Here is a 230,686-nt window from a genome sequence, read left to right on the forward strand (position 1 = left end):
ACCGATGAAAGAATGCGTGAACCTAAGAAAGTGGGCAATTGACTGAGGACGGGACTTCTCAAGAATACATCCCCTATGGTAAAATAGCAGATGGTTATTTGATAATAAGGGTGGGAATACGATAGTGAGAACCATATGGGTGATCAACGGACCGAATCTTAATCTATTGGGCATGCGAGAACCGGGAATCTACGGATCGGAAAGTCTACAAACGATTGAGACGAACCTTCAGGAGCAAGTTGAGAATTTGGAAGTGAAGATGACATTTTTTCAATCCAATCATGAAGGTGAAATCATTGACTGGATCCACGATGCGATAGGCAAAGCAGATGGAATTGTACTGAATCCAGGTGCGTTGACTCATTACAGTTATGCTGTGCGTGATGCAATAAGTTCTGTACGTATTCCTACTGTAGAGGTACACTTATCCAATATTCATTCTAGGGAGTCTTTTAGACATACGTCTGTGATCGCTCCAGTAGCCATCGGGCAAATTGCGGGATTTGGTGCAGTGAGCTATGAGCTTGGTCTGATCGCGCTGGTACGCCACTTGGAAACTGAGAGGCAGTAGTAAAGAAATTCCTTTAAATGCGTGTTTAAAAAGTCGGATTTGCCTCTTGGTATACTACGTGATCAAAAGATGACTTTTTGAACAACCTCTTTAAGATGTTGTAGACAAGGAGATAACATGATGGAGAACTTACGAGTACAGAAGTTACGTCAAGCGATGCAGGACAACAATGTAGAAGCTATGTTTATTAAAAGTCCAATTAATCGTCGTTATTTAACGGGATTTACTGGATCAGCAGGGTATGTGCTTATTACACATCATGAAGCATACCTGCTTACCGATTTTCGTTATATGACTCAAGCTCCAGAACAAGCTGAAGGTTATACCGTCGTTGAACACGGACCTAAGGTGATGGAATCCATTAAGGAACTTCTGTCCGCCAATAAAATTGATCAGCTTGGATTTGAGCAGGATGATGTATCTTATAGTGAATATACTTCATTCTCAGCACAACTTCAGCCCGAAGTTACATTGGTACCTGTAAGTGGTCTAGTCGAACAACTTCGGATGTTCAAAGATGCTGAGGAGCTACAGATTATGCAGCGTGCTGCCGATCTAGCGGATGCTACATTCAGTCATATCCTAAATGTGGTGAAGCCGGGCATGACAGAACGCCAAGTGGATCTGGAAATGGAATTTTATATGCGTAGCCATGGAGCTACGGCATCTTCTTTTGATACCATTGTAGCTTCAGGTGAACGTTCTTCCATGCCACATGGCGTCGCAAGTGAACGTGTTATTGAAGGCAACGAATTCATTACGTTTGATTTTGGGGCACTTTTGGACGGTTATTGTTCAGATCTTACGCGTACGATTGCCTTAGGAAGTCCTAATCCACAATTGAAAGAAATTTATGATATTGTATTGGAAGCTCAGCTTCATACTTTGGCGCACATTAAGTCAGGTATGACGGGGCGTGAAGCAGATGCTTTGGCCCGCGATATTATTACGAAGTATGGATATGGCGAGCAATTTGGACATAGCACAGGGCATGGCCTGGGAATGGAAGTACATGAATCACCTAGATTATCCAAATTGAGCGATGATATTTTGCAGCCGGGTATGGTAGTGACAGTTGAGCCTGGAATTTACTTGCCAGGAATCGGTGGAGTTCGAATTGAGGATGATATCGTAATCACAGAGACGGGTATCGTCATCTTAACCAAATCCAGCAAAGAGTACACGGTATTAAAAGGTTAAAAATGCATTACATATTTTATTAGGAGGTTTTTTATATGATATCAGTAAACGATTTTAAAACAGGTCTAACAGTAGAAGTAGAGGGTGATATTTTCACTGTTATTGACTTTCAACACGTAAAACCAGGTAAAGGCGCAGCATTTGTTCGCTCCAAGTTGAAGAACTTGCGTAACGGAAATACAGTTGAACGTACATTCCGTGCTGGTGAATCTATCGGACGTGCTCAAATTGAGAACCGTGCTGTTCAGTATCTATACGGAAGTGGTCAAGAACATTCTTTCATGGATAATGAAACATATGACCAATTTAATTTGACGAGTGAGCAGTTGAAATGGGAATTGAATTTCCTTAAAGAGAACATGAACGTAAACATCATCAGCTACCAAGGTGAAATCCTAGGTATAAATCTACCGCATACGGTAGAACTGAAAGTTGTTGAGACTGAACCAAGTGTTAAAGGTAATACAGCTCAGGGTGCTACTAAGAGTGCTAAATTGGAAACGGGATTAAGTGTTCAAGTTCCTCTTTTCATAAATGAAGACGATGTCCTCATTATTGATACTCGTGAAGGAAAATACAGCTCCCGTGCTTAATTTATACCGAAATACTGGGAATTAGTTCTAAAAAAATCCTCCACCGCGCAATGCGGAGGGGGATTTTTTGCTTCAGTTGACTAAAAAACATTGACTAACTCAATCCCTTTCGTATTATACTGATTTAAAGCATAATAAAAAGATGAATGTTTAAACTGAGTGGGGAGTGAACAAAGTTGTCACTGTACGTTATGAAATTCGGGGGTAGTTCCGTTGGAAATACGGAACGGATGCAGCGTGTCGCTAAGCGTATTATCGAGAAGCAAGACGAAGGTCACCAATGTGTTGTCGTTGTATCTGCCATGGGAGATACAACGGATGATTTAATTGAACAAGCCATGGCTCTGAATTCTGAGCCAACAGCTCGTGAGATGGATATGTTAATGACAACAGGAGAGCAAATATCGATGGCATTACTGTCGATGGCTGTTCAAAGCCTCGGTCGTGAAGCCGTATCTTTCACAGGATGGCAAGCGGGATTCCGCACGGAAGCTGTACACGGGAAAGCCCGTATAATTGATATTCTTCCAAACCGAGTTCAAGAAGCGTTGGCTCATGGGCAAATTGTTATCGTGGCTGGATTCCAAGGGATGACTGAGGATGGAGAAATTACCACATTTGGTCGGGGTGGTTCAGATACTACAGCAGTGGCTTTAGCGGCTGCAATTAACGCAGATGTATGTGAAATATATACAGATGTAGACGGTATATATTCTACAGATCCTCGTATCGTTAAATGTGCTCGTAAGCTTAAGGAAATTTCATATGACGAAATGCTGGAACTTGCCAGCTTAGGAGCTGCCGTACTTCATCCGCGTGCGGTTGAGTATGCAAAGCACAATAATGTTAAACTGGTTGTCAGATCGAGTTTCAACAATAATGAAGGCACCGTTGTGAAGGAGGAGGCTAGCATGGAACAAGGCGTTGTAGTGAGTGGAATTGCTTACGATAAGAATGTGGCGCGAATTAGTATTTTGGGTGTAAAAGATTATCCAGGGGTCCTTGCAGAGGTTTTTGGAGCTTTGGCTCAAGAAGGCATCAATGTGGATATTATCGTCCAAAGCGGCGTTAAGAATGGTGAAGCGGATTTTTCCTTTACAGTTTCTAAACCAGAAAGCGATAGTGCGTTGTCTGTGATTCAAGGTCTTAGAGGGACTCTCCCTTATCGTGAAGTAACTTCTGAAGAGAATCTCGTTAAGGTATCTATTGTGGGCGCAGGAATGATTAGTCACCCGGGTGTGGCCGCTCAGATGTTTGACGTTATTTCTAAACAAGGTGTAAGCATTAAGATGGTTAGTACGTCTGAGATCAAAACCTCTTGTGTAATCGATGGTGGCAATTTAGAGGAAGTCATTAAGGCTCTTCATACCGCCTATAATCTTGATACGGATGTACAGGTTTTTGTAGGTGGTCCTCAGGATCGTCGTTAAGAAGGATTAGGTATAGGTTGTACAAACAAGCGGGTATTGTCCTTACAAGGGCAGTACCCGCTTTTTCTTGGTTCGAACGCTGATTGTAAAAAATGACTTCGATCTTGAAGAATAAAAATGCTTCTATTGTGAATCATAGTGGAATAGTGATTAAGAGACGCCAAATAGGGTTACTTAACTACAGGACAACAAACAGAGAGGTTGTGTTATGTATGAGTTGGTTATGGTCGCTAATTATAGGTGGTATTATTGGTTGGCTCGCAGGTTTAATCATGGGGCGTGATGTTCCAGGTGGGGTTATCGGTAACATCGTAGCTGGATTTATCGGCGGATGGTTAGGATCCCTTATTTTTGGTAAAATGGGTCCGGTCATTGGAGGTTTCTACTTCGTTCCTGCTTTGATTGGTGCGATTGTCCTTGTCGCCATTGTTAGTCTACTGATGGGCAGAAAAAAAGCTTAACGATTCTGATTTAAATAATATGAACGAAAGCCTTGAACTTGAATTTAAGTTCGAGGCTTCTTTTGTGTTCAAGTGTAACCATCGTTTCTCCCAAAATACAATATCTAAAACGAGAGATTACTGCATACCTATGAATAAGGAGTGAAAATAAAGGAGGCTTGACCTTGGATAGGTTCGTTGTGAGCATGGCAACTCTACGACTTATATCGGGAAGTATTGAAATAGCAGCAGCATTATACATGCTCAAGGTAGGACAGGTTGATAAAGCATTGGCTATCAACACGATGCTAGCTTTTGTGGGACCGACAGTCCTCATACTCACGACAGCGATTGGATTGGTAGGGATGGCGGATAAACTATCATGGGCCAAAATCATATGGATTTTAATGGGGGTTACATGTCTCTTAATTGGTATTTTGAAAAAATGATAGATTCTATGGCATAAAAATGGAGTACAAGCATAGATATGAAGTAAGAAAACAACTACTGAACGCTATGCGAGAAGAGTTGGAATGGAATAACGAGTTCATAAGAAATGGGCAACTCGGGGGTATCTGGATGAACATGAATTGGTTGGAATTGTTTCCTGAACCGATTAAGTCGCTTCTTCAACAGCTTCCATTTTCTATTCTAGATAAAATGGAGGAGGTGCGAATTCGTGAAGGAAGACCGCTTGAGATTAATACAGCAGGAGCGCACCACTTTCTCACATTAGACGGTAAATTGACGCTTAATGTCGAAGAAGCGTACAAGCCAGCTAGAGAAGATAGCCATCGTCTCCTAGATCGAATTAGCAATCATTCCTTGTATACGATGGAAGAGGAACTTCGTAAAGGCTTCATTACTATACCGGGTGGACATCGTATTGGCTTAGCAGGCAGAACGGTTCTCAGTAGTGGAAAAGTGGAACACTTGCGAGATATTAGTGGATTTAATGTTCGGATAGCTAGAGAAATCCGCGGGGCTGCTAACACCATTCTTCCCTATCTACTTGATAGTAAAGACAAAAGGATCAAGCATACCCTTATTCTATCCCCACCGCAACATGGGAAAACAACGCTCATAAGAGATATGGCAAGGCAGATCAGTAGCGGCAATTATGAAGGCTCAGCCGTAAAATGGCGAGGGATGAAGGTAGGCATTATTGATGAACGTTCCGAGATAGCAGGAAGCTTACGAGGAGTGCCTAGTTTTGACGTAGGACCTCGTACCGATGTGATGGATGGGTGTCCCAAAGCAGAGGGAATGATGATGATGATTCGCTCGATGTCACCAGAAGTGTTATTAGTGGACGAGATCGGACGCGCTGAAGATGCAGAAGCGATTACGGAAGCTCTTCATGCGGGCATATCTATCATTGCTACAGCTCACGGCTCCAATGCTGAGGAACTTTCTCAACGTCCAGCTCTGGCGGGATTAATTGAAAATCGAATGTTTGAGATGTATGTCATCCTTAACCGAACTGCTGGGGATCTTGGCTTTCGAATTCTGGATCGACAGCAACGTTCTATACAACTTTCTCATTATTCATCGAAGGGGTGATGAGCTAGTGCTTAAGCTATTAGGCGCAATATTGATCTTACTGTCTGGAACCTTGGCAGGATTCTATAAAGCTAGGCAGTTCGAACGAAGGCCAAGGCAGATCCGAGAATTGATTCTCGCTATGCAGCGCCTAGAGACGGAAATTACTTATGGCTTCACACCTTTACCTGAGGCGATGAGTAAAATGGGGGCTCAGATGAAGGAACCATTAAGCACATTATTTACTAGCGCAGCTCGGTCCATGAACTCGTCACAAGGTCTGACAGCGCAGGAGAGTATAGCACATGCCTTAGCCCTACATTGGAAGAATACTTCGATGAAGACAGCCGAGAAGGATGTGCTCCATCAATTGAGCTTCACTTTAGGTACAAGCGATCGTCAGGATCAGATTAAACATATCGCATTAGCTGCACAGCAGTTGAAGCATGAAGAGGCAGCATCAAGAGAGGATCAGGCGAAATATGAAAAAATGAGTAAAAGTCTGGGACTTCTTGTCGGAGCATTAATCATCATTTTGATCTTTTAGCGAGGTGTAGGGAATGAACATTGACGTGAACGCAATTTTTCAAATTGCGGGAATCGGCATCATCATAGCTATGATTCACACGGTTCTCAAACAAATGGGGAAAGAGGATATGGCTCACTGGGTGACGCTCATTGGTTTTGTGGTGGTGCTGTTCATGGTCGTGCGGATGCTCGATACCTTGCTACAGGAGATAAAATCTATTTTCTTGTTCCAGTAGGGGATACATTATGGAAATTATACAAGTGGTAGGGCTAGCACTTATATCCACCATTCTCATTCTGACAATTAAAGAACAGAAACCGATGTTTGCTTTTTTACTGGCGGCTTCCACAGGGATTCTCATATTCCTTTTCCTTATCGGAAAAATTGCTACTGTTGTTGGAGAGTTAGAGCGGATGGCTGAAGCTGCAGGGGTTCAAATGATTTATTTAAAAACGATACTCAAAATTATTGGCATCGCCTATATTGCTGAGTTTGGATCTCAAATTGTTAGAGATGCAGGTCAAGAGAGCATTGCTTCCAAAATAGAACTCGCCGGCAAGGTGCTGATCATGGTGCTTGCTATACCGATTATCGGCATCATCATTGAAACCGTTATGAAGCTGCTGCCGACCTAAGAAAGTGGGATAGAGCCATGTTAGGACGACGTACTTCAGGGGGGTTAGTAGTAAAAGGGTTACTCATGATCTTCTTGGTATTGTTATTATTCGGTGGAGGAACGATCTACGCTGATGAGCCCTCGAATGATTTAGTGAAGGAGCAAGCCAAGCAATTACCTAAAGATCAAGTAGAGACCTATTGGGATGAATTAATGAAAGAATACGGAGGGTTTTTCCCGGATCAAAAGGTGCCCTCCTTTATGGATATGCTTCTTCCTGGAGGGGAGGGGCTTAGCTTCAAAAACATCCTGTCAGGATTAATTTCATTTTTCTGGCATGAAGTTTTACTCAACGGAAAGTTGTTAGTATCGATCGTAATTTTGAGTATTATGAGTATGATTTTGGAGACGCTCCAGACGGCATTTGAGCGAAATACCGTAAGTAAGGTGGCCTACTCTCTCTGTTATATGGTCATTATGGTGATTGCTATCAACAGTTTCTCGGTAGCGATTGGATACGCCAAAGGGGCAATCAGTCACATGATTGATTTCATGATGGCGATGCTACCTCTCTTATTCTCTTTACTGGCTTCTATGGGGAATGTCGTAACGGTATCGGTTACACATCCATTAATCATCTTTATGATTCATACCGTAGGCACCCTCGTGTACACCGTCATATTTCCGCTCTTGTTCTTCTCGGCTGTACTGCATATAGTAAGCTCACTTTCGGATAAATATAAGCTTACACAAATGGCAAATCTTCTTCAACGAATTAGTGTGGGATTGCTAGGTGTACTACTTACTATTTTTTTAGGTGTAATTTCGGTACAAGGGATGACAAGCTCTGTCACGGATGGAGTCACGATTCGTACCGCTAAATATATATCAGGTAGCTTTATTCCCGTCGTCGGTAAAATGTTCGCAGATGCTACGGATACCGTCATATCAGCATCCGTGCTCGTTAAGAATTCGATTGGTTTAGCGGGAGTTATTATCATCATTTTTATTTGTGCCTTTCCAGCCATCAAAATATTAACACTAGCTCTGATCTACCAAGTAGCCGCTGCCATCATGCAACCCCTTGGTGATACTCCTATCGTGACTTGTCTACAAACGATTGGTAAGAGCATGATCTACGTATTTTCGACCATGGCAGTTGTAGGATTAATGTTCTTTCTAGCGATAACTATTCTGTTAATGGCTGGAAATGTAACGGTCATGATGAGGTGAGGAGGAAAGCTTGATATGACTTGGCTTGGCGGTTGGATGAGAGAAGTGATTATGATTGTGCTTCTGGCAATATTCGTGGATCTGATCCTGCCAAGTCGCTCAATGGAACGATATATCAAGCTGGTACTAAGTCTACTCATCCTGTTTACATTACTGGGGCCTATTATCAGCTTACTCACAGACTCGCCAGCTGATAAATTGAATCTGGCCCTACTTAATCAAGAAAGTGATGCTGGACAACTTGGGGCAAAGAGCGAGAAGAGTCTGGCGCAAATTCTGGTTCAAGGTGAGCAGCTAAAGCATAATCAGCAGAGCCAAAGTCTGCAATGGGCTGGAGAAGAGGTTGCGCGGCAGATGAAGGAGCAGATTCGGAATAAAACAGGAAATCAGGTCAAGGAGGTGACGGTGATGCTTTCGTTACTCCCTTCTGAGAGAAACGCTAATGAGAAGGTGCCTGCTATCACCTCAGTAGATGTTACGTTACAACCTTCTAGCGAACTAGAGCAAAGTGAAGTAAGTGAAGAAGCAATCCAGAATATTTCAGTAGCCCCCATTGACGAAATTAAAGTTGAGGTGAATACCTCGTTACCTGAAGATGTGGAATCCAATAAGGAAGACAATCAAGAGCTTGAAGCTACGGAGGTATCCGGTCAGCAAGCAGAAAGTTCTGATCATATAAGAAAAATTCTGATGACTGAATGGAATCTTGAAGCGAATCAAATTGTGGTTCAAGGTGAGCAGGGAGATGACAAAATATGAAGGGGGTGAGCGAATTTGGGGAATTGGTTTAAAAAAGCAGAACAATGGATTGGTGGGGGACCGGGTGGGGCCAAACGAATTTCAGCTTTTCGGTGGCTCATTATTTTAGGTTTGGTAGGCGTAGCTATTGTGTTATTTAGTTCATTCGTCAATGTGAAGAAGATTGATAATGAGAATACAGGGAGGGAACCACCAGCATCAACTGCAGTTCAGGAAACGTTCCAAAATACCAATGCACAAACCGATTCCTTTAGTGGGATAGAAGAGGCCTTTGAAAATAAGATCAAGGAAATATTGGAGAAAATAGTAGGTGTAGGGACAGTGGATGTGTTAGTCACTGTGGATTCAACAGAGGAAATTGTCATTCAACGGAATGTGAAAGATTCTCAACAGAAGACTGAGGAAAATGACGCTAATGGTGGCAACCGGCATACCACCCAATATACCCGAGATGGGGAAATCGTGACGTACGAATCTTCAGGTAGTGAGACTCCCATTATCACGAAAAAAGTGAAGCCGCAAATTCGTGGTGTATTGATTGTAGCTAAAGGAGCTGAGAATGAAGTTGTTCGAAATTTGATAGTAAATGCCGTCGAAAAAGGTCTGAATGTGGCGGGGTTTCGTATTTCAGTCGTGCCTCGTAAACAGGAGTAATCATTTTCCATTTATGTACAAAACGAAGGAGGAAGTTCGTAATGAATAATAAAAGACAAACAATTTGGTTGGTGTCCATGTTGAGTTTAATGGTGGTTCTCTCAGCGTACTATCTGTTTACAGAGGATTCAGGTTCTTCGACCATGCCTGTAGCGGACAGTCAGCAGGTTGTAGATCAAAAGAATAGTGGAAACGAAGTCCTTGTTACTGAGGTGGTAACAGACGGGGCGGTGAATAGCACAGTAACTACGGAGGAGCCTGAAGCAACGGCCTCGACTACCGAAAAGAAGGAAACAACCGATGTGGCTGTTAAGGAAGACAAGTCAGCTACAGATAAATCAGTTATAGATAAACCAGCTACAGATAAACCAGTAACGGATAAGACGGCTTCAGTAGGTAACCCGGATACGAAGAACAAAAATGATGAGGAAATTCTAAAAGAGGTTGCCACTCAAGCGGCTTCTAGCAGTAGTCTACTTGATTCTTACAGATTGGATCGTGTCCAGACTAGCCAGAAAGAACAGACTGATCTTTATGCTACAATCAACGATATGAATAACAATGATCCAGAGACGAGCGCTAAAGCCAATGATCAACTAAGAAGCCTCGAAGAGAAAGAAACGAAAATAACGGGTATTGAAGAAGAGCTTCATCAGCAATATGGTGGTGCTGTTGTGAAAGAGGAAGAAGATCATTACAAGGTTCTTGTATTAAGTGAAAAACTAGACGTGAAACAAGCTGTAAATATTGTCGATTTAGTGATGAAAGAACTGAATGTTTCACAAGATAAGGTTAGTGTACAGTATGTCACTCCATAATTTAGAATGAAGGGTAAAGAGTCCGGGAGTATCTTGGACTCTTTCCATTTCTTCGGTTTGTGATATAATACATAACGTTATGTGTATAAATTGCACTAAGTATGGTTTTTTGAAAGCTGAAGGAGTGAATCTAGAATGTTTAAGTTGAGTGAGATTAAGGAATTGATAAAGTTGGTAGATGAGACCTCTGTCCATGAGTTAGAGATCGAATCCGAAGGCACACGTCTATCTATTCGTAAACCAGGGAAAACTGAAATTGTAAACTTTCAATCGTCCATCCCACAGTCATACCAGGCAGCCCCTTTACATGTTCAGCAATCATCGAATCCTGCAGTTAGTGATTTGAATTCAGGCAACTTGCCTGAAGTAACAGACCTATCATCCTCACTACATAAAATTGTATCCCCTATGGTGGGAACTTTCTACAGATCTGCTTCTCCTGACGATGCTCCATTTGTTAGTGTTAGTGACAAGGTCAAAGGGAAGACTACAGTTTGTATTATTGAAGCTATGAAGCTAATGAACGAATTGGAAGCAGAAGTGAATGGTGAAATTGTTGAAGTTCTAGTCGAGAACGGTCAACTGGTAGAGTTCGGCCAACCTCTTTTCTTGGTGAGAGCAGAGTAAAGATGAATGCTTAAGTAAAAGTGTTTGTACGAAGTAAGTTTTCCGTTGGAGAACTTTTGAGGAGGATACCAGCAATGAAATTTCATAAAGTGCTCATTGCGAACCGAGGGGAGATTGCGGTTCGTATTATCCGGGCTTGTCGTGAACTTGATATATCAACGGTTGCGGTCTATTCAGAACCCGATAAAGACTCTCTACATGTCCGCTTAGCGGATGAAGCCTATTGTATTGGTCCAACATTATCCAAAGACAGCTACTTAAATATCACGAACATTATGAGTGTTGCGACACTAACAGAGTGCGATGCTATTCATCCAGGTTATGGTTTCTTGGCTGAAAATGCTGATTTCGCTGAAATCTGTGAATCATGCAACATTACTTTTATCGGCCCTTCCGCAGATGCGATTACCAAAATGGGTGACAAATCAGTGGCTAAGATGACGATGAAAGAAGCGGGAGTACCCATTATACCCGGTTCAGATGGTATCGTAGATAGTCTAGAAGAAGCAGTTATGATCGGCCGCGATATTGGTTATCCCTTAATTATTAAGGCGACGGCTGGCGGTGGAGGAAAAGGGATTCGGATTGCTGATGATGAGGATGCACTCGTTAAGCAGATCACCGCAGCACAGCAAGAAGCTCAGAAAGCCTTCGGTAACGCAGGTGTGTATCTAGAGAAATATTTGACAGGTATGAAGCATGTAGAAATTCAGATCATAGCTGATAAATACGGACACGTTGTTCATTTAGGTGAGCGGGATTGCTCCATTCAGCGTCGTAGACAGAAGTTGCTTGAGGAAGCACCGTGCCCAGTCCTATCACCTGAAATTCGTGAGCGTATGGGAGAAGCTGCTATACGGGCTGCGAAATCAGTACATTATTCTGGTGCAGGAACGCTTGAATTTTTGCTTGGCGCCGATGATCAGTTCTATTTCATGGAAATGAACACCCGTATTCAGGTTGAGCATCCTGTAACTGAAATGGTAACCAGTGTCGATTTGATTAAGGAAATGATCTCTGTGGCAGAAGGAAATTCGCTCTCATTCACACAAGAAGAGATTGAGATTCGTGGAGTCGCTATTGAATGTCGTATTAATGCGGAGGACCCAGATAAGAACTTTATGCCAGCACCGGGTAAAATCCAATTCTATTTACCACCTGGAGGACCGGGTGTACGTGTAGATAGTGCTGCTTATCAAGGGTATACGATACCACCCTACTACGATTCTATGATAGCGAAGCTTATTGTATGGGCTCCTACGCGGTCGGAAGCTATTGCGAAGATGAAACGTGCGCTATCTGAATTTGCTGTTGAAGGGATTCATACTACGATTTCATTTCATCAGAAATTGTTGAATCACCCAACGTTTATTGAAGGGGATTTCGACATCAAATTTCTTGAAGAGAACGAGATCTGAACCTCTGATTGACGTTTGTTTTAATGATACCTAAATGATATAGTAGATCTATTAAAAAAGGCATTCTTGTTCGAATGTTGCGTAATCATATTTCGTAATTAAGAAATTCACTTGAAAGGTGTTGAGTTCATTATGAGTTTATTACCGACTGAGTCTGAAAGAACGGAAATCGGTGAGATTCAAATTGCACCTGAAGTCATTGAAGTCATCGCTGGATTAGCGACTGTGGAAGTCAAGGGCGTGGCAGGAATGAGTGGAGGATTTGCAGGTGGTATTGCGGAGCTTTTGGGTCGAAAGAACCTATCCAAAGGCGTTAAGGTAGAAGTGGGGCAAAGAGAAGCAGCAATCGACGTATCTGTTATCGTTGAGTATGGAAACCGCTTGCCAGAAGTAGCGACGGAAATTCAGCGCAACGTTAAGCGTTCGATTGAGACCATGACCGGACTTACAGTGATTGAAGTCAATGTGCATATTCATGATGTACATTTCAAGAGTCCAGAGAAGATAGATGAAGTTGAGTTTAGTCAGCGTGTTAAATAACGGAAACTAGATAGAAAGAGCGAAAGACGAACACTCATATTCTTGATTCCTTTAGAATCTATAGAAATGCGGGTGCAAACTTTAGTTCAATCTATCTAGATATAAACCCCCGACATAACCTGTCGAGGGTTTACTATAATTTAAGGAGGCTAGATTGTCGTGGCCAAATTATTGGACAGACTCTTGCTATTTTTATATAGTTTGATTGTCGCTGTACTATCTGTATTAGCCATCCTCCTACTAAGTGGCGTTGCGCCATTTAATGAGATTGATGCTGATAATCAGACCGTTTTTACTACCTCGATTATAGTGTTGGCTGTTCTATTCCTACTTAGTGTTCGATTCTTCTATATTTCTATTCGTCGTGATCGTAACGCTGTTCCTTCTATTGATCAACGTACTGAATATGGTGAGATTCAAATCTCAGTTGAGACCATTGAGAATCTATGCTTAAAGGCAGCCTCCAAAGTACGAGGAGTTCGCGATCTGAAAGCGCGAGTTAAAGTAACGCAATCAGGAATTGACATTACCATCCGTGCGGTTGTGGAGGGAGATCTTTCAATTCCGGTCATGACTTCTGATGTTCAGAAGCAGGTCCATGATTATCTACAAGAAACTACAGGTATTCCTGTAGCGAACGTCTCTGTATATATTGCGAATGTTGCACAGGCAGCACCAAGTTTTAAGAGTAGAGTAGAATAGAGGTGAGTTTCCCGATGTTTTGGAAAGAAATGTGGGAGAGTCACAGGGGACGAGTCGTTGGCGTCGCCGGTGGTATTTTATTCGGTTTTATATATTTGATAGCTGGCTTTTGGAATATGTTGTTCTTTGCATTGCTTGTGTTCATTGGATATACCTTCGGGAAGAGGAAAGACCTGAGTCAAGGAGCTCTCGTACATTGGAGAGAAATTGGACAATGGTTGTCTTCAGGTTGGCGTCCATTTAAGTGAACCCTATGATATGCTTTCTCCGGAAAAAGAGCTGCAATTCTTGACGCCCATTTTTTGGAGGAAAGTAATCTAGGGTTTTTTTGTACAAATGTAAGTGAATAGGGTTATCCTTGATTCATAATAGAAATAATAAATGCAATTTAAGAAGGCTCAGGAGGAACGAGAATAATAATGAAAAGACGTATAGCAAGAGAGATCGTGGTACAAAGTTTGTACCAAATGGAAATGAACCTGGTGGATAGTGAAATTGCTGTGTCAACGTTGCTTGAAGAAGCTTCAGAAGAGAATGAGACAGATCGTGTCATTAAAGATGAGATTAAGTTGAAGGAATATGTCTTGGGGCTTGTGAATGGAACATGGACCCACAAAGTCGCCATAGATGAATTGTTGGGTCATTATCTGGTCGGATGGCAAATCAGTCGGTTGTCACGTGTTGATCGCCAAGTGCTTCGATTAGCTACTTTTGAGATGGTATATGAAGATGATGTACCGGCTAAAGTGGTTGTCAATGAGGCTATTGATCTTGCTAAGCATTTCGGTACCGAAGATTCCGGTAAATTTGTTAATGGTGTGCTAGGAAACATGATTAAAGATTTGGAGAGACTTAAAGAGCAACGTCATTAATCCAACCTACAATAAATTATGAATTCAAGGGAGAGAATATCATGACAACAACAATCATTAGCGGCAAACAGGTATCTGATGAAATTCGTGGTGGTATCGCTAGGGTGGTAAAAGAACTTGCTGGACAAGGCGTTATTCCTGGGCTAGCGGTTGTATTGGTGGGTGAAGACCCTGCTTCTCAAGTCTATGTACGGAATAAAGAGAAGGCATGTCATGATTTAGGATATTACTCTGAGGTTCATCGTTTAGATTCGCAGACATCCCAAGAAGAGTTGCTGGCGCTTGTAGACAAGCTAAATGCCCAAGCTAATATTAACGGTATTTTGGTTCAACTTCCCCTCCCAAGCCACATTGAAGAAAAGGCTATTATTAATGCTATAGCTGTCGAAAAAGATGTAGATGGTTTCCATCCGATCAATGTGGGCAATCTTGTTATTGGGGACGATAGTCTTCTGCCCTGCACACCCGCAGGTGTCATTGAATTAATCAAGCGTGCTGGCGTTGAGATGTCAGGTAAACATGCAGTTGTCATTGGACGTAGTAACATTGTGGGTAAGCCGGTATCTCTATTACTACAGCGTGAGAATGCAACGGTTACAATGTGTCATTCTCGTACAGCTAATATGGCTGAAATTGCTCGCCAAGCGGATATTCTGGTTGTTGCAATCGGACGAGCTAACTTTATTGATGCAAGCTTCGTGAAGCCGGGTGCTGTTGTCATTGATGTAGGTATGAATCGTCTTCCGAACGGTAAGCTTGCCGGGGATGTTGATTTCGAGAGTGTAAAAGAAGTATCAGGCCCGATTACACCTGTACCTGGAGGCGTGGGTCCCATGACGATAACGATGTTGATGCAAAATACGCTGATAGCCGCCAAACGGCACCACGGATTGGCATAAAGGGAGATTCCCATGGAACAGCAAAAAGTATTATCCATTAAAGATTTGAATCGCTATATCCGGATGAAGCTAGATTCGGATGTGGTGTTATCTGATGTGTGGATTCGGGGTGAAATATCTAATTTCACTCACCACGCAAGCGGACATATGTATTTCACACTTAAAGACGAGAGTAGCCGAATTCGTGCAATTATGTTTGGTTCACACAACCAAAAGCTTCCCTTCATACCTAAAGAAGGGGCAATGGTTATTGCAAGAGGAAATGTTACCGTCTATGAGCGTGATGGGCAGTATCAATTCTATGCCAACCATATGCAACCCGATGGTATAGGAAGTCTCTATCTCGCTTATGAGCAACTTAAGAAAAAGCTAGAGGATGAAGGTTTGTTTGCATCTGAACATAAGCAACCTCTTCCAGCCTATCCTAAGACCATTGGCGTCATTACATCACCAACCGGTGCTGCTGTGCGTGATATTATGATTACTTTGCAACGTCGATATCCGCAGGTGAATATCATTCTTTATCCAGTGTTAGTACAAGGCAAAGGTGCTGCGCCCTCTATTGTGAAGGCAATCACGGCCATGAATAAATTAGCAGAAGCTGATGTGTTAATCGTGGGTAGAGGTGGCGGCTCCTTAGAAGAATTATGGGCTTTTAATGAGGAAATTGTGGCAAAAGCGATGTATCGATCAAAAATTCCGATTATATCAGCTGTGGGTCATGAGACGGACTTTACGATTGCGGACTTCGTATGTGACCTTCGAGCGGCGACGCCGACGGCTGCTGCTGAGCTGGCTGTACCCGTTGCATCTGAGATTCATAATCAGATACAGCAACGTGAACGCCAATTGAGACAAGCTCTTAGACAGCGCGTTCAGCGTTATCGTGAACGTCTTAGTTCATTGCAGCGCTCCTCTGTTCTTGTATATCCGAAGAGATCCGTGCTACAGCATGCTGAGCGCTTGGATAGATTACACCAGCAATTTACTCGTTCGATGCAGTCACGGTTGAAACTTAATCGTGAACAACAATCGCGAGTTCATCATAGCCTCCTACGATTCAACCCGAAGGATCAAATTGCTGCGGCAAAGAAGAATGGAGAGTCAAGCCATCGTCAGCTTCAATTGGCTATGCAATCTATTATCAAGAATAATCAGTCGCAATTAATATCAGCTATGAGACAGCTTGATGCTTTGAGTCCTCTAAAGGTTATGTCTAGAGGATATAGTCTTGTCTATGATGAACAGGAACAACAATTAATTAAATCCGTCAAGGATGTACAACTTGGAGATTTGATGAAGATAAAAGTAAACGATGGACAACTTGACTGTCAGGTGTGGGCGATAAAGGAGGAAGAGCAAGGTCATGGCGAAGGCAAAGGAAATTGAGCTTAATTTCGAGGACGCAATGAATCAGTTAGAAGAAATTGTGGGTGAGCTTGAGCACGGAGATGTCCCTTTAGAGAAGGCTATTGAATTATTTCAAAAGGGGATGGGTCTATCCCAGCTATGCAGCAAGAAGTTGGAGCAGGTAGAGCACAAAATTGAAATGATCGTAGAAGAAGATGGCGAGCTTCGGAAGAAGCCTTTCGGAGCTCCAGTTGACGGGGGTGAAGCCCTTGAGTAATCAGCCTTCTTTTGAACAATATATTGCTGAAGTCGGTGATAAGGTCACTTCCGCATTGTCTGATATCATTCCATCTCAGTGGGATGTTCCAACGACGTTGAAGGAATCTATGACTTACTCGCTTCTTGCGGGTGGAAAGAAGTTGCGGCCCCTCCTTGTGATTGCGGCTTGTGAAGCTCTTGGAGGAAATAAGGAAGCTGCCCTTGAGGCGGCTTGTTCCGTTGAAATGGTACATACGTATTCATTGATTCATGATGATTTACCCGCAATGGATAATGATGATTATCGCCGTGGTAAGCTGACGAATCATAAAATTTATGGTGAAGCTATGGCTATTCTGGCAGGGGATGGTCTTTTAACTCACGCATTTTATATGTTAGTTAAGATCTCTCGCAAGCATGGTATACCTGCGGATCAAGTGTTATCTATTGTAGAAGATTTATCCGAAATGTCAGGTCCACGAGGTATGGTGGGCGGACAAGTTGCTGACATGCAAGGAGAACAAGGACTCACTGACTTATCTCAACTGGAATACATTCATCTTCACAAAACAAGTGATCTGATTATTTTCTCATTACTTGCTGGGGGCCGTATTGCTGGAGCGGATGAAGCTAAGCTTGAAGCACTGCGTCTATTTGGTCATCACATTGGACTGGCTTTCCAGATTCAAGATGATATATTAGACCTGATCGGAGACGAGAGCAAGCTTGGCAAGAAGGTTCAGAGTGATGTTAAACAGGAGAAGGTGACCTATCCTTATTTCATCGGATTAGACGCTTCCAAAGAACAAGTAGAACAATTGACGAATCAAGCGAAAAAAACGATTTCTGAAGCTGGATTTGATAATCCCCAGCGGTTACTTGAAATTGCTGATTACCTGATGAATAGAGACCACTAAAGACCTAAGTTTATGAATTGGGATCATATGTGATATAATTGTATTGATTGAATTAAGATTTGGACTTATGAATACATGAAATGATGATGAATGAGAGCTTGAATATCATCACAATCCTAGAAGAAAAGTGGGGAGATTCTAGTGCTACTTCCACAAATTAAACAGCCAGGACAATTGAAATCACTATCGGTTGATGAGCTGTCATCTCTGGCGGCCGAAATTCGTCAATTCCTGATTGAGAAGCTATCTGTCACAGGAGGGCATCTCGCATCAAATTTGGGAGTGGTGGAACTCACCCTTGCCTTGCATTATTGTTATAACAGTCCAAAGGATAAGTTTTTATTTGATGTAGGACATCAAGCGTATGTTCACAAAATACTGACAGGTCGTATGGATCGTTTCGATACATTGCGTAAATATAAAGGGTTATGTGGATTCGTGAAAATATCCGAGAGTGAACATGACGTCTGGGAAGCGGGTCACAGTAGTACCTCATTATCAGCTGCCATGGGGATGGCTCTAGCGAGAGATCTTAAGGGCGAAGATAATAAAGTTGTTGCTTTAATCGGAGATGGCGCCTTAACAGGTGGTATGGCTTTTGAGGCTCTTAATCATATTGGTCATGAGCAAAAGAAGCTGATGGTCGTTCTTAACGATAATGAAATGTCTATAGCGCCGAATGTGGGTGCAATGCATAATTATCTGAGTAAACTACGGTCAGATCGTTTTTATTTGCGGGCTAAGGATGAAGTTGAGTTGTTGCTCAAGAAAATCCCTGCTATAGGTGGTAAGTTAGCTAAGACAGTAGAGAAGATGAAGGATAGTCTGAAATATATGGTTGTGCCTGGTGTTCTGTTTGAAGAACTTGGTTTCACTTATCTGGGACCTGTGGATGGTCATGATCTTCAGAAATTAATTGAAACGTTCCAACAGGCGGATAATGTAGACGGCCCTGTATTTGTTCATGTATTGACAACAAAGGGTAAAGGCTATAAGCCAGCTGAAGCAGATTCGTATAAATGGCATGGCATTACTCCTTATAAGATGGAGTCCGGTCAAGTTCTGAAATCAGTGGGTAACCCCATGTATACTGACGTGTTCTCTCAAACGTTAATTGAGCTTGCAGACAAGGATTCAAGAATTGTCGCGGTCACACCTGCTATGCCTGGAGGATCAGGATTGGTTCCCTTTAGTCTCAAGTTCCCTGAGCGTATGATTGATGTTGGGATCGCAGAACAACATGCAGCAACGATGTGTGCTGCATTGGCAATGGAGGGTATGAAGCCTGTATTTGCAGTGTATTCTACATTTATGCAGCGTGCGTATGATCAGATTGTCCATGATATATGTCGCCATAACGCCAATGTCATGTTTGCGATTGACCGTGCTGGCTTCGTCGGGGCAGATGGAGAGACACATCAGGGTGTGTATGATGTAGCTTTTATGCGCCATATCCCAAATATGGTCATCATGATGCCTAAGGATGAGAATGAGCTTCGCCATATGATGCTTACGGCTCTAGAATACAATGATGGACCGATTGCGTACCGATATCCTCGTATTAATGGTCTTGGAGTAGCTATGGATGAGACGTTGACCCCTATTCCAATTGGGACATGGGAGACGGTACGAGAAGGTGAAGGATACGCAGTACTTGCTTCGGGTCCAATGGTTCAGGTAGCTTTAGAAGCAGCGGAACTGTTGAAGCGTGAAGGTATATCATTACATGTGGTTAATGCTCGTTTCATGAAGCCTGTTGATGAGAATATGCTGCATGCACTCGCCAAATCCAAAACAAACATGATTGTACTGGAAGAAGCAAGTGAAGCAGGTAGTTTAGGCAGTGCGGTATTAGAGTTCTATAGTAAACAGCATATATTTGACGCTTCGGTATCCTTAATGGGTATTCCTGACTTATTTATAGAGCACGGAAGTATCAAGGAACAACGTGAGGAAACGGGACTGACTGCTGTAGCAGTATGCTCTGAGATTCATAGCCTCATGGCGCTTCATCCATACGAATATGGCAAAAGTAGCTTTCCGTCATAACGCGTAAATACAGAATTAGGTGAATGAAATGGAAAAAGAACGAATTGATGTCCTGCTTGTGGAACAGGGGCTCTATGATAGCCGGGAAAAAGCCAAAGCAGCCATTATGGCAGGGCTTGTGTTTGCTGCCGAAGAGCGGATTGAGAAACCGGGGATGAAGGTTCCAAGAGATGTTGAGATTAGAGTCAAAGGCGCAGTTCATCCTTACGTAGGTCGTGGAGGCTTGAAGTTAAAAAAAGCGCTGACTTCTTTTGCAATTGAGATGGATGATGTTGTTATGCTGGATATAGGCTCATCTACTGGCGGATTCACAGATTGTGCACTTCAACATGGTGCCAAGCATGTTTATGCCATTGATGTAGGATACAATCAATTAGATTGGTCTCTACGTAATGACGAGCGTGTGACGGTCATGGAAAGAACAAACTTTCGTTATGTAACGCCGCAAAATCTGCAGGGACCTGTACCGAATTTTGCGAGTATAGATGTTTCGTTCATATCGCTTAGAATTATTTTACCACCTCTTATCGCGCTCTTGGATAAACCTGCTCATGTCGTAGCTTTGATTAAGCCGCAATTTGAAGCTGGAAGAGATAAAGTTGGTAAATCGGGTGTGGTCCGTGATTCAGCAGTACATCGTGATGTATTGATGACGGTACTGAATTTTGCGCAGGAGTTAGGTTTCCGTCTTCAGGGGCTAACGTTCTCCCCAATTACCGGTGGAGAAGGAAACATTGAGTTTCTTGCCCACTGGGGACTGGATACGAATGATGAAGCATCTCTCCCCAAGGATAGTCAGAATTTCAAAGACCTTGTTGAGGGTGTCGTTAAAGATGCAACATACACGTTTAAAGGAAACTCATCTAAGTAGATGGGTTTCTTTTACTGAAAAAAAGGAGTTTATTTCAAGATTCACGAATACAATCACGAGGTGATATGGATGGAGGGTCGAGCTGACATTATTGTGATGGCTTTGATAGGCATTCTTCTCATTGTGGGTGTAGTCTATCTCATCAAGAATTGGCTGCTGAATTCATCATTCACACGAGGATTAGAAATACCAATGAATGAATACATACCTGATCATCCGGCCGTGGAGCTGTTGCACACTGCAGGTTATGAAGTGTTAGGGGGCCGAGTCAAAATTCCACTGTATTTCGAAGTGGACGATGATAGTTATCAAAGCCGCCTATTTATTGATTATGTTGTGTCAGGAGAAAATGGTGACGTTTACTTAGTTAAGATGGCACGTCATCGTAAGCCACTTGAGTGGACGGGAAGCGGAATAAGGGATCAGCTGTTACCTTATTTTTTGTTCTATCCGGATTGTAGGGGTGTATTGTACTTAGATGTTACGAATCGAGATATTCGTCAGATTCAGTTCGATTGGGATGAGGAAGAATGGCAAGGTAAGGATGAATAAATACGAACATATTTCAGGAGGCAACTATGAAGGGTCAAAGACATATTAAAATACGTGAAATTATTACACATCAGGATATTGAGACACAGGATGAGCTCGTGGAAAATTTAAGGCAAGCTGGATTTCAGGTTACACAAGCAACGGTATCTCGTGATATTAAGGAACTACTGTTAATTAAAGTGCCGATGGACGATGGGAAATATAAGTATTCGCTACCTACAGATCAACGTTATAATCCCATTCAGAAGCTAAAACGAGCCCTTGTGGATAATTTCGTCCATATTGATTATACGAACAATTTGGTTGTGATCAAATGCTTACCAGGTACAGCTAATTCCGTAGCTGTTCTGCTTGATAATATGGAATGGAATCAGACGATGGGTACGATTTGTGGGGATGATACGATATTAATGATTTGTCGTGAAGAAGAGGACAGCGTGTTTATAGTGAAACAAATTATGGGGTTCATTTCATAAGATATTAAAAGCGGCCCGAGGAGAGGAATCTTTCATGCTTGTAACATTAGCTATTCGAAATCTAGCAGTCGTAGAAGCTGTCGATGTACATTTTTATCCCGGTTTTCACGTTCTTACGGGAGAAACGGGTGCAGGTAAGTCGATTATAATCGATGCACTGGGACTGCTGGCTGGTGGCAGGGGTTCCGCTGATTTAATCCGCTATGACTGTGACAAAGCTGAAATTGAGGCTTTGTTTGAACTGGGGCAGGGACATCCAGTGTGGGATGCGTTAGTTAGAATTGGTATTGAAGGTAATCATGATGAACATTTAGTGATCAGACGCGAAATTACAGCTACAGGCAAAAGTACATCACGTATTAATGGACAACTTGTTAATTTAAGCATGCTACGTGAGGTTGGTGAATTGTTAGTCAACATTCATGGTCAGCATGAACATCAAAGCTTGCTTAAACCGGATCGGCATCTTCATTTGCTTGATACCTATGGAGAGCACATTATAGGATCGATTAAACAGCAATACAAGGAGAAGTATTCGGCTTTTGCTAAAGTGGAGAAAGAACTAAGGGAACTGCAAAGCACAAGTCAAAAAGCATATCAAATGTTAGATTTGTATCGTTTTCAACTTGAAGAAATTTCATCAGCGCAATTAAAATTGGAAGAAGATGAATGGTTAGCCGAAGAAAGGGTGAAGCTATCCTCTAGTGAGAAAATGATGGACTCCGTTTCAGGATCATACGACATTTTGTATGGTCAAAGTGGAATCAGTTCGATAAGTACAGCTATTTCTGTTCTGAAGGATGTTGCTGGGTTTGATGAAAAAGGACTTAAGCCTATTCTAGATCAGTTACAGACCGCTTATTTTCAGTTGGAGGATGTAACGTTTCAATTAAGGGATTATCGAGAGAACATTGAATTTAACCCTGAACGCTTAGAAGAGATCGAGCAAAGACTAGATATGATCATTACACTAAAGCGGAAATATGGTGATAGTATTGAACAAATTCTATCTTATTATGAGAACATTAAGCAGGAAAGTGATCTGCTCGAACATAAAGATGAGCGTTTGGAAGAACTACAGAAACAGCGGGATGGGATGCTGGCAAGTTTACTTCAATCTGCACATGAACTGAGTGAAGCACGGAAACAGTGTTCGGCTGATCTAGCTGCACAAGTAGAAGGGGAATTAAAGGACCTTCAAATGGAACGAACTTCATTACAAGTCAAGCTCGAATTACTCGAAGATCCTAGGGGATATGATGTAGCTGGGCATAAGGTGAGATTAACGAAGCAAGGTATTGATAATGTTGAATTCATGATATCCCCGAACCCTGGCGAACCTTTAAGACCGCTCGGGAAAATTGCATCTGGTGGGGAGTTATCAAGAATCATGCTGGCTATGAAGAGCATATTTGCGCGTCACGATCGTATACCTGTCCTTATCTTCGATGAAGTGGATACAGGGGTAAGTGGCAGAGCCGCGCAATCGATTGCTGAGAAGCTGTTCAAATTGTCGGACTCCTGCCAAGTTTTCTCGATAACTCACTTACCACAAGTGGCTTGTATGGCGGATCATCAATATTTAATTGAGAAGAATATCACGAATGGTCGCACAATGACCCGTGTAGAATCTTTATCTGAGCAGGGAAGAATTGAAGAACTCGCACGTATGCTTGGCGGGGTAGAAATTACTGAAAAGACACTCCATCATGCCCAAGAAATGTTGAAGCTGGCAGAGGCGAGAAAAGCTGTCAGATGAGGACTCGGAGTAATGATTGACAGTAATAAAAGCATGAGGGCGGGGTTATCTTAAAGGTACGCAATTGGCGACCACCTTTCGTCAAGCGAAAGAAGCATAAGGGAGTGTGACAGCCACTTGAACTCCAACCTCAGGAAGAAATTGTTTGGGCTTTTAACTGCCTTTCTTTTATGTTTTCTTGGCACAAGTGAACCCGTGAAGAGTTATGCGGCTTTGCCGAATGATTTGAGAATGTCTACAGATCATACGTCTCAGCTTCAGCTCGCGGTTCCAGTGTACTCCCAAGCATCTGTGGATAGGCCTGATGTGCTCCAGCTCAATGGCTCAGCTAATTCAACAATGCAAGTGTCCCCGAATCATCCTTTGAAGCTAAGCCCCCAGAATAGTGGCAAAGCAAAACTGACGCTGAAATTATTCGGTACCATTCCATTCAAAACGGTACGAATCCAAGTTGTACCTGGTTTGAAGGTGATTCCAGGTGGACAAACGATTGGTGTCAAAGTGAAGTCGGCAGGAATTTTAGTGGTAGGGCATCATTTAGTCAAGGCGAACCAAGATACCCGTGTATCTCCAGGTGAACTAGCAGGTATTCAGTTAGGGGATTTGATGACGCACATGGATGGGGTTCCACTTACTGATATTAGCAAGATCGCTAAGATGGTGGAGGAAGCAGGTAAGAAAAAGCAAGATCTTAAAATTTCCTTCAAAAGAGGAGATAAAAGTCTGACTACAAAGTTAACACCAGCTTATGATAGTGAAGAAAAATCTTGGCGGCTAGGACTCTATATACGCGATTCTGCTGCAGGTGTAGGGACGCTTACCTTCTATGCCCCTGATCAAGGCGTATATGGCGCACTAGGACATGTTATAACGGATATGAATACCCAGACGCCCATCGTTGTCGGTAGTGGTGAAATTGTTCAATCGAACGTTACATCTATTTCCAAAAGCCAAGAAGGCGAGCCTGGTGAAAAGAGAGCACATTTCCTGAAAGAAAGTAATGTTCTAGGTAACATCGAGAATAATACCCACTTCGGTATATTCGGTAAAATGTCACAGAATCCTGAGCATGGCCTATATAATAAGCCAATACCTATTGCTTTTGCAGAAGATGTAAAAGAAGGACCAGCAGAAATATTAACAGTTGTAGATGGTCAGCATGTGGAACGCTTCAATGTTAGTATCGTTCATGTCGCACGTCAGGACAACCCAGCAACCAAAGGACTTGTACTTAAAATTACGGATCCAAAGTTGTTGAGCAAGACAGGTGGAATCGTACAGGGTATGAGTGGTAGTCCGATTATCCAAGATGGCAAATTAATAGGTGCTGTAACGCATGTATTCGTGAATGATCCGAAGTCAGGGTATGGATGCTTTATTGAATGGATGTTACAGGACTCAGGAATAATGTCCAAAAATGCAGAACAAAAAAATCTTAAGGCGAGTTAGCCTTAGGATTTTTTTGTTCTCATTTTTGTCATTATTACACGAAAAAGGTCTAACAATGAAAAAAAATATTTATTATAAATTAAAGTCATAAAAAAATAAACAAAAATAATATTCGACAGAAGGGATTTCATTTTCTATGTCGAAAACTATGTCATGCAGATGAAATGAGGATATGGGTATGAACACCAAAAAACAAGAGAAATCTAAGGAGGAACCAAACAGTGCAAAAAATTGAGGTATTGTTAGCTGATGATAACCGAGAGTTTACGAATTTGCTTGCAGAATATATTTCGGGGCAAGAGGATATGGTTGTTACAGGAATCGCTTACAATGGCGAGGAAGTGCTCAATATGATTAATGAATCCAGAAAGGCACCGGATGTACTTATTTTGGATATTATTATGCCTCATTTGGATGGCCTCGGTGTGCTTGAGCGTCTGCGTGAAATGAATGTATCCCCACAACCTAAGATTGTCATGCTGACGGCTTTCGGACAAGAGAACATTACTCAACGTGCTGTACAATTGGGTGCCTCGTATTACATCTTGAAGCCATTTGATATGGAAGTACTAGCCAATCGTATTCGCCAGCTTGTAGGTCAACAGAACGTGAACTCACCAAGCATGTCTATGTCCAATCATAGATCCAATGTAGTCCCATTAGGAAAAGGAAAAAATTTAGATGCCAACATCACGTCCATCATACATGAAATCGGTGTTCCAGCGCATATTAAAGGGTATCAGTACTTGCGTGAAGCCATCACCATCGTATATAACAATATAGAAATTCTAGGTGCCATTACCAAAACGCTCTACCCAGCCATTGCCGAGAAATTCAAAACAACGCCATCCCGCGTTGAGCGTGCTATCCGTCATGCCATTGAAGTGGCTTGGACACGCGGCAACATCGACTCCATCAGCCACCTGTTCGGCTACACGATCAATATAAGCAAGTCTAAGCCAACGAACTCGGAGTTCATTGCGATGGTGGCTGATAAGCTTAGAATTGAGCATAAGGTGTCGTAAACGCCTGATGCGCTTGACTTAGCGCCTTCTAATCTTTAGCTGAAACGGTGAATTTACGCAAGTTGATACGTTGGGGTTCCAATAAACTGTGATGCCTCCATAACGATAACTGTAAAGTATTTTCTTCGATACATAAGCGAGTTTGTCGGACGTTTAAGTTGAGGGTAGTAGTAGCGTAATTTAATAGTAAAGACAAGTGGACGTTCTTCGGTTGTATAGCGGAGGAGCGTCTTTTTTGCGTTTTACGAATAAATATTATAATTCGTGTCTGTTTACGATTTTATACGTAAAATAAATCGGTACAAAATTTGTTTCAAGCGGGGATAACTCAGATGAGGCGATATATGCCACAAACTAGGAAAATAAGTGTAAAAATGGCTACGCGAATTACTAACGAAACTAATAGAGCAGTATAACGAGCCGTCAGCGCGACTCAAACGCGATGTCGGTTATTTGTTTATTAAGAGGAGAATTTTTTTTTTGAGAAGAACAAATAAGTTGCCTAATGAAGTGAGCTGTCAAAAGAGTCAGATGCAGGGGTAGAGGAGATCGACTTTGAATTGGGTCTAGACTTGTTTCTTCAAAGACGAAACTTAAGCGGCTATACAATAAGGCATTATAAACAGGAGTTGAATAAATTTAAGGTGAATATGAATTCTCAGGACTTAACATTTTTGAGTATAATTTACTGTATCTAATGAAGCGGGACGATGCTCATAAGACTGTTTTATGCAAATAGAAGTTGACCAGCTTTGATAAGTAACCATCATGAATATAGTTGTAGATAGCCATTATATTAATAACAATTCCCTGGGAAATATTTCTGATCTTTTAGATATACCCTTTGTCGCGTTGGGATCACATTGAAGTTATAATGGATGGATTGAGTAGCTCTTCATACTTGCCCAATAAACCTTTCTGGTTTATTGGGATTTATTTTTGTAATATACAAGAGTAAGGATTAAGAAGAGGGAGGAAATTTAATCATGTATGAGCTAAAAACAAAAGAAACGGATAACAGTGTTATTGAATTTATCGAAAATGTTAAAAGCCTTAAAAAACGCGAAGATGCCTATAGATTGTTAGATATTTTTACTGAAACGACAGGTTATATAGCGAAAATGTGGGGACCGAGTATTATTGGATTTGGTGCATACCATTATAAATATGCTTCCGGTCACGAAGGCGATGCACCACTGGTTGGTTTTTCACCTCGTAAAGCTAAAATAAGCTTATATTTTGCGACAGGTGAGACAAAACGAGAAGAGTTGTTAAAGGATTTTGGTAAACATACGACAGGAAAGGCATGTGTGTACATCAATAAGGTAGCTGATATCAATGTTGATGTTTTACAAGAGTTAATTAACCAGTCTGTCATTTTCTTGAATGGAACCTATCCAAATAATCACAACTGAAATGTTCTTAAATAATAGCGAGGGGTATGGCGATGAATACATCTGAGTTTCAACTTTATGTAAGTGAGTTCAGTAAAGTTAAAGGGTTCGACAAGAGTTCTATTGAGCAAAGGATGTTGTACCTAATGACGGAAGTAGGTGAGTTGTCTAAGGAGGTTTTGACGGTCTCCTTCAATCCAGATACTGAAACGAAAGAGAATTTGGGATTGGAGATGTATGATGTGGTATGGAATATCTTTGACTTAGCGAATAAGCTTAACATTGATTTAGACCAAGCCTTCAAAAAGAAGATGGAGATTAATGATAAAAGAACTTGGAGGTAGGGTTAGGTTTATAGGAGACCATTAACACTACCCAGTAAGTCATTTCTATTATTCAATACAAACTCAGTTAAGCATGGTCATTTGTCATGCTTTTTTGTGCGTTTTTACCCTTTTTTCTACCAAAACACATGAAATAATGACTCTGTAACATTTTGTTAGAATAGTTACAAACTTTTTTCTGGAAATATTGCTAAATTAAGCATACGATAGGAGGGAACAAACCACTACAAATAAAGAAGGTGAGTCATCCTTGAAAAGAAAATGGTTTATTGTTACGACTGCTGCGTGCGTATTATTTGGGACTTCTGTGATGGCTTTCGCTTCTAATCCAATAAAATTAATGATCAATGATACGGAACATTATACTGAGGTCCCTCCACAAATTATGAATGGACGAGTTATGGTCCCTCTTAGCGTTATATCGGATGTGTTTGGTAAGGAAACAACGTATGACAAGAATTCTAAGAACGTAAATATAAAGAATATCCAACATGTGACCATTGCTGAATCAGAATCAGGAGAAATGAAAGTTACCGCTGATCAGGGGGAGAATGGCATTTATGAGCATTTGACGCTTGTAACGGAAAATTTCAGCCGGAATTTACTCGGAAGTTACAATGTTATCAATCCTTCCTACGCTCCAGAGATCTTATTAGCTGATGTAAATGGGGATGGTAAGAACGAGATCGTGATTATCCTAACTACAGGTTATGGTACCGGGGTTTATCAAAGTGAAGTTCGAGTATTGGAAGGAAATACAGGACATGAAATTCATACTGAGAATGCTTTATCCGTATTTAGTAAGCAGTTTAGTGAGGGGAATTTGACAGCTAAAGGCATTGAATTTGATCTAAATAAGCAACATATACTCATTCCGGATGCTGAAGTAAGCGCTGTATATAAGGATGGAAACCAGAAAATTGAAGTTGGCAGTATCATTAGCTATAAGGTGGAGAACAACACACTGAAGGCAACGACAGCTGTTCCTAGATTGTTCTCGGATTATGCTGGTGAGTTACAGGTTCAGTATGTGTTCAAGGATAATGTTCTACAAGGGGGAACGGCCTCTTTTATTCCATATGAAGACTAGTGCTGTATTGCACTAGTCTATTCGTGTTTATCCGAATATGTAACTGATATATACCATAATAAGTAGACCGATAATAAATGAATAGGTAGAGGGTCTTTCATAGCCATGGCTATGACTTTCAGGAATCAATTCTTTATAAACGATGAACATCATGGCACCGGCAGCAAAGGCTAATCCGTAGCCAATTAACGACTCGATATAGCTGGCAGCGAAGTAACCAACAATGGCTGAAATAACTTCCATAAATCCGGTTACAGCAACGAGAAGGAAGGCATTCAGCTTCGTTACATTAGAGTTGAGAAGAAACACGGCAAGTATGAGTCCCTCTGGCATATTCTGAGCTCCAATGGATATCGCAACCATAAGACCAAGACTCTCATTCTCACTAGCGAAGCTAAATCCTGTACTCAGTCCCTCAGGAATGTTATGAATAAAGAGGGCGATAATGACTAGCAGTGATTTGGAATCAAAGGTGCTAATACCTGAATCGTTCTCTACATCGATATGCGGGATGTTTTTTTCAATGAGGTCTAACACGACGATTCCCATCATGAAACCGATCGTTAACACCCAAATGCCAGATTCATTCAATGCTTGCGGCATAAGTCCAAACGTGCAGGCTGAGACCATGATTCCTGCTGTGAAGGCGATAAGAATGTCTTTCCATTTCTCTGAAAGACTCTTCACAAACAAAAGAGGGACTGCGCCTAACACTGTAGCCATAGCAGATATAAAACTTCCAAGTATAGCTGTTTCCACATGAAAACTCCTTTGTTAGTTCAAGGGTTAAGATCAGGTAATATGTGAATATTCCTTATAGTGTGGGATTAGCGTGACATTTACGGCATACAGGGTAGTAGGCTTCATTCCCACCAATCTGGATTTGTTCTCCGGTATAAATAGGTCTACCATCCTTAACACGTAAGGTCATTGTCGCTTTCCGTTCACAGAACCAACATATCGTTTTCAATTCTTCTATTTTGTCCGCATAGATTAGCATATGCTTGCTACCTTCAAAAAGATTATTTTGAAAATCATTTTTTAGCCCAAATCCCATGACGGGTACATCAAGTTCATCCACAATGCGAACAAGTTGCTGAATCCCCTCTTGATTCATGAATTGGCATTCATCCACTAGTACACATGAAGGTTTAGGTTGATATTTCTTAACGACGCTAAAAATGTCCGTATCTTGATATATAGGAATTGCTTCGCGTCTAAGGCCAATTCTAGAAGAAACATAACCGACCTCATCTCGATTATCCATGGCTGAAGTGAAAATTAATACATGTTTGTTCTGTTCCTCATAATTGTGAGCCACTTTTAGAATTTCAATGGATTTACCACTGTTCATAGCCCCGTATTTGAAAAATAATTGTGCCAAGGTTTCATCTTCCTTTCAAACCTGTTTTTTGTCATTTCTTCATAATAACAAAATTCAATTGACATAAACAATACCTAAATAGAATGAACTAAAGTTTATGAGGGTTCGTCTTTATCATTGAAGTTCCTGTCCTTGTAGTGTTATGGTGGATAAGGTCAAGTTAAGCATAATGGAGGAATAAACAATGAATGATACGATAGAGCATTATAAAGAGCTGATTGCGGCTATAGAGAATCAAGGGAATCAGGACCCAAGCATGCTGGTGTTACTGAACAATCTCATGGAGGATTTGGAAAAGTGTTATCAGCAGAATCTTTCCCTGAGGAAAGCCGTATTGAAATCTAATTCCAAAGAGTCTAGGATGTCCACTAAACTTAGAGATGCTCTCATGGAATAGACGAATCGGTAAATAATTGCAGTGTTTTTACACCGATTGTGATCTTGCACTATATGCTATAGAAAGAGGTCTTTTCGGCGAGAGGTGAGATCATATGGCACGACGTTCCAATAGAAAGACATCTAATAAAGTACCACGCTTATCAGGAAAAGTAGAAAAACCTGCTTCACCTAACCGTACTCAGACCTCTTTATCACCTCAGCAGATAGCTGTTGCTGCGGCATTACTGTCTGGTTTTTTTGAGATCGAATCTGTTCTATATAACCGTGATAATGAAGTGAAAGTTGTTCTGACTGGTGATGTGATAACGGGATTACCCGTCTTTAAGCAACCCAATATGAATTTAGAAGAAGAAGATGCATTTGATGTGATTATAAGTGGCCCTGATTGAAATAAGTTCATAGTGGAACGACTGATAATCATACAAAAAAACCCGAGTTCGTGCTGGACGGTTGCCCTGTTTGTTGAGAGGGGTACGACCACGCTACGCCGGGTTGTTCGATGTTGAGCTGTAATTATTACTATGGTTGTATAGGTGACTTAGATTCTTGGGGTTTACGTTTTTGCTTAAAGCGTGGGCCAACATAATTACGTTTACGATCGCGGGATAATATCCATCCCCCAAGGAAGGCCATGCCTGCAGCAAAGAGGAGTAATCCTCCTCCAAAATGGAGCCATTGAAAGGTGGGGTTGGTGATCGTGTCATCTCCATGGACCACAACGTAGTTATATATAGAATCTTTCATCATCAGAAATCCGACCATCGCCATTAGACCTGGAACAACTAGAATGATTATGGCAATGAAGCGGGTAATAAGTAATTTCATAGCTGAAATCCTTCCTATGGTTGAAATGTTGATCTACTTGTATCATAACGTGTTCGTGTTTGTCTGTCCATTTGTGAAGTGTCCAAACATTTGTAATGCAGGCAAAAGAGAGTACAATATAATTAGAAAAATGAATTCGTGGAGGTTGTTTATGTCTATTACTTGTGATGTTGCAGTGCTTGGTGGGGGGACTGGGGGTTATGTAGCGGCTATTCGCGCTGCTCAACTCGGCAAAGATGTCGTTATTATAGAAGAGGACAAGCTTGGTGGAACATGTCTGCACCGAGGCTGCATTCCTAGTAAGTCTTTGTTACGTAGTGCAGAAGTATATGCTGAAATTAAAGATAGCGAAAGTTATGGTATTGAGACGAGTGGAGCAACATTAGTATTTCCTAAAGTACAGCAACGAAAGACGGAGATCGTGGAGCAATTGCATCAAGGTGTGCAATATCTCATGCGTAAAAATAAAATAAAAGTACTCTACGGTAAGGGACGCGTGACAGGTCCATCTATTTTCTCGCCAAAAAGTGGTGCAGTGGCAGTAGAGTTGTCCGATGGCGAGATGGAGACTGTGATTGCAACCAATCTGATTATTGCCACGGGCTCAAGACCGCGTATATTACCGGGGCTAGAACCAGATGGAATCCATATTTTAAGTAGTGATGAAGCTTTAGTCATGGAGCAATTACCGAAATCTATAGTTATCGTAGGTGGCGGGGTTATTGGTGTGGAGTGGGCTTCGATGCTGAATGATTTCGGAGTGGAAGTCACGATCGTGGAAGCTGCGAATCAATTACTACCTCTTGAAGATGAAGACATCGCGCGCGAACTTCACACAATATTTACTCGTCGCGGGATTAAAGTGATAACAGGTGGACAGGTGCTTGCAGATACATATGTGATTCAGGATGGGCATATTTCCATAGAAGTGAAAATGGGAGATGAGCAACAGAGCCTTGAGGCTGATCAGTTACTTGTATCGATTGGGAGACAAGCGAATGTGGAGAATATCGGAATTGAAAATACGGATGTTCGGACTGAGCGTGGATTCATTGCCGTTAACTCTTTCATGCAGACGGGGGAAGCGCATATTTATGCGATTGGTGACGTTATTGGTGGCTTACAACTAGCTCATGTTGCAAGCTACGAAGGAATTGCTGCTGTGAACCATCTAGCAGGTGAAACGGTACAAGTGTATCCATCTCATCTCATACCACGATGCGTATACACGAGACCCGAAGTAGCGAGTGTTGGTTACACTGAGAAAGAGTCACGGGAGTTAGGATATGATGTGAGAGTAGGGAAGTTTCCTTTTCAAGCAATAGGTAAATCCTTAGTACAAGGAAGTAAAGAGGGGTTCGTTAAAGTTATTGCAGATAATAACACGAACGATATTCTTGGTGTGCATATGATCGGTGTTCATGTTACGGATCTTATTAGTGAAGCGGCCTTAGCGCAGATTCTTGATGCAACACCTTGGGAAGTTAGCCAGATGATTCATCCTCATCCTACCTTATCAGAAATTATGGGCGAGGCGATGCTTGCTGTAGATGGCAAAGCGATAGGAATGTAGACCTGAGAATGGTTGAAAAAGAGCTCGTTTCAACATATGGGCTTTTCTTTTTTGGGGAAAAGGGATTATAATAGGGTTAAGTCTAGTCTTAGTACCTGGTTTTAAGATCAGATCAGAGAAGGGGAAAGGCGCTATGAATAAGGAGGTATCTCCCATGAATGATAATAATAATACTACGAAGGTAAACCAACATGAGAAACTTGGACTAAGTGATGGACAAGTGATTGATATGTACAGATATATGCTACTTGCACGGAAGTTTGATGAGCGTAACTTATTATTGCAACGGGCAGGAAAAATCAACTTTCACGTGTCTGGTGTAGGTCAGGAGACGGCTCAAGTGGCGGCAGCTTTTGCCCTTGATCGCGAGAAGGATTATTATCTTCCTTATTATCGTGATTATGGATTTGTTCTTGCTGTGGGTATGACTCCTCGTGAGTTAATGCTATCGGCTTTTGCAAAAGCGGAAGATCCGAATAGTGGTGGACGACAAATGCCAGGACATTTTGGAAGCAAACGTCTTCGGATCGTGACAGGTTCAAGTCCCGTTACGACGCAAGTGCCGCATGCTGTAGGGTTAGCGCTTGCTGCCAAGATGAAAAAGAAAGACTTTGTATCGTTTGTTACCTTTGGGGAAGGATCCAGTAACCAGGGGGACTTTCATGAAGGTTGTAACTTTGCAGGCGTACATAAACTACCTGTCATTCTAATGTGTGAGAACAATCAATATGCAATTTCGGTTCCTCTTCACAAGCAGATTAGTGGCAAAATTAGCGATCGTGCTCTCGGGTATGGATTCCCAGGTATTCGGGTAGATGGTAATGATGCACTTGAAGTCTATCGTGTGGTAAAAGAAGCTAGAGAGCGCGCAGTCCGCGGCGAAGGACCTACGCTGATCGAAGCTATGATGTACCGACTTTCGCCCCATTCGACCTCTGATAATGATCTGGCATACCGGACTCAAGAAGAAGTGGATGAGAACTGGAAGAAAGATGGCGTAGCTCGCATGAAGATGTATCTCATCAATCTTGGGATTTGGAATGAGGAGCAGGATGCGGACTTAGTTGTTCAGATCAATATGGAGATTAAGGAAGCTACGGAATATGCAGATCGTGCGCCATTCCCGAAACCAGAGGATACACTTCTGCATGTGTATGCTAATCCCGAAGCTGATTCATATGGTGCTAGTTCTCCTAATGAAAACGATGAGGAGGCGAAATCATGGCAGTAATGGAATATATTGATGCGATTCGACTAGCTATTAAAGAAGAGATGGAACGTGACGAGAACGTATTTGTATTAGGTGAGGACGTTGGTGTTAAAGGTGGCGTGTTTACAACTACTAAAGGGCTGTTAGATGAGTTCGGTGAGATGCGTGTCATGGATACACCGCTTGCAGAGTCCGCGATTGCGGGAGTAGCTATTGGCGCTGCTATGTATGGTATGAAGCCGATCGCTGAAATGCAGTACTCTGATTTTATGTTACCTGCAACGAACCAGATCATTAGTGAAGCAGCCAAAATTCGCTATCGTTCGAACAATGACTGGAACTGTCCGATTGTGGTTAGAGCTCCTATTGGTGGCGGTATATTCGGTGGGTTGTACCATTCCCAATGTCCAGAATCAATCTTCTTCGGTACACCGGGACTTAAGATTGTTGCTCCCTATTCGGCATATGATGCGAAGGGATTGCTCAAGGCTGCTATTCGCGATCCTGATCCGGTTCTCTTCTTCGAGAATAAGAAATGCTATAAATTGATTAAAGAAGATGTTCCTTTAGATGACTATATCGTTCCACTTGGCCAGGCGAATGTGCTGCGCGAAGGGGAAGATATTACGATCATTGGTTATAGTATGCCACTGCATTTCTGTATGCAAGCTGCAGAGGAGATCGAGAAGGAGTCCGGTATTACAGCTCATATTCTAGACCTTCGTACGCTCCAGCCACTGGATCGAGATGCTATTATTGCGGCAGTAAAGAAGACAGGTAAAGTGTTAATTGTTCATGAAGATAATAAGACAGGTGGAGTTGGGGCAGAGGTGTCAGCGATCATCTCTGAGGAATGCTTGTATGATCTAGATGCTCCGATTACGAGACTCTGTAGTCCGGATGTTCCTGCAATGCCGATCAGTCCACCAATGGAGAAATTCTTCATGCTAAGTAAAGATAAAGTAAAAAAAGCGATGATTGAGTTGGCGAACTACTAGGAAGCTGAGGAGTGAGAATATGTCTAATCAGAAAAAAATCGATGTGTTTATGCCGCAGCTTGCCGAATCACTCGTATCTGCAACGATCGGCAAATGGCTTAAGAAACCGGGAGATGTCATAGAGCAATACGACCCGATCTGTGAAGTGATTACAGATAAAGTGAATGCCGAAATTCCGTCTACCGTGGATGGAATTATGGGTGAGCTGATTGCGCAAGAAGGTCAGACTATAGATGTAGGTCAGATCATTTGTAGCATTGTAGTAAATGCAACGGATGAAGTATCTGGAGATACAGCACCGGCTTCAATGTCGAATGCAACAGCTCAGAATGACCCTTCGACGGGAGCAGACCATTCGATGCGTGCTAGGTATTCTCCCGCTGTTCAAAGTCTAGCGCTTGAGCATCAATTGAATTTAGCTGATATACCGGGTACGGGAATGGGGGGACGTATTACTCGTAAAGATGTTTTGACCTTTATAGAGCAAGGTTCTACAAGACAAGTAACACCTTCTTCCCAATCTTCAGCACATAACACAAACTCAGGTTCACCGTTCCAAGGAATGCAAAATACTAATCCATCAGTCACGCCGGAACAATACGTGGAGAAACACGCTGCAGCACCACGGAATTCAGGACTTCACTTTAATGAAAGTCCACAAATCCCGAATAACGTTGTGGCAAGCCAGCAAGGAAGAGCGGATACGATGATCGATATTACTCCTGTCCGTAATACAATTGCTACTAGGATGCGGCAAAGTGTGTCAGAAATTCCACATGCGTGGACGATGATAGAGGTCGATCTCACTAACTTGGTGCTACTTCGCAATAAGATAAAAGATGAATTCAAGCGAAATGAAGGCTTTAATTTAACGTATCTTGCCTTTTTGATAAAGGCTGTTGTAAATGCCATTAAAGATTACCCTATTATGAACTCTGTCTGGGGTGTCGATAAGATTATCGTCAAACGTGATATTAATATTGCGCTTGCCGTAGGTACAGAAGATACGGTTATGACCCCGGTTATTAAAAAAGCAGACCAGAAAAATATTGCCGGTCTTGCAAGAGAAATTGAAGAATTAGCGACCAAGACACGGCAAGGTAAATTAAAGCTTGATGATATGCAAGGTGGAACGTTTACCGTAAACAATACGGGTTCTTTCGGCTCTGTGTTGTCCTACCCAATCATTAATTATCCACAAGCTGCTATATTGACCTTCGAATCGATTGTGAAAAGGCCTGTTGTTATTAATGATATGATTGCGGTTCGTTCCATGGCTAATCTTTGTTTATCTTTGGATCATCGTATTCTGGATGGCGTTATTTGTGGGCGATTCCTACAGCGTGTGAAGGAGAATTTGGAAAGTTATACACTAGATACGAAAGTGTATTAAGATCGCTATATTTGAATAGCCATAAGCAGAGGGTTAATTCTTCATTAAGAAAAGGCGGGACCTGCAATGCGCAGAATACTTGAGATATCTTATACACCGATGGTGGACTATGGCGAGGCTTGGGATTTACAAAAAGAGTTAGTACGTCGTATTGATCAAGGAGAGCAGCAGGAAAGTCTGCTGCTCTTACAGCATCCACCGACATATACAGTGGGCTCACAACGACATCCAGAGCATCTTCTTCTAAGTAAAGAGCAATTACAAGAACGTGGTATTCAATTATTTGAAATTGACCGCGGAGGAGATATTACATATCATGGACCTGGGCAGTTGGTGGGTTATCCTTTGTTGCTACTAGATGGACAAATGGGTTTGGATCTACATGGGTATTTGCGGAGTCTAGAACAGGTGATCATGAATTATCTCGCTCAGTATGGTATTGAGGCTGTACGTAAGCCGAAATACACGGGGGTATGGATCGGGGATCTCAAAATTTGTGCGATAGGCGTAAAATTTAATAAATGCCGAAAGCAAAGAGGTTTTGTTACAAGTCATGGTTTTGCCTTTAATGTTAAATCCGGTATTCAAGATGAAGGATTTCAAGGTATTATTCCTTGTGGAATAGATAGTTTCGGAGTGACTTCGTTAGAGGATTGTACAGGTAAACAGTTCACAATGAGGCAAGTAGCAGAGGAGATTATTCCTTTATTTACCCAAGTATTTGATCAATATGAAGGGCAGTTTATTCATAGTGATATAGATGTGAGCTAAGCATAAAAAAAAGCCCGTTAATTAACGGGCTAAAAAAGTTGGAACACCATGAGTAGTGAAGAACCTAACATGGCTATTAACATGAGGTAAATAACGACACGAAACCATTTTTTACGTTGCATAAGTAACTCCTTTATGATTGTTTTAATTTATCTTATTGTAACGTATCTACGAGAGAGAGGGAAGTCTATTGATTTCACAAGAGCGAATTGTTAAAGAATTTATGGAATTAGTTCAAATAGACAGCGAGACCATGCAAGAGCAAGAAATCGCAGTAGTCCTTAAGAGAAAATTTAGTGAGCTTGGGCTTCATGTTGTTGAAGATGATAGTCACAAGCTTACGGGTCACGGTGCAGGTAATTTGATCATTACTTGGGAAGCGGATCAATTAAATAATGCTCCGCATATCTTCTTTACCTGTCATATGGATACTGTTACACCGGGTAAGGGCATTAAACCTACCCTGCATGAAGATGGATGGATTACTAGTGATGGTACAACTATTCTTGGCGCGGATGATAAGGCGGGTATTGCTGCTCTTTTGGAAGCGATTCGCGTAATTCAAGAGCAAAAGATCCCTCATGGTCAGGTTCAATTTATTATTACAGCGGGTGAAGAGTCGGGGCTTAAGGGTGCACGATCTTTCGATCCATCAAATATGGATGCCGAATTCGGATACGCGTTGGATTCAAATGGTGAGATTGGTGCAATAGCTGTAGCAGCTCCTACGCAAGCCAAAATCAAGATGAGTATCACAGGTAAATCTGCTCATGCCGGCGTAAATCCAGAAGATGGAATTAGTGCTATTCAAGTAGCTTCCAAAGCGATAGCGCGTATGAGCTTGGGTAGAATTGACCATGAGACGACAGCGAATATTGGTAAATTCTCTGGCGGTGGGGCTACGAATATTGTTTGTGATTACGTAGAATTGGACGCAGAAGCACGGAGTATCGTACAAGAAAAAGTAGATAAACAAATTGCAGATATGAGAGAAGCGCTTGAGACCACAGCTCGTGAATGTGGAGCGCAGTGTGAATTTCTGGGCGAGATTGTATATCCTGCTTTTAACTTTAATGAGAACGATGCTGTTGTACAGCTTGCAGAGCGCGCCATTACAAGCTTGGGATTGACTAGTCGTCTATTCCATTCTGGTGGGGGTAGCGACGCTAATATCTTTAACGGATTTGGTATTCCTACCGTGAATTTAGCACTTGGCTATGAAGATATTCATACGACGAAAGAACGGATCAAAGCCGCAGATATGGCAAAAGCCGCTGAAGTGGTTGTTGCAATCATTCAGGAATCTGCTAAATAGAAAGAATAATTCAGTTCTGATAAAATGTAACCCGGACCCAGATGTTGGATGGAGTCCGGGTTCTTGTGAATAAATGAGAACACAATGTGATCAAGAGGGTAAGCCTACTCCCAGAGAGATCTAATTTTTGGTTTCTTGCAGTAATTGTTTAATGGTTACATCAGGTCCATATTGTTTCTGCCATTGTTTGAGCATAATGCTAATCTGCCAAGCTTGTCCAACCATACGAAATGAGTCAGTGGAGCGATAGCTCTTCATGGTTTACCTTCTTTCGAATTAAGATTTGCTATAATAACAGCATATGTACTAACCCATGTGTTCATACTTGTTTTATATCAAGGGAGGTATTGTTTGTGGAAAAATCAAATGAATTCATTTCTAATTCAGCTTCATCCTCACTAGAGGAGATCACGTTATCGACACAATCTATATTTCAGGGGAAGATCATTTCCCTTCAGGTGGATACGGTGCAATTACCGAACGGAAATACTGCCACACGTGAAGTTGTTAAACATCCAGGGGCCGTTGCTGTTCTTGCCTTACATGAGGGCAAGTTGATTGTAGTTGATCAATATCGTCAACCTTTGGGTCGTTGTGAAGTGGAGATTCCGGCAGGAAAGCTAGAGCCAGGGGAAGATCCGCTGGAAGCAGCCGTTCGGGAATTAAAGGAAGAGACAGGATATAGCTGCGGTGAAATGAAGCATCTTCAATCCTTTTATACATCTCCTGGTTTCGCAGATGAATTGATTCACTTATATGTAACTGAGGATCTTACTGTTGGTGACATGGCGCCAGATGAAGATGAATTTCTGGAGATGTCAGAACTCACGTTGGAAGAAGCTTATCGTTATATTCAAGAGGGACGGATCAGTGATGCTAAGACCATTATGGCTGTGTATGCGTGGCATCTCTATACGTTGACAGGTAAATTTGGTGAATAAGATGAGCGAGAATGTAATAAGTAACGAGACACTTAAAGAATATTATGCAGACCTGCACATACATATTGGACGAGCCTCAGATGGGCAAGCGGTAAAGATCAGCGGTAGCCGTAATCTTACATTTGAGAATATTGCTAGAGAAGCTTCTGAGCGGAAGGGGATTGAGTTGATTGGTATTATTGATTGCCATTCTCCTTCAGTGCAGAACGACATTATATCAAGCTTACACTCCGGTGAGATGTCTGAAGTTGTAGGGGGTGGGATATCATATAGTGGTACCACAATCCTGCTTGGGACTGAAATTGAGATCTTTGAGCCAAATAAGGGGGCAGCGCATCTACTCGCCTATTTTCCGAATCTAGAAGCCATGCAGCATTTCACGAGATGGATGAGTTCCCATATGAAGAATGTGAATCTTAGCTCACAACGATTGTATGTTCCAGCTCGTAAATTACAGGAAGAAATATATGCCCGTGGGGGCTTAATGATTCCAGCCCATGTCTTCACCCCACATAAAGGAATCTACGGAAATGTGACAAGTAAGATGGAAGATATATTAGATCTGAGTATGATAAGCGGGATAGAACTGGGTCTTAGTGCAGATTCTGCAATGGCAGGAACTCTGAGCGAGCTTGATCAGTTTACTTTCTTGAGTAATTCAGATGCTCACTCCCTTGGCAAAATAGGGCGGGAGTATAATCAATTAAGATTGTGCGCGCCTTCTTTTATGGAATTCAGTAAGGCGTTGTCTAGGATGGATGGGCGGAGGGTAACAGCGAACTATGGATTGAATCCGCGTTTGGGTAAATACCACCGGACCTATTGTAACCATTGCAACGCCATTGTTGAAGAATCCTCAGGTGCTGAACATCTATGCCCACACTGCGGAAGTAAAAAGTTGGTACAAGGTGTGCTTGATCGCATTCTCAGTATTGCTGATAGGCAGGAACCCTATATTACTGAACACCGCCCACCTTATCAATATCAGGTTCCACTTGAATTTATTCCCGGTCTTGGTAAGGCTACAATGGCATGCCTGCTTGACGTATTTGGTACGGAGATGGCTATTCTACATGAAGCAAAGAAAGAGTTAATTGCGGAGATCGTTGGGGATAAAATGGCTTCTCAAATTGTTCTGGCTCGTAGTGGTTTGTTATCCCTTTCTTCTGGTGGAGGCGGGACGTATGGCAAAGTGATTAAACCTTGATTCAGATGAGTATTAGATAGTTGTAGTATCAATTCGGTGCGATAATGGTAAGCACAATTTAGCCCCGAGACTATATAACAGAGAGTAAACTTGTCAAAAAAAAGCCATTGACGAGAGATGGACTATGATTTATGATCATCTCATAAATGATCGTTTATATATTTGTGGCGTGTTACCGTAATGGGCATGAGCTAAAAATTGACTTCATCTAGTAAGTCTTCTTTTGGCTTTTTTTGCTTATATAGAATTATAACTGGAAAGGAGGGAGAACTTGGCGCGGGAAAGCGAGCAATTTCAGGTACAGCGTGTCATCGGTAACAACGTTGTGATGGTTCAAGGTGGCAAGAAGGGGAAAGAGTATGTCATCATCGGCAAGGGTATTGGTTTTGCAGTCAAAGATTCAGGGGTGATCGAAGGGGATGATCACCGGATTGAGAAGCTGTTTCGGTTGGAAGACCGTGAAGAATGGAGTCAGTATCAGGCTTTATTGGAAGATATTGATCCTAAGATCATGAGAATAACCGATGAGATTATTGCAGACATCGCCGATGAGTTTCCCGACAAGTTAAACGACAAAATATATTTGGCACTCCCAAGCCATATTCAATTTACCATTTACCGACTGCGCAACGGCATGGACATTGTCAATCCTTTTTTACAAGAAACGAAGCTGACCTTTCCAAAGGAATATGAGATCGCTTGCAGGGCTGCTGAGAAAATTAATGCAGAGTTTCAGGTGCAAATTCCTGAAGATGAGGTTGGATTCTTGACCTATCACGTATACTCAGCTGTAAGCAATGTTCCGGTAGGGCAACTGGTAAAAGCCTCTAATATTGTGAGTGAACTGCTTGAAATGATTAAGATGGAACGTAATATTATGTTTGAGCATGGAAGTATGAATCACGTTAGATTGATGATTCACCTGCGGTTCTCAATAGAACGAATTCTGCATGGATCGTTAATAGATAATCCTTTTGTGAAGCATATTAAGAGAGAATACAAGGAAGAATACAAGCTGGCCAAAAAGCTGGGGGAAGTCATGCAAAATAAACTGAAAACTGACATTCCTGAAGAAGAGTTGTGTTTCCTCGCCATGCATTTACATCGGTTGTTCCAGACCCTAGAGAAAAAACAAAAATAGTAGCGGAGAGAAGTGACAATTTATGTTTTCCAAATGGAGATCAAAAAAAGAAGAGAAACATACTGAAAATATGGAGATAACTACACCACTAAGCGGTAATTCCGTACCACTTACGGAAGTGCCAGATGAAATTTTTGCAGGTGGACATATGGGAAAGGGAATTGCCATTGAACCTATAGAAGGAAAACTGATTGCTCCTTTCGATGGTAAGGTAGCCCATGTAGTTAAAACAAATCATGCCGTTATTTTGGAGCATCCCTCTGGCATGCAGCTACTATTACATATCGGGATTGATACCGTTAGCCTGAAAGGTAAGGGATTTACCAGTCATATTGCTAGTGGAGACATGATCAAAGCAGGGCAAATGCTGATTGAATTTGATCTGGAGGCTATTCGTGCAGCCGGACTACGTACCATCTCGCCGGTTATTGTTACCAGTAGCGAGGAATTCACTTGGGATGTGGATTGTCACTATGGTCCGGTAACCGCCGGTAAAGAAAGTATTCTTACCGTTGCTTCTTCAAAGAAATAATTATCTTTAGCGTGACAAGATATGAAACGAGGGCAAGTCCCTTTTATAAAACAAGGATAAAATATAAAATTTTGTCCTTGTTTTTTGTGTTTTTAAGGAAAAATAAGATGCTATGATGATAGCTAAATAATTAAAGATTAGATGGAGTATGAGCTATGACAGAGAAGATAGAGGACAAGTCATAGTTTATGGAAGTCTCTCATAACCTAAAGTATGTGATAGGAAGGGAGACTCTTAAGCTATGCAATCTTTACGCCATTCCTTTAAGGATCTGACCACGCTCTACATCTTTGTAGCGGTGTTATTCTTAGTCGGTGTAATCTTCGGTGCGTTAATGGTTAACGCCCTTTCGCTTGAGCAGCAACAGGATTTAGCTAGATATTTGGGCAATTATTTTGCGACTGTGGATCAAGGGGATGGGATGTCTCTACAGGACACCTATTGGAGTATTGCTGGACTGCATTTGAAATGGGTAGGCTTGATTTGGATTTGTGGTTTATCTGTCATTGGGTTACCGGGAATTTTAATTCTAGATTTTCTAAAAGGTGTACTCATCGGATTCACGGTAGGCTACTTGGTGGGGCAATTCTCTTGGAAAGGATTATTATTTGCCATGGTATCCGTGGCACCACATAATTTATTGATTATTCCAGTGCTACTTATCTGTAGTGTGGCTGCCATTACTTTTTCACTGCACATTATTAAGAATAGAGTGCTAATGCACCATAATAACAACTTTAAGCGTCCGTTCGTAAGATATGTGGGGCTTACGTTAGTTATGGCGGCACTCATGCTAGGAATATCTTTATTTGAAACTTGGGTCACACCAGCGATGATGCGCTGGGTCACGCCTTTTATGATTTAAAAGCATTAAAATCATTGATGATAAAGGGCAAGCATTCATTCAGGATTTACTCTGAACAAGACTGAACTAAATTCAAGAAGGAGCCGCTTTCGCGACTCCCGTATATCAATTTTCAGACTTCTGCTTAAGCAACATGTTGTATTGATTCAGTACTTCATCTAGTTGTTGGCTAGTCTCGATGAGTTCCCGGTCAGCTAGTTGTTTAATCAATGATAGTTTATTTAATTCTAACCGGAGTGCTTCAATTTTTCCGATTATTCTATCCAATTTGAACAGCTCCCATGATCGAATATCTATATTATACGTTCGCCGTGCACTGCGACCGTGGGGCGGATTTCCGCGACCATCCCGGAATGACCAGTAGGTTTCGTCTATTCCGCTGTAGACTCTTCAGGCGATTATGATATGATCGATTTTTTTATTGAAATGATAAGAATTGAGTACGCAAAACTAATGACCACAGAGGCATGACGCCAATGCGGGCATTAGTTTAATGAAACATACTCAGTACTCGTGATACATTTTCTACATCATCATAAGGAACCCACACAAGACCTTCAAACGTACGAATCTTAGCGCGTTCGGGATCGGTACATACTTCGGCGACTCCTGTTATAATCTCACCACTATTAAGCGTCACAGTCATCTGTTGATTAGTAGCTGTGGCTATATATAATTCCTCTATCATCGAATAAATCACCTCAGACTGAGATTTCGACAATATTTCTGGAATTCCTTCATCAGTCCCTAAAATGCTCAGAGATCTATTTATTTCATCCAAGGAAATTGTTCCTTACCCATATGTGCTCGACCATAACGTTCGAACAGACTACAAATGAGCGCTGAAAGGATGGAAATGGGATATGAGTATTCATACCCCTCCAACTTGTCATATGAAAAATGGGAGCAGAAATAAATCCCTAATTCCGAGAAAAGGAATACGTCGATGGAAAAAGCGGCGTCTTGGGAAAAAGCCTGGATGGAATCCGAATTGTCTATAGGCAGATTCTTGAGTCGGCATTCCGTTTAAACGATCTATCATTTCATTGGTAGGAACAGCAAGGGTAACACAGTTCTGATCGACGTGAGCAATAAACCCGTCATGCGAATGACCGTCAGTCGTTATTATCCCAACATATTTATTCATGCTATTCCAACTGACTTGTTGATAGTAATTTGTATCCATGGATAACCTCCTTGAGTTAAGTATACCTCGACAACAGTCTATGGACTGCACCCTATAATGTTCACGGCGTTAGCCTATAAATTAATAATATTAGGGCTTATTCAAGATTAAGATTGAACATTTGCTTCACCTCCCTCATAACATGTAGCATTTGATGAAGAGAGGGGTTACTGATGAAAATACCAATCACAGGTTTTGTTGTTCATTCTGATGATTCAGATTTCGAGCATTCACATCAACTTTTTATTACTTCGTGGGACGGAAGATCAGTTCATGTTCATCCTTTTGCAGGGGATACTTCATTTGATGTTGGGCATTACCACCATTACGCTGGAGTAACAGAACCAGCTCCAAGTGGTATTCAACATGTTCATAATTATTGTGCAAAAACATCATTTAATGATCAACATACTCACATAATTAGAGGAACTACAGGACCTGCAATTCAATTGACAGGTGGTGGACATTACCATCCTTTTAAAGGATATACAACAGTAAACGGTAAGATCCCTCACGCTCATAGGTACAGTGGGAATACTGAAGATGAGGAAGGTTAATGTTATTAAGTCATTTTTTTGAGTGAAAAATCTTTAACTAATACATTTGCCCAATATGTTATTTGGGATAGTAATGCTTAAAGGAATCAGTCACAAGTTAGTAAATATCCAGTTCTTCTATTTAAAATCAAACTTAACTAAGATGAGCTGCTACTGGCTCATCTTTTCTTGTTGGAGGGGTTGACGCCTAACAATCGGTGGTCATCAGCGTTAAGATTATGGTTATTGAAAAGGGCCATACAGAGCTAGCCGTAACCGTTGTGGAACTTAGACGATCAATAAGAGAAGCTGCTGATTATCTTACTAAACAAAGTCTCTGGCCAGGGGGGACGACGAAGTACCGGCCCGTCCACTGGATGACCTGCAGGTGAGTAGAGTTGATGTAGGTGTACTTCTTATGGAAAAGACTAGTGGATGCGCTATATTAATTAGGCTGAGTGCTATTTTATATTGTATATTGGAACTGGAAAGCCAAAGGAGAGATGGTATGTCGACAATAGAGGGAACAAAAGAAAATCCTTGGAAACTAAAAACTCCTCCTCAAACATGTGATTATGAAATGTTTAAGGACGAAAAAGATGGAAAAGTAATTTTAGTATGTACTGTAGGCAAAACTGTTTTGCATTATGACTATCGTTGTGTTGATGACTTAAACACTATGCTCAAACAGCATGGTGACTGGATAGAACTAGCTAGTGCTGATGAGCAGAAACCTGTAAAAGAAGGTACAGTTGAAGCCTGGGGACGGTCGCCTGAAAATCCAATTGGTGGTTGGTACGGCTTGAAAAAAGGTTTGCGCGGTAGATTTGGCATGTATATACCACCTTTGATGGAAAAATTAGGACTAGCAGAAGTAGAACATAACCCAAGGAATAATCGAATGAGGACAATAAAACAGCAGTAGCAGTAGCAGTAGCAGTAGCAGTAGCAGTACAAATAAAATAGAGGAGCTACTCAAAGGTGGCTCTTCATTTCTAGTCAGCTAGCAAGATGCATCCAACACGAAATTGATCATTTAAATGGAATTCTCTACATAGATCATATCGAAGATGGTTTGTTTTATAATGAGGAAACTAATGAAAGCGCGAGTCTACTTGAAGTGAGTAAGTTAACATGTAGCAATTCGCTTTAAAGGGATGTCTAGGACGTTTGGTCGTTCAGTTATGTTTAATTAGAGTTGAATTTGAACCATATACTTATCATGGTGTAATCTTAAAGTAATTCAAGTTAGGAGGCTTCGGCCATTATGAAACAGAACAAATATGATGATTCAGAATTTTTCGCGAATTACAGTCAGATGCCTCGTTCGATCGGTGGACTGAATGCTGCTGGGGAATGGCAAGAACTACGTGCAATGCTTCCTGAGCTACGTGATAAAAAGGTGCTTGATCTTGGCTGCGGATTTGGCTGGCATTCCCGATATGCGCGCGAACAGCATGCCCGTTCGGTGGTTGGTGTAGACCTTTCAGAGAATATGTTAGAGCGCGCCAGAGCTATGACCAATGATTCAGAGATCAAATATTTCCGTCTCGCGATCGAAGATATCGACTTTACCGCAGGGGAATTCGACGTGGTAATAAGCTCACTTGCACTCCATTATATCGAGCGTTTTGACATCCTTTGTCAGAAAATCCATCACTGCCTTGCACCTGAGGGCACTTTCGTGCTCTCGGTTGAACATCCGGTCTTTACTGCGCTCGCTTCACAAGATTGGTACTATGGTCCGCAAGGGGAGAGATTACATTGGCCTGTCGACGATTACCATCATGAAGGTTCACGACAGGCAAGATTTCTGGACAATGATGTCATTAAATACCATCGGACCGTCGCTACCCATATGAATGCACTAATTGAATCCGGCTTTAGAATTACGAAAGTTTCCGAACCACAACCGACGCAAGAAATGCTGGACAAGAATCCCGACATGCGAGACGAAACCCGTCGCCCTATCTTCCTCATGATCGCAGCGGTCAAAAATTAGAATTTTCAGTAAGTGAAACTAAGCTAAAACCATCTAATATCTTGTCAATATTTTTCTCTTAATTTCTTTGAACTATAGCCTTAAACTAAAATGACATGCTTAATAACCTTCCTATCTCTTCTGGAAGGTTTTACTTTTAGATGGTAATTCTGGATTTTAGCAGATATCTATAAAGGTTTCTTTATGTGTTAAAACGGCAAATATCCATAGGACTTTTATTTATCACTATCAATTGTTGAAATATTTATTACAAGTTATAATTTACCACAAAGGGTAAAGGGAGGTGGATAACATGGATTTAGAGTGTTTTAAAGCCAACTAATTATGGTGGTTATGTAAAAACAACCACCAAATCCATTAAAAATAGGTGGTTAATAAATATGACAAATCAACAATATGAAATTATTAATCGTTCCCCAACAGTGGAGGAACATAATCTCTTGTGGGAATCCGTAGGGTGGGGCGCAGTGGATGTAGATCAGAGTAAACAATCACTTGAAAATTCTGTTTATGCCGTTGTCGCAATGTATGATGGAAATGTACTGTCTTAGAAAAATAATTAATTTAAACTTTATAGCTCTGGTTGCTCAGCTAACGAATCACGATACTTTAAAACTGAAGGCTATCCATTCGATTGGTAGCTTCGTTGCACTAACGGGTAGACTTGTTTATATAAATTTATAACCTAAGATTATACCGAAAACCAGGGTAACTGTAGGTATTGGAGGAAACATCTGTGGTGACAATTGAAGACTTTTTGAAATTAGATATCCGTGTTGGTACTGTAATTAAAGCAGAACCCTTTCCAGAAGCGCGAAAACCCGCAATAATATTAGAAATTGATTTTGGTGAAATGGGTATTAAACGCTCTTCGGCTCAAATTACACAAAGATATGAACCAGAACAACTTATTGGACGTCAAGTAATCGCAGTAATCAACTTTCCAGTTAGACGTATCGCAGGTTTTAAATCTGAGGTGTTGGTAATTGGTGGTATTCCAGCAGAAGGTGATGTGGTGCTCTTAAAGCCAGATGAACCTGTTAAAAATGGTACACCCGTTGCCTAAGGTGTTAGAGTCTACTGGCTATAAAACAATGTCAGGCTTAGGGTAATCAGATGACTAGAGCTGAAATATCAAAGATGATGCGATGGGTCATACCTATGCTAATCCACTCTCCTACACTCTCATTTATACAATAGAATGGTTTGACTTTGTTTGTCTAATCCCACTATAATGATGGAAGTGATATTAAATGCAGTAATTTCCTAGGGGGAGGGAGAAGATGCAAGCTCGGATCGACAAAATTAAACAACAATTACAATCCCAAGGCTACAAGCTGACACCCCAGCGGGAAGCGACGGTCAGAATTCTACTTGAGAATGAAGAAGATCATTTAAGCGCGGAAGATGTGTTCATGTTAGTCAGGGAAATAGCTCCCGAGATCGGTCTCGCTACGGTGTATCGTACACTAGAGCTTCTGAGTGAACTTCATGTTGTGGAGAAAATTAACTTTGGTGATGGCGTCGCTCGTTATGACCTACGAACAGATACAGCAAAGCATCATCACCATCATCTAATTTGTGTACAGTGTGGTAGAATGGATGAAATACGTGAAGATTGGCTCGGTCCATTGGAAGAGCGTCTTGATAAAGAATACAATTTCACAGTATCTGATCATCGACTTGATTTTCATGGTATTTGTTACCGCTGTAAAGAAAAGAATGATAACAACAAAGATTCTTAAGAATTATGAATATCGTAATGAGAATACAAAGCTCTCACCGGCACTGGATTCATCGGGGGGGCTTTTTGCTTGTTAATGAGACTATGGTGATGTCAAGTAGGCAAGGAATAAATGGGGACAAACCGTCATATCTTCATGGAAGAGGGGGCGTTTCTATGGTCATTTCTTTGCGTAAATGCCTAGGTTTTATAAGGTTTATTATTATGTTTGTCGCATTAACTTATATGTTCTATCACATGGTAGGTTTATTTGGACGTTGGATCACACCAGTGGATCAATATAAGATTCCTAAAGGTTACGCTGTCAAAGCATTTCAGTCTCATGATGGAGATGGAAATGCAGAAGATGCTAGTATGGGTGAACGTCTACGATTCTATTATTGGTATGGAGAATAGGACATTAATAGGCAGGATTATGGAGAAACGTGTCGAATTTACTATTGATAATGAAGCCCTAAGGGAATTGTAAGCTTCATGCACTCGGATATAGAAGGAGCACAATGACCATGAAAGAGTATCTGGTATCCTTTATTCGATACATGGGTGATGAGAGAGGGTTGTCACGAAATACGCTTGAGAGCTATGAGCGAGATTTGGTACAGGTACTCGAGTTTATGGAAGCTCGAGGTATCCATTCTCCTGATCAGATCAAGCGAAGTGATATCGTTCTTTTTTTACAATCGATGAAACAGGCTGGTCGGGCTGCTTCTACAGTGACTCGTAAGACAGTATCTATACGTTCATTTTTTCAATACTTATCTAAAGAGTCTGTTGTGGGACATGATCCCTCTCTTCATATTGAAACGCCGAAGCTTGAGAAAAAAGCCCCGAATGTACTATCTATTGAGGAAGTGGAGCAATTGTTGGCTGCTCCTGAATCGTTAACACCTCAGGGCTTAAGGGATAAGGCGATGTTAGAGCTTTTGTATGCAACGGGAATGAAAGTGTCAGAATTGGTCTCGCTAGATATAGGGCATGTGCAAACGCAGCTTAGATATTTACATTGTATCGGTAGCTCAGGTAAAGAACGAATTCTTCCTTTTAATAGGATATCTGCAGAACATGTCGATCTTTATTTACAAGAGGGTCGGGATAAGCTAGCGAGAGATAATGGCGATAAACAGGCGTTATTCCTAAACACCTTAGGGGGCAGGTTAACACGTCAAGGATTCTGGAAGCTTATGAAGAAGTATGGGAAAGAGACAGGAATTAAGAAGGACATCACTCCACACACACTACGTCATTCCTTTGCATCTCATCTGATAGGGAATGGAGCTGATTTACGCTCTGTGCAGGAAATGTTAGGTTATTCCGATATCTCAACGACACAACTGTATAGCTCTATAACTAAGAAAAGTATGAAGGAAGAATATGATCATCACCATCCACGGGCTTCGTTTGAGTCGTTATCATAGTACTTTTTGACCTCATATCCCGTTCTGTGGAAGAATGGTTTTTTTGTTGATTGGCATCATAGTATGGAATGATTGAACATAATAAGGAGTGAAAGCTCATGGTAAATTCGGATGAACGTAACTTTAAGCGTATTTGCTTCATCGTACTGGACAGTGTAGGGATTGGAGAAGCACCGGATGCTGCTGAGTTTGGTGACGAAGGATCACATACACTTGGACATATATTAGAAAGAGTGCAGGATCTTAAATTACCTCATATGCAACAAATGGGACTGGCGAATATCGCTTCGATCCCCCCTTTAAGTCCTGTAGACAAGCCTACTGCTTATTTCGGTAAAATGCAGGAAGTATCTGTGGGTAAAGATACGATGACAGGACACTGGGAATTAATGGGACTTAAAATTGATATCCCCTTTAATACATACGCAGAAGGTTTCCCGGCGGAATTAATACAGTTATTTGAGGAGAAGACAGGGCGTAAAGTGATTGGGAATAAGCCTGCCTCGGGTACTGATATTCTTGTTGAATACGGTGAAGAGCAGATGAAAACAGGGGCATGGATCGTCTATACATCTGGTGACAGCGTCTTTCAATTAGCTGCGCATGAAGATATTATTCCATTGGAAGAGTTGTATGAAGCCTGCAGAATTGCAAGGGAATTAACCATGGCTCCAGAGTTCTCCGTAGGTCGCGTCATTGCTCGTCCATACGTAGGAGAGCCTGGACATTTCACACGCACACCTAATCGGCATGATTATGCTGTGAAGCCACCTGAACCCACCATCATGAATGCGGTACAGGATGTAGACAAGAAAGTGATTGCTGTAGGTAAAATCAATGATATTTTCACTGGAGAAGGTGTCTCAGAGTCTTATCCTACGAAGAGTAATGAGCATGGTATTGAAGTCACCCTTGAGCAATTGTCGCAAGATTTTACGGGCTTTCTATTTACGAACCTTGTGGACTTCGATTCTTTATATGGACATCGTCGTGATCCAGAAGGATACGGTAGAGCACTAGAGGTGTTCGATCAGGCACTTCCAGATATCGTCTCTAAGATTGGGGAAGATGATCTACTCATTATATCAGCAGACCATGGGAACGATCCTGTGCATAGTGGGACAGACCACACGCGCGAATTTGTACCCTTACTTGTATATAGTCCTCGTTTCACTGCGACTTCGAACTTGGGCATCCTCAGCTCTTTCTCAGATGTGGGTGCTACAATTGCTGAGAACTTTGGAGCACAAGCTCCGAAATACGGAACAAGTTTTTTGAAACAATTAATATAGAGAATGGGAGAGATTCATATGACGAATTCAAGTCAAGCCATTAAAGAAGCAGCAGCATATATAAATAGTAAGAGTAATATTGTTCCGGAGATAGGATTGATTCTAGGCTCAGGATTGGGCATTCTGGCAGAGCTTATTGAGAATGGTGTTACTATTTCCTATGAAGACATTCCTCATTTCCCTGTGTCAACCGTGGAAGGACATGAAGGTGAACTTTTACTGGGTACGATTAAAGGTCGTAAAGTGGTTATGATGAAGGGACGCTTTCATATGTATGAAGGGTATGGACCAGAAACGACAGCTTTTCCCGTGCGCGTGATGAATGAGCTGGGGGTTAAGAGTCTTCTCGTAACGAATGCGGCTGGTGGTGTGAACACAACCTATGAACCAGGGGACTTGATGTTGATCTCAGATCATTTGAACATGACAGGAACGAATCCACTCATAGGACCGAATGATGCTGATCTTGGAGTACGTTTTCCAGATATGTCCGAAGCGTATAGCCGTAGATTGCGTGCGCTTGCGAAGGAAACGGCTCAATCTAGAGGGTTTGATGTACGTGAAGGGGTATATGCAGGATTACTTGGGCCGACTTATGAGACCCCTGCTGAGATCGTGATGCTACGTGCGTTAGGTGCTGATGCTGTTGGAATGTCTACTGTATCGGAAGTTATTGTAGCTCGGCATGCTGGGTTAGAAGTGCTCGGTATTACATGTATTAGTAACATGGCCGCGGGAATACTGGATCAACCGTTATCCCACGGAGAAGTAATGGAGACTACAGAACGTGTCCGTGAGAAGTTCTTAGGTCTTGTGTTAGACGTCATTCCACATATGTAATTCATTGTTCAATGTCTAGTGATCCGCAGGAATATATTCCTGCGGATTTTTTGTTGTTCTCTGCAGAAGAGCCGCCTTATCAAAAATAATCATCATGTAGCAGTGTTTAATTGGAATATTTTACAGCTAACCTGACGACACTGAAAGAAAGTAACAATTGTATTACGAATAACTACATGTCAGGAGGGGACTTATCTTGAGAAAAATGTTATGGGTCACGGTGTTGTGTCTATGTCTTGTCTCGTTGAGCTTTCCAGTCGATGGATTTGCTGCCGAGGAGAAGAAAACTACTAAGGATCAAGTGAAATCACCGGAGCTCGCTGCTAGTGCCATCTCGGCTATATTGATGGATGCGGACACCGGCACGATTATTTATGAGAAAAACAGTCATGATAAATTACCGCCAGCCAGCATCACGAAAGTCATGACGATGTTACTGACTATGGAAGCTCTTGATGATGGAAAGTTAAAACTGACCGATAAAGTACGGACAAGTGAGTATGCAGCCTCTATGGGAGGCTCCCAGATTTTTTTGGAACCCGGTGAGGAGATGTCTGTGGACGAGATGCTGAAGGGAATTGCTATGGCCTCTGGCAATGATGCTTCTGTAGCTATGGCTGAGAAAATATCAGGATCAGAGGAAGCTTTTGTTGAGCTGATGAATGAGCGCGCAACGGAGCTTGGTCTTAAGGATACTCATTTCGTCAACTGTAACGGGTTGCCAGCAGACAATCACTATTCATCTGCCCATGATATCGCTGTGATAAGTCGCGAATTGCTCAAGCATAACGAGATTACGAAATATACGGGTTCTTACCAAGATTATTTACGTAAGGATTCAAAGAAACCTTTTTGGCTTGTAAATACCAATAAATTAGTGCGTTTCTATAATGGCGTGGATGGTCTGAAGACGGGTTATACCTCTGAAGCTAAATTTTGTTTGACGGCTACAGCTGTTCGAGATGATCTTAGGGCAGTAGCCGTTGTGCTGGGTGAACCGAATACAAAGACTCGGAATAGCGAAGTGTCCCAAATGTTTGATTATATGTTCTCCCAATATAGCAAAGAGCCAATCTACAAAAAGGGAGACGTGATGGGTGCCGTTAAAATAAACAAAGGAAAATTAACAGAGCTGTCTCTCGTAGCAGGTCAAAATTACAGTGTTCTGATGAAGAAAAGTGGTAACAAGGCGAACATCAGGCATGAACTTCAATTAGATACTGAATTGAAAGCTCCTATCCAAGATGGACAAGTGCTAGGAAATCTAGTGGTATATCAAGGAGAGCAGATGTTGAAGAAATTCGAGTTGAAGTCGCCCGTTAAGGTTGATAAGGCGGGATGGTGGACGTTATTTAAGCGTACGACTGCAAAAATATTTTTTGTAGATTGATAGCAGTTTTCTTCTAGTTTTGTCGTGATGCAGGAATATGATTTTCATTTCTAGAACTCTTTGTTTATGACAGGGAGGAGAGTGAGCATGACGTGAACTTGCAAATGGAGATGGAGCACCACAGACAGGTATTAATTGTCCGATTCTCAGGAGAGCTCGATCACCATACCGCTGATCATGTGCGGATGAAGCTGGATGAGGCAATTCTGACTAAGCAAACAGATCATATTGTGCTAAGTTTAAAAGATTTGCTTTTTATGGATAGCTCGGGTATCGGTGTCATTCTTGGACGATACAAGCTTATTAAGAGTAAGGGTGGAAAGATGGCTGTGTGTGACGCTACTCCACCAGTATATCGTCTACTAGAGATGTCTGGAATGTTAAAGATTATGCCAGTCTATGAAAGTGAAAGCCATGCACTTACAGGTCTGGAGGTCGTATCATGAGTGAAGATAAGACCCATGCTCCTAATTTCATGTCGCTACAATTTGCGGCAAAGTCAGAGAATGAATCATTTGCTCGAGTAACGGTGGCTGCCTTCATCTCACAATTAGATCCAACCATGGATGAACTTAGTGATATGAAGACTGTCGTATCTGAGGCGGTTACAAATTGTATTATTCATGGATATAATTGTGACCCAACAGGGATTGTTACGATAACTGCTACGATTACCGAGGATTCTGTGACGATAACAATTGAGGATCGTGGCGAAGGGATTGAAGATTTGGAACTTGCAAAGCAGCCATTATATACCTCGAAGCCAGAACTGGAAAGATCGGGTATGGGCTTTACCATTATGCAGAATTTCATGGATGAGTTTGAAGTGTCTAGTGAGCAAGGAGCCGGAACGTCGATCAGAATGATGAAAAGGATTGAATCCAAGAAAGCTTTATATAATTAGGGGTTGGGCGTATGGATGCTGATGTGAAGAAAGCTTCGCAGACTTACTTGGAAGATTCGGAAGTCAAACGACTTATTGCACTCAGTCATACGGGCGATAGCGAGGCTCGAGACACGTTAGTGAATAGCAATATTCGTCTTGTCTGGTCGGTTGTACAGCGGTTCATGAACCGGGGATACGAGCCTGAGGATTTATTCCAAATTGGTTGTATCGGACTCTTGAAATCCGTTGACAAATTTGATTTAAGCTATGATGTGAAATTTTCGACTTACGCAGTACCTATGATTATTGGAGAGATCCAACGTTTCTTGCGAGATGATGGAACGCTCAAGGTTAGTCGTTCATTGAAGGAAATGGCTAATAAGGTACGCAAAAAAAAGGACGAGTTGTCTAAGGTATTGAATCGGTTACCTACAATCAAAGAGGTAGCAGCAGAACTCGGGGTGACACCCGAAGAAGTCGTATTCGCTCAAGAGGCTAATAAACCACCAACTTCGATTCATGAGACAGTCTTTGAGAATGATGGGGACCCCATTACTTTGATGGATCAAATTGCTGATGAGAGTCAGGACCACTGGTTTGATAAGTTGGCATTGAATGAGGCGATAGATGGGTTATCTGAAAGAGAGAAACTCATCGTATACCTTCGATATTATCGAGATCAGACCCAATCCGAAGTAGCAAGTCGGTTAGGTATTTCTCAAGTTCAGGTGTCTAGATTAGAGAAGAAAATACTTCAATTAATCCGCGAACAGATTGCACAATAATGTGCCGGATTGCTGATAAGTACAATAAAGGATGTTCCATGAGTCTATTTAAGACGTATTGGAGCATCTTTTATTTGTCTGGGTATCATTGTCTTTGGATAATAAATAGATCCAAAACGACTAGAAAGTTACATTTATTCTCATACTAACGGTAATTAACATAAAGGAGTGATTTCGGATGTCTCATAATTCCACTCCCACGGTTTATATACAGCTCAAAAAACGTATACAGCTCCCTCAAGGAAAAGTGATAACGCTTGGGGACATTGCGAACGTGCAGAGTGCTCAGGAATACATGAAGTTATTATTTGAACTTGAATTGGTAGCGCCGAATAAAAAGGATGGTAATCTGCTTGTGATGGACTTAATGCGAATTATTCCCGCCATTAAGCAGGTTATCCCTAGGGCGCAAATAGAGCCTGTGGGTCAACATCACACGATTGTTGAGATTGTGAAGGCTCCCAAAAAGCCATCTTTTGCCTTGTTTATTCTAGTCTGGTTGCTACTGTTTTTTGGATCGGGCCTGACCATTATGAATTTCCATGCGGATGTGAATATGCAAGAAGTACAGATTCGGGTAGTGGAGATGATCACAGGTAAGCGAGACGAGCATCCATACCTTTTTCAGACGTCTTATTCGCTAGGTATAGGTATTGGAATGGTCGTCTTTTTTAATCATCTGTTCAAAAAGAAATGGAATGAAGAGCCAACACCACTGGAAGTTGAGATGTTTCTATATCAAGAAAATATAGATCAATTCGTGGTGGCTGAAGAATATAAACGAATGAGTATTGAAGATAAGCAGAATGAGGAAACCTAATGGTTATATTGGCATGGGTGGTAGAAATTTTACTAGGCATTGCAGGTGGAATTGCTGTTGGAAGTGGCGTGATCGCATTCATTCTTGTGCTTGATATCGTGCCAAGACTTGCTCAGCTAACTACGTCATATAACAAAGTGCATTGGTATGAGGGAGCTTTAATTACGGGGTCACTGTTTGGAACCATTTCTGATTTCTGGCATTGGGAAGGTTCATTCAACCCGATAATCAGCCTGATCATCGGAGCTATGCACGGTATTTTTATAGGACTCTTAGCAGCGGCATTAACAGAAGTACTCAATGTGCTACCTATTCTAGCTAAGCGATTATGGATGAAAAATTATTTATTTGGCTTGTTAATGGCTATGGTTCTGGGAAAAGTGGTGGGTTCTCTCTTCGATTGGTATGTATACCGGAAATAGATAAAAAAGATGATGGGGTGATTGGAATGGCGGAAGATACTTCTAATAAACCAGAGGATCAGGAAATACAGAAAAAAAGAGAAGATGAAATGTCTGATACCATTGAGGAATCGATTCAATATTGGCAAAACAGTGATGAATTCACTGGAGATCTTGAACAATTAAAAATAGTACTGCGTGAAGTGATGGGACTTGATACTTCATTCGATGTTGCATTTCGGGAGATGAGCTTTGGAGACCGGAGAACGGGGACTCTTTTTATTAGTGGCTTTGCTAATAGTGACATTATGACAGAAATTCTAACGAGATTAACCTATATTAAGCACGATGAGTTGTCTTCAAAGGCGATGGATACGATATTTGCGAAATATATTCCTCATGTTCAGGTGGAAAAGGTAGACAAATTAAGTCAGGTCATTAATAAGGTCCTGACGGGGATGAGCGCCATCTTCATCGAAAATGAGCATACCGTTCTCATTATAGATACTCGGACCTATCCTTCGCGAAATCCAGAGGAGTCATCTATTGAGCGTGTTGTCAGAGGGTCTAAAGATGGATTCACGGAAACACTGCTTACGAATGTTTCTCTTGTTCGGCGTAGACTTCGAGATCCAGGACTGAAATATGAGGTCGTTCAGGTTGGACGTCGTACAAGAACAGATGTATGTATTGCCTACATTGATGATATCGTAGATAAAATTCAAGCGAATGTCATTCGAGATAAAATTAAAGAATTAGACATCGATGGATTACCACTGGGGGATAAACAACTTGAAGAAGCCATTGTTAATAAAGGATGGAATCCCTATCCGTTAGTTCGTTATTCAGAAAGACCTGATGCAGTAGCTGCGCATTTACTTGAAGGTAGAGTCGTTATATTTGTAGATACCTCACCGAGTGTCATGATCATGCCCACCACATTTTTCGACTTATGCCAACATGCGGAAGAGAATCGTCAGACTCCGTTTGTAGGGACTTATTTACGATGGATTCGATTTTTAGGTATTTTTGCTTCTCTGTTTCTGCTTCCGCTGTGGCTCCTGCTAGTTCTTCATCCGGAATTAAAGCCGCCAGTATTGGAATTCATTGGACCTCATGGAAAGGCGAAAATCCCTCTCTTTGTTCAGTTCATTATGATTGAGTTCGGGGTTGATCTACTGAGGTTAGCTGCTGTTCATACACCAACATCAATTGCATCCGCGATGGGTCTCATAGCAGCGATATTGGTAGGAGATGTTGCGGTGAAGACAGGATTGTTTGTCAATGAGGTTGTGCTTTACATGTCTGTAGCTGCCATTGGCATGTTTGCGACACCAAGTTATGAACTGGGTCTTGCCAACCGCATCGTTCGCCTGGTTTTAATATTTGCCGTAGCCTTCTTCAAAGTGCCTGGTCTTATTATTGGAATTACCTTGCTTATATTATTGTTAACGCTTCATCGGTCCAATAACTCTTCTTATATGTGGCCATTTATACCTTTTAATGCAAAGGCTATGTCGGAGGTTTTATTCAGAATGCCGGTGTTGTCATCTTCAAGACGCCCTTCTTTCAACAAAACAAGAGATAACACCCGACTGAATACAGAGAAAAGTAAAGAGTAGCATATAAGAGGAAAATACAAATGATCTGCATAATAATCCATTTATACTCATTTCAGAAATCTGCTATACTGAGTTAAAATCAGTTGGAATATAATATTCCATAAATAAGTGGGGGATTGCCTGAGATGTTCTTACATGGTACAAGTAAAATAAATGATAGTGGGCACTTAGAAATTGGTGGATGTGATGTTGTTGATCTTAAAGCTAAATTTGGTACACCGCTTTATATTGTAGATGAGCAATTAGTTCGTCAACGCTGTAAAGAATATGTTGAGGCATTCCAAGCATCTGGTTTGAAATTTCAAGTTGCATATGCAAGTAAAGCATTCTGTGTAATGGCCATGTGTACAGTTGTAGAACAAGAAGGAATGTCTTTAGATGTTGTGTCCGAAGGTGAATTATTTACAGCATTGCAAGCAGGCTTCCCTGCGGCAAGAATTCATTTCCATGGAAATAATAAAACCCCTGATGAGATCGAAATGGCAATTGAAGCAGGAATCGGTTGTTTTGTAGTGGATAATTTGGTTGAACTGCATCTTTTACAGGCGATTGCATTAGAGAAAAATGTACATGTGAACGTTTTGCTAAGGGTAACACCTGGTGTAGAGGCTCACACGCATGAATATATTTCCACAGGTCAGACGGATTCCAAGTTTGGTTTCGATATTGGTAATGGATCTGCATATGAAGGTGTAGAGGTAACTTCTAAACAATCTCATTTGGAGCTACTTGGCGTTCATTCCCATATTGGCTCACAAATTTTCGAGGTTGAAGGATTCCAGCTTGCTGTTCAGAAGGTTGCTGAATTTGCTCAAGGTGTAAAGGCGGGACTTGGCATCGTATTCAAGGTTGTCAATTTGGGTGGAGGATTTGGGATTCGGTATGTGGATGGCGACACGCCACTTAAAGTATCCCAATACGTTGAGGCGATTACCGATGCTGTTAAAGAACACTTCGCGAAGATTAATGCTGAGCTACCTGAAATTTGGGTAGAGCCCGGTCGTAGTGTTGTAGGGGACGCGGGAACAACGCTTTATACCGTAGGTACGAACAAGAACATTCCAGGTGTACGTAAATATGTAGCTGTTGATGGAGGTATGACGGATAACCCACGTCCAGCGCTATATGAATCCCATTATGAATCCGTACTTGCCAATCGCGCGCTAGAAGAAGCGCAAGAGACGGTATCCATTGCTGGTAAATGCTGTGAGAGTGGGGATATGTTAATTTGGGACGTGAAGCTTCCTGAGGTATCTAGTGGCGACCTGCTGGCTGTATCTTGTACAGGAGCGTACAATTACTCCATGGCAAGTAACTACAATCGTATTCGTCGTCCAGGAGTTGTCTTCGTGAAGGATGGTCAGAGTGATCTAGTCGTGAAACGTGAGAGCCTACAAGATATTGTTGGCAACGACCTCATTCCTGAACGAATTGCTAAACAAGCAGTAACGAAATAAACAGGATTATTGTTATCTTGTCAGAAGGGATCATGTTACGTTGCTAGTGCAACGTAGGGTGTATCCCTTTTGATCATGTGTAGAGACTGAAATGAATTAATTCTGTGTTCGCACTGTCTTTTTTTGCTTTAAGGTACCTGTTCATAGTAAACTATAGGATGTCTGTTAATGATCTCCTTTTTTGAATTAAAAAACAGACAACTTATAAGTAAATGATTTGATGTATTGAGTTTAAATTGAATTACAAAATATTTTAAGGGGATGGAATCATAATGAAAAAAGGAACAATTGAATTAGAAAACGGTGGAGTCATCGAAATCGAGTTTTTACCAGAAGAAGCGCCTAACACAGTGGCTAACTTTGAGAAATTAGCTAATAGTGGATTTTACAACGGCCTAAGTTTTCACCGTGTTATCCCTAACTTTGTCGCTCAGGGCGGTTGCCCAACAGGAACGGGTACTGGTGGACCAGGGTATACGATCAAATGTGAGGCGACTAGCAACACAACTAAACATGCCAGAGGCGTATTGTCCATGGCTCATGCAGGTAGAGATACTGGTGGTAGTCAATTCTTTATTGTTTATGCTCCTCAACCACATTTAGATGGAGTTCATACTGTATTTGGTAAAGTGATCAGTGGAATTGAACACGTAGATACTATCAAAGCTAATGATAAGATGAAAGAAGTTAAGGTCTGGGACGAAGCTTAAAATCTTAAAATAGCATAGAAAGTAGCCCTCTTATTCAGCATGAAAGTGGATAAAAAGGGCTATTTTTCTATTTTATTTTAAATATCGTTAAACGATTTGTTACTTAGAGAAGGAGTAGGCACTAATTTAGTGACGATAACGTCAGCTACGAGTTCCAATGCTTCAGCATAGGAACAACGTGAACCCACGCTCGGAATAAGAAGGAATCGTACGACTGCTTGTGTGTGGGATGATCCGTCATTTTGTACAATATAGTGATATCAAGCGTTCCTTGTGGCAATCTCTAGTGGTAACATAGTTTAACATATAGTTCATTCTATTAAATAAGTTACTTTATAAAATATAGAAGAAACCCTTGTGTTTTTATTTCTTAGGTGGTAATATTCGTAACATAAATAGTTGTTCTTCATGAACAATGTCATATTGATTTATCCTTCGGGGCAGGGTGAAATTCCCTACCGACGGTGATGGAGTATTGTTAGACTTTCTTACAATACAACTTAGTCCGTGACCCGTACGCGTGTAACTTAGGCGTACGGTTGACCTGGTGTAATTCTGGGACCGACAGTATAGTCTGGATGGGAGAAGGATAAATAGCTAACGCAACTCATTTTAAGTGAGTGCGGTTCATAAAAGTAAAGCAACAGAAGGTTGTGGCGATTTTCACAATGTAACGCAGATGAAGTGTTATTTCATTTTGTGTTGCTTGTATTGCTGAATTATCTCTCGCTTTGTTTTTGTGTAATCTATTTATCTTCCATAATAACCCCGTCTCGGATGATTCGTTCATCTGATACGGGGTTTTCTGTTTATACGAAAAAGCTTGTCAATCACATAAAACGGAGGTGAATGAAGATAAATGATGGAGATTATGAATGATGAGTTTTACATGTCCTTGGCATTGGATATGGCTGAGCGAGCGCAAGGGCAGACAGGGATCAATCCTGTCGTTGGATGTGTTGTCGTGAAGGACGGTGTCATGGTTGGACTGGGTACTCATCTTGAGCGGGGAACGTGTCATGCGGAAGTTCATGCACTCAATATGGCTGGTGAGAAGGCGAAAGATAGTATCGTATACGTTACTTTAGAGCCATGTAGTCATTATGGGACAACACCGCCTTGTAGTGAACGTTTAATTAAAGAAGGTGTACGACGGGTTGTAGTGGCTTGTCAAGATCCTAATGTCCAAGTAGCGGGTAAAGGTATTGCGATGTTGCGTGAGCATGGAATTGAGGTTGAAGTTGGCGTACTTCAAGAACGTGCACTGAAGTTAAACGAGAAGTTTATCAAGTATATTACGACAGGAATTCCGTTTGTCACACTGAAGACAGCCAGTACTTTAGATGGCAAAATTGCTTCGAAAACTGGCGATAGTAAATGGATCTCAAATGATGCAGCGCGGGAGCAGGTCCATACGTTGAGGCATCGACATCAAGGAATTATGGTCGGTGTGGAGACGGTGATTGCGGATAATCCGCATTTAACTACACGTTTACCTGTTGATGGCTTGAATCCGATCCGAATTGTTGTAGACTCTCGATTACGTATTCCGTTGGATTCTCACCTTGTTATGGATGGTCAGGCACAGACTATTGTGCTGACTACTGATGCCTCCATGAATCATACTAATGCAGAACGACTTCAAGAGGCGGGTGTCACAGTAATTCCGTGTGGTGAGGATCCACGTGTCAACCTCGAAGTTGCTTTAGCGAATCTGGGTAGATTGAACATGGGTTCTGTCCTTCTTGAAGGAGGAGGAACATTGAACGGTGCCATGCTAGAAGCGAAACTGATTGATCGAATTGTGCTTTATTTGGCCCCCAAAATTGTAGGTGGTTACGATGCTCCGGGTAGCTTCTCTTTTGCAGGAAGTGAATTGATGAAGGATGCAGTAACCTTATCATCGTTGGAAGTAGAACGATTGGGAGATAATGTGTGTATCAGTGGGATACCTGTGTGGGCCTAAAGTTTCTAACAGAGGAGGTGTTACTCCATGTTTACCGGATTAGTTGAAGAAATGGGTACGATGCGAGCGATAACTCGTCAAGGAGAAGCTATGGTACTGCATATTTCAGCATCGATTGTCATGGATGATTTGAAGATTGGCGATAGTGTGTCCGTGAATGGCGTATGTCTTACGGCAACCTCGATAGACGCGCATTCTTTCGCTGCCGACGTTATGCCCCAGACTTTTCGTAATAGCAATTTGAAGGATCTTCAGTCAGGTAGCAAGGTGAACTTGGAGCGGGCTATGATTGCCAATGGACGCTTTGGTGGACATATGGTTCAGGGACATGTGGATGGCATAGGTACAATACATCATGTCACACGCGATCAGAATGCCGTTGTATATGAGATTACACCTACGAATATAGAGTTATTCAGATTCATTATTCCGAAGGGGTCTATTACACTTGATGGAATCAGCTTGACCGTGGTGAAAGTGAATAGCCATACATTTCAGGTGTCTATCATTCCGCATACGTTGATACAGACTGTTCTTAATCAGAAACGGCCGGGAGATACGGTAAATATTGAATGCGATGTGTTGGGGAAATATGTAGATCATTTGCTGAATTACGGCTCTAGAGGACAGCAAGATGAAGGTAAGCCATCTGGAATTAGTCAAGAGTATTTAGCTCAGCATGGATTCGCATAAAGCAGTAAATTCGTTCGTTTCAGAACTTTACAGGAGGAATCAATGATGAGTAATGAAATTGTTTTTGATCCTATCGAAGATGCTATATACGATCTCATGCATGGTAAAGTAGTCATCGTTGTAGATGATGAGGACCGTGAGAACGAGGGAGATTTTATTGCATTAGCGGAGAAGGCAACACCAGAAGTTATTAATTTCATGATTAGCCAAGGTCGTGGATTAGTCTGTCTCCCCATTACCCAGGAGCGTGCTGATGAGCTAGATCTTAAACCGATGGTGTCAGAGAACACAGATAATCATGGGACAGCTTTTACAGTCTCGATAGATCATAAAGATACAACAACAGGTATTTCCGCAAATGAACGCTCACTCACAGCCAAAGCCATCATGGACCCCAATGCGAAGATCAACGATTTCCGAAGACCGGGACATATGTTCCCACTGATTGCTAAGAAAGGTGGGGTCCTTCGGAGATCAGGGCATACAGAAGCAGCTGTCGACTTAGCGATGATGTGTGGTGCATATCCCGCAGGTGTGATCTGTGAGATCATCAAGGAAGATGGTACAATGGCTAGATTGTCTGATTTAGTGGAAATTTCACGGAAGCATGACCTGAAGCTCATTACTATTAAAGATTTGATTCACTATCGTAATGAGAAAGAGAAGCTTGTGACACGTGAAGTTGCCGTGAAAATGCCAACGGATTTCGGAGAATTTCAAGCGATCGCATATACGAATGAAGTAGATGATAAGGAACATCTGGCTCTTGTCAAAGGAGAGATAGACGCCACTAAGCCTGTGCTAGTCCGTGTGCATTCCGAATGTCTGACCGGTGATGTGTTTCATTCTCATCGCTGTGATTGCGGGCCGCAATTTGCTGCTGCTCTAAAGCAGATTGAGAAGGAAGGTAGTGGGGTCTTGCTCTATATGCGGCAAGAAGGTCGTGGAATTGGTCTTATTAATAAATTGAGGGCTTATAAGCTTCAAGAAGAAGGCTTAGACACCGTGGATGCTAATTTACAGCTCGGCTTTGCCGCAGACTTACGTGACTATGGCATTGGTGCTCAAATACTCAAGGATTTGGGTGTACGTCAGATTAGATTGTTAACGAACAATCCTCGTAAAATCAAGGGACTAGAAGGTTATGGCTTAGAAGTTGTAGAGCGTGTCCCTATTCAAATGCAAGAGAATGAGGATAATACCCTTTACTTGCATACAAAGCAAGCCAAGCTGGGTCATCTCATGACATTCGATGATATAGAACAGAACGAAGATCCTAATTCTTAAAAATTACATTATACAATAAGAGAGGTAGTTGATTAGTATGGCACATTATTTTGAAGGTAACTTAGTATCGGAAGGTTTGAAATATGGTATTGTTGTAGGGCGTTTCAATGAATTTATTACAAGTAAACTCCTCAACGGAGCATTGGATGCTCTGAAACGTCACGGTGTTCAAGAAGATGAAGTTGACGTGGCGTGGGTACCTGGAGCATTCGAAATACCACTTATCGCCCAAAAAATGGTTGAAACCGGTAAGTATGATGCAGTCATTACGTTAGGTACAGTCATTCGCGGTTCAACTTCTCATTATGATTATGTATGTAATGAAGTAGCCAAAGGAGTTGCCGCTATTAACCTGAAGAGTGGTGTCCCTACGATCTTTGGAGTTGTGACAACGGAGAATATAGAACAGGCCATTGAACGAGCAGGAACGAAAGCCGGCAACAAAGGATATGATTCGGCAATATCTGCTATTGAAATGGCAAACTTGACGAAACAGTTTAAATAGTGCTTATTTAATGTAGTACCCTTTTCATAGGGTGCTACATTTTTTTGAGTTTCGGGGTCCCCTCATCATACCTGAAATTAGCGAACAACAGCAAAGACACCACTTTGTGGGGATATTTTATACTGTGGGCGGAGGATTATCTTGACTGTACTTTATAAGTTGGAAACATTTGAAGGTCCGTTGGATTTACTGCTGCATCTGATCGACAAAGCAGAAATTAACATTCAGGACATTCCAATCACGGAAATTACTGACCAATATATGGATTATTTGCAGACTATGCAGGAACTAGAGTTGGAGGTTACGAGTGAATTTCTCGTTATGGCCGCCACCTTGTTATCCATTAAAAGTAAACTATTGCTTCCTAAGCCACCTATTATTGAATTCGATGATTATGATTTCTATGACGATGAAGACTTAGACCCAAGGGCGGAATTGATACAGAGACTCATCGAATATCGCAAATATAAAGGGATCGCTCAGCATCTTCATGAACGTGAATGGGAAAGAAGTTTAATTTATTCGAAGGAACCAGAAGATTTAACCACTTGGATGCCTACAAGTACAGAGAATCCTTTGGAAGGATTACATATTTCAGATTTGGTTGCAGCCTTTCAAAAGGCGTTGCGTAAAGTCGTGAAACGGAATGCGTACTCCCGTATACAACGAGATGAAATCTCGGTGAAAGATCGTATTAGGGATGTGGTTGCTGCTATGCGTGGTGGACAAGGAAGGAAAATGCTATTTTCCAAATTGTTGCATGAGGAGATGGCGCGTCATGAAATCGTGGTCACTTTTCTGGCGATTCTAGAGCTCATGAAGATGAAGCAAATTGTATGCTATCAGGAACAATTATTCGATGACATTGTCATGGAATGGAGAGGAGAAGAAGAATCAGATGGAATATCCGATATTGAAATCAATTATTGAGGGTCTGCTGTTTCTAGTTGGAGACGAGGGTCTTACGGTGAAGCAGATTGCAGAAATTGTAGAACAGCGTCATGAGCTGGTGAGTGATGCTCTTGAGGAAATGAAAGAAGACTTCGCTAAACAGCAGCGAGGAATACAAATTGTTCATATAGCGGGGAGCTATCAATTAGCTACTCATCAAGAACATGCTACGTATTTTGAAAGATTAGCCTATTCGCCCTCACGCGCTTCTCTGTCACAGGCTGCGCTAGAAACACTATCGATTGTGGCTTATCGGCAGCCGATTACCCGCGTGGAGATCGAAGAGATTCGGGGCGTGAAATCTGAACGTGCTATTCACACACTCGTCAATAAAGATTTGATTGAAGAAAAGGGTAGGGCAGAAGCGATTGGACGTCCAATTCTGTACGGAACAACGAAATCATTCTTAGATTATTTTGGACTAGCTGGTATTAAAGATTTACCTGAACCGTCTCAATTCGAGAATAATGATAATCTGGAAGAAGAGACACAAATGCTGTTTGATCGTTTGGATGGGCAGCAGCTTACATTCGATGATGTGAAATAAGGACTGTTAAAGCTGTTATTCATAGAGTATGAACCGTCAATTCTGAAAGGAATGGCGGTTTTTTGCTGTTCATGTGCATGTAGCCGAATTTTTTCCAAGAAATATTACCATACTATACAGAATGAACTAACGACGAATCTTATTATTTTGGATTTTCTTTAGAATCTATAGAGGTTGGTCGGGAGTAAATTTCAGTTAATCAATACTATGAAAAATAAGATGCGTAAACTCAAACATACATGGGGGTTTATATGTGTGGATACTTGGAATAATTGTCATCGTTCTGTTGCTGCTTATTATGGCAGTTCTACTGTCCGTGATCAGGTTCGAACTATGGATTAAGAAGCACGGAAAAGACGACGAAGTGGTATTAAATATTAGAATGCTCTATGGATTGATTCGTCTTCATTACGAATTACCCATTTTGAAATTTGAGAATTTGAAAAAGGGCATACTTATTAAGGTTGAGAAGAAAAAAAACATACGGAAAAAGGAAAATATGACGAAAGAAACCCGTGTGGATAAACGTAAGGTAGATTACTGGCACGAACAATTCGTTAAACTTCTTGAAGCGACAGATTCGTTTCTAACATGGATGAAAAAGACGCTGTCACATGTTTCCATCATGAAGTTGGATTGGTCTACGAATATATCTGCTGGAGATGCTGCATATACGGCAATAGCTACGGGCATGGTATGGAGTACTAAAGGTTCTATGATTGGATGGTTATCTTATCATGTTCGTATGAGAAACCCTCCTAACTTGTTTGTAGTACCGGTGTTTGATGATAAGCCTCAATTTTCCACTGAAGTTTCTTGCATAGCCCAAATCTCTTGCGGATACGCTATATATGCTGGACTGGTTCTTATGGTTCGCATTCTTAAGGTGAAGGGAGGAATTAAGAAATGGAAGAGCATCCTATTCAAGGTCTAATGAAAACAGCGATGGAAAACATCAAGAATATGGTTGATGTTAATACAATTGTAGGTGACCCTGTTCAAACGCCAGACGGGAGCGTGATTCTCCCCGTCAGTAAGGTAACTTTTGGATTTGCAGCAGGCGGAAGTGATTTTAATATTGAAGAAAAAAACAAGTCAGGTGGAACGGCCAACGGTAACGAAGAGAAGAAAAGACATCCCTTCGGTGGTGGTGCCGGTGGTGGGATCTCGATTAGTCCTATTTCGTTTCTCGTAGTTGGTAAAGACGGAGTGTACATGCTACCGCTTGATACACAAACTCATATTTATGAAAAAATGATTGATACTGTACCGTACGTGGTTGATAAAATTCAATCCATGTGTCAAAAAGTTAATACGGGATCTAACAATGCAGCATCTAAAAGTGAGAATACAGTATTGTATGGGGATGACAGCCCTGAGTATCCCATTTTGTAAATGAATCTACCCCTCTCCGGGCTATAAAGTGGGAGAGGGTTTTTTCTGTATATCATGAGAGATCCTTTAGGGACATACATCCCTAAGGTAAGGCATATACTTGTACAAGATTCCCAAGAATTCCGGAGGAATGAAGAGATGAAAAGAAGAAAAAGGGTTATGGCTATTCTGTGGATCGTCGTATCATCACTTACCATCAGTACTGGACCTATTCATGCGAAAGCAATACCGACAATGGCAACCCATGCTCAAGCGGCGGCTCTTATAGACGTCACTTCGGGACGATTGCTGTATTCGAGCCATGGGGATGAGGAGTTGCGAATCGCTAGCTTAACCAAAATTATGACAGCTATTGTGGCCATTGAATACGGACAACTTCATAAACCCGTTAGTGTAGGTAAGAATGCTTACGCCAAAGAAGGTTCCTCGATATATTTGAAGTTAGGTGAGCAGATGAGTCTTGAGCATATGCTCTATGGCTTAATGCTTCGATCCGGGAATGATGCGGCCACAGCCATTGCTGAGCATATTGGAGGTTCAGAAGAGGGATTTGTGCTTTTGATGAATACCAAAGCGGAGGAATTAGGTTTGCAACATACTCAATTTCGAAATCCGCATGGTCTTGATGCAGAGGGGCATTATTCATCTGCTAACGATCTAGCGACGTTGACTGCTTATGCGATGCATAATGATACCTTTAAAGAGATTGTAAAAACACCCGTGAAAAAAGTGCCTAACCCGAATGAATCTTGGGATTATAAATGGGATAACAAGAACAAGATGTTGCGCTTTTATGATGGGGCCGACGGTGTGAAAACAGGATATACGAAGAAGGCTTTGCGATGTCTCGTAAGCTCGGCCACAAGAAATGGTCAACAATTAGTTGCTGTAACGATAAATGATGGTGACGATTGGAATGATCACGGTAAAATGTTGGATTACGGTTTTGCCTATTACCCTCTTCAGACCCTGTTGGAGCAAGGGCAGAAGGTAGAGGGACATAACCTCATCGTCGGGCAGAAGTTATCTTATCCACTAGCAACAGGTGAAGAGAATGCCCTGAGTAAACGGCTTGTTTTGTTTAGATCTGATACTAATACGGATACCACAGACCTTTCATTTGGTTTAAGAGGTAGAATCGATATTGTGCTGGATGGACGCGAAATTGACAGTACTCCTGTATACATACCGGGGAGTCTTTTACCAGTGAAAGCTAAGACCTCGACTTCAGCAGCGACTATGCACTCAGACCCATTAGAGAATAAGAGTTATACATGGATAAGTGCCGTGACTAGCGTGTTCCATAAATTGTTGTTTACCACAGATTAAGAGTTATGAGCAGGGTCGTCGGGGGGGAGAAGAGAAATGATCAATATCATATGGCTTGGATTAATCGTTATCGGATTCGGTTTTGCTGCAGCAACGGGGAATGTGGAAATTGTGACGACAGCCGCCTTTGATGGAGCCAAGACAGGCGTGACGGTATGTTTCGGTCTCATCAGTGTATTGGTATTCTGGATGGGAATGATGAGAATCGCTGAAGATTCGGGTTTATTGAATAAAATAGCGAAGTTTTTAAGTCCGATCGTCTCTTTTTTATTCCCAGACGTCCCTAAAGGTCACCCTGCACTTGGCTACATTCTATCCAATATGAGTGCTAATATGCTTGGATTAGGCAACGCGGCCACTCCGATGGGAATTAAGGCCATGCAGGAGTTGCAGACACTTAATCCTGACAAAGATGTAGCTAGTCCTGCGATGTGTACATTACTAGCGCTCAATACAGCAAGCATCACGTTAATTCCAACGACTCTTATTGCGATTCGGATTAACTATAATTCAGCTAATGCGACTGAGATTGTGGGTACGACATTAGTTGCGACAGCGATTGCTACACTTGCAGCCATTCTAGCAGATCGATGGTGCCGTAGATGGAATCTTCATAGAGATAGGAAACCCCGAGCAAAGGGGATTTCCTCTAAGCCTAGTTTGAAAGGATGATTATCCTTGATTGCATTGATTAGTCTAATTTCAGCGTGGGCCATTCCCTTACTTATTGCTTTTATACCGCTATATGGATTCACACGTAAAGTACCTGTGTATGAATCTTTCATAGATGGAGCTAAAGACGGTTTCTCTACCGCTGTGCAAATCATCCCGCATCTTGTAGGCATGATGGTAGCGATTAGTGTATTTCGAGCATCGGGAGCGCTTGACTTCTTCGTAGGATGGACAGGTCCCTTTTTACAATCGTTAGGGGTACCTAGTGAGATTATTCCGTTAGGTCTTCTTCGTCCCCTAACAGGGACAGGTTCTTTAGCTTTTGCAACGGATTTAATCAGCGTATATGGACCAGACTCTCTTATTGGACGAATGGCATCTACGATACAAGGGAGCACAGATACTACTTTATACGTTTTAACGGTATATATGGGTGCTGTAGGTATTCGTAATGGACGTTATGCCTTAAAGGTAGGTCTCTTCTCGGATGCTGTTGGATTTGTAGCAGCCATAGCTGTTTGTTTAGTTTTTTTCGGGTAACTTTACCTCATAGTATCCCCCTTCATATGTTATAAATATGGATGCCAACGCAATAGTGCGATTGTTAATTTATGACATATGAAGGTTTCATTATTGACCACTCGTTCTACTCCGCAATAACTGGGAAGCTCGTAACAGAGCCATCTAATCAATATAACATATCCCCATTTTATCTTCGTTCACGAAACAAAAATGCCCATAGGTTACATTTTCCATCGAATGAGCTTGTGATTTGTCCTGCTGATGAGTATCATTAACTTGAGGTGACTATTGATAATGGAAAGATTACAGAAAATATTGGCACAAGCAGGAATCGCATCAAGACGTAAATGTGAAGAATTAATCGTAGCAGGTAAAGTGGAAGTTAACGGGGAAACCGTAACTACGTTAGGAACCAAAGCGGATCCCGACCAAGATATTATTACCGTAGCTGGCAAGCCGATTAAGAATGAGAAAAAAGTATACGTCGTTATGAACAAACCTAAAGGGGTTATTACCAGTGCATCAGACCCTGAGGGACGTAAAGTTGTATCTGATTATTTAAAAGGAATTCATGAGAGAGTATATCCAGTCGGTAGACTTGATTACGATACAGAAGGATTACTACTTCTCACAAATGACGGAGAATTTGCTAATCTTCTTACACATCCCAAACATCATGTGCCAAAAACATATATGGCAACGGTAAAAGGTGTACCGCATGGCAGTGAGCTGGACAAGCTGAAGGCGGGTATTATGCTGGAGGACGGTATGACAGCACCTGCGGATGTTGAATACAAGGATATTGACACAGCTAAGAATGAATCTGTTATTTCCATCACAATCCATGAAGGACGTAACCGCCAGGTTCGCCGCATGTTTGAAGCTATTTCACATCCCGTTATTAAGTTGAAACGGATCGCATTTGGTGAACTATTGCTTCATAATTTGAAGCGGGGTTTGTATCGTCATCTCACAAAAGATGAAGTGAACGATTTATTACAATTAGCCAAATCTCCTAAGCCCGCAAAAAAGAAACGATAAAGGTCACATAATTTTCATATTAATTGGCTACATTTATGACAATATTCGTTATAATTGTTCATAGGATGTTCACATCAAATGAATGAATTATGATTAATGTCATAGAAGAGGAGCTTTAGAATGGGGAAATCCAGAAGAAAAATCCAAGTCATTATCCTCCTTGTAATTGTTATACTCGGAGGATATGCTATTGTCTCGAATGTTTTGGGGTCAAATGGCAAGCCCGATATAGGTGAAAAAGTACCGGACTTCAATTTACTTGGACTAGATGGCAACGTGCATAATCTGGACGAATACAAAGATAAAGCATTAGTTATTAATTTTTGGGGCACATGGTGTGAGCCGTGTGTTGAAGAAATGCCTGCATTGCAAGCCCAATACGAGAAGTGGAAAGACAAGGATGTGGTTGTTATCGGTATTAATGCTGGAGAAGACCGAATGTCTGTTGAGAATTTTGTGAAGCAGGTGAATGTTAGTTTCCCCGTGTTACTTGATCCCAACAAAGAAGCGGTTCAGAATTACGGTATTTCGCCCCTTCCGACCACACTTTTTGTATCGGCTAATGGTAAGGTGAATAACATCCATATAGGGCAGTTGGATCTTAGTACGCTAGATACTCAGATTGAACAGTTGGTGAGATCACAATGATTGATGATTTGGTATCTTTTCAGAATACGAAATGTGATTGTGGCCATCAGAACCCTGTTGGAACAGTGTTGTGTGAAGCTTGTGGTAAGCCGCTAGCTGAAGAAGATCTGAAATCGCAAGAAGTATTAGAAATGAGATATGACGGGATGGCTCGGCGTTCCCAACGTTCTAATCCCAATATAATTGATCGGATTTGGAATTTTTTCTCCTCGGTTAAGATCGCAGTATACATGATTATATTCACCCTAGTAGGTTCGATGCTAGGCAGCATTTTTCCGCAAGAAAGTACGTTCTTAAACATCGATCCATCAACTTATTATCCTGATACATACGGTACGGCAGGGATAATCTATTACAAGTTAGGTCTGTCTCACACATATGAATCATGGTGGTTCGTATCTTTGTTAGTCATGATCGGAGCTTCACTCGTTATTTGTAGCTTGGATCGTGTACTTCCACTGTACAAGGCACTTTCTAAACAAAAAATACGCAAACATATTCAATTTCTAACGCGTCAAAAGGTTGTGCTCCAAACTCCAATTGAAGGAGATCCCGAAGCGTGGGTACAGAATGTGGTGGCTCCGCTTAAGAAAAGAGGGTATCGAGTTCATACGGAGGGCTCTGCGCTGCTTGCTGAGAAATACCGATTCAGCCGCTGGGGTCCCTATGTCCTTCATATAGGTCTAATTATATTTCTATTGGCTGTACTAGCAAGAGGGCTCCCAGGTCTGCATATGGATCAGCATATGGCTTTCCCTGAAGGGGAAATTAAGCATATCACCAATACATCCTTATATTTAAAGAATGAGAAATTCATCGTTGAGTATTACACGGAGGATGATCTTCCTGATGAATTTAAGGGTAAAGGAAAAATATTACCTAAGCTATTTCAAACTCAGGCTGTACTTTATGAATGTACATCAGAATGTAATGATGTGACTAAGGAACCTGTTCTGAAGGAAGTGGAACGTCACAATATCCAAGTTAATGATGCATTAAATTATAAAGGTCTCAAAGCTTATCAGTTTGATTATGATGTCACTCCGATTCTAAGGTCTATAACTCCAACACTTATTGATAAGACAACAGGTAAGGAATATGGCAACTTCAAATTGGATATTAAAAACCCAGAGCGTAAATACGAGGTGGGTGATTATACCCTTGAACTGAAAGAGAAATATATGGATTTTGGATTGAATGATCAAGGCGTGCCTGTTACTTTATCCCCTGATCCTAAAGCACCAGCCTTTCTATTTCTAATTAAGGGACCGGGTTTACCAACTGAAGGTGTACAATATTTCTATTTTCCTAAACAAATCGATAAAGAGCGCTTTCAGCAGAATCAGATCAACACGAAACTAGGCGGACAAAATTACTCGTTTGAATTAGATGTAAAAGGGATGGAGAATGTCGATTTCGCCATGTCTACCTCATATTTGAACATTAGAGTGGATAAAGCTATGCCGTTTATTTGGGTGGGGGCAGCTATTGTTATGTTAGGTCTGGTTATGGGCTTTTACTGGCAGCATCGGCGGATCTGGCTTCGTATTGACGATGGCCTCCTGACTCTAGGTGCGCATACGAACAAAAACTGGTTCGGGATTCGACGAGAAGTCTGTACGGTGTTGCAAAAAGTGAATTTGGAAGTGGACGAAAAGTCCTTGGAAAACGGAGGGAATCAAGCATGAATTTATTGGATATAAGCACTAAATTTTTTATGATCTCATTCTTTATTTATTGTGTGGCTTTTATGTTGTATGGCTTAGCAGTCATGGGACGGAATTGGAGAAATCGTGATTCTGAGAAGCACACCCAAAAGTGGGGGAAAATTGCTTTTGTTGTAACTTCTCTTGGGTTGGTAGCCCAGTTAGTCTATTTCTTTACCCGTTGGAAGGGTGCAGGTCACACGCCTGTTAGTAACATGTTCGAATTCATGGCCTTCCTGTCCATGATGATTATCGTGGCATTTACGGTTGTGTACATGATTTATAAGAAGACACTACTGGGACTCTTCGCTGTTCCTATTGCTGTGATTATTATGGCATATGCAGCGGTCTTCCCTCAGGAAGTACAACCTCTTATACCATCACTTCAATCTTATTGGTTGAAAGTTCACGTGACCATGGCGGCGTTAGGCCAATCCTTCTTTGCCATCGGTTCTGCCGCAGGTTTTATGTATCTTTTACGTACTGTGGATTTCTCTAGCAAGAGTAAATTGGATCGACGTCAACAACGTGGTGTAGAGTTCACTCTATTCTCCATCGTCATTCTTATTGGATTTATTACGGCGGTATTTGCTTTCCGTCTTGGGGGATATGAAGCCGTATTCACTCAAGAAAAAGCTGCGCAAGGAGCGCAGACCACAGCTACTGTTGCCAAGGTAGAGTATAATTTACCTCCTATTGTAGCTCCGCATGATAGTAAAGTAGAAAGCTATCAATCATTCTTAGGAATGAGCAAGCCTTTGTTCGATGCTCCATCTTGGATGAACGGCATTAATGCAGGTAAGAAGTTAAATTCAGTGATATGGTCACTTATTGCAGGAACAATTCTATATGCTCTTATTCGACTTATTCTTAGGAAACCTCTTGGTGAGGTAATTCATCCTTTACTAAAAGGAATAGCTCCAGATGATTTAGATGAAATCGCTTATAGAGCAATAGCCATTGGTTTCCCTATTTATACATTAGGTGCACTGATATTCGCGATGGTGTGGGCACAGATTGCATGGGGACGCTTCTGGGGATGGGACCCCAAAGAAGTATGGGCACTTATTACATGGCTCTTCTATAGCGTATACTTACACTTAAGATTATCCCGTGGCTGGCAAGGTCGTAAATCAGCTTGGCTTGCAGTATTAGGCTTCATCGTGGTAATGTTTACTCTTGTAGGTATTAATCTAGTCGTTGCTGGACTGCACTCTTATGCAGGTACAAATTAGTCTATTTGTTAAAAATAATGTATTTAGACAATCCGTTTCACATTTGCTGTTGAATGTTGAAACGGATTTTCGTTATAATTGGTCTTTAGAAGAGGTCTTTGTGGAATGAGGTCTATCTTGAGCGTGAATGAGACTTTCTACTTGGACTCCTTCGTAGGATAATGAAGGGGTTGTTGATGATGTCGGAGCATGTGAACCGAATACTAGTAGTGGACGATGAAGAACGAATTCGCCGCTTGCTCAAAATGTACTTGGAAAAAGAGGGCTATGAGGTTGATGAAGCTGAAGATGGGGAAATCGCACTTTATAAGGCAACAACCAACGAATATGGATTGATTGTGTTGGATCTGATGCTGCCTGGTATAGACGGGGCAGAGGTGTGTTCCCGGCTTAGACAAGTGAAATCAACTCCGGTGTTGATGTTGACAGCAAAAGGAGAAGAAATTAACCGAGTACAAGGGTTTGAAGTTGGAGCTGATGATTATGTCGTGAAGCCTTTTAGCCCACGGGAAGTCATCTATCGTGTAAAAGCGATTTTACGTCGCTCATCTGCAACGGCATACTTATCTAAAGAGAGTAATTCAAGTAACAATATTGTATTTCCGTATTTAATTATCGAACATGATGCACACAGAGTAACAGCAAGTGGTGAGGAAGTCAGTCTGACACCTAAAGAATATGAATTACTTCATTATTTGGCGATTTCACCGGATAAGGTATTCTCTAGGGAAGAGCTTCTAAAGGATGTATGGAACTATGAGTTCTTTGGGGATCTACGCACGGTGGATACCCATGTGAAGCGTCTACGTGAGAAATTGAATAAAGTGTCTCCGGAATCAGCTGCTATGATTACTACTGTATGGGGTGTAGGCTATAAATTAGAGGTCGCGAAGTAACGTGAACTTCTGGAGATCACTTGTCGGTAAGTTGTGGATTACAATCATTTGTCTCGTTGCGTGTGTGCTTATTATATTAGGATTGTTTCTACTTCCGTATATAGACACGAATTTTACGAATTCCGCTGATATTAAACGTTTATTTACATACACCTGTATCATTGGTTTTTCTATGACCACTTTTTTTGCGTTGTTCCTATTAACCAAGATTACGCAGCCGATGAAGAAATTAATTTTGGCGGCCGATGCTATCCGTCAAGGCGAATATGGGACAAGGCTATCGTTGGTTACTAGCGATGAGATCGGTGAGCTGGCTAATACGTTCAACCATATGGCAGCGGAGCTGGAAGATAACATTCGTAACCTCAACCAAGAGAAGGAACATCTGGCAAGCGTATTGCGAAGTATGAGTGATGCTGTGATTACCTTTGATAACTCAGGAAAGGTCATATTGACGAATCCTCCAGGTCAGAACGTCATAGAGATGTGGAAAGATATAGATTGGGATTATCAATCTAAATCTGTAGAGGGGCGTATGAATGAGGTGCCATGGCCTTTACTTGAGTTATTTAATATGACGCTGAAGGGCAGTGGAGATTCGAGCTCACAAGTGCATGTTAAGCATGGGGTATGGTCTGTGCATATGACGCCTTTGTATTCGGATAATCACATACGCGGGGCAGTAGCTGTGATGCGAGATGTGACGGAACAAGTAAAGTTAGAGAAGATGAGAACGGACTTTGTAGCAAACGTTTCGCATGAGATTAGAACACCTTTATCTATGATGCAAGGCTATAGTGAGGCTTTGTTAGATGGTATGGCTGCTTCTCCAGAAGAAAGCCAAGAGTTAATTCAAGTTATCCATGATGAATCATTGCGAATGGGACGACTTGTTAAAGATTTGTTGATTTTGGCAAGAATGGATTCTGGACATACAGATGGAGCTATGGGTAAGCTTGATCTCGATGAGTTCCTTGAGCGGATGTATCGGAAATTCTCTGTCCTTTCTAAAGAATATGGTATTGAGCTACATTATAAGAAGCGCTCTGATAACCTGATACTTGAATCTGCGGATGAAGACAAGTTGGAACAGGTACTGACGAACTTACTTGATAATGCTTTCCACCATACCCCTAGCGGTAAAAGTGTATATATCATAGCTGAACGAATTCAGAAAGAAGCTGTGGGAACACTTCAGCTACAAATTATCGATGAAGGCGTCGGAATACCGAAAGAAGATTTGCCGTTTATTTTTGAAAGATTCTATAAGGCTGATAAGGCAAGGGTGCGCGGACAGTCTGGTGGAACAGGCTTAGGTCTTTCTATTGTCAAAAATATCGTCGATTTCCATAAAGGCAGTATTAAAGTGGCTAGTGAAGTTGGTGAAGGAACTTCATTCACCGTGAAGTTACCTGTCGAATATCGGAAATAATGAAGGATTCTTTAGATGACACCTCTTAGCAGAGGTGTTTTTTGTAGAAGTATACACATAAATATTGTTCAACGTGGAACAAATATGTTAGTTGAATATGGTAAATAAAGGTTTTTGTGTGAGGGAACGGCAGAGCCTAAGGAGGATTGGCGATTCATGAGTAAACCTTATATTCTAGCTCTTGATCAGGGTACAACAAGTTCACGGGCCATTATATTTGACGATAAAGCCAATGCAGTATCACAAGGACAGAGCATAATCAAGCAGAGTTATCCTTCTCCGGGACGGGTTGAACATGATGGTAAAGAAATATGGGAATCCCAATTGTTCGCAGCGAGGGAGGCTTTGCGTGCAGGTGGAATTTCAGCAGATCAGATTAGTTCGATAGGAATTACGAACCAACGTGAGACGACTATCCTATGGGATCGTGTTAGTGGGGAGCCTATTCATCCCGCTATTGTATGGCAAGATCGACGTACAGCCACGCTCTGTGAGGAGTTAAAAGCTCGAGGTCTTGGACCGATGGTGGCGAACAAGACAGGTCTACTCATTGACGCCTATTTCTCAGCCACCAAAATCGTCTGGCTTCTTGATCATGTTCCAGGAGCAAGGGATATGGCTGAGAAGGGTCAATTATTGGCGGGAACTATGGATACATGGATGATATGGAAGCTGACCAGTGGCAAGGTACATGCAACAGATGTTACGAATGCATCCAGAACGATGTTGTTCAATTTAGAGACTAGAAGCTGGGATGAAGAGTTACTGTTGGAGTTAAATATTCCTCGTTCTCTACTTCCTACGGTTCATATGTCGGGGTACCATTTTGGTGATACAGATCCCCAATGGTTCGATGGTGTGGCTATCCCTATCCATTCCGTTCTTGGAGATCAACAAGCTGCTTTATTTGGTCATACCTGTCTCGAAGCAGGGAGTGCCAAGAATACTTATGGAACCGGTTGCTTTATATTAATGAACACAGGTAATGAACGGGTAACATCTGTTCATGGACTCCTTACAACAGTAGCTTGGGGCATAGGTGAAGACATGTATTATGCACTAGAAGGTAGTGTATTCGTAGCAGGTGCTGCTGTTCAATGGTTGGAAGAAGGTCTGGGTCTAATTCAAGAGCCTGCACATTCCGAAGAGGTGGCACTTGAAGTGTCTAGTAGTGATGGCGTAGTGGTAGTACCTGCATTTACAGGTCTAGGAGCCCCTTATTGGGATATGTATGCTCGGGGAGCTATATTTGGACTTACTAGGGGGACCACTGCTAATCACGTTGTACGTGCGACCCTAGAGTCACTTGCGTATCAATCTAGAGATGTCATCAATGCGATGGAGAAAGACGCAGGGATGCCGCTTCAAGAGCTTCGTGTGGATGGAGGAGCTGTTTCTAACAATTTGTTAATGCAGTTTCAAGCCGATGTTCTTGGTGTGGAGGTTATACGTACTCATCATACGGAAACGACAGCACTAGGTGCGGCTCTGCTGGCGGGCTTGGTTAGTGGAGTATGGACGAAAGAACAGCTAAAGGATTTCAATGCGGCTGAGAAGTCTTTTGCGCCACTCATGGAAGAGGCAGAGCGGGAACGTTTATATCTCATATGGCAGGATGCCGTACGCCGGACGATGGGCTGGGAACAGCATAAGATACAAGATTAGTTCAGTTACATAAACGTTTTATTAACGAATTGGATTAGATGTTGCTTATAAATAAAAACCGTCGATTAGGAAATCGGCGGTTTTATTACGGTTACTATAATTAGGTGATTAGAGCGTTAATGACGAACCCTCTAACGTTTAATCTAATACAATTTCTATAGCGGTATTAATTTCTTGTACCGCTGCTAGTTGAATCAACACATTCTTAGGTACTTCTTTGTCTACTGTAAGAATCATGATCGCCTCACCGCCAACAATTTTGCGTCCTACTTGCATGGATGCGATGTTGACATCATTTTGTCCTAGAAGCGTACCTACCTTACCAATGGTACCTGCTTTATCATTGTGAGATATTAGAATTTGATGTCCTGCTGGTGCAATATCAACTGGGAACTTATCTAACAAGACGATGCGTTCTCCGTAACCTTGTAGTAATGTTCCTGCAATGAGGGAATCTTGATTGTTCTTTGTTTTTAAAGTGACGGAGATCAGGTTCGTGAAGCCTTTTGTTTTTGGTGCTTTGGATACAACCACATTCACATCACGAGTTTTCGCAAGGTGTGTACAGTTGACGATATTAACTTCGCTGCCGAGGTGATGTGAAAGTACACCTTTTACGATATAACGAGTAAGTGGTGCTGTATCTACATCGGAGAGATCACCAGCATAATCGACTTGGATCTCACTTACAGCTTGAGTAGTTACTTGAGCAGCAAAGCGACCAAGCTTCTCACCAAGTGAGAAATATGGTTGTAGCTTGTTCATGACACTTGGAGCTACTGGAGGAATATTCACTGCATTTTTAAACGGTTCATTTCGTAAGATGTGTAATACTTCCCCAGATACATCAATAGCTACATTCTCTTGAGCTTCGATTGTCGATGCACCTAAGTGAGGTGTAACAATAATTTGTGGATGACTTAAGAAAGGATGGTCTGCTTGTGGTGGCTCATGTTCGAATACGTCAAAAGCAGCTCCAGCCACAATACCTTCATTAATCGCTTCAACTAGGGCATACTCATCGACTACACCCCCGCGGGCACAGTTGACAATACGCATTCCTTTTTTCATGACTTCGAATTGTGGACGAGAAATCATATGGCGAGTCTCAGGTGTCAATGGTGTGTGAACGGTAATAAAGTCCGCACCTCTAACGATATCATCCACAGATGCTAGTTTCACTTCCATTTTCTCAGCACGTTCTTCATTTAGGAAGGGGTCATAAGCAAGAATATTCATTCCGAACGCTTTAGCTCGTTTTGCAACCTCGCTACCGATCCGTCCCATCCCCATAACACCTAACGTTTTGTTGTTGAGTTCAACACCGATGAAAGTTTTGCGATCCCATGTTCCATTAATAGTCTTGGCATACGCTTGTGGAATATGTCGAGCTAGAGCCATCATCATTGCAAAAGTGTGTTCACATGTCGTAATGGTGTTGCCATCAGGTGCATTAATGACGATAATTCCGCGCTTCGTAGCTGCTTCAAGATCGATATTATCCACGCCAACACCGGCACGTCCAATTACCTTAAGGTTGGTTCCAGCTGTCATGATGCGTTCAGTTACACGCGTCTGACTGCGTACTAACAATGCGTCGTACTCGCCGATGATAGCTACCAATTCATCTTCGCTAAGACCTGTCTGTTTTACTACCGTTACATCACTTGCATCCATTAATTGCTGAATTCCAAGATCACTGATCGGATCCGATACCAATACTTTAAACATGAGTTTATCCTCCTTAAATGATTAAGCTTATATATAAGGATTGCATCTCTTTAAGATACATTCCGCAAAACCGACGTTGTTGCGCTCTGTTGTAACGCGTTGAAGCATCAAAGGAGAGAGAAAACAAAAAAACTCTTAATCCGCATACTACTGGCGTAGTAAGGGACGAGAGTTGTTCGTGGTACCACCCTAATTCACTGCTAGACATCAGCAGTCTCAATGATCAATAAAGACCATAACTGATAACGGAGGTCATCCGACTACACCTACTTCATTTCAATGCAGTTTCTCAGGAATGCTAAGATCATCACTTCGCCACCGGTTTGCACCATACACCGGCTCTCTGTAGACTATGAAATGTCTTGTTTCCATCATCGTTGTTTTCGAACTTAATTTTGTCATAATGTATCATGGTGACGTAAGAACTGTCAATAGCAGGGTACACAATTTTTCGAGTGTGCCCTGAAATGCCGTTTTCTTGAAAAGTTCATCATTATTCGCTATGCTAATTTATATACTCTTCCATGTGTTTACAAGATTTTTATTCATAGAAGAAGGGTAATTGCGGGAGAAGCTCTTTCTTATATAGGTTTTTCTTTTCTATAAAATCACTTTCTTTGACTGCCTCCGTACGATTAAGCAAATTGATGACAGATTGTACATTGGTTAATTTAAGAGATTGGGCACTGCCTGAATTAAGCATATAATCGATTTTGGCTGTCATATCTTGTGGATCGTAAGCACCATACATGGAATTATTTAATAAAATGGAAGATACGGCAGCATTTTTGACGATTAAAGGATACTCATCCCATTCCTTTAGAGAGAGCTGCTTCTGATAGGCATATTGCTCAGGAATATTCGGATTGATTTTGGCTCCCCATTTTAGCATGGCAGCATAATAATTTTTTTGTGCAAGTAGACCATATTTTGTCGCACTCTTGTAATAGGTTTCCTGATGAAGCTCTTTTATGATATGTTCGCCACTTTTCTGACTAGAGGCAGACTGATTGGATACTGCGTCTCCGAATAAACGAAGGCTTTTGAGTAGATTCATTTGTGCATCCTGCAGTAATGGGGAGGAAGTATACATCGTATCTTTCATAACCTCATCGTACTTCTCTTCTGCAAGACTGTTCAGTTTTTTGAGTAACTTCTTATTCTTGCTTGCATCTTCATTTCGACTGATCGCATCCGTTTGTGTTACCCATTCAGATTTGAATTCGCGATAAGGTAGAAATACGGTATGATAGAAAGTAACTAAATCCTTTTGTTGATAGGAATCCGAGAAATCAGGTGCAGCTGGGGAGACTTTTAAATAATCGTATTTGGCATCCATTTGATCCGCGCCGACTTTTACGCCGAAAAAAAAAGCGGCTACAGCTAAAATAAGCATGAAAATAAAAGTTAAGCTGAAATACAATTGACTTCTAGTGGATTTGTTGTTCATTGTTATAAGCTCCTTTGATAAAATAAAACAAAATATAGAACAGGTAGGGCAAGATGAGAAAAATCAAATTCAAAATTCCGAAAATTAAGATCAAACAGGTTACTGCAGACCAGTTAACGGAGCGGTTGCTCCTGCTCAATTTATATATTACTCAGGGCCTTACATTGTTTATCGGTCTAATTTGGTTATTATTTCAGAAGAGAAACCCTTTCGAACTATTTTCTTTACCTAAAAATGAAAGTTTTGTGGCATGGGGGCTTGGTTTGGCAGCTATAATGCTTGCTGTTGATTTCTTGGTGTCTAGAATTATGCCTGAGGAAAGCATGGATGATGGGGGGATAAACCAGCTATTATTTGGGAATCGACCCATCTGGCATATCATTTGTATTGCAGCCATAGTTGCCGTATGTGAGGAGTTGTTATTTAGAGGGGCTATTCAATATGCTATTGGTCCTTATTGGACTAGTATTATATTCGCAGTCATTCATATTCGTTATTTGAAGCATTGGATTCCTACAGGATGGGTTTTTCTTAGCAGCTACGGTTTGGGTTATATTTATATACAATCTGGAACGTTGCTTGCTCCGATTGTGTGTCATTTCGTTATTGATTGTATATCTGGATTTGTGATTCGTTTTCGGAGGGAAGCATCATGAGTAATCAACTAAGTAGGGTAGAGACCCAAAAGAAACGACTTAAAGAAGAAAAAAGCAAGCCATTGCTTCAAAGGGTTACAGGGAAAGTTGTTGGTCAGGTAGGTATGAAAATTGCGATTCCATCTGTTGATGCAGAGCAGAGAGATGAACAAGATCCTGTTCCTGCAAGAACCGATACATATTCATCCCAACGTATAAAACTTAGTAAAATATTTTTGAATACACTGATTGTTTTATTCTTCTTGCTTACGATGGGATTAGTATGGTGGGGAGTAGAGGGCGCACCTCCTTTAAATGAAATATGGGGATTATAGATTGGGTGTGGATTCTAGGTATTGTGATTGTATTCGGTGTGGGACTGCTTATTAGTTGGATGTTGTATGAGGCCATGCGTCATGCTATTGTTCCTATAGATGTTGAATTGGATAGACTGCCGGTAGCATTTGAGGGTTGCACCATTCTTCTGATAACGGATATCCACCGTAGAACTTTACCACGGGATTTATTGCTCTCTATGCAGGGAACTGTGAATTGGGTGTTCTTGGGTGGAGATATTATGGAAAAGAATGTGCCTCTATCTAAGGTGGAGCGTAATATCCAGTCTGTAAAAGGTGTCGCACCTGTGTATGCAGTGTATGGTAACCATGATCATCACGCAGGTGTGGCTGGATTGGGTGCTTTATTGCAACGCTATAACGTGAACTTGTTACAGAATGATAATAGTCCATTAGAACATAATGGAGAGCAAGTGTGGCTAACAGGAATGGATTACCCACATGTGTATCAACACGCTTATCCAGCACTTCCCGAACTCCCAGAGGATGAGATGAATAGATGTAGAATCGTACTTGTTCATGATCCTGCTTGGGTTACACGTTACGCCATTCTCCCCGCAGATTTGATATTGTCGGGTCATACGCACGGTGGACAGATTCGTTTCCCCTTTATAGGAGCACCACAATTGAATGCTTTTTATAAACAACATGCGCACGGCTTATTCAAATGGAATCAACCGCATGCGTTAGTGAAGACTGCTCAGATGCTGGTTAGTCGGGGATTTGGATATAGACATATTCCACTTCGGTTTCGGTGTTCTTCTGAAATGAATCTGATTACTTTACACAAGAAGTCTTCCGTATGAAAGACTTAAAGAGGTTGTCCCTATGTTCTTGTGAGAACATGAAGGAACAACCTCTTTAAGTTGCTAAGATTGAAGTTATATTTAGCGCATTTTTAGCTCAATGCTACGTGGATCAACAAAGGAATATCCCTTAGCCTCTAATTTGGTGAGTAGAGCGTCTAAACTTTCAACGGTCCAAGGTAACTCATGCATCAGAATGTTACTTCCAGAATGTAGTTGATCCATGACGTTGTTCATGATTTGGTCTGTTTTATTCTTGTCTTTAGATTTCATTTCCCAATCCAATGAACCATTTGACCATGTCATGTATAGGAGTCCATTCTCTTTTGCAACTTTCTTCCCTACATCACCACCAGCACCATGAGGTGGGCGAAAGAACACTGGCGTTTCACCGACGGTATCTTTGACAATTTTCTGAACATCTTCAATTTGTTTCTTTACTTTTGTCTCCGATTCTTTCCTCAATTCAATATGATCCCAGCTATGGTTACCAATAATCTGTTCTCGCTCATGAATGAGCTTCAGGAGATCCGGGTTTTCTTTAACGCGATAGCCGTTAACAAAGAAAATGGCTTTCGCTGAATGTTTCTCTAACGTATCAATGAGGTCATTAATCATGGTTTCTTCCTTAGGGCCGTCGTCAAAAGTAAGCAGTACAACCTTTTTTGGAGAGCTTTCATCGTTAGGCACAATATCGTAATTACTATTCATATGGTACTTCAAGGGAACTTCTACTTCCGCTTCAGGCGCAGCTTCTTGATCTTCTGCTTTTTCGTTTACTTCTGGTGAAGGTTCCTTGTCTTCTTCCATTGTAGATGAAGGTATAGGTTCTGGCTGTTGTACCTCGCCTGTGGGGGCAACTATAGGTTCTGGTTGCGAACTTTGAGCATCTTGATTGTTGCAGGCACTAAGCACCAGACTAATGGCTAGGAATAGTGCCGCTGTATGTTTTGTCATGATTCCATCTCACTTTCCTGTATTTAGCCGTATGAGCTTTGTAAATTGTGCAAATACTAGCCATGATTCTATCACATAAGGAGGTAGTAAATGTGAACACTTCGTCATTTATAACGGGTATCTTGATAGGTGCAGCAGCTACGAGTATGATTTCTAAAAACAAAGGTAATGGATCTGTAAGCCAAATGGCTGACAAAGCAAGAGATAAAGTGATGGACTTCGCAACTATGGGTATGATCAATGGCAGTGAGCATGATAGTGTATCTGGCCATAATGCGGTTCAAGGTTCGAGCTCATCTTCCATGTCACCGACCTATTCAAAAGAATCTAATATGAGTATGGTGAAGGATTTCATTCGTAGTAATCCAGATGTCAAATTAGAAGTTGACATGATTCTAAAAGAAACAAATACGGTCATTCCAGGGTTATAAACTTAAATCAACTATGTAGAATCATTTCCGGGCATTTATTGCCTGTGACAAATGATTCTTTTTTTGTCTTTTTTATTTCGTGCATTTGTGGATATAAAATGATACGATACCTACATAGAACCATTTTCAGCACACATTAAATGAGACATCATAACTTGTTATATCTCATTGTTACAGAGGAGGATCCTGTCATGAAAATAGAACGTTTAAGTCCAGATAAGATACGGATTTTCCTCACGTTTGACGACCTGAGTGAGCGGGGTATCCAAAAAGAAGATATGTGGCAAGAAATACCGAAGGTGCATGACCTATTTACTGACATGATGGATCAAGCCTATAATGAAGTCGGTTTTGATGCTACAGGGCCTTTGGCTGTAGAAATTTTTGCATTGCCCGCTCAAGGGATGGTTGTTATAGTGACCCGGGGGAAATACGATCATCATTTATACAGCAGTCTCGGTGAAGATGAAATGCCAGAAGAAATATATGAAATGGAAGTTACACTGGAACAAAGTGATACTATTGTGTACGCTTTTAGTGATTTCGAAATATTAATCGAAGCTGCACATGTACTTCAAGGAAATATTACTGAAGCGGGTAAACTGTATAGCTATAATAATAAGTGGGTTCTATATTTTGAGCCAGCAGATCTAGAGGATGATAAACATCCAGGACTGATTGCAGTACTTGCTGAATTTGGAGAGGCTACTTCCACTACTGAAGCGGTTCTTGAAGAATACGGTAAAGTGATTATGGCCCAAGATGCAATCAAGGTCATTTGTGAGCATTTTGCACGCCAGCAATAAGAGGTTGATTGTTAATACACAGAAGGTGGGAAGTAACGGTGCTATTGTTTTCGATTATTGCGTCATCAGTGGCTCCGAGCCTTGCCCTACTGACCTATTTCTATCTAAAGGATAAATATGATCATGAACCACTTCACATGGTACTTAGAGTGTTCCTGCTTGGACTGCTGATCGTTTTTCCAGTGATGATCTTACAAAGAGGCCTTACACTGGGTCTTGGAGAGAATCCTTTCATTGATTCCTTCTTTATCTCATCTGGTGTAGAGGAATTTCTGAAATGGTTTGTGTTATATCACATCATTTATAACCATACAGAATTTGATGAACCGTATGATGGTATTCTTTATGCTGTTGCCATTTCGTTGGGCTTCGCAACGGTGGAGAACGTACTCTATGCTTGGTATAGTCATGCATCGCTGGGAACCATGTTTATTCGGGCGTTACTTCCTGTATCTGGGCATGCTTTGTTTGGAGTGATGATGGGATATTATATTGGTCGAGCCCGGTTTGCAGAGGGCAAAGTGGTCAAGAAGTACCTCATATACTCATTCGTCTTTTCTTGGTTTGTTCATGGAATATACGACCTTATCCTTTCAGCTATGGCGCATTACTGGATTTGGTTCATTATCCCATTGATGGTGAGCTTATGGTATGGTGGAATGGGCAAGGTGAGAAGAGCGAATAGTCGTTCTCCTTTTCGTTTTTTAAAGAGAGAAGAAGAGGTTAATATATACAAATAATGGACAGACTTTATCTGATGAAGTGATAACTTTTACAGTTATTACCTAAGGCTGGAGGTGTCTTTTTCTTTGCGTGTTAAAGTGAGGATTGTTTGTGGGCAATGCGGAGAACGCTTTGTCCTAGCTGGCAAAAAGGAACAAGGTATAATAGAGACAGGCTTTAAGCAGTGTATATGTGATAACCAGCAGCATTTTGAAATCGAAGAGTATCCTTCCTAGGATGAAAGATGCTCAAAAGAAATTTGCAAAATGAAGCAAGTAACTTTTTTGCAAATTTCTCGCATAAGACTTCCTACTTCTTGTCACACTACTGATAGTGATTAGAAGAAGGGAGTTTTTTAGTTATGTATAAGCGTTTGAGTGCTGTATTGTTTCCTGTGATGACGATATTTCTCATTGGTGCGCTCGTCTGGGGGTATCAGGAGAATCAAGAGAAGAACGCTGTATTGATAAAAGCGGAAAACCAATATCAACGTGCGTTTCATGATTTGTCTTTTCACATGGATCGGTTGCATAATGAACTAGGGAACACATTGGCTGTTAACTCAACCTCCCGTTCGATGCACCGTAAGGGCTTGGTTAATGTATGGCGTCTAACGAGTGAAGCACAGAATGAGATTAATCAATTGCCAATTGCGATGCTTCCTTTTAACAAAACAGAAGAGCTTTTGTCCAAAATTTCGAAGTTCTCTTATCAGACTTCTGTAAGAGACTTGGACAAAGAGCCTCTCAGTGAGCAGGAATTCAAAAACCTGAAGGTGTTGTATAAAGATTCAGCAGAAATCACCAAAGACCTAGAAGAGGTACAGAATAAAGTCATTACAAATCGTCTGCGTTGGATGGACGTTGAGAGTGCTATGGCAACCGAAGATAAAATGTTGGATAACAGCATTATAGATGGCTTCAAAACGGTTGATAAAAAGGTAGGAGATTATCCAGAGCTTGATTGGGGACCGTCTATGACTACGCTTGAGGATAAACGTGCAGTGAAGAAGTTAGGAGGCGTTCCAGTTACCAAAGAAGATGTTAAGCGTAAAGCAATTAAATTTGCAAATATGGGCGAAAATCCTGAGGTCCAGATTACAGAGAACGGTCAAGGTACGGAGTGGGCTTCCTTCACAGCAAAAGTTACGAACCCTAAGAAAGGAAATGTTCCATTAACCATGGACTTTACTCAAAAGGGAGGCTTATTGATTTCCTACACAGATAACCGCAAAGTAGGCAATAAGGCAGTAACGATGGACCAATCCGTAGAAAAGGCTGATAAATTTCTGGATAAAAAGGGATATCCTAATATGACGGCTGTTATGTCAGATGACTATGGGAATATGGGGAACTTCACTTATGTTCGCAAGCAGGATGATGTGCTCATTTATCCTGAGAAAATGGCGGTTCGCGTCGGACTTGATGACGGTGAGGTCATCGGATTCCAAGCAAGTGATTTTATATATGAACATGAGGACAACCGTGTCATTCCAAAGGCAAAGTTAACAGTAGAACAGAGTCGAAAAATGTTGAATCCTGAGTTTAAAGAAAAGTACAATCGTAAGGCTCTGATTAAAGATGATATGACAAATGAAGTTCTATGTTATGAATTCGGTGGCACAATTAATGGGGCTCAATACCGAATTTATATCAATACTGAGGACGGTTCTGAAGAAAGTGTAGAGGAAATGAGAACAAAGATGAAATAATATGTGAAAAAAGAAGTCTTCTGAGATCTTTATAGAAGACTTCTTTTTTGTGTAAAAGCTCTTACAGCAATCAGATACATGTTATAATTATTGTCGAATCATAAATAACATGTGGTGGTGGACAGATTTGTTACCCAAAATTAATGATCTGTTGTTTATCAGAGTAGACTCGGCTGATGAGAAGGAATATCTAAAGGAATACAAATCGAGAATTTCTGAAATGGACGATCATTCCGTTCTGATTGAAATACCTATGCAGGAAAGCAATGGACATCTAAAGAAGCTTTTCTTGGGAGATGAGCTTTCTATTTTTTTTATGAGCGAAGGCGGAGTTAAAAATTATTTCAATACATATGTAATTGGTTTCAAAGAAGATGTTATCCGAATGGTAAGACTTCAGATGCCAGCGTTAGATACCATTTCGCAAGTTCAACGTCGTACCTTTTTACGGGTCGCAGCTGAATTGGAGATATCTGTTACAACAGAGGACATGACCCGATTTGTAACTCGGACAATCGATGTCAGTGGTGGAGGTCTTTCTTTCGTATGTGATACTCGTTATGAGCTTGTAGAACAAAGTATTCTCTCTTGTTGGGTCCTAGTTACTTATAAGAACGGTTCCTTGGAACATGTTCCTTTCAAGGCAGAGATCGTACGTATAAAGGAAAATGAAGGAAATCGAAAAATAGTGATGTTGAAATTTGCCGAAATATCCGATTATGAATGTCAAAAATTAATCCGATATTGCTTCGAAAGACAATTTGATTTCCGCAATCGATAATTTCGGACGGTATAAACGAATAACGTTGGAAACGTCTGGATAAACTAACGTAAAAAATTCGGGAGTTTATGAAATGGATAAGGATAAAAATCAAATTTTCTCTAACATGAAAATGTTTGAACGATGTTATGATCAGGGTGGAAGAATCGTTAGAAAGCTACTGTTCATACTGCTAGTTGCCTTAGTTGTATTTCAAGTTTTCCTTCATATTCCGAGTTTACGGGAGGTTGTTTCATCTGTCTATAGATTGGACGGCGTGCTCGTGAAGGAGAATAATGTCAAGGATTGGTATGAGAAATTGGACTGATCTCTTTTGCATCGTCATCTTATGTGTGGTATAATTTTTACGTCGCAGGCAATGCCTGCTTTTTTCTTGAGGTTAATGTCATAGGAGGAATGCCCCATTGGTTAGGTCTGACGCAACGAATGAACAACACAGAATTAATATAGCAATTGATGGTCCTGCCGGGGCAGGCAAAAGTTCAGTAGCCCGTTTAGTGGCTGAGCAACTTTCGTACATTTATGTGGACACAGGTTCGATGTATCGCGCTGTATCATGGTACATGCTGAAGCAAGGAATTGAACCAGAAATGGTTGATGAAGTGCTTCATCATACCCTGAATATGGAGATTGAACTGATACCCGGAGTTGATGGACAGAAAGTGCTTGTGGACGGAGAAGATGTTACATATTATATCCGTACTAACCAAGTGAATGGAATAGTATCTCGATATGCGCAAATCGAGGGGCTGCGTAACCATATGGTTCATTTACAGCGGCAAATGGCTTTGCGCAAAGGCGTCGTAATGGATGGGCGCGATATCGGTACTACTGTGCTTCCCGAGGCTGAAGTAAAGATTTATATGACAGCTACTGTGAAGGAACGAGCGCTCCGCCGATTCAAGGAACTGAGTGAAGCTGAACAGACAACATTGGAACAGCTTGAGAGCGATATTGCAAAACGAGATTCACTGGATGAACAGAGAGAAATCTCTCCACTTCGGTGTGCTGATGACGCAATTGTGCTGGATACCACACATATGGATATCAATCAAGTTGTAGATACGATTGTTTCTTATTGCAGAAGAACTCAGAGGGATGGAGAGAGCGTAGAATGATTTACATTTTTTGTAGGGCGATTTTGCGTGTAATATTTACCTTTTTGTACCGATTGGAAGCAATTGGTAAGGAAAATGTTCCTAATGAGGGTGGGGTTCTTCTCTGTTGTAACCACATTAGTGTTCGCGATCCTATTGTGCTCGGAATTAAATTGAAGCGTCCGGTAAAGTATATGGCCAAGGGAGAGTTGTTTAACATCCCTGGATTTGGCTGGCTACTTCGGCAACTTGGTGCATTCCCAGTCAAAAGAGGCGGCGTGAGTAAAGAGTCCATTCGTTACTCTATTAATATTTTGCGTCAAGGTGAGATGATGGGTATCTTCCCTGAAGGAACGCGTAATTCTACATCAGGTATCGCCAAGAAGGGTGCAGCTAGTTTTGCACTTCGAAGCAATGCAGAGGTTGTCCCAGCAGCTATATTCGGTGAGTACAAGCTTTTCCGAAAAATGAGAATTGTATACGGAGCGCCAATTGATTTATCTGAATTTAAGGGTGAGGGCTCGGGCGATCAATTAGAAGCTGCAACAGACAAGATTATGTCTCGCATCTACGAAATGCAAAAGAGTGGTAAGCCATCACGCGCTTAAATGATCGTGCATGAACAATAGTACTTATTGGAAAGCTATTATCATCTATTATTAGTTTTGAACACTGCTTTAGCAGGTTTAAATAAATGGGATTTTGAATTGAGGAGGGTATTGATATGTCGGAAGAAATTAAGAATGAAGAAGTAGTTGAAGTATCAAACCAAGAGGAAATGGAACAAATCGTATCCTTGAAAAAAGGGGACACTGTGAAAGGATCGATCGTCAAACTGGAAGATAACCAAGCTTATGTAAGCATTGGATATAAATATGACGGTGTGATTCCTGTTCGTGAACTGTCTTCAGTTCAAGTGGACAATGCTTCTGATGCCGTAGCAATTGGTCAAGAAGTTGAATGTAAAATTGTAAGCATTGATGATGAAAAAGAGAAAATGGTCCTGTCGAAACGCGCGATTGATAGCGAAAATGCATGGGATGATCTAGAAAAATATTTCGAAAATCAAGAAATTATTGAAGTTATCGTATCAGACGTTGTTAAAGGCGGACTGGTAGCAGATGTGGGTGCACGTGGATTTATCCCTGCTTCCATGGTAGAACGTCATTTCGTTGAAGATTTCAGCGAATACAAAGGCCGTACTCTTCGCGTTAAAGTGAAAGAACTTGATCGTGAGAACAATAAAGTGATCTTGTCCCAAAAGGATGTTCTAGATGCAGAATTTGAAGCTAACAAGCTTGAAATTATGGCTAACCTTAAAGAGGGTCAAGAGCTTGAAGGAACGGTTCAACGTTTGACTCAGTTCGGTGCTTTTGTAGATGTAGGCGGAGTTGACGGTTTGGTTCACGTATCAGAAATGGCATGGAGCCATGTTGACAAACCTTCTGATGTAGTATCCGAAGGCGATAAAGTAAAAGTGAAAGTACTGAAGATTGATCCTGAGAAGGGCAAAATTAGCCTAAGTATTAAAGCAGCTCAACCAGGTCCTTGGGAAAGTGCTTCAGGACAATTCAATATCGGTGATGTTGTAACGGGTGAAGTGAAACGTCTAGTAGCTTTCGGTGCGTTCGTAGAGCTTGCTCCAGGAGTAGAAGGTTTGGTGCATATTTCTCAAATTTCACACAAACATATTGCTACACCGCAAGAAGTTCTAAAAGAAGGACAACAAGTCCAAGTTAAGATTCTGGACATGAACCCAGTTGAAAGACGGGTTAGTCTGAGCATCAAAGAAACAGAAGAAGCACCTGCACAAGCTCCTAGATCTGAGAAATCATCCAATAGAGCGCCAAGAGAAGAACTTAACAACCCTAACGTGTCGTTGAGTAATCAAGGACTTAGCGTTAACCTTGGAGATTTGTTTGGCGATAAGCTCGATAAATTCAAATGATTGGGATCTGATATTTGTTCATCGGCGAACCCTCCCGCGGGTTCGCCGATATTTTTTTTATGATTGCACATAATAGTATTAGCAATGAAGGAGTTCTTACGGAAGCGCTAGAATTGCTTCTGTAAACAACTTTCTACATACTAGAGCTATAAGGGACTTCATGAATCGTTAGCCAAGCCTAACGTTTTTTGATATGATGATAAACGTAAGAATTGACAGGAGGAGAGAATTATGGCAAGACCTGTTGTAGCGATCGTGGGCAGGCCTAATGTAGGTAAATCAACTATTTTCAACCGATTAATTGGCGATCGTCTAGCTATAGTAGAAGACAAGCCGGGTATTACACGTGATCGGATATATGGTGTTTCTGATTGGAACGGTAAAGCATTTAGTGTTATCGATACAGGCGGTATTGAGATTGATGGCGATGATGATATGCTTAAATCGATTCGGATGCAGGCTGAGCTCGCTATTTCGGAAGCAGACGTCATTGTATTTATGTGTGATGCTAAGACTGGGGTAACAAATTCAGATGAGGAAGTCGCTCAGATACTATTCCGTTCAGGTAAGCCTATCGTGGTAGCTGTAAACAAAGTAGATAATATTCGTCGCAACGAGGATATATATGAGTTCTATAGTCTGGGATTTGGCGATCCTATTGCCATCTCGGGAAGCCACGGAACAGGTATCGGTGATTTACTGGATGCAATTGTTATTAATCTGCCGGAGCTTGAAGATGAGGAATATGATGCTGACGTCATTAAGGTTGCTTTAATTGGTCGTCCAAATGTAGGTAAATCTTCTTTGGTTAATGCGATTCTAGGGGAAGATCGAGTGATCGTAAGTGAGGTTGCAGGTACGACTCGCGACGCTATTGATACACCGTTTGAGCGTGATGGACAACGTTACGTTATTATCGATACAGCAGGAATGCGTAAGCGAGGTAAAGTTTACGAAACAACTGAGAAATATAGTGTCATGAGAGCGATGAAAGCGATTGAGAGAGCGGATGTAGTTCTCGTGGTCATCAACGTAGAAGAAGGTATTATTGATCAGGATAAACATATTGCTGGTTATGCTTATGAAGCCGGTAAAGCTTCTATATTTGTTGTTAATAAGTGGGATGTAGTTGAAAAGGACGAGCGTACGATGAAAGATTTCGAGACGAAGATTAAGGATCATTTCTTGTTCATGACGTATGCACCGATCGTCTTTCTTTCTGCCAAGACGAAACAGCGTTTGCAAAAATTACTTCCAGTCGTTCAGCGTGTTGCACAGCAGCATTCACTACGGGTGCAGACCCATCTGTTAAATGATGTTGTATCTGATGCTGTAGCATTGAATGCACCACCAACTGACAAGGGCCGTAGATTACGAATTAACTATGCGACTCAAGTTGCTGTTAAACCACCGACCATGGTCATTTTTGCTAATGATCCGGAACTGATGCACTTCTCTTACGAGCGTTACCTAGAGAATAAAATTCGTGCAGCATTTGATTTCGAGGGGACACCCATTCGGATATTCACACGGCGTAAGTCTGATGAAAGTTAGGTGAGGTACGTTTGTTGCTGCAAATTTTTGCAATCATCATGAGCTATCTTCTGGGTTCCATTAGTTTCAGTGTTTTACTCGCTAAAATGCTCAAGGGGATTGATATCCGTCAGCATGGGAGTGGAAACGCTGGTGCTACCAATACGCTACGCATATTAGGAAAAGGGCCTGCAATTATTGTGCTCTGTCTAGATGTTATAAAAGGTATAGTGGCTGTGTGGATTGGAAAGTGGCTTGGCGGAGACAGTACATGGATTCCTGCTTTATGTGGGATTGCTGCTATCATTGGGCATAACTGGCCAGTATATTTCCATTTTCGTGGGGGAAAAGGTATTGCTACTACCATCGGCGTGATGGTAACATTTAGCTTTATACCTGCCTTATACGCAGGTATAATCGCTATTTTAATTATTTTGGTTACTAGGTATGTTTCACTTGGATCATTAGTATTTGTAGCACTCACGCCTGTATTCCTATTGATTTTAGGTGGCTATGCAGCGTCTATTTTTTGGACTAGTCTCATTATTTGCCTGTTTGCGTTCTGGCGTCATAGAGGCAATATTGTCAAAATAGCTCGGGGATGTGAGAATAAGATTGGTTCACGAGGATCTAGTAAAAGGGGGAAGCAGGGTGTCTAACAAAGTTACTGTACTGGTTGCTGGTAGTTGGGGAACAGCTTTGGCCAGCGTTCTGGCTGCCAATCATAGGGAAGTTGCTTTGTGGAGCCATAACCTCGAACAGGTTCAGGAGATTAATACTAAACATACAAACGCTCGATATTTACCAAATATTGAGCTTGCTCATAACATCAAAGCTACGAACAGCATGAAGGAGGCCGTAGATGGATCTTCTGCTGTCGTCATTGTAGCGCCCTCATCTGTGATGAGAGAAGTATGTCATGAACTAAGTTCTTTTTGGAATAAGGATATGCTTTGTATTCATGCCACCAAAGGCTTCGAAAGTGCAACGCTAAATCGAATGTCTACGGTGATCTCCGAAGAACTTGGATGCGATGAAGGTGATATCGTCGTCCTATCTGGACCGAGCCATGCTGAAGAAGTGATTCGTCAATGTCCTACAACCGTTGTAGTAGCCTCACTGAACAAAGAACGTGCTGAAGCTGCACAGGATTTATTCATGAACTCCTATTTCCGTGTGTACACCAACCGAGATATGGTTGGGGTAGAGCTCGCAGGAGCACTTAAGAACATTATTGCATTAGGAGCGGGTATGTCTGATGGTCTAGGTTTTGGTGATAATGCTAAGGCAGCGCTATTAACTAGAGGTCTTGCTGAGATTTCGCGAATTGGTGTAGAACTAGGAGCCAATCCGCTCACTTTTTCGGGCCTTGCGGGTATTGGTGACCTTGTTGTTACAGCAACAAGTCAGCACAGTCGAAATTGGCGTGCAGGTTCATTAATGGGTCAAGGCAATAAACTAGATGACGTATTGGAGTCCATGGGTATGGTTGTTGAAGGCATTCGTACGACGGAGGCTGCTCACGCTCTTGCCATTAAGCACGATGTTCAGATGCCGATCACAGATCAGATTTATAGCGTACTCTTCAAAGCGTGTGATCCTCGGATTGCAGTAGAGACACTGATGGGTCGAGATCCAAAGACAGAAATGGAAAGTATGCGGATCGAGACTTGGGAGCAGTGGCATACGTAAGACAATGAACACAATCACCTTTTTCCGTCCAGCCTCATATAATAACGTGAGGATTGACGGAGGAGGGACGAATTGTGAGCAAAAATATATCAAAAGATGCGTTGAATGCAATAAATAAAAAAAGCGGAAAAAACATTTCGGAAGGCGCAGTCAAGAAGCTTGCAAGTACGGTTAAACCGACTACGATGCAAAGTGAGGACCAGCTTCGTCAATTGATTAAGCAGGTATCCGCAATGGCTAACGTGCCCGTAAGTGAAGATACCGTAAGGGATATTGTGAGTGCTGTTAAGAAAAGTGGCATGAATCCGCAAAGCATGGAAACGCTGATGAAAATGATGATTAAGAAATAGAATCACAATGGGACACGATTTAGAGCAGAGACATGAATAGGATAGAGCCTTTGGCTTTATGCTGTTCATGTCTCTGTTTTTGCATCATAAGGTCTTAATTCATGTTATAATAACGGCATATTATGAAGAAGGAAATGGAGAGTTAGATGATATGATGGATCCTATGACTAAAATGTGGATATCCCTTATAGCGGTATTGATTATGGGATTATCTGTTTTTTTAATAACCTACGCGAGGAGTAAAACAAAAGGATTTGTTAGAGCGATGCTCTCTTTCGTAGCTTTTATTACTATGATCATTGGATTTATGGGTGGCATGGTTATATTGCTCTAAGATGTAATACTTTATATTGTGTAATACACTTAAAGGATAGGTGAAGTATTCATGCCAGCATCTTTACAACTCATTGGAAGAAGTGTTAACAAGAATGTGGAGATTCAGCTAGGCACGACCATTCTCCAGCATGCTCTTGAGCATAAGGTAGACTTTCAGAATTTATGTACTCGTGGAACATGTGCACGTTGTCGCTGTTTGATCGAAGAAGGTAGGGAACATTTGGCGGATGCAACAGAGGCAGAACATAAACGTCTTGATCCGGAAGAGCTCGAAGAGGGTTATCGACTAGGCTGTCAGACTGTTGTTGCTCAAGAGGGTATAATCGTAGCGCGAAATAAAACGTATTTTTAAGAACGGGGAAGTGACTTGAATGCAGTTCTCGGCTGACTTGCAAAATGCACTGAAAGAATCAGCATATGATCTCAATCTAACTAACAAGAAGTGGTTGCTTGGTGGGAGCTGTGGCTTGTTGCTTCAAGGTGTGAAACTTTTGACTCCTCCGCATGATATTGATCTATATGCAGATGCCGGTTCAATAAAGATACTGCACCAAGCCCTTGAGAAGTGGTCTGTGGATGAACAAGCTGTCAATCAAAGTGGTCTATATTCATCAATCTTAAGTCATTATCATTACAATGGGGCTCAAATTGAGTTAGTGGGTAGCTTTAAAGTGACTGCAGGCACATCCCACTATGAAGTGAAAGTGGAAACTTTACTTCAGCAACATGCAGTGGCTAGTGAGCTTGAGGGGGTTACTATACGCTTAATGCCACTTAGTCATGAGCTAATATTCAACTTATTAAGAGATCGTCCTGATCGTTACCAAGCGATTGCTGAAATCATGAGGGTACAACCAGAGGTTCATGCCCCTCTATTGGACGAGCTCCTGTCTAGCAACCTATTAGAGGATAAGTACTTAAAACAGTTATCTACCTTACTTGAATATTCTAGTTTGCAAAAATATAGTTAGTGTAAGTGTAAGTGTAAGTGTAAGTGTAAGTGGATGTAGAGGAAGGTGACTTATGATGGAGTATGAAGTTACATTTAAGCCGATGGGCAAGAAGATTAAGGTAAGAGTTGGCACAACGATTCTGGATACGGCCCGTAAATGTGGCGTACATATTGCGACTAGGTGTGGAGGAAAAGCTGCCTGTTTAATGTGTAAGGTGGAGCTAAGTCCACAGGAGGAGTCCGCCGTCTCTACTGCAAATGATGCTGAAAGACGTAAACTGGGTTCACTGTTGGAACAAGGTATACGATTGTCTTGTCAAGCAAGAATTCAGAATGAAATATCGGTTATCATTCCTGAGGATCCACTGAAGGCAGCGGTTCGTAAACAGCTTGAAGCGGCTAGAAACAAGGATCATGACAACGAACTCTGGTAACACCAGGGGTGTATATACACTAGGAGACGTTATAGTAAAGGATGATGTTGGCTTGACATTTAAAGTAGTTACAAAGCGAAGGAATAGGTATTATAAAAGAGTTATTTCCATGCTCATGGTGATTTTGCTTATGTTGATGGCAACAGGATGTCTTTACCCTGGAGAGAACAAAGGGCAGAGGCTAGTCTCTTATCGTGAAAGCGTGAATCGTATTCAGTTAGCAGTAGATGACTATCAGAAGGAAGAAGGCTTGCTTCCGATAATAAATGCTGACCAGGATACACCACGTTATGAGAAATTCAGAGTTGATCTTAACAAGCTGAAGAATAAAGGTTATCTCGATGAATTTCCAGCCACCTCCTTTGAGAGGGGTGGAAGTGCTTATTTTCTGATTTTAGATGAAGAGACTAACCCAACAATTAAGGTCATGGATTTAGTAACCGTTCAGAAGATCAATGAAGTACAGCTTGCTGTCGATAAATATAAAAGGAATCAAACGAATGATTTACCTGTGGGTGAAATGTTATATCCAAATGTGCACACAGTAGATCTCGTCAAGATAGGCGTCCCTAAGCTTAAGCTTGCAAGTGTTTACTCAGGGCAGGACATGAAGTTTATTATGGATGCCAAAGGGATCGTATACGCTGATTATGCCTTTGATATTATGCAGGCGATTGAGAATAGTGATACTAAACCGACAGCTAACAAGGATTTAAGAGTGTATTTAGAAGAAGCTTCACAGCTAGTGCCTGTTAAATCACTACCCTATGTGTGGGAGAATGGGGCTCCTGTGGCAAGCTCCAAATAAAACGAGATACTGTATTTTATGATTTTTCGATCCGTCTAATTAAGACGGGTCTTTTTTTTGCGTCATAAAGTCATAACTGCTGTAATTCGTGAATATAATGAGTTGGATGGCACGGACGTGTTATTTCGTGAAAGAAAGAAGCTGTCCAATTATATTAAATACCCGTCATATTGTTTTGAAATGGTACATAATATGATACTAGTCCAAATGCCCGAACGAGCAACGCCGCTTTGCCGTTCTGATCCGATTCTTTACTTCCGGCGGCGGACTACTAACGACATGACAAGGTTGCTCATCCGTAAGCTTGGTTGAGGCCTCAGATGGAACACGAAGCGGATGCTCTAAAAGCATTTTTCCTTCGGAGTAATATGAGGAGGGGATCTCTCTTGGAAAAGGTAGATATTTTTAAGGACATTGCCGAGCGAACAGGTGGCGATATATACCTGGGAGTTGTAGGCGCAGTCCGCACAGGTAAATCAACATTTATCAAACGATTCATGGAAACTATTGTACTTCCGAACATCACGAATGAAGCGGATCGAGCTAGAGCGGTGGATGAACTTCCACAAAGTGCTGCGGGAAAAACAATCATGACAACAGAGCCTAAATTTGTTCCCAACAATGCAGTACAAATTAATGTGGCTGAAGGCTTAGATGTAAACATTCGCCTCGTAGATTGTGTTGGATACGCGGTGGAAGGTGCAAAGGGTTACGAGGATGAGAATGGACCACGAATGATTTCGACACCTTGGTTCGAGGAGCCTATACCCTTTCAGGAAGCAGCTGAGATTGGCACGCGGAAAGTAATTCAGGAGCATTCTACGTTAGGTGTAGTGATAACGACGGATGGATCAATTGCTGAAATTCCCCGCGGCTCATACGTGGAGGCGGAAGAACGTGTTATCGCTGAGCTCAAAGAAGTAGGTAAACCCTTTGTGCTTGTGATTAACTCGACACGACCTAGAAGTGAAGAGGTTCTACAATTACGTAGTGAATTGGCAGTGAAGTATGATATTCCTGTCATGTCCTTGAGCGCTGCTACAATGACTGAAGACGATGTTACGGGCGTCCTAAGGGAAGTTCTATATGAATTCCCAGTTCATGAAGTGAATGTTAATCTACCAAGCTGGGTTATGGTACTGAACGAGAAGCATTGGTTGCGTACCAATTATGAGAATTCGGTTCGTGACACGGTGAAGGATATCCGCCGTCTTCGGGATGTAGATCGGGTTGTCGCTCAGTTCATGGATTATGGATTCATCGATCGTGCAGCGCTTAGTGGAATGAACATGGGTCAGGGTGTTGCCGAGATTGATTTGTTCGCTCCAGATGAATTGTATGATCAGATTCTGATGGAAGTCGTGGGCGTTGAAATCCGTGGTAAAGATCATTTGCTTCAACTCATGCAAGAGTTCTCTCACGCTAAGCGTGAGTATGACCGATTCGCAGAGGCGCTGGAGATGGTCAAGACGACGGGATACGGTATAGCCGCACCTTCACTTGCTGAAATGACACTGGATGAACCAGAGTTGATTAGACAAGGATCCAGATTCGGTGTTCGCTTGAAAGCGACTGCTCCGTCCATTCATATGATTCGAGTCGATGTCGAATCTGAATTCTCACCTATTATAGGGACTGAGAAGCAAAGCGAGGAGCTTGTACGCTATTTGATTCAGGATTTCGAGAATGATCCGATTAAAATTTGGGATTCAGACATCTTCGGACGTTCCCTACATTCCATTGTTCGTGAGGGTATTCAGGGTAAAATCGCAATGATGCCAGATAACGCACGTTACAAATTGCAGGAAACGTTAGGTAGGATAATAAATGAGGGTTCGGGTGGATTAATCGCCATTATTCTTTAGTAAATAGGATGAAGTATAAATAAAAACCGTAAGCAGGAATAACATCCTGTTTATGGTTTTTTTGTGCATAACAGTCTACATATACAAACTTAGATTCTTTCGATAGATTGTATACTGTGATGAATAACATGTCTAGGATCTTTGTTTTCTGGCAGTATTAGTTGTAAGCATGCATAGTAAATTTTTATGGATTGACAGTGATTTGTATTATTCGTATAATACCTAGTAGATAAGTTGGTTTTAGCTAAAGATGGAGTACATAATACATAAGCATAAGGAGGAATAAAATGGCTGTTCAGACATTCAAAGCTATTGCACATTTACAAGAGGGAGTTAAAGTAAAAGCCACTGCCAGAAATTTCGAGTTAACCATCGACGAGCCGAAGAGCTTGGGTGGAACGGATACGGGGATGAATCCGGTCGAAGCGCTACTAGCTTCATTAGGAGCCTGCCAATCTATCGTTGCCAGAGTCTATGCGCCAAAGTTTGATATAAAACTCGAGGATTTCAGCGTGGAAGTTGAAGGCGACCTTGATCTCGATGGTTTTTTTAACAAATCTGATGTCCGTCCGGGGTACTCCGATATTCGGTATACATTCCGAATCAAAACCGATGCACCAGAAGATAAGGTAGAGGAATTTGTACGATTCTTGGAGAGCAAATGCCCTGTTGGAGACACCATCGAAAATCCAGTTAATGTTAAATTAAACAATATCATTATTGAGCGTTAAGCCCAGACAAGATTTCTCAATAAACGAATCCGAGTAGTCCCAATTATTCTGCAATCTTAGCTCATAGTATAGAAGAAAAAAGGTCGGTTCCCTCCACTCTGGAGGAAGAATCGGCCTATTTCTGTATGGACTGAAATGGAATAAATGAACATATTAACGAAGGGGGAAGATCCGTATCTTTCAACCTTATTAGTACTGTTTACTCAGTTGTATCAAGGGTTTGTTCAATGAAAATCTTTGGAATTTTAATTAAATCTCAAAAACCGATTTACATACTGGGGATTAAGTCTTATAGTAGTTAATATTCAGTGATAGATATCACATAGAGAATTCAAGGGGGAAACGAAATCATGGTGTTAAAAATCAGAAAAAATCAAACTTTAGTGCTTTCTTTACTGTTAGTATTGGTGCTCATTACGAGTGCTTGCGGAGCTAAACCAGGATCAACTGGGAATGCAGTACAGGGATCTGAATCTTCCTCAGATAAGCCATTGCAAGGTAAACGAATTGCTCTCATCATGGAATTTAATACTGGAACTTTTTCACAGCAATACGTACAAGGGGTAACAGAAGAAGTAGAGAAGTTTGGTGGGACGTTAACGAAATTTGTAGCGGATAATGATAAAGCCAAAATGGCTTCATTGCTAGATTCTGCAGTCACTCAAAGATTCGATGCAATACTGACAGATCACGGATCACCAGAAGTTTTAACGCCCGGGGTTAAAAAAGCAACGGATAACAATATTCCAGTTATTGTATTTGATTCAGGTGTTGAAGTACCAGGAGTGACCGTGTTATCTCAGGACGATCAGCAGATGGCGGAGCTGACCTTGACACAATTGAAGAAAGATATCGGCGGTAAAGGTAACATCGTGAAAGTATGGGTGGCTGGCTTTGCACCGATGGAGAGACGCCAAGTCTCATATGCTAAGTTTATGAAAGAGAATCCAGATATTAAAGAAGTTGCGACCTTTGGTACCTCTCAGAATCCTGCTCTGGATACACAAACACAAATGGAAGCTATCTTGAAACAGTATCCAAAAGGTGAGATTTCCGCTGTATGGACGGCTTGGGATGAATTTGCTAAGGGAGCTTCTCGTGCCATCCAGCAGGCAGGACGTAATGAAATTAAAGTATATGGTATCGATATGAGTGATGAGGATCTGCAAATGATTCAGGACCCTAACAATCCTTGGGTGGCTTCTGCAGCAGTAGACCCGAAGGATATTGGACGCATTCAAGTTAGATATGCTTATCAGAAATTGCACGGAGACAAGACGGATGATGCAGTTGTTCTAAATCCCGTATATGTATCCAATGATCAATTACCTAAGGAACAAATTTCTACAAGTGAATTGTCCAAATATGTGGAAGGATGGGGCGGTAGTAAACAGGGCCTACAAGATTGGATGAAGGATTATAGTAAATAAAGGTAGGCTCAAATTTATTATCAGTGTTTACTGAAAATAGAATTTTATGCTGATCGTAGCGGTCATTTATCAAAACTATACATTTTTTGAGCACACTGATTTTGATGTTGAGAATAAAATTAACGATCACAAGGGGAGGAACCTAATAATCATGGCATCATCATCATTTCTACTAGAGATGAAGGGCATTAGCAAAAAATTCGCCGGGGTTCCTGCTTTACAACAGGTTGATTTTGCCGTGAGTGGTGGAACGATACATGCTCTTCTTGGGGCTAACGGAGCAGGGAAGAGCACGCTGATGAAAATCTTGTCGGGTGCCTATCTTCCGGATAGTGGTGTGATTGAAGGTAATGGAATGCCTCTTCACCTACATTCACCAAGTGATGCCAAAACAAGTGGCATTTACTGTGTATACCAAGAAGTGGATGCAGCACTAGTCTCTCAGATGAGTGTGGCAGAGAACGTCATGTTAGACCGTCTAGCATCGTCTGACTCAAGTGTATGGATTAAGCCGAGTCGAATGGTAGCTCTATCCTCAGAGGTTCTAGCACAGCTGGGAGTAGAGATGGATGTTAAACAAAAGGTAAGTGAGCTGAGCTTGGCAGAGAAGCAAATGGTACTGCTTGCCAGAATTTTGGCACAGGAAGCTAAAGTGATCATCTTTGATGAACCGACAGCCCCTCTTAGTCAGAGTGAGAGTGAATCCTTTTTCCGAATTCTTCATTCACTAAAAGATCGAGGTGTTGCTTGTATATTTATCACACATCGTTTGCCTGAGGTGTTGGCCCATTGTGATCTTGTGACGGTAATGAGAGATGGCCAAAACGTAAGTGTGTCCAAGACTGAAGATACAGACTCAGAATCCATTATAGGGCACATGCTGGGTAAAACATTTGCTGAAGAATTCCCCAAGATCCAGGTTCCTATAGGAGATGTTGTTCTACAAGCTAAGGGACTCCGGAAAGGGAGGAAAGTTCGTGGTGTGGATCTTGAAGTACGCCGAGGTGAGGTGCTTGCGATCGTCGGTCTAGTAGGGGCGGGCAAGACAGAGTTAGCCCGTTTATTGAGTGGTGCAGAACCGTTTGATGATGGGGAATTACGTATCCATGGGAAGAAATTAAAGCTGAGGGAGCCGGCTGATGCTGTGCAATCAGGTATCGTGTCTATCCCTGAAGAGAGACGTAAACAAGGGATATTTATTCATGAATCTGTACATCAGAATCTCAGTTTACCGATCCTTACTAAGCTAAGCAGGCTGAGTTTTATCTCTAATAAACAAGAGAAGAGCCATGGCAATAAGGTCATCGATTCACTGGGGATTAAAGTGTCTTCTGGCAAACAAATCGTACAGTATTTAAGCGGAGGCAATCAGCAGAAAGTAGCGATTGGGAAATGGCTGGAAAGTGATGCTGACGTATTTATTTTTGATGAACCTACCAAAGGGGTAGATATAGGTGCCAAAAGTGATATTTTCGGCATTATAGGTTCCTTAGCAGCTCAGGGCAAGGGGATTATCTACTTAACTTGCGAACTCATGGAGGGCATTGGAATAAGTGACCGAATAGGTGTCATGTGCGATGGCGAAATCACCAAAGAATTTGGAGCTAATGAAGCTACTCCAGAACAGCTCTTATATTATGCCAGTGGGGGTCAGGAGATTAACGATGAAGGATAAACTGATGAACTTGGCGTTTCGTTACGGCGCAATTGTGGTAATTATAGGGGTTATTGCATTTTTCTCCTTCAAATTACCTTATTTCTTTACGTATAGCAATATGGCAGATATACTCGGGTCGATCACGATAGTGACATTTGTAGCCATAGGAGTGACCCTATCTCTGATTGTAGATGGATTTGATTTATCGGTTGGATCAACCGTCTCTTTAACTACAGTCGTCTCAGCCTCACTAATGATCTGGTATCAGCAACCATTGTATATTGTTATTATAGGTTCACTTGTAATAGGGGCTCTTATAGGATTGCTGAATGCTCTTCTCATAGTAAAATTAAGAATTCCGGATCTTCTCGCCACCTTAGCTGTGATGTATATTGTGAGTGGCATCCATAAGACGTATGCTCAAGGTTACACGATCTATAATCACATGGAATTTCCTGATGGAACCAAAGCGCCTGGGGAGATGAATACGACTTTTCTTCAATTGGGCCAAGGGAAATGGTTTGGCGTTCCTATTTCGGTTATTCTGTTGTTGATTGCCGTAGCTCTTGTTCATATCTTCTTGACGCGAACGAAATATGGACGGCACATGTATGTGACAGGTGGAAATGAAGAAGCGGCTCGTTTGTCAGGTATTAAAGTTAAGAAGGTTCGGACTTTGGCTTATGTCGCTTCAGGTTTGTTCGCAGCTATAGGTGGAATTGTGTTTGCATCTCGTGTTGGTTCTGGACAGATTGACGCGGGTGCCCCACTTCTGATGGAGGCTGTTGCTGCTGTGTTTGTCGGTTTCTCGGTGTTTGGAGCAGGGAAACCGAATGTGATAGGTACGTTTATAGGGTCCGTATTGATCGGTGTATTAGTGAATGGTTTGACAATGATGAATTTGCAGTATTTTACACATGATATTGTCAAAGGGGCGGTCCTTGTGCTGGCTCTATCGGTAACTTTTTATGTTTTAAATCGATCAAAGACCTAAAACGCTTGATATTATGGATTAGCTGTATTAGTATAAATCTGTTCCGCGCATATGTTTTCACACTTTATTAGGGTGATTCTGTCTGTAAAAAGTCATTTAAATGTATATTTTGCGGCAAAGCGGAAACAAAGGTTAACAATCGATCTCATTTCTGAATGGGGAGGTGAATAGAAATGAATAAATCGGAACTGATTTCCCAAGTTGCGGAAACATCTGAATTGTCCAAAAAGGATGCTACGAAAGCAGTTGATGCTGTATTCGAAGCAATCTCAGGAGCGCTGCAAAGCGGTGATAAAGTACAATTGGTAGGATTCGGAAACTTTGAAGTTCGCGAACGTTCTGCACGTAAAGGACGCAACCCGCAAACAGGAGAAGAAATCGAAATCGCTGCGAGCAAAATTCCTGCATTCAAACCAGGTAAAGCGCTCAAGGATGGAATTAAATAAGATTTCCACCAAATCCATAGAACAAATAGAGTATAAGAATGAGGCCCGTGACGTTTGTTCACGGCCTTTTCTTTTCTATTTATCGTGAAAGAATGGGAGGAATGTTGATATGGATAACCAAGCGAATAATAATAATGATGATTATTTTGTTGTCAAAGCCAAAGAGAACGGCGTACAAGTCATTGGGCTAACTCGTGGGCAGGATACCCGCTTTCACCATACGGAAAAGTTGGACAAAGGCGAAGTGCTCATCGCTCAATTTACTAGTCATACCTCTGCTGTGAAAATTCGGGGTAAAGCTCAAGTGATGACTAAACATGGCATGGTAGAGAGCGAGAGCTGAAATAGCAGGCATAGCCTGCTTTTTTTCATTGTACAATGAGGTATGGACTTAAATAGTGAAGACGACACTAGAAGTGTGAGTTCAGAAAGTCGACGATTCAGCACCGAGAAGGTGATTCGTGATCCATAGATGACTTTTTGAACAACCTCTAGAAGAGTGATCTGGTGAAAGGGGTATTTCTTATGAATCGCTGGACTCTACTGGGGAGTACAATGTTACTTTGTTTAGGAGCTGTATTGTTCCTTCCCAAGTTGGTTTCATTCCAAACCTCATTGGAACAACAACAAAAAGTTACGGCTACATTCACACCTATGTCACGTGTAGAGCTTAGCAATGACAATTTAGTAGATGAGCTTAGTTCACTTCCGCTTACACTGCCAATCCGTAGGGTAGAATGGAAAGGTTCAATTCTGACGCTGGATCTGAAGGTTGAAGGGCCTGAACGCTCAGTCGGAGATATGTATGAGAATATGGCAGAGGTGTTGTTATTCAGCTTCCACAATACTCCTAATGTAGATCAAGTGATGCTGCGACTGATTGCTGAGGATAAATGGTTGAATACAAGACATTTACTACTAGCTGCGAATGTAAGTCGTTATGAATGGAGTGCGGAGCTTACTAAAATGCTGCAAAATAACGGTGAAAGACCTCTAACGGATATATTGAAACAAACCTTACATGTGAATGAAACGAAACTATGGAACAATCAGTTTAACATGCCGAAAACACTTGAATAAGAAGATAAAACCCTGTGCCAGTGTTTTAACATGTGCTATAATAATCGAGATTGTGAACATTATCATTGTGAATATTATAATGGTTCAAAGTTTAAGGCTCGGAGGCTAACCATGAAACCTTACCGCATACCGCTACTCGCAAAAAACTACATCGAATATGATATGATCCAAAAGCACACGGAATTGCCGTCTTTTCCGGATGCCCGTGTGCATTTATTATATATTTTTTTGAATCGTGGTGGTCGCACACCGTTACATCACGAAGAGCTATATGCCCTAGTTACTTACTTGGTGCAAATGGGTCTCGATACACACGAAACCATTGACACTGTACAAGGGAATCAGGCAGAAGGCCAAATGCGGTGTCGCCAATTAAAAGTACTCGCAGGAGATTACTTTAGTAGCGGATTCTACCAGCTGTTGTCTGATCAAGGACAGATCGAAGTGATAAGACTTATAAGCCAAGCGATCTGTGATGTGAACATACAGAAGATGAATCTTTACAGCAAGATGAGTAGCTCGATGTTATCTGCAGAACAATATTTGCGGCTAAAGGTACAGCTGAACATGCAGCTGTTTCTTTCTTTTACTCCAATGTTAGAGAAATCTGTGCAAGATTTATGGCAACAGCTACTACAGGAATTCAGTCTTTGTGATACGATTGTACAAGAGCTTAATGTCAACAAAGGGCCACAGCGATTGACACCTGGCTATCCATTTATTTCAGATGAGGAACTAACGGACAAGTTGCATCATACAATGAGTCGGATACAATCTATTCTACAAGTGAATAACGGTGAAGTTCGTTTTCGTACTGTTGTACAATTACTGGAACCATTCCAAAGCTATTTGGATGTTTCCAAAACTGTAGTGAGAGAGGGATAGGGTGATTACTGTTGGAGCGAAATACATCAGAGAGTAAAGCAAAGCCAAAGGAACAGCACGTTCAATCTGTATTTGAGAGCATTGCTGGCAAATACGATATCATGAACGATATATTGAGCTTCCGTCGGCATAAGGCTTGGCGGAAATTTGCAATGCGTAAGATGAACGTGAAATCTGGGGATACCGCGATTGACCTTTGTTGTGGTACATGTGATTGGACACTCAGTTTAGCTGAGGCGAGTGGAACGAGTAACATTGTTGGTTTAGACTTTAGTCCAAGCATGCTGGAGGTAGGCCGCAACAAAATTGCGAAACAGCATATGAACGATAGGATTACCTTGGTTGAGGGAAACGCAATGAGCCTTGAGTTTGAAGATAATAGCTTTGATTACGCTACGATTGGTTTTGGACTTCGCAATGTCCCCGACCTCAGACAGGTGCTTGAAGAAATGAAACGGGTGGTTAAGCCTGGTGGAATGGTCGTATGTCTGGAGCTATCAAAGCCTACTAGTCAGCCCTTTAAGGGAATCTATTATTTCTATTTTCAAAAAATATTGCCGAATCTAGGAAAGTTATTTGCATCAAGATATGAGCAATACAAATGGCTACCTGATTCACTGGCTCTATTTCCAGGAAGAGAAGAACTCACCGATGTATTCCGGCAGGTTGGATTACAACAAGTCGAAGCCTATCCCTTAACCGGTGGAATTGCGGCATTACATATTGGGAGTAAGGAGAATCAGCATGTTTAAGAAAATTGGCATTTACTTAGAAATGATTAAAATTGAACATACATTATTTGCTTTACCCTTCGCCTTTATGGGTGCGTTACTGGGGTCAGTGAGTGTCAACGGAGAGCTTCCCTCATGGGCACAGATTGGTTGGATTCTTATGGCTTTATTTGGTGCCCGTAGTGCGGCATTTGGACTAAACCGAATCATTGACCGAGTGATCGATAAGAAGAATCCACGAACAGCAAATCGGGCGATTCCTGCGGGATTACTCAAAACGATTGAGGTTATTGTGTTTACAGTGGTATCATTCATTCTTCTCTTCTGGGCAGCTTTCGAGTTATCTCCACTCGCAGTTAAGTTGCTTCCCGTTGCAGTGTTCATGCTCGTTATTTATTCCTACACCAAAAGATTCACTTGGCTCTGTCACGTCGTGCTTGGGTTAACTACATCACTGGCTCCTCTTGGAGGTTGGGTAGCCGTTACGAATAGTGTGGACTTAAATGCTTGGATATTCTATCTTACGCTGTCATTCTGGACAGCAGGTTTTGATATTATTTATGCGATTCAGGACTTGGATTTCGATAAAAAAGAAGGATTACATTCGATACCCGTTCGTTTTGGACTTTATAATTCCTTGAGAATTGCACGTATATTTCATGTGATAACAGCCATAGGTTTTGTACTTCTGTTCTTCTTGACAGAACTTAGTTGGTGGTATTTTGTAGGGATGTTTATCGCGTCCGCTATATTATTCTATGAGCATTTCATTCTGTCTCCTAAGGACATGAGCAAGCTACAGACGGCTTTCTTTACGATGAATAGTTCGCTAAGTATTGTCGTGTTTGCCTTTACTATGATTGACTTGGTGGTGCAATACGCTTGAACGATTCAATAAAGAAACAACGATGGGTTGTCGGAATAACAGGAGCAAGTGGCTCTATCTATGGCATTCGACTGATCGAGACTTTGCTATCTCAGAATAAGGATGTACATATCGTTATATCTAACGCGGGTTGGCGTGTGCTGAATGAGGAGATGGGATGGAAGATTTCAGATCGAGAAACGGTTCTTAATGAGAAGTTTGGACCGTATTCTGGAACGTTTCACTATCATCCTATAGCGGATATCGGGGCCACGATTGCCAGTGGTTCTTTTCAAGTGGAGGGCATGATTATCGTTCCATGCTCAATGGGGACATTGTCGGCTGTATCGAATGGTTCATCTGATAATTTAATGACACGTGCTGCTGATGTGATGTTAAAAGAAGGCCGTCCATTAGTCCTCGTCCCACGTGAAACGCCGTTGCACGCAATTCACTTGGAAAATATGCTGAAGCTGTCACGTCTAGGTGTCAAGATGATCCCAGCGATGCCTGCTTTTTATTTCAAACCACAAAGTATGGACGATATGATTAATTTCGTCGTTGGTAAAGTACTGGATAGTCTTCGAATTGATCACCAATTATTTAAAAGATGGGAGGGATAAGGATGCCAGCGCCCGGCAATAAGAAGACCATCATCGGAAAAATTAAATATACGAATGCATGGCCTATTTTTCACTACTTTGAACCTAGTACTCTTCATGAGCCTGCATCTATGGTGTCGGAAGTCCCTTCCTATCTAAACCAAGGGATGAGTGATGGAAGTATTGACATTGGTGCCTTGTCTTCATTTGCCTATGGATTGTTATCGGAGCAACTATTATTGTTACCGGAATTATCGGTTAGTGCTGATGGACCTGTGAAGTCAATCTTGCTGTTCTCGCGTGAGCCGCTGGATAGTATGGGGAATGGAACCATTGCGCTCACCAATACATCGGCTACCTCTGTGAATCTGCTCAAAATTCTGATGAGTAAAGCGTTAGGAGCACATCCAACCTATCTTACAACAGAACCTGACTTAGAGATCATGATGAGTAATGCGGATGCGGCACTACTGATTGGAGATAACGCCATCAAGGCTTCGTGGGAAGAACACGGCTATTATGTTACGGATTTGGGAGCCTGGTGGAAAGAATGGACTGGGCATAGCATGACATTCGCCGTATGGGCTGTTAATCGTGATACTGCGCAAAGAAAGCCTGAGGCTATTGTAGAAATAGTAGATGCCTTTCAGACAAGTAAAGCTCGTAGTCTGGCAAATTTGCAGCCTATTGTTGAAGAAGCATGCTCTACCATCGGTGGAACTACTGAATATTGGGAACGATATTTCTCAAATTTATGTTATGACTTTGGAGAAAGACAGTATGAAGGTTTGCGACTTTATTTCCGTTATGCCTATGAATTAGGGCTTGTTCAACATAAGGTACACATGGAAGTATGGGACCATAATATGCTGATACAGGTGAAGGAATGAAGAGATTAGACATCTTCGGCACGCTAAAAAAAGATATGGAATACATAGAGCGTGAATTGTTTCGTAGCATAGAGGGAAATGAACTGCTAAATGAAACGTCACTTCATCTACTGAAAGCTGGCGGTAAAAGACTGCGTCCTGTTTTTGTATTGATGGGAGGTAAATTCGGCGATTATGACATTGAGAGTCTGAAGAATGTGGCAGTATCCCTTGAACTTATTCATATGGCTTCCCTCGTTCATGATGACGTTATTGATGATGCAGATACCCGGCGCGGGCAATTGACTGTAAAATCTAAATGGGATAATAAGATCGCTATGTATACTGGTGATTTCATATACGCTAAAGCTTTGTTAGTCGCTACTCAATTGCCTAATCCAGAAATTCATCAGAAATTATCTAAGGCCATGGTTGAGATGTCTATCGGTGAAATGGAGCAAATTCGAGATTTCTTCAATACGGGGCAAAGTGTGCGTCGCTATTTGTTGCGTATTCGGCGTAAGACGGCTCTACTGATCGCAGTGAGTTGTCAGCTTGGTGCGATTGCCGTAAACACAGATCCTAGAATTAGCAATCTGTTATATCAATATGGGTATAACGTGGGTATGGCTTTTCAAATTCAGGATGATTTATTAGATCTGTGTGGAACGGAGAAGCAGATCGGTAAGCCACCAGGGAACGATATTCGGCAAGGAAACATTACCTTACCCATTATTTATGCTCTTCAAGATCAAGAATTACGTGGACCTTTACTTCAAGAAATTATACGTATTCATCATATGAACGGCCAATGTGATGTATCGAATGCTATACGAATGGTCAAATCCAGCTCAGGAATTCATCGAGCAGAGCAACTGGCTTCCCAATATATTAATAAAGCGCTAGCCGCTCTAAATGAGCTTCCAGACCTCAAAATTAAAAGAAATTTGAAGGATATCGCCCATTTTGTCACGAAACGAGCATATTAGGCATTAACCGATGCTAAGCTTTCTGGTAATATACAATTATGGATGAATCAATCCAATGAATAGCTTCATGACTTGTATTGAAAATGGAGAGTGAGTCTATGGAACGTACTTTTTTGATGATCAAACCTGATGGTGTTCAGCGGGGTCTAATCGGTCGTATTGTGAGCAGGTTGGAAGAGAAAGGTTTTACAATGGTGGCGGGTAAGTTGGTAACTATAACGGAGGAACAGGCCAAAAGGCATTATGCAGAACATGAAGGGAAAGATTTCTTCCCTAATCTGTTGGACTTCATTACTTCAGGTCCAGTGTTCGCTATGGTATGGGAAGGGGACGATATCGTGACATTGTCTCGGATGCTCATAGGTAAAACGAATGTCAAAGAAGCTCTGCCAGGTTCTATACGTGGTGACTTCGCTGCACATACACCAAATAATCTAATTCATGGTTCAGATTCACTGGAGAGCAGTACACGGGAAATTGCAAATTTCTTTGAGGCTCATGAGTTTGTGGATTATGAGAAAAGTATTTCCCAATGGATATAAAATCTCCCACATCGCTTCTAAGTGATAAACAAGCAGAGAATGTCCCTATTGACACGGATTATATGAATTTTATTCAACGAATTAATAAAACTACCGGAATTAATCTTTCAGAGTACAAGGAAGCGCAGATGAAGCGCCGTTTGACGACACTTCGGTTGAAGAATGGCTACAATAGCTTTGATTCTTTCTATGAGGCTATGATGAGCAACAAAGTGTTGTTTTATGAGTTTCTGGATCGGATGACGATTAATGTTTCTGAATTTTGGCGTAATCCTAATCGCTGGGAAACGCTACGGGATGTCATTCTTCCAGATCTATTGGAGGGTAAACGCCGTCTTAAGGTATGGAGTGCGGCTTGTTCTACAGGCGAAGAGCCTTATACGTTGGCCATGATATTGTCTGATCGGAAGGCACTATTAGAGAGTTCTCTTGAGGCTAGTGATATAGATGATGGTGCGCTAGAGAAAGCTAAACAGGGACTCTATTTAGAAAGGTCTCTTAAGGACGTACCTAAGGACGTGGCAGCCCGCTATTTCACAGAAGAAGGATCGATGTTCAAGATCAATGATTCGTTAAAAAAAGCAGTCCAATTCAAGAAACAGAATCTACTGCTAGATAAGTTTGATACCTATTATGATCTCATCGTCTGCCGCAATGTGATGATTTATTTCACAGAGGAAGCCAAGACTAAGCTTTATCAGAAATTTGCTGATAGTCTTAGGCCGGGAGGATACTTATTCGTTGGAAGTACGGAACAGATATTTTCCCCAGCTCAATACGGGCTTGAGTCAACAGAAACGTTCTTCTATCGTAAAAAACTATAACTTAACATGATACTAAGGTATAGAAACGACGCCACTTTACGATACTAGATATCATAAGAATATTATGGTAACAAGTGGAGGTCAGTACATTATGGATAAGAGAAAGGTAATTACTGCGTATCAACGTGGGTTCATTACCATTCAGGAATGTAGTCAAATACTAGGAATTGAGAACGTTCATCTTAGTCGCTTGATTCAAGAAGCTGTAAATAATTGCGATACTGAAGATATTGTTAATCAACCGATTAATGGGTGAGACAATTGATAAAATGCGCCGTACCTGCCATTATGGAGGTACGGTGCTTTTTTTAAGAATGTAACGATACCCTTTCTTGTCAAAGTTTATGACCTATACTATAATGAGCAAAGATATTGGCCGATTTTAGTCAATTACAGTTTAAAAGTTTAAAGGGGGAAAGCAACATGAGTTTACGCTATTTGACTGCTGGTGAAACACATGGACCTCAGCTCACGGCTATTATTGAGGGGTTACCTAGCAATTTAACATTAGATTTCGAAGCATTGAATTTTCAACTCCACCGTCGCCAAAAGGGATATGGACGTGGACGTCGTATGCAGATAGAGAAAGATACAGCACAAATCGTAGGTGGAGTTCGTCATGGTTATACGACAGGTGCTCCTGTAGCTCTGGTCGTCGCTAATAATGACTGGACACATTGGAAGAACATTATGAACATAGAACCGATAGAAGGCACGGATGAAGAAAAACGTCGTGTTCATCGCCCTCGTCCAGGCCATGCGGATCTTAATGGTGGACTTAAATACAATTTGAAGGACTTGCGTAACGTACTTGAACGTTCTAGTGCAAGAGAAACGACAGTTCGCGTGGCTGTTGGTGCAATAGCGCGGCAATTCCTTGAGCAATTTGGAATAAGAATTGCAGGTCAAGTGATTCGTATTGGGGAAATAGAAGCCCCACCACATGATTTATCTATAGATGAGTTGATTGAGAAGACTGAAGCGTCTTCTGTACGGGTTGTAGATGTTGAGACAGAGAAGAAGATGGAAGCTTATATCGATCAAATTAAACAAGATGGCGATTCCATTGGTGGCATTGTTGAATGTATTGTTGAAGGTGTTCCGATTGGACTGGGAAGTTATGTGCAGTATGACCGGAAGCTAGATGCACGTATCGCTCAAGGTGTGATGTCAATCAACGCATTCAAAGGTGTAGAGATCGGTATCGGATTCGAAGCGGGCATTTTACGTGGTTCTCAAGTACATGATGAGATTATGTATGAGGAAGAACGTGGATATCACCGTGCTAGTAATCGTCTAGGTGGATTCGAAGGCGGAATGACGAACGGTATGCCAGTCGTTGTTCGCGGTGTGATGAAACCTATCCCAACCCTCTATAAGCCACTACAAAGTGTAGATATTGATACGAAAGAAGCCTTCACTGCACAGGTAGAGCGTTCAGATGCTTGCGCAGTGCCAGCAGCGAGTGTTGTGATGGAGCATGTTGTCGCATGGGAAATTGCTAAAGCCTTCTTAGAGAAATTCGGTGGTGACTCGATGGAAGAGACCCAAACCAATTATAATCAATACCTTGCTCAATTAGAGAGGTATTAAAGATGAGAACGGTGACAGTAGATCTAGGAGAGCGATCATATCCGATTTATATCGGGCAAGGTCTTATTGACCGAATGGGGCAGTATTTCGAGCGTCATGGTATATCTACTAAAAGTCCTCTATTGATCGTTACGGACGAGTTGGTTGCGCCTCATTACTTGAATAGAGTAGAGAAGCAATTGGCAGCGGAAGGATTTCAGACCGTGTCCAAGGTTGTGAAATCTGGAGAGACGTCTAAATCGCTAACTGTCTTTGAAGAAGTCATGACGACAGCTATTGAGGGCGGACTTGATCGTAGCTCGACTGTCGTGGCGCTTGGTGGTGGCGTAGTGGGTGATTTGGCTGGATACGTTGCTGCAAGTTATATGCGAGGAATTAAGTTCGTACAAGTTCCGACGACGATTCTAGCACATGATAGTAGCGTTGGGGGTAAGGTTGCTGTGAACCATCCTCTTGCCAAGAATATGATCGGTGCTTTTCATCAGCCTGAGTTAGTATTGTATGACTTAGATACGTTACAAACGTTGCCTCCACGGGACGTATCGTCAGGACTTTCTGAAATGATCAAACATGGATTAATTCAGGATGGTGATTTTGCAAGATGGTGCAGAGAGCATGCTACTGAATTACTGTCATTGGACCCTGAAGCTCTAGGATATGGTTTAGAACGTGGTTGTAGTATCAAAGCCTCGGTTGTGTCTCGGGATGAACGGGAGAATGATCTTCGAGCTATTCTTAATCTAGGGCATACGATTGGTCATGCCATAGAAGCTGTTGGTGGATACGGTGAATATTTACATGGTGAAGCTATCTCAATTGGGATGGCGGGTTCAGCAATGCTTGCTGTCAAATTAGGTCGTGACGAGAGTATATATGATGAGACAGTGAGTATGCTGACATCCCTTGGATTGCCTGTAAAGATGGCGGATCATTTATCTACAGACGATATCATGGCAGCTATGATGCACGATAAGAAGTTCAAAGAAGGGCATATGTTGTTTATTATCCCGGACTCTATTGGTGCTGTAAGCATCGTTAAGGATGTACCCGAACAGCTCGTTCGAGATGTGATAGATCTACTTAGAGAAGGAGGGGAAGTCCATGTATAATAGGGGAATTCGTGGTGCAACGACGGTGACACAGAATGAAGAGCAGGAAATTCTAAGCGAGACAGTGACACTACTTCGTGAAATTATTACCCGTAATGCAGTTGAACCTGAAGACATCTGTAGCGTATGGATTACGATGACTAACGATCTCGATGCTACTTTTCCAGCAAGAGCGATCAGACAACTGGAAGGTTGGGAGTTAGTGCCTTTGATGTGTTCGGTTGAGATTCCTGTACAAGGAAGCTTGCCACAGTGTATCCGTCTCATGATACAAGTGAATACAGAGAAGAGTCAGCGGGAAATGAAACATGTTTATTTAAATGATGCACGCAAGCTTAGACCTGATTTATCCGCTTCAACGAACTAATATTTTTCGGAGCTGGGTTGTCAAAGATAGCATGCATCATGTATAGTGGTTTTAGTTGAGTAGAGCAGAGTGTAGTTGAGAAGAGTATAGCTGAGCAGAGTCCATAGTTTAATTATATGTCGGTAGAGGATCTATTTTCTGATCTCTAAGACTTCTCTTTGATTTATTAGGAGAGGTTTAGTAGGGGGATGAATGGGATTGTTGCCGGACTCTTTCATATACTTGATCATCTTGAAAACCTCTACTTTGTAGAGGTTTTTTTATTAGATTCGCAAGATAACTTAGAGTATGTAGAAGTATCATATGAAGGAGGCTGGTCATCATGACCCCCAGTGTAGAACAGGTAATTTCTCTTGCAAGCCAATACAACTTAATTCCTGTTGTGAAGCGTCTGTTATCAGATATGGAGACGCCGATACGGATTTTTCAGCGATATGCTCAGCGAGATCATGCATTTCTGTTAGAGAGTGTCGAGGGAGGGAGCCAATGGGCTAGATACTCCTTTATCGGTACAGATCCATTTCTCATGATTTCTGGTAAAAAGGGCAAAATCATTCTGGAGAAGAATGGTGAGCAAGAGATCATGAAGGGGAAGCCAGTAGAGGAGCTAAAGGCGTTATTGCGTATGTATCGAAGCCCTAAACTGGATGACATGCCTCCTTTTACTGGAGGAGCTATTGGATTCTTTGGATATGACTTATTGCAGTATTATGAGAAATTGCCAGCTCATGCGGTTGATGATCTCCATATGGATGATATACGTTTTATGTTCTGTGATTCAATTATCGTATTCGATCATGTGAAGCAGCAAATATTGTTAGTGGGGAATGTTCATATCAAAGAAGGAGATACCGACAGTGATATTCAAGCCTCGTACGAGATCGTTAGTCGTAAGTTGGAGGATATTGCTGAGCAGTTACAGGAGCAGGGTCCACGTGAGAATGTGAATAGCCGAAGTATTCCGTTGGATGTGGAACTGGGTGATATCAAGTCCAATATGACGAAAGAGCAGTACATTGCAAATGTAGAACAAGCGAAAGAATACATTCGTTCGGGAGATATTTTTCAGGTGGTATTATCCCAGCGATTCCATATTGAGACAGAGGTTTCCCCATTGCACGTATATAGAGTACTAAGAACACTTAATCCATCTCCCTATATGTATTATCTCAAAATGAATGAGGAAATCATTGTCGGCACATCGCCTGAGGCACTAGTTAAGGTTGATGGAGATAGAGCTGAGACAAGGCCGATAGCGGGCACAAGACCTCGTGGAGAGAATGAGCAAGAAGACCGTGAGCTTAGTGAAGAGTTAATGGCGGACGAGAAGGAACGTGCAGAGCATCTTATGCTTGTTGATCTAGGACGCAATGATTTAGGACGTGTATCCCAATTCGGAAGCGTAAAGTGCGATTCATTTATGGAGATTGAGCGTTATTCACATGTTATGCACCTTGTGTCCAATGTGTCAGGGAGACTGAGAGAGGATAAAGATTTCTTTGATGCCTTTCTTTCTTGCTTACCGGCAGGAACCGTATCAGGAGCACCGAAGCTACGAGCGATGGAAATTATTGCGGAATTAGAAAAAGAAGCTCGGGGTGCTTATGCGGGTGCAATCGGATATCTAGGATTTACAGGTAACATGGATTCATGTATTACGATCCGTACTTTGATCTTTCGAAAAGGAAAAGCATACGTCCAAGCCGGAGCAGGTATTGTCTGGGACTCCGTTCCAGAGAAGGAGTATGAAGAGACGGTTAATAAAGCCAAAGCACTTCTTAAGGCTATTCGTACGGCGGAGGCTATGTTCCCTTCAGTTATGGAGGAGACGGGAAGCATAAATCAAGATTATTTATACGAATATACGCCACAAGGGTAAGAGTTGAGCGGTCATGGCGGTGCCAAAGATAAATCAGGCGATTCATAGGTAGGGTAATAGAATTAAATATATTGGAGATGAGCGAAGTGGAGAAGAGCCTAGTTGAGAATAAGTTGAATAATATCAAGGATACAGAATTGCTACAGAGTAGCATCGCCGAACTGATTCAAGGTCGTGACCTTACACGTCAAAAGGCACGAAGTATCATGGAGAGCATTATGGTGGGTGCAGCAACGCATACGCAGATTGGTGCCTTGTTAACGGCCTTAAGAATAAAAGGTGAAACGATTGATGAAATAACGGGATTTGCTGAAGCTATGAGAGGTGCGGGTAGTCGGATGCTGACAGAGAGTGAGCATCTGCTCGATACGTGTGGAACGGGTGGATCAGGATTACACAAGTTTAATATTTCCACTACTTCAGCTATTATTTCGTCATCTGTATCGGTTCGGGTAGCTAAGCATGGTAATCGTTCTGCATCAGGGCGTGCGGGAAGTGCTGATGTATTGGAAGCATTAGGAGTCAATATCAATATCTCTGCCGAACAAGCGAAGCGTTGCTTGGACGAGATAGGTATATGCTTCTTATTCGCTCAAATTTATCATCCATCGATGAAACATGCAGCAGCACCTCGTAAAGAGCTTGGTATTCGAACTGTATTCAATATGCTGGGTCCATTGACTAATCCTGCCGGTGCTGATCGTCAGTTACTGGGTATCTATGATCGCAATATGACAGAAACGATTGCACATGTGTTGAAGGAGTTAGGTTTGAAACGTGCCTTAGTCGTTTCCAGCTTGGATGGATTAGATGAGATTAGTATTTCTGCACCTACACAAGTTTCTGAGCTACGGGGAGGGAAAGTAAGTACTTATGACATCCATCCCCATGATCTAGGACTTGATTTACATCCGATTGAGGATGTTCTGGGGGGAGATGCCGCTCAGAATGCCCAAATTATACAATCGGTTCTGCAAGGTACTAAGGGTCCTTATCGTGACGTGGTATTGGCGAATGCAGGTGCTTGTATTTATGTCTCTGGGTTATCCGAATCCATTGCTGGAGGTGTGAAACTAGCGGCTGAGGCTATTGATAATGGAAAAGCACATGATAAACTGAATCAGTTGATTCTAATGACGGGAGATCAATCCAATGTATCTTGATAAAATAGTAGCAACGAAGGTCGAAGAAGTGAAGAAGCTTGCACAGCATTTCAATCTTACAGAAATAGAACGAGATATCGCAGCTTTACCCGAAACCAAAGGATTCATAAAAGCGTTAAATGAAAGACGCCATCGGGAGATGGGGTTGATCGCCGAAGTGAAGAAGGCTTCACCCTCTAAAGGCCTAATTCGTCCAGATTTCCACCCTGTAGACATTGCGCTAGCCTATGAACAAGCAGGAGCAGATTGTTTGTCTGTACTGACGGATGAAGTGTATTTTCAAGGGTGCGGGGAGTATTTAAAGGCGGTTCGTTCTGCGGTAAATATTCCATTATTACGTAAAGATTTCATCATTGATGAACGGCAAATATATGAAGCACGGGTACTTGGAGCAGATGCGGTACTTCTGATAGCTAGCATTCTTGAGCCTGCACAGATCTCGTCATTCCTCGAAATTGCCGCATCTATCGGCATGGATTCATTAATTGAAGTGCATAATCAGCAAGAGCTGGAAGAAGTGTTGAAACTGGATCAAGCCAGCCTAATAGGCATTAACAATCGAAACTTGCATACATTTGAGACTTCCCTCCAGACTACGGCTGAGCTTGTACGACTTATTCCTGATGGAATTACGATCATTAGTGAGAGTGGCATATCAAGCGTCGAAGATATGACGTATCTGAAACAAGCAGGAGCAGATGGCGTGTTAATAGGAGAGTATTTCATGCGTCAGCAAGAGATTGGCACTGCGGTTCAACATCTTATGGGTCCCCTTAAGGATCAAGGAGGAAGGTTCTAAGATGGGGAGTGCGTTAGTTAAAATTTGTGGACTTCAGGACGTTGAAGTGCTAAAATATATGAACGACTTACCTGTGGATTACATAGGGTTTGTATTTGCTAAAAGTCGTCGTCAGGTCTCAGTGGATACCGCAGCTATTCTGGTACCGCAGTTATCTAAGTGGCAGAATGAGAAGACACCAGAAAGTGTGGGCGTATTTGTTAATCCAACGATGGAACAGTTATCCGAAGTGATGGATCGTGTTTCACTAGATGTGATTCAGCTACATGGACAAGAGAAACCCGAATTCTGCCGTAAGGTAAAGCAGGCATTCGGGGTTAAAATATTTAAAGTTATTCAAATTCAAAGAACAGAGGATACTTCAGATAGTTCTGATATAGAGACTGCTCTTCAGGAATATATAGGTGTCATTGATGCCGTATTATTGGACACATTCGATCCTGTGCATGGAGGCGGTTCTGGGAAGACCTTCGCTTGGGAGCAAATAACACGGTATCAAGATTGGAGTCATCATGAAGGTATTCCGCTATGGATTGCCGGTGGGCTTGATCCTGATAATGTCGAGGAATTATTGGAACTCTATCATCCTCATGGAGTAGATGTCTCTAGTGGTGTTGAAAGTAATGGAATCAAAGATATAGATAAAATTAAAACTTTTGTTGAAAGGGTGAAAGGTTTATGACACAAGTACCGGATCAGCATGGACGTTTCGGTCCATTCGGAGGTCGCTTCGTACCTGAGACATTAATGAATGCATTAATTGAATTAGAAAATGCTTATAATGAGAATGCAGCAGATGCAAGCTTTCAAGCAGAAATTGATTATTTACTTAAGCAATATTCGGGTCGTGAGACCCCGCTGTATTATGCAGAACGTTTAAGCCAACGCTTAGGTGATGCTAAAATTTACTTGAAGAGAGAAGATTTAAATCATACCGGGGCTCATAAAATCAACAATGCCATCGCACAAGGTGTACTCGCTAAGCGTATGGGCAAGAACAAAGTGATCGCTGAGACAGGAGCCGGTCAACATGGCGTTGCAACGGCTACAGTAGCTGCACTTCTTGGGATGGAATGTAAAGTATTCATGGGTGAGGATGATACGAAACGTCAAGCGCTTAATGTATTCCGTATGAAGCTATTGGGTGCTGAGGTTGTGCCTGTGACTTCGGGATCACGCACACTGAAGGATGCTGGAAATGAGGCACTTCGTTACTGGGTCAGTCATGTGGATGACACATTCTATGTATTGGGTTCAGCTGTGGGCCCACATCCGTATCCAATGATGGTACGTAACTTTCAGCGTATCATTGGAGATGAGACCAGAGCACAAATACTGGAAGCCGAAGGTCGTCTGCCGAATATGCTCGTAGCCGCTGTTGGAGGGGGAAGTAATGCGATTGGTATGTTCTACCCCTTTTTAGAAGATAAAGAAGTTGCTATGATTGGCGTAGAGGCTGCTGGTAAAGGAGTCGATACGGAGTTTCATGCAGCAACGATGAGCAAAGGAACCCATGGTGTGTTCCAAGGCTCTATGAGCTATCTTCTACAGGATGAACATGGACAGGTTCAAGAAGCTCACTCCATCTCAGCGGGTCTTGATTACCCGGGTGTAGGTCCCGAGCATTCTTATCTTAAAGATATCGAACGTGTCCAATATGTCCCCATAACAGATCAAGAAGCACTGGATGCACTGGAGCTTCTCTGTCGGACGGAAGGAATTATACCCGCATTGGAATCTGCACATGCGGTTGCTCAAGTTGTGAAGCTGGCACCAACGTTTACTAAAGATGATATTGTGGTCATCTGTCTGTCTGGTCGAGGAGATAAAGATGTGGAATCCATCATGGCATACAGAGGGGGAGGACAGTTATGAATTTAATGGATCAAACATTCGAGACATTAAAGAGTCAGAATCGGACAGCACTCATGCCATTTCTAACCATAGGTGATCCTGATTTGGATACTACGGTGGAGATTATTCAAGAACTAGAAGCTGCGGGTGCCGATATGATCGAGCTAGGTGTTCCTTATTCTGATCCTCTTGCAGATGGTCCTGTTATTCAGCGAGCTTCACAGCGTGCTTTGAAGCAAGGCGTAACCATCCGTAAATGTATGGAGACAGCATTGAAGGCTCGCCAAGCAGGCGTGAAGATGCCATTTATTCTATTCACATATTACAATCCTGTATTGCAAATGGGTCTGACTCACTTTTTTGAACAGATCCAAGCCCACGATATTAGTGGTCTAATTATTCCAGATCTACCTATCGAGGAATCAGAGGAAGTAAGACGTCTGGCGGATGAAGTTGGAGTGAGTTTCATTCCATTGGTAGCTCCAACATCGCATGAACGAATTGCTAGAATTGTAGGTAATGCTAGTGGCTTCGTTTATTGTGTATCATCGTTAGGTGTAACGGGAGAGAGAGCGACCTTCCATCAAGGTGTAGAAGAGTTTATTCAGACGGTTAAGCAATACACAACTCTTCCAGTTGCTATTGGGTTTGGAATATCGACGCGGGAACAGGTAGAACATTTCTCGGAAATCTGCGACGGAGTCGTTGTAGGTAGCGCTATTGTTCGTCAGATCGAATCGGTTATTCCATTGCTGAGTAATGCGAGTACCAAACAAGAGGGATTGTTACAAATAAGAAATTTTGTTGCTCAATTAAAAGTATAGATACGAGGAGAATGAGTGGCCATGAAACCAAAATCTAGTATTGTTAACCTTCCTGTATATCAACCAGGTAAACCTATTGAAGAAGTGAAGAAGGAATTTGGCTTGAGTGATGTTGTGAAACTGGCATCCAATGAGAATCCTTATGGATCATCTCCTCGAGTGAAGGATGCCATTCTAGCTGAGTTGGACAATATTAGTATTTATCCAGATGGAAGCTCGGCAAGTTTAACTTCAGCTTTAGCTGACCGTTTAGGTGTGGACAGTAAGCAGATTATTTTTGGATGTGGATCGGATGAAATTATTGCCTTGATTACTAGAGCCTTTTTTGTATCAGGTGATGAGACGATTATGGCTGATCAGACATTCTCCGTATATAAAAGTAATGCTGACATCGAGGGCGCGATCAGTATCGAGGTTCCACTTAAAGATGGAACTCATGATTTAGATGCTATGCTTGCAGCTACTACGGATCGAACTAAGATTATATGGATTTGTAATCCAAACAATCCAACAGGTACGATTGTCTCTGAGCAGGCACTAATTGCTTTCTTAGATGCCGTTCCCTCACATATCATGGTTGTGCTTGACGAAGCTTATTGTGAATTTGTGACGGATAATACTTTCCCTAACAGTCTGAATATTTTATCTAAATACTCCAACTTGGTTATTCTTCGTACCTTTTCTAAAATATACGGACTTGCTTCTCTTCGAATTGGATATGGTGTGGGTCATCCTGAAGTGATCAAGCTAATTAATCAAGTTCGTGAACCTTTTAATACATCACGGATCGGTCAGGCAGCTGCTAAAGTAGCGCTGGAAGATCAAGATTATGTGAAATATTGTCGCGAGCATAATACGCAGGGGATATCGTATTTAGAAGGAGAATTTGATCGTATAGGTCTAGAGTATTTCCCAGCTCATGGTAACTTCATCTTGGTGAACGTTGGTAAACCTGGGCTTGAGGTATTTCAAGGATTGCTTCAATTAGGTGTTATTGTCCGTGCAGGATTTCAGCATTATCCTGAGTACATTCGTGTATCTATAGGCTCAAAGGAACAAAATGTTGTGTTCATTAACACACTTGAGCAAGTTCTCCAGGTAAAATCAGCTCAGGTATAAACCATTAATTTTATAAGAATTGAAGTGAGGAACATGACAACAACTAAAATTGCAATCTTTGGAGTAGGACTTATAGGTGGTTCATTGGCTTTATGCTTTAAAGGTAAGCCTGGAATTACGGTGGTGGGGCATACCCACCGCCCCGACTCCATTCATAAATATATGAGTAAGGGTGTCGTTGATACGGCTACTCTCTCGATGGAAGAAGCAGCATTAGATGCTGACTTTATTTTTTTATGTGTACCCGTTGGCAATTTAGAAGATTATTTAGAGCGTTTGAGTAATTTGCCATTGAAGAAAGGCTGTATTATTACAGATGTAGGAAGTACGAAGGCTAGTGTATCTGCTGCGGCAGAATCGTTGCACTTGCAAGATGTATATTTCATCGGTGGACACCCCATGGCTGGTTCAGAACGTTCAGGCGTAGAAGCTGCGTCAGTGTTATTATTCGAGAATGCGTATTATGTATTGACTCCACCTGCGGATGTGCCAGAATCTGTGTATGACTCATTAGTAGAGCTGTTGTCTTATACACGTGCGCAGATTGTAAGAGTAGAGCCTAAGCTTCATGATGAGATCGTCGGGGCGATTAGTCATTTACCCCATATTATTGCTGTGGCTTTAGTTAATCAAATTCGTGATTATAATGACACTAATTCCTTGTATCGCAGATTGGCTGCAGGCGGATTTAGAGACATCACACGGATCGCATCAAGCGACCCTGTCATTTGGCGAGATATTTTGTTGAATAACAATGATGTGATGCTACGTTTGCTTCAGGATTGGAATGAAGGGATCACCTCCTTTATTGAGCTACTTGAGAATAAAGATGGACAAGGGATTGAAGGAGCCTTCGCGAAAGCAAACGCCTTCCGTAGTGAGCTTCCAGAGAGAGGCAAGGGGATGATTACACCTTTATTTGATCTGTATCTGGATGTTCCGGATCATCCGGGTATTATCGGTCAGATTGCAACGGAGTTAGGTGTGAATCAGGTCAACCTTAGCAATATGCAAATTATTGAGAGTAGAGAAGATGTTCCTGGCGTAATGAGACTTTCTTTCCGAGTTGAAGACGATATGGAGCGGGCGAGAACCCTTCTGCAAGAGCTGAAATACATGGTGTACGTATAGCCTATTTTTAAGGCGATGTATACGGTTTCAAAATGTTGTTGACAGAATGAAAACGGATACATTATAATGAACTTACAGTATGGTTTCTCTCCACTCCTATCCAAATACTATATTGCTCTATAATGAGCAATGGCCGCTAATGTAGCGGTCTTTTTTTTGTTCTTTAATCGTGACGAACGATTAGTAATCTCGGCTCAATTCAAAAAACGAATGCAAGAAAAATAGCAGTGTAGGAAGATCGCTACGATGCCGGATTGTTCTTCCGATCGCTGTTGCCCTCGGATTTCTTGATTATATACCGCTTATAGCGGTATAAATCCGAGGGCAAAGCGGATGCTTACGAAGTAGCTTTCCTACGGAAAACTTGTAGGCGAGCGCTAACACTTCTACAGAACAATTCCGCCCTCTTCGCTACTCTCTGCATAATTTGTTTTTGTGCAAATAGTTGGATTGTTTTAAGGCTCAACACCAAAATCAGTGCTTGACAAATGTATCGAGTTGATAAATGATCGCTACGCGGATGGATTGTCCTTCCGATCGCTGTTGCCCCCAAATTTTTTTGAATTTACCGCTCTTTGCGGTTAAAATTCAGGGGCAAAGCGTATGCTTTCGAAGTAGCTTTCCAAGGGAAAGCTTTTAGGCGAACGCTACGCTTCTCCACGACAATTCCATCCTCTCCGCTAGGATCAGCATAAAATTCTATTTTCAGCAAACGCTGATTATGAATTAGAACCCTTAAAACGTGTTAGCTGGTAAGAACGACTATATCCCTTTGTTCTTCTCATGGTTCGACATGCCAGATTACCGATTCTGCACCGTTGACTACTTTCTTGGTTGTTACTCAATGGGGTTCATTTTTTTTGTTTTTCGATTAAAATACTGTTTATGCAATGCATTTGTACAATAAAAGAGCCCCAGAAGGAGCTCTTGGGTACTTGATTTTAAAATTACTGTAAAATATACTTTCCTGTTCCTTTATATTTATTAATTTTAACTCACTAGTGAAGCATGCTTTTATCTAATTCTAACCTCATCATAATCTCCCTTTAAGGTTAATTCTCTAATACATAGACAACCCCTGTTAATACATATGTTACCTTGCTGGCGTGAGTGCTGACAGGGCATTTTTTTTGTTTTGGTAAGGAAAATTTTCCTCACCAGTGATATAGACTACATTTACACAATATCCTAAATGAATTATATTCAACAAGCTATAAATGTAAATAAATAGAGGTAATGAATATGGATGTAAGTTAATTAATTCAATACATAACCGGGATAAGTAATCTACATCTATGATGTAAAGGAGTGGGATAGTGCAGATTGCGAGAAATCTCTATCTATTATGTTTATTGTTGCTTTTGTTACTAATTGTTGGCTGTAATTCTAAAGGTAATTCAGAAATTCTTTCAGTTGAAGATAGTGCCTTGATAGTAACACCCGAGAAAGTAAAGGTTGAAGATCAAAAGAACGAAATAATAATCTCTTATGAGCAATTTTCAGATTTGTCAGGAAAATTAGCGAAGGACATTAGAATACCAGGCTTTAAACTTAGAAATACTCCTATATATCCGTCTATAATGTTAGTCGATAAGGATATAACCTTTGATAAAAAGCAAAGCATTACTGTCGATGGAACTTTAGATGATTTAAGATCGACTGAACAATTACTTATTTATGAGAACGACAACCAGACCATGCAGATTCAGATTAAAATAGCATATACATCTGTTGTCATTGGGAATGAATTAGTATCATGGAATCTTTCAAGTGGATACGAGAGTACCAGCAAGGAACTATCAAACAATATAGATCTAGCTACTTTGACATATAAAAATATTATTATTACCATTTTACAGAATGCCAAAGATCGCACAGAGCTAGAAATCACAAAGGGTGCTATTAGATCTGTAATTAAGTCGCTTAAAAATTTGCATTAAACAAACAACCGTTAAGAACACCAAAATGTATAGGAATAATCAGATGGAATATATCTTGATTCTTATAATATAAGTGGGTTTGGAGTAATTGGAGGCTCTGTATCTGGTATTGTTAGTGATAGTGGTCTTAACTATTATATAGCAAAATTAATTAACTGGGCTAGCTGTCTCTACATCAGGTACATTTCCGTGGGTACCCTAATATTTGTGTTATATTTTTTGGAGGTGTTAAATTTTGAATTATTGTTTGTCTAATAATCCTTCTTTAATTTTTAATTATCTCATATATCTAGATATGACTTATATCGAAGAAAAGCATAATGTATCTAAAGTTCTACACAAGGATTTCCTTCATTTGTCTCAACAATATTGGGAAAGGTTAATTCTAGGTTTTGTTCCTAATTCTAATGACTGTACAAATAAAGATTTTGTAGAGTGGGATCTTACACATATAAAAGATAGAAATATAAACATAAGGTCTTTATTTGTGAATGAGGACTTTTATGAGAATTCATGGAATGATTTTTTTGATATTTGGTACACAGAACCAAATAGCTTACAGTACAAATTAGATACACTAACTGGCGAATCTATACCCGTTATCGGAGATCTACTTATGGCTAAATGCGAAATTGAAGGATTAAAGTTGGACAGAAATTTAGCTATTCAAGTATTGTTTGACGAAAAACCTTTTTTTAATGAAAATATACAAAATAAGAACTTCATTTTTGCTACCTTAGAAGAATTTCAATCTCAAGCATACGATCTAATTATAGATAGAATCATTAACGTATTAAGGAAATGATGGATTGTCAAGCCAAGTGCAACAGGGTTTCCGTGAATGATTTGTGAGTGGTCTTCCAACTGAGGCCTTCTCTTGGCTTGTTGTTAATGAGAGTGAGGGCCCTTGCCAGCTCACCATCATCATCTCTGCTTTAAAAAATAACTCACCTATGAGGGGCCATTTCCGTTCTCATTGGAACCAACCACGCTGCCAGGATGAATTGGGATCAGGCATTTTAATTCCCGTATACAGTCGTGTCTTTCGTTCGATGAAGGTCGCAACACAAGCCTTACTTTTCCCACGGCTGGAGACTATCGTATTAAGCTCCCTATGTCCGAATATCTCGGGGGATCGAATTTAAAAAAGGAACTTCAAAGTTTAGTTGAAAAACTTACAGTTTCAGGATAGGAGTCTCCACACCTATCCTGAAACTGTATTGCTCTAAGAGCAATGGCCCATAATGTAGCGGTCTTTTTTTTTCTTCATCGTAACGAGAGATTAAGAATACTATTTGTTGATATTACCCACTACCAGATAACTGACGAATTTTTATCGGCTCTAATTCATAATCAGTGCTTACAGAAAATAGAAATCTATGCTGATCGTAGCGGAGAGGATGGAATTGTCGTGGAGAAGCGTAGCGTTCGCCTTTGCCCCTGAATTTTTACCGCAAAGAGCGGTAGATTCAAAAAAAATTGGGGGCAACAGCGATCGGAAGGACAATCCATCCGCGTAGCGGTTAATAAAGAAATCTGAGGGCAACAGCGATCGTAAGAATAATCCGTCATCGTAGTGGTCTTCATTCACCTGTCCTTTCAAGCACTCATTTTAGTATTGAGCCAAACGAATTTGGAGTATTTATTTTTTACACTTGCTTGTTATATATATATGCGATATATTGCATATATGAAATGATAGAAGATGCATGAAGGAGGTAGAACATGCCTATTCCTAATGATTTTTTGGCACCGAATAGAATGTCTGCTAAAGAAAGAGCATTATCACAAATTCAAAGATGGATCATTGATGGAACGCTACAACCTAAGGAACAATTAATTGATGCTGATTTAGCTGAAGCACTAGGGGTCAGTAGAACACCTATTAGAGAGGCACTGCTACTACTTGAAGCACAAGGGCTCGTTGAGGTACATCCCGGTAAAGCTACAAGAGTCAAGGATATAGAAAAGAACGACATTCTAAAAATGTATCCTGTTCTTGCCACTTTACATGCTTTAGCTGCTGAATTAACAACTTCGCTGATTCTACCGGAACAGATTGAACAGTTAAAGGCGCTGAATGCACAGTTCTCAGAGTCTATAGAAAATAATGAACCATATCAAGCAATGGAGTTCGATGAGCAGTTTCACAATCTTATAGTAGAGATCTCAGATAACATGTATATTTCTTCGTTTAGTTCATCAATACAAATTCATATTCGTCGATTTAAGTATGTGTTTCTTAAGCAACACGAGACCAACACTTATAATTCTGTTCAGGAGCATGCTGCCATTATTGAGGCAATGGAGAAGCATGATGAGGCTAAGGCTTCTACAATCATGAAGCAAAATTTATTGAGACCGATGAGTGAGTTGTACACCTTAATTTAAATTCTGAATGGGAGTTGAGTGGAACGATGACGGTTAAAAAAGATTTGCGAACACGCAGTAAAGATATAAGTGAAGGTGTAAATCGGGTTCCTAACCGTGCAATGCTTCGGGCTGTTGGGTTTACAGATGAGGATTTCAAGAAACCGATGATCGGTGTAGCAAGTACATGGAGTGAAGTCACGCCTTGTAATATGCACATTGATGTATTAGCCCGTGATGCAAAAAAAGGTATTCAAGAACAGGGCGGTGCTCCGCTCATCTTTAATACAATCACCGTATCAGATGGTATTTCTATGGGACATGATGGAATGCTGTTTTCTTTACCTAGCCGCGAGGTCATTGCAGATTCCATTGAAATTGTCGTGAATGCTGAACGCTTTGATGGATTGGTAGCCATTGGGGGTTGTGATAAGAATACTCCGGCTTGTTTGATGGCTATAGGAAGGATGAACATCCCTTCTGTCTATGTATACGGAGGAACGATTCAACCGGGTAAGATTGATGGAAAAGATGTGGATATCGTAACTGCTTTTGAAGCCGTTGGGCAGTATCATCAAGGGAAAATAAATGAGGAAGAGTTGCACAAAGTTGAATGTAATGTCTGTCCTGGTGCTGGTGCTTGCGGGGGAATGTATACAGCGAACACGATGGCTTCGGCTGCTGAAGCTCTAGGTATGGCTTTGCCTGGGTCTTCATCGACACCAGCGATCTCGCCTGGGAAAGCTGAGGAATGTATACGAGCAGGGGAGGCTATTCTAGGGCTTCTAGAACAGAATATTCTACCAAGAGATATCATGACCAAGAACGCATTTGAAAATGCGATTACCGTGGTTATGGCACTTGGAGGATCGACGAATGCTTTTCTTCACTTACTAGCCATTGCTCATTCCGTTGAGGTAGATCTAACATTGGACGATTTTGATAGAATCCGGTTAAGAGTTCCGCATCTAGCAGACCTAAAACCAAGCGGTAAGTATGTGATGCAGGATCTTAATGATATCGGTGGTGTGCCGGGGGTTATGAAATTATTGTTGGAAGAAGGTCTGTTGCACGGGGATTGTCTGACGGTCACAGGTAAAACAATAGCTGAGAATCTGGCTTCCATTCCTCCGTTACAAGAAAATCAACAAGTGATTCGTTCCTTTGATAATCCTTTGAAAACGACTGGACCGTTAGTTGTATTAAAAGGTAATCTTGCACCTGATGGTGCTGTAGCTAAAATGTCAGGTTTGAAGAATCTTCGTTTTGAGGGACCTGCTCGTGTTTATAATAGTGAAAATGATGCAACGGATGCGATCGTTAAGGATGAGATCATTAAAGGGGATGTTGTTGTTATCCGTTATGCAGGTCCGAAGGGTGGACCAGGAATGCCGGAGATGCTTTCTCTGACAGCTTTGCTAGTAGGCAAGGGATTAGGTGGAGAAGTAGCCCTAATTACTGACGGACGTTTCTCAGGGGGATCACATGGTTTCGTTGTAGGACATGTTGCGCCGGAAGCACAGGTTGGAGGTCCAATTGCACTATTAGAAACGGGTGATTTGGTCACCATTGATAGTGAAACACAAGAACTGAAATTTGATGTTACACCCGAACAATTGGAAGCTAGACGAAAGAATTGGATTAAACCTAGCCCAAGGTTCACATCAGGCGTCTTATCGAAATATGCGCGATTAGTATCTTCCGCTTCCAAAGGGGCAGTAACGGATTTAGATATTTAGGAAACAAATTGAGTTCGAAGTATATGAATTCAGTTATTGGGTTAGGAAGTTGATCTCACCCAATAACTGGCACTTGGTTTAGACACCTGAAAGGGTGTCTTTTTTGTTTGTAAAGAGGGATATATAGCTTTTAGTGAGTATTATAATGGAATAAGTACAAAGTGGTTTACATATTAGTGTAATAGGAATATAATTACATTATTTCTACATGGAATTAAAAGGTTTATTTAACAAAATAAGTGTAGGAGGAGTGTGGATGAGATGAATGATAGAAGTCAGAAGATAAGCAATCCCCTAACCATTGTCGGTATTTTTGCTGGGTTAGCGGAAGTGGCAGGTACGGTTGCCCTAGGCCTAATTGCGCAGGATATTCAAAAAGTATTTATTTGGTTTGTAATGCTTTTTCCTATTATTTTAGTGCTTGCTTTTTTTGTTCTATTATGGTTTAAGCCACAGTCTTTATATGCACCGAGCGATTATAAGAACGAAGAGAATTTTGTTAGTATCATGGACAAGACCAAATCGGTAAAGGAACAAATTGAAGAGGCTTTACAATCTGTGAACAACTCAAAGTTAGAGTTACAGCAACTAGCAGAAGGTGAAGCCATCGATAAGAATCAGAAGGAACAAATCATAGCGAATAACAACGAATATTTGGAAGGGCTTACAAAAAATTTAATAAGCATCCAAGAAACAGTGACAGACCTTACGACGAGTCCATTGAATGAACTTCCATTCCTTACTGAAAGTGAATTTGAGATTTATCTTATAATATCTCAGAATCCACGTATACCTGTAACGGATCTTTGCGAAATAGCTGGGTCAAGCACTAAATTTATACAGAATAAACTCAAGTCACTAATTGACATTAACATCGTAAAGGCAGAGTTAATCAATGAAGTATCATTATATAGCACTGTTTAAAGGTGCTAACTGTAAGCTTCCTTGATTCCTAGGCAGTGAAGCCACTCGAAAGAGTGGTTTTTTTGCGTAATGGTGCATATAAATAGAATGAACTAAGGTTGCGTTTGTCTTTGGTTCATTCTATCTGTATAGATTGAATGCATTGAAATTACGAGCCGAATCTCTTAAAATATCATAATAACGACTATAGAAATGATTATGTTCGTAGATTATGATACAATGAAAAGGTAATTTTGTTATTTCAATGGGAATTTTGTCAATACATAGACTTGGAATGTCGAATTTTATAATTTATAGCTAGCGGTTATACCGCAACTTTTGCGTGCCTGCTTCGGTCCTATTTTTGATGTGGATAGAAGCGGGGATAAGCGAATGGATGGGCGAGGAGGGCGCACTCAGATGACGGATTCCCAACTGATCCGAGAAATAAAAGAGGGCAACGTCGAATTATTCTCAGAATTAATGAGTCGTTATCAACGGAAAATATTGGCTTTTGTATACCATATGTTGAAGAGTTCTAATATGGAGCTCGTGGCAGAGGATCTTTGCTCTGAAACTTTCTATAAGGCGTTTCGTAGCTTGAATACGTTCAGAGAAGTGGATGCTTCTTTTTCTACTTGGCTATACACGATTGCTCGGAATACAGTACTCAGTGAACTTCGGAAACAACGTAGTAGTAATATTTCATTGGATGAAAGTGGGTATGTTCCTGTTGCACCAAGTGAGGTAGCACCTGAACAGGCTATTCTACGTAATGAAAAAGTGAATCTAGTTAGAAATGCCATTAATAGTTTACCGGAAAAGCAACGTTCCGCATTGATACTACGTGAATATGATCAACTAGACTATCAAGAGATAGCTAAGATACTGGATCAAAGTGTGAGTTCTGTTAAATCCTTGCTTTTTCGTGCGAGATCAAGTATAAAGGTTCAAATGGAGCCATATTTTTATGACCATATTTATGAAGAATATGAAGGGATGACAAGCAGATGAAATGCTGGGAGGCTCAGGAATTATTCGGGTTAATGTGGGATTTGCCAGTAGACGACCCGAGACGACTGATGTTGCAACAACATTTGTCGACCTGCAGCGATTGTGCGGCTGAATTTCAGTTATGGGAAGAAAGCCATCATCTGATCCAAATTTTGAGTGATGAAGAAGTCACAGACACACAACTGGAAACAATGAACCGTAATGTTATGGACCGAATATACCGTGAGTCACCTTGGCTTATTCAAGATCATAGCAAACCGTTTGAGGTATCTGGTATTACTCGAAGACATCTGTCGATGTGGATTGCAGGATGTTTAATGTTGTTCCTCGTTAGTTTCTTGTTTTTTATGATGATGGGGAATCCATCTCCAGAAGAGACACCTTCTGCGAATGGAATTCTACCGACTGGAATTGCTGGAAGTTCAACCTTGCTGCAACAACAAGAGAAACTTAATCTTCCTGATCTGAATAGTGGAATTATTGAACCTCTTGTCGTTACTATGGGTCCCTCGCACCCACAATATTGGATGTTGTTATCCATTCTAAGTGTGGCTCTGGCATTGTTTTCTTTAAGAAGATTAAGTCGTATTCGAAGGTAGTATATACCTTATTTATATTAAGGAGTGACAACGATGAGAATGGGCTTAATCCGGCATGGTCTGACGGACTGGAATGTGTCCGGCAAAATTCAAGGGCAAAGCGATATTCCTTTAAATGAAGAGGGTAAGAGGCAGGCTATGGCTCTTGGAGAGCGCTTATTGATTGAATCTTACCAGTGGGACTATGTCATCAGTAGTGGTCTATCACGAGCTGTTGAGACGGCAAATATCATTGCTACCAAGCTATCTCTACCTATGTTAGAAACGGATGAACGTCTGTTAGAACGGTCTTTCGGACAAGTAGAAGGATTCACAGCGGAGCAACGGGAGAGCACATGGGGTAAGGAATGGAATCTTCTAGAACTAGGACAAGAGAAGAACGAAGCCATTCAAGCCCGTGGGTTGGCATTTATGGAAGAGATGTGGGAACGGTACCCAGATAAGAACATACTTGTCATCAGTCATGGAGGTTTCTTAGCACAGCTTTTTACTGCGCTCTATAAGGATCAGTATGTGGAGAGAATCGGTAATTTATCGCTTACGATTCTGGAAAAGGAAGACCTGAAATGGATGCCACTTCTATATAATTGTACGCGTCATTTACTGGAGAGTCCGAAATAACCCAAACGTTTGGGTTATTTTTTTTGTGAACTTGGAATAAAAATTGAAATAAATCCCATAATGGTAGTAAAACGGCGAGGACGATCACCCATGAACCTAGCGGATATGCTCACGTTTGCTGATATTGGTCAATTGACAACTATCGCAAGCCACTACCATTGCGAGTGTAAGCACAATTCGAAGCATGAATTGATTCAGAGTATCTTAGTGACTTTGAATCGAAATGACTTTATTGGGCAGCAGATTAAGAGTCTCTCTGTAGATGATCTGCGATTTCTTAACGCTATTTTATTTGAGAGTCGTAGTTACTTTAATGTGGAAGAATTAATTGCTATTATCAGGCAGACTTCTTTTACCGTTGCTGAAGGCAACAATTTAAAGGAACATCCGAAGGCTGCTAGTCCTCGTGAAGTCATTGCTCGTTTCAAGAAGAGTGGTTGGATATTTAATGGCATGACCCCCAGCACTAAATATTTGTTTCAAGTCCCTAGGGATTTGAAGGAGCGCTTCCGCAAAGAATTGGCAAGTTACTTGAGAAGTACAATTACAGTCGTAGGAGAACCATCTTTCTATCGGGAAGAGCAGGGACTTCTTGCTGAAGATTTATTGTTTCTACTACGGTATGTGCATGAACAGTCGGTTGAACTGAATTTAGAAAGCACGATGTATCGCAAATATCAACAGCAACTTATGGAATCCTTTCATATTGCTGAACCTCTTCTTAGTAAAGGGGGATGGCGATTTGGTTACGGAAGGACTTCTCATATGTATCCAAGCAGATTAGCGTTGATGTACGATTATGCACTTCACATGGGATACATGGATGAGCAAGGGAATCAATTGCAGTTGACAGCGAGAGGAATGGAAAGGTTAGAACAAGGTAAGAGCGAGGCTATGGTCCAAATATTTCGATATTGGTTAAGGCTTTATAAAGCTTCCATTCCGAATATTACATCCCTAGTGTATTGGATTGGACATTGTGCAGATGGTTGGGTCACGTTAGATTCACTCCACAATGCATTAGGGTGGTTAATCAAACCTTATTATTACGATACCCCTGAGTCCATGATGGAGCAGCGCATTCTTCAGATGATGGTGCATTTAGGGCTTATCCGTAGAGGTGAAAGTGAAGTGGACGGTACGGTATTTCGGATGACCTCTTGGGGAAAGATGGTTGCTGAGAATTGTCCGTTCTTGGTAAACGATAGTACACTGTAATCCTTGAATTGACAATTGATCAGCCTGTTGTTACAATCACTTCCAAGTTGAGGAGTGGAGTGATCATTCATGTTAATTCCATACGGTAATAAGGTGCCTAAGATTCATGGTTCTGTATACGTTGCCGAAGGTGTAAAAATTATTGGTGACGTCGAAATTGGTGAAGATTCAAGTGTGTGGTTTAATAGTGTGCTTCGTGGAGATATGGCGCCTATTATCATTGGTAAACGCTGTAATATTCAAGACGGTACTGTAGGGCATGTCAATACCGAGCAGCCGCTTATTCTAGCGGATGAAGTTTCCGTTGGACATGCCGCCATTATCCATGGATGTACGATTGGTAAAGGTACATTAATTGGAATGGGGGCGATTATATTGAACGGAGTCGATATTGGTGAATATGCTTTAATAGGTGCCGGTTCAGTCGTAACAGAGAATACAATAATTCCACCCTATACTCTTTCCTTCGGTACACCCGCAAAAGTAGTTCGGGAGTTGACAGAGAAAGACTTAAAGAGAATGTCAGTAACCATGCAGAACTATGTGGGCAAAGGAAAAGAATATAGGTTCTCTTAAACATTCGTTTGGAGGTGCATCCTATTGGATAAGTTGAAGGTTACTTACGAGGTAATGTTAGGGCTAGCGGCTGAGATGGTCTGGGACGATGCAGTGCGCAAATATCGAAGTGTAGAGTTGTATAAAGAAATCGATCAGGCACTTGCTTCAGGTGATGAGAAGGCCTTTCGTCATTTAACAGATGAACTTAAATCTTTGGGTTGAAGAAATGCATTGTTGCATTTCTTCTTTTTTGCGTTAGAATGGACAATTAGAATAATGATCGAAAGGATGACTCCAGTGAAATTTAGTGAAATAGACGAGGGATCATGGCCAGAACTGCAGCCATACTTTGACACTTGCCTCATACCCTTCACAGGTCTAAGTGGGCTAGAATCCCCTATTGAAGCAACAGCAGCTTTAGAGAGATTACGTGATTTTTTGGATATAGTAGAGCGACGTTACAAAGGTAGAATGGTCACTTACCCTGCATTTCATTATGCTGAACAAGGAAATTATCAATGTTTAAATGATCTTTGTCACCATCTGAAAAGAAATGGTTATAAATATGTGGTGATCATGACGGCAGATGTGGATATGAAGCAGTTGGATTTAGTTGAAAGCGCTCTAGTTCTATCGCAATTCAACATGGAGAAAGATGAAGCGCTTGCAGGGAAAAAGCTCTCCGATATTGTACAATCTGAAATTGAGAATTTGTGGAAAAGTAAAGAATAAAAACAAATGTGACAAAAAATCGAATTCTAACATGATATAATAGCTAGGTATCTATAAAAAAATGGGTAGATATTCTTGACGGTCTTTGGGCGCTCATATATTATTAATGTGTTGTGGCAGTTCTGTGACAAAAATCATTGAAATATTAAAAGAGTTGGCTGACAAAGGGGGTTGAAGACATATGAACAACCAAAATGACCATGAAGAAGCAGCGCATAAGCCAATTAGTCGAAAAGAGATGTCCCGTCGACAATTTCTTACTTATACACTAGGTGGTGCGACTGCGTTCATGGCTGCTGGTGCAGTTCTACCTATGGTACGGTTTGCTGTTGATCCCATTCTGCACAAGAAAACGGAAGGGGAATTTGTGAAGGTGGCAGAGGTTGCAAAAATTACAGATGAACCGCAAGAATTTTCTTATGAGCTGAAACAGCAAGATGGATGGTATGCGGACACAGCAACATTGGTAGCTTGGATACGTAAGGATGAAAAAGGTAATATTTATGCGTTGTCCCCTATATGTAAGCATTTGGGCTGCACTGTAGGTTGGAACAACAATAAGACTTACCCAGATGAGTATCACTGTCCTTGCCATGGAGCGCGTTATACTAAGCTTGGTAAAAATTTATCCGTTGCACCTAAACCGCTGGACACGTACAAAATTAAGATTGATAAGGGTTGGGTTTATCTGGGTGGAGTCGAACCAAATACTGAAGTGAAATAGGAGGCGTATTCCGATGTTTAAGAATGTCTATAATTGGATTGACGAGCGTCTCGATATCACTCCGATATGGAGAGACGTAGCGGATCATGAAGTTCCGGAACACGTAAACCCGGCCCACCATTTTTCCGCATTTGTTTATTGTTTCGGGGGACTGACTTTTTTCATAACGGTCATTCAAATTTTATCAGGGATGTTCCTGACGATGTACTATGTACCAGATATTATGAATGCTTACGCCAGCGTAGAATATTTACAGACCAAGGTTGCGTTTGGTCAAATTGTACGCGGAATGCACCACTGGGGAGCCAGTCTGGTTATCGTAATGATGTTCTTACATACAATGCGAGTCTTCTTTACAGGCTCTTACAAAGCTCCTCGTGAAATGAACTGGGTAGTAGGTATGCTCATATTTTTCGTAATGCTTGGATTAGGACTAACGGGTTACTTGCTACCGTGGGATAACAAAGCCTACTTTGCAACAAAAGTTACGATGGAAATTGCGAATTCCGTTCCTTATTTAGGTCCTATTATGAAAGAGTTGATGCAAGGAGGTACAATTGTAGGAGCACAGACGCTAACTCGTTTCTTTGCACTACATGTATTTTTCCTCCCGGCCGTGTTACTGACCTTGTTGGTAGGACACTTTATTATGATCCGTAGACAGGGAATTTCCGGTCCACTATAAGAAGGGAGGAATATTGATGGCACACGGCAAAGATTCGAAAGAAAAAGTTGTGTTTGTAGGTGACTCGCGTGTGCGAAAAGGCAATGGCTTTATCACACCGCCTGACTATACGGCTTATCCTGGTAAATCAGAAGCTTTCATCCCAAACTTTCTATTGAAAGAGTGGATGGTTGGAGTTGTTGTTCTTGTGGGTTTTCTAGTCCTCACCATTGCAGAACCGGCACCACTCGGCTTTCCTGCTAACCCGAGCGCATCCGTTATTCCAATGCCAGACTGGTATTTCTTGTTTCTATATCAATACTTGAAATTGCCATATGCTTCAGGGGATTACGTTGTGCTTGGTACACTCGGAGTATCTGGAATTCCATTTATTGCGTTATTGCTAGCGCCATTCTTGGATACTGGAAATGAACGCCGTTTCTACCGTAGACCTATCGCTTCTTCACTCATGATCTTATCGTTATTAGCGGTTACCTTCTTGACTAACACTGCATGGACTCACTATAAACATGAGCTTGAAGCGACAGGACAGATCCCTGAGGATATTCAACGTGAAGAAAAAGCAGCGGAAAATCATGCTAAGGGACTTCCGACTACAAATGCTAAACAGGCAGCTGTTGTAGCTATTGTAGATAAAGAGGACAAAGCTATGGAATCCTACAAAAAGGCAGGTTGTATCACTTGCCATGCTGCAGATATGAAAGGTGCTTCTGGACCTTCATTACGCGGTATAGGTGATGTGCATGATAAAGATGCGATCCTAACCATAATTAAAGAAGGCTATAATGGCAAAATGCCTCCACAATATGATAGTGCGATTGCTGCCGGTCTAACAGACCAAGATGTAGATCATCTTGCAGAATGGCTTGCGAAACAAAAAGCAGAAAAGTAAAATATAGTTATGCAGAGAAATCTGGTCGTTTAATGCGATCAGGTTTTTTTTGGAAGGATGGTTTAACCTAAGCTATTACAATGCGGGAGGTACATAAGTGTCAATTTCTTATTTTTGGAGCCGCTCCTTTTTGATGAATCGTTATTTTTTGTGGCTTCTATTCATTTTTAATTTTGTGGGAACGATTTATGGTTACATTTGGTATGACGGACAAATGGCTTATACCTTGGAGAATTATGCCGCGTGGCTCATCGTATTTGTACCTGATAGTCCCACAGCTAGTTTGTTTTTTAGCATTGCGATATGGGGACTACTATTTCCTCCGAAGATGAAGATGGGAAGAATGGTTCTTCATCTCGTTGAAGCGTTAGCCGTCATCACGTCTGTAAAGTATGGATTATGGGCGAGTGGCATTATTTTTGCTGGTGTTGCGGAAGGAAATACGATGGTATGGCAGGATTGGATGCTCGTGGGCTCTCATACAGCAATGGCCGTTGAAGCATTATTATATGTACGTTTTTTTAGCTTGAGGGCAGGAACACTTATAGGGGCTGCTGCATGGACTCTATTAAATGATACCGTGGATTATACCTATGGTGTGTTTCCATGGTTACCAACGGAGTTGGAGGATCATATCGGCGCTGTACGTAACTTTACGGTGGGCTTGACTTGTTTTAGTGTAGCCGTGTCTTGGCTAACCTTGAAGCTTTCACGTCGTCATTAGCGCCTAATTTCTTGGACAAATAGAAGTGAGATATAGCGCTTAATAGTTCTACAACCATCCCTCTTACCATAGATTTACGGTAGGAGGGATGTCCCATGTTATGTAGAAGGTTAACCCGTCCATCGTTATGGGTACTGGTAATCCTTTTATTCTCTGTTATTCTGAGTCCAGTGAGTATGTACGGAGAGGGAAAGTTAGATTTAGACAAGAATAAAGGTACATCGTTGCCTTTGCAGCAGGCGCAGACCTTAAATGCAGCTACAGAAAGATTGTATCGGTATGTGCTCGAAGGTAATACGGAAAAAGCGCTACAAGAAATTAAGCAGATTGAAACGGTATTCGAATCTTCATCTTTCCAAGGGTTAACGAAAGTTGAAGGCGTTCACGTACTAGCAGAATGTATTGTGGAAGTGAAAGAGGCTACAGCTCAAGCTCAACTTCATCCTGAGCAATGGCTGAATGCGTCAGCCAAGCTGCGCCTGGCTGTGGATAGTCTAAGTCATCCTCGTCAGCCACTTTGGTTGCAGTATTACAAAGTTGTAAGTGAAGATTTGAATGCGATGCAGAAGACTTTAGTTGCAAATAATCGGCAAGCTTTGAAACAAGCTTATGATAGTCTGCAAGGTCACTATGAGCTCATTCGACCTTCTGTAGTCATTCAACGTGAGCCTTACGAGGTTCGTACAATAGACTCTTGGTTATCATACGCTGGAGGCTTATCCTCCTCAGGCACGTCAGAGACGGTTGATATACGAAGCATGCTTGAACAGGGTGAGGAACTCTTGAATGAACTGTTTGGCAAGAAGAAGGATGAGTCTGCTTTTGCATCATTGAGTGAATTTAATCTTCCATGGAGAGGAACTATATTTGGCGGAATATTTATATTGGTCATCCTGATCTACGTCGGTTATCGGAAATATCGTGGGGAACAAGATAGAATCAGAAAGGTTCCGCCCAGATCATAAATAAGGGACTGTCCCATAAGTAGATTAATCTTCTGACGAGACACCTGGTCTTCTAGAAAAGAGACTGATTCACTAGAAATAGCAGGTCAAGGGAGTTATCCTTAACCTGCTATTTTGAATTTCTGGTCAATTGTGGATTGCTTCAATAGATTATGGGCGAGCGAAAGCCACTCGAAGCGTTCGAACTGCTCTTTTCAGCGGCTTATCTTTTGGACTTTCCAAAAGTCGGTTTTCAAGCTGTTGAACGCTGTCTCTAGCTTATGACTTGTAAGCTCATCTTGCTCACCTAGCTCACCAAGATCCTGACCCTTGTATTCCTGATCTTCATATTTTTGCGTTTCTTCGATGGTAGCAAACAGGGTCTGTACTTTCTCCTGAAGCTTGGTCCTATGTTTAACGACGGCTTTGTCCCAGACAAACGTGTATCGGTTCGCATTGGCTTCGATCTTGGTACCGTCCACAAAGTAGTGTTCCAACGTGACGTAGTTCTCTTCGATGAAAAACTCAAGCACGGCGGTGAATATCGTCTCAAGTACGTCTTTCATCGGCTGAGAGCGAAAGCGGTTAATTGTCCGGAAGTCCGGACGCTGTCTTCTGGCGAGCCACATGAAGGGGATGTGTTCCCGTACAGCTTTGGCGATAAGTCGTGAAGAGTAGATGCGCTGAGTGTGTGCATAAATGATGACTTTAGTGAGCATTTTGGGGTGATAGCTGTCGCGACCACCACCGGGGTAAGTTACAGAAAATATAGTGTCGTCCAGCCGATTTGCGGCGATGTTAATGAGGCGGTTTCTATGTGTATCTCAAGAAAAAAATTGAACATGCGTTGATGGAAGCAGCGGAGAGGACGGAACGATTTCGGAAAAGAGGCAGCGGTCGCCTAAAAGCTTTCCGAAGGAAAGCTACTTCGTAAGCATATGCCTTGGTCTCCGAATTTCAACCGCTATGCGAGTTTAATTCAGAAATTTGGAGACCACAGCGATTGGAGAAACGATCCGTCGTCGGAGCGACCGGCCAGAACACTTAAACTTCTCGCACAAAAAAAGAAAGAAGCTATTCCTATCCATTTTAAATGACTTATGGTACAGCCTCTTTATTAGATAAAGTATTACAGGTTATTCTTCTCGAAAGCCTTCGCCATGTACATCATGCACATCACTGATGATTACGAATGCACGAGGATCAATCGACCTTATCAGGATGCTCATTCGCCGAATTTCTTGTCTTGCCACTACGCAATAGGCCATGTGTTTGGCTTGTTTAGAATAAGCCCCAATTGCAGGAATTAATGTAACTCCTCGATCCATTTCAATGTTGATTAAATCTGCTATTTCGGGAGCATGGTCACTGACAATGGTAAATGCTTTGGCCGCGTATACCCCTTCCTGAATGAAATCGATGATTTTGGAGGTGATGTAGACTGCAACTAATGTGTATAATATTTTTTCCTTCGGTATGTACAATAGAGATAAACCAATAATGATAATATCAATAACTAGAATGACTTGCCCCATTCGCCATCCGAACTTACGATTGCATATTCTAGCTAGAATATCAGATCCGCCTGTCGTGCCGCCAAACCGGAAAACAATTCCAAGTCCAGCACCTAGTGTTACCCCTGCATACAGAGAGGCAAGAATATAGTCATATTGGGTCTCAAAAGGTGAGATGAGTCCGTTCTGAATCATTTTCTCGAATAGCCATAGGAAAAATGTCAGTGAACCGATCCCAACTCCCGTATAGATCATCTGTTTACCGCCAAGTATTCTCCATCCTATAATGAATAGGGGGACGTTAAGGATTAACGTAGATAGTGATGGAGGAATTTGATAAGCATAATTAAGCAAGATGGTGATGCCTGTAACTCCACCTTCCATTAACTGATTGGGGATAATGAAATAGAGCAGACCGAATGCATAGATGGCTGTCCCTAGAATAATGGGTAGGATGGTTTTGAGCTGAGTAAACAATTTGGATGAATTCATAGAATACCTCGCATTTATCAGAAGTAACAGCAACGGATCATTCTAACTTGATCATTCTAACTTGATCTTTCTATACCATTGTACCCTATATATTAAAAAAAGATTTGTTTTCAAAATAGCTTTAATATAACATATGAAGTAAAATAAATTGCGGGAAAAATTAGGGTCTAATTAGTCATAATCTGATTCCTACACAAAGGAGCGAAAACTCATCGTGGAAAAATCTTTGGCAGAAATGCAACGAGAAGTTGATCGTTACATTTCACAATTTGAAGAAGGCTATTTCAGCCCTTTGTCCATGCTTGCAAGGATGTCAGAAGAAGTGGGTGAGTTAGCGCGTGAAGTAAATCATCAATTTGGTGAAAAGCCTAAAAAGGATAGTGAAGATGAGAACTCTATAGAGTTAGAGTTAGGTGATATTCTGTTTATTACTTTATGCTTCGCTAATTCATTGAATATTGATCTTAGTGCAGCCCATGATTCTGTTATGCATAAATTTAATACCCGGGATGCAAGCCGATGGACGAAAAAGAACACGGATCAGGTCTAATAAACATATGCTGTACTAAAACCCATTTAAAGATGTAAATGGGATAGGGATTCTAATAAGACTGAATGACTTATAGATTTATAAATATAGAAAGAAAGTAGGGATATAAATGTCAACTCCAATTAAGGTGGCCGTTATAGGCGCTGGAGGACGTATGGGTAAAGAAGTTGTCAAGTTGGTGTTGGAAGATCAAGAGCTAGAATTAGTTGCTGCGGTTGATCGCTCAGCTGGTGAAGTGGATGCTGGGAGTTTAGTTGGATTACCTGCATGTGGTATTACCGTAACTTCAGATATGGAGCTTGCATTCGTAGAAGGGAAACCAGACGTGATGGTGGACTTTACAACACCGCAATCGGCATTTATTAATACCGAATTAGCTATTAAGCACCGTGTGCGTCCAGTAATAGGTACGACAGGGTTCACACCTGAACAGATCAAGGAATTGGACAAGCTGTGTATAGAAAAAGGAATTGGCGGTCTAATTGCTCCAAACTTCTCGATCGGAGCTATACTCATGATGAAATTTGCTGCACAAGCAAGTAAATACTTCCCTCATTTAGAGATCATTGAGTATCATGGAGATCAAAAACTTGATGCGCCATCGGGTACGGCAATTAAAACGGCTGAAATGATCGTTGAGGGCCGGAAAGAACTACGTCAAGGAAATCCAAATGAAGAAGAGATCATTGAAGGATCACGTGGTGGATATTATGGTGGATTCCGAATTCATAGTGTGCGTCTACCGGGTGTGTTTGCCCAACAGGAAGTTATTTTTGGAGGATTTGGTCAGACGCTAAAGATACGTCATGATTCATACGAACGTGCCTGTTACATGCCAGGTGTGAAGCTTGGAATACAGAAGGTAATGGAATATACGGGTATGATATACGGATTTGACCACTTCATTGATTAAACAGGGGGAGACTAGAATGATGAAAATAGCATTTATTGCCCACGATAGAAAGAAAGACGAAATGGTTAATTTTGTTATTGCATACGAAAGTGTTTTTGAAGGAATGAAACTATATTCAACGGGTACGACCGGACTACGTATTATGGAACATACGAAATTGGACATTCATCGCTTTATGTCTGGTCCTCTCGGTGGGGATCAACAGATCGGAGCCTTAGTTGCTCAGAATGAAATGGACTTAATTATTTTCTTGCGCGATCCATTAATGGCTCAACCTCATGAACCAGATATTAATGCGCTTCTGAGACTATGTGACGTACAAGGAATTCCACTTGCAACGAATATTGCTACAGCTGAAATTCTAGTGAAAGCTCTAGATCGAGGAGACTTCGCATGGCGGGAGCTTGTGCATAAATATAAACCAACTAGTGATGACCTATGAGTGAGAAATTAGATATCCTTATATTTGGTGCACATGCTGATGATGCAGAGATTGGTATGGGTGGGACCATTTGTAAGCATGTTGAAGCTGGGTTGCGTGTAGGAATTTGTGATTTAACGGCTGCAGAGATGTCATCCAATGGAACGGTGGAACGCCGTAAGCAAGAAGCGGATGAAGCAGGTAAAGTATTAGGTTTAACCTCACGTACGAATCTAGGCCTTCCAGATCGTGGCCTTTTGATTAACCAGCATAATATTGATTGCATAACGGCAGAAATTCGTCGACATGCACCCTCAATTATATTTGCTCCTTACTGGGAAGATCGACATCCAGATCATGTAGCCTGTAGTAAGCTCGTGGAGGAAGCGGTATTTAACGCTAAATTGCGTCGGTATATGCCGGACAAGCCTGCGGTAACAGTGGAGCAGTTATATTTTTATTTCATTAATGATTGGGTAAAGGCAGATCTGATTGTAGATGTCTCTGAACAGTATGCCAAAAAGGAACAATCGTTGCTATGCTATCGTTCACAATTTGAGATAGAAGACGAAGATCATGTGTTTACACCACTCAATCAAGGATATATTGAGCGTGTTAATTACCGTGATCGATTGGTTGGACAACGCAAATTGGTATCTTACGCGGAAGGCTTTGCGGTTAAATCGCCGTATTTGCTTGATCACTTTAACATATAGGTCTCCTTCCATACATAAATATGGGGTTAGTTATTGCGAGATGGAAAGGGGCGGCGCTGCTTGAGTCAATCATTAAAAATTGGAATTACATGTTATCCTTCACTCGGTGGGTCTGGTGTTGTTGCAACTGAATTAGGTAAATTGTTGGCTGAAAAGGGTCATCAAGTTCATTTTATTGCGCACAGTATACCTTTTCGATTGGGGACCACATTTCAAAAAAATATATTCTATCATGAAGTGGAAGTTAGCGATTATTATGTGTTTCGTTATCCTCCCTATGATTTATCTCTAGCTACCAAAATGGCACAAGTAGCCAAAATGCAGCAACTAGACATATTACATGTTCATTATGCAGTACCGCATGCCGTATGTGCTTTTCTAGCCAAGCAAATGGTAGGTAGCCAGCTGAAGGTGGTCACCACACTTCATGGAACGGATATTACGGTATTAGCGCAAGATGAATCATTGAAAGATCTTATTCGTCTAGCGATAAATGAAAGTGACGGAGTAACGGCGGTATCTAATGACCTCATCCGAGAAACAAGGGAAGTTCTAGATATTAGTCGAGATATCGATTTAACATACAATTTTGTTGATAAAAGAGTATACTATCCGCGCGATACATCAGCATTACGTGGCGATTTCGCTAAACCGGAAGAAAAAATATTAATGCATATTTCTAATTTTCGTCCTGTTAAGAGAGTATCTGATGTGGTAGATATTTTTGCTAAAGTGAATGAAAAGGTTCCCTCGAAATTACTGTTTGTAGGTGAAGGGCCAGAGCTTCCTAAAATTCAATGTAAAATTAATGAATTAGGGCTTCAGGATAAAGTTCATTTTCTTGGTAAACAAGATGAGATTGCACAAGTGATTTCACTCGCAGACGTTCTCCTTCTTCCATCTGCCAAAGAAAGCTTCGGACTTGTTGCGTTAGAAGCTATGGCCTGTGGAGTACCTACAGTAGGTTCTCAAGCAGGGGGGATTCCTGAGCTTGTCATCCATGGAGAGACGGGCTTTCTGGCCCCAATCGGAGATGTGGATCAGATGGCCAAATATGCCATTCGATTATTGTCTGATGAAGATCTAGCTCGTAGAGTTAGTGAAGCTTGTCTTAATCGTGCATGTGTAGATTTTTGCGACAAGTTGATTACGAAACAATATGAAGAAATCTACTATCGTGTATTGGGGCGTGAAGTTCCGAAGCTTGATCCGGTATGGAGGTAGTCACTATTGGTTAAATGGAATTATGCGGACCCAGCAATGGCCGAGCAGAGTGAGCGTGTTCTTCAAACGCTACTACATCATGGGTATGAAGCTTATTGGGTTGGTGGATGCGTGAGAGATGAACTGATAGGACGTCCAGTTCATGATATGGATATGACGACATCGGCTCTACCTGATAAGATGATTGAATTGTTTGATCATACGGTGCCTACTGGAATCAGTCATGGTACGATTACAGTTCTATTACATGGACATGCTTTTGAGGTGACCACTTTTCGTGTAGATGGGACATATGAGAATCATCGACGGCCTGAAGAGGTTACTTTTGTTCAGGAAGTTGTGGAAGATCTAAGACGTCGTGATTTCACAATGAATGCTATTGCTCGGGATGTTAAGGGACATTATATTGACCCCTTTGCAGGACAGCAGGATGTTGAGCGAGGGATCATTCGCTGTGTTGGAGATCCAGAAGAACGCTTCGAGGAAGATGCCTTGAGGATGGTAAGATGTGTTCGCTTCGCATCTGTCTTTGATTATAGGATAACGCACAATACGTGGAAGGGCTTGTGGAAGAAAAGGGATAAGCTGACATTTATAGCGATGGAACGTATTCGTGTGGAGCTAGAGAAGGTGATCGCAGGAAGTTATCCCCTTAAGGGATTAGAATTGCTAGGACGTAGTTCACTGCTATCATTTGCTAAAGTTGCTGTGGATTGTAACCGATTTGATCGGATGCTTGTTCGTCTCATGGACAGTATTCCCAGTGATCAGGTAAATCTGAGATGGACACTTCTTCTTTACTCGGGTCGCTTCACAGTTCATGAAGCAGAGCAGTTACTAAGAAATTGGACATTTACGAAACAAGATAAAGAGCATATTTGTGACATTCTGAAGATGGATGAAGAGGTCAAAGTGCTTTTTAATATAAGTGAAGCTATCCAATGGCCGAGTTCCATGAAGGAACAACGATTGCAATGGATGTCATTAGTTCTGAAATTCGGATTGTTAACGGTGAAGCGATGGCTAGAGCTTCGTACCATCATGGCGAATGATCTAGATCATGAAGTTAAGGAATGGTTAGGTTTATTCTCGCAGTGGAATTCGGAGATGAAGGCTTTTCATCTGAAGGAACTGGATATAACAGGTCGTGAAATCATGATGCTAAGTCATCGATCAGCGGGTCCTTGGCTCGGTCAAGTTCTTAATCATCTTTTGCTTCAGGTAGCCGTGGGCGTTATTAGTAATCATAAAGAATCGTTGATTCGAGAAGTAGAGAGGGTGGATAACAATCATGGCTAATGACTCATTATTGGACATCCTACTTCAGAGACCTGATGAATTTATCTCAGGTGAAGAAATCAGCAGGAGATTAGAGATTAGTCGCACAGCTGTGTGGAAACAAGTGAACAAGTTACGAAATGCGGGATACGAATTTGAGGCTGTTCCTCATAAAGGCTATCGTATGATCAAGAAACCGGATCTCTTGGACACGGTTACTCTGATGAATAATCTGAATACATCAATAATGGGAAGTCGGATTAAGGTGATGAAGAGCACAACCTCTACCCAAGATCAGGCTCGCAAGATGGCAGAAGACGGTGCAGCTGAAGGAACGCTAGTCATTGCAGAAGAACAGACAGGCGGTAAGGGGAGAATTGGTCGTAAGTGGTTCTCTCCATATGGTAAAGGCATATGGATGAGCCTAATCTTAAGGCCACAGCAGCCACTTCAATTTACGCCTCAGCTCACATTGTTGACCGGTGTAGCAGTATGTCGAGCCATTCGAAAAATAACTCACCTTGATGTAGGTATCAAGTGGCCTAATGATCTTTTGCTGAATGACCGAAAGGTCTGTGGTATTCTACTCGAATCTGCTGCAGAAGATGAGATTGTGCGCTATTGTATTGCTGGAATCGGCATTAGTGCAAATTTAGATCGAGAAGATTTCCCGGAGGATTTGCAGAACATTGCTACGTCCTTAAAGGTACAAAGTGGTGTTGCTGTGGATAGGACAGTTCTTATCGCTTCAATTATGGAAGAACTGGAATCGTTGTATGAATTGTACCGTCTGAAAGGCTTTCAGCCTATTGCATCCTTATGGGAAGCGTCATCGGTTACACTTCATCATCAAGTGGTTGTAAATACCCTTCAAGGTCGTCTGGAAGGGATAGCTAGAGGTCTGGATCCAAGTGGAGCATTACTTGTAGAGACAAGCAGCGGAGAAATTGTACCTGTCATTTCGGGAGATGTGAATCGGATAAATTTATAGGTGAAATTGAACATGGATTTTGATATAATATTTGCGAGGCGACATCGATCATAGTAATCGGGCTGCACTCATGTTGTGTTGTAACTATCTGGAACCATTGTTTAGGACATGATGTACCGTTGGATTCTGCTCTGAGCCGAAAGGACCGAGACAGAAGGGACGAACGCAAGTGACTCTTTTTTGTGCTTTCGGACCTTTTTAGCGGAGATGCTAAAAGGTTTTTTTTGTTGTTCAGAAGAACGAAAGGGGTCAATAATGAAATGGCAACGAAACAAGCGTTAAATATCGTGAAGATGAAAAAAATGAAAGAGGAAGCTGTTCCTCTTACGATGATTACGGCCTATGATTATCCTACAGCAATGTTAGCTGATGAGGCTGGAGTAGATATGATTCTGGTTGGAGATTCACTTGGAAATGTTGTGCTTGGTTATAATTCTACAATACCCGTCACGATAGACGACATGGTATATCACACAAGAGCTACTGCAAGGGGAGCAAGTAACACCTTTATCGTAGCAGATATGCCGTTTATGACCTATCACGGAAGTGTAGATGAAACTCTTCGTAACGTGAGAAGACTCATGCAAGAAGGTCATGCCCATGCGGTAAAAATGGAAGGTGGCCTTGAAATATGCTCGACTGTTGAGACCATCGTCAAAGCTGGCGTTCCTGTGCTGGGTCATATTGGACTCACACCTCAATCTGTCAATCAGATAGGGGGTTATCGAATTCAAGGTAAAGATGCCGCAGATGCTCAGCGCCTTATGGATGAGGCTAAAGCACTTGAAGCAGCAGGCGCCTTCGGTATTGTATTGGAATTAGTAACGGAGCAGGTGGCCGAAGCGATCTCCAAAGCATTATCGATTCCTACGATTGGTATCGGTGCTGGGCGATATTGTGATGGACAAGTGTTAGTGTTCCATGATGTCTTTCAGTTTGCTTCACCTTATCGGTCTAAGCGTTTCGTCAAAACTTATGGAGATGTGGGTACGATGATCCGTGAAGGTATTGGAAGTTACATTAAAGATGTGAAAGAACGTGCGTTTCCAGCTGAAAATCACGTTTTTTTAGCCGATGATGACGTTCTAGACAACCTATATGGGGACACTAAAGCAGAAAAGGTGGTGAGATCATGAAAGTATTCAGAACGATAAGAGAACTTCGTGAAGAGCTGAACTCCTGTAAACAAAGCCAAAGTAATGTTTCGGTTGGGTTAGTTCCTACAATGGGATACTTACATGATGGTCATGCCAGCTTAATGACACGTGCTCGTGGGATGAGTGACATCGTCGTTCTAAGCATTTTTGTGAATCCGATCCAATTCGGACCAGGTGAAGATTTCGAAACGTACCCTCGTGATGAAGAGCGAGATTTGGCATTAGCCAAGAGTCATGGGGTTGATATTGTATTTATTCCCACTGTTCAGGAAATGTATCCAAAGCAGGTTAAGACTAAAGTTGTTGTCTCCGAATTGACAAGCCAACTCTGTGGAGCATCTCGTCCAGGTCATTTTGACGGCGTGACTACAGTGGTGAGTAAGCTGTTCAATATTGTTAAACCGAATAGAGCATTCTTTGGTTTAAAAGATGCTCAACAGGTGGCGGTATTACAGCAGATGGTTACGGATTTAAATATGGATGTTGAGCTTATTACTTGTCCTATTATTCGCGAAGCGGATGGGCTTGCTCTAAGCTCACGCAATGTGTACCTTAGTCAGGAGGATCGCACGCAGGCTCTAGTCCTTTCACGCTCACTGAATGAGGTTAGGGAGGCTATTGACTGCGGAAGGGCAGCAACGGCTGCTGAAGCTCGTCTCATGCTAAATGAAATCATTCGAAGCGCTCCTCTAGCCGTAATTGACTATGCAGAAGTGTTATCTTTCCCAGAATTATCACGTGTAGAGGATGAAACTGTGCTCGTAGATATGCAAGGTGAAGTGATCATGGCATTAGCTGTTAAATTTGGAGGGACTCGGCTGATTGATAATATGTTATTTAAGCCAAAGGAGGCACTTTTACTTGTTTAGACACATGATGAAATCCAAGATTCACCGTGCAACCGTTACGGAAGCAAATTTAAACTATGTTGGTAGCATTACTATTGATGAGAATTTAATGGAAGATGCTGATTTATTGGAGAACGAAAAAGTTCAGATCGTGAATAATAACAACGGTGCTAGGCTTGAGACATACGTCATCCCAGGTCCCCGTGGTAGTGGTGTTATTTGTTTGAATGGAGCAGCGGCGCGTTTAGTTCAGCCTGGAGACACGGTCATTATTATTTCATATGCTGTCATGTCACAAGAAGAGCTGGTAACGCACAAACCGACAGTTGTGTTTGTAGATGAGCATAATCGGTCTGTACAGAAGATGGACAAAGAAGTTCACGCAACCATTTTATAAGAGGTTGTTCAAAAAGTCATCTATTGATCACGAAGCAACACTAGAAGAATATTCGGCATCGAATCTGAGTTCAACCCTCGAAGTCCGTTGCTCATGTAGGTTTGCCTACACTCCGCTACTCCTTCTTCGGCCCTGAACTCACCTTCTTGGTGCTGAATAGTCGACTTTTTGAACTCACACTATAAACCACAGGAATTGCACATTTAATGCAATGTATGGTAGTAGGGGATATTAAGTCACACTTCGACAAAAAATGAACGTAGGGTGATCAAGCTTACTAATTAAACCTTACTGAATTCATTTTTTTGTTAAGGGTGGGATGCAGGCTATGTTTCAACATGTATTCGCGGAAATGAACGACATGTTAGAGGAAATTGTCAAGCATTACCCTACTGCGCAGGATTCGCATAAGCAGTTATTGCTTCATAAGTGGAATATGCTCAAGTCCATGAGCGATGGCATTATGGAAGAATGGCTTTCTTTTGAAGAAAAGATGAGCAGCTTCCGAGAACATACCCTGTTACCTCCTGTTTTCTCTCTGGGTGAGGCCCCTGAAATGGGGATGGAGTCATTCGTCCGTGGTCAAGGATACTTCAAACTGCTCATGTATCGGCAGTCAATTCAGCAATTTTCTAACATTGTTTATGATTATCCGGATAGTCTTATTGCGCGTATGTACCTTGCAATGGCGCACCTCCATCTGGAGGAGACCACGGAGGCCATGATGCATTTGCAGTGGATTCTGCCTTTAGCGGAGCATAAGAGATTGAAAGCCATGATCTTCAATGCATTAGGGTGTATTCATGTCAAATTATCAGATTTAGGAAAAGCACAGGAGTATTTCACGATCGCATTGCAAAACGACCCAACGTTGCCAGAGCCTCTCGTTAATTTACAGGTCTGTCAAGATAATCGTGGTCAACTACAGTATGGCAATCAATTGATTACATTGATGTGAAAAAATGGAGTTTATGAAGTGAACAAATAAGACGATACATGTTGCTCACTAGAGCAATAATGTATCGCCTTTTTGTTCAAATATAAGAAAGTATAAGTTTCCACTATACTTAGTTGATATTTCTACGAGACACGGTTAGCGTCCCTCAAAGGACGGTAACCGTTTCTTCTTTAATAAATGTATTATTTTATATATGATTTGAATACTAAATATATTATCCTTCTTGTTTATTATTATTGCAGAAATAGGTGCTGTTTATGAGTGAACGTTTGATGCTTCGTTCTACTTGGTGAATAAATTGTGATCTTCTGTTATGCTGGTATTGAGACTGGATTGAAAGGGATAAGTAAATCATGAAATTTGCTGTACTGGACTTTGAAACAACAGGCAACCAGTCCGCCGATGAAATTATTCAAGTTGGACTTGCCATCATTGAAGAAGATCAAACGATATCCCGTGTATACGGGTCTTATGTTAATCCCGGGATACCCATCCCGCCGTTTATTACTAGCTTGACAGGTATCACAGAACAGGATGTAGTGGATGCTCCTTCTTTGGAAGAAATGATGATGGAGCTAGTTCCGCTTTTAGATGATGTGGTGCTGGTAGGTCACAATGTCGCTTTTGACTTTGGTTTTCTACAGAATGCACTGGATCGGTGTGGCTATCTGCCCTATGCAGGACGAATTCTTGATACCATGGATTTTCTCAAAATATGCTTTCCATCCTTAACGACTTATCAATTGGGGTTGGTTTCTGCTCATTTTGAAATTCAGCATGACCGGCCTCATCAAGCAGATAGCGATGCACTCGCCACGGCGCTTGTTTTATTGAAATGTCTTGATGAGTTATGGACGCTTCCACTGATCACATTACAGCGTTTAAGTGAGTTATTTGCGAACGAGGATAGTGACCTTGGTTGGTATTTTGATGGATTGTGTCAGGAGAAGGAGAAGCAGCCCGCTCAGGATCTTGAGAATCATACCTACTATCGCCAATTGGCACTTGCTGTAGAGGATTGGAATGAAATTGCACCTCCACGTGATAACTTAGAAGATAACCCACTTCGTTCAATGGATTTCCCACAGTATCTTGCGAGCATAGAAACCCGTCTTCGGGAAATTATGCCACAATATGAAGCGCGTGAATCACAAAGTATTATGTTCAGTGAGGTTATAACTGCACTCCAGAATGAGAAGCATCTTATCATTGAAGCGGGTACAGGGACAGGGAAGTCACTTGGTTATTTGATCCCTGCCATATATCAAAGCGTTAAGAACGATCAAAAGGTCATGGTTAGCACGCACACTATTAATCTTCAGGAGCAGCTCCGAGAACGTGATGTTCCTTTATTGACAGAGGTTGTTCCTTTTCCTTTTAAGGCGGCTATATTTAAAGGTAGGCAGCATTATTTGTGTTTGAGAAAATTTGAACATAAAATAAATAAGAGAGACTTCTCAAATCCTAAGGAAGACCTTCTAACAGCGGCTCAAATGTTAATATGGCTAACTCAGACAGAGACCGGTGACGACGAGGAGCTGAACTTGAGCGGACGTGGAGGCGATTTCTGGGATACGGTTGCTAGTGACTCCGAATCATGCTTAGGTCGTGCTTGTCCATGGTTCCGTAAATGTTACTATCATCGAGCGAAGCATGAAGCAGGAATTGCGGACGTCGTTATCACGAATCACTCTAAACTTTTTACAGATGTTAAGGCAGGGCACCAGCTTCTACCAGCCTATGAACATTTGGTGATTGATGAAGCACATCACCTAGAAGAAGTAGCGGGTAAGCATCTCGGACTTCAAATGAAATATTTCACGATCGTGCATACACTAACAAGACTTTATAAAGATAATCGTAGTGGTCAATTACCAGCCTTACGCCAGCAGATCTATTCTTCGGGCTATGAGAAGTCTTCTGAGTGGTCTTCCCTTATTGAAAGATTAAGTGGAGATTTGGTTGAGGTTAAGGAGCATTGGGATAGACTGAGTGATATGTTATTTAGTCTTCTGCCTGAGCGCAGTGATGCTGCACCTGGAGATACGGGTCAGTTTGTTCTACGCTTACAACCTACGAAGAAGCCACAGGATTGGGAGGCTGTATCTGCAATCGAGAATCAGATACATGTCATCTTAAGCGATGTGGTTCGTAAAGGTGAGAAGATGATAAACGAGCTCAGGGATGATCATGATGAATACAATTCAGATAGCTTAGTCACAGATATCAGTGGTCTCTTCAAGGATCTGAATGCGGAGAAGGAAGATCTTCGTTTTTTCATGTCACTCAATGATGCAGGAAATGTATATTGGATGGAAGCCAATGGTCATTTTCGAAGTAAATCATTGCAATTGTTCGCAGTCCCTATAGATGTGAGCAAGCAATTGAAGGAATTATTCTTTGATAAGAAGAAAAGTATAATATTAACATCTGCCACGCTATCGATTGAAAAGTCATTTCAGTATATGATCGAGAACCTGGGTCTACAAGAATCTGCAGACAGTAACCGACTGATGACAGTTCAACTGCCATCGCCGTTTCGCTACCGCGATCAGGCATTGCTTGTGATTCCTCGGGACTTCCCAAGTGTGAAGGGAAGCATTGGAGATGCGCTCTTTGTGAACACGCTGGTTAAATCTTTAGCAGATACGGCGATAGCTACTAAGGGGAGGATGCTTGTATTATTCACTTCATATCGCATGCTTCGTCAAGTGTATGAACCCTTACGTAGTGCGCTCTCTTCCAGTGATATTACCGTCTTAGGTCAGGGTGTGGACACAGGGAGTCGAAGTAAATTGATTCGCAGGTTCCAAGATAGCAGTGCCTCTGTGTTACTAGGAACGAGTAGCTTCTGGGAAGGTGTGGATATACCTGGTGAAGCGTTGACCTGTCTGGCTATCGTTCGGTTACCGTTTCAACCGCCGAATCATCCGCTTGTAGAAGCCAAAAGCGAGCTCTTGCAACAACAGAAGAAGAATCCTTTCATGAAGTTATCAGTACCTCAAGCGGTGATCCGCTTCAAGCAAGGCTTTGGTAGACTTGTACGTACAGCAAGTGATCGAGGCATTGTTATTGTATATGATACACGTGTTATAGAATCTTATTATGGGAAATATTTCTTATATTCATTGCCTGGTCCCAAAATGGAACATATGCCAATGAATCAGATGGTACCACGCATATCTGAATGGCTTCATGAGGGAGGGGCATCTTGAGGTGGCTTTATTTCAGCCAATAATTAGGAGGAGCAAGAATGAAATTCGAGAAAATATCAGAAGCTGTCGTCCGTAGATTGCCTGTCTATTTAAGGTATCTTTCGGAGCTTCAAAACCGTGAAGTTGCTACTGTTTCTTCGCAGGAATTAGGTCAAAAGCTTGAACTGAATCCTGCACAAATTCGTAAGGATTTAGCCTATTTCGGGGATTTCGGACGTAAAGGGATCGGTTATGATGTTGCTTATCTTATTGAGAAAATTCGTCACATCCTGAATCTTGACCAGCAAATTAATGTGGTGTTGGTGGGAGCAGGGAACTTGGGACAAGCGCTATCTAATTACAATATGTATCTTAAAGAGAATTTGAAAATCATTGCTGTGTTTGACTCTTATTCACCTAAAGTAGGCACAGAGATTAATACATTAAAAGTACAACCAATGGAAGAGCTTAGATCAACAATTATTGACAAAAACATTCGAATTGGGATCATTACAGTTCCGGCATTTGAGGCGCAAAGTGTAGCTGACCAACTAATTGAATCAGGTATCGAAGCGATATTGAATTTCGCACCTACCATTCTTAAAGCACCGCCTCATATTCGCATCCATGCTGCTGACTTCACAACCGATATGCTAAGTCTGGCTTATTATTTGAACAATAGAAAGGAAGAAACAATTCATGACGAAATCACCGACAAAGTGGATCATTAAGAACGGATCCTTTGCTGTCCTTAATCGAGAGCAACCGGTTATTCGAGGATATATGCTAATTGAAGATGATCTGATTACTTACATTGGGGAGCAGGCCCCTTCTGTTGAACAGGATATCCCCGTGGTTGATGGTACTCATTTGTTCTTCCTACCTGGATTAGTCAATACGCATGGGCATGCCGCGATGTCGTTGCTGAGAGGTTATGGTGATGATCTAGCACTTCAAGTCTGGCTACAAGAAAAAATGTGGCCAATGGAGGCGAAATTCACTTCAGAAGACGTATACTGGGGAACATCCTTGTCAGTCATAGAAATGCTAAAGGGAGGTACAACTACCTTTTTAGATATGTATGATCATATGGGACAAGTGGCTAAAGTTGTTGAAGGATCTGGTATGAGAGGCGTTTTAATGCGTGGTGTTATTGGTCTATGTTCTGAAGAGGTTCAGAATGTGAAGCTGAAAGAAGCTATCGCTTTCGCTAAAGATTGGCATGGCCAAGCAGATGGAAGAATCACGACGATGATCTCACCACATGCACCTTATACTTGCCCTCCAGATTTCTTCGAGAGATTTGTACAAGCCGCTCATGATCTAGATCTGCCTATGCATACGCATATGTCTGAGACGTTGAGTGAAGTCCAGCAGAATGTGAATGACTATGGTCTTAGACCTGTGGAGCATTTAGAGAAGCTAGGGATGTTTACACGCCCTTCGTTGGTAGCTCATGGGGTTCACTTAAACGATAAGGAAATTGAAATATTGGCTAAATATGATGTTGGTGTGTCGCATAATCCAGGCAGTAATCTGAAGCTTGCGAGTGGTATAGCAAGAGTGACAGATCTGTTGAAAGCGGGCGTTACGGTTTCGCTTGGCACAGATGGACCGGCCAGTAATAATAATTTAGATATGTTTGAAGAAATGCGTCTGGCTGCATTAATTCATAAAGGAATCTCGGGAGATCCAACAGCCATTCCTGCGGCAGAAGCGCTGCGTATGGGTACAGTGTATGGAGCCAAATCTCTTTTCTTAGACCGGATAGGTAGTCTTGCTCCGGGCATGAAAGCTGACTTCATTGCTGTAAATACAGACCAAGCTCATTTCTTGCCTCACACTGACTTCATATCTCATGCTGTATATTCAGCAAGTAGCAAAGATGTTGAGCATGTGTGGGTTGATGGTAAACAGGTTGTGAAACACGGTGCTTGTCTTACTCTCGATGAGGAACGCATTCGTCGTGAAGCACAGTCAGCATTCGAGGGCTTGTTGTCGCGTTAACAGCAAGGGTCTCACTCTCGGAGAAAGGAAGTTCAGGGTGAAGAATAAAAAAAAATGGATTCTGCTTGGTATTGTTATTTTTCTGCTGATATTGTTTGGACTTTATAGATATTACATATATATCATTCAAGATCAACACAGTCAGGAAACGACCGCAATCACTGCTGCCAAAAAAAATACAGAGTTGGTGAAGGTGACTGATACACAGAAATCAGTGTGGGACACCATCTCTTGGGTTATTGAAGGTAAGGATAAGGACCAGAGAGATCTCATGGTCTGGGTTCAATTTACTGAAGATAACAAGCTTGCATCGGGACTGAACGCAATACACAGCGAGCTGGTAGAGAACGGATTATCAGAAGAGCAAATACGATCCAAGATCATAAATGAAATACCGGGTATTGAGGAAATTAGGATTCAGCCTGGAATGTATTATGGTGAATATGTATGGCAAGTGTACTACTTGGAGAAAGACCATTATTACTACCGTTTTTATAAGTTCAAAGACGGTTCACCTGTAGGAGATCGTTATACATTACCTAATCGATAAATAAAGACTTTATTAAATATAAAAATATAAAATGACCGAGAATCCTTTGTGGAATCTCGGTCATTTTATATTGGTCGGATTGTATAGCTATGTGTGACCGGGTCTGACAATTCGACATTAATAAACAACAAATTTAAAATATAGCCACACATTACCTTCGAAAAAGGATATGCGATATGATATACTTTATCGTAGATTTACTTGATAGATTATATGTACACGATTTGTATATCAATATTGAGAAATTAAATTTTTGTCTATATATGAAAGGAGAACGACTAGTTGAAACCACGTGTAGTTCCTATACTTATTACTGTAGTCCTCTCTGGCGCCCTTTTATTTGGCGGTTGGTTTCTATACCGGCAAATGACTTTACAAAGTCCCCTCCACAATATGGTGACAAAATATGAGGGCGTAAATAGCGCTCAAATGGATATTACCAAAGATAAAATTGTTTTGAATCTTGATATTAAACCAAATACTCAGTTACCAGGACTTGTTCAACAACTAAAAACAGAAGGAAAGTCACTGGTTGGAAACCGTGTTTTACAGTTCGTTGTTGTTGATCATTCCTCTAATACATTAAATGAATTCTGGGAGAAAGCGATGTTCTCTGTAGCTGAGGCTATGGAGAATAAACGTTATACAGATATACCCAAGAAACTAGAGGAACTGACACAAGCATCAGGTGATGTGAAAGTGACAACTGAAATGGACGATACGAACGTGTATGTGAATTTGATTAGTACGACGGATGCTAAGGCTAGTAAATTTATTATTCTACCGCGTGATCCAGGTAAATTGGGGGTGTGGAACAATGCCAAGATGGACTAAAGAAGTTCTGATTGGATTTCTGCCTGTACTGATTATTTTCTTAGCCTTTATTGGTATCAATGTTGTTCCATTGCTGTTTGCAGCTATCTTGATCGGTGTTCTGCTGGTGGTCGCTAACAAGCGCGGAGGACTTGCAGTCGGTGCAGCAGCGGACCGTAAGCGGAAGAAGAATAGCATGAGCAAGCTTACCTTTGAAGAAATTGGGGGTCAAGACAATGCGAAGGAGGAGCTTCGAGAAGCTCTTGATTTTCTTAATCGATATGACGAGGTTCAGAAATTTGGGATTCGGCCATTGAAAGGTATTCTCCTCACAGGTCCGCCAGGAACAGGGAAGACGCTGATGGCAAAAGCGGCGAGTCAGTATACGGATTCGGTTTTCGTAGCTGCAGCCGGTAGTGAATTTGTTGAGATGTATGTTGGGGTCGGTGCAGGACGAGTTCGGGATTTATTTCGGGATGCTCGGTCCCGCGCTGCTAAGGAGAATAAGAAAAGCGCCATAATATTTATAGATGAGATTGACGTCATTGGTGGTAAGCGTGAGGGTGGTCAGCAGCGAGAGTATGATCAGACTCTTAATCAATTATTAACTGAAATGGATGGTATCTATTCATCGGAAAGTCCACGGATTCTAATCATCGCAGCGACGAATCGTAAGGAAATGCTAGACAGTGCCTTACTGCGACCAGGACGATTTGATCGGCATATTCAGGTTGATTTACCGGATAAAAAGGGAAGAAAACATATTTTACAACTTCATGCCAAGAACAAGCCTATTACGGAGGCTCTTGATATGGATAAGATAGCGGAGGAATCCTATGGATTCTCTGGAGCACAGCTCGAAAGTGTAATGAATGAGGCTGCGATCTACATGATGCGTGAGCATAAACAGGAGATAGAGCAGCGGCATATTTCCATGGCCATTGATAAGGTGATGATGGGAGAAAAGACGGATCGAGAATCAACCTTAGAAGAGAAAAGAAGAGTTGCGATTCATGAGTTGGGACATGCCATTATGGCAGAGGTAGTTCGCCCAGGTAGTGTAAGTCAAGTGGCATTAAGTCCACGGGGACAAGCACTAGGTTATGTGCGTCATAACCCACAAGAAGAACAATATCTGTATACAAAGTCTTTCCTCGAAGAACAGATTATGATTGCTCTTGGAGGGGCCGCATCGGAGGAAATTTATTACGGTGGACGGAGTACAGGTTCGAGTAATGATTTCGAACAAGCATTGAATATTGTCCAAACGATGATGAAATCGGGTCTGACCTCACTAGGTATCGTAAACATAGAAATGGTGACGACAGAAGAACTGATGAGAGAGAATAATGTGATTCTGGAGGCGTTAATGTCTCGAACTCGAGATGTACTAGAACAGCATCGTAACGTATTTGATCAGTCGCTGGACATCTTACTTAGAGAAGAAACACTCTCTGGAAATCAATTTCGTTGTCTATTTAGTGAATCTTCACTTTTACCAGCATAAAATATGATGCTGGTTATTTTTTTTTACTTTTGTTCCATGCTAAGATATTATTATATGTTGGAGTGAATAACGTATTTTTCGATAAGAAGGGTACAATATCGAATATACGACATAAAAAGGGAGTTGCATACCATATGTTATTTAAGAAGATTGGTGTCATAGGCGGTGGCACCATGGGACAAGGAATCGCAGAAATGCTAGCAGCAAAGGGCATTGATGTATTATTGGTGGAGAAATCTACAGAGAAATTAAACTATTCCTATAACATGATTGAGACAAGTCTTGATAAACAGCTAGAGAAGTGGGGTATTACTCAGGCAGAGAAGAAACTTATTCTCAGTAGAATTCATAAAGTAGAACATTTCGCTGAACTTGGAACATGTGACATGATTATTGAGACCATTTCCGAAGATTTAGATGCGAAGAAACAAATATTCTCACAATTGGACCAAGTATGTCCTAACAATATTATTCTTGCTAGTAATACATCAACACTTAGTTTGACTGAACTTGCAAGTTCTACGATGTATCCTGAACGTGTGATTGGAATGCACTTTATTCATCCGGTCGGAAAAGTGGATTTAGTTGAAATTATTCGTGGACTGAAGACATCCGATCTCACGTTTGTAGAAACGAAAAATTTCGTAGAAGACGTGGTAAGCAAAAAAGGAATCATGATCTATGAATCTCCTGGATTCGTATCTTCTCGTTTAATTTGTCTATTAATTAATGAGGCACTTCACATTCTGCAAGAAGGTGTTGCTTCTGCTGAAGACATCGATAATGCAATGCGTATAGGCTATCAGTTCCAGAATGGTCCTCTAGAAATGGCAGATCGTTTCGGACTGGACTCTGTACTTGCTGCTCTTGAAAGAATGTTCCGTGAATTTGGTGAATTGAAATATCGCCCATCCACCATACTTAAGAAGATGGTTCGTGCAGGGCATCTAGGTGTTAAAACAGGTGAAGGATTCTTCAAGTATGACAAGGATGGTGACCGGATATGAAAATTTTAGTTATTAATGCAGGAAGTTCTTCTTTGAAATATCAATTGTATGACATGACAGACGAGTCTGTTCTGGCTAAAGGCCTTGTAGAACGAATTGGAATGGATTCATCTATTATGACTCACAAACCTACGGGTGGTCAGGAAGTTACTGAAGTCAAAGAGATTCTGGAGCATACGACTGCAATTCGCAAAGTACTTTCTATGCTAACACATCCAGAACATGGTGTTATCAAGTCAGTGGATGAAATACAGGCTGTAGGTCATCGTGTTGTCCATGGTGGTGAATCGTTTAAGGCTTCTGCTCTTGTTGATAGTAATGCAAAGTCGGAAATTCGGCGCTTGATCGATCTAGCACCCCTTCACAATCCTGCGGCGATGATGGGCATAACAGCTTCAGAAACTAATATGCCTGGTACACCTATGGTTGTTGTATTCGATACCGCTTTTCATCAAGGGATGCCTGAAAAGGCTTATTTGTATGCCATCCCTAAAGTTCTTTATAACAAATACAAAGTACGCCGTTACGGCTTTCATGGTACTTCACATGAATATGTTAGTAAAGCAGCAGCGGAACATCTTGGTCAACCTATCGAAGACTTGAAGATCATTACCTGTCATATCGGAAATGGTGGTAGTGTTACTGCTGTACTTGGAGGATGTTCCGTAGATACTTCAATGGGGATGACTCCATTAGAAGGTTTAATGATGGGAACTCGAAGTGGTGATCTTGATCCAGCGGTTGTACCCTTTGTCATGAACAAAGAAGAATTGACTGTGAATGAAGTGAACTCTATGCTTAATAAACACAGCGGCCTCTTGGCAATATCCGGAGTTAGTAGCGACATGAGAGAAATTACAGATGGTATGGCCAATGGCGATGCTAATTGTACGCTTGCTTTTGAAATGTATGAGTACCGTTTACGTAAATACATTGGTTCTTATGCTGCAGCTATGAATGGTGTTGATGTGATTGTATTTACAGCTGGGGTTGGCGAGAATTCCATTGTTGTACGTGAGAAAGTATGTGAGAATTTAACTTATCTTGGAGTAGAAATTGACGATGCACTGAATGCCATTCGTTCTGGCGAACCACGGTTTATCTCAACAAATAATTCCAAAGTGAAAGTGTTGGTTGTTCCAACAAATGAAGAATTAATTATTGCACGTGATACTTTCCGCATTGTTAGTGATTCGATATAATATTATAAAATAATGAATTCGTTATATAGAATGATAGTTATAAGGGAGAGATCAAAGCATGTCCATCAAGAGTGTGATTCGTGATGTGAACCAGCATGTTGGCGAAACAATAACCATCGGAAGCTGGATCAATAACAAACGATCAAGTGGAAAAATTCAATTTTTGCAATTGCGTGACGGTACTGGATATATTCAAGGTGTTGTTGTAAAGAGTGAGGTTTCAGAGGAAGTGTGGGACGCTGCCAAGAGTCTAACTCAAGAAAGTTCATTATATGTGACAGGTATTATTCGTGAAGAACCACGAAGTGCATCTGGTTATGAAATGACGGTAACGGGAATCGAAGTGATACATATCACCGAGAACTATCCTATTACTCCGAAAGAGCATGGTGTAGATTTCTTAATGGATCATCGTCATCTATGGCTACGTTCCAATAAACAACGTGCGATTCTTGTCATCCGTGCAGAGATTATTCGTTCCGTTCGTCATTTCTTTGACAATAATGGATTTACATTGGTTGACCCACCGATCCTAACTCCGACATCGGCAGAAGGAACAACAAACCTGTTCCATACGAAATATTTTGATGAAGATGCTTATTTAACTCAAAGCGGTCAATTGTACATGGAAGCTGCTGCAATGGCGCTAGGCAAAGTCTATTCCTTTGGGCCGACGTTCCGTGCTGAGAAATCCAAAACACGTCGTCACCTTATTGAATTCTGGATGATCGAACCAGAGATGGCTTTTACAGATCATGAAGAAAGTCTACGTGTACAAGAGAACTTTATTAGTTATGTTGTACAATCTGTTGTTAAGAATTGTCGTACAGAATTGGAAACAGTAGGTCGTGATATTTCGAAGCTGGAACAAATTCAGGCACCTTTCCCACGTATAACTTACGATGATGCCATTGAATTTCTACACGGACAAGGTTTCGATATTCCTTGGGGTGATGACTTCGGTGCACCTCATGAGACTGCAATTGCCCAGAGTTACGACAAGCCTGTTTTTATAACACACTATCCTGCAGGTATCAAATCTTTCTACATGAAGCCCGATCCAACCCGGCCTGAAGTTGTGCTGTGCGCTGATATGATTGCACCAGAGGGATACGGTGAAATTATCGGAGGGTCACAGCGTATTGATGACCAAGCATTACTGGAAGAGCGCTTCAACGAACATGGATTGACATTAGAGACTTACCAATGGTACATGGATTTACGCAAATATGGATCAGTACCCCATTCCGGATTCGGTCTCGGGTTGGAGCGTACTGTAGCATGGATTTGCGGACTTGATCATGTTCGCGAGACGATTGCCTTCCCACGTACGTTGTATCGTCTTTATCCTTAAGTTAAGAGGTGAGGCTCATGGATAACACGGGATGGAGAACATGGGCTGAGGGAGCTTCATCAGGAATGGGAGCAGGCGTAGCAATATTCCCTTATGCTTTGTTCCGTTATTATCGAAGATTGAAGCTGGATGATCGTGAGGTTCTTCTATTGATGCATCTCATGTCTTTCAAGCAAGTGGAAATGAAAGAATTCCCAACACTTGAAGATATGCAGGAGCTTATAGGAGGAACAACACATGCGATATCATTGAGTCTACAGAAGCTGATGAAGGATGGTTTCTTGAGCATTGATGAAGAGGTTGATGAGGATCGAGACATTCAGTATGAGCGTTATAACGTTTCAGGTCTCTATGAGAAGCTAAGTATTTGTATGGCGAATGATGCCAAGAATAAGTTGAAACAAGCCTCTGTGGCACGTGAATCTACGGCCACAGAAGAGCCTGAGAGTGAGCGTAACATATTCAAGATTGTTGAGAAGGAATTTGGGCGTCCTTTATCTCCGATGGAATGTGAGACAATCTCTGGCTGGCTGGATCAGGACCAATATCCTCATGATCTTATTCTAATGGCACTCAAAGAGGCTGTATTCGCAGGAAAGGTCCATTTCCGTTATATTGATCGTATTTTGCTGGAGTGGAGCCGCAACCGTGTGAAGAATACTGCAGATGCCAAAGCATATACTCAGAAATTCCGTAGTAGCGGTAGATCATAATTTTAGAAATCTCAAGAACGTTTCCTTAATAAGGAAACGTTCTTTCTAAATTATTTGATAGTTTTGAATTGACATGAATATGTGATTTATCATATGATAAGATTCTGTTTGATATTTTATTATAAGTAAATAACTCAAACTCCATCCTTGTATGGAGTGGCGGAATTTTGTCAGAGATATAATCTTTGGTTTCAATCGCCCCTTGTCTTCAATGACAAGGGGCTTTCTTACGTAATTTGTTCTAATAGAAAGGGAAGTGTTCAACGTTGAATATTAAGTTACTGAAGTACTCTTTATTAGTTTTTTTAGGTGCATGTAGTTATGGCGTTCTATCTACGATCATAAAGCTTGGAATTAAAGGCGGATTTACGATGCAGGAATTAGTAGGAGGGCAATACTTTTTTGGTTGGTGTATTTTGTTACTATTAGTCTTGTTATTTTCCCGAAAAAGACTCGGGTTAAAAATAGTCTTTTCTTTATTTGGAGCTGGAATCACAACCAGTTTAACAGGCATATTCTACGGGTTAGCGGTTGAGCAGTTGCCCGCCTCGATTGCGGTTGTGCTCTTATTCCAATTTACTTGGATTGGTGTTATTCTTGAGGCCGTGGCAGATAGAAGATTTCCTAGTCGAGGGAAGTTGCTGTCGATGGCTATACTTCTTGTTGGGACACTGTTAGCTGGGGGCGTTTTTGAGCCTAGCGAAGGTGAAATAACGACAAGCGGTATCATTTTTGGCTTAATATCAGCGGTAACATTTGCTTTATATATTTTTGTAAGTGGGAGAGTAGCTACAGAAGTACCTGTAATTAATAAAAGTTTGTATATGATTACAAGTGCATTCATCATGGTTATGATCGTTTTCTCACCTTCATTTATTTATGACGGAGCTATTCCAAATGGACTTTGGAAATACGGTATCCCGTTAGGATTGCTCGGAATTATTATTCCTGTCATTTTCTTTTCTATCGGTGTCCCAAAAGTAGGTTCAGGTCTAGCAACGATTCTAGGTGCAGCGGAATTACCAGCAGCTGTAGTGGCCTCCGTGTTAGTTCTACAAGAACACGTATCAGCGCTTCGCTGGGTCGGAATTATCGTTGTTATGATCGGAATTGCTGCCCCGCAAATATTACCGATGTGGACAAGAAAAGATTCACCCAGGGCATCTCTCTACAAGGTAGAGCTTTAGGTTACAAATAGGCATCGATAAATGATAGGGTCCCTCAGGTCGTTCAATTCTTCATGAATTGACGATAATGAACTCTACGAGCTGATATTCTAGTAAGGAAATTTATACTTCAATAACAATGAACTAGTCGAACACTTTATGTTGTGTTGTGACTGGTTCTTTGTTTAATAAGAAATAAGAAAGAACAGTTTAAAACTTATTTCAAAGTCAAAGGAATCGTTATAATTATTTTTTTGCAAAAACATGCAGTGTAATGAAAATACGATGCGTCTATTAATAATGGGAAGGAGAGGAGAACTATTGACGAGGATATCATAATAGAGAATATTCGCCAGGGAGATATGAGCGGCTTCCGTGTCATCGTGGATCGATATAATAGGCATATCTTTCAGATTACCTATTCGGTATTACATGACGTTAAGGATGCCGAGGATGCTGCGCAGGAAACTTTTATCCAGATCTATAGATCTCTTCCTCAGTACCGCTCCCAAGGCTTCAAATCTTGGATTTCTAGGATTGCATTGAATAAAGCTATAGATCTTAAACGGAAAAAAACGAGGCATAGTGAGCACACAATCACCTCTGTCATTGAGATGGAGACAATACCGTCCAATGAGGAAGGTCCTTTATCGCTCACTATTCGTAAAGAGAAACATCGGCTACTTAAGGATAAACTGAAACAATTACCTGATAATCATAAACAAGTTCTGTCAGCTTATTATCTAGAAGAGAAAAGTTATGAACAGATTGCTCTAGAGCTTCAGGTGACCAAGAATACGGTAGAGTCTAAGTTATATCGAGCGAAACAGTGGATTCGAAAGAAATGGAAGGAGGAGGATTGGAAGTGAACCCTATGACAACCAGCACCAAGAGACAATGGGCTCAGAATTATATAACGGGCATAGCTAACAAAGAGGAGCAACAAATTTGGGAAGTGCTGTTGATAGATGATCCCGAGGCACTGGAAATACATATGCAGTTGTTGACTTGTGAAGAATTGCAGCTTCCAGATCTAGAATATCCCTCTCAATTTACCGATACAGTCATGAATCAGCTACCTAAGGAACCTTATTGCAAGGCTCCAATTTCGTCGGAATCGAAGCGCCGCTGGTATGAGCACTCCTTCGTCCATTACGCTGTAGCTGCTTGTCTGACAGTGATTTTCCTTTCTACAGGCTTATTCGATAAGGTCATGTATCCGGATTTAAGTACACAGGATACTTATGAGGGTGTCTCTTTTAGTAATCAGATGATGAATATTACGATCAATTGGTTGGATCAATTCAAATAATTAGTTTGAAAATTAATGGAAAGGTTGGTTGATATGAAGCCTAATCATAATAAGATATTAGCTTTAATGTTAAATGTAGTGCCGGGCCTGGGACATTATTATTTAGGGAGAAAAGGCAGAGCTGTTATATATCCCTTCTTGTTTTTCGGAAGTATTATTTTAGGATTTATGATGTATTTTGCTAGTAATGGTGAAGAGATGATTCTATTTCTCACGGCTGTTATAGCGTTGTTCTTCTGGGGAATCAATATGCTTGATTTGCTGATCTCACTTCTTAGACAACAACCTAATTATATACCTGAGATGCCATTGGATTATGGTATGCCACCTCAATATGAATCCCATGTCCGAAGTGGAGAAAGTGAACGGTTCTATACGATTTTGTTATCCTTTATTCCTGGTTTGGGACATTTACAATTGGGTCTAATGCAGCGGGGGTTATCCTTCTTAGTCGCTTTCTTCGGTCTTTTGACGATTATGCTGTTCGTGACAGGGTTAACCAGTCAGTCTATATTTCTGCTGTTTCTAGGCGTGTTGCCGATTATATGGCTTTATTGTATGTTTGACGCTGTTCAACAGGTGCATCGCAAGCAAGCTGGAGAGGTATTGGTGGATAGAACCTTATTTGAGGAATTTGAATCGGGCCGTGAGGTAGGTAAGCGAAGTAAAATATTAGCGACATTGCTGTCAGCCTTTCCTGGAGCTGGGCATATGTATGTTGGTTTGCAGAAGCGTGGTTTGCAACTGATGATATTATTTCTGGGCTCCATTTATATTCTAGACATTCTTAGGCTCTCGGTGTTCCTATTTCTCATTCCTGTGATTTGGTTCTTCAGTTTCTTTGATGCCTTACAGCAGATTAGTCGGTATGGAAGAGAACCTATGCAAGATCGTCCGCTGATTGATGGAATTGAGAACCATCGAAGATGGATTGGTATTGTGTTGTTAGGTTGTGGAATATATTATATAAGTAGCTCTCTAATTATTCCTTTGTTCGAATCATGGTTTCCTGACTGGCATATTGAGTATAGGGTACGAACATATATGAGGACATTTATTGTATCCCTATTGCTCCTTGCAGGTGGAATTAAATTGTTGCTAGATAATAAGACGAAGAAGAAACAGGAAAGCAGACTACGGCGCTAGTGTGACACAACAGGATTAAAGGAGGAATTCAATGTACAGAGTATTGGTCATGGGTGGAACTCGTTTCTTTGGCAAAAGATTAGTTCAATTACTGTTGGACGATGGAGCGGAAGTCACCATCGCGACGAGAGGTCAAACTGTGGATTCCTTTGGAGATACTGTGAAACGGCTTGTTGTGGATCGTGAAAGCTATGAGTCATTAGCCAAGGCAGTAGAAGGCCGTGACTGGGACCTTATTTATGATAATATATGTTATTCACCACAAGATGCTATGAATGCCTGCGAGATTTTTGCAGGTAAAGTCAAGAGATATATCTATACGTCTAGTATGTCTGTCTATGAGTCATTGTCTGTGAACAAGAAAGAAGAGGAATTCGATCCATACCCACTTCCAATTCAGATGGGAAAGCGAATGGATTTCGATTATGGAACTGCTAAAGGGTTAGCTGAAGCTGTATTTGCACAACGAGCTACTTTTCCTGTCTGCAGTGTACGGTTCACCTTCGTATTAGGAATCGATGACTACACTCGGCGTGTAGAATTCCATATTGATCGAGTGAAGAGGGGTATACCGATTGGAATCCCGAATATGGATGCCAAGATTAACTTCATTAGCTCAGACGAGGCCGCTGAACTGTTGTTATGGCTCAAGGATCATAAGATAGAAGGTCCTCTGAACGCGTGCTCAACAGGTGCTATCTCGTTAGCGGAGTTAATATCCTCTATTGAACAAGAGGTCGGGAAGAAAGCAATTATTGTACCTCGTACTTCTCAGGAGAATATGTCACCTTACGGGGTAGAGCGTACCTTAACGATTAATAATGGCAAGGCAACCCAAGCGGGGTTTGCATTTCAGCCTTTACATTCATGGTTTCCAATATTGCTGAGACAACTTGTGCTATCTTAGATGTATTTCCGCTATAAGGACTCGATAAAAAAACCTCCAAGCCCACTTTTATAGTGGTTTTGGAGGTTTTTAGTTTAATGTCTGGAATATTCTCTTTTAAATTATTTGTTTATCTTTTAGGTACATTCTGAAGAAGTAAACTACGGTATAAATATTCGAAGATAAATTCAAATGACTCCAAATGTTTCTTGGCTTCAAAAGCGTTCTTACCCCACGCATATATTCCATGATTACGTAAAAGGATACCTGGGACTGCAGGGTTAAGCACACCTTCAACTTCAGCGGCAATCCGTGGGATATCTGCATAATTAGGAAGGACCGGAATAGAAATGGCAGCATCTTCTTCCCAAATATTGAAGGCTTTAATAAGTTCAATTCCTTGAGCTGTTACAAAACCACCGTTACCCATCCACTCACTGATAAGGTTATTGAAGACGGTATGTACATGGAATACCGCACTACATCCCGTTAGACGGTAAATTTCACAATGAATAAGAGTTTCAGCACTGGGTTTCAGGAGTGTATTCTCGCAAGGGTGACCCGCATGATCAACGAATAAAAAGTCCTCTGGGGTGTTCTTAGATTTGTCTTTGCCACTTGAAGTAACAGCGAAATAAAATTGTTCTGGACTATAATCACCAACACGCATGGATAGATTACCGCTAGTTCCGGGGAAGAGCATGCGCTCGGCTAGTTGATTTTTAACTTTACGAAGATCGCTAATAACCTCTTGTTTCTGTTCTAAGGTGATATTTACAAAGCTCATTTATAGCACTCCTTGTTCTTGTTTCTGTTGTAAATCGGATATAATATCATGAAACGTTTCGAAGGGCACATGATTGACCCCAAGTTCTTCACATTTCGTGGTGAGCCAAGAGCGAGAATAGACGAGATCGGCAATCTTGGCTCCTTCGAAGTCCGTTAGGCTATCTCCGATGAGTATCCGTAGATAAGTGTCCTCTGGAAACTGGCGGATAACCGTTGTCTTGCACATCCCACAACTATTCTCACAAGGAGGAAGGCAAGGATTGGGCCAAGTTATCTTAATATGTTCTCCAGAGAAATCAGCCCCGTTGCAATAAATATGGTCTTGGGGTATTTGGAAAGGCTGAAGCAAGGGATCAATAAAGAAATCCATACCACCACTTGTTACATAGAATTCAATATTTTCTTTTTTGAGATAGTAAAGGAATTGTTGAAATCCTTCTCTGATACCAGCGTATTCCAATACGAAAGAAATAATCTCCTCACGTTGACTGGAGGGTATAAGTGCGAACATGGCGCTCACACCTTCATGAAGGCTAATTCTCTGTTTGATCGTATCTTCCATAATTTTTTCGTGGCCTTGCGGCTTGAAATGCTTCATGATCGCCACGATATTGTCTGTTATCGTAATCGTTCCATCGAAATCACAGAAGATGACGGGTTTTCTAGATGATATCATTGTTCTCCTCCCCAGGTATTAATGGCAGACTGTAGTTCTGGATGAGTTACCGCATATTCTGCGAGCGGAATAGATTTCATTGCCGCATCAATCGCTTGTACAAAAGCATGTCCACCTGCTGTCGTTCCCATGGGATGTCCATGAATACCTCCACCTGCATTGATGACAACATCAGTTCCGAAATCTTTCAGTATCAAAGGCACTAGACCGGGGTGAATACCGGCAGAAGGAACGGGCATACTTGTTGTGATTTTCAGATCAGATGTAATGAGTTCATGATGGATAGCTAAGTTCTCTTCTCTTGGCATCGTAACCGAGCCATATGGAGATGGGAAGAGTACTAGATCTGCACCTGCTAGTCGCATGAGTTGCCCTAAAAGAACAGAAGGTGAAATGCCATAGTGCTGAGCTGGATATATTGCTCCTGCTAAAGCAGGGTGAGCTGCAATAGGTACGGTGATCTCAGGATCACTAGACAATTCATGGAGGACGTCATAGCCATAGGCTAGTGCATTAAACAATAGGGCGTTAGCTCCCGCATCGATAGCTTTCATAGCTTGTTGCTTAAGCTGGGAAGTACGGCCGGTTAGATTGGCAGCGTAAAGTAGCTTTTTACCCGTCTCCTTACTTGCCAATTCGGCAGCCTTCATACAAATTTCAACCCGCTTTTCTATAGGGGTCAGCTTATTCTCGAATAGAATTTCATCATCCTTGATGAGGTCGACACCACCGAGTGCTTGATGGTAGAACTGCTCACGTAATTCCTCAAGGTTAAGGCCAATAACCGACTTGAAGATGCTCATAAGTAGAGGGCGATCATAGACACCCAGTTGTTCTCTGATTCCTGCTATACCGAATTTAGGACCTGAAAAAGCCGAAAGGAAAGACTCTGAGAATCCTAGGTTAATCAGTTTAATTCGTCCATCCATTGATATTTTGCCGAATACGGTGACGAGTAGGGCTGGGATATCATGGCTAAAATTTACATCAGGATAGGCGATCGTGATATCTGCATATCTAGTGCCGATGGCAGCACCCTTTGCTTCATGTTCTTCTACACTTAAGACTTGTCCTAAATGTTTCTGCATGGAGTTCCGTTTCGCTTGGGGTAACTCTGTCCAGCTACCAACAGTCATGCCTATAGCGATCGATTCTGCTTTTTTACGAAAATCTACTTTGTCATCATAAATTCGATAAGTTGCTGTACATTGATTCATGAACCTTCCTCCTTTAGCGCAGCACCCATCTCACGGGAACGCTCTGCGCAGCGGTTAACAGCTGCAATAACATCTTCAAAGAAGTCACCTTTATCAAGCATCATAATGGCTGCTTGTGTTGAACCATTCGGAGAGGTCACCTTAGCTCTTAGTGTACTTGGTTCTTCTCCTGTCTGCTGAACCATTTGGGCGGCACCCAGAACGGTCTGTACCGTTAATTCTTTACACTGCTGAGGTGATAATCCACCGCGAATCCCCGCAGCCATCATGGCTTCCATCATGTAATAAATATAGGCAGGACCACTGCCGGAAATACCTGTAAGCAAGTCCATTTTCTCCTCAGGAATAGCAGTGACTATTCCTACTGCCTCAAACAAAGTCGTGACGGTATGGCGTTGATCCTCCGTTATTTCTTTTGAGAACGATAAACCAGTCGCGCCGAGACCAATAGAACTAGAAGTATTGGGCATCGTTCTTGCAATGGGTTGTTTCCGTCCTAGTAGACGTTGCATGGTTGTAATAGATAATCCAGCAATGACGGAGACGATTAATTGTCCATCTGAGAGTAGTGGACCTAATTGTTGCAGAGAGGCGGCGGCATCTTTGGGTTTCATCGCGAGTACGATGATTGGAGAGTTCTGCAAAATTCTAACTTTAGCTGTCTCATCATTATTGGTATTCACTTGATATCGTTGCTTTAATTCCTCAAGACGCTCTGTATTACTTCGATTAAGCATCGTAATTGCCGAAGGAAGTACAACGGTGCGAGCGATAATACCGCGCACGATTGCCTCTGCCATCGATCCAGCCCCATAGAACGTAATATGATCTTGAATTATAGCTTGTTGCTGGCTCATAGGTAAGAATCCTCCTTGCCGATATTAGCGGCGTATTTGTCCATTTCCATAGATGCGATATTTCGTTGAGGTTAGTGCAGGAAGTCCCATAGGGCCTCTTGCATGTAGTTTTTGCGTGCTAATCCCAATCTCTGCTCCATAACCGAATTCGAAACCATCGGTAAAGCGAGTAGAGGCATTGTGATAAACTGCCGCAGCATCGACTTCTTGTATAAAGTAATCTGCCTGAGTCTTATTCTCTGTCACGATACATTCGGAATGTTGCGTGCCATATTGTGTGATATGATCTAAGGCTTCCTGTATATTGTTTACTATCTTAACATTTAGAATGTAATCATTGTATTCCGTGTCGTAGTCTTCGGAAGTGGCTAACTTTGCCCAAGGGACAAGAGAAAGCGTATGCTCGCAACCGCGTAGCTCGACATCAGCATTACGGAATTGTTCAGCAATATGAGGCAAATGCAATGCAGCGAATGCTTGATGAATTAACAAGGTTTCCATGGAATTGCAGACTGAAGGACGCTGAACCTTGGCATTCATACTTATCTCTGTAGCCATGGTGAGTTCGGCAGATTCATCGATATACGTATGGCATACACCTGCGCCCGTCTCAATGACAGGGACGGTAGCATTGGTGACTACATTCTGGATGAGTGAGCGGCCACCTCGTGGGATTACGACATCTAGTAGGCCGTTTAACTTCAACATTTCATCCACAGAGGATCGGTTTGGATCTTCAATGATCTGCAAGGCATCTACAGGAATATCAGTCGAAGCGAGTGCATGATGCAGGACTTCGATAATTTGGCGGTTAGACGAGAGGGCAGAAGAGCCACCACGCAAGACTACAGCGTTTCCGGTCTTAAGACATAATCCAGCAGCATCAACGGTTACATTGGGTCTTGCTTCGTAGATAATACCAATGACTCCTAGGGGTACACGAATTTTATCAATCAGCAAACCATTTGGTCGTTCAGTAGTTTCTAGCACATCACCGACTGGATCAGGTAAACTAATAATTTGTTCTAGCCCTTCAGCCATTGCCTCAATACGCTCTGGGTTTAAAGCGAGACGGTCAAGTAAAGAAGAAGGGGTTCCTTGCTGGCGCCCACGTTCTAGATCTACAGCATTTGCAGTGATAATGCTCTGCTGTTCCTGTCTAAGGGCATTGGCCATAGCTCCTAAAGCTTTATTCTTCTGCTCCGTCGTTAGTCGATTCAGCACCGCACTTGCTGATTTAGCCAGCGCTGCTTTGGATCTCACTTCACTTCCATTCATTGATATTACCTCCCACAAGTTTTTTGGCTTGAAACGTGACTTTATTGTGCTATTTCAATGTGATCCATTCATCTCTATGGATGACCTCTAACCGATGGATATGATCTAGCGCTTGAACAACTTTTGAGCTAGACATCCCACGAATGAGTCGTAGTTGTTCATCATCATAATTAATGATACCACGTCCTAGAACTACACTTTCGGAATTTAGTACTTCAACGACATCTCCAGCATGGAAATGGCCTATCACTTGTTGAACGCCTACGGGAAGCAGACTATGACCGCCATGAATTAAAGCTTGCTCTGCGCCCGCATCTACGGTGATCGAGCCAAGGGGTGAAGACATGAAGCCTAACCATTGCTTCTTCATTGAAAGAGAAGAGAGTTCGGTATCGAAGTATGTCCCTTGTCCATGACCATCAACAGCGTTTTTCAGATCACCTGGTGAATTGACTTTACCCACAAAGACAGGAACTCCGCCACGGGTGGCAATTTTGGCGGCATCAATTTTGGAACGCATACCTCCCGTGCCAAGGGATGAACCAGCGCCACCGGCAGTGGCATATATTTCTTCAGTAATCTCCTGTACATGATCGAAACGGACAGCATCCGGATGTATGCGTGGATCACCTGTGTATAGCCCATCCATATCCGTTAGTATTAATAGATGCTTAGCCTTGACTAGATTAGCTACTAGAGCAGATAGGGTGTCATTATCCCCGAATTTGAGCTCATCCACAGATACGGTATCATTTTCATTGAAGATAGGCACAACACCTTGCTTCAATAGTTCTTCAATCGTAAGACCAGCGTTATTCATTCGTTTACGACTGCAAAAATCGGTACGGGTAAGGAGAATTTGAGCATTAATAATATCATGAGCTGCAAAGGCTGCTTGGTATGCTTGCATTAACAAGGCCTGCCCAACGGCAGCAGCAGCTTGTTTCTCGTGTAGTAGATGGGGTCTAGACACATATCCGATCTCACGGAACCCTGCGGCAACGGCTCCAGATGTAACAAGGAGCACCTCATATCCAACAGCTTTTAAGGATGCTATCTCCCCAGCAAAAAAATGAATGGCTTCTCGATTTAACTCACCTTCAGTAGAGGCAAGGGAGCTGCTTCCAATTTTTATAATAATACGAGATGGCATCAGAGTCACTTCCCTTAATTAATCAATTATACATCTGATCTTATAGAATGAACTAAAGTTGTGTTTCTTAAATGGCACAACACCAAAATCAGTGCTTGAAAATCTATCGTATTGATAACTGACCACTATGCGGATGGATTGTCCAACCGAATCGCTGTTGCCCCCAAATTTTTTGAATATGCCGCTATTTGTGATTAGAATTCAGGGGCAAAGCGTATGCTTTCGAAGTAGCTTTCGGAAGGGAAAGCTTTTAGGCGAACGCTACGCTGCTACAAGACAATTCCAGTATCGAAGCTACAATCAGCATAAAATTCTATTTTCAGCAAGCACTAATTATGAATTAGAACCTCTTAAATTCCTCTTTAGTTCATTCTATCTATACAACAAAAAAACTTTCATCCTTGACGAGCAAAGGACGAAAGTTTAGCTTCCGCGGTACCACCTTTATTGATGAAATAAATCATCCAACTTGGGACCTTGTAACAGAAGGTACTGTCCTACTATATTAGCAGGCCGCTCAGGGGGAGGATTAAGAAAGGATTCACGGTAAATTCTCTCAGCCAATGGAATTTACTCTCTGCAAAGCGTGAAGTTATCTTACTTATGGGCCCCATCAACACGTTTTTGTATATTGTGATTTGTTTACTTCATTATAATGATTAGATCATATATTTCACATAGAATAACATGGAAAACTAGTGTTTGCAAAGGTTTATGCAAAGAGACCAAGCTTCCCTATACGTTCTGCGGCTTCTTGTAAACGATCTTCTGGACTTAACAGTCCAAGCCGTACATATCCTTCACCATATTTACCGAATCCAACGCCAGGTGCTACAGCGACTTTCGCTTCTTTAAGCAGAAGGTCCGATAATGAAACGGAAGTGTGACCTTTAGGCACAGGTAACCAGCTAAAGAAGGAACCGCTAGGCTTGGTAGCTTGCCAGCCTATATGGTCCAAAGCATCGTATAGTGCATTCCGACGCGATTCATAGCGACCCACTAATTGCTCTACACATGCCTGTGAAGAGGTTAGGGCAACGGCAGCCGCAGATTGGATACCTCCAAACAAGCTAACATACATATGATCCTGTAGCGTATTGATGAGCGATATCACTTTGGCGTTACCAAGAGCGAAGCCAACACGCCAGCCAGCCATATTATAGGTTTTGGACAGGGTATATAACTCAATGCCTACTTCCTTTGCGCCAGGAGCTTGAAGAAAGCTGACAGGGCGATGTCCATCGAATCCAAGAGCGCCGTATGCGAAATCACTCGCAACGACGATTCCATGTTTCGCTGCGAACTCCACCGTGTCTTCATAGAAAGAGAGGGGAGCGGTCGCAGAGGTTGGATTATTAGGATAGTTTAAGAACATAAGTTTCGCTCGTGCCTTGTCCTGTTCACTTATACTACTATAATCAGGAAGATATCCATGATCTTGAAGCAGAGGCATGAAAGACATCTCCGCGCGTGCGAGAGCTACTCCTGACCAATAATCAGGATAACCCGGATCTGGAACTAGGCAAAGATCGCCGGGATTCAGCAAAATTTGTGGCAACTCCACAAGTCCGGTTTTGCCGCCGAACAGAATAGCAACTTCGGTCTCGGGATCTAATACAACACCATAATCATCTAAATAACGCTTAGCGATCGCTTCTTTTAAAAAAGAATATCCAGTAAAAGGAGAATATTTATGATATAGCGGGTTGGTAGCCGCGTTCTGAAGTTCTTTAACGATATGTTCTGGTGTTGGTGTATCTGGATTACCTTGTCCCAAATTGATGACATCATGGCCTGCAGCAATTTCATGGTTGACCTTTTGAACTAATGTAGCAAAAAATTGAGTGGGTAGCCCTTTGAAGATTTCAGCGGGTTCGATTTGAAAAGCTGAGTTCGGGGTCATGTTGTTCGTCGTATTCATCGTTCATCACTCTACTCTCATCCAAAATATAATAGTTACAATTTATCATCATTTAACAGGGCTGTATAGAGGGGATAAGCTGGACTGTCAAGCCGATCACCAATTATGCGATTGATAGCAGTAGCCAAGCCCGAGGGTGAGCAACTTTCATTAGACCTGGTATTACCTACCTCCCTCCTGAGAAGATTGAAACTAAAGAAGATCTGAATCATGATTTCATTGAGATTAGGGGACGACTGTCTGAAGACGATACTTACCTGAAGCTTGCAGGTGAGGAAGATATGGGTGTTGGAATATTCGTAATGATGGTGGACGAGTACCGGAAGCGCGTAGCACCGTTAGCCTAGAAGTGGGATGAATGGCGCAATGGTAGGTTCAGGCGGAACCTGTAGTCAAGGATGACAAAAACGGAGAAGTAGAACCGGATAATAACACTAGATCTGAACCTACGGACTGGATGCAGGAAGACAAAAATAATCAGGAAATGGATTTCGGTGATCCGATCAACACTGAAACTTCAACCACTGAACCTTAAGAAGCAATAAAGTCTGTGGAAGTGACTGAGAATGTCGTAGTGAATAAAGAAGAGCTAGAGCAGTTCATTTTTGATAATCAGCCGATATTTGATGACATACCTCACGATTTCCTTACATTTTTAAGGCAGTGACGCGAGGATGGCATGACATGGCTTCAAATCGCCAAGGGTGTTGGATAACCATGTAGTCGAATAAGCAGTAAGTAGACGGTATATAAGGAGCGTGTCGCAAGTCAAATGAAAGGTGGGGGAGCGGCTTAGGTGCTTCTCCCTCACTCCTGAATCAAGCAGATCCGGTATGGGTAGCTACGGCCTTGTGACCAAACATACGATCTTATTTAGGGTAACAATTTGATAACTATTCTTGGGATGTAGAACAGAATATCTAAGAATAGCTCAATGAAGTTCCATTTTCGTTCAGACCGAGCTCTACCGTATTTCATCTAAGTCACCTCGCATTTGGAAACTATTTACTTTAGTTTACCATGATTTGAATCTCGAAAGAAAGGATGGATGAAAAATGGAAAAGTGAATTTGGAACCTCAAGCATTCTGGAAGCTATCTGACTATATGAAAGCTATGGCAGCATATCCATTAAACATTTAGTCAAGAAAGCCAGTGATAAAGATACCCAAGCCCAGAATCGAACAGACTATTCCAGTAAGTTTTGTGATGGATATGAAGGTATCGTCTGGCTCAGAGTACCCTCCACTTTGCCATCCTTCTCTTAAATACCATGCGATTGAAGGATAAAAGATATTGGTTAAACCCGTTGCGAGTATTATAAGGCCCATAAAAAATCGCAAAAATTGCATTAGAGCATCTCCTTTGTAGATAAATACGCAAAACATGGGGAATAGTTCTATATTGCTACAATTTTTGAACATATAAGAACAGGAGGGGGAGGGACACATGAACCTCTTAAGCCTATTTAGTGGAATTGGTGGAATAGATAAAAAAGTAGCATGTTGCGAACGTGAACTATTTCCTTAGAAGGTGCTACGGAAACGATGGCCTGATGTACCAATATATGACGATGTATGAAAGCGAGGTTAGAAGCTGTTGGAATCGACACAGGAGCAATTGGAATTATTTCAGCCAGCCTTTTTAGTACTGCCGGGAAGCGAAAAGGGATGTCAGAGTCAATAGGGGCTTATGCCTCAGGAGCTCCAAAAGCTTCTTTTCCGTCGATCACAACAATTTCACAATGATCCCTATAAGTCAGAGTGAATATAAACTTAGGGAAGCGCAATGGCAATATCGTCCGGCATTCAATCCCAGCATCCACCATCCGTATGATTTGATGTTGAGGAAATTTCTTACTCCCCCAACCGTCTCTTACAAAGCGAACATGCACACCGGATACAGCACATTTGATCAGCAAGTCCGTGATACGTTTGCCAATGAGATCATCCCGGTGATGTAATATTCCAAATCAATCGTTTTCTTCGCATTTTGTAAGTCCCCATGCCCAGAATCAAACATTGAACTAACGGGAAAAGAGTCTAATATATTTAGTTTTGCATTTTGACTGGTTTTTATTTATAAGGATTGAATCAATCAACAACAAAGAGACCACAAAGGCATAACGCCAATGTGATCACCGCTTATCACTTCTATGTTGTCTTACAATTACCCTCTGATTGTGTTCAGTAGCTATATGTATTTCTTTCTTCACACTCATCAGTCATGATCTCGTTGTTAATCCTTCGAGTGAATTCGATGACGCTTTAATATTAACTAATGGATTTTGTTGAGATGGTAGTGTATCATCGCGCGTTTCTCTCCATGAGTTCTTTAAGCATGTGACTGTGCCATTCTAACAACTCGAGCATTTTTGAGAATGCTAGAAATAGTATGCCAGAGACTAATCCGCTTACCCACCAGGACAGAGCTACAGCAAATCGAAAGCTATCATCCATTTCTAGCAATTTTGCCAGCGGGTCCTCTTTTGTCCCATAAATGATACCAACAATGATTCCTCCAATGATTGAAATGATTCCAAGAGCTTTTAGGGTTTTGACCAATTTGAATTCCTCCATAAATATTATTCTAGGATAAGTCTATCAGACTTAGGTAAATACTACCATACACCTATATTGTCAATTACTCTTGAATAAAGAACATTAGTTCGTATATGATACAAACAAATGTTTTAATAATGAGCGATGTCATGCCAATGAAGTATCTTGGGAAAATTGTCGAGATCATGTATATGGATCAATCGGGGGAAATCACACAACGGCGTATTGAAGTGAATAGTATTCGCAATGGTGCCGCTTTTGCGACTCTAGTATATCAATTTACAAATTTCTGCTTAGGCAACTCAAGCTAACCGAGTTTTTATCGATAGTCGGATCAGCTTGCGGATTATAGATGCAAGTATATAATGATTATAGAAAAGAAATATAGAATCGTTGTTGATTCTAAATTGCGTAATTTCATCTAAAGAAAATCACGAAAAAAAACCACATTTTCTGCATATAAACGTGAATGGGAACGAAACTTACAATTGAAAGATGTCCATAAAACGATGCTTTGTTTGGGGTTATGAATACATGCGGATAGAGATGGATAGTAAAAAATGATGATATACATCACGAAAGAAAGAGTAGTTCAGTTACATTTAAATAAGGGGGAACTTGTGTTGACAATGAGCAGTAATAATTTACGTGTAGCTTTGATCCAGACACCTATTCAACTAGGTCAACCAGAGGTTAATAGGGAACATATTCTAATGTTAATGGAGCAAGCGGCAAATATGTCACCTAAGCCTGATCTGATTGTATTGCCTGAAATGTGGAATACAGGTTATGCCCTAGAGGAAATTCACGAAATCGCAGATGTTGCGGGTCAACGTAGTAAAGAGTGGCTTAGTTCATTTGCTAAACGTCATGAGATTATCGTTGTAGGTGGGTCCATTGCTGAGAAAAATGGAGAGAATATTACTAATTCTATGTATGTATTTGATCGTCAAGGCGAACAAATAGCCAAGTATTCTAAGATCCACTTATTTTGTTTGATGAACGAAGAAAAATATCTGAAGTCAGGTGATCATAAGGTTACATTTGAGATTGATCACCATTTCACCGCAGGAGCATCGATCTGTTATGATATTCGGTTTCCAGAATTAGCACGAAGTCTAGCTCTAGATGGAGCCAAGGTACTGTTTGTTTCAGCGGAATGGCCGCATCCTCGTCTGCATCATTGGCGCACATTGCTCATGGCTCGGGCTATTGAGAATCAAATGTACGTAGTTGCTTGTAATACGGTGGGTGTAAGTGGAGACACATCATTCTTCGGGCATTCTATGATCATTGACCCATGGGGGGAGATTATTGCTGAGGGTGGAGAAGGAGAAGAGATCGTCATAGGTGAGATCTCTCCAGCATTAGTAGATGACGTACGGGGACGAATTCCAGTATTTAGTGATCGTCGCCCTGACCTTTACTCAATCAATTAATTCGTCTATTGATTTCTTGAATGAGTCGATGAAAGCTTCAGCTGCTTTGGATAAATAACGTCCTCGTCTATAGGCGACGACCAACGTTCGACTTGGGACGGGCTCAGCTAGTGGCAAAAAGATGGGAACGAAGTCTGTTCTAGGTGCCCGGGCGATAAAACGCGGAACTAGCGTTATACCCATGCCTGCGGCAACTAGTGATTGAATGGTTTCCATATTACTGCTCTCAAATACGACCTTGGGTTCGAATCCAGCCTGCTGGCACAGGTCAAAGGTCATTTTACGGAATCCTTGGCCTTTCTTGAGTACGATAAAGGATTCATTCTTGAGTTCTTCTATTTGAATGGTCTCAAGGGTCTGGTTAGCATGCTTCACAGCCAAAGGATGCTCTGGAGGGACAGCCAAATCAATTTTTTCTTCTCCTATAACTTCGTAAGCAAGTGAAGGTTCTAGGAGAGGGAGGGAGAGCAAGCTTAAATCTGTTTTGCCATTGGCTGTTAGCTTCTCTAGATTCATTGAGGAGTCCTCTAGGAGTGTGATCTCAATGTCAGGGTAGGTCTGTCTAAAGACGGGTAATACATAAGGAAGTAAATGAGAACCTGTAATAGGCATACTTCCGATGACAACCTTACCTCCACGTAGCTGGGATATATCGGTCATTTCTTGATGAAGAAGTTCAACAGCATCTACAATTTTTTGTGCTTGCTCCATAAAGGCTGCACCCGCATGGGTGAGTTCAACACTGCTTGTATTTCGCTGAAAGAGTAGTACACCGATTTCTTTCTCTAACTTAGAAAGTTGTTGACTTAGTGAAGGCTGGGCAATGTGTAGCTTATCTGCGGCGCGTGAGAAATTGCGTTCTGCAGCTATTTGAAGTGCATATTGTAGCTGTCGTAGTTCCATATTCAATCGACCTCATTTACGTTAATGAATTCCTCTTATAGCGTTTACTTATATTATATCTATAATCATTGTAGCAAAAGATAAATAAAAAAGAAGCTTCTCATGATAGTTCAACTTACCAGTGAACTGATGGAGAGGCTTTTTTCTAATGTAGGACGTGAATTAAATTTTAAATATTTGGTGATGAAATTTGCTCCATCAATGCTACTGATTCTTCCGTTGTAGCTGATATATTCTCGGTTCCGGTTGCATTTTTTTCTGAAACCTTACTATTATTTCAAATGGAGTGCTGGGCTCTACGCGGTATTAAGCTTTAATGCATTCACTTTTTTATTCCCTTTACCGATATATAAGAAGTAAATAATGTTCTCCGATTACGAAAGGTAGGTTTTCCATGAAAGTGAAGTTTAGGTCATTAAGAACCAAGTTAGTCGTATTATGTTTATTTCTCTTGTTAGTCCCTACGATTCTAATAGGAATAACGACATATGAATCATCCAAGAGCAAATTGGATGAGGCGGGAAAAAAGCAACTTCAACATAGCGTGAAGGCCATGATTGGCATGATGAATGTGATGGATGGAGAAGTCAAAGCCGGGAGACTGACTTTGGAGGAAGCGCAAGAAAAAGTTAGACAGGAGCTGTTAGGACAAAAAGATGCCAAAAATGTCCGTCCGATAAAACAGGCTTACACAGTGGGTACGACGGGCTATCCGTGGGCTGTAAATAAAAATTCAATATCAGTGATGAATCCGAACAACGAAGGGGAAGACCTGACAAATATTAAGTCACAAGATGGTGTGATGCTGGGTAAAGCGATCGTGGAAATGGGAATCAAAGGGGGAGGTTTTCTATCTTACCAATATAAGATCCCAGGGGACAGTAATAAAGTAGAAACAAAAATATCTTATGTAGAAATGGACCCCAACTGGGGATGGATCGTCGGTTCCGGCGCTCACGTCACAGAATTTAATGCTGGCGCCCAAGATGTTCTAAAACTTGTTTTATGGATCGGCTCTATTGCCTTGGTATTGGGCATGTTTATTGTGAGTTTCTTCTCTTCTCGTCTCGCCAAGCCGATCCAGTTAATTGGAAGAAAATTAAATGAAGTGGCTACAGGTAATTTTACGGTGGAAGAGGTTCACAACAAATCAAAAGATGAAGTTGGCGAATTAGCTAGGGACTTTAATAACATGGTTAAGCAGATGAGGCACTTTATTGGAGAAGTGAATGCATCCACGCAGCAGGTCGCCTCTTACTCCAATGATTTAATGGTCGGTGCGGAACAAACGAGCAAGGCCACCGAACAAATCACCATAGCCATTCAGGAGTCTGCCGACGGAGTCGAAGAACAACGGATCACCTTGGAGCAAACGACGACGTCCCTTGTAGAGATGTCCATTGGCATCCAGCGTATTGCCGAGAGTTCCTCGACGATTGCGGATTCTTCTGCAGATACGAGGAACATCGCGGGACTAGGAGGAGTTGCTATACAGAATACCGTCAAGCAAATGAGCTCCATCAGCGAATCCGTCAATGATTCTAATGAGGTCATCCAACTCTTGGAGCAACGGACCGCACAAATTGATCAGGTGCTCACGATTATTCGGAACATTTCTAGTCAAACCAACATGTTGGCATTGAATGCCGGAATCGAAGCGGCACGCGCCGGGGAGCACGGCAAGGGATTTGCTGTCGTAGCCGGTGAGGTCCGTAAGCTGGCTGATCAATCGAACAGCTCCACCAATGAGATTTCCAGCTTGATTGAAGAAATGCAGAATGACATGAAACGATCCGTTCAAACGATGAACAAAGTCAAGGAAGAAGTGCTTTCCGGAACTGAAGTTGCTAAGGAAACTGAGCTTAGATTTCAAGATATAACCACGTCAACGATTCGTATTTCAGAGCAGATCGAAGAATTGGCGAGCATAACCCAACAAATTTCAGCGAGTGTACAGGAGATATCGGCCAGTGGCGAGAACGTTGCTAATATTGCCAAGATTGCGTCCAGTCATTCACAGGAAATTGCCTCCTCCGCAGAGGAACAGCTTGCTTCCATGGAAGAAGTGTCGGGACTGGCTTCTAATTTATCGCATATGTCAGGAGATTTGCAGCAGTTGATTAATAGGTTTAAGTTTTAGGCGGTTGCGTCAGGGATTTGACTTCTCTTTTCCTAGGTATTTCCTAGTTCCTTGGGATTATGAAGGGCCGAGTAAGCACAGGCGCATAGCCTGTGCTTACTCGGCTCTTGTCGTTCATAAGCTCATATGGTTTCGCTTGGGGCTGATTAGCATATGTAAGACTTACCCATTTGATAAATTTATATCATTTTAATAAAATGTTATCATAAATAGTCCTTAGATACACATGAATAAATGTAGTCGTATTTCTTTTTTTGCTAGGTGATTACTAGGGGGATAGCCTATGCGCTGGCTTAAACAGAGTTTGTTCAGTAAATTGCTAATCGGTATGCTGCTCGCAACCGTGGTTCCATTTTCATTATCCAATATAATTGCGTATCAGACGACATCTAGCTCCATGAAAGAACAAGTGATTGAACTGAATTATAATGCGATGGAGATTATATCGAATAATTTGAAGATCTATATTCATGATCTAAATCTGTTGTTAGGTTCTTTCTATGTCGATCCGCAGCTCATGAGTTATCTCAGATCAGAACAGACATCGCCACTTCAGAAGTTGTACATCTATAACAAAGTGAACGCCATGTATATCAGCCGGTCAGAGTTCAATGCGGTTAAGTATATTAGCAACTTAAAAAAGCAAGCGTTTACATCTTCGGATGTTGGCAATAGCGAGCTAGAGAACCTGTTGCAGGACTATGACAAGATACAGGGTGAATCCATGCAATATAGTGTGAAACATCTGGGGAATAAAGAGGTTCTGCTGATGCAGAAGAATTTGATTGACTATCCAAGATCGACGATACTCGGAACTTTAAATATGTATGTTGGACTCAGAGAGATTGATAAACTGATTTATTCCCAGCTCTCTACGGACGATGCGTATTTTTTGCTAATTAAAGACGAACAGCAGCTTCTCTACAGTTCTAATGAGGATACGGCAGGATTAAGTCATATCCAAGGCAAACTGCTCGGGAGCCGAGGATTCTTTGAAGGAGAATTGGAACGAAGAGAAGGGGTGTTTATCTATGTGCACAATGAATACAATGATTTTCCGTTCACATTAGTGAAATTTGTGCCCAATGCCGTTATATATTCCTCTGCGCACAAGACCATTAACCGATCCTTACTCATTCAATTCATCGCCATTGCCTTCGTCGTTGTACTAGCCATGATTCTGTCTTATTTCATAATTCTCCCTGTGAGAAGACTAATTCGCAATATTGCTCGCGTTGAAAAAGGCCACTTTGATATTCCGAAGGGGAAGAAGCGAACCGATGAGATGGGCCTTTTGGAAGATCGATTCTATGGGATGACTCGGAATTTGGATGACTACATGAATCGCGAGCACCGATATCGTTTAGAGCTAACTACAGCGCAACTCAAGATGTTGCAGGCGCAAATCAATCCACATTTTCTATACAATACGATGCAATCCATCGGTACGATTGCGATGAAACACGGCGCTTACGAAATCAGTGATAAAATATCGGAATTGGGATCGATTTTGCGGTATAGCATGGATTTTCAGACCGAGATCGTCATGTTGGAGATGGAGTTAAAGCATATTGAAGACTACATGTCTCTTCAACAGGGCCGATTTAAAAGTAAATTATCGTACACTATGTCCATTCCTCCAGAAGCGCGATATTTGGAAGTACCTAAGATGCTGCTTCAGCCGCTTATTGAGAATAGTATCGTACACGGAATTGAAAGAGGACGAGGCTATGGATTTATACACCTTGATGTTGCACTAGAGATCAAGGAGTCAGAGCACTTGCTGTGTATTCAGGTGATTGATGATGGAAAGGGAATCACGTTGGAGACGATCGAGGCCATTCGCCAGGATTACGTAGAGGACAAACTGCACTATGGTAAGAATGGCATTGGATTAATCAATGTGTTGCAACGGTTGCGATTGTTTTATGGTCCAGGATTTACTTGGGAAGTGACAAGCGTTCCTTTTGAAGCAACCATCATCTCATTACATATCCGAATGGTGATGATTCCAAGCGATTGAATGAAGAGGAGGGGCTTCTGTGAAAGTATTAATTGTTGATGATGAAGAGCACGTAAGAGAGGGAATTGAACTGGCTATAGACTGGGATCGGTTTGGTGTGAGAGAACGATTTCATGCGGAGAATGGTCTTCAAGCACTGGATATGATTCGATTGCACAAACCTAGCGTGATGTTCTGTGACATGAGTATGCCCGAAATGAATGGGATTCAATTATTAGATATGATTCGCGAGAAATATCCCAATGTACAGATTATTGTTGTTAGCGGTTACAACGACTATATGTATACACGAGCCACGATTAAGGCGAATGGTATCGATTATATTTTGAAACCGTTTAAGAAGAAGGATGTGGAACAAGCCCTTTTGCAAGCGGTAACATTATGTGAATTAAGGGAGGACACCATGCGTGTGGAGAGAGATACAGAGTTTCTCCTAAAACAGGCTGACTTTTTAGTGATTGAGCAAAAAATGAATCAGTCCCTCAAGGAGGATACTCCGAATTATACCGAACTCAATGGGTATTTTCACAAGTCGAAAATGGCGGTAGAATGCCTTCGAGCGACCATCATTTTGATGCGTGACAGTACTCTACGTATTGAACAGAGGTATGAAGGGAATGCAGAGTTGTTTGCATTTGCTCTAAGAAATATTGCTTCTGAGTCTTTAGAAGAGTATGGTGCACATCTATTATTCCGGTGTGACGATTATCGTTGGTTATTGCTGACGGCCGAAGAGCCTGAGAGCTTAACGAATAAGCTGCAGTATTTCATCAAGAAGATGACAGCGGCTTGGAAGAAGACCATTGGCTTAGAGGTGTTGACGGGCACAAGCAAGAGGGCAACCAATCTACAACAAATTCAGGAACAGATCGATTCAGCTAGGGAAACGCTAATGGATTCCCCTATATCTGCTGAATATGACAGCACCTACGACGGTGACGATGTGAAACCGAGCCTATCCAACCAGGAATTACTGTTGAATATCGCTTTAGAAGACCGTAATAAGACTTATGTCACTGAGATTATACATGGCTTTGCCGAAGAGCTTCGTACATGCCGTATGTTGCTTTTTAAAGATTTGCAGATGATGACCAAGGAAGCCAACTATATGTTGGAGCGAGCCAGTCGTAAGCTGCATAAGGATGTAGACGATTTATCTATTCCATTATGGATTAGCTATATTGCAGAGTGGGAGACGAAGATGATTCAACAATGGTGGCGGTTGATTGAAGTTAGTGGTATGGATGGGTATGAAAGCCGAGGGATACAGGCCATCCATGAGTATATCCAGCAGCATTTTCATGAGAATATTACCATGATTAGTTTATCGGAGCATTTCCATTTCAGTCCGCAATACATTGCGAAGAAATTCAAAGAGATGTACAACACCACGGTGGTCACTTATCAGACGTATTTACGAATGCAGAAGGCCAAGTCATTGCTGATGCATACCGAGATGTCCGTGATCAAAATCGCGGAGATCATTGGATATGCGGACGAGAACTATTTTAGCAAAGTATTTCGCAAGCAAATGGGCTTATCCCCGCTGAAATATCGCAAACAAGTGAGAGGTTCATAATTTACTCTTTTTAGCGAATATAATCTCTGTTTCCGCTGACAAGTAATTTGTAAAATAAAGGTGTAGCAAAAGAAAACAACTACTTAAGGGGGAATAGAGATGCGTAAGGTAATGTTAATGCTTCTCACGAGTATTGTATTTTTGTCATTGATCAGCGGTTGCGCTGGCGGCGGAAGTACAAACAGTAAGAATGAGGCAGCCAATAATAAAGGAAATTCAAACAGTGAAAAAGTAACGATTAAGATCATGGATTTCAAGACCGAAATTACAGACAAAATCAAAGCCATGACTGCGGATTATATGGCACTAAACCCTAACGTCAACATTGAGGCACAAGTTACAAGCAACTACGATACGTTATTGAAAACACGCTTTGCAGCTGGCGATGGTCCTGATATCTTCATGACTCGAGCGTATACAGACATTCAAGATTGGTCCGATCGCTTGGTCGATTTATCTGATGAGCCATGGATGGACAAGGTGGTTCCTTCAGCGGAGCCAGGAATGACCGTAGACGGCAAGAAGCTGGGCTTCCCGCTCGCTGTAGAAGGATATGGATTTATTTATAACAAGGATCTATTCTCCAAAGCGGGTATTAATAATGTGCCAACAACGCTAACGGAGCTAAAAGAAGTAAACGAGAAGCTCAAAGCTGCACAAATTTCCTCCTACTCGGAAGGGTACAAGTCATTCTGGGTATTGGGTCAGCATTTATTCAATCTTCCATTTGCATTTGAGAAAGATCCAGCAGCGACAATCGGGAAAATGTACAAAGGAGAGGCTGGAATCTCTGATTTGACGAACCTGAACGGATTCTTTGATGTGTTAGACATGACGATTCAATATGGTAAAGGCACAGATACAATTGGCTTAAGTTACGATAATCAGGTTTCAGATTTTGCATCCGGCAAAACAGCGATGATGCAACAAGGGGTATGGGCGATCGATTCGATTACAAAAATTAACCCAAATATGAATATTGGAATGTTCGCGATCCCGCTTAATGACAATCCTGAAGATACTAAAATGCCTATCGGTGTATCAACGTACTACTCGATTAGTAAAGAATCCAAAGCCCTTGATGAGAGCAAGAAATTCTTATCATGGCTGCATGAGAACGGGCAGAAGTATATCGTAGATTCCTATAAAATGATTCCTGCTTTCACCGATTTGAAGACGATACCTGAACTCGGTCCATTAGCAGAAGATTTGAATACGTACCTAACAGAGAACAAAACGTTGATTTGGTCCTTCCAGTTGTGGCCATCTGGCATCGCTGAAGATTTCGCAGTACCTTTGCAGGCTTATGTAGGCGCACAATATGATAAAGACCAAACCATAAAGGAACTACAGGATATTTGGAACCAAAAAGTCAAAAAGTAGGGATGATTAGGCATGATGATTAAGACACGTAGACGATTGATATATGTCGCTTTTGTGGCACCTGCTATCATTTTCTTCACTTTAGTTATTCTAATTCCCTTTCTGAGAGCGATTGTTTACAGTTTTCAGGACTGGGATGGCATTAGCAGCAATATAAGTTGGGTGGGGTGGAGTAACTATGAACGGTTATTCCACGACACTGCCTTCTTACGATCCTTTATATTTACCGCGAAATACGTTGCGATTACAACGATTCTACTCAATGTATTTGGTCTATTGCTTGCCCTAGGGTTAAATCAAGCCATTAAATTTCGGAACCTCTTGCGAACCATCTTTTTCTTACCGTACGTAATGGGTTCGGTCATCGTAGGCTTCATCTGGCAATTCATTATTACAAATTTGTTCAGTGAAATCGGCGCTACGACAGGATGGTCGCTATTTCAGAAAAATTGGCTAAGCCTTCCAGATTATGCCTTCTGGTCGATCGTGATGGTAGCGGTGTGGCAGTCTGTTGGATATTTCATGATTATTTACTTGGCAGCACTTCAAGGTGTGCCGAAAGATATGCTGGAAGCTGCTGAAATTGATGGCGCAGGCTATTGGAGCAGAATGTGGAACGTGATATTCCCGCTCATTCGTCCGGCATTAACCATTAACTTATTCTTGGCGATTGCGAACGGCTTCAAGGGCTTTGACCTGAACTATTCCCTTACAGGCGGGGGTCCATTCGGAACAACGCAGTCGTTAGCATATCACATCTACACGGAAGGTTTCGGAAGAAACTTGTTCACCTATGCTTCAGCGAAAGCGGTTATCTTCTTCCTTGTTCTTGCTGCTGTCACCTTAGTTCAGTCCATTGTGCTGAAACGTAGGGAGGTGGAGTTATAATGCATAAACGTAAAAATAAACGTCAATGGATCGTATTCACGATATTAGCTGTCTTTGCTATTGTTGTTTTCTTTCCCTTGTATATTACATTAGTTAATTCCTTTAAAACGTATAATGAGGTTGTCTCAACGGTTGCATCACTGCCAACTACGTTTAATTTCGGTAACTTTGAGACGGTATGGAAGCAACTTAATTTTGGTGGCGTACTTATGAACTCGCTTACCATTACAGTTTTTTCGGTGGTGGGGATATTAATCATTAGTGCACCAGCTGCGTACCAATTTGTCCGGCGTCCGGGTTGGGTGAGTTCGATGTTATTTTTACTCATCTTGTCTTCTCTCGTCATCCCGTTCCAGACGTTAATGATTCCGCTAGTGAAGGTAACTAGTGAATTACACCTTATGGATTCGATTCCCGGTATCATTATCATGTATTGGGGCTTTGGGATTCCGCTAGCAGTGTTCCTATATCACGGCTTCATCAAGTCCATCCCGCGTGAGTTAGAAGAGGCTGCTTTCATTGATGGTAACGGCATTGTAGGTGCATTCTTCCGGGTCGTGCTTCCGTTGTTGAAACCTGTGACGACGACGATTGCGATCTTGCATTCACTATGGATTTGGAACGACTTCTTGCTTCCGTTGATCACACTCAGCTCGGAGAAGAATCGGACGATTTCGATTGCTTCATCCGTCTATTTCGGTCAGTACATGAACGAATGGCATCTGGCTATGGCGGCGTTAACGATGGCTTCCATCCCGGTTATTGTGTTCTTCATCTTCATGCAACGAAATATTATTGATGGTATTACGGCAGGAGCGGTCAAAGGATAAACGGCTGTTCAATAGGCGTGTTATCCAATTAAATAAATATGGATTATGTAAGTTTAAGAGGCCCGTCTCCCTTCATTTTGATGGGAGGATGGGTCTTTGCTTGTCTAGCGTTTGAATTTATCATACACGCAATCAGCGTGGAAGAATAACGGAGGTATAGGTGCGATGATGAAATATGATATAGGAAAGGGCAAGTTGAAGAATTGGATCGTTGCTGATTCTAGTTTTTCCAGCAGCTTATTAGGTAAGGCCGAAGCAATCATGTCCTTAGGGAATGGATATATGGGACTTCGAAGTGCGACAGAAGAGCCCTATGTAGGCGAGGTAAGGAATTTATTCGTGGCCGGTACATTTAACAAATCAAATTCGCTAGAGGTATCCGAGTTGCCGAATGCTGCGGATGTGACACGACTCGATATTCGTGTGGACGGAGAACGGTTGGATGTGACACCTTCACGAACAGCGAACTACGTACGCACTTTGAATTTGAAAGTAGCGGAGTTGACGAGATCGTTCATATGGTTAACATCGTCGGGGAAAGAAGTGGCCTTCACTTTCAAACGCTTTGTGTCGTTGGATAACCTGCACCTCATTGCCATGAACATGGAAATTGAATCACTTAACGCAGATGTTGAAATTTATGTTGAGAGTGGTGTGAATGCACAAGTAACCAACAGCGGGGTGCAGCACTTCTATGAAGGCGAGAAGCGTATTTACGATAAGAAGTACATTGAATTACTCCAGAAAACGGTCGAATCAGATATCGATTTTATGTTCCATACCGTTCATCGTGCAAGTCTAGACGGCGTTACGTTGGAAGATCCCTTCATGCGCATTGACCGTAGAATGGTTATGCTAACGTATAAGTGTACCGTGACAAAGGGACAAAAATTATCGCTACAGAAACTAACCACGGTTCATACTTCACGGGATAAAGAATTTGCGGGAATGGAATTGCAGGCGATGTGCGAACAAGCGCTATCCAGCTTAAAAGTCAGTGAGACAAAAGGTTACGATGCTTTGCTACACGAGCATGCGTTAGCCTGGGAGCAAAAAGTATGGGGCTTATACACCTTGGACATTGACTCTAAGCATGATTTCGATTTACTTGCAGCTAGATTTGCCTTGTACCATTTGACAGTTATGACGCCTGCTCATGACGAGAGGATGGGAATTGCAGCGAAGGGGTTAAGTGGCGAAGGGTATCAGGGGCATTCGTTCTGGGATACGGAAATGTTCATATTGCCTTTCTTTATCTATTCGAATCCAAAGGTTGCACGTTCGTTGCTGACCTATCGTTATTTAGGCTTGGAGGGCGCACGAAAGAAAGCACAAAGTAATGGGTATGAAGGAGCCATGTATCCTTGGGAAGCGGCTTGGCCAAGTGAAGGAGAAGTTGCACAGGAGTGGGGCCGAGTAGATATTGTAACAGGGAAGCAGACGAAGATCTGGACCGGATTTATTGAGCAGCATATTACTGCGGACATCGCTTTTGCCGTGCGGCAATATTACATGGTTACCGGCGACCAGGCATTCATGGATGATCATGGTTATGAGATCATCTTCGATACGGCGAGATTCTGGGTCGATCGCTTGGAATGGGATGAAAGCAAACAGCACTATGGGATTAACGATGTCATTGGCCCGGATGAATACAAGGAGCATGTCGACAACAATGCGTTTACGAACTATTTCGCGCATGAGAATATACAGCTTGCGATCACGTACTATCAGCAGTTAAAGGAACAGAATACCGATGTGTTTAACAGGCTCAATGAAAAACTTCAGTTGGACGAGGTTTACATTGCTTGGAATGAAGCCATCGGCAAGCTATATTTACCACAGCCACGAGAAGAGGATCTGGTTATTCCGCAAGATGATATGTATTTAATGAAGCGAATCATTGATTTGACGAAATATAAGAATCAGACGCATGTGAATACCATCTTTGAAGATTATAGCTTAGAGCAGTTAAGTGACATCCAAGTATCGAAGCAGGCTGACTTAATGATTTTATTCTACTTGTTAGAGGACAAGTTTAGCCAAGAGGTCAAGATCGCTAACTACAATTATTACGAGCCAAAGACGATCCACGACTCTTCGTTAAGTTTATCGACGCATGCCATATTGGCCAACGATTTGAATGATACCTCGTTAGCCTATCGTTTGTATAGACAGGCCTGCGAAATTGATTTGGGACCCGAAATGAAGTCCTCAGATTTAGGTGTGCATACAGCTTCAATGGGTGGGATATGGCAAATCATTGTAATGGGATTTGGCGGCATGCGGATGATGCATGGAACGTTAAGAATGAATCCGAAGTTGCCGTTACATTGGAACAAGCTAGAGTTCGCGATCAACTGGCAAGGACAACGTTTGGAGGTTATCGTGACGAAGAATGAACTGGTCATCAAAGCGGTGAATCAAATGCCTGTAACGATTGAAGTCTATGAAACCGAATACAGCTTTGATCAGGTATTAACGGTCAGTCTCAACGAAGGAGGGCAATGAAGATGAAGCTACAAGCAGTATTATTTGATTTGGATGGCGTTATCACGGATACGGCAGAGTATCATTATCTAGCATGGAAACAAATGGCAGATCATATTGAAATAGATATCGACCGAGAATTTAATGAAACGCTGAAGGGAATCAGCCGGATGGAATCACTGGAACGCATCTTGATCCATGGCAAACGTGAGCGTGATTTCTCTGGGGAGCAGCGTGAGGCTTTGGCAAAAGAGAAGAATGATCATTACGTTTCTTTGCTCACCCATCTTTCACCTGAAAACACGTATCCGGGGATTCTAGAATTGCTGGAACAGTTGAACCAAGTACACATTCCTGTCGTGCTTACATCCGCTAGCAAGAATGCGCCTCAAATCCTGAAGTCTCTCGAATTGGAAGACAAGTTCCAATATATTGTGAATCCGGATGGAATTACAGGAAAGCCTGCTCCGGATATCTTCTTGAAGGGTGCGCAGGCTGTAAGTGCCGATCCCAAGTACTGTATTGGCATTGAAGATGCACAAGCGGGAATCGAAGCCATTAAAGCAGCGGGAATGTACGCTGTTGGGATCGGTGAAGAGCGCTTATTAAGTATTGCAGGTGCTGATATCGTATACGACAGTACTGCGAAATTAGATCTTTATTCGTTAATAAACGCGGCATCATTGGCATCGTAGCATTCGATTACAATACAATCATATGAACAATGCAGCCTGTGCTAAGAAAAGGGCTGCATTTTCATATGATAAGAATTTATTGGATGATCCCTAACAATTGTAGGTTTATTATGAGGCAGGAGTGACTCTACATTGAGCAGGCTGGATTGTAACGTTTAAGTAAAGCTTTGTAAAATTTTTGTAAAAGGATTGAAGTAGCATGAAATTAGAGCTTAAAATATAGTCGTATTCAATGATCAGAAGAAAATCAAGATGTAAGTGAGAATAGGGTGAGTGTAGAACAGATAGAAGCATGCGAGAGGCTGTACAGATCAAATCTTCGCAAACGTATAAAAAGATAAGGAGTTTGCAACTGTATGGAGACAAATGAGCATATGAAACCACAGGGCAAGCAACAAGGGAAAATCTCTGTTCTGATGGAGGTATTAAGTGTATCGACTAAACTCGGGCTAACCTCCTTTGGAGGACCGATTGCACACCTCGGTTATTTTCATAACGAGTACATTCGTCGTCGGAAATGGATGGATGAACGAAGTTACGCTGACCTAGTTGCACTTTGTCAGTTTCTTCCTGGCCCGGCCAGTAGTCAGATTGGGATAGGAATTGGCATCGTAAGGGCAGGATTACTAGGCGGCATAGTCGCTTGGTTAGGATTCACACTTCCCTCTGTCATTGCTTTAGTGGCTTTTGCCTTCCTGCTGAAGGGATTTGATATAGTAAACGTAGGATGGATTCATGGACTGAAAATCGTTGCTGTAGCCATTGTAGCTCATGCTATCTTAGGAATGGGGCGAAAGCTCACACCGGATCGGGATCGTGCTACGATAGCGGTTATCACTGCAACAATTACTTTATCTTGGCAAACTGCTTATAGTCAGGTTCTAATTATTCTTGCAGCGGGAGTCGTAGGGTTATGGTTATACCGTAAGAAAGAGGTGGAGGATACACCCGAATTACCAATGGCTATAAGTCGATCCTTCGCCATAGCCTGCCTCGCTTTATTTTTCGGTCTTCTCCTAGTACTTCCGCTGCTTAGACAGTGGGGAGATAGCGAATGGCTAGCGATGTTTGATAGCTTTTATCGGTCGGGATCTTTGGTGTTTGGTGGAGGTCACGTCGTATTGCCGATTCTAGAACGTGAGGTAGTTCCTACAGGTTGGGTAAGTCAGGCGGATTTTCTAGCAGGGTACGGCGCTGCTCAAGCTGTCCCAGGGCCTTTATTTACATTTGCAAGTTATCTCGGAGCCATGCTGGGCGGAATATCTGGTGCGATCATTGCGACCATTTCCATTTTCTTACCAGCATTTCTCCTCGTTGTGGGTATGCTCCCGTTTTGGAATGTTCTAAGAAATAGTCCGAGAATCCAAGGTGCGTTGGTAGGCATAAATGCTGCGGTCGTTGGTATATTGCTAGCTGCGCTGTATGATCCCCTTTGGACTACTGCAATTTTGGAACCTATGGATTTTGCCCTAGCGATCCTATTGTATATTATGCTTGTCTTCTGGAAGCTTCCGCCTTGGGTGATTGTCCTTACGGGAGCTGCGGGAGGAATGGTGCTGGGGTTCATATAAGACAGTAATTTTATTAGAACAAACAAAGGAAGTAGACAATATTTAACGAATAAGTTTAATTGGACTTTAATTGCAATAATGATGTGTGGAATGACATTATAATACATTTTCAGAATCGTGATAGGGGGTTTGACAATGGATATAATCTGGGGAAATGTGATCATACAGATTCTTTTTCTTGGGTTAGTGTTAGGACTAATACTACTGTTAGTTTATAGTCTTACACGCTTTATAAAATATAGGAGTACTCATCAATATTCAACTCCTGAAACATTGAGAAGAATAGAACAGAAGATTGACACATTAATTGAGAAAAACAAATGACGTTAATGGATTCATCTTATACATAGCTTTAGTCAGAAATGATATGAACAATACTTTATACATACTGAAGGAGATTAACGAGGAGGAATGGCGTATGCAATTAAATAATTGGTCTGAGGACCTTATTTCTTATAGTTTATCCCCTGAATATTCTATTCAAAAGGCCGAACCAGAGATTTGGGGAGTTTACTGTTCTGTTTATTATAATATGCAATACAATGGCTTTTTTAGGGAGCAAGGCTACAATGCTCCACAGCGGAACGCCTATTGGATCTATCAAGGCGAATCCCGAATAGGCGGAGTAAGAATGGCTCCCAATAGAATATATCATCTATTTTTTATTCCTCCATTTAACGATTCTTTTAAGGTATTGAAATTACTTACAAAGATTCTATTACACTGGTCTGATCGAACACAATATATAAAGACTTTTGAAGTTCTTCCTGATCAAGTGGATTTGTTTGCTAGAGCAGGCTTTTGGCCGGACGAGTTCAGATGTCGCTGGATGCAACGCCCTACCGATCATTTCGATGTGACATGGGATGATAGTCTTATCATCGAGTGTCCTCAAATTGAAGACAATGGGATGGGTGCTAAGCGATTTGTTAACGAAGATGAAATTGCTAGATGTGATTATAGTATCTTTACAGGAAGTATTGATGCAATAAGAAGAAAACAACTGGCCCTCGAAGATTTTATTCCGGCAGAAGATCCGAATTATACAAATGAAACGTTACTTCAAGCGTCTACACTTGTGTATGAAAAGAATACCGGTCTGCTCATTGCAAACTGTCGTCTTTGCTTACAAGACAATTACGCAGCGGTATACCAGATAGGTGTCTTACCGGCTTATAGAGGACGAGGATTGGCATCAAGCATGCTGAAAAGAGCGCTTGCTCTTCTTAAAGATAAGTATCCAATTCTAAGATTGTATGTTATGCAAGGTAATAATGCTGAGTCTGTTTATTTGAACATGGGATTTGTGCCTGGAGTACAAGAAGTACAGAATATGTATATTCCAGCGATCGGTAGCAATGAAAAGGGAGGTGTACCAATATGAAGGTGTTAAATACTTTACCAATTAAATAAAGAGTAGTAATGAGGAGAAATTATGTTCCTTCGTAGTGTTGAATTATTAAGAGAAAAGATAAAACAAGATAATCAATATCCATTTTCAATTCCTACTATTCAAACCATGGATGTCATAAAATTGACGAGTAACGTAACTTTTTTCGTTGGAGAGAATGGTTCGGGTAAATCTACGTTGCTTGAAGCTATGGCCTACCAATGTGGATTTAATACAGCTGGTGGGGGTAGAAACAACAATTATAATCTAGAGGCTTCGGGATCTGCATTAGGTGAACACATACGATTGTCTTGGCTACCCAAAATAACGAATGGTTTCTTTCTAAGGGCAGAATCATATTATAATTTTGCAACACATATAGACTCGGTCGATGCACAGAGATACTATGGAGGTCAATCTTTACATGAACAATCACATGGAGAGTCCTTTTTGAGTTTATTTGTCAATCGATTCAGTGGCAAAGGAATTTATTTACTGGATGAGCCTGAAGCGGCCTTGTCCCCATCAAGACAACTCGCATTTCTTAGATTATTATACGATCTAAAGGATACATCACAGTTTATTATTGCAACGCACTCTCCCATTATTCTTGGATTCCCCGATGCACAAATTCTTAGTTTCGATCATTCACCCATCCGTGAAATTCAATATGAGGAGACAGAACATTATCAGATAACTAGGAGGTTCCTTGAGAATAAGAAACGATATTTGAATGAGCTATTTGATGACAGTGAAGAAGAGTTCTAGCTCAAGGGCCCTCCGTATCATACAAAATCAAATAACGCGATAATTAAGCTGGGGTAAGGAGTGGTATATTCAAAACGCACGTTACCAAAGATGACCATCACGCAGAGTACATTTAAGAAAATGAAAATGGCAGTCTAGAGGTTACGTTAACCTTCTGGACTGCCATTCGTTTCTAAAATTAAGTTATAACTTATTGCTAGTTCTAACGATTCAAGCGGTAGCCGCCATGGAAGACAGGCCCCACATATTCATTGAAGATATAGCCGGCGCGAATAGCAGCTAAGACAAAATCTTTGGCCTTCGCAACGGCTTCATGGATAGGAAGACCGTTAGCTAAACCACCGGTAATTGCTGCGGCAAAGGTGCAGCCAGCCCCATGATTCGTTGCGGGCTCAATTTTGTCTGCTTCAAAGATTGTATAATCAGCACCATTGTAGAAGACGTCTACAGCACGATCTCCGCCTAGAGCTTTTCCACCTTTAACGACGACATTGCGCGCTCCAAGGTCATGAATAAGGCGAGCAGCTTCCTTCATATCTTCAATCGAAGAGAGCTTACCGAGACCCGACAGCACACCGGCTTCGAATAGATTAGGTGTTACCACGGTCGCCAGGGGCAGCAGTAAATCACGGATGGCATGAGCGCTTTCGGGATTCAGAACCTCGTCTTCGCCTTTACATACCATGACTGGATCAATAACTACATTGGTCTGGTGATTCTCCTTAATGGCTTGCTCCACAACACGGACAATGTCCACACTTCCCAACATGCCGGTTTTCATAGCATCGACGGGGCCGCCTGCAAAGATGGTTTTCAGCTGCTCTGCAACAATCGTGGCATCGATCGGATATACATTGTGATGCCAGCCCTTGTCTGGGTCCATTGTTACAATGGTAGTTAAGGCGCTGAAGCCGTAAGTGCCATATTCCTCAAATGTTTTTAAATCTGCTTGAATGCCTGCGCCTCCACTGGAGTCACTTCCGGCAATAGTTAAGGTTTTAATAATTTTTGTCAATGCTAACGTCCCCTTCTTCTATAACTGATTCATAAAATGTGAATTGAATTGATTATAACAAAAATCCACACATAATTATCTTTTTCTTGATTGTTTATGTAAAATTCACGTGATTTTCATGAACAGATTGAAAATCATTCGAATTATCATCCAATTTCAGGAATGAAAAATTATTGAACGGTAATGATGCGAAGCTCCCGTTGATTGTTAAAAGTATATTTAACATGATTTCTTGCGTTAAGGCATACTTTCAGATCACCTTATAGTTAAAACCTATAGCTTTTATAGAAATTATATCTTGGAACAATGAGAGTGACGGTGTTATCATTAGTTTCAATCAAGAGATGTCTTAGTGAGGCAGATCTTCCAAAGTTCGAATTCAAGATGGGGTGAATATGATGAGTAAAAAGACAATGTTTGAGAAAATTTGGGAAAACCACGTCATTCATCAAGAAGAGAGTAAACCTAGTATTCTGTATATTGATTTACATCTCGTTCATGAAGTGACATCTCCACAAGCGTTTGAAGGACTTCGTCTTAGTGGACGTCAAGTTCGTAGACCTGAGCTAACTTTTGCAACGATGGACCATAATGTTCCAACGCAAGATCGTTTCAACATTAAAGACCCGATTTCTAAGCAACAAATTGATACACTTTCACAAAACTGTCGTGATTTCGGTGTTAAGCTGTATGATCTTGATTCAATCGATCAAGGGGTAGTACACGTTATGGGTCCTGAACTCGGACTGACGCATCCAGGTAAAACAATTGTATGTGGTGATAGCCATACTTCAACTCACGGTGCTTTCGGTGCATTGGCATTCGGTATTGGTACAAGTGAAGTTGAACACGTGCTTGCAACACAATGTCTACAACAATCTAAAGCTAAAACGATGGAAATTCGTTTTGTCGGTCATCGTAAAGCAGGCGTGACAGCTAAAGATATGATTCTAGGCGTTATTGCTAAGTATGGTACGGATTTCGCAACGGGTTATGTTATTGAATATACAGGTGAATCGATTAGAACGCTGACGATGGAAGAGCGTATGACAGTATGTAATATGTCCATCGAAGGTGGAGCGAGAGCAGGTATGATCGCTCCAGATGAGACGACATTTGAATATTTACGTGGTCGTCAACATGTACCTCAAGGTGCTGCGTTTGACAAAGCTGTTGAAGGTTGGAACGAACTGTTGACAGATGAAGGAGCTTCATTTGATCTTGTATTGGAATTCGATGTAGATTCATTAATTCCACAAGTGACCTGGGGAACAAGTCCAGGTATGGGGACAGATATTACTTCTAAAGTTCCAGTTCCATCAGAGTTGCCTACAGAGAACGAACGTAAAGCTGCTGAGAAAGCATTGGAATATATGGGGCTTACACCTGGTACCCCGATTTCCGAAATTACAATAGATTATGTATTCATTGGTTCATGTACGAATGGTCGGATTGAAGATTTACGTGCCGCAGCTGAAGTGGCTAAAGGTTACAGCGTATCTGGGCAAGTGACAGCTATTGTTGTACCGGGATCAGGAAGAGTCAAAATACAAGCCGAAGAAGAAGGGCTTGATAAAATATTTACAGAGGCTGGATTTGAATGGCGTGATGCAGGTTGCAGTATGTGTCTCGCAATGAATCCGGATGTATTGAAGCCTGGTCAACGTTGTGCTTCAACTTCGAATCGTAACTTCGAAGGACGCCAAGGACGAGGTGGGCGAACGCATCTTGTATCCCCAGCTATGGCAGCGGCAGCAGCGATCAAAGGACGTTTCGTTGACGTTCGCGATTGGAACTTTAAGACAGAAATAGTTAGCTAAAGAGAAGAAAGAGAGGGATATATCCTATGGAAGCATTCACTAAATTAACAGGTATTGTAGGGCCCGTGGATCGGGTTAACGTAGATACAGATGCTATTATTCCTAAACAATTTCTAAAACGGATCGAACGGACGGGTTTTGGACAGTTCTTGTTTTACGAATGGCGGTTTGATGAAGAAGGCAAAGACAATGAAAATTTCGAATTAAATAAGCCTCGTTATAAAGGTGCATCAGTACTCGTATCTAGAGCCAACTTCGGCTGTGGATCATCACGTGAACATGCTCCTTGGGCAATCATGGACTACGGTTTCAAATGTGTTATTGCACCTTCATTTGCAGATATATTCTATAATAACTGCTTTAAGAATGGCATTCTGCCCCTTAAATTGTCAGAAGAGCAAGTGGAAGATGTGTTCCAGCGGACTGCTACGCATGAAGGCTACAAGATGCATGTTGACTTAGAGAATAACACGTTGACAGATGATTATGGTCTGCACATCGATTTTGTGCTTGATGAGCACCGTCGTCAATTCCTGTTACAAGGATTGGATGACATTGGCTTAACACTTCAACATGAGTCTGAGATTACTGCATACGAGCAAAAGCGCGCTAGTCAAGTATTGGTATAACAATCTTTGACATCACATAGAGTTGATTGGAATCTTCTAAGTCCTTGTTTCCAGGGATTTAGAAGGTTTTTTGTTACGTTCATAAATACAAATTGGATAGAACAGTGTGATGGTCAACGTGGAATCAGTAATAAAAATAGATCTATATTTTTGTTCATAAGTTTGGTTGTTATGTCCTTGTGTCTTGCGGCATGCGGCGGAGGCAACAACTCAGGCAGCACAAGTAACGCTGGCGGAGCTAATACTTCAGACAAAGCAACAACGGGGACAAAGACAACGGAAGTCGCTACAGAGAGAACGTTGACAGATCCATTAGGGCATGAGGTTAAAGTTCCTGCGAATCCAAAACGGATTATAGCATCTTACCTGGAAGACTATCTGGTGACCCTAGGAGTAAAACCAGTGGTACAATGGTCCGTGGCGAATGGCATTCAGGATTACCTGCAGAATGAGTTAACTGGAATTCCTACGATTCCTTACGATATGCCTTATGAAGTCGTTGCAAGCCACAACCCGGATCTAATTATTATGGGTTCGAGCAATACGATAGAAGGGGATAAATATGCACAATACGCCAAATAGCCCCAACGTACGTACTCGGAGACGAGATTAACAATGACTGGCGCAAAGCGTTGCTGAAGGTGGGAGAAATTCTCGGCAAGAGTAAGGAAGCACAGAAGGCGCTGGATGACTATGATGCTAAGGCAGCAGAAGCAAAAGCGAAAATCCAGAAGGTGACTGGAGGGACGAAGTCGGCTGCAGCGATATGGATGATTAATAAGAAGTTTTTTATCGTCGGCGATAATGTATCGAGCGGTTCGGTTCTGTATCAGGATCTAGGAGTGGCCGTACCAGAAACAGTCAAGAAAATTTCGAATTCTAAAGCTAGCTGGAACCCGATATCGCTGGAGGAAATAGCTCAGCTGGATGCGGATTATATTTTCCTCATCAACAGTGACCAAGCGGACGAGGCGAAGGCACTTCAGGATACGGTCTGGAAGAGTATTCCGGCTGTTGTAAAAGGTAACGTGTTTGAATTTGACAAAGCGAGCACATGGTTGTATTACGGAGCAACTGCGAACTCACAAACCATCGATAATATTGTAAATAGCATTGTGAAATAACGAGTACACATTTAGAGGTGTCCTGCAGCCAAAGCTGGGGACACCTTCTTTGTTGTTAGTATTGTTCAAAAGTTACTTTTGTTAAGAAATGGATCGTGATTATCGCTGATTAGCCTAAATAACGTTCTGCTCCTCGCCTAAATATTTAGCTCATCCTAACTCGTTGGTAAATTTATGATAATTATTTGTAATATTAAGGAGGATATTGACCCCTCAAACGAGAATATTATCTTAACCATATAAAAAGATTTATGAAGTATTATGTCGTCGTTAAGTTTTTGTTTAGCATAAATTTATCAACTGGGGTGGAAAATGAAGAAATTTAGTATTAGTTTTATGTTGCTATGGTGTGTTTTTTTCATGTTTTTGTCAGGTCAAGGTCATGCTGCGACGGACTCAAGAATGTTTCTAGATGGTAAAGAGCTGAGCTTGCCCGAGAAAGTAGAAATAGAGAACCTAGATGGTAACATTATGATTCCTATTCGAGTTGTTGTGGAGAACTTAGGGTTCAAGGTGACTTGGAATCAGAAGAGTCAAAGTGTTAAAATTGAACAACGGGATAAAGTGGTTCAACTCGTTGTTAATAATCAGGTTGCTACGGTAGATGGGAAACAGGAAAATTTAGATGCAATGCCATTATTACGTAAAGGCTCTGTTGTTGTGCCCATTCGATTTGTCAGTGAACAGATGGGGATGGAAGTACGGTGGAATAATACTGACAAAATTGTATCTCTGACTACACCAGTTATAGAATCTATAACAGAACCTGTTATCGATCCCTCTACAGGAAGTGGAAGTAAACCAGTGACCTCTGATCCCGGAGCTGAACCATCAGATTTCTTATCTAAGGTTAATGCTATCCAGTTTAGTGATAATCAATTAAGAATTTCAATAAGTGGGAGTGTTCAACCGAAAGTTTCCACGTTAACGGGACCCGACAGAATCGTGTTAGATTTACCAAATGCCATGTTCTCCGATTCATTTGGGGATTCACAGAATCTTGATGCTAGGTCTAACGGTAAATTAGAAGTTATTGGATATCCGGACGTATCTGGTGTAAGATATTCACTGTTCAGCTCTAATCCATCGACAGTTCGTATGGTTGTAGACTTAAACTATGCTATGAAATATACATTGCTGAATGAGACTAATGATTCTACTCTTATTACTCTTCAACTTAATAGCGGAGAGGATGCTGTTTCTCCCGATCCAAATGTACCTAATGGTAATGATGGACGTAAAATAGTCGTCATTGATCCTGGACATGGCAAAGGGGATCCAGGAGCTATTAGTGTGACTAAGAAGAAAGAGAAAGATTTCAATCTGGCGCTTGCTCTAAAAGTAGAACAGCTACTACTGCAAGAACCCAATATTCAAGTGGTTATGACACGAAATTCGGATACTTTTCCAACACTACAAGAGCGTGTATCTATCGCGAACAATTTGAACGCGAACGTATTTGTTTCTATACACGGCAATAGTAATCCCGCTTCAACTCCAAACGGAAGTCAGACATTCTATTATAAACGTGATGATAGTAAGGCGTTAGCGAATGTGATGCACACATATTTAATGACAGCCACAGGATTGAAAGATAGGGGGGTTACTAGCGGTAATCTTCATGTTATTAGAGAAACAAAGATGCCTGCAGTATTATTAGAGGTAGGCTTCTTGAGTAATACTTATGACGAAGCATTGCTATTTACAGAGGATTTTCAGAATAATGTTGCAAAAGGAATTGTGGATGGGATTAAAGAATATTTAGGAGTCAAGTAAGGCGATTTCTCACGAAGGACGTGGCAAAATGAATAAAAAAGTAACCTGTACAGCCGCATTAACTCTCATACTAGTATTTGCAGTAGCCTGTGGACAAAAGCCATTGACGGGTGCTGATCCACAGTCATCTTCTTCTAATACCGTGGATAGTTCCAATAATACTGCTACTGATAACGAAAAAGATAACACAACAGATTCTGTAACAACAGCTAATCCGCCAGCTAAAGCTACGGACACAGACTCAAACACAAACACAGACTCAAACACAAACACAAACACTAAAGAAGGCGATGGCACTTTAACATCGGAGGGTAATACAGCGGCTGAGAAGATGCAAAGTGAGACGATTACTGCTTATTATACTGATCCAGAGGTTATGGAACTGCATAAGGCACAGCAAGAAATACAATATAGTAATGATATTGAGAAATATAAAGCAGCATTTAAGACTTTACAAATAGATAGCAATCCTGATTTAATTCCATTATGGGGTATGGTGGAGTTGAAATCTTTAACTTCAACCCATGGTGATATTTCAATGGATATCCATTTGCCAGATGAAGCACGCCTAGGATCTGGGGGCGAAATGTTCGCATTAGATGCTCTATACAATACGCTTTTCCAATTTGAAGAGGTTAAGTCTATTGACTTGACCGTAGATGGTAAGTCAACAGAGAGCTTAATGGGGCATGTCGAACTAGAGCATCCTATGGTTCGTGATTAAATATTTCTATTGGTTGATAGTGCAAGTCATGATTTGTTTTTTGTAAGAGAAGAGGGATAGAACAGAGAGTTATTTCTGTTCTATCCCTCTTCTTTATATTGAGTAATAAGCCTGCTATTCATATACTGATATGCACATTTACGCAAATGGTATAGTTAAAAAGACGGAAGACTTTTTTGAAAAAAGGAAGATTTACGCAACTTTTATAGTATTAGAGCGTCTAATAGTTGTCGAATGGGAGGAGTGAACCGGTGACAAAAGTCAGTAGAGAAGTTAACTATACTAGGATAGTAGGGGTGAATGATGAAGAAATTTAGCTTTCTGTTGTTGGTTCTAATCTTCGTTATGGTATTTCCAAGTAAAGGACAAGCCGCCACGGCAAATTCTAATATTTTCTTGGATGGTAAAGAATTAACCTTAACGACTAATGCGAAAATTGAAAACGTCAAAGGTAATATTATGATTCCAATTCGTGTCGTCACGGAGAATCTAGGGTTTCAAGTCGGATGGGAGAAAAAGACGGGCACGGTGACCATACAGAACGATAGTAAAACTGTTAAGCTAGTTGTAGATTCAAAGACTGCGACAGTCAATGGTAACGAGGTAGCCTTAGAGGTGTCCCCTTTATTACGTAGTGACACGGTTTTAGTTCCAATTCGATTTGTGAGTGAAGAGATGGGTTTACTAGTTAGCTGGGATAACGCTAGCAAAACGGTACGTCTAATTACCTCGGATAACGGGAGTGGAAACACAACACCACCGGATAATGGAAATAGTAATGAGGGACTTGCCATGATTAATGGTCTCAGCTTCAGCGAGAACCGTTTACTCATTGCAACGTCAGGTAATATTCAACCTAAAATATCTACCTTAACCGGACCTGATCGGATTGTTATTGATGTTCCAAATGCTGCCTTTGGAGATACATTTGGCCAACAACTTGATCAGAATTTACAAGGAGAGTTTGCAGTAAATGGGTATCCAGATGTATCCAAAATACGATATTCTCTTTTCAATAATGCACCATCCACGGTTAGAATTGTAGTAGATATGAATTATTCTAACAATTATACACTTACTAATGATGGTAGTTTATATATCGTGAATATAGACACAGCAGACACTAAACCCACTCCACCAGTTGGTGGAAACGGTAAGAAAATTGTTGTCATTGATGCAGGTCATGGTAATCAAGATCCAGGCGCAACAGGTATTACGGGTAAGAGAGAGAAGGATTTCAATTTAGCAGTTGCACTTAAAGTCGAAAAACTTCTTAAAAAAGAGCCGAATATTGAATTCGTTCTGACGCGTAGCAATGATACTTTTCTTGAATTGAAGCAACGGGTAAAGATTGCGAATGATTTAAAAGCAGATGTATTTGTATCCATCCATGCCAATTCGAGCGGTTCATCGGTCGCAACGGGTACCGAAACTTATTATCAAAGGGAGAGCAGCAAGTCATTTGCTAATATCATGCATAAGTACTTAGTTAAAGCGACGGGTCTTAAGGACCGTGGTGTTCGCTATGGTAACTTTCATGTGATACGTGAGACTAAAATGGCAGCAGTACTTTTGGAGGTAGGATACCTTAGTAATAAGAACGACGAATCGGCCCTTTTTAATGAAACCTTCCAAAACAATGTTGCCGAAGGTGTCGTTAAAGGGATCAAAGAATATCTTCAAATTAAATAAGAGCAAATCCTCAAAGGAGGCAGAACATGAATAAGAAATTATGGTGCATTGGACTTCTTACCTTGGTGATGGTTGTAGGTGTCGCTTGTGGACAGAAACCTACTACCGGACCAAATGTAAGTAACAATAATGGTAATACGGTGACTGAGGAACAAGGTGCGGCGGGTACTCCGGATGAGAATACGGTGCCTGAGGTAGGAAGTAATGGGACAGAAGGTGAATCTACCCCAACAACTCCTGATACAACAGCAGAAGTAACTCCTACACCAACAGAAACACCAACTCCAACTCCAACTCCAAAACCAACAGAAACGGTTAAAAAGGAGACGATTGAAGTTTATTTCACTGATCCGCAAGCTATGGAGTTAATGAAATCTAAGCAAGAAATTACTTTCGAAGATGATATTCAGAAATACAAAGCAGCTTATAAAGTTTTAGCAAGCAGTGCTCATTCGGAGTTAATTCCACTATGGGCCAAAATAGAACTGAAATCACTTGATTTCAAAGTGGGCGCAATCACTTTAGATATTCATATGCCAGATGAAGCACGCCAAGGTGCAGGTGAAGAACAATTTGCGATTGATGCACTAAGAAATACGCTGTTTCAATTTGATGAAGTGAAATCTATCGAATTATTGGTGGATGGAGAAAAGGTTGAAAGTCTAATGGGACATGTCGAACTTGAACATCCAATGATGAAATAATAGAGAAAAGCAGGAATATAAGCTCAGTTGTCGAAATTAATATGTTGGCTTTATTTGTTTATTAAGAGAGGGGAAAATCAGATGCACTCCAAACGCAGCAATTATATAAAATCCCAAAAAGTGGTCTCTGCCATACTAGTTAGTATGGTGGCTTTGAGCTCAGGCACGGCCGCTTTTGCCGATGAGGTAACGCCAACAACCTCCACGGCAACCGTTACTTCTAGTAGTTTGTTCAATGATGTTAAGAACGGATATTGGGCAGAGAAGCACATTTATAAATTGGCTTCGCAAGGTATTATTCTAGGAGACAAAGGATTGTTCCGGCCTAATGATTCAGTAACACAACAGGAAGCCATTACGATGGCCATTCGTTTTATGGGTCTACAGGATAGCTTGAATTCAAGCAATACGAGCACACTTCCAGCTAATTTAACCGTAGGCAATTATTTCAAACCCTATGTCGATCTTGCTTTTCAGAAAAATTTGTTGGATAAGAAGCTTGAGATGGACGATGCTACTCTAAAAACGTCATGGGGACAGAAGCAAGCAAGTCGGGAATGGATTACGCAAATATTAGTCCGAGCTATCGGTAAGCAAGATGAAGCGACGTCAGCCAATAAAGCAACTGCTTTTGCTGATAATAGCAAAATCTCTGCTTCCAAGTTAGGTTATGTGAATGTAGCGGTTGAATTGGGTCTTACAAACGGTACAACAGGTAATCGATTTGATCCACAAGGTTCCGTTACCCGTACACAATTAGCGACGTTCTTCAGTCGCGCTGAGGCACATAGCAATACTCAATATGCTAACGCGTCGGAAGGCATTGTAACCAGCATTAATAACGATACCCTCAGTTTATATGTGAATGGCAAGATTCTTGACTTCTCACTGGACAATAAGACAGCGTATTTCACAAGTACGTCTGATACTAAAGTAGCTTTATCAGATGTGAAATTGTATACCAAAGTTATGGTTCTTGCGAATACAGGAAAAGCAAGTTATGTGGAAATTACAGATCCAAAAGAACAATTAGACAGTATTGACACGACATTCGAGCGAATGTTCCCTGGGAATATGCTAGGTGTATCTAATAATACATCTTTTGATTCTTATAAGTATGATGCTAATACAATCTTCTTAGATCAAAACAACAACAAGATTGAGCCATCAGCATTGACTGCTGGAAGTCAAATTGTGATTAAGCGCGAGAACGTGACTTCAGATAAAAATGTGATTGTGGTACAAATTAAGTCGGGTGTAATCAATAAGAGTTCTAATGGAACGTTGCAGAACGTTGATGTAGCTAACAAGACGGTGGCGATCAAGAATGCATCAGGATCTTTAGAAAGCTACACTTGGGATGACAGTTCCATTATTCGTTATCAGACCCAAATCTTAACGCCAGCAGATCTCAAGAGTGGTTCCGAGGTCAAGTACACGGTTAAGAATAATGTGATTCAGATTATAGAGGTAACTCAGGCTGTAGAACATACAGTTCGAGGTGCTATTTATCAAATCGGAGCTAATAACTCAACAATCACTTATAAAAAAGAGGGTGGGTCGCTGGAAGTGAAACTTCTAGTGGATAAACCTGTTATTGAAATTAACGGAATCGCTAAGCCAGTCTTTACGGATCTGATTGCCGACACCACTGGCGGCGATCAAGTAGAGTTGACACTTAATCCACAGGAACAAGTAACTAAGATTGTTGTCATTAACAGACAGATGGAACAGAAACCGGATTCTTCAGTCGTATCGTATGATGCAAAGACGAAGTTGCTGACGATACTGGATGCTAATAAAAAGCCGTTTGTTGTCACTTTGGATGAGAATACTAAGCTTTCGTATAATACGACAACACCTACACTCTCAGGTATTGAGCCATTGCTAACTAATAATCGCAGAATCAATCTCAACTATATTAGTAACCGCGCTCTATCCATTGAAGTGCTCTATAAATATGAAGGAACTTTATATGCAATGGATACAAGTGCTAGAAAACTAACGATCCTGTTAGCTAATGGACAAACGGTAACCAAGCCTTACATTTCACCGATTATTGAAATTTTTGGTAAGAGTAGTTCCAGTATCTCTGATGTGAAAATAGGGGATCCTGTAACAGTTGTGATGACGGATAATCAAGACAACGTGAAAAGTATTCTTGTGAGATCATCTAAACAATATGAAGTGACGTCCATTGATCAATCTTCAGGTCGTGTCATGGTCAAAGCAGATAGTCTGTTAAGTCAGATATATTTGGATAAAGCTGTGATCGTTGGAGATGGTGGGCAGATTTCACAGTTCTCTAATTTACAGGTGGGGAATATCATCAATGTATCCTTCAATGGTTATACTCCTGCTACAGCACAAGTGGTTAAATTGTTGACTGGAGAAGTGTTAACGATAGATGCAGCGGCACAGAATGTTACGGTGAAGAATTATAATGGTAGTTCAGAAACTTATAAGGTTCAGGGTGCTTTTAAAATTGTTCGCGATGGTCAAATCAGTACGAACTTAAATAGTCTATTACCTACGGATCGTGTTGAAATTCGTAAGGATGTTGATGGATCTACAACGTTGAAAGTGTTGAGTACAACGACTCGCGATTTCTGGAAATATGATAGTGCATCAAGAGAAGTATTCTTGAAAACTCAGAGTACTTCAGAAAAAAATCGTTTCACACTGTCACCAAATGCATATATTCATCAAGGCGACACTGTAATTACCGTGCAATCTCTCAAAGAAAATGATAATATTGTAGTGTATTTCAACAATGATATAATTGTGGAAATACAGAAACGATAATCTGCTTTGGGAATGTTCATGAAATACACCGTCTTGATACGGAATTTCCTGTATCAAGACGTTTTTTTTGCAGGAGGTCTTCATCATGAATGCTGAAACAGTACGACATATTCTGAGCACTATGCGTGAGATGTTTCCTGATGCACATTGTGAATTGAAACATGGTAATGCGTTTGAATTGACGATAGCAGTGTTACTCTCTGCACAGTGTACGGACGAGATGGTAAATAAGGTAACGAAGGATTTGTTTCAAAAGTATAGATCACCCAAGGATTATGTTGATGTGCCACTGGAGGAATTGGAACAGGATATTCGGCGCATTGGTCTGTTTCGAAATAAGGCTAAACATATTCAGAACTTGTGTAGAATTCTTATTGAGCAGTATGATGGGGAACTTCCCCATGGACATGATCAATTAGTTCTGCTTCCAGGAGTAGGTCGAAAGACGGCTAATGTCGTTGTATCCAATGCTTTTGGAGTTCCAGCTATTGCGGTAGATACACATGTGGAGCGGGTATCCAAGCGTCTGGGTCTGGCAGGTTGGAAAGACTCTTTACTTGAGGTTGAGAAGAAGTTGATGAAGAGAATTCCACGTGAAGATTGGACGGACACCCACCATCGACTTATTTTTTTTGGACGGTATCATTGCAAGTCTCAGAACCCTCAATGCCAAGTCTGTCCGCTGCTTGATGTATGTCGTGAAGGCAAAAAACGTATGAAGATGGCCCAAATCAGAAAAGATAAAGAAGATATCGGATAGCGAAAATAGAGGTGGAGAAGGATGGGATGTAAAATGAAGTGTATATCCGTATATACTAATAACTTTGAACAATTTTCTGATATTTTTGAGGATGTTGTAGAAACAAAGTTTGCCGAGAATGAAGAGAAAGAAGTGGAAGGCATTACTGTCAGCCACTCTGGCGAAGTACCTGAACATTATTTGGAACGTATGTCTCAAAAGCCTGAAGTGGTTGTAATGAGAGACAAATCGCGTGGTGTAACCATTCTTCAACACGGTAGCGTATTTGAAATATTGATTCCAGATCTTGAGAATTCGTTAGTGTAGTTTTATTTACATTAGTAATACTGATAACGAAATGACTTCACAAAAAAAACCGAATGTAATCGTTCGGTTTTTTTGTGTTCATAAATGGGAGATCAGACCCTAATGTAGAGAAGAAGATCTTTAAGGTGATTCTACGATCATTACTATAGGTACAATTTGGCAGAACTTATGACGCTTATATATAAGGATAATCTATTAATTTACTATTAATTTCTAATTTGGTAAACTGATAGATAGGTAAATATTGAGTTATAGAACATATTTATACTTAAATTCATATCATGATAGATTGGAGGCTTATGATGAAACAGTTCAGTAAAATAGTATTGTGCTTGGCAATTTCACTGGGCGGCGTGGCGACTTTACAAGCGAATACGACACAGGCGGCTGCAAGCGGCGTCAATATTATGTTGGACGGCTATCCGCTACCCTTTCCGGTAGAACCTGTGGTGATGAACGGAACAACGATGGTGCCTTTTCGGGCGATATCTGAGGCGCTAGGAATTAAGGTAGAGTGGAATCAGACGGCGAAGAAAATTAACGCATCCAAGGAAGATCCAGCGGGTACGAAAGAAGTAGCTCTAGCCATGGGAAGCAAGAGTGCAGTCGTAAACGGCGAGACTGTGAAACTAGCGGTTGCTCCGCAAAGTATTCGTGGGACAACGATGATTCCACTGAGCTTCTTTAGCGGGCAGTTTGGTGCAGAGGTGTCGTGGGACCAAGCGACAAAGACGGTATCTATTATTTCACCGAAGAAGGACATGTACACACTGGGGTTTTATGCACAGGGCGCTTACGGTGAAGTTTCCCTGATTCCGAGCTTTGATGCCATTGCATTTGGCTGGAGCCGAATTGATCGAAGTGGGCAGTTCACTACGACAGGTGATGAATTCAGATGGCCGAAGCCTGCTGGATCGGTGACACCGGAATCGATTGTTAGCGATGCAGCTGGAGGGGGAACAGATCCTTATCTGATGGTCTATTCAGTGGATGGTAAGCTTGAGCTGACTAAGAACCTGGAGGATAAGGCACTGCAGGAGCAAACCATTTCTGCTATTGTGGACACGGCATCACAAAAGGGTTTTAAAGGTATTGCGCTTGATCTGGAGGGGCTAGGTCTCACCGGAGACAAGGGGAAAGTACAGTCTCAATATAATGCCTTCATCAAAAGTTTGTCTTTACAAGCTCGTGAAGTAGACCTAAAGCTTACCGTTATTCTTCACCCATTGAACAGCTCTTATAAGGGTTATGACTATAAAACGCTAGGAAAGCTTGCAGATGACTTGATCATTATGGGCTACGCATACGAGGACGAGTCCCGTCCGGAACCGATGAATAAAGTGGATGAGGGAATCCGGCTTGCTTTGAAGGAGGTCAGCAAGGATAAGCTGATTCTTGGAATATCAGTGTATAGTGAGAATGAGAATTCTGTTAATGCTAAGATCGGACTTGCCAAACGTTATGATCTAAAAGGAATTGCAATCTGGCGGTTAGGACTTATTGGACAGCCTGCCTGGACTGAGATGAGTAAGTCCTTGGAACTGTAGAGAGTTCATTTCATAGTGTTAATTCAAACAGGCTGCCGATCGGTAGCCTGTTTGAATTAAGGATATAACCATGCTTTGAGTACATATTGAGACAAACGGCGCTTACCACACGTTAGACTATTATAATTAGGCATCCTGACCGGAGGCGATTATACTGAGAAGGGATGGTTAAAATTTTATTATTTTAGTTCTAATTTATATCGATCAGATGTATGTAGATCAGAAAAATATTTCATAAGGAGAGAATTCATTCATGGCAGCACAGGTACATCGTGGTGATGTAAGCGATTTAAAAGAACTTAAGGATCAACTGAAAGCATGGGATGATGAGAAGTCTTTGAAGCTAATAAATGATCTATTATATAAAAAGGCATCGGGAGAGTTGACGATTGCCTTATGCGGACATTTCTCAGCAGGTAAATCGAGTCTTATTAATACATTATGCGGGACAAAAGTGCTACCTTCTGGCCCTGTACCGACAAGTGCCAATGTCGTATCTATTCGAAATGGACAGCCTCGGGCGCTTATATATCCAGCGGATATGAAACCACCTAGGGAAGTCTCATTGGATGAGCTTGAAATATATTGTACGAATGGTGGGGATTATCAATCTGTTAACGTATGGGCGCCTATTCCCTGGCTTGGAGATTCGGGCGTGTTAATGGACACACCCGGAGTGGATTCAACGGACGAGGGACATCATAAGGCAACCCATTCGGCGCTTCATTTAGCGGATGTGGTTCTGTATGTGATGGATTATAATCATGTGCAGTCAGAGAACAACTTAGTATTTGCCAAGAGCCTGTCTGATTGGGGTAAACCTCTGTATCTTATCGTGAATCAGATTGATAAGCATCGTGATCAAGAGTTGCCGATTTCTGTATATCAGCAGGAAGTAGAGGCTGCCTTTTCTCGTTGGCAGGTGACTTATGAGGGACTTATATTTACTTCTCTTAAAGACATGGAGCATCCCTATAATCAATATGAAGACCTCAAAGAGTTAATAGGACGTTTGATTAAGAAGAAGGATGCCTTATTGGAATATAGCGTCTCTTGCTCGGTTCATCATGTTGTAGAAGACGCAGCACAGGAATTTCGTGATTCCCATGAAAGTGAGAAAGAGTCCTTGTTGGAAGAAATGGGCGGGGAACAGCGTGCACTGAAGCTCCAAGCAGAGCTCACGCTGATGGAAGCGTCGCTTAATCAATTGGCGGCGTTACCCCAACAAGAACGAGAGGCCTTACGTGAAGAGTTAAATATGTTGTTGGAGAATGCAAATCTTATGCCTGCTGAGCTTCGTGATGTGGCCCAGCAATATTTAGAAAGTCGCAAACCAAGCTTTAAGAAGGGGTTATGGTTCACAGGGAATAAGACGGCGCTGGAACAGGATCAGCGGCAGAATCGTTTCTTACATATGTTGCAGGAACAAGTTGCCTCTCAAGTGGAATGGCATGTTCGGGTCATGTTAACGAGTTGGGCTGAGAAGCATCAGTTATGGAAGGATACGCATCTGCAAATACTGGATGATATTATGCCGATTATAGATTCTGAAGTTATCGAAAATTCATTACAAATAGATGCTGTACTATCAGGTGAATATGTGCTGAATTATTGCCGCAATGTGGCTAATAACATTAAGGGGAAATACCGCCACCATGTGCAACAATTTACGGAGCCACTATTGGCGGAGTTTGCTGAGAACTGCACGCAGATACAGGATCAGCAACGGGTAGAGCTAGCCGATCTGCAACAGCAATCGGCCGCCGCCTCGCGCTACGCCTCTTTGCTGCGCGAGGAAACGGCCCGCACGGCAGCTCTAGCCGAGCTGCTGCCACCACGTGGCGGACTCACCCCCGGCTTCCTGCCGGTGGTGAGTCCGTTGCAGCCGCTTGTATCTGCGGCTGCAACAGTGGGCGCGCTTCGCGCCGCGCCCACCATGAGCCCCGCCTCTGCGCGCGGCGGGGCAAACTTGCCGCGTGGCGGCGCGGCCATGGGCCGCCGCCAGCGGCTTGCGGGCGCAGCAGCGCAGCTTCAAGCTGCGGCTGCGCTGCTCGCGCGCTACCCCGCGATGGCATCTGCCGCGCGAGGGCTACAGAGCCGCGCCGCTGCGCTCGAAGGCGGCGCGTTCACGTTGGCGCTGTTCGGAGCATTCAGCGCCGGGAAGTCCTCCTTCGCCAATGCTCTGCTTGGCGAAGATGTGCTACCTGTATCGCCGCATCCTACAACTGCGGCGATTAATCGCATCTTGGCACCGCATGGCGAGTTTATGCATGGTACAGCGAAGATTACAATGAAGACGAGAGAATCGTTTCTGGAGGATCTGAAAATTTCGTTCGACATGCTGCATTTGAGTGGTTCAGATGCCGAGAATTGGCGTGAGGTCATTCTTCCGCTTACCTCTGAAGGCATCCATCCTGCAGGCTTACCACATTATGGTTTCCTCAAGGCCGCAGCCACAGGATGGGAAGACGCGCAAGGATTACTGGGTACTGCGCAGATTGTAGATATATCCCAATATCGTTTATATGTAGCGGATGAATCTAAATCCTGCTTTGTTGAGAGCATTGATCTGTTCTACAGCTGTGATCTGACAGAGCAAGGAATCGTGCTGGTGGATACACCAGGTGCGGATTCTCTTCATGCTCGTCATACAGGTGTAACGTTTCAATATATGAAGCATGCGGATGCGTTAGTATTCGTGACTTATTATAATCATGCCTTCTCTAAAGGGGATCGTCAGTTTTTAGCTCAATTAGGGAGAGTGAAAGATAGTTTTGCTTTAGATAAAATGTTTTTTATTATTAACGCTGCTGACTTGGCCTCGTCTGATGATGAATTGGACCAAGTTAAGCAACATGTGAAATCTAATCTACAAAGTAGTGGTATTCGTTCACCCCATATATACGCCTTGTCGAGCATGAATGCGTTGAATGGGAAGGTAAGAGGAGATGATGAGCAACTGATATCCTCGGGATTCACATCATTTGAACAGACCTTAGCTGATTTTGCGGGGAAGGAATTACCCAATCTATCCATCCAGGCAGCGAAACAAGACATTACCGCAGCTCGTAAACGTGCAGAGGAATGGGATAAATTATCCAGACAAGACGAAGTATCGCGAAGTGGACGGCTTCTGCAACTTCTTGAAATTCGTAGTAAGGTATCGGATATGCTGAGAACCTTTACGAATACGGAAGATCAGCATCGAGAGATTGAACAAGAAACGAAGGAGCTATTATTTCATGTGCGTCAACGACTACAGTATAATTTAGGGTCTTTCTTCCAAGAAGCATTTCATCCTTCCTTGCTGAAAGAAGGTATAGGATCTCTTAAAGAGATTTATGCTGATTGTGGACGTGAACTGGAGAATTCGCTTCTACGTGAACTGGATCAAGAATTATGGGCTACGACGTTACGTTTAGAATTGAAGGTCAAAGCCATAGTTCAGGAAGCATCGTACAAACTTGCTCTACAGATCAATGATATAGATGAGAGCCTTGTCCTTACACCGCTGAAGGAGACCAAGGAATGGCCTGTGCCTGAATTAGAGGACAGCAAGTTTGAGAACCCTGTGAATTGGAACGCACTATGGTCGATGTTTAAAGCGCCAAAGTTGTTTTTTGAAGGTAATGGTCGTGAGAAGCTTAAATTGGCAGTGGAGCCTACACTGAAAGAAGGTCTTAGTATAGCTTCACTTCATCAACAACCGCTGTTCATTTTCTTTTATGTTAACCAGTTACAAATATATCTACATCAACAAAGAGATGCTTTACAAGAACAACTAGAAGAAAGTCTTGAAGCGATGGAGAGTTCGTTGCAATCTCAAGAGGCTATAGAGAGTTGGAGTGAATTAGCTCAGGATTTGAAACAGTTTGAACAGATTATCCTGTGAAATGGAAATAACGCCCATAGAATGGAAGCGCTTTTAAAGCGTTTCTTTTTTTTATGTCCAGTTCGTAAGATATATGGAGTAAATTCGAATATTTAATAAGTAGTTCTAGTTTATTTCTGCTTATTGACGATTGAGTCGCATAACTGACGGATTATGCTCATTTATCCTCTTTGCCGCCTTGTTAAGACGGTGTTAAACTTCAATAACGTTCATAAGTTAACTAATAAAATTACATAAATCAAATGCGTCTAGATAGATTGAACTAAAGTTTGCACCCTCAATTTCTTAGTTTCGAAGAAACACAGGAATATGAAGGCTTATCTTTAGTTCATTCATCTAAAAGGAGGAGTAACATGAATGTTCTCAAGCAATTGCAGAGCTTCTTCTGGGATAAACGAAGTTTTCTGTTCTTATCCATTCTCTGTTTAGCTATTGCCACTGCTCTAGGGCTAGTGACCCCAAATCTGTTGCGGATACTGATTGATGACGTCATTAGTCCAAGGCAATTTGACAAAGTACCGATCATTGCGCTAACGGTCATCTTGGTTGTCATTCTTAAGGCAACTATGCAATTCTTAAGTGGAATGCTTGGAGGAAAACTCGGTAACCATCTAGCTTACCGGTTGCGTAATGCCTGTTATGAGAAATTGCAATTTTTATCTTTTCGATATTATGACACCGCTAAGACGGGAGATTTAATGTCACGTTTAACAGGAGATTTAGAAGCTATTCGTAACTTTGTCGGTTTTGGTTTACCTCAAATGCTAAATACGGTATTCCTGGTTGTATTCGGTTCAATTATGATGTTGTCGATTAGCTGGCAGTTATCACTGATCACATTGGTCAATGTTCCCTTTTTAATTTTTATTGCATTGAAATTCGAGAATCGAATTCATCCAGCATTTCAGGAAATGCGCTTGGCACTTAGTGCACTAACGACATCTGTACAAGAGAATGTTACCGGTGTTCGTACGGTTAAATCTTTTGCGCGGGAGCCGCATGAAGTGGAGAAGTTCGGTGTTCGGAACGAGCGTTATAAATCGAATCAGATATTCACAGCAACACTGTGGAGTCAATTTTTTCCTCTTATGGAGCTTATAGCATCCATTAGCGTTGTTATCCTACTTGCTGTAGGTGGAACATTTGTTATTAATGGATCATTATCTCTAGGTGAACTCGTAGCTTTCTTTAGCTTAATTTGGTACATTATTGGGCCCATGTGGAACATAGGATTCCTAATTAACAACTACACGCAATCGGAAGCTTCTGGAGAACGTGTACTGGAACTCTTGAATCATCCGATCGATGTGCAGGATCGTGAGGAAGCAATTGAGCTTAAAGCAGAGAATGTGAAGGGCCGAGTTACTTTTGATCATGTTACTTTTGCTTATGGTAATAAAATGGCAGCGATTTCAGATGTTAACTTTGATACACCACCAGGCGCTGTTATTGGATTCTTAGGAGGAACGGGATCGGGAAAATCAACGATTATTCAGTTACTCATGCATGCTTATAATGTCAATGAAGGAAGTATTAAGCTTGACGGTATTGATATTCGGGATATTACGGTTCATAGCTTGCGTAGCCAGATGGCATCTGTGTTTCAAGAAACATTCCTATTCTCTTCTAGCATTCAAAATAACATATCATATGGTCTCAAAGATGTTACGATGGAAGAAATTATCCGCGCAGCGGAGCTTGCAAAAGCTCATGAGTTTATTATGGAAATGCCAGAAGGTTATGATACTGTCGTCGGAGAACGGGGTATGGGGTTGTCAGGTGGTCAGAAGCAACGTATCGCTATTGCACGTGCATTGCTTAAGAATCCTAAGATATTGATCCTTGATGATGCAACGAGTGCAGTAGATATGGAGACTGAACATGAGATTCAATCTGGATTCCAAGAGGTCATGAAAGGGCGTACAACATTTATTATTGCTCATCGAATCTCGTCTCTTCGTCATGCTGATGAAATTCTAGTGTTGGATCAGGGTAAGGTTGTACAACAAGGAAATCATGAGCAATTAATTGCCGTTCCTGGTCCTTATCAGGATGTCTACAACATTCAATATGCAGATCACATTACTCGGATATCCAGTGAAGTAGAAAAGCAGGTGAAATCATGAATACGGAGAAGCAACGTAACATAACAGCTGACCAAAAGCAGACAATGGCTGCTAGTGACGGCGGAGAACGTTTTGTATACAAAGATGACGATATTATTGATAAACCGTTTGATTGGGGGCAATTCAGAAGATTGTTTGCTTATATGAAACCGTATAGCAAGCAATTGCTTCCCTTAATTGGTTTGATGATGATTCTGGGGACAATTACGAAGTTGGCGGTCCCCTTTCTAACAAGTATGGCGATTGATAAAGCTATTTCTCCTGAATTTGGAGAGCCGAGTGTTAAATTGCTATATATATTAGCGGGTTGTGTATTATTTCTGTATATTGTTCAATGGTTGGCGAGCACGTATCGGATTAAATTTACGAATATTATCGGTCAGAGAGTGATCTATGACCTTCGGACCGATTTATTTAAGCATATTCAGAAGCTGTCATTTAATTTTTTTGATAAAAGGCCGGCTGGCTCCGTTCTCGTCCGGGTAACCAATGATGTCAATTCACTACAGGAATTATTCACGAGTGGTGTGGTTAACTTAATGATTGACAGTGTTCAGCTAGTGGGTATCGTGATCATTCTATTATTAATCAATTGGAAGTTAGGGCTTGCAGTGATTGTCACTGTGCCGATCATGTTCTTCATCTCTACTAAGCTTCGGGTGAAGATTCGTCGCGCATGGCAGGAAGTTCGGATGAAGGGCTCTAGAATTAACTCTCACCTTAATGAATCTATTCAAGGGATTCGTGTAACTCAAGCTTATACGCAAGAGAAGGAAAACATGGAGTTTTTCGATATGATGAATAAAGATAGTAAGAAATCATGGGATAAAGCAACGACGATGAATCAAGGATTCGGACCTCTTATTGAAATCACGGGTGGATTTGGTACATTAATTCTATTCTCACTCGGTGCTTATCTCATTCAACACGATCAACTTACTGTAGGTCTGTTGGTCGCTTTCTCAAGTTATGTAAGTAACTTCTGGGACCCGATTAACCGTCTGGGTCAAATGTACAATCAATTGTTAGTAGCGATGGCATCGTCCGAACGGATCTTTGAATATATGGATGAGCAGCCAAGTATTGATGACAAACCGAATGCGAAGCCGATTCCCAAGATTATAGGTGACATTAGCTTCGAACATATTGTCTTTGAATACGAGAAGGGACGCCAAGCCTTGAAGGGAATCGATCTGGATGTCAAGGCAGGTCAGACGATTGCGCTAGTGGGTCATACGGGTTCCGGTAAAAGCACCATTATTAATCTATTAAGCCGGTTTTATGATATTACGGAGGGTCAAATTCTAATTGATGGCTATGATATAAGAGATGTCCAAGTTGAAAGTCTTCGTAGTCAGATCGGAACCGTGCTTCAAGATACATTCATCTTCTCTGGAACCATTCGGGATAATATTCGTTTTGGACGACTGGATGCTAAGGATGAAGAGATCGAAGCGGTATGTAAATCTGTAAATGCCCATGAATTTATTTCGAAGTTGCCTCAAGGATATGAGACAGAAGTAGAGGAACGAGGAAATGTGCTTTCTATGGGGCAACGGCAACTGTTATCCTTCGCTCGAGCACTACTTGCTGATCCACGAATACTTATATTAGATGAGGCAACGGCTAGTATTGATACAGAAACAGAGTTGAAGATCCAAGATGCTTTGAAGATTCTACTAAAAGGTCGAACTTCCTTCATTGTAGCCCATCGTCTGTCTACGATTCGTCATGCTGACAAAATCGTCGTTCTTGATCATGGGGAAATTAAAGAAGAAGGCAATCATGCGGAGCTGGTGAAACAGCAAGGCATATATCATGGATTGATCGAAGCACAGTTCCGTTTTGTGTAAACAAGCTTAAATTAGATTATTAATCCAATTATATTAAAATTCAACAGCGTTTTTCACTATTGTGAATAAAAATAGAATAAAAAATAGAGGAAAATGTAGAAAATTAGCGGAGCACGCTTGCAATCTTCTTTCTAAACCCTGAAAATAGAGAGTGATAGATCTCTAGGGGGGATGAAAGTGGTGTGGGGTGCTCCTTTTTCTGCTTATTCCAAAAAAATGCTACTGCTAGGTAGTGGAGAATTGGGAAAAGAAGTGGTGCTTGAAGCCCAACGTTTGGGTGTAGAGACCATTGCCGTGGATCGCTATAAAGACGCGCCAGCTATGCAGGTTGCTCATAGGTCTCACGTGATCGATATGTTAGATGCAGAAGCCTTGAAATTAATTATTCGTCAAGAACAGCCGGATGTGATTGTACCCGAGATTGAAGCTATCGCGACACATGCCTTATTGGAGTTAGAGAAGGAAGGATATCATGTCGTTCCTACGGCTAGAGCCACTTCTCTAACGATGGATCGAGAGGGCATTCGCCGATTAGCGGCAGAGACATTAGGTATTCCAACAGCAGCTTATCGTTTCGCTGATAGTTTAGATGAACTGAAAGCGGCAGTATCTGAGTTGGGCACACCTTGCGTTGTGAAGCCAATTATGAGTTCTTCGGGTAAAGGACAAAGTGTCTGCCGAACGAAGGAGGATGCGGAAGCTTGCTGGACATCAGCTCTTGAGGGTGGACGGGCTAAGAATACTCGCGTTATTATTGAATCCTTTGTTCATTTTGACAGTGAAATTACGCTGCTAACGGTACGTTCTGTATCGGGTACGCTCTTCTGCCCACCAATCGGCCATATACAACAAGATGGCGATTACGTGGAGTCGTGGCAACCGCATGCGATGAGCGAAGCTCAGTTGAAAGAGTCACAAGAGATTGCTAAAGCTATTACAGACGAACTTGGGGGATACGGATTATTTGGTGTCGAACTGTTCGTGACCCCTAAGGGGATTCTATTCAGTGAGGTGTCACCTCGTCCTCATGATACAGGTATGGTCACCATGATTACGCAAGATTTATCTGAATTTGCACTTCATGTTAGGGCTATACTTGGACTACCGATTGACCATGTACAATTGCTTACACCTGGTGCATCAGCTACATTGAAGGCCGAAGGTTCAACTTCTCATTTTGCGGTAAGTGGAGTGGCTGAAGCCCTCACACTTCCTCGTACTCAGGTAAGGGTGTTTGGTAAACCAGATACAAAACCAGGTCGTAGAATGGCTGTTGCATTAAGTAGTGCTGCTGATGTTGAGACTGCTCGCAAGATAGCTAAACAAGCTGCTAGCCTTTTAAAAGTGGAGGTATATGATCATGAATAGTCAATTGTCTACTCCTGTACTGTGTATTCGTAATTTTCAGTGGGATGATTTAGAAATTAGCACTCAGCTAATGCGTCAGTTAAACTATCCGACCACACTTAGTGTAATGAGAGAACGGATGGAAGAAATGGAATCAAGTCCGCTCTACTGCACTTTGATTGCTGAGGTTGATGAGCAAGTGGTGGGTATGATTCATTTGCGTAAAGTTGTTAGTTATGAGCGCACCGAGAATTATACTCAAATTACCGCAGTCATCGTATCTGGGGAGTATCAAGGACAAGGTATTGGCAAAAGATTGATCCTTAGTGCAGAAGATTGGGCTAAGGGGCAAGAGAGTACACAACTATTTCTTACGAGTGGCAATCGCGTTGAACGTGCGCCCGCACATGCATTTTATGAACATATAGGCTTTGCTAAGACAGGCTATCGCTTCTGTAAGAAACTAAAGTAAGGGCTGTTGCTAAACCCATCCCGGATAACGGGGTGGGTTTTTTTAGTATGCGAACGATACAGGAAAGCAGTTTCAGAACTATTTAATGTTGAAATCGACCCTCTTGTAGACGTGCAAGTCACTTACCAATATTTGAGGGAACAAAAGTAATGTCAGACATGTTACAATATTTTTCGAGAGATGACAAAAATGTAACCGAATCGATGGATTGGGTACAAACAACGAAAAGGGGATGTAATGATGAAAAATACCTTGTTAAAAACGATGGTGAGTGGAGCCTTTGCAACCGCCGTATCTATAAGTTTAATACTTCCAGGATCAGCATCTGCTGCTACGATGCAAGATACTAATGTTAAGAACTGTAAAGCTTATCTGGAACAGTTCCTCAAAAATAACGGAAGCGAATTTACATGGAATACTCAAGTAATCACACTTCCAATAGTGTCCAAGCCAGTAGTAACTAAGCCAGTTACGACAAAACCAGAAACAACCAAGCCAAATACAACAAAACCAGTCACAACTAAGCCGGAAACAACAAAGCCAGTTGCTAAGCCAACAAAACCAGTAGTGGATAACAATACAGCTGTGAAGGATCAATCAAGTGTAACCAAACAAGTCGTTAATTTAGTAAATGAAGAAAGAGCTAAGGCTGGATTAAAGCCACTCACGATTCATGCAGGATTGACTACAGTAGCTGTGGATAAGGCAAAAGATATGAGTAATAACAATTACTTTGATCACACCTCACCAACTTATGGTTCTCCGTTTGATATGATGAAGCAGTACGGTGTCTCATATAGTTATGCGGGTGAGAATATTGCAAAAGGGCAAAAGACTCCAGCTGAAGTGATGAAAGCATGGATGAACAGCCAAGGTCACCGCGAAAATATTCTAAGTAAAAACTTTACTCAAATTGGAGTAGGTTATTATAACGGGCATTGGGTGCAAGAATTTATCGGGAACTAATCTACTAGAATATGAATTAGAACTAATGAAATAATAGTATATCTTCATACAAACAATATAACGGCTTCGCTGTCCATTCGTGGATAACGAAGCCGTTTGTTATTATTCGCGATAACAAAAAAAGAACCCAGGCTAGAAAAGCTAACCTTGAGTTCTTTCTTAATTAAATCTATTGATGGGTTATGCAGGGGTCGAACCTGCGACCTGCCGATTAAGAGTCGGATGCTCTACCAGCTGAGCTAATAACCCGTAACAATCAACAAAATATATATTACTACATTAAGTTCTAAAACACCAGCTCGTTCACAAAATAGACAAAAATATAGTGTTGGCATGTAAAAAAGATACTCTAATTTGCAAATTAGATATAGAAGTTCTATGGTAAAGTACATATTAAATTGATACATAAGATCATGGGGGGATAGGATTGAACTCATCGAAATGGATATGGCGCATTGTGAGCACAGTCTCCGTTGTGGCAACAATATTACTGATTATTGGATTCGTTTATGCTGTTCGAGATGTTAATATGCCACAAGCAGGTACAGATACTGTCTTTGAAAAACCGTCTCAACCGGAAGCAGTAGTGAAGGATGATTTAACTGATAAGCAAGAAATTATGGTGACTGCGATCGGTGATTCATTGGCAAAAGGAACTGGAGACAATACAGGAAGTGGCTTCGTACGAAGAAGCATAGAAGGCTTATCCACCGCAACAGGTAAAAAAGTCACTTTGCTTAATAATCTGGGAATTAACGGTCTCACGACTGCACGCCTCTTGCCTAAGTTGGAGGAAAAGGGTGCTCAGTATGCTTTGAAGCAATCGGATATTATATTGGTGTCCATTGGGGGCAATGATTTATTCAAGGGGTCTCAGTTGCTAAGTGACAATAATGGTGAATCAAAGGGAACATCTACTAATGAAGTACAACCAGATATTACGCCCGATCAACTCCTAGCTGCATTACCCGAAGCTTCACGTTATTTGAAGAGCATTCTAGAAAAGGTAAGACAGATTAATCCAGATGCTTATATTATCTATGTTGGGTTATACAATCCATTTGGTGATATTGAGGAGTTGAAAATTGTGGGGAATGATGCCGTAGCAACGTGGAACCATTCGGCACAAACATTAATCAATAAATATGAGAAGATGACGCTCGTACCGACTTCTGATCTATTTACGCATCATCTAGATCAATATTTGTCCAGTGATCATTTTCATCCGAATGGTGAAGGTTACCAGCAGATTGCAGACCGAATTGTTCAAGGCATTCGTTAGAATCATAAGAGAAGGGAGCGAACAGAACAGTGATAACTAGAGCGGGTAAAATCATTCTGTCTGTGGAGAATGTAAAGAAAAGAATAGGCAGAAAGTGGATTATTAAGGATATTACCTTTGATGTAAGACAAGGAGAAATATTTGGATTCTTAGGGCCTAATGGAGCGGGCAAGACGACAACGATTCGCATGCTGGTAGATTTAATTAAACCGACTAGTGGCATGATTAAAGTATGTGGTTATGATGTGAATCGAGATCAGGAAAAGGCGTTGCAATATGTAGGCTCGATTGTTGAAAATCCAGAAGTATATACCTATTTAACGGGATGGGAGAATTTAGAACATTTTGCTCGGATGCAGCATGGTGTGGATGCTAATCGAATTCAAGAGGTTGTTGATATTGTAAGACTAGATCAACGCATTCATGATAAAGTTCGCACTTATTCACTTGGTATGAGACAACGCCTAGGTATTGCTCAAGCCCTTCTTGGACGACCTAGGCTACTTATTCTAGATGAGCCAACGAATGGACTTGATCCAAAAGGGATCAAAGAATTGCGTTTATTCATTAGGCAGTTGGCTGAAGAAGGATTAGCTGTTCTCGTATCCAGTCATTTACTGAGTGAAATTCAGTTGTTATGTGATCGCGTGGCTATTATAAGTCAAGGACGTGTACTAGCTGTAGGTGATGTGGAGGAATTGGTATCCCAAAATGCTGAGTATGTGATCTGGGATTTAGAGCCTACGGACCTCGGAATAGATATTCTATCTCACTATGACGGAGTTCAAGTCGTTGAAGGGGTTGAGTACTTGTTGGACGACTCCATTATTGCTGGCATGGCACCCGGGGCGATTGTTACTCAGAATGGGGAAGAGGTTATTCCTGAAATCATCACGCAGCTAGTATCTTCCGGTGTTCAGGTGAAAGGTGTGAATAAGATTAATCCAACACTAGAACAACTATTCTTAAAAATGACAGAAGGTGAAAACATTGAGTAGTGTGCTACCTTTAATCCAGAACGAATGTATCAAAATTATTAAGAAAAAGCGTTTCTATGTGATTTTACTTATTTTGCTTATCCTCGTTCCCATGTTTACATATGCACAAATGCGTTCTTCTGAGCATAGCCGTAAAAATTTCAATGGTGACTGGAGATTAGAAGTACAGCAGCAAATTACAGACAACGAGAACTCCTTAGGTAGCAATCGTATACCAGAAGAATGGAAGAAATACAGACTTATTTTCGTACAGCAGCTCCAATACTATTTAGACAATGATGTGAATCCCAAAGAGCCCAACGGGGTAACCTTCACAAGAGAATTCATGAATAATTCGATTTCTTTATTTATTCCTTTATTAATTATGGCGGTTGCATCGGATATTGTCTCAGGTGAGCGAACATCTGGAACGATTAAGATGCTGTTGACAAGACCGGTTAAAAGATGGAAAGTACTCTTGAGTAAACTAATAGCGCTCATTATGTTCGTATCGTTAATTGTGGTGTCCACATTCTTGATTAGTTATCTAGTATCGGGATTATTTTTTGGATATAAAGGATTCAATCTCCCCGTGTTTACAGGCTTCCAGATTCAGGGCTCTGACGTAGATATGTCCGCTGTACATGCGGTGCCCCAGTGGCTGTATATTGTGATGCAATGTGGATTGATCTGGTTCGTCAGTGTGACTGTAGCTATGCTTGCTTTCATGGTATCCGTATTGGTTAAGAGTACAGCAGCAAGTATTGTCGTCATGATGGCAGCGCTCATAGCGGGTACTATTCTCACAAATATGGCATCAGCATGGACCAGCGCTAAGTACTTTTTTATGGTAAACTTACAGCTTACGAATTATTTGTCTGGTAGTCCTGCTCCAATTGAGGGGATGAATCTTAATTTTTCGTTGATGGTATTAGGCATTTGGGCAGTTGCTTCCATCATTGTTTCTTTCACCGTCTTTACGAAAAGGGATATCTTGAATTAAAATGGACAAGGATAACAAAACATCTGTTTGTATCTGGATGTTTTTTATTCTACATAAAGTGTTACAAAGGAGGAGCATGAATGGTCGAGGAGATCGATTTGTCTGCAGGGTCATCTAAGAGTGGTGATACAAGCCAAACTGGGTATGAGGCAGACGACATTCAAGTGCTCGAAGGTCTGGTTGCAGTACGCAAACGGCCAGGAATGTATATTGGCAGTACGAGTGCATCGGGACTTCATCATCTGTTGTGGGAAATTGTGGATAATGCCGTTGACGAACATCTTGCCAAATACTGCACGAGAATTGATATAACGCTACACAAGGATGGATCGGTGACTGTTCAAGATAATGGTCGCGGAATTCCAACAGGAATGCATAAAACAGGTATACCTACACCACAGGTTGTATTTACGATCCTGCATGCAGGAGGTAAATTTGGTGGTTCAGGTTATAAGAAATCAGGCGGTCTTCATGGTGTCGGAGCCTCCGTTACGAATGCATTATCTGAATGGTTGGAGGTTGAAATTTATCGTGAAGGTAAAATTCATCGCCAACGTTTTGAATATTGGGTGGACAAAAAAGGAATAGAACATGTTGGAGAACCTGTCGGTGGACTTGAGCAATTAGGGAATACCAACAAGACAGGATCAAAGATTACATTCAAGCCTGATATTCGCGTGTTTCACGCTGGAATTCAGTTCAATTACGAGACACTTGCAGATCGGTTGCAGGAACTCGCATTTTTGAACTCAGGTCTTCGAATTACACTTAAAGATAATCGGTCTGACAAGCAAGATGAATTTCTTTATGAGGGCGGCGCAAGTCAATTCGTAGAATTCCTTAATGAAGGAAAAGATGTACTACATGATGTTATTCATTTTAATGCGGAAAAAGATGATGTAGAGGTTGAAGTAGCCCTCCAGTATAATGCTGGGTATACGGAGACGTTAGCATCCTTTGTTAACTCTATTCCAACTCGGGGTGGAGGAACACATGAAACGGGCTTCAAGACGGCTTATACACGTGTGATGAATGATTATGCGCGCAAAACAAACCTGCTCAAAGAGAAGGATAAGAATCTCGAAGGTAGCGATTTGCGTGAAGGCATGATGACAGTCATCAGTGTTAAAATGTCCGATGTAGAATTTGTTGGTCAGACGAAAGATCAGCTAGGAAGCGCGTCTGCACGTAGTACGGTTGATGCTATCGTTTCGGAGAATATGCAGATTTTCTTAGAAGAGAATCCACAGGTGGCACAGACTCTAATTAAGAAATCGGTTCAAGCATCTAAAGCGCGAGAAGCTGCGCGTAAAGCACGTGATGATATGCGAACCGGGAAGAAGCGGAGTGAAAGTTCCAATCTGAATGGTAAACTTACACCAGCACAGTCTAAAGACGTCACTCGCACAGAGCTTTTCATTGTGGAAGGAGATTCTGCAGGGGGATCGGCTAAACAGGGGCGTGACTCAAAGATTCAAGCTATTTTACCTCTAAAAGGTAAACCTCTCAATCCTGAAAAGGCTAAACTTGCAGAAGTTCTGAAGAATGAAGAATATCGCGCTATCGTATCTGCTATTGGAGCAGGCATTGGAACGGATTTCGAAGTGGAAGATAGCAATTATTCTAAAGTTATTATTATGACGGATGCGGATACAGACGGGGCTCATATTCAAGTGCTATTACTGACATTCTTTTATCGCTATATGAAGCCGCTTATCGACGCTGGACGGGTGTTCATTGCTCAGCCTCCACTGTACAAGATAACACGTAAATCGGGTAAGCTTGAGACGATGCGTTATGCTTGGAGTGATGAAGAGCTACAGAATTATTTGAAAGAATTCGGAAGTAAATTTGAATTACAACGTTATAAAGGACTCGGTGAGATGAATCCTGAGCAATTATGGGAGACGACGATGAATCCCGAATCGAGAACGCTGCTTAAAGTGCAGATCGTAGATGCAGCCAAAGCTGAACGACGCGTCTCGACATTGATGGGTGACAAAGTTGATCCGCGCAAACGGTGGATTGTAGATAACGTGGACTTTACAGATGTTGAGGAATAGAAGGTGAATTTGTGAGCTTATCAGAAGAATATCTACCGGCATATTTAGAAGAGGTCGTGGGAGATCGCTTTGGTCGGTACTCTAAATATATTATTCAAGATCGCGCAATTCCAGACGTTAGAGATGGGCTGAAGCCTGTTCAGCGGCGCATCCTGTATTCGATGTATGACTCTGGCAACATGCCAGATAAGCCTTATCGCAAGTCAGCTAAGGCAGTGGGTGATGTGATGGGGAATTATCATCCTCATGGAGATTCATCCATTTATGACGGTATGGTGCGCATGGCACAACCATGGAAGATGGGACATGTTCTTATTGATGGTCACGGAAACTGGGGCTCTATCGATGATGATCCAGCTGCAGCAATGCGTTACACGGAGGCTCGCTTGTCCCCGATCGCTTTAGAATTGTTAAGAGATATTGAGAAAGGGACAGTGCTGTACAAGGATAATTTCGATAATACAACACAAGAGCCTGTCGTTCTCCCTTCTCGTTATCCGAATCTGCTCGTAAACGGTGCAAGCGGTATTTCTGCCGGTTTTGCAACGGAAATTCCACCACATAACTTGCGTGAAGTTATTGATGCTTGTATAGCGGTTATGCAAAAGCCAGAGATTGAGCTTGAAGAGCTCATGACTTTTATTAAAGGTCCTGACTTCCCCATTGGTGGACTCATTATGGGTGGAGATGGCATTATGGATGCCTATCGCACAGGTAAAGGTCGGATCTATTTAAGATCAAAGACAGATATCGAATTTATGCGTGGTGGTAAACAGCAAATCGTGATTACAGAAATTCCTTTTCAAATTGTTAAATCACGACTTGTTACAGCTATGGAGAATATCCGCTTAGAGAAAAAAGTAGAGGGTATCGCTGAAGTTCGTGATGAGAGTGGACGAGAAGGATTGCGTATTGTAATTGAGCTCAAGAAGGATGCCGATGCACAGGGAATTTTAGCGTATTTGCTCAAGAAAACAGACTTACAAATTACGTACAATTTTAATATGGTCGCCATTGTTAACAAAGCGCCTCAACAGCTTGGACTTAAACCGATATTAAATGCTTATATTGCCCATCAACGTGAGGTAGTGACGCGTAGAACTCAGTATGATCTAGATAAGGCGGAAGATCGCTTACATGTCTTAGAAGGGCTTGTGAAGGCTCTTAACATACTGGATGAAGTCATAGCAGCGATCAAGGCTTCTAAGAACCGTCAGGATGCTCAGAACAACTTACAATGGATGTTTGGCTTTACAGAGCGTCAAGCAGATTCCATTCTTACTTTGCAGCTATATCGTATTACGAACTTGGAAATTACAACATTGCAAAAAGAAATGGATGAGATTCATAAGAAAGTTACGAATCTGCGTGCTATTCTTGAGAGTGACAAGAAGCTTATTGCCCTCATTCGCAAAGAGTTGATGGAGATCAGAGAGAAATACGGTGTAGATCGTAGATCCGCTATTCAAGGTGAAGTGGAAGAGATCAAAGTTAATCTTGAAGTGATGGTGAACAGCGAAGATGTTCTCGTGACTTTATCCAAAGACGGTTATATTAAGCGTACTAGCATGCAGTCATTTACACGTTCGGGTGGTGAGAGGGAAACGTCTGGCGTTAAGGATGGCGATTACATCAAGAGAGTATTTGAGATTAATACCCTTGAGAAACTACTCGTCTTTACGCAAAAGGGACAATATTTCTTATTGCCTGTTCACCAAATTCCTGAATTCAAATGGAAAGAGGCTGGAACAGCTATTGTTAACGTCATTCATTTATCTAAAGAAGATGTCATTATTGGTGTAATCCCTATATCCAATTTTGAAGAATCAGATAAGAGCCTGGTGTTTGTGACAAGAAAAGGTCAAGTTAAGCGTACCGAACTGAAAGAGTATATGACAAGTAGGTCTAATGCTGTTGCAGCGTGCAAAGTGTCAGAAGGGGATGAAGTTCTGTCTGTCACACTCAGCGATGGTAGTAAAGACATCCTTCTGATCAGTAAAGAGGGTATGAGTATTCGCTTCCCTGAACAAGAAGTGAACCCAATGGGCCGTGTGTCCGGAGGTGTACGAGGTATTCAATTACGTGATGGAGATGAAATTGTGTCCTCATTATGGGTCAAAGACGATGAGGGTGAGATTCTAACGCTAAGTGATATTGGTTACGGCAAACGTTCACTTCTAGTCGATTATATTCCTCAAAGTCGTGGTGGCAAAGGCGTAGTGACGTTCGAGTTCAAAGAAGGTAAAAGAGTTCGTCCTAATGGTAGCCGATTGGTCGGTGCGT

General features: G+C 41.6%; 239 protein-coding genes, 1 tRNA gene, 3 pseudogenes, 1 riboswitch and 2 other annotated features (2 of these 246 only partly in view). Of the genes and pseudogenes, 216 read left to right on the forward strand and 27 right to left on the reverse strand.

From position 1 onward, the window contains the following. From UB51_RS04825 to UB51_RS04995, 35 genes are all read left to right on the forward strand, one after another. A protein-coding gene (locus tag UB51_RS04825; RefSeq protein WP_044876320.1) for a YqhR family membrane protein crosses the window boundary here: on the forward strand, positions 1-42 show its final stretch. 450 nt of this gene lie to the left of the window's left edge; only the last 42 of its 492 coding nucleotides appear in the window; its start codon lies beyond the left edge, outside the window; its stop codon occupies positions 40-42. Between the two features lie 82 nt (positions 43-124). Then, complete coding sequence (gene aroQ, locus UB51_RS04830) at positions 125-571, forward strand: type II 3-dehydroquinate dehydratase (protein ID WP_044876321.1); 447 nt, start codon at positions 125-127, stop codon at positions 569-571. Between the two features lie 120 nt (positions 572-691). Beyond that, entirely contained in the window at positions 692-1,771 is a 1,080-nt protein-coding gene (locus tag UB51_RS04835; RefSeq protein WP_044876322.1) for a M24 family metallopeptidase, read from the forward strand. 35 nt (positions 1,772-1,806) lie between these two features. Beyond that, positions 1,807-2,364, forward strand: a complete 558-nt coding sequence (efp, locus tag UB51_RS04840) for an elongation factor P (RefSeq protein WP_044876323.1) — start codon at positions 1,807-1,809, stop codon at positions 2,362-2,364. Positions 2,365-2,540: 176 nt separating this feature from the next. Then, positions 2,541-3,794, forward strand: coding sequence for an aspartate kinase (locus tag UB51_RS04845; protein ID WP_044876324.1), 1,254 nt, complete (start codon positions 2,541-2,543; stop codon positions 3,792-3,794). 212 nt (positions 3,795-4,006) lie between these two features. Then, entirely contained in the window at positions 4,007-4,255 is a 249-nt protein-coding gene (locus UB51_RS04850) for a GlsB/YeaQ/YmgE family stress response membrane protein (protein ID WP_044876325.1), read from the forward strand. Positions 4,256-4,413: 158 nt separating this feature from the next. Then, on the forward strand, positions 4,414-4,683 hold the full coding sequence (locus UB51_RS04855; protein ID WP_445322351.1) for a YqhV family protein: 270 nt from the start codon (positions 4,414-4,416) through the stop codon (positions 4,681-4,683). Positions 4,684-4,813: 130 nt separating this feature from the next. Next, positions 4,814-5,797 carry a stage III sporulation protein AA gene (gene spoIIIAA / locus UB51_RS04860; RefSeq protein ID WP_044876326.1) on the forward strand — a complete coding sequence of 328 codons (984 nt, stop codon included), beginning with the start codon at positions 4,814-4,816 and terminating at the stop codon, positions 5,795-5,797. Positions 5,798-5,804: 7 nt separating this feature from the next. Then, a complete protein-coding gene (spoIIIAB, locus tag UB51_RS04865; RefSeq protein ID WP_044876327.1) occupies positions 5,805-6,323 on the forward strand; it encodes a stage III sporulation protein SpoIIIAB in 519 nt (172 codons plus the stop codon). Between the two features lie 13 nt (positions 6,324-6,336). Beyond that, a complete protein-coding gene (spoIIIAC, locus tag UB51_RS04870; RefSeq protein ID WP_044876328.1) occupies positions 6,337-6,540 on the forward strand; it encodes a stage III sporulation protein AC in 204 nt (67 codons plus the stop codon). Between the two features lie 10 nt (positions 6,541-6,550). Next, positions 6,551-6,940, forward strand: coding sequence for a stage III sporulation protein AD (gene spoIIIAD, locus UB51_RS04875; RefSeq protein WP_044876329.1), 390 nt, complete (start codon positions 6,551-6,553; stop codon positions 6,938-6,940). A gap of 17 nt (positions 6,941-6,957) precedes the next feature. Beyond that, the gene (gene spoIIIAE, locus UB51_RS04880) at positions 6,958-8,154 is read left to right on the forward strand and encodes a stage III sporulation protein AE (protein ID WP_044876330.1); all 1,197 of its coding nucleotides are present in this window, start codon (positions 6,958-6,960) and stop codon (positions 8,152-8,154) included. Between the two features lie 15 nt (positions 8,155-8,169). Then, complete coding sequence (locus tag UB51_RS04885) at positions 8,170-8,913, forward strand: stage III sporulation protein AF (protein WP_044876331.1); 744 nt, start codon at positions 8,170-8,172, stop codon at positions 8,911-8,913. Positions 8,914-8,928: 15 nt separating this feature from the next. Further along, on the forward strand, positions 8,929-9,567 hold the full coding sequence (gene spoIIIAG / locus UB51_RS04890; protein WP_044876332.1) for a stage III sporulation protein AG: 639 nt from the start codon (positions 8,929-8,931) through the stop codon (positions 9,565-9,567). Positions 9,568-9,608: 41 nt separating this feature from the next. Continuing rightward, a complete protein-coding gene (locus UB51_RS04895; protein WP_044876333.1) occupies positions 9,609-10,385 on the forward strand; it encodes a SpoIIIAH-like family protein in 777 nt (258 codons plus the stop codon). Between the two features lie 135 nt (positions 10,386-10,520). After that, positions 10,521-11,012, forward strand: coding sequence for an acetyl-CoA carboxylase biotin carboxyl carrier protein (gene accB / locus UB51_RS04900; RefSeq protein ID WP_044876334.1), 492 nt, complete (start codon positions 10,521-10,523; stop codon positions 11,010-11,012). Positions 11,013-11,086: 74 nt separating this feature from the next. Then, the gene (gene accC, locus UB51_RS04905) at positions 11,087-12,430 is read left to right on the forward strand and encodes an acetyl-CoA carboxylase biotin carboxylase subunit (RefSeq protein ID WP_044876335.1); all 1,344 of its coding nucleotides are present in this window, start codon (positions 11,087-11,089) and stop codon (positions 12,428-12,430) included. 132 nt (positions 12,431-12,562) lie between these two features. Next, the gene (locus tag UB51_RS04910) at positions 12,563-12,970 is read left to right on the forward strand and encodes an Asp23/Gls24 family envelope stress response protein (RefSeq protein ID WP_044876336.1); all 408 of its coding nucleotides are present in this window, start codon (positions 12,563-12,565) and stop codon (positions 12,968-12,970) included. A 159-nt stretch (positions 12,971-13,129) separates the two neighbouring features. After that, on the forward strand, positions 13,130-13,672 hold the full coding sequence (gene amaP, locus UB51_RS04915; RefSeq protein WP_044876337.1) for an alkaline shock response membrane anchor protein AmaP: 543 nt from the start codon (positions 13,130-13,132) through the stop codon (positions 13,670-13,672). A 14-nt stretch (positions 13,673-13,686) separates the two neighbouring features. Beyond that, entirely contained in the window at positions 13,687-13,920 is a 234-nt protein-coding gene (locus tag UB51_RS04920) for a DUF2273 domain-containing protein (protein WP_044876338.1), read from the forward strand. A 171-nt stretch (positions 13,921-14,091) separates the two neighbouring features. After that, positions 14,092-14,544 (forward strand): transcription antitermination factor NusB, encoded by a 453-nt coding sequence (gene nusB, locus UB51_RS04925; protein WP_044876339.1) that lies wholly within the window; start codon positions 14,092-14,094, stop codon positions 14,542-14,544. Between the two features lie 41 nt (positions 14,545-14,585). Beyond that, positions 14,586-15,443, forward strand: a complete 858-nt coding sequence (folD, locus tag UB51_RS04930) for a bifunctional methylenetetrahydrofolate dehydrogenase/methenyltetrahydrofolate cyclohydrolase FolD (protein WP_044876340.1) — start codon at positions 14,586-14,588, stop codon at positions 15,441-15,443. Between the two features lie 12 nt (positions 15,444-15,455). Beyond that, positions 15,456-16,832 (forward strand): exodeoxyribonuclease VII large subunit, encoded by a 1,377-nt coding sequence (gene xseA, locus UB51_RS04935; RefSeq protein WP_044876341.1) that lies wholly within the window; start codon positions 15,456-15,458, stop codon positions 16,830-16,832. Further along, on the forward strand, positions 16,810-17,070 hold the full coding sequence (gene xseB, locus UB51_RS04940; protein WP_044876342.1) for an exodeoxyribonuclease VII small subunit: 261 nt from the start codon (positions 16,810-16,812) through the stop codon (positions 17,068-17,070). The genes xseA and xseB overlap by 23 nt, the downstream gene beginning before the upstream one ends. After that, on the forward strand, positions 17,009-17,968 hold the full coding sequence (locus tag UB51_RS04945) for a polyprenyl synthetase family protein (protein WP_199924986.1): 960 nt from the start codon (positions 17,009-17,011) through the stop codon (positions 17,966-17,968). Before xseB ends, UB51_RS04945 begins: the two co-directional genes overlap by 62 nt. Positions 17,969-18,109: 141 nt before the next feature. Next, positions 18,110-20,017 carry a 1-deoxy-D-xylulose-5-phosphate synthase gene (gene dxs, locus UB51_RS04950; protein WP_044876344.1) on the forward strand — a complete coding sequence of 636 codons (1,908 nt, stop codon included), beginning with the start codon at positions 18,110-18,112 and terminating at the stop codon, positions 20,015-20,017. 28 nt (positions 20,018-20,045) lie between these two features. After that, positions 20,046-20,888 carry a TlyA family RNA methyltransferase gene (locus UB51_RS04955; protein WP_082063041.1) on the forward strand — a complete coding sequence of 281 codons (843 nt, stop codon included), beginning with the start codon at positions 20,046-20,048 and terminating at the stop codon, positions 20,886-20,888. A 69-nt stretch (positions 20,889-20,957) separates the two neighbouring features. Next, positions 20,958-21,440 carry a hypothetical protein gene (locus tag UB51_RS04960; protein WP_044876346.1) on the forward strand — a complete coding sequence of 161 codons (483 nt, stop codon included), beginning with the start codon at positions 20,958-20,960 and terminating at the stop codon, positions 21,438-21,440. A 26-nt stretch (positions 21,441-21,466) separates the two neighbouring features. Continuing rightward, a complete protein-coding gene (gene ahrC / locus UB51_RS04965; protein ID WP_044876347.1) occupies positions 21,467-21,916 on the forward strand; it encodes a transcriptional regulator AhrC/ArgR in 450 nt (149 codons plus the stop codon). A 34-nt stretch (positions 21,917-21,950) separates the two neighbouring features. Further along, positions 21,951-23,675 carry a DNA repair protein RecN gene (gene recN, locus UB51_RS04970; protein WP_044876348.1) on the forward strand — a complete coding sequence of 575 codons (1,725 nt, stop codon included), beginning with the start codon at positions 21,951-21,953 and terminating at the stop codon, positions 23,673-23,675. 117 nt (positions 23,676-23,792) lie between these two features. Further along, positions 23,793-25,124: a SpoIVB peptidase gene (gene spoIVB / locus UB51_RS04975; RefSeq protein WP_044876349.1), complete on the forward strand. Its 1,332-nt coding sequence runs from the start codon at positions 23,793-23,795 to the stop codon at positions 25,122-25,124. A gap of 221 nt (positions 25,125-25,345) precedes the next feature. Further along, the gene (gene spo0A, locus UB51_RS04980) at positions 25,346-26,149 is read left to right on the forward strand and encodes a sporulation transcription factor Spo0A (RefSeq protein WP_044876350.1); all 804 of its coding nucleotides are present in this window, start codon (positions 25,346-25,348) and stop codon (positions 26,147-26,149) included. 986 nt (positions 26,150-27,135) lie between these two features. Beyond that, positions 27,136-27,564 carry a DUF1801 domain-containing protein gene (locus UB51_RS04985; protein WP_044876351.1) on the forward strand — a complete coding sequence of 143 codons (429 nt, stop codon included), beginning with the start codon at positions 27,136-27,138 and terminating at the stop codon, positions 27,562-27,564. A gap of 32 nt (positions 27,565-27,596) precedes the next feature. Beyond that, a complete protein-coding gene (locus tag UB51_RS04990; protein ID WP_044876352.1) occupies positions 27,597-27,887 on the forward strand; it encodes a MazG nucleotide pyrophosphohydrolase domain-containing protein in 291 nt (96 codons plus the stop codon). A gap of 250 nt (positions 27,888-28,137) precedes the next feature. Continuing rightward, positions 28,138-28,977 (forward strand): stalk domain-containing protein, encoded by an 840-nt coding sequence (locus tag UB51_RS04995; RefSeq protein WP_044876353.1) that lies wholly within the window; start codon positions 28,138-28,140, stop codon positions 28,975-28,977. Between the two features lie 27 nt (positions 28,978-29,004). Here the strand turns inward: UB51_RS04995 and UB51_RS05000 are convergent, their stop codons facing one another. Both UB51_RS05000 and UB51_RS05005 read right to left on the reverse strand, forming a co-directional pair. Continuing rightward, positions 29,005-29,736 carry a ZIP family metal transporter gene (locus UB51_RS05000; RefSeq protein WP_044876354.1) on the reverse strand — a complete coding sequence of 244 codons (732 nt, stop codon included), beginning with the start codon at positions 29,734-29,736 and terminating at the stop codon, positions 29,005-29,007. Between the two features lie 55 nt (positions 29,737-29,791). Next, positions 29,792-30,361 (reverse strand): thymidine kinase, encoded by a 570-nt coding sequence (locus UB51_RS05005; protein ID WP_044876355.1) that lies wholly within the window; start codon positions 30,359-30,361, stop codon positions 29,792-29,794. 184 nt (positions 30,362-30,545) lie between these two features. On the opposite strand from UB51_RS05005, the gene UB51_RS05010 reads away from it, so the two are divergent. Continuing rightward, positions 30,546-30,758, forward strand: coding sequence for a hypothetical protein (locus UB51_RS05010; protein WP_044876356.1), 213 nt, complete (start codon positions 30,546-30,548; stop codon positions 30,756-30,758). 94 nt (positions 30,759-30,852) lie between these two features. Then, positions 30,853-31,149 (forward strand): hypothetical protein, encoded by a 297-nt coding sequence (locus tag UB51_RS05015; RefSeq protein WP_044876357.1) that lies wholly within the window; start codon positions 30,853-30,855, stop codon positions 31,147-31,149. A 130-nt stretch (positions 31,150-31,279) separates the two neighbouring features. Here the strand turns inward: UB51_RS05015 and UB51_RS05020 are convergent, their stop codons facing one another. After that, on the reverse strand, positions 31,280-31,585 hold the full coding sequence (locus UB51_RS05020; RefSeq protein WP_044876358.1) for a DUF2627 domain-containing protein: 306 nt from the start codon (positions 31,583-31,585) through the stop codon (positions 31,280-31,282). 151 nt (positions 31,586-31,736) lie between these two features. Here UB51_RS05020 and lpdA point away from each other — a divergent pair, with 151 nt between their 5' ends. The 5 genes from lpdA (at position 31,737) to lipB (ending at position 37,530) form a co-directional block, all read left to right on the forward strand. Then, the gene (lpdA, locus tag UB51_RS05025; RefSeq protein ID WP_044876359.1) at positions 31,737-33,158 is read left to right on the forward strand and encodes a dihydrolipoyl dehydrogenase; all 1,422 of its coding nucleotides are present in this window, start codon (positions 31,737-31,739) and stop codon (positions 33,156-33,158) included. 154 nt (positions 33,159-33,312) lie between these two features. After that, positions 33,313-34,389: a thiamine pyrophosphate-dependent dehydrogenase E1 component subunit alpha gene (locus UB51_RS05030; protein ID WP_044876360.1), complete on the forward strand. Its 1,077-nt coding sequence runs from the start codon at positions 33,313-33,315 to the stop codon at positions 34,387-34,389. Next, positions 34,380-35,366 (forward strand): alpha-ketoacid dehydrogenase subunit beta, encoded by a 987-nt coding sequence (locus UB51_RS05035; RefSeq protein WP_044876361.1) that lies wholly within the window; start codon positions 34,380-34,382, stop codon positions 35,364-35,366. The genes UB51_RS05030 and UB51_RS05035 overlap by 10 nt, the downstream gene beginning before the upstream one ends. 19 nt (positions 35,367-35,385) lie before the next feature. Further along, positions 35,386-36,759, forward strand: a complete 1,374-nt coding sequence (locus tag UB51_RS05040; protein ID WP_044876362.1) for a dihydrolipoamide acetyltransferase family protein — start codon at positions 35,386-35,388, stop codon at positions 36,757-36,759. 66 nt (positions 36,760-36,825) lie between these two features. Then, positions 36,826-37,530, forward strand: a complete 705-nt coding sequence (lipB, locus tag UB51_RS05045) for a lipoyl(octanoyl) transferase LipB (RefSeq protein ID WP_044876363.1) — start codon at positions 36,826-36,828, stop codon at positions 37,528-37,530. A 29-nt stretch (positions 37,531-37,559) separates the two neighbouring features. On the opposite strand, the gene prli42 is transcribed toward lipB, so the two are convergent. Continuing rightward, complete coding sequence (gene prli42, locus UB51_RS27585; protein ID WP_144406955.1) at positions 37,560-37,652, reverse strand: stressosome-associated protein Prli42; 93 nt, start codon at positions 37,650-37,652, stop codon at positions 37,560-37,562. A 68-nt stretch (positions 37,653-37,720) separates the two neighbouring features. Between prli42 and UB51_RS05050 the strand changes: the two genes are divergently transcribed. Next, the gene (locus UB51_RS05050; RefSeq protein ID WP_044876364.1) at positions 37,721-38,845 is read left to right on the forward strand and encodes a M20/M25/M40 family metallo-hydrolase; all 1,125 of its coding nucleotides are present in this window, start codon (positions 37,721-37,723) and stop codon (positions 38,843-38,845) included. Between the two features lie 120 nt (positions 38,846-38,965). Here UB51_RS05050 and mciZ read toward each other — a convergent pair whose 3' ends face one another. Further along, complete coding sequence (gene mciZ, locus UB51_RS26865; RefSeq protein WP_082063282.1) at positions 38,966-39,103, reverse strand: Z-ring formation inhibitor MciZ; 138 nt, start codon at positions 39,101-39,103, stop codon at positions 38,966-38,968. Between the two features lie 95 nt (positions 39,104-39,198). Between mciZ and UB51_RS05055 the strand changes: the two genes are divergently transcribed. The 5 genes from UB51_RS05055 to spoIIM all read left to right on the forward strand — a co-directional run bounded on the left by UB51_RS05055 (position 39,199) and on the right by spoIIM (position 43,531). Continuing rightward, positions 39,199-39,786 (forward strand): NUDIX domain-containing protein, encoded by a 588-nt coding sequence (locus UB51_RS05055; RefSeq protein WP_044876365.1) that lies wholly within the window; start codon positions 39,199-39,201, stop codon positions 39,784-39,786. Between the two features lies 1 nt (position 39,787). Beyond that, positions 39,788-40,993, forward strand: coding sequence for an endonuclease Q family protein (locus UB51_RS05060; protein WP_044876366.1), 1,206 nt, complete (start codon positions 39,788-39,790; stop codon positions 40,991-40,993). A gap of 271 nt (positions 40,994-41,264) precedes the next feature. Next, complete coding sequence (locus tag UB51_RS05065; protein ID WP_234405545.1) at positions 41,265-42,134, forward strand: PRD domain-containing protein; 870 nt, start codon at positions 41,265-41,267, stop codon at positions 42,132-42,134. 22 nt (positions 42,135-42,156) lie between these two features. Beyond that, positions 42,157-42,666: a PTS sugar transporter subunit IIA gene (locus UB51_RS05070; protein ID WP_044876367.1), complete on the forward strand. Its 510-nt coding sequence runs from the start codon at positions 42,157-42,159 to the stop codon at positions 42,664-42,666. Positions 42,667-42,907: 241 nt separating this feature from the next. After that, positions 42,908-43,531, forward strand: a complete 624-nt coding sequence (gene spoIIM / locus UB51_RS05075; RefSeq protein ID WP_044876368.1) for a stage II sporulation protein M — start codon at positions 42,908-42,910, stop codon at positions 43,529-43,531. Positions 43,532-43,636: 105 nt separating this feature from the next. Here spoIIM and UB51_RS05080 read toward each other — a convergent pair whose 3' ends face one another. The 3 genes from UB51_RS05080 to UB51_RS05090 form a co-directional block, all read right to left on the reverse strand. Then, the gene (locus UB51_RS05080; RefSeq protein ID WP_144406956.1) at positions 43,637-43,798 is read right to left on the reverse strand and encodes an aspartyl-phosphate phosphatase Spo0E family protein; all 162 of its coding nucleotides are present in this window, start codon (positions 43,796-43,798) and stop codon (positions 43,637-43,639) included. Between the two features lie 223 nt (positions 43,799-44,021). Continuing rightward, positions 44,022-44,219 (reverse strand): hypothetical protein, encoded by a 198-nt coding sequence (locus UB51_RS05085; protein ID WP_144406957.1) that lies wholly within the window; start codon positions 44,217-44,219, stop codon positions 44,022-44,024. A 201-nt stretch (positions 44,220-44,420) separates the two neighbouring features. Further along, complete coding sequence (locus UB51_RS05090) at positions 44,421-44,717, reverse strand: hypothetical protein (protein ID WP_044876370.1); 297 nt, start codon at positions 44,715-44,717, stop codon at positions 44,421-44,423. A 173-nt stretch (positions 44,718-44,890) separates the two neighbouring features. Here UB51_RS05090 and UB51_RS05095 point away from each other — a divergent pair, with 173 nt between their 5' ends. The 38 genes from UB51_RS05095 to glpK all read left to right on the forward strand — a co-directional run bounded on the left by UB51_RS05095 (position 44,891) and on the right by glpK (position 79,107). Next, entirely contained in the window at positions 44,891-45,274 is a 384-nt protein-coding gene (locus UB51_RS05095) for a YmaF family protein (RefSeq protein ID WP_044876371.1), read from the forward strand. 397 nt (positions 45,275-45,671) lie between these two features. Beyond that, a complete protein-coding gene (locus tag UB51_RS05100) occupies positions 45,672-46,178 on the forward strand; it encodes a DUF6855 family protein (protein WP_234405546.1) in 507 nt (168 codons plus the stop codon). A 66-nt stretch (positions 46,179-46,244) separates the two neighbouring features. Continuing rightward, entirely contained in the window at positions 46,245-46,406 is a 162-nt protein-coding gene (locus tag UB51_RS26870; protein WP_082063283.1) for a peptide deformylase, read from the forward strand. Positions 46,407-46,520: 114 nt separating this feature from the next. After that, complete coding sequence (locus UB51_RS05105; RefSeq protein ID WP_044876372.1) at positions 46,521-47,255, forward strand: class I SAM-dependent methyltransferase; 735 nt, start codon at positions 46,521-46,523, stop codon at positions 47,253-47,255. Positions 47,256-47,635: 380 nt separating this feature from the next. Next, positions 47,636-47,806, forward strand: a complete 171-nt coding sequence (locus UB51_RS28145) for a hypothetical protein (RefSeq protein WP_160297225.1) — start codon at positions 47,636-47,638, stop codon at positions 47,804-47,806. 185 nt (positions 47,807-47,991) lie between these two features. Continuing rightward, positions 47,992-48,321: a chaperone CsaA gene (gene csaA / locus UB51_RS05115; protein WP_044876373.1), complete on the forward strand. Its 330-nt coding sequence runs from the start codon at positions 47,992-47,994 to the stop codon at positions 48,319-48,321. 217 nt (positions 48,322-48,538) lie between these two features. Next, positions 48,539-49,000, forward strand: a complete 462-nt coding sequence (gene fur, locus UB51_RS05120; RefSeq protein WP_044876374.1) for a ferric iron uptake transcriptional regulator — start codon at positions 48,539-48,541, stop codon at positions 48,998-49,000. A 155-nt stretch (positions 49,001-49,155) separates the two neighbouring features. Continuing rightward, on the forward strand, positions 49,156-49,395 hold the full coding sequence (locus UB51_RS05125) for a DUF4227 family protein (RefSeq protein ID WP_044876375.1): 240 nt from the start codon (positions 49,156-49,158) through the stop codon (positions 49,393-49,395). Positions 49,396-49,505: 110 nt separating this feature from the next. After that, entirely contained in the window at positions 49,506-50,414 is a 909-nt protein-coding gene (gene xerD / locus UB51_RS05130; protein ID WP_044879901.1) for a site-specific tyrosine recombinase XerD, read from the forward strand. A 98-nt stretch (positions 50,415-50,512) separates the two neighbouring features. Beyond that, positions 50,513-51,706, forward strand: coding sequence for a phosphopentomutase (gene deoB / locus UB51_RS05135; protein WP_044876376.1), 1,194 nt, complete (start codon positions 50,513-50,515; stop codon positions 51,704-51,706). 18 nt (positions 51,707-51,724) lie between these two features. Next, positions 51,725-52,546 (forward strand): purine-nucleoside phosphorylase, encoded by an 822-nt coding sequence (locus UB51_RS05140; protein WP_144406958.1) that lies wholly within the window; start codon positions 51,725-51,727, stop codon positions 52,544-52,546. A gap of 205 nt (positions 52,547-52,751) precedes the next feature. After that, positions 52,752-53,936 carry a D-alanyl-D-alanine carboxypeptidase family protein gene (locus UB51_RS05145; RefSeq protein WP_044879902.1) on the forward strand — a complete coding sequence of 395 codons (1,185 nt, stop codon included), beginning with the start codon at positions 52,752-52,754 and terminating at the stop codon, positions 53,934-53,936. Between the two features lie 92 nt (positions 53,937-54,028). Then, on the forward strand, positions 54,029-54,382 hold the full coding sequence (gene spoIIAA / locus UB51_RS05150; protein WP_044876378.1) for an anti-sigma F factor antagonist: 354 nt from the start codon (positions 54,029-54,031) through the stop codon (positions 54,380-54,382). Next, on the forward strand, positions 54,379-54,840 hold the full coding sequence (gene spoIIAB, locus UB51_RS05155; protein WP_044876379.1) for an anti-sigma F factor: 462 nt from the start codon (positions 54,379-54,381) through the stop codon (positions 54,838-54,840). The genes spoIIAA and spoIIAB overlap by 4 nt, the downstream gene beginning before the upstream one ends. 11 nt (positions 54,841-54,851) lie before the next feature. After that, positions 54,852-55,607: an RNA polymerase sporulation sigma factor SigF gene (gene sigF / locus UB51_RS05160; protein WP_044876380.1), complete on the forward strand. Its 756-nt coding sequence runs from the start codon at positions 54,852-54,854 to the stop codon at positions 55,605-55,607. Between the two features lie 178 nt (positions 55,608-55,785). Further along, positions 55,786-56,427 (forward strand): stage V sporulation protein AA, encoded by a 642-nt coding sequence (locus UB51_RS05165; protein ID WP_044876381.1) that lies wholly within the window; start codon positions 55,786-55,788, stop codon positions 56,425-56,427. After that, the gene (locus UB51_RS05170; protein WP_044876382.1) at positions 56,427-56,849 is read left to right on the forward strand and encodes a stage V sporulation protein AB; all 423 of its coding nucleotides are present in this window, start codon (positions 56,427-56,429) and stop codon (positions 56,847-56,849) included. The genes UB51_RS05165 and UB51_RS05170 overlap by 1 nt, the downstream gene beginning before the upstream one ends. 26 nt (positions 56,850-56,875) lie before the next feature. Then, positions 56,876-58,450, forward strand: a complete 1,575-nt coding sequence (locus UB51_RS05175) for a spore germination protein (protein WP_044879903.1) — start codon at positions 56,876-56,878, stop codon at positions 58,448-58,450. 125 nt (positions 58,451-58,575) lie between these two features. Beyond that, complete coding sequence (gene lysA / locus UB51_RS05180) at positions 58,576-59,907, forward strand: diaminopimelate decarboxylase (RefSeq protein ID WP_044876383.1); 1,332 nt, start codon at positions 58,576-58,578, stop codon at positions 59,905-59,907. A 272-nt stretch (positions 59,908-60,179) separates the two neighbouring features. Further along, positions 60,180-60,617, forward strand: coding sequence for a peptidylprolyl isomerase (locus tag UB51_RS05185; protein WP_044876384.1), 438 nt, complete (start codon positions 60,180-60,182; stop codon positions 60,615-60,617). Positions 60,618-61,044: 427 nt separating this feature from the next. Next, positions 61,045-61,211: riboswitch (FMN riboswitch) on the forward strand. Positions 61,212-61,479: 268 nt separating this feature from the next. Beyond that, complete coding sequence (gene ribD / locus UB51_RS05190) at positions 61,480-62,583, forward strand: bifunctional diaminohydroxyphosphoribosylaminopyrimidine deaminase/5-amino-6-(5-phosphoribosylamino)uracil reductase RibD (RefSeq protein WP_044879904.1); 1,104 nt, start codon at positions 61,480-61,482, stop codon at positions 62,581-62,583. A gap of 27 nt (positions 62,584-62,610) precedes the next feature. Beyond that, positions 62,611-63,276, forward strand: coding sequence for a riboflavin synthase (locus tag UB51_RS05195; RefSeq protein ID WP_044876385.1), 666 nt, complete (start codon positions 62,611-62,613; stop codon positions 63,274-63,276). Between the two features lie 45 nt (positions 63,277-63,321). Next, the gene (locus UB51_RS05200; protein WP_044876386.1) at positions 63,322-64,563 is read left to right on the forward strand and encodes a bifunctional 3,4-dihydroxy-2-butanone-4-phosphate synthase/GTP cyclohydrolase II; all 1,242 of its coding nucleotides are present in this window, start codon (positions 63,322-63,324) and stop codon (positions 64,561-64,563) included. 37 nt (positions 64,564-64,600) lie between these two features. Further along, complete coding sequence (ribH, locus tag UB51_RS05205) at positions 64,601-65,068, forward strand: 6,7-dimethyl-8-ribityllumazine synthase (protein ID WP_044876387.1); 468 nt, start codon at positions 64,601-64,603, stop codon at positions 65,066-65,068. A gap of 138 nt (positions 65,069-65,206) precedes the next feature. Beyond that, a complete protein-coding gene (locus UB51_RS05210) occupies positions 65,207-65,998 on the forward strand; it encodes a segregation and condensation protein A (protein ID WP_234405630.1) in 792 nt (263 codons plus the stop codon). Then, a complete protein-coding gene (scpB, locus tag UB51_RS05215; protein WP_044876389.1) occupies positions 65,967-66,566 on the forward strand; it encodes an SMC-Scp complex subunit ScpB in 600 nt (199 codons plus the stop codon). The genes UB51_RS05210 and scpB overlap by 32 nt, the downstream gene beginning before the upstream one ends. 253 nt (positions 66,567-66,819) lie before the next feature. Further along, entirely contained in the window at positions 66,820-67,500 is a 681-nt protein-coding gene (locus UB51_RS05220) for a DUF2953 domain-containing protein (protein ID WP_234405547.1), read from the forward strand. Beyond that, positions 67,473-67,961, forward strand: a complete 489-nt coding sequence (ytfJ, locus tag UB51_RS05225) for a GerW family sporulation protein (protein ID WP_044876390.1) — start codon at positions 67,473-67,475, stop codon at positions 67,959-67,961. The genes UB51_RS05220 and ytfJ overlap by 28 nt, the downstream gene beginning before the upstream one ends. A 138-nt stretch (positions 67,962-68,099) precedes the next feature. Next, complete coding sequence (locus UB51_RS05230) at positions 68,100-69,290, forward strand: D-alanyl-D-alanine carboxypeptidase family protein (RefSeq protein WP_044876391.1); 1,191 nt, start codon at positions 68,100-68,102, stop codon at positions 69,288-69,290. 36 nt (positions 69,291-69,326) lie between these two features. Next, on the forward strand, positions 69,327-69,962 hold the full coding sequence (locus tag UB51_RS05235; protein WP_044876392.1) for a nucleoside recognition domain-containing protein: 636 nt from the start codon (positions 69,327-69,329) through the stop codon (positions 69,960-69,962). Between the two features lie 6 nt (positions 69,963-69,968). Then, complete coding sequence (locus UB51_RS05240) at positions 69,969-70,502, forward strand: spore maturation protein (RefSeq protein ID WP_044876393.1); 534 nt, start codon at positions 69,969-69,971, stop codon at positions 70,500-70,502. A 276-nt stretch (positions 70,503-70,778) separates the two neighbouring features. Further along, a complete protein-coding gene (locus UB51_RS05245) occupies positions 70,779-71,525 on the forward strand; it encodes a pseudouridine synthase (protein WP_044876394.1) in 747 nt (248 codons plus the stop codon). Between the two features lie 120 nt (positions 71,526-71,645). Beyond that, entirely contained in the window at positions 71,646-72,173 is a 528-nt protein-coding gene (gene resA, locus UB51_RS05250) for a thiol-disulfide oxidoreductase ResA (protein WP_044876395.1), read from the forward strand. Continuing rightward, on the forward strand, positions 72,170-73,861 hold the full coding sequence (resB, locus tag UB51_RS05255; RefSeq protein WP_044876396.1) for a cytochrome c biogenesis protein ResB: 1,692 nt from the start codon (positions 72,170-72,172) through the stop codon (positions 73,859-73,861). The genes resA and resB overlap by 4 nt, the downstream gene beginning before the upstream one ends. Next, the gene (gene ccsA, locus UB51_RS05260) at positions 73,858-75,114 is read left to right on the forward strand and encodes a cytochrome c biogenesis protein CcsA (RefSeq protein WP_044876397.1); all 1,257 of its coding nucleotides are present in this window, start codon (positions 73,858-73,860) and stop codon (positions 75,112-75,114) included. Before resB ends, ccsA begins: the two co-directional genes overlap by 4 nt. Before the next feature lie 179 nt (positions 75,115-75,293). Beyond that, positions 75,294-76,010: a response regulator transcription factor gene (locus UB51_RS05265; RefSeq protein WP_044876398.1), complete on the forward strand. Its 717-nt coding sequence runs from the start codon at positions 75,294-75,296 to the stop codon at positions 76,008-76,010. A gap of 1 nt (position 76,011) precedes the next feature. Beyond that, a complete protein-coding gene (locus tag UB51_RS05270; protein WP_044876399.1) occupies positions 76,012-77,442 on the forward strand; it encodes an ATP-binding protein in 1,431 nt (476 codons plus the stop codon). A gap of 156 nt (positions 77,443-77,598) precedes the next feature. After that, positions 77,599-79,107, forward strand: coding sequence for a glycerol kinase GlpK (gene glpK, locus UB51_RS05275; RefSeq protein ID WP_044876400.1), 1,509 nt, complete (start codon positions 77,599-77,601; stop codon positions 79,105-79,107). Positions 79,108-79,245: 138 nt separating this feature from the next. Here the strand turns inward: glpK and serA are convergent, their stop codons facing one another. Then, a complete protein-coding gene (gene serA, locus UB51_RS05280) occupies positions 79,246-80,838 on the reverse strand; it encodes a phosphoglycerate dehydrogenase (RefSeq protein ID WP_044876401.1) in 1,593 nt (530 codons plus the stop codon). Positions 80,839-80,996: 158 nt separating this feature from the next. After that, positions 80,997-81,222 (reverse strand) — a binding site (T-box leader). Positions 81,223-81,379: 157 nt separating this feature from the next. Next, the gene (locus tag UB51_RS05285; protein ID WP_044876402.1) at positions 81,380-82,288 is read right to left on the reverse strand and encodes a hypothetical protein; all 909 of its coding nucleotides are present in this window, start codon (positions 82,286-82,288) and stop codon (positions 81,380-81,382) included. Between the two features lie 53 nt (positions 82,289-82,341). On the opposite strand from UB51_RS05285, the gene UB51_RS05290 reads away from it, so the two are divergent. The 3 genes from UB51_RS05290 to UB51_RS05300 are packed head-to-tail and all read left to right on the forward strand — an operon-like array spanning position 82,342 to position 84,085. After that, positions 82,342-82,944: a CPBP family intramembrane glutamic endopeptidase gene (locus UB51_RS05290; protein ID WP_044876403.1), complete on the forward strand. Its 603-nt coding sequence runs from the start codon at positions 82,342-82,344 to the stop codon at positions 82,942-82,944. Next, positions 82,941-83,258, forward strand: a complete 318-nt coding sequence (locus UB51_RS05295; protein ID WP_044876404.1) for a hypothetical protein — start codon at positions 82,941-82,943, stop codon at positions 83,256-83,258. The genes UB51_RS05290 and UB51_RS05295 overlap by 4 nt, the downstream gene beginning before the upstream one ends. Before the next feature lie 5 nt (positions 83,259-83,263). After that, positions 83,264-84,085: a metallophosphoesterase gene (locus tag UB51_RS05300; protein WP_160297226.1), complete on the forward strand. Its 822-nt coding sequence runs from the start codon at positions 83,264-83,266 to the stop codon at positions 84,083-84,085. An 81-nt stretch (positions 84,086-84,166) separates the two neighbouring features. Here the strand turns inward: UB51_RS05300 and UB51_RS05305 are convergent, their stop codons facing one another. Then, positions 84,167-85,042 (reverse strand): polysaccharide deacetylase family protein, encoded by an 876-nt coding sequence (locus UB51_RS05305; RefSeq protein ID WP_044876406.1) that lies wholly within the window; start codon positions 85,040-85,042, stop codon positions 84,167-84,169. A gap of 92 nt (positions 85,043-85,134) precedes the next feature. Here UB51_RS05305 and UB51_RS05310 point away from each other — a divergent pair, with 92 nt between their 5' ends. The 49 genes from UB51_RS05310 to UB51_RS05540 all read left to right on the forward strand — a co-directional run bounded on the left by UB51_RS05310 (position 85,135) and on the right by UB51_RS05540 (position 127,737). Next, positions 85,135-85,473, forward strand: a complete 339-nt coding sequence (locus UB51_RS05310; protein ID WP_044876407.1) for a hypothetical protein — start codon at positions 85,135-85,137, stop codon at positions 85,471-85,473. Between the two features lie 191 nt (positions 85,474-85,664). Further along, positions 85,665-86,279, forward strand: coding sequence for a genetic competence negative regulator (locus tag UB51_RS05315; protein ID WP_044876408.1), 615 nt, complete (start codon positions 85,665-85,667; stop codon positions 86,277-86,279). Between the two features lie 38 nt (positions 86,280-86,317). Beyond that, positions 86,318-87,019: a glutamic-type intramembrane protease PrsW gene (prsW, locus tag UB51_RS05320; protein WP_044876409.1), complete on the forward strand. Its 702-nt coding sequence runs from the start codon at positions 86,318-86,320 to the stop codon at positions 87,017-87,019. Positions 87,020-87,363: 344 nt separating this feature from the next. Then, a complete protein-coding gene (gene ypeB / locus UB51_RS05325) occupies positions 87,364-88,713 on the forward strand; it encodes a germination protein YpeB (protein ID WP_044876410.1) in 1,350 nt (449 codons plus the stop codon). A gap of 127 nt (positions 88,714-88,840) precedes the next feature. Further along, positions 88,841-89,494, forward strand: a complete 654-nt coding sequence (locus UB51_RS05330) for a flagellar brake protein (protein ID WP_044876411.1) — start codon at positions 88,841-88,843, stop codon at positions 89,492-89,494. Positions 89,495-89,567: 73 nt separating this feature from the next. Then, positions 89,568-89,801 (forward strand): hypothetical protein, encoded by a 234-nt coding sequence (locus tag UB51_RS05335; RefSeq protein WP_044876412.1) that lies wholly within the window; start codon positions 89,568-89,570, stop codon positions 89,799-89,801. Between the two features lie 97 nt (positions 89,802-89,898). Then, the gene (gene cmk, locus UB51_RS05340) at positions 89,899-90,612 is read left to right on the forward strand and encodes a (d)CMP kinase (RefSeq protein ID WP_044876413.1); all 714 of its coding nucleotides are present in this window, start codon (positions 89,899-89,901) and stop codon (positions 90,610-90,612) included. Further along, positions 90,609-91,199: a lysophospholipid acyltransferase family protein gene (locus UB51_RS05345; RefSeq protein WP_044876414.1), complete on the forward strand. Its 591-nt coding sequence runs from the start codon at positions 90,609-90,611 to the stop codon at positions 91,197-91,199. The genes cmk and UB51_RS05345 overlap by 4 nt, the downstream gene beginning before the upstream one ends. A 116-nt stretch (positions 91,200-91,315) precedes the next feature. Further along, the gene (gene rpsA, locus UB51_RS05350) at positions 91,316-92,539 is read left to right on the forward strand and encodes a 30S ribosomal protein S1 (RefSeq protein WP_044876415.1); all 1,224 of its coding nucleotides are present in this window, start codon (positions 91,316-91,318) and stop codon (positions 92,537-92,539) included. Between the two features lie 231 nt (positions 92,540-92,770). Then, on the forward strand, positions 92,771-94,093 hold the full coding sequence (gene der, locus UB51_RS05355; RefSeq protein WP_044876416.1) for a ribosome biogenesis GTPase Der: 1,323 nt from the start codon (positions 92,771-92,773) through the stop codon (positions 94,091-94,093). A gap of 11 nt (positions 94,094-94,104) precedes the next feature. Then, positions 94,105-94,731: a glycerol-3-phosphate 1-O-acyltransferase PlsY gene (gene plsY / locus UB51_RS05360; RefSeq protein ID WP_044876417.1), complete on the forward strand. Its 627-nt coding sequence runs from the start codon at positions 94,105-94,107 to the stop codon at positions 94,729-94,731. Further along, entirely contained in the window at positions 94,724-95,764 is a 1,041-nt protein-coding gene (locus UB51_RS05365; protein WP_044876418.1) for an NAD(P)H-dependent glycerol-3-phosphate dehydrogenase, read from the forward strand. The genes plsY and UB51_RS05365 overlap by 8 nt, the downstream gene beginning before the upstream one ends. A gap of 74 nt (positions 95,765-95,838) precedes the next feature. After that, entirely contained in the window at positions 95,839-96,114 is a 276-nt protein-coding gene (locus UB51_RS05370; protein ID WP_044876419.1) for a stage VI sporulation protein F, read from the forward strand. A gap of 151 nt (positions 96,115-96,265) precedes the next feature. Beyond that, on the forward strand, positions 96,266-96,448 hold the full coding sequence (locus UB51_RS05375) for a DUF2768 family protein (RefSeq protein ID WP_445322352.1): 183 nt from the start codon (positions 96,266-96,268) through the stop codon (positions 96,446-96,448). A gap of 51 nt (positions 96,449-96,499) precedes the next feature. After that, positions 96,500-96,802, forward strand: coding sequence for a 2Fe-2S iron-sulfur cluster-binding protein (locus UB51_RS05380; RefSeq protein WP_044876420.1), 303 nt, complete (start codon positions 96,500-96,502; stop codon positions 96,800-96,802). A gap of 19 nt (positions 96,803-96,821) precedes the next feature. After that, positions 96,822-97,421, forward strand: a complete 600-nt coding sequence (locus tag UB51_RS05385; RefSeq protein ID WP_044876421.1) for a hypothetical protein — start codon at positions 96,822-96,824, stop codon at positions 97,419-97,421. Positions 97,422-97,476: 55 nt separating this feature from the next. Beyond that, entirely contained in the window at positions 97,477-97,836 is a 360-nt protein-coding gene (locus UB51_RS05390) for a 2Fe-2S iron-sulfur cluster-binding protein (protein ID WP_044879907.1), read from the forward strand. Between the two features lie 109 nt (positions 97,837-97,945). Beyond that, positions 97,946-98,644: a DUF3939 domain-containing protein gene (locus tag UB51_RS05395; RefSeq protein WP_044876422.1), complete on the forward strand. Its 699-nt coding sequence runs from the start codon at positions 97,946-97,948 to the stop codon at positions 98,642-98,644. A gap of 57 nt (positions 98,645-98,701) precedes the next feature. Next, a complete protein-coding gene (locus UB51_RS27590) occupies positions 98,702-98,956 on the forward strand; it encodes a hypothetical protein (RefSeq protein ID WP_144406960.1) in 255 nt (84 codons plus the stop codon). 74 nt (positions 98,957-99,030) lie between these two features. Further along, positions 99,031-100,509, forward strand: coding sequence for a stage IV sporulation protein A (gene spoIVA, locus UB51_RS05400; protein ID WP_044876423.1), 1,479 nt, complete (start codon positions 99,031-99,033; stop codon positions 100,507-100,509). A 287-nt stretch (positions 100,510-100,796) separates the two neighbouring features. After that, positions 100,797-101,240 carry an OsmC family protein gene (locus UB51_RS05405; RefSeq protein ID WP_044876424.1) on the forward strand — a complete coding sequence of 148 codons (444 nt, stop codon included), beginning with the start codon at positions 100,797-100,799 and terminating at the stop codon, positions 101,238-101,240. Between the two features lie 350 nt (positions 101,241-101,590). Next, entirely contained in the window at positions 101,591-102,670 is a 1,080-nt protein-coding gene (locus tag UB51_RS05410) for a sugar ABC transporter substrate-binding protein (protein WP_445322353.1), read from the forward strand. A 151-nt stretch (positions 102,671-102,821) separates the two neighbouring features. Then, entirely contained in the window at positions 102,822-104,345 is a 1,524-nt protein-coding gene (locus tag UB51_RS05415; RefSeq protein WP_044876426.1) for a sugar ABC transporter ATP-binding protein, read from the forward strand. Beyond that, a complete protein-coding gene (locus UB51_RS05420; protein ID WP_044876427.1) occupies positions 104,335-105,321 on the forward strand; it encodes an ABC transporter permease in 987 nt (328 codons plus the stop codon). The genes UB51_RS05415 and UB51_RS05420 overlap by 11 nt, the downstream gene beginning before the upstream one ends. A gap of 173 nt (positions 105,322-105,494) precedes the next feature. Next, a complete protein-coding gene (locus UB51_RS05425) occupies positions 105,495-105,767 on the forward strand; it encodes an HU family DNA-binding protein (protein WP_044876428.1) in 273 nt (90 codons plus the stop codon). A gap of 109 nt (positions 105,768-105,876) precedes the next feature. After that, positions 105,877-106,110 (forward strand): trp RNA-binding attenuation protein MtrB, encoded by a 234-nt coding sequence (gene mtrB, locus UB51_RS05430; RefSeq protein ID WP_044876429.1) that lies wholly within the window; start codon positions 105,877-105,879, stop codon positions 106,108-106,110. 182 nt (positions 106,111-106,292) lie between these two features. Then, positions 106,293-106,847, forward strand: a complete 555-nt coding sequence (locus tag UB51_RS05435; RefSeq protein ID WP_044876430.1) for a hypothetical protein — start codon at positions 106,293-106,295, stop codon at positions 106,845-106,847. Between the two features lie 111 nt (positions 106,848-106,958). After that, positions 106,959-107,732 (forward strand): heptaprenyl diphosphate synthase component 1, encoded by a 774-nt coding sequence (locus UB51_RS05440; protein ID WP_044876431.1) that lies wholly within the window; start codon positions 106,959-106,961, stop codon positions 107,730-107,732. 11 nt (positions 107,733-107,743) lie between these two features. Then, positions 107,744-108,484: a demethylmenaquinone methyltransferase gene (locus tag UB51_RS05445; RefSeq protein WP_044876432.1), complete on the forward strand. Its 741-nt coding sequence runs from the start codon at positions 107,744-107,746 to the stop codon at positions 108,482-108,484. Further along, on the forward strand, positions 108,477-109,349 hold the full coding sequence (locus UB51_RS05450) for a UbiA-like polyprenyltransferase (protein ID WP_044876433.1): 873 nt from the start codon (positions 108,477-108,479) through the stop codon (positions 109,347-109,349). The genes UB51_RS05445 and UB51_RS05450 overlap by 8 nt, the downstream gene beginning before the upstream one ends. Beyond that, positions 109,346-109,951 (forward strand): UbiX family flavin prenyltransferase, encoded by a 606-nt coding sequence (locus UB51_RS05455; protein ID WP_044876434.1) that lies wholly within the window; start codon positions 109,346-109,348, stop codon positions 109,949-109,951. The genes UB51_RS05450 and UB51_RS05455 overlap by 4 nt, the downstream gene beginning before the upstream one ends. Before the next feature lie 2 nt (positions 109,952-109,953). Continuing rightward, positions 109,954-110,820, forward strand: coding sequence for a menaquinone biosynthetic enzyme MqnA/MqnD family protein (locus tag UB51_RS05460; protein WP_044876435.1), 867 nt, complete (start codon positions 109,954-109,956; stop codon positions 110,818-110,820). Further along, a complete protein-coding gene (locus UB51_RS05465; RefSeq protein WP_044876436.1) occupies positions 110,817-111,788 on the forward strand; it encodes a polyprenyl synthetase family protein in 972 nt (323 codons plus the stop codon). Before UB51_RS05460 ends, UB51_RS05465 begins: the two co-directional genes overlap by 4 nt. Before the next feature lie 98 nt (positions 111,789-111,886). Then, positions 111,887-112,330 carry a nucleoside-diphosphate kinase gene (gene ndk / locus UB51_RS05470; protein WP_044876437.1) on the forward strand — a complete coding sequence of 148 codons (444 nt, stop codon included), beginning with the start codon at positions 111,887-111,889 and terminating at the stop codon, positions 112,328-112,330. Next, entirely contained in the window at positions 112,321-113,154 is an 834-nt protein-coding gene (locus UB51_RS05475; RefSeq protein ID WP_044876438.1) for a CheR family methyltransferase, read from the forward strand. The genes ndk and UB51_RS05475 overlap by 10 nt, the downstream gene beginning before the upstream one ends. Positions 113,155-113,245: 91 nt before the next feature. Next, complete coding sequence (locus UB51_RS28445; protein ID WP_199924987.1) at positions 113,246-113,410, forward strand: hypothetical protein; 165 nt, start codon at positions 113,246-113,248, stop codon at positions 113,408-113,410. A 167-nt stretch (positions 113,411-113,577) separates the two neighbouring features. Next, complete coding sequence (aroC, locus tag UB51_RS05480; RefSeq protein ID WP_044876439.1) at positions 113,578-114,747, forward strand: chorismate synthase; 1,170 nt, start codon at positions 113,578-113,580, stop codon at positions 114,745-114,747. A gap of 2 nt (positions 114,748-114,749) precedes the next feature. Beyond that, positions 114,750-115,856, forward strand: a complete 1,107-nt coding sequence (gene aroB, locus UB51_RS05485; RefSeq protein ID WP_044876440.1) for a 3-dehydroquinate synthase — start codon at positions 114,750-114,752, stop codon at positions 115,854-115,856. Beyond that, complete coding sequence (gene aroH / locus UB51_RS05490) at positions 115,849-116,223, forward strand: chorismate mutase (protein ID WP_044876441.1); 375 nt, start codon at positions 115,849-115,851, stop codon at positions 116,221-116,223. The genes aroB and aroH overlap by 8 nt, the downstream gene beginning before the upstream one ends. Before the next feature lie 319 nt (positions 116,224-116,542). Beyond that, positions 116,543-118,102, forward strand: a complete 1,560-nt coding sequence (trpE, locus tag UB51_RS05495) for an anthranilate synthase component I (RefSeq protein ID WP_144406961.1) — start codon at positions 116,543-116,545, stop codon at positions 118,100-118,102. A gap of 122 nt (positions 118,103-118,224) precedes the next feature. Further along, a complete protein-coding gene (gene trpD, locus UB51_RS05500; protein ID WP_199925021.1) occupies positions 118,225-119,265 on the forward strand; it encodes an anthranilate phosphoribosyltransferase in 1,041 nt (346 codons plus the stop codon). Then, positions 119,255-120,064, forward strand: a complete 810-nt coding sequence (gene trpC, locus UB51_RS05505; RefSeq protein WP_044876444.1) for an indole-3-glycerol phosphate synthase TrpC — start codon at positions 119,255-119,257, stop codon at positions 120,062-120,064. Before trpD ends, trpC begins: the two co-directional genes overlap by 11 nt. Before the next feature lies 1 nt (position 120,065). Further along, positions 120,066-120,746 (forward strand): phosphoribosylanthranilate isomerase, encoded by a 681-nt coding sequence (locus UB51_RS05510; RefSeq protein WP_044876445.1) that lies wholly within the window; start codon positions 120,066-120,068, stop codon positions 120,744-120,746. Further along, positions 120,743-121,939, forward strand: coding sequence for a tryptophan synthase subunit beta (gene trpB / locus UB51_RS05515; RefSeq protein ID WP_044876446.1), 1,197 nt, complete (start codon positions 120,743-120,745; stop codon positions 121,937-121,939). The genes UB51_RS05510 and trpB overlap by 4 nt, the downstream gene beginning before the upstream one ends. Continuing rightward, entirely contained in the window at positions 121,936-122,742 is an 807-nt protein-coding gene (trpA, locus tag UB51_RS05520) for a tryptophan synthase subunit alpha (RefSeq protein ID WP_044876447.1), read from the forward strand. The genes trpB and trpA overlap by 4 nt, the downstream gene beginning before the upstream one ends. A gap of 21 nt (positions 122,743-122,763) precedes the next feature. Next, a complete protein-coding gene (hisC, locus tag UB51_RS05525; RefSeq protein ID WP_044876448.1) occupies positions 122,764-123,861 on the forward strand; it encodes a histidinol-phosphate transaminase in 1,098 nt (365 codons plus the stop codon). A 33-nt stretch (positions 123,862-123,894) separates the two neighbouring features. Then, the gene (locus tag UB51_RS05530) at positions 123,895-124,992 is read left to right on the forward strand and encodes a prephenate dehydrogenase (protein ID WP_044876449.1); all 1,098 of its coding nucleotides are present in this window, start codon (positions 123,895-123,897) and stop codon (positions 124,990-124,992) included. Positions 124,993-126,308: 1,316 nt separating this feature from the next. Next, positions 126,309-126,932, forward strand: coding sequence for a hypothetical protein (locus UB51_RS05535; RefSeq protein WP_044876450.1), 624 nt, complete (start codon positions 126,309-126,311; stop codon positions 126,930-126,932). A gap of 235 nt (positions 126,933-127,167) precedes the next feature. Continuing rightward, positions 127,168-127,737 carry a hypothetical protein gene (locus UB51_RS05540; RefSeq protein ID WP_044876451.1) on the forward strand — a complete coding sequence of 190 codons (570 nt, stop codon included), beginning with the start codon at positions 127,168-127,170 and terminating at the stop codon, positions 127,735-127,737. A 7-nt stretch (positions 127,738-127,744) separates the two neighbouring features. Here UB51_RS05540 and UB51_RS29560 read toward each other — a convergent pair. After that, positions 127,745-128,058: pseudogene (locus tag UB51_RS29560) on the reverse strand (IS30 family transposase); the annotation flags it as partial. A gap of 599 nt (positions 128,059-128,657) precedes the next feature. Here UB51_RS29560 and UB51_RS05545 point away from each other — a divergent pair. The 15 genes from UB51_RS05545 (at position 128,658) to UB51_RS05615 (ending at position 140,676) form a co-directional block, all read left to right on the forward strand. After that, complete coding sequence (locus UB51_RS05545; protein WP_044876452.1) at positions 128,658-129,323, forward strand: GntR family transcriptional regulator; 666 nt, start codon at positions 128,658-128,660, stop codon at positions 129,321-129,323. A gap of 26 nt (positions 129,324-129,349) precedes the next feature. After that, positions 129,350-131,041, forward strand: coding sequence for a dihydroxy-acid dehydratase (gene ilvD / locus UB51_RS05550; protein ID WP_044876453.1), 1,692 nt, complete (start codon positions 129,350-129,352; stop codon positions 131,039-131,041). A gap of 261 nt (positions 131,042-131,302) precedes the next feature. Beyond that, positions 131,303-131,965 (forward strand): hypothetical protein, encoded by a 663-nt coding sequence (locus tag UB51_RS26230; protein ID WP_052675763.1) that lies wholly within the window; start codon positions 131,303-131,305, stop codon positions 131,963-131,965. Between the two features lie 399 nt (positions 131,966-132,364). Next, positions 132,365-132,958, forward strand: coding sequence for an RNA polymerase sigma factor (locus UB51_RS05560; RefSeq protein WP_044876454.1), 594 nt, complete (start codon positions 132,365-132,367; stop codon positions 132,956-132,958). Further along, positions 132,955-133,557, forward strand: coding sequence for an anti-sigma factor family protein (locus UB51_RS05565; protein WP_044876455.1), 603 nt, complete (start codon positions 132,955-132,957; stop codon positions 133,555-133,557). Before UB51_RS05560 ends, UB51_RS05565 begins: the two co-directional genes overlap by 4 nt. A gap of 33 nt (positions 133,558-133,590) precedes the next feature. Beyond that, entirely contained in the window at positions 133,591-134,178 is a 588-nt protein-coding gene (locus tag UB51_RS05570; protein WP_044876456.1) for a histidine phosphatase family protein, read from the forward strand. 90 nt (positions 134,179-134,268) lie between these two features. Continuing rightward, complete coding sequence (locus UB51_RS05575) at positions 134,269-135,396, forward strand: hypothetical protein (RefSeq protein ID WP_044876457.1); 1,128 nt, start codon at positions 134,269-134,271, stop codon at positions 135,394-135,396. A gap of 69 nt (positions 135,397-135,465) precedes the next feature. Then, the gene (locus tag UB51_RS05580) at positions 135,466-135,972 is read left to right on the forward strand and encodes a gamma carbonic anhydrase family protein (RefSeq protein WP_044876458.1); all 507 of its coding nucleotides are present in this window, start codon (positions 135,466-135,468) and stop codon (positions 135,970-135,972) included. Positions 135,973-135,996: 24 nt separating this feature from the next. After that, positions 135,997-136,176, forward strand: coding sequence for an IDEAL domain-containing protein (locus UB51_RS05585; RefSeq protein WP_044876459.1), 180 nt, complete (start codon positions 135,997-135,999; stop codon positions 136,174-136,176). 75 nt (positions 136,177-136,251) lie between these two features. Beyond that, the gene (locus UB51_RS05590; RefSeq protein ID WP_044876460.1) at positions 136,252-136,686 is read left to right on the forward strand and encodes a DUF2487 family protein; all 435 of its coding nucleotides are present in this window, start codon (positions 136,252-136,254) and stop codon (positions 136,684-136,686) included. A 181-nt stretch (positions 136,687-136,867) separates the two neighbouring features. Continuing rightward, positions 136,868-137,410 (forward strand): QcrA and Rieske domain-containing protein, encoded by a 543-nt coding sequence (locus UB51_RS05595; protein WP_044876461.1) that lies wholly within the window; start codon positions 136,868-136,870, stop codon positions 137,408-137,410. A 13-nt stretch (positions 137,411-137,423) separates the two neighbouring features. Further along, the gene (qcrB, locus tag UB51_RS05600; RefSeq protein WP_044876462.1) at positions 137,424-138,095 is read left to right on the forward strand and encodes a menaquinol-cytochrome c reductase cytochrome b subunit; all 672 of its coding nucleotides are present in this window, start codon (positions 137,424-137,426) and stop codon (positions 138,093-138,095) included. A gap of 16 nt (positions 138,096-138,111) precedes the next feature. Continuing rightward, positions 138,112-138,987 (forward strand): menaquinol-cytochrome c reductase cytochrome b/c subunit, encoded by an 876-nt coding sequence (locus tag UB51_RS05605; RefSeq protein WP_044876463.1) that lies wholly within the window; start codon positions 138,112-138,114, stop codon positions 138,985-138,987. Between the two features lie 97 nt (positions 138,988-139,084). Beyond that, positions 139,085-139,711, forward strand: a complete 627-nt coding sequence (locus UB51_RS05610; protein WP_044876464.1) for a DUF1405 domain-containing protein — start codon at positions 139,085-139,087, stop codon at positions 139,709-139,711. 95 nt (positions 139,712-139,806) lie between these two features. Beyond that, positions 139,807-140,676: a sporulation protein YpjB gene (locus UB51_RS05615; RefSeq protein ID WP_044876465.1), complete on the forward strand. Its 870-nt coding sequence runs from the start codon at positions 139,807-139,809 to the stop codon at positions 140,674-140,676. A 171-nt stretch (positions 140,677-140,847) separates the two neighbouring features. On the opposite strand, the pseudogene UB51_RS05620 reads toward UB51_RS05615, so the two are convergent. Together UB51_RS05620 and UB51_RS05625 are read right to left on the reverse strand one after the other, a co-directional pair. Beyond that, positions 140,848-141,458 (reverse strand): annotated as a pseudogene (locus UB51_RS05620) (transposase); the annotation flags it as partial. Positions 141,459-141,791: 333 nt separating this feature from the next. Next, positions 141,792-142,661, reverse strand: coding sequence for a YitT family protein (locus UB51_RS05625; protein ID WP_044876466.1), 870 nt, complete (start codon positions 142,659-142,661; stop codon positions 141,792-141,794). 214 nt (positions 142,662-142,875) lie between these two features. Here UB51_RS05625 and UB51_RS05630 point away from each other — a divergent pair, with 214 nt between their 5' ends. The 26 genes from UB51_RS05630 (at position 142,876) to UB51_RS05755 (ending at position 168,992) form a co-directional block, all read left to right on the forward strand. Continuing rightward, the gene (locus UB51_RS05630; protein ID WP_044876467.1) at positions 142,876-143,211 is read left to right on the forward strand and encodes a nucleotide pyrophosphohydrolase; all 336 of its coding nucleotides are present in this window, start codon (positions 142,876-142,878) and stop codon (positions 143,209-143,211) included. A 109-nt stretch (positions 143,212-143,320) separates the two neighbouring features. After that, entirely contained in the window at positions 143,321-144,124 is an 804-nt protein-coding gene (dapB, locus tag UB51_RS05635) for a 4-hydroxy-tetrahydrodipicolinate reductase (protein WP_044876468.1), read from the forward strand. Between the two features lie 16 nt (positions 144,125-144,140). Beyond that, positions 144,141-144,566: a methylglyoxal synthase gene (gene mgsA, locus UB51_RS05640; protein ID WP_199924988.1), complete on the forward strand. Its 426-nt coding sequence runs from the start codon at positions 144,141-144,143 to the stop codon at positions 144,564-144,566. Beyond that, entirely contained in the window at positions 144,563-145,261 is a 699-nt protein-coding gene (gene bshB1, locus UB51_RS05645; protein ID WP_044876469.1) for a bacillithiol biosynthesis deacetylase BshB1, read from the forward strand. Before mgsA ends, bshB1 begins: the two co-directional genes overlap by 4 nt. A gap of 60 nt (positions 145,262-145,321) precedes the next feature. Continuing rightward, on the forward strand, positions 145,322-146,485 hold the full coding sequence (bshA, locus tag UB51_RS05650) for an N-acetyl-alpha-D-glucosaminyl L-malate synthase BshA (RefSeq protein WP_044876470.1): 1,164 nt from the start codon (positions 145,322-145,324) through the stop codon (positions 146,483-146,485). A gap of 6 nt (positions 146,486-146,491) precedes the next feature. Next, the gene (locus UB51_RS05655) at positions 146,492-147,784 is read left to right on the forward strand and encodes a CCA tRNA nucleotidyltransferase (RefSeq protein ID WP_052675764.1); all 1,293 of its coding nucleotides are present in this window, start codon (positions 146,492-146,494) and stop codon (positions 147,782-147,784) included. Continuing rightward, positions 147,777-148,754: a biotin--[acetyl-CoA-carboxylase] ligase gene (locus tag UB51_RS05660; protein ID WP_044876471.1), complete on the forward strand. Its 978-nt coding sequence runs from the start codon at positions 147,777-147,779 to the stop codon at positions 148,752-148,754. Before UB51_RS05655 ends, UB51_RS05660 begins: the two co-directional genes overlap by 8 nt. A 260-nt stretch (positions 148,755-149,014) precedes the next feature. Continuing rightward, a complete protein-coding gene (gene panB, locus UB51_RS05665) occupies positions 149,015-149,890 on the forward strand; it encodes a 3-methyl-2-oxobutanoate hydroxymethyltransferase (RefSeq protein ID WP_044876472.1) in 876 nt (291 codons plus the stop codon). Further along, positions 149,887-150,780 carry a pantoate--beta-alanine ligase gene (gene panC / locus UB51_RS05670; RefSeq protein ID WP_044876473.1) on the forward strand — a complete coding sequence of 298 codons (894 nt, stop codon included), beginning with the start codon at positions 149,887-149,889 and terminating at the stop codon, positions 150,778-150,780. The genes panB and panC overlap by 4 nt, the downstream gene beginning before the upstream one ends. Further along, positions 150,773-151,156: an aspartate 1-decarboxylase gene (gene panD, locus UB51_RS05675; RefSeq protein ID WP_044876474.1), complete on the forward strand. Its 384-nt coding sequence runs from the start codon at positions 150,773-150,775 to the stop codon at positions 151,154-151,156. The genes panC and panD overlap by 8 nt, the downstream gene beginning before the upstream one ends. Positions 151,157-151,484: 328 nt before the next feature. Further along, entirely contained in the window at positions 151,485-152,114 is a 630-nt protein-coding gene (locus UB51_RS05680) for a tetratricopeptide repeat protein (RefSeq protein WP_044876475.1), read from the forward strand. 353 nt (positions 152,115-152,467) lie between these two features. Continuing rightward, the gene (gene dinG / locus UB51_RS05685) at positions 152,468-155,329 is read left to right on the forward strand and encodes an ATP-dependent DNA helicase DinG (protein WP_044876476.1); all 2,862 of its coding nucleotides are present in this window, start codon (positions 152,468-152,470) and stop codon (positions 155,327-155,329) included. A gap of 38 nt (positions 155,330-155,367) precedes the next feature. Beyond that, positions 155,368-156,039: a redox-sensing transcriptional repressor Rex gene (locus UB51_RS05690; protein WP_044876477.1), complete on the forward strand. Its 672-nt coding sequence runs from the start codon at positions 155,368-155,370 to the stop codon at positions 156,037-156,039. After that, positions 156,008-157,315, forward strand: coding sequence for an amidohydrolase (locus tag UB51_RS05695; RefSeq protein ID WP_044876478.1), 1,308 nt, complete (start codon positions 156,008-156,010; stop codon positions 157,313-157,315). Before UB51_RS05690 ends, UB51_RS05695 begins: the two co-directional genes overlap by 32 nt. Positions 157,316-157,352: 37 nt before the next feature. Next, positions 157,353-157,865 (forward strand): cell wall elongation regulator TseB-like domain-containing protein, encoded by a 513-nt coding sequence (locus tag UB51_RS05700; RefSeq protein ID WP_044876479.1) that lies wholly within the window; start codon positions 157,353-157,355, stop codon positions 157,863-157,865. A gap of 282 nt (positions 157,866-158,147) precedes the next feature. Beyond that, positions 158,148-158,699 carry a hypothetical protein gene (locus UB51_RS05705; RefSeq protein ID WP_044876480.1) on the forward strand — a complete coding sequence of 184 codons (552 nt, stop codon included), beginning with the start codon at positions 158,148-158,150 and terminating at the stop codon, positions 158,697-158,699. Beyond that, complete coding sequence (locus UB51_RS05710) at positions 158,683-160,185, forward strand: AAA family ATPase (RefSeq protein ID WP_044876481.1); 1,503 nt, start codon at positions 158,683-158,685, stop codon at positions 160,183-160,185. The genes UB51_RS05705 and UB51_RS05710 overlap by 17 nt, the downstream gene beginning before the upstream one ends. 134 nt (positions 160,186-160,319) lie before the next feature. Then, entirely contained in the window at positions 160,320-161,192 is an 873-nt protein-coding gene (locus tag UB51_RS05715) for a 3-hydroxyacyl-CoA dehydrogenase family protein (protein ID WP_044876482.1), read from the forward strand. Then, positions 161,189-162,394, forward strand: a complete 1,206-nt coding sequence (locus UB51_RS05720; protein ID WP_044876483.1) for an acetate/propionate family kinase — start codon at positions 161,189-161,191, stop codon at positions 162,392-162,394. The genes UB51_RS05715 and UB51_RS05720 overlap by 4 nt, the downstream gene beginning before the upstream one ends. 58 nt (positions 162,395-162,452) lie before the next feature. After that, the gene (gene asnS / locus UB51_RS05725; protein WP_044876484.1) at positions 162,453-163,748 is read left to right on the forward strand and encodes an asparagine--tRNA ligase; all 1,296 of its coding nucleotides are present in this window, start codon (positions 162,453-162,455) and stop codon (positions 163,746-163,748) included. Positions 163,749-163,765: 17 nt separating this feature from the next. Beyond that, a complete protein-coding gene (locus UB51_RS05730; protein WP_044876485.1) occupies positions 163,766-164,461 on the forward strand; it encodes a DnaD domain-containing protein in 696 nt (231 codons plus the stop codon). Positions 164,462-164,733: 272 nt separating this feature from the next. Further along, a complete protein-coding gene (locus tag UB51_RS05735; RefSeq protein ID WP_044879911.1) occupies positions 164,734-165,648 on the forward strand; it encodes an EamA family transporter in 915 nt (304 codons plus the stop codon). 341 nt (positions 165,649-165,989) lie between these two features. Next, complete coding sequence (locus UB51_RS05740; protein WP_234405549.1) at positions 165,990-166,496, forward strand: RNA polymerase sigma factor; 507 nt, start codon at positions 165,990-165,992, stop codon at positions 166,494-166,496. Next, positions 166,493-166,939: a hypothetical protein gene (locus UB51_RS05745; RefSeq protein ID WP_052675765.1), complete on the forward strand. Its 447-nt coding sequence runs from the start codon at positions 166,493-166,495 to the stop codon at positions 166,937-166,939. Before UB51_RS05740 ends, UB51_RS05745 begins: the two co-directional genes overlap by 4 nt. A 33-nt stretch (positions 166,940-166,972) precedes the next feature. Next, positions 166,973-168,085, forward strand: a complete 1,113-nt coding sequence (locus UB51_RS05750) for a hypothetical protein (protein ID WP_044876486.1) — start codon at positions 166,973-166,975, stop codon at positions 168,083-168,085. A 31-nt stretch (positions 168,086-168,116) separates the two neighbouring features. Continuing rightward, on the forward strand, positions 168,117-168,992 hold the full coding sequence (locus tag UB51_RS05755; RefSeq protein WP_044876487.1) for an NAD-dependent epimerase/dehydratase family protein: 876 nt from the start codon (positions 168,117-168,119) through the stop codon (positions 168,990-168,992). A gap of 109 nt (positions 168,993-169,101) precedes the next feature. Here UB51_RS05755 and mtnB read toward each other — a convergent pair whose 3' ends face one another. From mtnB to UB51_RS05800, 10 genes and pseudogenes are all read right to left on the reverse strand, one after another. Beyond that, positions 169,102-169,758: a methylthioribulose 1-phosphate dehydratase gene (gene mtnB / locus UB51_RS05760; protein ID WP_044876488.1), complete on the reverse strand. Its 657-nt coding sequence runs from the start codon at positions 169,756-169,758 to the stop codon at positions 169,102-169,104. After that, positions 169,759-170,436, reverse strand: coding sequence for a 2-hydroxy-3-keto-5-methylthiopentenyl-1-phosphate phosphatase (locus tag UB51_RS05765; RefSeq protein WP_044876489.1), 678 nt, complete (start codon positions 170,434-170,436; stop codon positions 169,759-169,761). It lies immediately after the preceding gene. After that, positions 170,433-171,653 carry a 2,3-diketo-5-methylthiopentyl-1-phosphate enolase gene (locus UB51_RS05770; RefSeq protein ID WP_044876490.1) on the reverse strand — a complete coding sequence of 407 codons (1,221 nt, stop codon included), beginning with the start codon at positions 171,651-171,653 and terminating at the stop codon, positions 170,433-170,435. The genes UB51_RS05765 and UB51_RS05770 overlap by 4 nt, the downstream gene beginning before the upstream one ends. Continuing rightward, positions 171,650-172,510, reverse strand: a complete 861-nt coding sequence (gene proC / locus UB51_RS05775) for a pyrroline-5-carboxylate reductase (RefSeq protein ID WP_044876491.1) — start codon at positions 172,508-172,510, stop codon at positions 171,650-171,652. The genes UB51_RS05770 and proC overlap by 4 nt, the downstream gene beginning before the upstream one ends. A 24-nt stretch (positions 172,511-172,534) precedes the next feature. Continuing rightward, a complete protein-coding gene (locus tag UB51_RS05780; protein WP_267884728.1) occupies positions 172,535-173,806 on the reverse strand; it encodes a glutamate-5-semialdehyde dehydrogenase in 1,272 nt (423 codons plus the stop codon). A gap of 31 nt (positions 173,807-173,837) precedes the next feature. Next, positions 173,838-174,941, reverse strand: a complete 1,104-nt coding sequence (gene proB, locus UB51_RS05785; protein ID WP_044876493.1) for a glutamate 5-kinase — start codon at positions 174,939-174,941, stop codon at positions 173,838-173,840. 408 nt (positions 174,942-175,349) lie between these two features. Further along, positions 175,350-175,567 (reverse strand) — a binding site (T-box leader). Positions 175,568-175,653: 86 nt separating this feature from the next. Beyond that, complete coding sequence (locus tag UB51_RS05790) at positions 175,654-176,862, reverse strand: pyridoxal phosphate-dependent aminotransferase (protein WP_324607748.1); 1,209 nt, start codon at positions 176,860-176,862, stop codon at positions 175,654-175,656. Between the two features lie 1,137 nt (positions 176,863-177,999). Continuing rightward, positions 178,000-178,311, reverse strand: coding sequence for a DUF6199 family natural product biosynthesis protein (locus tag UB51_RS29380; RefSeq protein ID WP_324607749.1), 312 nt, complete (start codon positions 178,309-178,311; stop codon positions 178,000-178,002). 257 nt (positions 178,312-178,568) lie between these two features. Further along, a pseudogene (locus tag UB51_RS29385) lies at positions 178,569-178,858 on the reverse strand (phospholipase D-like domain-containing protein); the annotation flags it as partial. Between the two features lie 308 nt (positions 178,859-179,166). Continuing rightward, positions 179,167-179,424 (reverse strand): hypothetical protein, encoded by a 258-nt coding sequence (locus UB51_RS05800; RefSeq protein WP_044876494.1) that lies wholly within the window; start codon positions 179,422-179,424, stop codon positions 179,167-179,169. 146 nt (positions 179,425-179,570) lie between these two features. Between UB51_RS05800 and UB51_RS28150 the strand changes: the two genes are divergently transcribed. Both UB51_RS28150 and UB51_RS05805 read left to right on the forward strand, forming a co-directional pair. Beyond that, positions 179,571-179,732, forward strand: a complete 162-nt coding sequence (locus UB51_RS28150) for a hypothetical protein (protein WP_160297227.1) — start codon at positions 179,571-179,573, stop codon at positions 179,730-179,732. A 318-nt stretch (positions 179,733-180,050) separates the two neighbouring features. Continuing rightward, positions 180,051-180,860 carry a carbon-nitrogen family hydrolase gene (locus tag UB51_RS05805; RefSeq protein ID WP_044879916.1) on the forward strand — a complete coding sequence of 270 codons (810 nt, stop codon included), beginning with the start codon at positions 180,051-180,053 and terminating at the stop codon, positions 180,858-180,860. Here UB51_RS05805 and UB51_RS05810 read toward each other — a convergent pair. Further along, entirely contained in the window at positions 180,849-181,763 is a 915-nt protein-coding gene (locus UB51_RS05810) for a LysR family transcriptional regulator (protein WP_044876495.1), read from the reverse strand. The genes UB51_RS05805 and UB51_RS05810 overlap by 12 nt on opposite strands. 394 nt (positions 181,764-182,157) lie before the next feature. On the opposite strand from UB51_RS05810, the gene UB51_RS05815 reads away from it, so the two are divergent. The 12 genes from UB51_RS05815 (at position 182,158) to UB51_RS05870 (ending at position 197,520) form a co-directional block, all read left to right on the forward strand. Further along, on the forward strand, positions 182,158-183,903 hold the full coding sequence (locus UB51_RS05815; protein ID WP_044876496.1) for a methyl-accepting chemotaxis protein: 1,746 nt from the start codon (positions 182,158-182,160) through the stop codon (positions 183,901-183,903). Between the two features lie 283 nt (positions 183,904-184,186). Then, positions 184,187-185,926: a sensor histidine kinase gene (locus tag UB51_RS05820; RefSeq protein WP_044876497.1), complete on the forward strand. Its 1,740-nt coding sequence runs from the start codon at positions 184,187-184,189 to the stop codon at positions 185,924-185,926. A 19-nt stretch (positions 185,927-185,945) separates the two neighbouring features. Further along, entirely contained in the window at positions 185,946-187,505 is a 1,560-nt protein-coding gene (locus tag UB51_RS05825; RefSeq protein WP_044876498.1) for a response regulator transcription factor, read from the forward strand. Between the two features lie 99 nt (positions 187,506-187,604). Next, the gene (locus tag UB51_RS05830) at positions 187,605-188,888 is read left to right on the forward strand and encodes an ABC transporter substrate-binding protein (RefSeq protein ID WP_044876499.1); all 1,284 of its coding nucleotides are present in this window, start codon (positions 187,605-187,607) and stop codon (positions 188,886-188,888) included. Positions 188,889-188,900: 12 nt separating this feature from the next. Then, positions 188,901-189,776 (forward strand): carbohydrate ABC transporter permease, encoded by an 876-nt coding sequence (locus tag UB51_RS05835; protein ID WP_044876500.1) that lies wholly within the window; start codon positions 188,901-188,903, stop codon positions 189,774-189,776. Beyond that, the gene (locus tag UB51_RS05840; protein WP_044876501.1) at positions 189,776-190,606 is read left to right on the forward strand and encodes a carbohydrate ABC transporter permease; all 831 of its coding nucleotides are present in this window, start codon (positions 189,776-189,778) and stop codon (positions 190,604-190,606) included. The genes UB51_RS05835 and UB51_RS05840 overlap by 1 nt, the downstream gene beginning before the upstream one ends. Positions 190,607-190,771: 165 nt before the next feature. Continuing rightward, positions 190,772-193,117: a glycoside hydrolase family 65 protein gene (locus UB51_RS05845; protein WP_044876502.1), complete on the forward strand. Its 2,346-nt coding sequence runs from the start codon at positions 190,772-190,774 to the stop codon at positions 193,115-193,117. Positions 193,118-193,119: 2 nt separating this feature from the next. Beyond that, on the forward strand, positions 193,120-193,791 hold the full coding sequence (gene pgmB / locus UB51_RS05850; RefSeq protein WP_044876503.1) for a beta-phosphoglucomutase: 672 nt from the start codon (positions 193,120-193,122) through the stop codon (positions 193,789-193,791). A 356-nt stretch (positions 193,792-194,147) separates the two neighbouring features. After that, positions 194,148-195,362, forward strand: coding sequence for a chromate transporter (locus tag UB51_RS05855; protein ID WP_044876504.1), 1,215 nt, complete (start codon positions 194,148-194,150; stop codon positions 195,360-195,362). A 135-nt stretch (positions 195,363-195,497) separates the two neighbouring features. Then, positions 195,498-195,686 (forward strand): DUF4083 family protein, encoded by a 189-nt coding sequence (locus UB51_RS29565; protein ID WP_044876505.1) that lies wholly within the window; start codon positions 195,498-195,500, stop codon positions 195,684-195,686. Positions 195,687-195,780: 94 nt separating this feature from the next. After that, the gene (locus tag UB51_RS05865) at positions 195,781-196,746 is read left to right on the forward strand and encodes a GNAT family N-acetyltransferase (RefSeq protein ID WP_044876506.1); all 966 of its coding nucleotides are present in this window, start codon (positions 195,781-195,783) and stop codon (positions 196,744-196,746) included. Positions 196,747-196,797: 51 nt separating this feature from the next. Continuing rightward, entirely contained in the window at positions 196,798-197,520 is a 723-nt protein-coding gene (locus tag UB51_RS05870) for an AAA family ATPase (protein ID WP_044876507.1), read from the forward strand. A 202-nt stretch (positions 197,521-197,722) separates the two neighbouring features. On the opposite strand, the gene thiD is transcribed toward UB51_RS05870, so the two are convergent. Continuing rightward, the gene (gene thiD / locus UB51_RS05875; RefSeq protein ID WP_044876508.1) at positions 197,723-198,535 is read right to left on the reverse strand and encodes a bifunctional hydroxymethylpyrimidine kinase/phosphomethylpyrimidine kinase; all 813 of its coding nucleotides are present in this window, start codon (positions 198,533-198,535) and stop codon (positions 197,723-197,725) included. Between the two features lie 398 nt (positions 198,536-198,933). Here thiD and leuC point away from each other — a divergent pair, with 398 nt between their 5' ends. From leuC to UB51_RS05960, 18 genes are all read left to right on the forward strand, one after another. Further along, positions 198,934-200,355, forward strand: coding sequence for a 3-isopropylmalate dehydratase large subunit (gene leuC / locus UB51_RS05880; RefSeq protein WP_044876509.1), 1,422 nt, complete (start codon positions 198,934-198,936; stop codon positions 200,353-200,355). Between the two features lie 26 nt (positions 200,356-200,381). After that, the gene (leuD, locus tag UB51_RS05885; protein ID WP_044876510.1) at positions 200,382-200,984 is read left to right on the forward strand and encodes a 3-isopropylmalate dehydratase small subunit; all 603 of its coding nucleotides are present in this window, start codon (positions 200,382-200,384) and stop codon (positions 200,982-200,984) included. Positions 200,985-201,155: 171 nt separating this feature from the next. After that, complete coding sequence (locus UB51_RS28725) at positions 201,156-201,566, forward strand: TroA family protein (protein ID WP_234405550.1); 411 nt, start codon at positions 201,156-201,158, stop codon at positions 201,564-201,566. Positions 201,567-201,616: 50 nt separating this feature from the next. Continuing rightward, the gene (locus UB51_RS28730) at positions 201,617-202,108 is read left to right on the forward strand and encodes an ABC transporter substrate-binding protein (protein ID WP_234405551.1); all 492 of its coding nucleotides are present in this window, start codon (positions 201,617-201,619) and stop codon (positions 202,106-202,108) included. A 312-nt stretch (positions 202,109-202,420) separates the two neighbouring features. Beyond that, positions 202,421-203,884, forward strand: coding sequence for an N-acetylmuramoyl-L-alanine amidase family protein (locus UB51_RS05895; protein WP_044876511.1), 1,464 nt, complete (start codon positions 202,421-202,423; stop codon positions 203,882-203,884). A 28-nt stretch (positions 203,885-203,912) separates the two neighbouring features. Further along, positions 203,913-204,608 (forward strand): GerMN domain-containing protein, encoded by a 696-nt coding sequence (locus UB51_RS05900; protein WP_044876512.1) that lies wholly within the window; start codon positions 203,913-203,915, stop codon positions 204,606-204,608. A 303-nt stretch (positions 204,609-204,911) separates the two neighbouring features. Then, positions 204,912-206,300, forward strand: a complete 1,389-nt coding sequence (locus UB51_RS05905) for an N-acetylmuramoyl-L-alanine amidase family protein (RefSeq protein WP_044876513.1) — start codon at positions 204,912-204,914, stop codon at positions 206,298-206,300. A gap of 26 nt (positions 206,301-206,326) precedes the next feature. Next, entirely contained in the window at positions 206,327-207,004 is a 678-nt protein-coding gene (locus UB51_RS05910) for a GerMN domain-containing protein (protein ID WP_044876514.1), read from the forward strand. Positions 207,005-207,085: 81 nt separating this feature from the next. Further along, positions 207,086-209,809 carry an S-layer homology domain-containing protein gene (locus UB51_RS05915; protein ID WP_044876515.1) on the forward strand — a complete coding sequence of 908 codons (2,724 nt, stop codon included), beginning with the start codon at positions 207,086-207,088 and terminating at the stop codon, positions 209,807-209,809. Between the two features lie 85 nt (positions 209,810-209,894). Next, positions 209,895-210,569, forward strand: coding sequence for an endonuclease III (gene nth, locus UB51_RS05920; RefSeq protein ID WP_044876516.1), 675 nt, complete (start codon positions 209,895-209,897; stop codon positions 210,567-210,569). 33 nt (positions 210,570-210,602) lie between these two features. Further along, positions 210,603-210,875, forward strand: coding sequence for a hypothetical protein (locus UB51_RS05925; RefSeq protein WP_044879917.1), 273 nt, complete (start codon positions 210,603-210,605; stop codon positions 210,873-210,875). Between the two features lie 302 nt (positions 210,876-211,177). Continuing rightward, complete coding sequence (locus UB51_RS05930) at positions 211,178-212,422, forward strand: stalk domain-containing protein (RefSeq protein ID WP_044876517.1); 1,245 nt, start codon at positions 211,178-211,180, stop codon at positions 212,420-212,422. Positions 212,423-212,675: 253 nt separating this feature from the next. Further along, positions 212,676-216,314 (forward strand): dynamin family protein, encoded by a 3,639-nt coding sequence (locus UB51_RS05935; RefSeq protein WP_044876518.1) that lies wholly within the window; start codon positions 212,676-212,678, stop codon positions 216,312-216,314. A gap of 353 nt (positions 216,315-216,667) precedes the next feature. Next, complete coding sequence (locus tag UB51_RS05940) at positions 216,668-218,440, forward strand: ABC transporter ATP-binding protein (protein WP_044876519.1); 1,773 nt, start codon at positions 216,668-216,670, stop codon at positions 218,438-218,440. Positions 218,441-218,484: 44 nt separating this feature from the next. Next, entirely contained in the window at positions 218,485-220,293 is a 1,809-nt protein-coding gene (locus UB51_RS05945) for an ABC transporter ATP-binding protein (protein WP_044879918.1), read from the forward strand. Positions 220,294-220,473: 180 nt separating this feature from the next. Next, on the forward strand, positions 220,474-221,661 hold the full coding sequence (gene purT / locus UB51_RS05950) for a formate-dependent phosphoribosylglycinamide formyltransferase (RefSeq protein ID WP_044879919.1): 1,188 nt from the start codon (positions 220,474-220,476) through the stop codon (positions 221,659-221,661). Then, positions 221,654-222,112 (forward strand): GNAT family N-acetyltransferase, encoded by a 459-nt coding sequence (locus tag UB51_RS05955; RefSeq protein ID WP_234405552.1) that lies wholly within the window; start codon positions 221,654-221,656, stop codon positions 222,110-222,112. Before purT ends, UB51_RS05955 begins: the two co-directional genes overlap by 8 nt. A 240-nt stretch (positions 222,113-222,352) precedes the next feature. Continuing rightward, positions 222,353-223,078 (forward strand): CAP domain-containing protein, encoded by a 726-nt coding sequence (locus UB51_RS05960; protein WP_044876521.1) that lies wholly within the window; start codon positions 222,353-222,355, stop codon positions 223,076-223,078. Between the two features lie 176 nt (positions 223,079-223,254). Here the strand turns inward: UB51_RS05960 and UB51_RS05965 are convergent. Then, positions 223,255-223,327 (reverse strand) — tRNA-Lys (locus UB51_RS05965). 178 nt (positions 223,328-223,505) lie between these two features. Between UB51_RS05965 and UB51_RS05970 the strand changes: the two genes are divergently transcribed. From UB51_RS05970 to gyrA, 5 genes are all read left to right on the forward strand, one after another. Continuing rightward, positions 223,506-224,360 carry a GDSL-type esterase/lipase family protein gene (locus UB51_RS05970; protein ID WP_144406963.1) on the forward strand — a complete coding sequence of 285 codons (855 nt, stop codon included), beginning with the start codon at positions 223,506-223,508 and terminating at the stop codon, positions 224,358-224,360. Positions 224,361-224,389: 29 nt separating this feature from the next. Next, positions 224,390-225,358 (forward strand): ABC transporter ATP-binding protein, encoded by a 969-nt coding sequence (locus tag UB51_RS05975; RefSeq protein WP_044876522.1) that lies wholly within the window; start codon positions 224,390-224,392, stop codon positions 225,356-225,358. Further along, entirely contained in the window at positions 225,351-226,340 is a 990-nt protein-coding gene (locus UB51_RS05980) for an ABC transporter permease (RefSeq protein ID WP_044876523.1), read from the forward strand. The genes UB51_RS05975 and UB51_RS05980 overlap by 8 nt, the downstream gene beginning before the upstream one ends. An 80-nt stretch (positions 226,341-226,420) precedes the next feature. After that, a complete protein-coding gene (gene parE, locus UB51_RS05985; RefSeq protein ID WP_044876524.1) occupies positions 226,421-228,403 on the forward strand; it encodes a DNA topoisomerase IV subunit B in 1,983 nt (660 codons plus the stop codon). A gap of 11 nt (positions 228,404-228,414) precedes the next feature. Further along, positions 228,415-230,686, forward strand: the 5' portion of a protein-coding gene (gene gyrA / locus UB51_RS05990; protein WP_044876525.1) for a DNA gyrase subunit A. It continues 161 nt past the right edge of the window; only the first 2,272 of its 2,433 coding nucleotides appear in the window; the start codon lies at positions 228,415-228,417; its stop codon lies off the right edge, out of view.

It is taken from the genome of Paenibacillus sp. IHBB 10380 (assembly GCF_000949425.1).
Classification (GTDB): domain Bacteria; phylum Bacillota; class Bacilli; order Paenibacillales; family Paenibacillaceae; genus Paenibacillus_AQ.

What these genes read in the sequence shown, in the direction of transcription:
- UB51_RS05460 (WP_044876435.1), top strand. Translation starts at nt 109,954, where the DNA reads ATGCCAGCGCCCGGCAATAAGAAGACCATCATCGGAAAAATTAAATAT.
- recN (WP_044876348.1), top strand. Translation starts at nt 21,951, where the DNA reads ATGCTTGTAACATTAGCTATTCGAAATCTAGCAGTCGTAGAAGCTGTC.
- UB51_RS05830 (WP_044876499.1), top strand. Translation starts at nt 187,605, where the DNA reads ATGCGTAAGGTAATGTTAATGCTTCTCACGAGTATTGTATTTTTGTCA.
- UB51_RS05090 (WP_044876370.1), bottom strand. Translation starts at nt 44,717, where the DNA reads ATGGATACAAATTACTATCAACAAGTCAGTTGGAATAGCATGAATAAA.
- accC (WP_044876335.1), top strand. Translation starts at nt 11,087, where the DNA reads ATGAAATTTCATAAAGTGCTCATTGCGAACCGAGGGGAGATTGCGGTT.
- UB51_RS05510 (WP_044876445.1), top strand. Translation starts at nt 120,066, where the DNA reads ATGGGGAGTGCGTTAGTTAAAATTTGTGGACTTCAGGACGTTGAAGTG.
- UB51_RS28725 (WP_234405550.1), top strand. Translation starts at nt 201,156, where the DNA reads ATGTCCTTGTGTCTTGCGGCATGCGGCGGAGGCAACAACTCAGGCAGC.
- UB51_RS05145 (WP_044879902.1), top strand. Translation starts at nt 52,752, where the DNA reads ATGTTATGGGTCACGGTGTTGTGTCTATGTCTTGTCTCGTTGAGCTTT.
- UB51_RS05085 (WP_144406957.1), bottom strand. Translation starts at nt 44,219, where the DNA reads ATGATAGAGGAATTATATATAGCCACAGCTACTAATCAACAGATGACT.
- ypeB (WP_044876410.1), top strand. Translation starts at nt 87,364, where the DNA reads ATGTATAAGCGTTTGAGTGCTGTATTGTTTCCTGTGATGACGATATTT.
- serA (WP_044876401.1), bottom strand. Translation starts at nt 80,838, where the DNA reads ATGTTTAAAGTATTGGTATCGGATCCGATCAGTGATCTTGGAATTCAG.
- folD (WP_044876340.1), top strand. Translation starts at nt 14,586, where the DNA reads ATGACAACAACAATCATTAGCGGCAAACAGGTATCTGATGAAATTCGT.
- UB51_RS05855 (WP_044876504.1), top strand. Translation starts at nt 194,148, where the DNA reads ATGGAGACAAATGAGCATATGAAACCACAGGGCAAGCAACAAGGGAAA.
- trpC (WP_044876444.1), top strand. Translation starts at nt 119,255, where the DNA reads ATGTATCTTGATAAAATAGTAGCAACGAAGGTCGAAGAAGTGAAGAAG.
- UB51_RS05945 (WP_044879918.1), top strand. Translation starts at nt 218,485, where the DNA reads ATGGCTGCTAGTGACGGCGGAGAACGTTTTGTATACAAAGATGACGAT.
- leuC (WP_044876509.1), top strand. Translation starts at nt 198,934, where the DNA reads ATGAGTAAAAAGACAATGTTTGAGAAAATTTGGGAAAACCACGTCATT.
- UB51_RS28445 (WP_199924987.1), top strand. Translation starts at nt 113,246, where the DNA reads ATGGATAAGAGAAAGGTAATTACTGCGTATCAACGTGGGTTCATTACC.
- UB51_RS04850 (WP_044876325.1), top strand. Translation starts at nt 4,007, where the DNA reads ATGAGTTGGTTATGGTCGCTAATTATAGGTGGTATTATTGGTTGGCTC.
- UB51_RS05615 (WP_044876465.1), top strand. Translation starts at nt 139,807, where the DNA reads ATGTTATGTAGAAGGTTAACCCGTCCATCGTTATGGGTACTGGTAATC.
- UB51_RS05580 (WP_044876458.1), top strand. Translation starts at nt 135,466, where the DNA reads ATGTTAATTCCATACGGTAATAAGGTGCCTAAGATTCATGGTTCTGTA.
- ytfJ (WP_044876390.1), top strand. Translation starts at nt 67,473, where the DNA reads ATGGAAGAGCATCCTATTCAAGGTCTAATGAAAACAGCGATGGAAAAC.
- UB51_RS05765 (WP_044876489.1), bottom strand. Translation starts at nt 170,436, where the DNA reads ATGATATCATCTAGAAAACCCGTCATCTTCTGTGATTTCGATGGAACG.
- ilvD (WP_044876453.1), top strand. Translation starts at nt 129,350, where the DNA reads ATGACGGTTAAAAAAGATTTGCGAACACGCAGTAAAGATATAAGTGAA.
- bshB1 (WP_044876469.1), top strand. Translation starts at nt 144,563, where the DNA reads ATGAGTGAGAAATTAGATATCCTTATATTTGGTGCACATGCTGATGAT.
- UB51_RS05070 (WP_044876367.1), top strand. Translation starts at nt 42,157, where the DNA reads ATGTTTTCCAAATGGAGATCAAAAAAAGAAGAGAAACATACTGAAAAT.
- UB51_RS05030 (WP_044876360.1), top strand. Translation starts at nt 33,313, where the DNA reads ATGAATGATAATAATAATACTACGAAGGTAAACCAACATGAGAAACTT.
- UB51_RS04910 (WP_044876336.1), top strand. Translation starts at nt 12,563, where the DNA reads ATGAGTTTATTACCGACTGAGTCTGAAAGAACGGAAATCGGTGAGATT.
- UB51_RS05230 (WP_044876391.1), top strand. Translation starts at nt 68,100, where the DNA reads ATGAAAAGAAGAAAAAGGGTTATGGCTATTCTGTGGATCGTCGTATCA.
- UB51_RS05805 (WP_044879916.1), top strand. Translation starts at nt 180,051, where the DNA reads ATGAGCAGTAATAATTTACGTGTAGCTTTGATCCAGACACCTATTCAA.
- UB51_RS05910 (WP_044876514.1), top strand. Translation starts at nt 206,327, where the DNA reads ATGAATAAGAAATTATGGTGCATTGGACTTCTTACCTTGGTGATGGTT.
- UB51_RS05385 (WP_044876421.1), top strand. Translation starts at nt 96,822, where the DNA reads ATGCAGTTCTCGGCTGACTTGCAAAATGCACTGAAAGAATCAGCATAT.
- UB51_RS05020 (WP_044876358.1), bottom strand. Translation starts at nt 31,585, where the DNA reads ATGAAATTACTTATTACCCGCTTCATTGCCATAATCATTCTAGTTGTT.
- dinG (WP_044876476.1), top strand. Translation starts at nt 152,468, where the DNA reads ATGAAATTTGCTGTACTGGACTTTGAAACAACAGGCAACCAGTCCGCC.
- ribH (WP_044876387.1), top strand. Translation starts at nt 64,601, where the DNA reads ATGGCACATTATTTTGAAGGTAACTTAGTATCGGAAGGTTTGAAATAT.
- UB51_RS04895 (WP_044876333.1), top strand. Translation starts at nt 9,609, where the DNA reads ATGAATAATAAAAGACAAACAATTTGGTTGGTGTCCATGTTGAGTTTA.
- UB51_RS05245 (WP_044876394.1), top strand. Translation starts at nt 70,779, where the DNA reads ATGGAAAGATTACAGAAAATATTGGCACAAGCAGGAATCGCATCAAGA.
- UB51_RS05040 (WP_044876362.1), top strand. Translation starts at nt 35,386, where the DNA reads ATGTCTAATCAGAAAAAAATCGATGTGTTTATGCCGCAGCTTGCCGAA.
- rpsA (WP_044876415.1), top strand. Translation starts at nt 91,316, where the DNA reads ATGTCGGAAGAAATTAAGAATGAAGAAGTAGTTGAAGTATCAAACCAA.
- panC (WP_044876473.1), top strand. Translation starts at nt 149,887, where the DNA reads ATGAAAGTATTCAGAACGATAAGAGAACTTCGTGAAGAGCTGAACTCC.
- fur (WP_044876374.1), top strand. Translation starts at nt 48,539, where the DNA reads ATGCAAGCTCGGATCGACAAAATTAAACAACAATTACAATCCCAAGGC.
- UB51_RS05105 (WP_044876372.1), top strand. Translation starts at nt 46,521, where the DNA reads ATGAAACAGAACAAATATGATGATTCAGAATTTTTCGCGAATTACAGT.
- resB (WP_044876396.1), top strand. Translation starts at nt 72,170, where the DNA reads ATGATTGATGATTTGGTATCTTTTCAGAATACGAAATGTGATTGTGGC.
- UB51_RS05435 (WP_044876430.1), top strand. Translation starts at nt 106,293, where the DNA reads ATGAATCGCTGGACTCTACTGGGGAGTACAATGTTACTTTGTTTAGGA.
- UB51_RS05680 (WP_044876475.1), top strand. Translation starts at nt 151,485, where the DNA reads ATGTTTCAACATGTATTCGCGGAAATGAACGACATGTTAGAGGAAATT.
- efp (WP_044876323.1), top strand. Translation starts at nt 1,807, where the DNA reads ATGATATCAGTAAACGATTTTAAAACAGGTCTAACAGTAGAAGTAGAG.
- UB51_RS05165 (WP_044876381.1), top strand. Translation starts at nt 55,786, where the DNA reads ATGTCTCATAATTCCACTCCCACGGTTTATATACAGCTCAAAAAACGT.
- UB51_RS05715 (WP_044876482.1), top strand. Translation starts at nt 160,320, where the DNA reads ATGTTATTTAAGAAGATTGGTGTCATAGGCGGTGGCACCATGGGACAA.
- dapB (WP_044876468.1), top strand. Translation starts at nt 143,321, where the DNA reads ATGTCAACTCCAATTAAGGTGGCCGTTATAGGCGCTGGAGGACGTATG.
- UB51_RS05060 (WP_044876366.1), top strand. Translation starts at nt 39,788, where the DNA reads ATGAGCGAGAATGTAATAAGTAACGAGACACTTAAAGAATATTATGCA.
- UB51_RS05175 (WP_044879903.1), top strand. Translation starts at nt 56,876, where the DNA reads ATGGCGGAAGATACTTCTAATAAACCAGAGGATCAGGAAATACAGAAA.
- UB51_RS05335 (WP_044876412.1), top strand. Translation starts at nt 89,568, where the DNA reads ATGGATAAGGATAAAAATCAAATTTTCTCTAACATGAAAATGTTTGAA.
- UB51_RS05440 (WP_044876431.1), top strand. Translation starts at nt 106,959, where the DNA reads ATGAAACCTTACCGCATACCGCTACTCGCAAAAAACTACATCGAATAT.
- UB51_RS05265 (WP_044876398.1), top strand. Translation starts at nt 75,294, where the DNA reads ATGTCGGAGCATGTGAACCGAATACTAGTAGTGGACGATGAAGAACGA.
- UB51_RS29565 (WP_044876505.1), top strand. Translation starts at nt 195,498, where the DNA reads ATGGATATAATCTGGGGAAATGTGATCATACAGATTCTTTTTCTTGGG.
- UB51_RS05015 (WP_044876357.1), top strand. Translation starts at nt 30,853, where the DNA reads ATGGCACGACGTTCCAATAGAAAGACATCTAATAAAGTACCACGCTTA.
- UB51_RS05475 (WP_044876438.1), top strand. Translation starts at nt 112,321, where the DNA reads ATGGATATAAAATCTCCCACATCGCTTCTAAGTGATAAACAAGCAGAG.
- lysA (WP_044876383.1), top strand. Translation starts at nt 58,576, where the DNA reads ATGTTCTTACATGGTACAAGTAAAATAAATGATAGTGGGCACTTAGAA.
- UB51_RS05935 (WP_044876518.1), top strand. Translation starts at nt 212,676, where the DNA reads ATGGCAGCACAGGTACATCGTGGTGATGTAAGCGATTTAAAAGAACTT.
- UB51_RS05415 (WP_044876426.1), top strand. Translation starts at nt 102,822, where the DNA reads ATGGCATCATCATCATTTCTACTAGAGATGAAGGGCATTAGCAAAAAA.
- UB51_RS05840 (WP_044876501.1), top strand. Translation starts at nt 189,776, where the DNA reads ATGCATAAACGTAAAAATAAACGTCAATGGATCGTATTCACGATATTA.
- UB51_RS05820 (WP_044876497.1), top strand. Translation starts at nt 184,187, where the DNA reads ATGCGCTGGCTTAAACAGAGTTTGTTCAGTAAATTGCTAATCGGTATG.
- UB51_RS05200 (WP_044876386.1), top strand. Translation starts at nt 63,322, where the DNA reads ATGAGTAATGAAATTGTTTTTGATCCTATCGAAGATGCTATATACGAT.
- UB51_RS05140 (WP_144406958.1), top strand. Translation starts at nt 51,725, where the DNA reads ATGACGAATTCAAGTCAAGCCATTAAAGAAGCAGCAGCATATATAAAT.
- UB51_RS05170 (WP_044876382.1), top strand. Translation starts at nt 56,427, where the DNA reads ATGGTTATATTGGCATGGGTGGTAGAAATTTTACTAGGCATTGCAGGT.
- UB51_RS05595 (WP_044876461.1), top strand. Translation starts at nt 136,868, where the DNA reads ATGAACAACCAAAATGACCATGAAGAAGCAGCGCATAAGCCAATTAGT.
- UB51_RS05375 (WP_445322352.1), top strand. Translation starts at nt 96,266, where the DNA reads ATGATGGATCCTATGACTAAAATGTGGATATCCCTTATAGCGGTATTG.
- nusB (WP_044876339.1), top strand. Translation starts at nt 14,092, where the DNA reads ATGAAAAGACGTATAGCAAGAGAGATCGTGGTACAAAGTTTGTACCAA.
- UB51_RS05770 (WP_044876490.1), bottom strand. Translation starts at nt 171,653, where the DNA reads ATGAATCAATGTACAGCAACTTATCGAATTTATGATGACAAAGTAGAT.
- prli42 (WP_144406955.1), bottom strand. Translation starts at nt 37,652, where the DNA reads ATGCAACGTAAAAAATGGTTTCGTGTCGTTATTTACCTCATGTTAATA.
- UB51_RS05545 (WP_044876452.1), top strand. Translation starts at nt 128,658, where the DNA reads ATGCCTATTCCTAATGATTTTTTGGCACCGAATAGAATGTCTGCTAAA.
- UB51_RS05530 (WP_044876449.1), top strand. Translation starts at nt 123,895, where the DNA reads ATGACAACAACTAAAATTGCAATCTTTGGAGTAGGACTTATAGGTGGT.
- UB51_RS05410 (WP_445322353.1), top strand. Translation starts at nt 101,591, where the DNA reads ATGGTGTTAAAAATCAGAAAAAATCAAACTTTAGTGCTTTCTTTACTG.
- spoIIM (WP_044876368.1), top strand. Translation starts at nt 42,908, where the DNA reads ATGCAATCTTTACGCCATTCCTTTAAGGATCTGACCACGCTCTACATC.
- UB51_RS05730 (WP_044876485.1), top strand. Translation starts at nt 163,766, where the DNA reads ATGGATAACACGGGATGGAGAACATGGGCTGAGGGAGCTTCATCAGGA.
- UB51_RS05755 (WP_044876487.1), top strand. Translation starts at nt 168,117, where the DNA reads ATGTACAGAGTATTGGTCATGGGTGGAACTCGTTTCTTTGGCAAAAGA.
- aroC (WP_044876439.1), top strand. Translation starts at nt 113,578, where the DNA reads ATGAGTTTACGCTATTTGACTGCTGGTGAAACACATGGACCTCAGCTC.
- UB51_RS04955 (WP_082063041.1), top strand. Translation starts at nt 20,046, where the DNA reads ATGGAAAAAGAACGAATTGATGTCCTGCTTGTGGAACAGGGGCTCTAT.
- mgsA (WP_199924988.1), top strand. Translation starts at nt 144,141, where the DNA reads ATGATGAAAATAGCATTTATTGCCCACGATAGAAAGAAAGACGAAATG.
- asnS (WP_044876484.1), top strand. Translation starts at nt 162,453, where the DNA reads ATGTCCATCAAGAGTGTGATTCGTGATGTGAACCAGCATGTTGGCGAA.
- glpK (WP_044876400.1), top strand. Translation starts at nt 77,599, where the DNA reads ATGAGTAAACCTTATATTCTAGCTCTTGATCAGGGTACAACAAGTTCA.
- UB51_RS05125 (WP_044876375.1), top strand. Translation starts at nt 49,156, where the DNA reads ATGGTCATTTCTTTGCGTAAATGCCTAGGTTTTATAAGGTTTATTATT.
- UB51_RS05750 (WP_044876486.1), top strand. Translation starts at nt 166,973, where the DNA reads ATGAAGCCTAATCATAATAAGATATTAGCTTTAATGTTAAATGTAGTG.
- UB51_RS05575 (WP_044876457.1), top strand. Translation starts at nt 134,269, where the DNA reads ATGAACCTAGCGGATATGCTCACGTTTGCTGATATTGGTCAATTGACA.
- trpB (WP_044876446.1), top strand. Translation starts at nt 120,743, where the DNA reads ATGACACAAGTACCGGATCAGCATGGACGTTTCGGTCCATTCGGAGGT.
- UB51_RS05315 (WP_044876408.1), top strand. Translation starts at nt 85,665, where the DNA reads ATGAAAATAGAACGTTTAAGTCCAGATAAGATACGGATTTTCCTCACG.
- UB51_RS05930 (WP_044876517.1), top strand. Translation starts at nt 211,178, where the DNA reads ATGAAACAGTTCAGTAAAATAGTATTGTGCTTGGCAATTTCACTGGGC.
- UB51_RS28150 (WP_160297227.1), top strand. Translation starts at nt 179,571, where the DNA reads ATGCCAATGAAGTATCTTGGGAAAATTGTCGAGATCATGTATATGGAT.
- UB51_RS05560 (WP_044876454.1), top strand. Translation starts at nt 132,365, where the DNA reads ATGACGGATTCCCAACTGATCCGAGAAATAAAAGAGGGCAACGTCGAA.
- UB51_RS05865 (WP_044876506.1), top strand. Translation starts at nt 195,781, where the DNA reads ATGCAATTAAATAATTGGTCTGAGGACCTTATTTCTTATAGTTTATCC.
- UB51_RS05925 (WP_044879917.1), top strand. Translation starts at nt 210,603, where the DNA reads ATGAAGTGTATATCCGTATATACTAATAACTTTGAACAATTTTCTGAT.
- der (WP_044876416.1), top strand. Translation starts at nt 92,771, where the DNA reads ATGGCAAGACCTGTTGTAGCGATCGTGGGCAGGCCTAATGTAGGTAAA.
- UB51_RS05960 (WP_044876521.1), top strand. Translation starts at nt 222,353, where the DNA reads ATGAAAAATACCTTGTTAAAAACGATGGTGAGTGGAGCCTTTGCAACC.
- aroB (WP_044876440.1), top strand. Translation starts at nt 114,750, where the DNA reads ATGAGAACGGTGACAGTAGATCTAGGAGAGCGATCATATCCGATTTAT.
- UB51_RS04990 (WP_044876352.1), top strand. Translation starts at nt 27,597, where the DNA reads ATGAATACATCTGAGTTTCAACTTTATGTAAGTGAGTTCAGTAAAGTT.
- UB51_RS05380 (WP_044876420.1), top strand. Translation starts at nt 96,500, where the DNA reads ATGCCAGCATCTTTACAACTCATTGGAAGAAGTGTTAACAAGAATGTG.
- UB51_RS05390 (WP_044879907.1), top strand. Translation starts at nt 97,477, where the DNA reads ATGGAGTATGAAGTTACATTTAAGCCGATGGGCAAGAAGATTAAGGTA.
- trpA (WP_044876447.1), top strand. Translation starts at nt 121,936, where the DNA reads ATGAATTTAATGGATCAAACATTCGAGACATTAAAGAGTCAGAATCGG.
- proB (WP_044876493.1), bottom strand. Translation starts at nt 174,941, where the DNA reads ATGCCATCTCGTATTATTATAAAAATTGGAAGCAGCTCCCTTGCCTCT.
- UB51_RS05835 (WP_044876500.1), top strand. Translation starts at nt 188,901, where the DNA reads ATGATGATTAAGACACGTAGACGATTGATATATGTCGCTTTTGTGGCA.
- scpB (WP_044876389.1), top strand. Translation starts at nt 65,967, where the DNA reads ATGGAATATCCGATATTGAAATCAATTATTGAGGGTCTGCTGTTTCTA.
- UB51_RS04885 (WP_044876331.1), top strand. Translation starts at nt 8,170, where the DNA reads ATGACTTGGCTTGGCGGTTGGATGAGAGAAGTGATTATGATTGTGCTT.
- UB51_RS05010 (WP_044876356.1), top strand. Translation starts at nt 30,546, where the DNA reads ATGAATGATACGATAGAGCATTATAAAGAGCTGATTGCGGCTATAGAG.
- nth (WP_044876516.1), top strand. Translation starts at nt 209,895, where the DNA reads ATGAATGCTGAAACAGTACGACATATTCTGAGCACTATGCGTGAGATG.
- UB51_RS05710 (WP_044876481.1), top strand. Translation starts at nt 158,683, where the DNA reads ATGCCAAGATGGACTAAAGAAGTTCTGATTGGATTTCTGCCTGTACTG.
- UB51_RS05290 (WP_044876403.1), top strand. Translation starts at nt 82,342, where the DNA reads ATGAGAAAAATCAAATTCAAAATTCCGAAAATTAAGATCAAACAGGTT.
- ahrC (WP_044876347.1), top strand. Translation starts at nt 21,467, where the DNA reads ATGAAGGGTCAAAGACATATTAAAATACGTGAAATTATTACACATCAG.
- UB51_RS05095 (WP_044876371.1), top strand. Translation starts at nt 44,891, where the DNA reads ATGAAAATACCAATCACAGGTTTTGTTGTTCATTCTGATGATTCAGAT.
- UB51_RS05420 (WP_044876427.1), top strand. Translation starts at nt 104,335, where the DNA reads ATGAAGGATAAACTGATGAACTTGGCGTTTCGTTACGGCGCAATTGTG.
- UB51_RS05845 (WP_044876502.1), top strand. Translation starts at nt 190,772, where the DNA reads ATGATGAAATATGATATAGGAAAGGGCAAGTTGAAGAATTGGATCGTT.
- xseA (WP_044876341.1), top strand. Translation starts at nt 15,456, where the DNA reads ATGGAACAGCAAAAAGTATTATCCATTAAAGATTTGAATCGCTATATC.
- UB51_RS05100 (WP_234405546.1), top strand. Translation starts at nt 45,672, where the DNA reads ATGGAAAAGACTAGTGGATGCGCTATATTAATTAGGCTGAGTGCTATT.
- UB51_RS26230 (WP_052675763.1), top strand. Translation starts at nt 131,303, where the DNA reads ATGAATGATAGAAGTCAGAAGATAAGCAATCCCCTAACCATTGTCGGT.
- UB51_RS05690 (WP_044876477.1), top strand. Translation starts at nt 155,368, where the DNA reads ATGAAATTCGAGAAAATATCAGAAGCTGTCGTCCGTAGATTGCCTGTC.
- UB51_RS05035 (WP_044876361.1), top strand. Translation starts at nt 34,380, where the DNA reads ATGGCAGTAATGGAATATATTGATGCGATTCGACTAGCTATTAAAGAA.
- UB51_RS05740 (WP_234405549.1), top strand. Translation starts at nt 165,990, where the DNA reads ATGAGCGGCTTCCGTGTCATCGTGGATCGATATAATAGGCATATCTTT.
- UB51_RS04835 (WP_044876322.1), top strand. Translation starts at nt 692, where the DNA reads ATGGAGAACTTACGAGTACAGAAGTTACGTCAAGCGATGCAGGACAAC.
- UB51_RS05900 (WP_044876512.1), top strand. Translation starts at nt 203,913, where the DNA reads ATGAATAAAAAAGTAACCTGTACAGCCGCATTAACTCTCATACTAGTA.
- deoB (WP_044876376.1), top strand. Translation starts at nt 50,513, where the DNA reads ATGGTAAATTCGGATGAACGTAACTTTAAGCGTATTTGCTTCATCGTA.
- UB51_RS05570 (WP_044876456.1), top strand. Translation starts at nt 133,591, where the DNA reads ATGAGAATGGGCTTAATCCGGCATGGTCTGACGGACTGGAATGTGTCC.
- spoIIIAD (WP_044876329.1), top strand. Translation starts at nt 6,551, where the DNA reads ATGGAAATTATACAAGTGGTAGGGCTAGCACTTATATCCACCATTCTC.
- UB51_RS04945 (WP_199924986.1), top strand. Translation starts at nt 17,009, where the DNA reads ATGGCGAGCTTCGGAAGAAGCCTTTCGGAGCTCCAGTTGACGGGGGTG.
- UB51_RS05185 (WP_044876384.1), top strand. Translation starts at nt 60,180, where the DNA reads ATGAAAAAAGGAACAATTGAATTAGAAAACGGTGGAGTCATCGAAATC.
- aroH (WP_044876441.1), top strand. Translation starts at nt 115,849, where the DNA reads ATGTATAATAGGGGAATTCGTGGTGCAACGACGGTGACACAGAATGAA.
- UB51_RS05605 (WP_044876463.1), top strand. Translation starts at nt 138,112, where the DNA reads ATGGCACACGGCAAAGATTCGAAAGAAAAAGTTGTGTTTGTAGGTGAC.
- UB51_RS05395 (WP_044876422.1), top strand. Translation starts at nt 97,946, where the DNA reads ATGCTCATGGTGATTTTGCTTATGTTGATGGCAACAGGATGTCTTTAC.
- UB51_RS05660 (WP_044876471.1), top strand. Translation starts at nt 147,777, where the DNA reads ATGGCTAATGACTCATTATTGGACATCCTACTTCAGAGACCTGATGAA.
- spoIIIAC (WP_044876328.1), top strand. Translation starts at nt 6,337, where the DNA reads ATGAACATTGACGTGAACGCAATTTTTCAAATTGCGGGAATCGGCATC.
- UB51_RS05720 (WP_044876483.1), top strand. Translation starts at nt 161,189, where the DNA reads ATGAAAATTTTAGTTATTAATGCAGGAAGTTCTTCTTTGAAATATCAA.
- UB51_RS05955 (WP_234405552.1), top strand. Translation starts at nt 221,654, where the DNA reads ATGAATAGTCAATTGTCTACTCCTGTACTGTGTATTCGTAATTTTCAG.
- UB51_RS05235 (WP_044876392.1), top strand. Translation starts at nt 69,327, where the DNA reads ATGATCAATATCATATGGCTTGGATTAATCGTTATCGGATTCGGTTTT.
- UB51_RS05195 (WP_044876385.1), top strand. Translation starts at nt 62,611, where the DNA reads ATGTTTACCGGATTAGTTGAAGAAATGGGTACGATGCGAGCGATAACT.
- panB (WP_044876472.1), top strand. Translation starts at nt 149,015, where the DNA reads ATGGCAACGAAACAAGCGTTAAATATCGTGAAGATGAAAAAAATGAAA.
- UB51_RS29380 (WP_324607749.1), bottom strand. Translation starts at nt 178,311, where the DNA reads ATGTGTCCCTCCCCCTCCTGTTCTTATATGTTCAAAAATTGTAGCAAT.
- xseB (WP_044876342.1), top strand. Translation starts at nt 16,810, where the DNA reads ATGGCGAAGGCAAAGGAAATTGAGCTTAATTTCGAGGACGCAATGAAT.
- leuD (WP_044876510.1), top strand. Translation starts at nt 200,382, where the DNA reads ATGGAAGCATTCACTAAATTAACAGGTATTGTAGGGCCCGTGGATCGG.
- ndk (WP_044876437.1), top strand. Translation starts at nt 111,887, where the DNA reads ATGGAACGTACTTTTTTGATGATCAAACCTGATGGTGTTCAGCGGGGT.
- lipB (WP_044876363.1), top strand. Translation starts at nt 36,826, where the DNA reads ATGCGCAGAATACTTGAGATATCTTATACACCGATGGTGGACTATGGC.
- spoIIIAE (WP_044876330.1), top strand. Translation starts at nt 6,958, where the DNA reads ATGTTAGGACGACGTACTTCAGGGGGGTTAGTAGTAAAAGGGTTACTC.
- spoIIAB (WP_044876379.1), top strand. Translation starts at nt 54,379, where the DNA reads ATGAGTGAAGATAAGACCCATGCTCCTAATTTCATGTCGCTACAATTT.
- UB51_RS05465 (WP_044876436.1), top strand. Translation starts at nt 110,817, where the DNA reads ATGAAGAGATTAGACATCTTCGGCACGCTAAAAAAAGATATGGAATAC.
- UB51_RS05815 (WP_044876496.1), top strand. Translation starts at nt 182,158, where the DNA reads ATGAAAGTGAAGTTTAGGTCATTAAGAACCAAGTTAGTCGTATTATGT.
- UB51_RS04985 (WP_044876351.1), top strand. Translation starts at nt 27,136, where the DNA reads ATGTATGAGCTAAAAACAAAAGAAACGGATAACAGTGTTATTGAATTT.
- UB51_RS05895 (WP_044876511.1), top strand. Translation starts at nt 202,421, where the DNA reads ATGAAGAAATTTAGTATTAGTTTTATGTTGCTATGGTGTGTTTTTTTC.
- UB51_RS05695 (WP_044876478.1), top strand. Translation starts at nt 156,008, where the DNA reads ATGACGAAATCACCGACAAAGTGGATCATTAAGAACGGATCCTTTGCT.
- ccsA (WP_044876397.1), top strand. Translation starts at nt 73,858, where the DNA reads ATGAATTTATTGGATATAAGCACTAAATTTTTTATGATCTCATTCTTT.
- UB51_RS05425 (WP_044876428.1), top strand. Translation starts at nt 105,495, where the DNA reads ATGAATAAATCGGAACTGATTTCCCAAGTTGCGGAAACATCTGAATTG.
- parE (WP_044876524.1), top strand. Translation starts at nt 226,421, where the DNA reads ATGGTCGAGGAGATCGATTTGTCTGCAGGGTCATCTAAGAGTGGTGAT.
- UB51_RS05625 (WP_044876466.1), bottom strand. Translation starts at nt 142,661, where the DNA reads ATGAATTCATCCAAATTGTTTACTCAGCTCAAAACCATCCTACCCATT.
- mtnB (WP_044876488.1), bottom strand. Translation starts at nt 169,758, where the DNA reads ATGAGCTTTGTAAATATCACCTTAGAACAGAAACAAGAGGTTATTAGC.
- proC (WP_044876491.1), bottom strand. Translation starts at nt 172,510, where the DNA reads ATGAGCCAGCAACAAGCTATAATTCAAGATCATATTACGTTCTATGGG.
- UB51_RS05565 (WP_044876455.1), top strand. Translation starts at nt 132,955, where the DNA reads ATGAAATGCTGGGAGGCTCAGGAATTATTCGGGTTAATGTGGGATTTG.
- ribD (WP_044879904.1), top strand. Translation starts at nt 61,480, where the DNA reads ATGGAGATTATGAATGATGAGTTTTACATGTCCTTGGCATTGGATATG.
- UB51_RS05790 (WP_324607748.1), bottom strand. Translation starts at nt 176,862, where the DNA reads ATGAATACGACGAACAACATGACCCCGAACTCAGCTTTTCAAATCGAA.
- resA (WP_044876395.1), top strand. Translation starts at nt 71,646, where the DNA reads ATGGGGAAATCCAGAAGAAAAATCCAAGTCATTATCCTCCTTGTAATT.
- UB51_RS28145 (WP_160297225.1), top strand. Translation starts at nt 47,636, where the DNA reads ATGACAAATCAACAATATGAAATTATTAATCGTTCCCCAACAGTGGAG.
- lpdA (WP_044876359.1), top strand. Translation starts at nt 31,737, where the DNA reads ATGTCTATTACTTGTGATGTTGCAGTGCTTGGTGGGGGGACTGGGGGT.
- UB51_RS05285 (WP_044876402.1), bottom strand. Translation starts at nt 82,288, where the DNA reads ATGAACAACAAATCCACTAGAAGTCAATTGTATTTCAGCTTAACTTTT.
- qcrB (WP_044876462.1), top strand. Translation starts at nt 137,424, where the DNA reads ATGTTTAAGAATGTCTATAATTGGATTGACGAGCGTCTCGATATCACT.
- UB51_RS05450 (WP_044876433.1), top strand. Translation starts at nt 108,477, where the DNA reads ATGTTTAAGAAAATTGGCATTTACTTAGAAATGATTAAAATTGAACAT.
- UB51_RS04960 (WP_044876346.1), top strand. Translation starts at nt 20,958, where the DNA reads ATGGAGGGTCGAGCTGACATTATTGTGATGGCTTTGATAGGCATTCTT.
- accB (WP_044876334.1), top strand. Translation starts at nt 10,521, where the DNA reads ATGTTTAAGTTGAGTGAGATTAAGGAATTGATAAAGTTGGTAGATGAG.
- UB51_RS05905 (WP_044876513.1), top strand. Translation starts at nt 204,912, where the DNA reads ATGAAGAAATTTAGCTTTCTGTTGTTGGTTCTAATCTTCGTTATGGTA.
- UB51_RS05810 (WP_044876495.1), bottom strand. Translation starts at nt 181,763, where the DNA reads ATGGAACTACGACAGCTACAATATGCACTTCAAATAGCTGCAGAACGC.
- spoIIIAA (WP_044876326.1), top strand. Translation starts at nt 4,814, where the DNA reads ATGAACATGAATTGGTTGGAATTGTTTCCTGAACCGATTAAGTCGCTT.
- UB51_RS05405 (WP_044876424.1), top strand. Translation starts at nt 100,797, where the DNA reads ATGGCTGTTCAGACATTCAAAGCTATTGCACATTTACAAGAGGGAGTT.
- sigF (WP_044876380.1), top strand. Translation starts at nt 54,852, where the DNA reads ATGGATGCTGATGTGAAGAAAGCTTCGCAGACTTACTTGGAAGATTCG.
- xerD (WP_044879901.1), top strand. Translation starts at nt 49,506, where the DNA reads ATGAAAGAGTATCTGGTATCCTTTATTCGATACATGGGTGATGAGAGA.
- UB51_RS05940 (WP_044876519.1), top strand. Translation starts at nt 216,668, where the DNA reads ATGAATGTTCTCAAGCAATTGCAGAGCTTCTTCTGGGATAAACGAAGT.
- hisC (WP_044876448.1), top strand. Translation starts at nt 122,764, where the DNA reads ATGAAACCAAAATCTAGTATTGTTAACCTTCCTGTATATCAACCAGGT.
- UB51_RS05345 (WP_044876414.1), top strand. Translation starts at nt 90,609, where the DNA reads ATGATTTACATTTTTTGTAGGGCGATTTTGCGTGTAATATTTACCTTT.
- UB51_RS05305 (WP_044876406.1), bottom strand. Translation starts at nt 85,042, where the DNA reads ATGACAAAACATACAGCGGCACTATTCCTAGCCATTAGTCTGGTGCTT.
- UB51_RS04920 (WP_044876338.1), top strand. Translation starts at nt 13,687, where the DNA reads ATGTTTTGGAAAGAAATGTGGGAGAGTCACAGGGGACGAGTCGTTGGC.
- UB51_RS05870 (WP_044876507.1), top strand. Translation starts at nt 196,798, where the DNA reads ATGTTCCTTCGTAGTGTTGAATTATTAAGAGAAAAGATAAAACAAGAT.
- mtrB (WP_044876429.1), top strand. Translation starts at nt 105,877, where the DNA reads ATGGATAACCAAGCGAATAATAATAATGATGATTATTTTGTTGTCAAA.
- UB51_RS05915 (WP_044876515.1), top strand. Translation starts at nt 207,086, where the DNA reads ATGCACTCCAAACGCAGCAATTATATAAAATCCCAAAAAGTGGTCTCT.
- pgmB (WP_044876503.1), top strand. Translation starts at nt 193,120, where the DNA reads ATGAAGCTACAAGCAGTATTATTTGATTTGGATGGCGTTATCACGGAT.
- UB51_RS05295 (WP_044876404.1), top strand. Translation starts at nt 82,941, where the DNA reads ATGAGTAATCAACTAAGTAGGGTAGAGACCCAAAAGAAACGACTTAAA.
- mciZ (WP_082063282.1), bottom strand. Translation starts at nt 39,103, where the DNA reads ATGAAGAGCTATCGCTCCACTGACTCATTTCGTATGGTTGGACAAGCT.